This is a genomic window from Ruegeria sp. MALMAid1280, assembly GCF_049195285.1.
Lineage (GTDB): Bacteria > Pseudomonadota > Alphaproteobacteria > Rhodobacterales > Rhodobacteraceae > Ruegeria.
The window spans coordinates 15001-237133 of the sequence record NZ_JBMIRT010000041.1 but is presented as its reverse complement, the minus strand read 5'-3'; the positions used below and the strand labels follow the sequence as shown (position 1 = coordinate 237133).

Below are 222133 nucleotides of genomic sequence, written 5' to 3'. Positions count from 1 at the left end.
GCTGACGATATACCGCCTGCCTTGGCTTTGCCCGGCGGACGAGCCGAGAGGGATGGCAAAAAATGCGGACAGAAACGCGTCGGGGGCGATCAAGACTGGCCGATTTTGGGTTCGGTCCCGGCCCTGATCCGCGCCAGGTTTGCGCTGTGGCGCCAATAGACCAGCAGGGTCAGGGCGATGCCCAGGAAAAAGGTCGAACCATCCGTCAGCAGCAACACCCAGATGGTCGACATTGCCGCCGCGACCAACGCGCCCAGCGAAGAAATCCGCCAGATTGCGGCGGCGACCAGCCAGCTTAAACAGCAGGCCACGCCCACGCGCCAGTCCAGCGCCAGCCACAGGCCCAGAAAGGTGGCCACGCCCTTGCCGCCCTTGAACCCCAGCCAGACCGGAAAGCAATGGCCCAGAAACGCGGTCAGGGCGGCGATCTGGGCGGCGTCTTCTCCGGCCAATGCGCGGGCCAGCAATACGGCAGCCGCCCCCTTCGCGGCATCAAAAACCAGCGTCAACGCGGCGGCGCCCTTGTTGCCGGTCCGCAGCACATTGGTCGCGCCGATATTGCCTGACCCGATATTGCGCAGATTGCCCAGCCCCATGATCTTGGCGACGATCATACCAAAGGGGACCGATCCCATCAGATACCCAATCGCGGCCCAGAGGATCAACTGGGTCGTCGTGCTGTCGAGTAAGGGCATCAGGGTCTCCGGTAAACTTCTTGGCCTGCTACATAGGTTGCAGTGACCTTACCCTGCATCCGCTGGCCGTCAAACGGGGTGTTCTGCGATTTCGATTTTAATGAAAACCGGTCCAGCACAAAGGGCACATCCGGGTCGAACAGCACCAGATCTGCGGGGGCGCCCTCGGCCAGACGGCCCTGCTCCAGCCCCAGCCGTTTTGCCGGGTTCAGCGCCATGGCGCGGAACAGGGTCGGCAGGTCCAGCTGGTCCGCGTGATACAGGCGCAGCGCCGCGGGCAGCAGTGTTTCCAGCGCCACTGCGCCCGAGGCCGCCTCTTCAAACGGCAGGCGCTTGCTTTCCTCGTCCTGCGGCGTGTGCATCGAGCTGATAATGTCAATCAGACCGGACCGCACGGCGTCGATCACCGCCTGCCGGTCGTCCTCGGACCGCAGTGGCGGTTTGACCTTGAAGAAGGTGCGATAGTCGGCCACGTCCAGTTCGTTCAATGTCAGATGGTGGATCGAGGTTCCGGCAGTGATGTCCAGCCCGTTGCGCTTGGCCCGTTCCAGCGCGGGCAGGGCGCGGGCGGTGGTGATCTGGTCGGCGTGATAGGCGGCCCCGGTCATTTCCAACAGCGCGATGTCGCGGTCCAGCCCCATGCGTTCCGCCATCGGCGACACCGCAGGCAGGCCGCGCAGGGCGGCGAACTTGCCGCTTGTGGCCGCCGCACCGTTGCTGAGGCCGGGTTCCTGCGGGTGGGCGATGACCAGCGCGCCACAGGACCGTGCGTAGGTCAGGGCGCGGGAAAACACCTTGGTATTGGCGATGACATGATCGCAATCGGTGAAAGCGACGGCCCCGGCATCCTGCAGAAAGCCGATCTCGGTCATCTCGCGCCCTTCACGGTTCTTGGTCAGGGCGGCCATGGCCAGCACGTTCACCGGCGCATCCGCCTGCGCCCGCCGGGTGGCGAATTCCAGCGTTTCAGGCGTGTCCACGGCGGGCAGCGTATCGGGGCGGGTGACGATGGTGGTCACGCCACCAGCCGCTGCCGCCAGACCGGCGGACCTGTAGCTTTCCTTGTGACGCTCACCCGGTTCGCAGACCTTGACGCCGATATCGACAATGCCGGGGGCCAGACAATGCCCACCACAGTCAATGACCTGTCCGTCCAGGGCCGGGGCCTCGCCGTCTCCGCGCGCGGCAATCCGACCTTCGGCCACATGCAGCCAGCCGGTGCCGTCCGAGCCGGATTCCGGGTCGATCAGGCGGGCGTTGGAGAAGATCAGGTTGCTCATGCCATGGCTCTTTCGATTGCGGCTTTGGTGGCGGCGGGATCGGCCTGATACTTGATCAGGTGCTTGTCGCCGCCCTTGGTGACGATCTGGACAAAGCTGCCCAGGACATTGACGGCCTCGATCTGGTTCAGCGCCACCTTGCGCGGGCCTGGACCTGTGAGGGCGGTGTCGGTCATCTCCCACGCGGCGACCAGTTCTTCTGAGGCCAGATACCACGCCCGGATGCCGATGGCAGCGAGGCCTGCGGGTGCGCCGGTCCAGGGGTAGGGATTGCCGATCAGCCAGAGGATGATCATTGCGCCGGCCATCGCAAAGGCGGCCAGCCAGGCGTTGGTGCGGATATAGGCACCTTTGTCCGGGGCGAAGGTCACAGGATCAGCCACAGGGCGCCTCCGATAACCAGCAGGATCACCAGCGCCAGAAGGGCCGAGCCGATGCGGCGGGGCCGGTCATCCTGCGGCGCGGTTTGGGGTGCCGAGAACGGCTTGGCGCTTTCGGTTTCGATCGGGCCACCGGTCCAGTTGGTGGCTTCCTCGGTATAAAGACCGGCCAGATGCAGCCTCGGGTCCGGTGTCAGCGTTGCCGCGCGGTCGCCAAAGGCGGCGCTGCGGACGACCATGACCCAGCCGTCGATGGCCTCCAGCGCGGTGCGGTCCAACTGATCGGCGGACACGCCACAGCCCTCGTTCAGATAGCCGTAAAGCCCAAGGTCTTCGAGGTCCGAGACTGGAAAAACGTCGATCTGATCCGTACCCAGCCCCGTCACGCCCAAGACCTGATCGGCAGCGCCCGGTTCGCGCAGGAACTTTGCCTCTTCCGGGCGCATGTCCAGCGAGAACAGGCGGATCACGCCGCGTTCATAGGGGGCGACGGTCAGATTGCTCATGCGGCGTCTCGCGGGTTGCGGGCCAGCAGTTCCATCGCGGCCATGCGGACGGCGACGCCCATCTCGACCTGTTCCTGAATGACGGATCGGTTGATATCGTCGGCCAGCGTGCCGTCAATCTCGACCCCGCGGTTCATCGGGCCGGGGTGCATGACAATGGCATCGGGCTTGGCCAGCGCCAGCTTTTCCGCGTCCAGACCATAGCGGTGATAATATTCGCGTTCCGAGGGGATGAAGCCGCCATCCATTCGTTCTTTCTGAAGCCGCAGCATCATCACGACATCGACGTCTTTCAGACCTTCGTTCATGTCGTCATAGATCTCGGCGCCGAAGTCGGCGAACTGGCCGGGCACCAGGGTCGGCGGGCCGATCAGGCGGATGCGGTTTTCCATCTTGCCCAGCAGGATCAGGTTTGACCGCGCGACGCGGGAATGGGCCACGTCGCCGCAAATGGCAATGTTCAGACGGTGCAGACGCCCCTTGGCGCGGCGGATGGTCAGTGCATCCAGCAACGCTTGCGTCGGGTGTTCGTGCCGCCCGTCGCCCGCATTCAGAACGGCACAGTTCACCTTCTGCGCCAGCAGATCGACGGCGCCGGAATGCGGGTGCCGCACCACCAGCAGATCGGGGTGCATCGCGTTCAGCGTCATCGCCGTGTCGATCAGCGTTTCACCCTTTTTGATCGAGCTGGCCTGCATCGCCATGTTCATCACATCCGCGCCCAGCCGCTTGCCGGCCAGTTCGAAACTGGCCTGCGTGCGGGTCGAGTTTTCGAAGAACATGTTGATCTGCGTCAGCCCCGACAGCACGTCGGAATGCTTGGTCGACTGGCGGTTCATGTCGACGTATTTCTCGGCCAGATCAAGGATAGCGGTGATATCGGATTGCGACAGATGCTCGATGCCAAGAAGGTGACGATGGGCGAAACGCATGGGCGGGCTCCTGTCTGACAATCGAGCCGCTTATAGGAAGCCGCGCGCGCGAGGGCAACCTAAGGTTCAGACCCTTCGGGCAGTTTCTCGCATCCGCCTTCGGGCAAACACTGCTCACCGGGTTTGCACCACTTGCCATAGCCGCAATCGACCGCCTTGATCGGCACGCAGCCCTGATGCTCGGAACATTTGAAGCCGGGGCGGCATTGCGAGTCGGTTTCTTCGCACAAAAACCAGCCGGGGCGCGTGCATCCGCCGCCCGGCAGGCAGGATGTGCCCGCCGCGCAGGATTGGCCGTCGTCGCATAGAGAGGGTAGCCCTTCGATGGCGGTCTTCGGGTCAAACTCGGGTGAGGTCCGTTCGCATTCGCCGCGCGCGTTGCAGAAGGTGCCGCCGGGGCAATCCAGCCGCGAATAGCATTTGTTGGCCCCCGCAGGGGCGCAGCGGGTGCCCCCGGCCACGCAGCGTTCGAACGGTCCGCAAGTGCGCCCGCCGCCGCAATAGGTGCCGCCCAGCGGGATGCAGTGGCCGTCAAAGCTGCATCTTTGTCCGCCGGAACAGCAGCGGGTGCCGCATTGGAACTGACCGGGGCGGCATTGGCCGTTGCGGTCGAACAGTTGCGCAAAGGATGGGCCGCTGAGCGGGATCAGCAGCAGGGAAATCAAAAGGAATCGCAACAGGACCAACATGAACACCGCAATGGTCGGTGCGATGAACGGTCCGATCAAGGCCTATTCGCTTTCCCTCGATCAAAAGCTGGTTAGATTGAGGGGTATGGAATCGGCTTTGGACTATCATACCGCGCGGGGGCTGCTGGACTGGCAAATCGAACTGGGCGCAACAGACGCGATCGGCGATGCGCCGATCGACCGCTATGCGCTGCCCGATACTGCGCCCAAGGCCAGGAAACCCGCAGCAGTGCAAGCCGCGCCCGAAAAGCCGAAAAAGGTGGACCCCGCCGCGGTCGCAATGTCCGCCGCCAAAAGCGCCGGGTCGCTGGACCAATTGCGGGCCGCGATGGACGGGTTCGATCATTGCGAGCTGAAACGCGGTGCGCGGCAGTTGGTGTTTGCCGACGGCACGCCGGGCGCGCGGGTGATGATCATTGGCGAGGCTCCGGGCCGGGAGGAAGACCGCGAGGGCAAGCCGTTCGTGGGACGCGCCGGACAGTTGCTGGACCGGATGCTGGCGGCGATTGATCTGGATCGCAGCCAGAACGTCTATATCACCAATGTCCTGCCGTGGCGGCCACCGCAGAACCGCGACCCCAAACCCGAAGAGATCGGGATGATGAAGCCCTTCCTCGAACGCCACGTGGCACTGGCCAAGCCCGAGGTTCTGGTGATCATTGGCAATATCAGCTGTCAGGCAGTGCTGGGCAAACGTGGGATCACAAGGCTGCGCGGGCAATGGGATCAGGCACTGAACCTGCCGGTCATCCCGATGTTCCACCCCGCCTATCTGCTGCGCCAGCCGCAGATGAAGCGGCAGGCCTGGGCCGATCTGCTTGAACTCAGGGCCCGGCTGGAGGGGAAATGATGCGCATTCTGGCCTTTTCCGACCTGCATATGGCCCGCAACCGCGCGGCCGAGGTCGTGGCCGCCAGTGTCGAGGCCGATCTGGTGATCGGAGCCGGGGATTTCTGCAACATGCGGCAAGGCCTGCAGGAAGCGATGGCGATGCTGTCCGGCATCACTGCGCCGTTTGTCATGGTGCCCGGCAATGCGGAAAGCGCGCAGGAATTGGCAGACGCCGCGCCCGAAGGCGGCCATGTGCTGCACGGCACCGGCATGACCATGGACGGTCTGCGCCTGTTCGGGCTGGGCTACGGCGTGCCGGTCACACCTTTTGGCGACTGGTCCTGCGACCTGACCGATGCCGAGGCTGCCGAGTTGCTGGACCGCTGCGATGGCGCGGATATTCTGATCGCGCATTCTCCGCCCAAAGGATATGGCGATGTCACGTCGCAGGGCGACGCGGTCGGCTCGGTCGCCGTGCGCGACGCGGTCGAACGGTTGCAGCCGCAATACGCGCTGTGCGGCCATATCCATGACAGCTGGGGCTATCGCGGCGCGCTAGGGCGCACGCAGATCGCCAATCTTGGCCCCAAGGTAAATTGGTTCGAGGTCACCTTATGATCGAAACGGTCACTCTGCTGGCGTTCATCCCGGCAGCTCTGGCGCTGAATTTCACGCCCGGCGCCGACATGATGTTCTGCTTTGGTCAGGGGCTGCGGTCCGGCGCCCGACCGGCGCTGGTGGCCAGCGCAGGTGTGTCGGCCGGGTTGATGGTCCACGTTCTGCTGGCCGGCCTGGGCCTGGGTGCGGCGGTAAACAGCCTGCCGTGGCTGTTCGACGTGATCCGCTGGATGGGCGTGACCTATCTGCTGTATCTGGCCTGGGGCGCGATCCGGAACGGAGCGGTATCCGGCGATGCGCCAGCCAAACCCACCCGGTTTGCGTTTCGGGACGGACTGGTGGTGAATCTGACCAACCCCAAGGTTATCCTGTTCGTGCTGGCTTTTATCCCGCAATTCGTGAACCCCGCCGCCGGCCCGATCCTGCCGCAATTCCTGATCTTCGGCGTCATCATCGCGCTGGGCGGATTTGTCGTGAACGGGCTGGTGGGTATTTTTGCCGGTGGCGCGGGCAAGGTTCTGATCTCGAACCCGCGCGCCTCTCGTATCATGGGCTGGGTGACGGGGGGGATTTTCACCGCCCTTGCCGTCCGGCTTGCCATCATGGAAAGGGCCTGACGCCATATGTCGCGCATTGATGAAAGCAAGGAGTTCATTCCGGTTCGGATCGCCGTTCTGACCGTCTCGGATACCCGCTCGCTGGACGAGGACCGCTCGGGTCAGACGCTGGTCGACCGGATCGAGCGCGCCGGCCATTCGGTGGCCGACCGCAAGATCATCCGGGATGAACGGGGCGAGATCGCGGCCCAGCTGCGGCTATGGGTCGGTGATCCCGAGATTGACGTGGTGATCTCGACCGGGGGGACCGGCCTGACGGGCCGCGATGTATCGGTTGAGGCGCATCGCGACGTTTATGAAAAGGAAATTGAGGCGTTCGGCACCGTTTTCACCATTATTTCAATGGAAAAGATCGGCACCTCTGCCGTGCAATCCCGCGCCACGGGCGGCGTGGCGGGCGGCACCTATCTGTTTGCGCTGCCCGGCAGCCCCGGCGCCTGCAAGGATGCCTGGGACGGGATTCTGGAAAAACAGTTCGATTACCGCCACCGCCCCTGCAATTTCGTGGAAATAATGCCCCGATTGGACGAACATCTGCGACGGAAGTAGACTGGTTGCACGTATAACTGTTTGTAACCGCTTTGTGGCTTGGCATTTTTCGGTGCCCGGCTACCTTTTGCACGTGGCAGCCTGATGCGACCGGGGTGAGTGATTGATGCGATTTCTGAGGCAAAGCCTTGTTGGTGTCTTTCTGGCGTTTCTGACGCTGGCCCTGCTGTTTGTCGCGGTACAGATGATCACCGGCGCGGTGCAGGACGCGCTGACGCGTGAGAATACGCCATCCGAGGCGCGCGAACGCATCTTTGCCGTGAGCGTGCGCCCGGCCGAACTTGAAACTGTCACCCCCTATCTCGAAGCCTTTGGCGAGGTGCAAAGCCGCCGCCGTCTGGAATTGCGCGCCGCGCTGGGCGGGCGGGTGGTGTCTCTGGCCGAAGATTTCGAAGATGGCGGCGTTGTCGCCGCAGGTGAGCTTCTGGTGGAACTTGATCCGGCGGATGCGCAGTCGGCACTGGATCGCGCCAAGTCCGACTTGCTGGACGCCCAATTTGAAGAACGCGACGCAGAACGATCATTGCTGTTGGCGCAGGACGAACTGAACTCGGCCGAGGCGCAGGCCGCCTTGCGGGGGCGCGCCTTGCAGCGGCAGAAAGACCTGCAGGGCCGCGGGGTCGGAACCCCTGCCGCCGTGGAAGAGGCGGAACTGGCCGAGGCCGCTGCCCAGCAATCGGTGCTGGCCCGCCGCATATCTCTGGCGCAGGCGGAATCGCGGGTCGATCAGGCGACCACCTTGCTGGCCCGCGCCCGCATCGCGCTTGCGGCCGCCGAACGTGATTTGGATGACATGACCGTCCGCGCCCGGTTTGCCGGGACGCTGACAGATGTGACTCTGGTCGAAGGGCGGCTGGTGTCGGCCAACGAAAAACTGGCGGAACTGGTTGATCCCACCGCGCTTGAGGTGGCCTTTCGCGTCTCGACCGCGCAGTTCGTGCGTCTGCTGGATGCCGAAGGCAACCTGATTAACGCGCCGGTCACCGTATCGCTTGAGGTGACGGGCACCGACCTTATGGCCCATGGCCGCATCAGCCGCGACAGCGGTTCGGCGGGCGAAGGGCAAACCGGACGGCTGGTCTATGCAAGGCTGGAGGACGCACCGGGGTTCAAGCCCGGCGATTTCGTCACAGTCACGGTCGAGGAACAGCCGCTGGACAACGTGGTGCGCCTGCCCTCATCGGTTCTGGACGCGGCGGGCACGGTGCTGGTGTTGGGCGCCGATGACCGGCTTGAGGCGCTGCCAGTGCAGCTGATCCGCCGTCAGGGCGATGAGGTGCTGCTGCGCGGGCAGGGGCTGGTCGGGCGCGAGGTTGTGATTGGCCGCACGCCGCTGCTGGGCGGCGGGGTGCGTGTGCGACCGCTGCGGGACGAGGCCAATGCCGGTGCCGATCCGGGGATGGTCGAACTGTCCGACGAACAACGCGCTCAACTGGTGGCGCAGGTCGAGGCCAATGATCAGATGACCACTGAGGCCAAGGCCAGCGCCCTGAGCCAGCTCAGCGCGCCCAAGGTTCCGGCCTCTCTGGTGCGCAGCATCGAGAACCGGGCAGGGGGTTAGGCGCCATGATGCGCGAGATCCCCGGCGCGGCGGGCGGTATCCTCAGCTATTTCACCCGCCACCGGACGGTCGCCAACCTGCTGTTGCTGGTGATGCTGGTTCTGGGCGCGGCGGCGATCCCGGCGATGCGGGCGCAGTTCTTCCCGGACGTGATCCTTGAACGTGTGAACGTGGACATCGAATGGGAAGGCGCCGGTCCCGAGGATGTGGACAACGGCATCGTGCAACTGCTTGAACCCGCCCTGCTGGCGGTCGAAGGGGTGGCCAGCACGACCTCGACCTCGCGCGAGGGGCGGGCCAATATCAGGCTGGAGTTCGAGCCCAACTGGGACATGTCGCGCGCCGTGGACGAGGTTCGGACCGCCGTCGATGGGGTGACCAACCTGCCTGACGATGCCGAGGAACCCTCGATCAGGCGCGGGGCGTGGCGCGATCGGGTGACGGATGTGGTGGTAACCGGCCCGGTCGATCCGGACCAGTTGGCAAAATTCACCGATGAGCTGATAAACCGCCTGTTTGCGGTTGGCGTGACCCGCACCACGATCCGGGGCATTGCCGCGCCGCGTGTGGTGGTCGAGGTGCCAACGGCGCAGCTGATTGCCAATGACGTCACCCTGTCGGAAATCGCGCAGGCCATTGCGGCCGAGGCGACGGCGAACCCGGCAGGCGACGTCACCGGCGCCAATGCCCGTATTCGCACCGGCACCGAAAAGCGCACTCCAGAAGAGATCGAGGGTATCGCACTGCGCAGTTTTGCCGACGGGTCCAAGCTTTTTGTCGGTGATGTGGCGGAAATCCGGGTCGAAGGGGTCAACCGCAACCGCAGCTATTTCGTTGGCGAGAACCCGGCCATGTCCGTGCGGGTGGACCGGTCCAATCTGGGGGACGCCATCAAGATACAACACACGGTCGAGGACGTGGTGGCCGAACTGCAGGCCAGCCTGCCCGAAGGCGTGACCATCGAACTAATTCGCACACGGGCACAGGCCATCACCGAGCGTCTGGATATTCTGGTCGATAACGGGCTGGTGGGTCTGGGTCTTGTGGTCTGTTTGCTGTTCCTGTTCCTGAACGCCCGCATCGCCTTTTGGGTTGCGGCGGGTATTCCTGTGGCGATGTCCGCGGCGATTGCGTTCATGTATATCGGCGGGCTGTCGATCAACATGATCTCGCTGTTCGGGCTGATCATCACGCTGGGCATCGTGGTGGATGACGCCATCGTTGTGGGCGAACACGCCGATTTCCGCGCCCGGAGGCTGGGCGAGGCCCCAACCGTGGCCGCTGAAAGCGCCGCGCGGCGCATGGCGATGCCGGTCTTTGCCGCCACCCTGACCACGGTGATCGCGTTCTTCGGACTCACTGCCATCGGTGGCCGGTTCGGAGAGTTGATTGGCGACATCCCCTTTACCGTGATCGCGGTGCTGCTGGCCTCGCTGATCGAATGTTTCCTGATCCTGCCCAACCACATGGCCCATGCGATTACGCATTCGGCCAAGGAGCATTGGTATGACTGGCCCAACCGGGTGGTCAATCGCGGGTTCCGCTGGGTGCGGGACCACCTGTTCCGCCCGCTGATCGCATGGGTCGTCTGGGCGCGCTATGTGGTTGTGGCGGTGATGGTGGTGATACTGGCCAGCCAGATTGCCCTGTTCATTAGGGGTGATGTGAACTGGCGGTTCTTCAACGCGCCCGAACGCGGCTCGGTCACCGGCAATTTCATCATGGTCGAAGGTGCCACCCGCGAAGACACGCTGGAAATGATGCACCAGATGCAGCGCGCCGCGGAAGAGCTGGGCCAGATTTACGAAGAGCGTCACGGGCGAAATCCCATCGACTATATTCTGGCCGAGGTTGGCGGCAATGCCGGTTGGTTCAACCTGAGTGCCGCCGATGGCAAGGACAAGGACCTGCTGGGCGGAGTTTCGATTGAACTGATCGACTCGGACCTGCGCCCCTATTCCAGTTTTGAGTTCGTGCGCGAGCTGCAGGATTTCGTCCCGCGCCATCCCAAGGTCGAGCTGCTGACCTTCCGCGGCTGGCGTTCCGGGCCCGGTGGCGATGCGATCGACGTGCAGTTCTATGGCGCTGACGTGAACACGCTAAAGGCTGCGTCCGAGGATCTGCAGGCCGAGCTGTCGAAATACCCCGAAGTGTCGGCGCTTGAGGACAATCTGGCCTATGACAAGGAAGATTTCATTCTGGACCTGACGGCCAAGGGGCAGGCGCTGGGCTTCCGCATGGAAACGCTGGGCCGCGTCTTGCGGGATCGGCTGAACGGGATCGAGGCCGCAACCTTCCCCGACGGCCCGCGCAGCGCCGAGATCCGGGTGGAACTGCCCAAGGGCGAGCTGACCGCCGATTTCCTGGAACGCACGCTGATGCGCACACCGGACGGGGTCTACGTGCCGCTGGCCGATATCGTTTCGGTCGAGCGTAAATCAGGCTTCTCGGCCGTGCGGCGCGAAAACGGTCTGCGGGTGATTTCCGTGATCGGTGACATCTCTGAAGACGACCCGGCCCGCGCGGCGGAAATCGCCCGTGCCCTGAGCGAAGAGATTCTGCCCGATATCGCCGCCGAACGGCAGGTCGAATGGCAGATGGCGGGCCTGAGCGAGCAGGAGGATGAATTCCTGAACGAGGCCCGCACCGGCCTGATCCTGTGTCTGACCGGCATCTATCTGGTGCTGGCCTGGGTTTTTGCCAGCTGGACGCGGCCTGTGGTGGTGATGGCGATCATTCCGTTTGGCCTGGTGGGCGCGATCTGGGGGCATTACATCTGGGATGTACCGCTGAGCATGTTCACCGTGATCGGTTTGCTGGGGATGACCGGGATCATCATCAATGACTCGATTGTTCTGGTGACGACCATCGACGCCTATCAGCAGGACCGAGGGCTGGTGCCGTCGATTGTCGAGGGCACGGCGGATCGGCTGCGCCCGGTGATGCTGACGACGCTGACCACGGTTTTGGGGCTGACACCGCTGCTGTATGAGGGCTCGCAACAGGCGCAATTCCTCAAGCCCTCGGTGATCACGCTGGTTTACGGGCTGGGCTTCGGGATGCTGCTGGTGCTGTTGCTGGTGCCCGCACTGCTGGCCATCTTGAACGATCTGGCGCGCCCGATGACCGCGATGCGCCGGGCACTGCGGGCTCCGGACCGGGTCGTGCAGGGCGCGGTGACCGCCACCGGGATGGCGCTGCTGATGTGGTTCGGTGTGACGATGGTCTGGCCTGCAATCTCGGATGCGCCTTTTGGCCTGTTGTCGGGGCTTTATGCAGGTGAGGAGGGCGTTGCGGCCCTGCAAATGGGGCTGGGGGCTTTCCTTGCCGGCGCCGTGCCGATCCTAGTCTTGAGTGTCGTGCTGTCCGGCCTGCTCTACGCTCGCCTCAGAGGACGGGCGGTTTAAACCCGACGCAGGGCGGTTTCCAGCAGGTTGATGACGCGGTCGCTCATCGGCAGATCGCCCCGGCGTATTTGATCAATCGGATACCAGCGGGCGTCCAGCGCATCATCCCCGGCCAGCGGAACACCCGCGCGATACTGACAGGCGACCCCAACCAACAAATAGTGCGACTGCACAGCGCCTTGGGCGTCTTGGCGCAGCAGGTCCAGATTGTCGAGATAGTGCAGCGGCTCGGCGATGATTGAGGTTTCCTCGCGCAGCTCGCGCTGTGCCGCCTGCATGACGGTTTCGCCCCATTCCACATGGCCGCCCGGAAAGCCCCATAGCCCCGCGTCCGGCTGCTTGCTGCGCTGCACCAGCAGCACCTGGGCGTCATGCACGACAACAGCCAGCGCGCCGATCTTCGGGGTTTTCTCCATCATTCAGCCCGCGCTGCAGCCCCGAATGTCGACGGCGTGGTTGGCGCCCAGCACCGTGATCCTGATCTCGGACCGGTCCAGCGCGAAAGGCCCGCCCGAGGCGCTGATCACCTCGGATGTGGCGACCAAAGTATCACCCTGCCGCGTGGTTTCAGGCTGCGAAGCCCAAAGCGCCGGGTTGCCCGGTTCGATCACGGCCACCTCGCGCCCGCCGGCCGAGGGCATTTTCACGCGGGCTTCGATCTGCATCCCGTCCGAGGTTGGGGTCAGGTGGCAGCTTGCGGCGGTTACACGCGCCTCTTTCGCGGAATACGGGCGCTGGGCCAGAGCCGCAGCGATAGCAGGGTTGCGGCCGGCATCGGCGTTCAGCGTATGGTCGAAATCCAACCGCTCGGGGATGCAGACATCCTTGCAGACGCCCAGATCCACATCCCCGCGCAGCCGCACGGGTTTGGCGGGGTTCTTGGGCGTGATCTCGACCGGCAGCACCAGTTGATCCGCATACCCGATGGATTGCAGGCCGTTCTGCACAAACACATCCGGCGCGGGCCAGGTGATCGACACTTCACCCACATTCTGCGAGCCGCGCCAGTCAAACTGTGGCGGAATACCGGCGTCGCCCGGTGCGCGCCAATAGGTTTTCCAGCCGTCCTTCAGCGTCAGCCGCAACGCGCCCAGATAGGTGCCGCTGGCGGTGCGCCCGCCATCCAGCACGTCCAGTTGCACAACTCCGTCCACGTCCTGCGCCAGTGCGGGCGCAGTCAGGGCGAAACAGGCGGTCAAGGCGACCGCGGTTGGCTTCAGAAAACACGTCATACCCCATAAATGCGTGGTCGGGGCCGGGATTCCAAGTCACGTTCCGGTCACTTGGATGAAATCTGGCGAAAATTGGCCTCTTCCCTTGCCAATCCCCCTGCGCCGGGGCCATTGTTGACGGGGGACGAAGCAAGAGATGTAAATCCATGGACCTGACCGGAAAACTGTTGATTGCGATGCCTGGCATGGGTGATCCGCGCTTCGATCATTCGGTGGTTTACATGTGCAGCCACGGCGAAGACGGGGCGATGGGTCTGATCATCAACAAGCCCTCGGATTTGCGGATCAAAACCCTGCTGAGCCAGTTGAACATTGCTTGCCGCATCCCGGTTGTGGGGGAACGGCTGGTGCATTTCGGCGGCCCGGTCGAGATGTCGCGCGGCTTTGTCCTGCACAGCGCGGATTATGAGGCCAACCTGCATTCGATGCAGATTTCCGATGATTTCAGCATGACCGCGACGCTGGATGTGCTCGAGGATCTGGCCTCGGGGCGTGGGCCTTTGAATTCGACGCTGGCGCTGGGGTATTCCGGCTGGGGACCCGACCAGTTGGAGGATGAGATTGCCATGAACGGCTGGCTAACCACCGACGCGACCCAGAAACTGGTGTTTGACGTGCCCGATGACGAGAAATGGGAGGCCGCGCTGGCGACGCTTGGCGTTGACCCGCTGACCCTGTCGGCCAGCGCCGGGCGTGCCTGATCAGCTGTCACGCGGCGCGGCAGCGCGGCGCAGGCGGTCATTGATGGCCGCGCCCAGACCCTGATCCGGGATCGGTGACACCGCAATCGGGCGACCCGTGGCGTTAAGCCTATGCAGGGCCGAGAACAGATTAGCCGCAGCTTCGGTCAGGTTGCCCTTTTCCGACAGATTGAAATCGCACTCGACGGGGCCAAAGCCCAGCAACATCTCATCCCCTTGCGGATTGTCGGCATTCAGCCGCACCGGCGCGTCCGGGGCGTAGTGCGATTGCAGCTGGCCCGGCGCGGTCAGCAGGTCACCGGCCTGATGGATGTGCAGTTCTGTGCCCAGAACAGATTCGACCTGTTCCAGCGCTACGCCGCCGGGACGCAGCAGAGAGGGTTCCCCGGCCAGCCCGACGATAGTGGATTCCAGCCCGACACCGCAGGGCCCGTCATCCAGAATGGCCGCAATGCGCCCGTCCAGCCCGGCGCGCACGTGATCGGCAGTTGTCGGGCTGATCTGGCCCGAAGGGTTGGCAGACGGGGCCGCGACCGGCCCGTCGAACGCCGCCAGCAGCGCCCGCGCGGTGCCATGAGCGGGCACACGGACCGCCAGCGTATCCAGCCCCGCCGTGACCAGCGGAGAAATCCCATGCCCGTCGCGCAGCGGCAGCACCATCGTCAGCGGGCCGGGCCAGAAGGCAGCGGCCAAAGCCTCGGCCCGGTCGGACCATTCGACATAACGCTGTGCCGCCTCGACCGATGCAACATGTGCGATCAACGGGTTGAAACTGGGCCGCCCCTTGGCAGCGTAGATGCTGGCCACAGCCTCGCTATTGCGGGCGTCACCGCCCAGCCCATAGACTGTTTCGGTGGCAAAGGCGACCAGCAGGCCCTGCCGCAGCAGGTCTGTCGCCTGCGCGATTCCGCCCGGATCGGCGGATAAATCCATTGTGCCGTTAGGGATCATATCTGGTGACGCCGCGTTTTGATTGCTTGTACCATCTGGCTGGCTAGGTAATCGAATTGATCAAGGATGCATAAAGGTGGGCATTGCAATTTCCAACCCCACCCACGAAAAACCATACAGTTAGCCCCGAGGGAACTCATGCCATACCGCGCGCCCATTTCCGATTATGAACTGCTTTTCCGCCACGTGGTCGGGTTCGATCAGATTGCCGCGACCGAGAAATTCTCGGAAGCCAGCGAGGATGTCGTCGGCGCGATCCTGACCGAGGCCGGCAAGATGTGCGAAGAGGTGATGGCCCCGTTGCAGCGCCCCGGCGACCTGCAGCCCGCGCGGCTGGAAAACGGCGTGCTGCGGACCTCGCCCGGCTATGCCGACGGCTGGAAGGCAATCGCCGAAGGCGGCTGGATCGGGATGAGCGGTGATCCCGAGCATGGCGGTATGGGCCTGCCGATGACCCTGACCACGGCGGTGAACGAGATGATGTCGGCGGCCTGCCTGTCGCTGCAATTGGCGCCGCTGATGACCCAGGGCCAGATTGAGGCACTGGAGCATCACGCCAGCGACGAGTTGAAGGCGCTGTACCTGCCCAAGATGATGTCGGGCGAATGGGCGGGCACCATGAACCTGACCGAGGCGCAGGCCGGGTCGGATGTGGGCGCTTTGTCGTCCAAGGCCGAGGCCAATGGCGATGGCACATATTCGGTGACGGGGCAGAAGATCTTCATCTCGTGGGGTGACAACGACTTTACCGAGAATGTCTGCCATCTGGTGCTGGCGCGTCTGCCCGACGGTGTGCCGGGGACCAAGGGAATTTCGCTGTTTCTGGTGCCCAAGTACCTGCCCGACGAAAACGGCAATCCCGGTGTAGCGAACGATCTGAAGGTCGTTTCAGTCGAACACAAGATGGGCCTGCACGGCTCGCCCACCTGCGTGATGCAGTATGACGGTGCCAAGGGCTGGCTTGTGGGTAAGGAACATGGCGGTATGGCCGCGATGTTCACTATGATGAACAACGCCCGTCTGGGTGTCGGCGGTCAAGGTGTGGGCGCCGCCGAAGGGGCGTATCAACACGCGCTGGCCTATGCGTTGGAGCGCAAGCAGGGCAGGACGCCCTCGGGCACGATCATTGACCACGCGGATGTGCGCCGGATGCTGATGACCATGCGCGCCGACACCTTTGCCGCGCGGGCGATCATGTTGGCCAATGCGGCCGCGATCGACATGGGCAACGCCACCGGCGATGCCGAATGGAGCGCGCGGGCCGCGCTGCTGACCCCGATCTGCAAAGCCTTCGGCACGGAAACGGGTATGCGCGTGTCCGAGACCGGCGTTCAGGTCCACGGCGGCATGGGCTTTATCGAAGAAACCGGAGCGGCGCAGTATTACCGCGATGTCCGCGTGACTGCGATCTACGAAGGCACCAATGGCATTCAGGCCATGGACCTTGTGGCGCGCAAGATGATGGATGGCGGTGAGGCCGCTTCGCGCCTGCTGGATGAGATCGAGGATCACGCCGAAGAGGCCCGCGCCACCATGCCCGATCTGGCGGGTCCGGTCTGGGAGGCCACCGAAAGCCTGCGCGAAACCACCGAATGGATCGTGGCGCAGTCCGACATGAACACCCGCTTTGCCGGTGCTGTGCCTTACCTGCACGCCTTCGCCCGCGTTCTGGGTGCGCATTACCACCTCAAGGCCGCATTGGCCGAACCCAATGGCTCGCGCTTCAAACTGGCGCGGTACTACATCAACGCGCTGTTGCCGGAATATGCCGGTCTGCTGGCGCAGGCTCAGAACGGGGCCGGGGACCTTTATGCCCTCAGCGCAGAGGAATTGGCGGTCTAATGGACGGGGAAACTCCTTTGGCGATCCGATACCCATGGCCCGAGCCCCCGGCACCGGGGCTGGCCGTCGAGGTCGCCGACGGTGTGCTGTGGATGCGTCTGCCGCTGCCGATGGCGCTTGATCACGTCAATGTCTATGCGCTGGATGATGGCGACAGCTGGACGGTGATCGACACCGGCATTTCGTCGAACAAGACCCGCCGGGTCTGGGAAATGCTTATGGCCGGGCCGCTGGGCGGCAAACCCGTGACCCGCGTGGTGGTCACGCATCACCACCCCGATCACGTCGGCAATGCGGGCTGGTTCCAGTCCGAGCACGGCGCAGAAGTGGTCACGACCCGCACTGCCTGGCTGTTTTCGCGGATGCTGCAACTGGATGTGCAGGAAACCTGGCCGCAAGAGACGCTGGATTACTACCGCAGCGCAGGGATGCATCCCGACGTACTGACCAAGCGCATGGCCGAACGCCCATTCAATTTCTGCGATACGGTCTATCCAATGCCGCTGGGCTTTACCCGCATCAAACAGGGCAACGTGATCCGCATGGGTGGGCGTGACTGGGATGTGCATATGGGCAATGGCCACGCGCCCGAGCACGCCACCTTCTGGAGCCGCGATGACAATCTGGTGATCACCGGCGATCAGATCCTCAGCTCGATCAGCCCTAATCTGGGCGTCTATGTCACCGAGCCGATGGCCGATCCGGTGGCCGAATGGCTGGAGGCCTGCGAGCGGTTGCAAGGGCTGGCGCGGCCCGACCAACTGGCGCTGGGTGGGCATAAGCTGCCCTTCACCGGCCTGCCGCTGCGGATGCGGCAACTTATCGACAACCACCACGGTGCGCTGGATCGTCTGCAGGACTATCTGGGCACGCCGAAAACCGCCGCCGAATGTTTCACCCCGCTGTTCAAACGTCAGATTGGCGAAGGCGAATACGGGCTTGCGCTGGTCGAGGCGGTTGCACATCTGAACCATCTTTACCACATTGGAGCTGTGACCCGGACGCGGCGCGCGGACGGGGCGTGGGAGTTTCAGCGCAAAGGGTAAAGCCATGCAGGACCAGATCGAAACATCGGCCGAGGCAGCAGAAGCGGCGGCTTTGCCCAGGTGTTACGAGTTTCACGCGAACCCCAACGCTGAGTCCGCGGCCAAGAATCTGCCCGAGCCACTGCAAAAACCGGTTCAGACCAAAAGCCCGGCGCAATGGGCCTATGAACGGCTGATCCTCTATATCCAGAACTTCGAAAAGACGCTGACCGGCGATCAAGAGGTCGCCATGGGCTTTACCGGCGGCGATGCCGGGGTGATGCGGATCGAGGGCATGGGTTATTTCGATCCCGATATCATCACCTTCTACGGCTCGGACGCGAGCGGGGCGCGGACCCAACTGGTGCAGCATGTCAGCCAGCTGAACGTGATGCTGCGCGCCCTGCCCAAATCGGTCGAGGACAAGCCTGCCAACCGCATCGGTTTCCGGCTGGCAAAGGATCTGGAGGAAAGCTGACCGCCTGACTTGCAATTCACGTCTGCGCAGCCTTGAATGAGTGCACCATTCAAGGGGGTGCCGCGTGTCCGATTTTTCAGCCGTTACAAGCGCCTACAAGGGTGCATGGGCGCGCCGTCGCGTCTTTGTGCCGATCTATGTCGCCGTGCGCCTGCTGCTGGTTGCCCTGATCGCGCCAGCTGTGGCGCTCACCGTCAATCTGGCGGTGTCGCTGTCGAACCAGACCGCGCTGACGGATCAGGCCATCGCCGCCTTCATCCTGTCACCGGTGGGTTTTGTCGCGGCGATTGTCGTGCTCAGCCTGTTTCTGCTGGCCGAGGTGTTTGTGTTCTCGGTCATGGCCGGATCGCTGCGGATGGGCGAATCCGATCCGTGGCGTGCGGGCGGTTCCGCCATCGGCCTGATCCTGTCGCGGCTGCCGGCGCTGTTCGGTTTTGCGGTGCGTTTTGTGCTGCGGGTTTTGGTGCTGATCCTGCCCTTTGCAGTCGTTGCGGCCGTAATCGCGTGGTGGACGCTGACCGAATATGACATCAACTACTATCTGACCTTCCACCCGCCGTCGTTCTGGATTGCGGTAGCTCTGAACGGGGCCGTGGTTCTGGCCATGGCCTGGGTTCTGATCCGTCGCCTGTCGGCCTGGGCGCTGGGCCTGCATCTGGTCCTGTTCGAAGGCGTTCACCCCGCCCTTGCCTTCAACATCAGCGCCACCCGGATGCAGGGCAAACGCGGGCGCCTCAAGATCGAGCTGGCGATCTGGCTGATCCTGCGCCTGATCATCGCGGGCCTGATCGCATGGGTGGCCGGGCTGCTGTTTGCCATTGTGCCGCTGCAGGGGGCCAGCCACTTGCGGCTGGCGCTGATCTACAGCCTGTTGGTGGCCGGTCTCTGGTCCGTGGCTGGCCTCGTGCTGGCGGCAACGGCATTGGGCGCGCTGGCCGTGCTGCTGGACGGGTTCTTCGAGATCAAAACCGAAGAACCGCCGCATCCTGAACCCGGCAGCCTGCGTGTTCCACTATTCGCCGCCCTCGGCGCCGCCGTGGTGGCTGTGCTGATCGGACTGTGGTTCGGGCAGCATCTGCTGGAACGCATACAGGCGCCGGACCGGGCTGAGGTGATCGGCCATCGGGGCGCTGCGGCGCTGCGGCCTGAAAACACAATGGCCTCGGTGCTGAAGGCAATCGAAGACGGGGCGGACTGGGTCGAAATCGACGTGCAGGAATCGGCGGATGACGTGATCATCGTTGCCCATGACAGTGATTTCATGAAACTGGCGGGGGTGAACCTCAAGGTCTGGGATGCCACGATGGAGGACATCGCTCAGATCGATATCGGCAGCTGGTTCGGCCCCGAATATGCCGACGAACGCACCCCCACCCTGCGCGAGGTGCTGGAGGTCGCAAAGGGTAAGGCCAAGGTCATCATCGAGCTGAAATACTACGGCCATGATGTTGATCTGGAAAACCGCGTGGCAGCGCTTGTCGAAGAGCTGCAGATGCAGGACGACATCGCCACCATGTCGCTGAAATACCCGGCGGTGCAAAAGATGAAAAAGCTGCGCCCTGACTGGCGGGCAGGGGTTCTGGCCGCGACGGCCGTCGGCGATCTGACCGGGCTGGAAGGTGATTTCATCGCCGTCAACGCCGCGATGGCAACGCCGGGGCTGGTGCGCTCGGTTCATGCGGCGGGCAAGGATATCTATGTCTGGACGGTGAACGACCCGCTGCAGATGTCGGCCATGGCCTCGATGGGGGTGGATGGTCTGATCACCGACCGCCCCGCGATGGCCAATGAGGTGCTGCGAGTGCGCGCCGAAATGGGCCCGGCCGAGCGGCTGCTGCTGTGGCTGGCGACCACCTTCGGGATGTCCGTCGACACACAGGCGATGCGCGATGAAAACCCGTAGTCTGTGCGTGACCCTCGCGCTGATTGCGGCCCCCGCCGTGGCGCAGGATTTCATGCGCAATATCGAGATGCCTGCCCACCGTGCGCTGATCGCGCAGCGTGGGGGCACGGAACCGATCCTGTTCGAAACCGATGGCTGTTCCGGCGGCCTGTCAGCCAGTTGGCGCTTTGTGGCCGAGACTTTTCCCAAGTTCAGCGCACTCTACGAAGCACATCCGCCGTGGGAATATTGCTGCGTGACCCATGACCGCGCCTATCACAATGCGGGCGGGGCGACGCAGGCCGGGAACAGCTATGAGGCGCGCCTGTCAGCGGATGACGCGCTGCGCGCCTGCGTCAAACAGCACGGGGTCGACAATGCCGACGAATATGCCGAACGGTACGACATGACGCCGGACCAGATTCGCACGGCCCATTCCATCACCGCCGAAGCGATGCACGCGGCGGTGCGGCTGGGTGGCGGCCCCTGTTCCGGCCTGCCCTGGCGCTGGGGATTCGGGTATCCGGGCTGTTCGGTATTCCTGCCTGCGCCCGAATGACGTGGTGACAGGCCCATGATTTTCGATTATCCAACATCTTAAACACGCGAACTGGGAATCTCTGACCAATGGCTGAATACAAGCACGGCGACATGGACATCAACGTCCAGGAAAAAACCTTCAACGGCTTTATCAAGGCCACCACATGGTGCGTGGTTGCCATCGCTTTCCTGTGCCTGTTCCTGGCGGTCTTCGCCTCTTAATCCAAAACGGGGATCACCGTGATCAGGATTTTGCTTGCCTGCCTGCTGGCAGTGGCAGTGGCGGGCTGCACCGGCTCGCAGCGACCTCAGGCGGATCAGTCGGAAGTTGTGGCCCGATCCTATCGTGATCCGGGGCCGTCGACGCTGACCCTCTATACGATGATCAATACCCGGACCGGTTCGGGTGCTCATACGTCATTGATGATCAGCGGCAGTGAGCGAGTGATCTTTGACCCCGCAGGTTCGTTTCGCGCGGATGTAGTGCCGATAAGGAATGACGTGCTGTATGGCATTACCCCGAACGTCGAACGCGCCTATCGCAGCAGCCACGCGCGTGAGACGCATTTTGCGCGAATCCAAACCATCGAGGTCACGCCGCAACAGGCCGAGATCGCCCTGCAACTGGCCAAGCAGATGGGGCCGGTGTCCAGCGCGTACTGCGCCAACTCGACATCTCAGCTGTTGCAGCAGGTACCGGGGTTCGAGCAGATCAGCACCACTTTCTATCCGGTCAAACTGTCCGAGCAATTCGGCGGGTTGCCGGGGGTGGTCACCAGCGAGTACCGCGAGAATGACGACGCCGATCTGCAAAAGGGGCTGGCGGCGAACAACGCCGTTCTGAACCAGCAGGACGTGGCCTTACCCCAATAGGTATAACAGGCCATAGAGGGTTCCGGCCCCGGAAAATATGGCCGCCAGCACGTTTTTCGTGATCAGTCCAACTGTCAGGGCAACGGCGGCCGCAGCCATGCGCGGTGCGTCCGCCTGCCCGCCGGTTGCGGTTGGCCACACCACCAGCGGCGCGATCAGTGCTGGCAGGATGGCCACGGCGGTATAGCGCAGGTGGCGTAGCAGCCAGGGTGGCATCGGGCGGTCTCCGACCAGACCGATGAAGACAAAGCGCAGGGCATAGCTGCCAAAGGCCAGCCCGATGATGATCGTCCAGATCGTGACGGGATCGGGATGGGTCATGCGTCGACCTTTCTGCGTTGGGCGATCAGTTCAGCCTGAGCGCCTGCGATCATCCCGGCACAACCTGCGATCAAAAGTCCCAGATTGTAGGGAAGGGCTACGGTCAGCAACGAAACGACAATCGCCACCAGCGCGGCGACCACATGGGGAAAGGTTCGCATCATCGGTCCGATCATGGCCAGAAAGGTGATCGGCAGGGCAAAGTCCAGCGCCCAGCTTTCGGGAATGCGCGTCCCCAGAACCGCACCCAGATAGGTGGCCAGAATCCAAAGCGGTGTAATCGGGGTGACCGAGCCTACGAAATAGGCCATGCGCTGGGGCACGGTCATCTTCGGCTCTTTTTCGAACTGCACGATCGAGCAGGCATAGGATTGATCGACCGTCAGGTAGGCCGCACAGGCCCTCTGCCACAGGGGTGCCGCCCCCAGAAACGGCGTCAGCGAGGCTGAATACATCGCCATCCGCAAGTTCACCGCCAGCGCCGAGATCAGAATGATGGCGGTGGGGGTCTGGTCCTGCAACAATTGCAAGGCGGCGAATTGCGCAGCCCCGGCAAAGACCGTTGAGGTGAGCATCATGGTCTGGACGATATCCAGACCGGCTTCGGTCGCGAAAACGCCGAACAGAGTGCCAAAAGGGATTGCGACAAAGATGAACGGTGACCCGTCGCGAAAACCCTTCCAGAAGTACGACTTGGATGTGGTGTCTGCCATGGCTAAATCCTATGGTGATGCCCGCAGCACTAACGGTCTTGGGAAAGGGTTGCAATTGGCCACGGAACTGGATCTTTCGGATTACATCATCGCCCCCGACCCGGGCGCGGCCCGCCTGACCCGTGCGGTTGAAGGCGTGGACCAGAACGGCGAGGTCAGCCAGATCTCGGTGGTCGAAGAACGCCCGCTGACGATTTTCCTCAACGCGCAGGAAATCGTGACGGCGATGACCATCGGCGATTATCCCGAGTATCTGGCGCTGGGCTTTCTGCGTAATCAGGGCATGTTGCTGGCCGATGACCAAATCACCCGTGTCGATTACGATGACGATCTTGAAACCGTCATCGTCCGAACTGCGCGTGAAACCTCGTACGAGGACAAGCTCAAGAAAAAGACCCGCACCAGCGGCTGCGCGGTCGGCACAGTGTTCGGCGACATGATGGAGGGGCTTGAGGACGTTCGCCTGCCGCAGGTTCAGGTGCGAACCTCGTGGCTTTACGATCTGGCCGCCAAGATCAATCGGACGCCCTCGTTGTACCTCGAAGCGGGCGCGATCCACGGCACCGTCTTGTGCTGCGAGAATCGCCCTTTGGTCTATATGGAGGACGTGGGCCGCCACAACGCGGTCGACAAGATCGCGGGCTGGATGCTGTCCGAGGGCGAGGCGGCGGAGGACAAGCTCCTTTACACCACCGGCCGCCTGACCTCGGAAATGGTAATCAAAACGGCGATGATGGGCATCCCTGTGCTGGCGTCCCGCTCGGGCTTTACCGCCTGGGGTGTCGAGATTGCCCGCGAGGTTGGCCTGACCCTGATCGGCCGGATGCGCGGCCAGCGGTTCGTGTGCCTGTCGGGCGAGGACCGCCTGCTGCGCGATGTGGACCCGGCGACCGTGGCGGTTGAGGACAAGAAACATCGCAGGAAGAGTGCGGGATGATCTTAGAAACACTCTACGCCTTCGCATTGTTCGTTTTGATAATTAGCATTTTGCCCTTGGGTTTTCTGATGCTGCGAAGCTACGCACGCAGCAAGCGAGGTGTAATAGAGGGATTGGCACGATTAGAGCCAAATGTTCTTCGCCGATTGGGTTGGGAACCCGCTGAGTACATTGGGACATTCGACCTGAGCGCCCCTTTTCGGTTGGGATGGCAGTCTTGGGGACTGTTGGTGCAGCAACAGAACGTGGCCCTTCAACGGGTTTTACTTCACGGTTTGCCCAAGTCTTTGGAGTTTTCTGGAGAGACGCAAAAATCGGCGCGCAGATTTCGGCGTTACTTTTGCGCCTTGTTTGTTGTTGGTGCCGTGGTCGTTTTTCTACCTGCCTACTATCGCTTAAGCCGTGTTCTGGCCGAATTTACAGGGGTGTCCGCGGACATATGGTACATTCTGTTCGGCCTCTGCATCGGGTCTTTGGTTTTTCTTCCACCGGAGAAGTACAAGAAATGGCCTGTAATTGAGGATACACCATGACCAAACCGCTCGGAGTTATCCTCGCAGGTGGTCTGGCCACCCGGATGGGTGGTGGCGACAAGGGCCTGTTGCAGATCGGCGGGCAGAGCTTGCTGTCGCATGTCATCGGCCGTTTGACCCTGCAGGTGGACGGGCTGGCGCTGAACGCCAATGGTGATCCTGAACGGTTCGCAGACCTGAACCTGCCTATTCTGCCGGACACGATCGAAGGGTTCGCAGGCCCTCTGGCGGGCGTTCTGGCGGGGTTGGATTGGGCGGCGGATCAGGGCGCCGACTGTATCGTCACCGCCGCCGCCGACACGCCGTTCTTTCCGCGCGATCTGGTGGCCCGCCTGATGCAGGCCGCAAAGGGGCAAACCCATCCGCTTGTGCTGGCGACCACGCCGCGCACCGGGGATGAGGCGCTGAAATCGGGCGGCAGCAAGCGTATCAACCGCCACCCGACCTTTGGCCTCTGGCCGGTGGCGCTGCGTGATGATCTGCGCGATGCGCTGAACGACGGGCTGCGCAAGGTGGTGCTGTGGACGGACAAACATGGCGGGCGCGAGGCGTTGTTTGACACCGAACCCTTCGATCCCTTCTTCAACGTCAATACGCCCGACGATCTTGCGCGGGCGGAAAAGCTGCTGGAGCAGGCATGAGGGTTTACGGCGTCACCGGTTGGAAAAACGCGGGCAAAACCGGGCTGATGGAGCGGTTGGTGACCGAGATCACCGGGCGGGGTTTCACCGTTTCGACCCTCAAACACGCCCATCACAGCGTCGACGTAGATCAGCCGGGCACCGACAGCTATCGCCACCGCAGCGCTGGCGCGTCCGAGGTGCTGCTGGCCTCGGGCCAGCGCATCGCCATCATGCAGGAACTGCGCGGCGCGCCCGAGCCGTCTCTGGCCGAGCTGCTGGCGCGTTTGTCACCTGTTGATCTTGTGTTGATCGAGGGGTTCAAACGCGAAGCCCATCCCAAGGTCGAGGCGTTTAGGGCCGAGGCCAAGAACCCATTGATGGCGCCGGAAAACGCAACCATCCGCGCCGTGGCCAGCGATACGCCGCTGGCCGTGGATTGCCCCGTATTTGATCTGAATGACACCGCCGCCATTGCGGATTTCATCCTGCAGGAGGTCGGGTTATGACCAAGCCTAACATTGCACCTCCGCCTCTGCGCAACGATTGTTTTGCGCTGCCCGCCGGAGTGAACTGGACACCGGTGGATGACGCGCTGGCACTGCTGCGCCAGCGGTTGGCGGTGGTGAAGGGCACCGAATCCGTGCCATTGGAGCAGGCAACCGGGCGCATTCTGGCCGAGGATGTCATCGCAAAACGCTCGAACCCGCCGCTGCCGAATACGGCGGTGGACGGCTATGGTTTTGCCGGTGCCGCGCCCGAGGGTCCGCAGGTGATGCCCCTGCATCCGGGGCGCGCGGCGGCGGGCATTCCGTTTGATGGCACTGTGCCCGATGGCCATGCGCTGCGCGTGCTGACCGGTGCCGCCCTGCCTGCGGGCGTGGATACGGTTATACTTGAGGAAGACGTTACCGTTCAGGAGGGCCACATCGCCTTTCACGGCCCCCTGAAACAGAGCGCCAACACGCGCCGCGCGGGCGAGGATGTGGCCGAGGGCGATCCGGTTCTGTGCGCCGGGCGCAGGCTGACACCTGCCGATCTGGCCTTGCTGTCCGCGACGGGGCTTGCTGAGGTGCCTGTTCGGGAAACGCTGCGGGTGGCTGTCTTGTCCACCGGGGACGAATTGGTCGAACCCGGAGAGCCCGCCGGTCCGGGCCAGATATTCGACGCCAACCGCCCGATGCTGTTGTCGCTGATCGCCCGCATGGGGTTTCAGCCGGTGGATATGGGGCGCGTCGAAGATGACCGTGACGTCCTGCGCGACCGTCTGAACCGGGCGGCAGAGCAGGCGGATTTGATCCTGACCAGCGGTGGCGCGTCGGCAGGGGACGAGGATCACGTCTCGGCCTTGTTGCGGCAGGCGGGTGCGATGCAGGAATGGCGGATTGCGCTGAAACCTGGTCGCCCCTTGGCGTTGGGTATGTGGGACGGAACGCCGGTTTTCGGTCTGCCGGGCAACCCGGTTGCGGCCATGGTCTGCACGTTGATCTTTGCCCGCCCCGCCTTGGGCCTGATGGCGGGAGAGGGCTGGCAGGCCCCGCAAGGCTTTGACCTGCCCGCCGCATTCGAAAAACGCAAGAAACCGGGCCGCCGCGAATACCTGCGCGCCCGTGTCCGCGATGGCCGGGCCGAGGTGTTCGCCTCGGAAGGGTCGGGCCGGATCAGCGGGCTCAGCTGGGCCGAGGGGCTGGTCGAGATCGAGGACGGCGCACGCCACATCAAACCGGGCGATATGGTCCGGTTCATTCCCTACGGAAGCTTTGGGTTGTGACTGTCAGGATCGAACAGGGGTTTTCCGAGGCGGAACGGCCGCAGGCCGCAGCCCTGTTCTGGCAGGCTTTCGCAGCCAAGCTGCACAAGGTCATGGGGCCGGACAAAAAGGGGCTGTCCTTCATAGAACTTTCCATAAATCCGCAATTTGCCCTGGTTGCGCGGGACGGTTCAAATCAGATGCTGGGGCTGGCCGGTTTCAAAACCAAGGATGGCGCGCTGGTTGAGGGCAGCCTGTCCGATATGGCCAAAATCTATGGCTGGTTTGGCGGCACATGGCGCGGTTTGGTGCTGAGCGTTCTGGAGCGGGATCTGCAACCCGGCGTGTTCCAGATGGACGGTATCTTTGTCGCGGCAGAGGCGCGCGGGCAGGGTGTCGGAACCGCACTGCTGTCCGCGATCAAGGATCAGGCCCGCAAATCGTGCATGTCGGAGGTGCAACTGGACGTGATTGACACTAACCCACGTGCAAAGGCCCTGTATGAACGCGAAGGGTTCAAAGCCATAAGCAGGGAAGAGACCGGGCCGTTTCAGTATCTGTTCGGATTCAGTAGCGCCACGCGCATGAGCTGGCCTGTCACCGCGCCTTAGTCAAACGTCCCGGCCACACGCCCCAGCAGCATGAAAGCCCGCGCCGTACGGGTTTCGCCAAGGGCGGTCAAGTCGGCGTCGCTGGCCTCGGGCTCGAAGGCGACGATCATGTGGTCGAAGCGGCGCAGGAAATGATGCGCGGCATCGCGGAAGATCGGGTCCTGTTTCATCCGCGCCGCCGTCAGCGCCAGCGAGGATCGGTCGCGGATGCCGCCCAATGCGGCCACCGAACGCCCGCGCGCGCCCTGTGCGAACTGCCGCCAGACCTCGGGCCGGGCCATGTCGGGGCGCAGGTCATCCATATAGATGCCTTCCTGGCTGAGCAGGGTCAGAACGTCCTGCGAAGCCTGCACCAGCTGCGCGGTCTTGCGGTCTTTCAGCGCCAGACGCAGGGCATTGAACCCTTCGGTATCATCCTGCGTTTCAGGAAAGTTCAGCGCGCGGATGAAGATATCGGTGCCAAGCGGCGGCGCGATGTCCTCGGCCTGCGTACCCAGTTCCAGCGTTGTCTGGTCGCCGGTGCCGTTCGGGGCCGCCGCACGCGCGGGCTCGGTGCGTTTGGTCGAAAACGTCGCCAGCGCGCTTTCCGTCTTTTTTGTTGCCTTGGCGATTTCATCCAGTTTCTTGCTGACCGCCGGTTCATAGGAACTGGCCGCACGCTGTTGCTGGATGACATAGGTCTGCCGGATCGCGTCGATCGCGGTCTGCAGGCGTTCGCTTTCCTCGCGCATCACGCGGCTGGCCCGCATCGCGGTGGCGGCAACCCAGATCATCGCCACCGGCATGAACACCGCCAACAGGGTCACGACGAATCCACCGCCCTGCGTCTGGCCGGGCAGCACCAGAAACACCACCGACACCACCAACCAGATCACGCTGAGCACGATGGCCGCGATCTCGATCTCGGTCACTGCCGGGCGCGAGGGCTTGTCATAGATGCCCAGCGAAGTCGGTCGCTCGGGTTCCTGCTCGGGCGAGGGTTCGGACATTGGGACGCTCCGGTCAGGCGTACTCGATACTCAGCACTTCGTAAGACCGCACGCCACCGGGGGTGCGCACCTCGACACTGTCGCCTTCGTCCTTGCCGATCAGGGCGCGGGCGATGGGCGATTTGATGTTCAGCAGGCCGTTTTCGATATTGGCCTCATACTCACCCACGATCTTCCAGGTCTTTTCCTCGTCGGTGTCTTCGTCGACCAGTGTGACCCGGGCGCCGAACTTGATCGCGCCGGACAGCTTGGCCGGATCGATCACATCGGCCAGCGACAGGATGCCTTCCAGCTCCTTGATGCGGCCTTCGATAAAGCCCTGCTTTTCGCGCGCCGAGTGGTATTCGGCGTTTTCCTTCAGGTCGCCCAGTTCGCGGGCTGTGGCGATGGCCTCGATGATCGCAGGGCGCTCAACGGATTTCAGGTTTTTCAGCTCTGCCTCGAGCGCGGCATTGCCCGCAGGCGTCATGGGAATCTTTTCCATACTCTTGTCGTCCACGCATAAAGTGATTCGCCCCGCCGCATGGAGTCAGCGTCGGGGCGATTTGATGGGTTGGCAAATACCTGACCCAAATGAGGCGTGAAATGCAAGAGGGCATGGCTATGCACCGGGCGGATTACAGCCTAGGCGTAACTAATCACCTCAAATTCGATGTCATTGTCATCGTTGAAGTAGAACCGGCGGCCCGGTTCGTAATCGGCATGGGATTTGGGGGTGAACCCTGCGTCGATCACTTTCCGCTCGGTGGCATCGATATCTTCGACCAATACGCCCACGTGGTTCAGACCCCCGACAATGTCATAGCTGCTTTCATCCGACGGTTTCGGGTCGCTGGGTGCGTAAAGTGCCAGATAGGTATGTTGGCTGCCCACATGCACCGTGTATCCGCCCGCAATGGCCGGGCCTTCCCAGCGGGTTTTCCAGCCAAACACCTTGTGCATCCACGCGGCCGAGGCCTGCGGGTCGCGGACGGTGAAATTGGTGTGTTCAAGCGTCGCCATCATGGGATCTCCTTTGCGAATTGAGGCTTGTCCCGACTCACCGTAATTTCTAAACCTAACTTTAGGTCAAGGAAATTTTGCGAGGTTGAAATGGCGGTTTCCGAAGGGTTGGCAATTGGCGCGCTGGCGCGGCGCACCGGGTTGGCGGTTTCCGCCATTCGATACTACGAGGCGCAGGGGCTGATCGCGCCCTGGCGCAATGCGGGCGGGCAGCGGCGGTATCAGCGCGCCGACATCCGGCGGCTGAGTTTCATCATGATCGCCCAGCAGTTCGGTCTGACCCTGCCCGAGATTCGCGAGGTGCTGTCGGGCTTGCCGGGGAACCGCACGCCGACGCCGAAAGACTGGCAAAAGATCAGCATCGGCCTGCGGTCGCATCTGGACCAGCGAATCGATACCCTGACGCGGTTGCGCGACAATCTGGACGGCTGCATCGGCTGCGGCTGCCTGAGCCTGCCGAAATGCGCCCTTTACAACCCTGATGACCGCGCCAAATCCCATGGTAGCGGTCCCAGATACCTGATGGGGGACGCTCCCGAGGCATAACTGCCGCATTGCAGCAATGTTACGCCGTGTTTTGATTGACCAAGGTCTTTCAGACCATGTAATCAGCCGTGAAACAATATTGCGCAGACCACGCAGTGAAAGCGCCAATTCGGAAAGTTAGCTAAGGAGCCCGCGATGGCCGAGATTGAACGCGAAGCGATGGAATACGATGTGGTGATCGTGGGTGCAGGTCCCGCGGGCCTGTCGGCGGCCATCCGTCTGAAACAGCTGGATGCCGACCTCAACGTCGTGGTTCTGGAAAAGGGCTCGGAAGTGGGCGCGCATATCCTGTCGGGCGCGGTTCTGGACCCGTGCGGGCTGGACGCGCTGATCCCGGACTGGAAAGAAAAGGGCGCGCCGCTGAACGTGCCGGTGCACGAAGACAATTTCTACATGCTGGGTGAGGCCGGTAAAATCCGCATCCCCAACGCGCCCATGCCACCGCTGATGAATAACCACGGCAACTATATCGTTTCGATGGGCAATGTCTGCCGCTGGATGGCCGAACAGGCCGAAGAGTTGGGCGTGGAAATCTTCCCCGGCATGGCCTGTTCCGAGCTGGTCTACGGCGACAATGGCGAGGTCAAAGGCGTGGTTGCCGGTGTTTTCGGTCTGGAACCCGACGGGTCCTATGGTCCGGGCACCGAGCCGGGGATGGAGCTGCACGGCAAATACGTCTTCCTGTCGGAAGGTGTTCGCGGTTCGTTGTCCAAGGAGGTTATCGCCAAATACGACCTGTCCGCTGGTAAAGAGCCGCAGAAATACGGCGTCGGCATGAAGGAAATCTGGGAGATCGACCCGGCCAAGCACAAGGAAGGCACCGTCACCCACACGATGGGTTGGCCGCTGGGCAGCAACGCGGGTGGCGGGTCATTCATCTATCACCTGGAAAACAATCAGGTCTATGTCGGTTTCGTGGTGCACCTGAACTACAAGAACCCGCACCTGTATCCGTACATGGAATTCCAGCGCTTCAAGCATCACCCGATGGTGGCCGAGCTGCTGAAAGGCGGCAAGCGCGTGGCCTACGGTGCCCGCGCGATCACCGAGGGCGGCTGGCAGTCGATGCCGAAACTGGTGGCCCCGGGCGTGGCCCTGCTGGGTTGTTCTGCGGGCATGGTCAACGTGCCGCGCATCAAGGGCAACCACAACGCGATGCTGTCGGGCAAGGCCGCCGCTGAAGCTGCCTATGACGCCATCAAGGCAGATCGTTCGGGTGACGAACTGACCGCTTACGAAACCGATGTCCGCGAAGGCCCCATTGGCAGCGACCTGAAAAAAGTGCGCAACGTCAAGCCGCTGTGGTCGAAATACGGCCTGACCGCCAGCCTGGTGCTGGGTGGCATGGACATGTGGACCAACACGTTGGGCTTCTCGCTCTTGGGCACGCTGGGCCACGGCAAGAACGACGCGCTATCGACCGAAGAAGCCAGCAAGCATCAGCCCATCGATTATCCCAAGCCCGATGGCACGCTGTCCTTCGACCGTCTGACCAACGTCTCGTTTGCGATGACAAACCACGAGGAAAGCCAGCCCTGCCATCTGAAACTGACCGACCCGGACATCCCGGTAAAGGTCAACCTGCCCAAGTTCGACGAACCGGCGCAGCGCTATTGTCCGGCGGGTGTGTACGAGATGGTCGAGGATGAAGAAGGTCCGCGATTCGTGATCAACTTCCAGAACTGCGTCCATTGCAAAACCTGCGATATCAAGGACCCCAGCCAGAACATCACCTGGACCACGCCGCAGGGCGGCGACGGGCCGAACTATCCAAACATGTAAGCAAAAAACCGGGCACTGGCAGGGTCGTGAAGGCTCTGCCATTGCCTCTTGCCAGTCAAAGCCCTAGCTTGTTGCGCAGACAAGAATAGCAAGGCAGGATTGTGGTGGTTTCTCTGGTTCGTCGCGCAGCGCTGGCTGTGCTGTTCACCTCGTCTTTTGTTTTTCCGGTTCATGCGGATACAGGGTCCGGCGCCTATCTGGCCGGCCGTCAGGCGATTTACGAGAACGACTATTCTGCGGCCGAGAAATACTATGCCCGGGCCCTGAAGGCCGATCCCGAAAATGCGACCCTGCTGGAAAGTGTTGTCGTCGCCCGCCTGTCTCTGGGCGAGGTACAGCGTGCGCTGTCGGTTGCACAGGTGATTGAAGATATGGGCCTGCCCAGCCAGGCGGCGCGGATGGTGATCACCGCCACTCTGGGCGCCGAAGGCAAGCTGGACGACCTGTTGGCCTTGGATCACGAAACGCAGGGCGTGGGGCCACTGGTCGACGGTCTGATGATGGGCTGGGCCTATATGGGGCAGGGCGCCATGACCCGCGCCATGGAACAATTCGATGAGGTCGCCACGCAGGACGGGCTGCGGGACTTTGCGCTGTATCACAAGGCGCTGGCGCTGGCCTCGGTGGGTGATTTCGAAGGCGCCGAAGAGGTGTTCACAGAGCATAACGGTGCCGTATCCCGCTTTTCGCGCCGCGCGGCCCTGGCCCGGGCCGAGGTCCTGTCGCAACTGGATCGCCATGACGACGCATTGCAGTTTCTGGCCGAGGTCTTTGCCGCCGGCAGCGATCCGTCCATCGAGGGCTATGTCGCGCGTCTGAGCGCCGGTGAAACGCTGCCGTTCACCCATGCGCAGTCGGCTCAGGAGGGGATGGCGGAAGTGTTCTTTTCCGTCGGTGCCGCGCTCAGCAACGAGGCGGCGCAGAATTACGTCCTGCTTTATGTGCGCATCGCCGCGTTCCTGCGCCCCGACCACGTGGATGCGATCCTGCTGAGTGCCGAGTTGCTGGACGATCTGGAACAATATGATCTGGCGGTGGATGCCTATCGCAAGGTGCCGCCCAGCAGCAGCGACTACCACGCCGCCGAGTTGGGCCGGGCCGAAGTGCTCAGCCGATGGGGCAAGAAAGATGCCGCAGCCGAAGTGCTGCAGACGCTGGCCAGCCAAAGCCCGTACCTGCCCAGCGTGCATGTGGCGCTGGCCGATCTGCAGCGCCAGCAAGAGGAATACGCGGCGGCCGTCGCGTCCTATGACAGGGCCATTGACCTGACCGAGGGCAGCACCGGCGGCAATTGGTTCCTGCACTATGCCCGCGGAATCTCGCATGAGCGGTTGAAGAACTGGGATCAGGCCGAGGCCGATTTCCGCCGTGCGCTTGAATTGAACCCGGATCAACCGCAGGTGCTGAACTATCTGGGCTATTCGCTGGTCGAACGGCACGAGAAACTGGACGAGGCGCTGGACATGATCGAACGCGCCGTCGCGGCGCGGCCGGACAGTGGTTATATCGTCGACAGTCTGGGCTGGGTCCTGTTCCGTCTGGGCCGCTATGACGAAGCGGTCGAGCATATGGAACGCGCTGTCGAACTGATGCCGGTCGATCCGGTGGTGAATGACCATCTGGGCGACGTCTACTGGGCTGTGGGCCGTGGACGCGAGGCCGAGTTCCAGTGGAGCCGCGCCTTGTCCTTCATCGACCCGTCAGACACAGATGCTGAGGCCGACCCCGAACGCATCCGCCGCAAGCTTGAGATCGGGCTGGACGCGGTTCTGGCCGAAGAAGGGGCCGAGCCGCTGAAGGTCGCCAATGGCAACTAAGGCCTTTGCGCCCGCCAAGATAAACCTGACCCTGCATGTGACCGGCCAGCGCCCCGACGGCTATCACCTGCTGGATTCGCTGGTGGTGTTCGCAGATGTCGGCGACACGCTGGAGTTCACCCCCGGCCCTGCATTGTCGATGGCGGTCTCCGGTGAACACGCGGCGGGCGTGCCCACGGACAACCGCAATCTGGTCTGGAGAGCCGCCGAGGCTGCGGGCTGGACCGGGCATATCGACCTGAACAAGGTGCTGCCCCATGGCGGCGGGATCGGTGGAGGGTCCTCGGACGCTGCCGCAACACTCCGGATGATTGCGGATCAAGGGCTGGCCGTCTCGCCGGATGCGGCACAGTCTTTGGGTGCGGACGTTCCGGTGTGCATGTGGGCTTCTGGTGCACGGATGCGTGGTATCGGCGAGCAGTTGGAGCCGGTCCCCTTGCCCCTCTTGCCCGCGCTGCTGGTCAATCCCGGCGTCGAAGTGCCCACAGGCGCGGTGTTCTCGGCTTTGGCCAGCCGTGACAACCCGCCCATGCCTGACGTGATACCAGCCTTCACAGTACCCGAGGACTGTGCCGCATGGCTGCGGGATCAGCGCAATGATCTTGAACCGCCCACCACCGGGCTGGCCCCGGATGTGGCCCGTGTGCTTGAAGAGCTGACAGACACCAAACAGGTCCTTCTGGCCCGGATGTCGGGCTCAGGTTCGACCTGTTTCGCGCTGTATCCAACCATGAAAGACGCGCATTTCGCGGCCTATGAGATCGGCGCGGCCCATCCCGATTGGTGGTGTCGCGCGACGCAGCTTAGTTGAGGCGCGAGACCACGTAGTCGGCCAGATCACGCAGCAGGGTGCGGATCTCGTGGTCGGGCAGGGCGTCCAGCGAGGCCTTGGCCTTGGCGGCCCATCCGAACGCATCCGCGCGGGTAGCGTCCAGAGTGCCGTATTTGCCCATCAGGCTTAGCGCGTGGTCCAGATCGCCGTCTTCCTGACGGCCCCGACCAATCGTGCACTCCCAAAAGGCGTATTCTTCGGGGGTTGCTTGCGCCACGGCCTTGATCACCGGCAGGGTCAGCTTGCGTTCACGGAAATCGTCACCGACATTCTTGCCAGTGGCCTTGCTATCGCCCTGATAATCCAGCAGATCATCCGCGATCTGGAAGGCAATGCCCAAGGCGTCGCCATAGTCGTACAGCGCCTTGACCTGCTCTTCCGACGCGCCGGCGATAACGCCCCCAACCTCGGTCGCGGCGGAAAACAGCGCGGCGGTCTTGCCGCGCACGACCTGCAGGTAAATCGCCTCATCCGTGCCCAGATCGGTGGCGGCGGTCATCTGCAGCACTTCGCCTTCGGCAATGGTGGCCGAGGCATTGGCTAGGATGTCCAGAACCCGCAGCGACCCGGTCTCGACCATCAGCTGGAAGCTGCGGGAGAACAGGTAATCGCCGACCAGAACGCTGGATTTGTTGTCCCACAGCAGGTTCGCCGTTGGCCGCCCGCGCCGCTGGGCACTTTCGTCCACCACGTCATCATGCAGAAGGGTGGCCGTGTGGATGAATTCGACCGTTGCGGCCAGACGCACATGGTGGTCGCCCTTGTATCCGAACAGCCGCGCGGCCGCCAATGTCAGCATCGGGCGCAGGCGCTTGCCACCGGCCTCAACCAGATGTGCGGTAACCTCGGGGATGCGCGGAGCATGATCCGAGGCCATGCGCGTTCGGATCAGCTCGTTGACCGCGTCCATTTCGCCGGCCAGAATTTCCGCCAGCCGTTCATGCGGTTTCGTGATCGTGTCGATATCCATCACACTCCTGATACAAGGCTCGACTTTCGGCGGTCCTTGCCCTTACATCCTTCCCATGAAAGAACTTTTGCGCAGCACCGATCCAACGATCCTGGCCTTTGCTTCGGCCCTTCTTGAAGGTGAGGATATAGACTGCTTTCAGATGGACGTAAATATGAGCATCCTCGAAGGCGGCATCGGAATTTTTCCGCGCCGCCTGATGGTGCGGACAGATGACCTGACCCGCGCGGAACGCGTGATGCGCGACAATGACATCCCCCTGGGACGATGACTCTTTTTCCCGATACAGACCTGACCTGTAACGATTTTCTGAACGGGCGAGTGCGCCTCTGGCAACCGCGTTCAGGCTATCGCGCCGGGTTGGACCCGGTGCTGCTGGCGGCTGCGGTCCCGGCGACACGTGGTCACACCGTGCTGGAACTGGGCTGCGGGGCCGGGGCGGCGATCCTGTGTCTGTTGGCCCGCGTGCAGGGGGTGCAGGGAGTTGGCGTAGAGTTGCAAGCACCTTATGCCGATCTTGCGCGTCGAAACGCTGTGGAAAACGGCGAGTCGCTGGAGGTGATCGAAGCAGACCTGAACGCTCTGCCTGCCGACCTGAAACAGCGGCAGTTCGATCATGTGATCGCCAATCCGCCCTACTATCGCGCCGGGGCGCACAGCCCTGCCGCGGACAAGGGGCGCAGTGTGGCTTTGGGGGAAGAGACGCCTCTGGCTGATTGGTTTGATGTTGCCGCCAAACGCCTCGCGCCGCGTGGATATCTGCACATGATCCAAAAGGCCGACCGCCTGCCTGACATGCTGGCGGGTTGCGCCGGGCGTTTGGGCTCGGTCGAGGTGCTGCCGCTGGCCGCCCGTACCGGTCGCGCCGCCGAACTGGTGATTTTACGCGCCAGAAAAGGCGGTAAGGCGGCATTTCGGCTGCATGCGCCGCTGATTTCGCACGCGGGCGACCGCCACGAAAAAGACGGCGAAAGCTATACGACTCAGGTCTCTTCGGTGCTGCGCGACGGGGCTACGATCTGCGGCATTTTCGACCGATAGGCAGTAACCAGCCGAATTTGTCGGATTTATGACAGAATCTGTGCGTCTGCAGCGTGACAGGGTGGAAACGATGTGGTCAACTTCTTACGTGAAACTCAGACACCAACAGAGGAGTATCGCCATGAGCGTGAGCGCACACCTGACCGAACTGAAGAAAAAGCATGAAAACCTCGGTCTTGAAGTAGAACAAGCCCAACGCTCGCCTGGCATCGACGATCTCCATATTGCTCAGCTTAAAAAGCAGAAGCTTAGGCTGAAGGAAGAGATCGAGCGACTGTCGAACTAGCGTCTCATACTGGCCCGTGCGGCAATCGCCGCGCCGCCTGTAATGAACACGGCCGCGATCGCCAGACCCCAGGACGGGGCGGCGATCCCGGCGACAACCAAAGCCAGCGTAGACAACAGGGGTGCCGCGTAGGACGCTGTACCCAGCATCTGGATGTCGCCCTGCTTGACCCCAATATCCCAGACGTAAAACGCCAACCCAACCGGCCCCAGCCCAAGGGCCACGACCGAGGCCCAGCCGATGGCATCATCGGGCCAGACAGTGTCTTCGACCGCCAAATGCAGCAGGCCCGAAGCAACCGCCGCGGCGAGGCAGAACACCGCGACGGAACTGGTCGGCGTGTTGCCCAACCGGCGCGACAGCACCGAATAGCCCGACCATGTCAGCGCGCAGAGCAGCGCCAGCCCATAGCCCGGCAGATGATCGGCCTGGAACCCCATCCTGCCGCCCCCGGCAATGATCACGGCCGCGCCGGTAAAGCCGAGACAGGCGCCGATCAGATGTCCGAGGCGCAGGTTCTCGCCCGGCAGCAGCCCCGAAAACAGCACGATCAACAGTGGCCAGAGATAGGCGATCAACCCGGCCTCAGCCGCCGGAGCCATGCGCAGGGCCGAGAAATACAGCGCGTGATAGCCAAACAGCCCCGCGGTGCCGAACAGGTATGTCGTCCAGGGCACCGCGCCCAGCTGGCGCAGGCCACCATTGGTCCCGGTCCAGATCAGGCCCAGCGTGCCTCCGATCGAAAAGCAGATGGTGTTCAGCAGCAAGGGCGGGGTCGGAGACGACCCAACGGTGAACAGGGCCAGCAAGGACCACAGCAAAACGGCGATAAACCCGATAGCTGTTGCGCGTGTTCTGGTCATGGGGCAGGGACGTCTTCCACCGGGATGATCCTGAAGTTGTCCGAGATATGCGCGGTTTTCTCGATCTCGGCAACGAACCAATCGCGAAAGGCTGCAATCTGGGGCCGGTTTTCGGCGCCAGGCAGGCACAGAAAGCGGAATCTCCCGCTGGTCTCGATGGCGACTTTGAAGGGGGCGACCAGCCGCCCCTCGGTCATGTCCTTCAGGATCATGGCGCGGCGCCCCAGCACCACGCCAACGCCCGCGACAGCGGCATCAATTGCGTGATCGGCGTTCGAGAATCGCGCGCCATGCTCGGGCGTGAAATCGACGCCGACCGCCCGGAACCAGGTGGGCCAGTCACAGCGCGGCCGCAGAAACGCAATCGAGTCGTCGTGGATCAGCGGCGCGTCCTTCAGGCTCTCGGGGGTTGGATACCGCTCGGCCAGTTCCGGGGTCATTACCGGGGTCAGCCACTCTTTGCGGACGGGCACGGAATACAACCCTTCATCCGGGCCATAGCCAAAACGGATGGCCACATCCACATCATCGCGTTCCAGATCCACGATCCGCAGGGTGGCCGAGAATTTCAGGTCGATCTCGGGGTGCGTCCGGGCAAAATCATAGAGCCGCGGCGCCAGCCACTTGGCCGTCAGCGCAGGCCCTGCGGTCACCGTCAGGCTGGTGTCGTTGCCCTGCCGCCGGGTGGCCTGCCACGCGGCCTGCAATGTGGCAAACCCCTCGGCGGCACCGGGGGCGAGGGCACGCCCGGCCTCGGTCAGTTCCACCGCGCGGTTCAGGCGGCGAAACAGGGGGCGGCCCAGATGTTCCTCCAGCGATTTGATCTGAAAGGACAGCGCTGCGGGTGTGACGTGCAACTCGTCCGCCGCCTTGGCAAAGGACATATGCCGTGCGGCAGCATCAAAGGCACGCAGGGCGGTCAGAGGGGGAAGGGGTGTGCTCATTTATCAAGAAATTCTTAACTGAAATCTGTAGAAACCTCGTTTGTCAGCTTAGAATGTAAGGCGCATATTCAGTTCAAGTCAAACAGAGTTGAACTGAAAGGAAAACCGCCATGATTGAGGTCACCACCAACCCGGCCACCGCCCGCGCCTTTCAGCGCGCCCATTTGGAACGGTCTCGCGCAATCAACAACACCTTGAAATGGCTGTTCGGTTCCCGCTGAGCGCAGCGCGCGCGTTCTTACGGGATAGAAAAGGGCCGGTCCAAAAGGACCGGCCCGATTTCTTGCAGGTTCGTCGGTTCAAACGAAGAACTGTGCACCGTTGGCCGAAATCGTCGAGCCGTTGATGAACTGAGACTCTTCCGAGGCCAGGAACGCCACGCAGCGGGCGATTTCCTCGGGTTCGCCCAGGCGACCGGCCGGGATCTGGCCAATGATGGATTCACGAACCTTTTCCGGAACCGCCATGACCATCTCGGTCGCGATGTAACCAGGGCAGATCGCGTTGGCGGTGATGCCTGCGCGCGCACCTTCCTGCGCCAGCGACTTTACGATACCCAGATCGCCCGCTTTGGTTGCGGCATAGTTTACCTGCGCAAACTGGCCCTTCTGACCGTTGATCGAGCTGATGACGATCACGCGGCCGAACTTGCGTTCACGCATGCCAGGCCAGATAGGATGGACAGTGTTGAACACGCCGGTCAGGTTTGTGTCGATCACGTCTTTCCACTGATCGGGGGTCATCTTGTGGAACGGCGCGTCGCGGGTGATGCCCGCGTTGGCGACCACGATATCGATCGGGCCGACCTCGGCTTCGACCTTTTCAATGCCCGCTTTGGACTGGTCATAATCGGCCACGTTCCACTTGTAGGTGGCGATGCCGGTTTCCTCGGTGAATTTTGCCGCCGCTTCGTCGTTTCCGGCATAGGTGGCTGCAACATTATACCCTTCGGCCTTGAGCGCCTTGGAAATTGCTGCGCCGATGCCGCGGGAACCGCCGGTTACGAGTGCTGTACGTGCCATTGAGGACTCCTCTAATTTAGTCTGCTTGGTAATTCTGTTACTCTGAGAGAGATTGCTGCGCAATATCGTTTCGTGTTCGATTGTGACTTTCTGTCCGGCGATATTGTCGCATCTACTGTGTAAAACCTGAATGTAACAAAAAAAGGGCGCCCAGCGGACGCCCGTTTATGTTTAATTGTCAACGCACTTAGTCGCGCTCCACGCAGAGGGCGACACCCATGCCGCCACCGATGCAGAGAGTCGCCAGACCCTTTTTCGCATCGCGGCGCTTCATTTCGAACAGCAGCGTGTTCAGAACGCGGCAACCCGAGGCGCCGATCGGATGGCCGATGGCAATCGCGCCGCCATTGACGTTCACGATCGACGGATCCCAACCCATGTCTTTGTTCACGGCGCAAGCCTGCGCGGCAAAGGCTTCGTTGGCTTCGACCAGATCCAGATCGTCAACCGACCAGCCTGCTTTCTCCAGTGCCTTGCGCGAGGCGTAGATTGGGCCAACGCCCATGATCGACGGGTCCAGTCCGGCGGTGGCGTAGGAGGCGATGCGGGCCAGAGGCTCGATGCCGCGCTTCTCGGCGTTTTCGGCCGACATCAGCAGGGTCGCCGCCGCGCCGTCGTTCAGACCGGATGCGTTGGCCGCGGTGACCGAACCGTCTTTGGTGAAGGCCGGGCGCAGTTTGGCCATGGCCTCCATAGTTGCGCCGTGGCGGATGTACTCGTCCTTGTCCATCACGATGTCGCCCTTCCGGGTCTTGATGGTGAAGGGTGCGATTTCGTCGGCGAACTTGCCGGCCTTCTGCGCGGCCTCGGCCTTGTTCTGTGAAGCGACGGCGAATTCGTCCTGCATATCGCGGCTGATCTGCCACTTCTCGGCGACGTTTTCGGCGGTCTGACCCATGTGGTAGCCGTTGAAGGCATCCCACAGGCCGTCGCGGATCATCGTGTCGATGTATTTCATGTCGCCCATCTTGTGACCGGCGCGCAGGGCGGCGGCGTGGGGCGAGAGGGTCATGTTTTCCTGACCGCCAGCGGCGACGATTTCGGCATCGCCCAGCTGAATGTGCTGAGCCCCCAGTGCCACAGCACGCAGGCCCGATCCACACACCTGGTTGATACCCCAGGCTGCGCTTTCCTGCGGCAGGCCGGCATTGATATGGGCCTGACGCGCCGGGTTCTGACCCTGAGCCGCTGTCAGTACCTGACCCATGATGGTTTCGCTTACCTCACCCTTTTCGACTCCGGCGCGTTCGACGACGGCTTCGAGAACGGCAGTCCCCAAATCATGTGCGGGTGTGTTTGCAAACGAGCCGCCAAAACTGCCGACGCCAGTCCGTGCTGCAGATGCGATTACTACGTTGGTCATATAGACAATCCTTTACCATCAAGGTCCTGTGGGAACCGTAACGGCGCTGATCGCAAAGGCAATGCCCCTGTGAACCGGAGCGCCTGCTGATCCCCCGCTCCAACTTCACATGGCATAGCGTAATGCTGCAAACGCAGCAACGGTCACCTTGTCTCAGGGTGCCCCTAGGGCAGCTCATGCGTGGTTAGCTGCCGGTTTGCTGCGCTTTTTGGTCTTTCCACGGGGCCGAGACGGTCGGAGCGCCGAACAAATAGCCCTGCAGGCAGTCCACGCCATTGGCCACAAGGAATTCGGCGTCTGCTTTGGTTTCGACCGATTCGGCGGTCACCAGAATCTCGAACTCCCGCGCCACGGCAACCAGCGCACGGACCAGCGCCTGATTGTCGGGATTGTCGCTGATGCCGCGCACGAATTGCCCGTCGATCTTGGCGGCATCGAACAGAAACTCTCGGAAATGGCGGAAGCTGAAGTTGCTGGCGCCGAAATCGTCCAGCGCGAAGGCGACGCCGCGCGGTTGCAGCCGGTCCATGAAATCGATCACCAGCTCGGGCACCGTCATCGCCGAACTTTCCGAGATTTCGAGGATCAGCCGTTCGCCGATACTGGCGTCTTTTTTCAGGAACCGGTCCAGCACCCGCGAATACCGTGCATATCCGATCGAGCGCGCCGACATGTTGATCGACAGCCGTATGTCGGGGTTTCGGGCCAGCGTTCGCAGCCCCATTTCCAGCGCGACACAATCCAGATCCCGACCGATGGGGGTGTTTTCCAACTGCGGCATGAAATCGCGCGCGGGGATGACCCGCCCGGTCTCGTCCAGCACCCGGATGAACCCTTCGTAAAAGGCCACGCCGAACGGAGGGTGCGCCTGCATGACAGGTTGAAAGGCCAGTTTGCATTGTTTGTGTTTGACGGCTTCGGTCGCCATCTGAACCGTAGTGGTGTCGCGGGATGCGACGGCCGCATTCAGCGGGCTTTCCGCACCCTCGGGCACATCTGCCTGTTTTTTGTCCCGCATCGCTTTGCCATTCCCTTTACGTCGCCGCTCGGGGTTTGATTTCAGGGCAAAACTATGAATCTGCGGTTAAGGAGCGTGAATTTGATGCTGTTCAGCGCGTCGTTTGCCAGACACGGCCCAGGGCCGCTGCTGCACCGATCAGGGCGCCCATGAAGCCGAGTGCCAGCATGACAAATCCCAGCACAATGATGCCGTGCGCGCCGCCCGCCAGCGCTGTCAGCATTGCCAGAACCAGCCCGACCAGACCAAGAACGGTTGATACAGTTGTCAATCTGGGCATGTCGGCCTCCGGCTACTCAATACGGTTCACATCCGCTGAATATGGAATGTGAAATCCCGCTTTCAAGGAAATGGGCTGCCGGGTCGGCGGATTTAAGCTTGTTTTGCCTGTGTATTGTGCGCTTTGGCTTCAAATTGTTCAAATCCGGGCGTTCCGCGATCTTCCGGATGCCGGGCCAGGTGTTTGGCTTTGATCTGGTCTGAGCTGTCGCGGCTGCCGTCATGGCTGTAGCCCGGCGGCGCAAAGCAATAGGCCAGACGTTCGCGCAGGGTCAGCCCCGGCTGGGTCGCGTCGTGCCAAATGCTGACCCATTCGTGAAACGCCACGCGCAGCGGGTTGAACGTGCCGATATTGTGGACCAGCCCGTAATCGACGCGATCATCCTCCTGCTCGGGGACAAAGGTGCCGAACATCTTGTCCCAGATGATGAAGACGCCCGCATAGTTGCAATCCAGATAGCGCGCGTTGCGGCCGTGGTGGGCGCGGTGGTGGCTGGGGGTATTCATCACCGCCTCGAACCAGCGGGGCATCTTGCCGATGGCCTCGGTGTGGATCCAGAACTGGTAGATCAGGTTCAGCCCGCCGACAAACAGCACCATCGCCGGGTGAAAGCCCAGCAAGATCAGCGGCGTCCGCACCACCATCATGAAGGTGAACGTATAGGTCCAAGTCTGCCGCAGCGCGGTGGTCAGGTTGTAATGTTGCGAGCTGTGATGGTTCACATGACTGGCCCAGACCCAGCGGATGCGGTGGCCGAACCGATGCACCCAATAGTAACGCAGGTCGTCCAGCACAAAACACAGGATGATCACCGGGATCGAGGTGCCCAGATTCAGCGGCGTGATCTGCCACAGCCACATGAAAAACGCATATGCGATGAAGCCCAGCAGAAACCCGGACGCAATATTGCCCGCGCCCATGATGAGAGAGGTCACCGCGTCGCGCGTCTCATACCGGCCGCCTTTGCCCTTGATGGCGATCCACAGAAACTCGACCAGAATGGCAGCGATGAAGAAAGGCACCGCCCATTGCACGGCGTCGGGAAAGGTAATTTGGTCGGTCATGCGGGGTCCATCAGATGTTCCCAGTGGGGGCGTTCGAATTCGTCAAGGTGGATGATGACTTTGGGCGTGCCGAAATCGTGGAACTGGATCTCGAAACCCTCGGGGTGATCCAGCCAGTCAAAATCCAGCAGATGACGCGCCACGGTATCGGCGCCAAAGGACCACAGCAGCCCGTTTCCGGTCTCGGTGCGGATCAGAGCCGCGTGTTTGTCATGGGCCAGGGTGATGTCGATGATCTCGTCGTCAGGCGCATGACGCAGCCATTCCGAGCGCGCGGTCCCGGGCGTCAGCTCGCGCAGCTTGGACCGCCCGGTCAAATGCAGCATCACCGTCACACCGACGATGCCTCCGGCAACAAGAACCAGCAGTATTTCAAGCGGCATTCCATCCTCCCGCCTGGCACAGTGCAGAGCGGTCAGGACAGTGTCAAAGGTTGCGTGGCGTCAGCCAGCCTCGAGCGTGTCGAGGATCTCGTGCTGCACGACACGTTCCACAAACGGCACCAGCCCGTCAGGGCCGGATGCCCGGTCCTTGAGGTGGATGCAGATATCCGGCCTGCGGGCGGCGATGATGCCCACCAACTCGCCGCGTATCTTGTCATCCAGACCGGCACCCATGATGGCGCAGACAATCCGGGGCTCGGCATCCAGTTGCCGCCGGACCTCGTCGGGATCATGCGCGCCCAGCCATTGAATCGGCATGTGATCCAACTGCCGCGCCACGTCGCCGATGACGTTGGGCAGTTTTCCAATCAGCAAAACAACCGGCTTCATTGGTCTCTCCCTTCCATAAAGGTTGCAAGCGAAACCGGCCCGCTAAGGCCAGTTCCACAATAACACATTTTTGAAATGAGCGCTGAAACCCTAGTCGGCGATGGTGTAAACGATTGCGTCGCCTTTACCTTTGTTACGCGCAAATGTGACTTGGTTTCCGTCTATAGACACCTTCAGGCAGTCTTCCGGAAAAGCCTTGTCACCGACCACGACATTCCTGCACCAGAATTTCTTGCTCCAGGCCCATGCCCCGGTGAGCTTCGCATTGTTGCGTCCGACGCCATTGATTTTGCCATCCGGCGAAATGACAAGCCAAGTGTCACCGCTGACCAGTTTTTTACCGGCCACCGCGTCCAGAAATTGGTTTTGCTTGCGTAGCTCTTTGGCGTCAGAGCTTGCGGCAGAGCACAGGAAAACGCCAGCCATGGCGGCGGTAAGTACAATCAGTCTCATTCTATTCTCCCAAACTAAATATGCAGGAGAATAGCATGTTTTCCCACGGGTGCCGGAGAATTTAGCTTTCAGCGCCCACCAGTGTCGAAACAATCGCCTTGGCGCTGTCCGAATTCCACTCGGCATCCCCGATCAGCCGGGCGATCTCATTGCCGTCGGGGTCCAGAATCACCGTGATCGGCAGGGCGATCACGCCAAATTCCCGCGCCACGGCCGAGCTCTTGTCCTGATGGCGGGGCAGGTTTTCGATACCGTTCTCTTCGAAGAATTTCTTGATCCCCGCAGGAGAGTTTCGCCCGGTGGCCAGGGTCAGCACCTCGAACTTGTCGCCGCCGAACTCGGCCTGCAGCTCGGCGATCTGGGGCATTTCCTTGCGGCAGGGCGCGCACCACGTGGCCCAGAAGTTCAGCAGAACATATTTGCCCCTGTAATCCTCAAGCGTTGCGGTGCCACCGTCATCTTCCAGCTGAAACTCGACCAGTTCGTGGGGTTTGGGTTCCTTGTGCAGGATCAGCCGTTTCAGCGTGCCCTCGCGCAGCGGGCCCAGAGTTTCCGCATCCGTGGCCAAAGCCGCATTTGCACCCAGCGCAAGGGCCATATAAAGGGGGATCAGACGAAATAGGCGCATATCAACTCCGGGTTTTCTTACATGACCGATCAATCCTCGAACCAGATGTGGGGCGGCCGCTTTGCCGCCGGTCCAGACGCGATCATGGAGGCGATCAATGCCTCGATCGGGTTCGATCAGCGGATGGCAGCCCAGGACATCGCAGGCTCGCGCGCCCATGCCGCCATGCTGGCGTCCACAGGCGTTATTACTGATAGTGACGCCGAAGCAATTCGGGAAGGGCTGCTCACCGTTTTGTCAGAAATCCAGAACGGAGAATTTCAGTTCTCGACCGCGCTGGAAGACATCCACATGAATGTCGAAGCGCGGCTGAAAGAGGTGATCGGCGAGCCCGCAGGCCGTTTGCACACCGGTCGTTCGCGCAATGATCAGGTCGCAACCGATTTCAAACTCTGGGTCCGTGATCAGCTGGATGCGGCTGAAGCCGGCCTGCTGGCCCTGATCCGCGCGCTTTTGGCGCAGGCCGAGGCCGGGGCCGATTGGGTCATGCCCGGCTTTACTCACTTGCAAACCGCACAGCCGGTGACATGGGGCCACCACATGATGGCCTATGTCGAGATGTTTGGCCGCGACCTGTCGCGCGTCCGCGATGCCCGCGCCCGGATGAACGAATCCCCACTGGGCGCCGCTGCGCTGGCCGGGACGTCCTTCCCCATTGACCGCCATATGACGGCGCAGGCGCTGGGCTTTGACCGCCCCGCCGCCAACTCGCTGGACGCGGTCAGTGACCGCGATTTCGCGCTGGAGTTCCTGTCCACCGCCTCGATCTGCGCCGTGCACCTGTCGCGCTTTGCCGAGGAACTGGTGATCTGGTCCTCGGCCCAGTTCCGGTTTGTCACGCTGTCCGATCGCTTTTCGACCGGGTCGTCGATCATGCCGCAGAAGAAAAACCCCGATGCGGCGGAACTGATCCGCGCCAAGGTGGGGCGGATTTACGGCGCGAATACCGCGCTGATGATGGTGATGAAGGGGCTGCCGCTGGCCTATTCCAAGGACATGCAGGAAGACAAGGAACAGGTCTTTGATGCTGCCGACAACTGGATGCTGGCGCTGGCCGCGATGGAAGGCATGGTCAAGGACATGACCGCCAACCGCGATAGCCTCGCCGCCGCCGCAGGCTCGGGTTTCTCGACCGCGACCGATCTGGCCGACTGGCTGGTGCGGGTACTGGGCCTGCCGTTCCGCGACGCCCACCACGTTACAGGTTCGCTGGTCGCTAAGGCCGAAGGCAAAGGCTGCGACCTGCCCGACCTGACGCTGGAGGACATGCAATCGGTTCACGCCGAGATTACCGACGATGTCTATTCAGTGCTTGGCGTCGACAACTCGGTAAACTCGCGCCAGTCCTATGGTGGCACGGCGCCGGATCAGGTGCGCGCGCAGGTCGAACGGTGGAAGGCGCTGGTCTGAGACCTTCCAGCCTGCGCCCGGATGTCCGGGCGCAGTTCCAATTGCTGCCATCTGGTGAGCAGTCACGCCGAGGCCAGTTTTCCCGAGTATTCTTCGCTGGGTCTTTTCAATCCTGAAATGACGCTGGACGAAAAGCGCACCTTTGTGGGCGAAAAGGGATCATCCCAGGCCAATTGTGACATGTCCCCCGTGCGATTGGCTTTGAATCGTGCGTTTGTTGCCGACAAGGTCATGTATTCGTCCTTGTTGGCGCCGCTGGGAATTCCCACGACCGCGACGCAGGCGGTTGCATCCGGCAACCGGAAATTTGGAAGCATACCTGCCCTGAAAAGCCCGCCAGAGCTTCTTCAGTTTCTGACGCAAAAGGCCACCTTCCCGCTGCTCGGCAAACCCTGCGAGGGCTCGGGAAGTTCTGGCTCGGTGGATCTGGAGAGGATCGAGGACGACCTCATCGTTCTGGGAAACGGGCGTAAAGTGCTGTTGGAGAGTTTCTGCAACGAAGTCTATGCAGATTACCCGGATGGGTTCATGCTGCAGTCGGCGCTTCGTCAGCATCCCGAGTTTTGCAAGATAGCCGGCAAAGCCGTTGGCTCGCTGCGATTTGTGACGATCCGGGATCAGGACAAGCCGCGAAAACTCTATGCCCCGTGGAAAGTGCCGTCGCCGAATGCGAAGTCGGACAATTTCTGGCAACAAGGCAGCATTCTGGTTCAGATCGACGACAATGGTGTTCTGGGCGAAGCGCGAACCGGCATCGGGCTTGATGCGCAATCCATCGAGCGCAACGCAAACCCGTTTCGTTCGCTCTACCAACTGGCCTATGGACGCGGCCTGTTTAATCCGGATTTCGTGCCAGCGGTTGAAAACGCATCAAAGATTTCTGCGGATATGTTGAATCAGATCAAGGAACTGGAGAAATTCCGCCGCGACGCGCGCCGCTCTTAGGCGTAGACGGACGATCGCTGTTGATCGGCATGGTTCGCAACTTGCGGTCAGGAAAACTGTGGGTGGAAGGTCCGGTGACATTCCTGGTGTTCACGGTGTGAAAATGCGGTAAAATACCACCAGTCCTGTCGTGGCGCGGTGCCCCGGTCAGGTGCATGTCCAGATCAAGCGGCGGAAGGTGTTGGCATGATGCGAATTTTGCGTTTGGGTTTTGTCTTGTTGGCCGGGTTTACTCTGGCCGCCTGCGGTGCTGATGGTGAGCCGATCCAGCCAACAATGAGCGCCAATATCGGTGTCGGCAGCGGCGGCACCCATGTCGGGGGCGGTGTCGGGGTCCGGCGCGGCGGTCTTGGCGTCTATTTGGGCGTTTGACACCTTTGCAATTTGTCTGTCGCGCGCTTATCTGCATGGTATGACCGGCCTTGCGCCAACTCCTAAACATAAGACGACACTATGAAATTTATCGGTCTGATCCTGTCCCTCGCCGTGCTTGCGGCCTGCGATCCTTCGTACAAACCCCGCCCTGAGCCCGAGGCGCCTTCGGGTGGGTCCGGCATCTCGGTCTCGGGCTATGCGCGGGTCGGTGTGTCGACAACCAACTGACGGAACGCTTCGGGCTGTGCAGAATCCATTGATCCGACGGGCAGTTTTGGTCTAAGCGCGCTGTCATGGATCACTTTATTTACCGCGACGGCGCGCTTTACGCCGAGGATGTCCCGATCTCGGAAATCGCCGCCACCGTCGGAACCCCGTTCTATGTCTACTCGACCGCGACCCTGTTGCGGCATTTTCAGCTGTTCGATGACGCGCTTGAGGGCACCGACCACCTTGTCTGCTATGCGATGAAGGCCGCCAGCAATCAGGCGATTCTGAAAACTTTGGCGCAGGCGGGCGCGGGGATGGATGTGGTGTCGGGGGGGGAATACCTGCGCGCCAAGGCTGCGGGTGTTCCGGGCGACAAGATCGTGTTTTCGGGTGTGGGAAAAACCGCCGATGAAATCCGCACCGCGCTGACCGGTGGCATCCGCCAGTTCAACGTCGAATCCGAGCCCGAGATGGAAGTGATCAACGCCGTCGCGATTGATCTGGGCGTCGTCGCGCCGATCACCGTTCGGGTAAACCCGGACGTCGACGCCAAGACCCACGCCAAGATCGCCACCGGCAAGTCCGAAAACAAGTTCGGCATCCCGATCGCCCGCGCATCCGAGGTTTACGCCCACGCCGCCACCCTTCCGGGGTTGGAGGTGATCGGTATCGACGTGCATATCGGCTCGCAACTGACCGATCTGGAACCGTTCGAGCTGGCCTACACCAAGGTCGCTGAGCTGACCGAACAACTGCGCGCCGAGGGCCACAACATTCGCCGCCTTGATCTGGGCGGGGGGCTGGGAATTCCCTACACCCGTGCCAATGACGCGCCGCCGCTGCCGGTGGAATACGGTGCGATGATCAAGAGGACGCTGGGCCATCTGGGCTGCGAGATCGAAATCGAGCCGGGCCGCCTGATTGCGGGCAATGCGGGCCTTATGGTCAGCAAGGTGATCTATGTGAAATCCGGCGAGGATCGTGATTTCCTGATCCTCGACGGGGCCATGAACGACCTGATCCGCCCTGCGATGTACGAGGCGCATCACGATATCGTTGCGGTTCGGGAACCCGCGCCCGGCGTTGAACAACAGCCCTATGATATCGTTGGTCCGGTCTGCGAAACGGGCGATACCTTTGCCAAACAGCGCAATATGCCGCCGCTTGTCGCCGGTGATCTGGTCGCCTTCCGCAGCGCCGGGGCCTATGGCGCGGTGATGGCCAGCGAATACAACACCCGCCCCCTGATCCCAGAGGTTCTGGTGCATGGGGATCAATTTGCCGTAATTCGTGAACGGCCAAGCTTTGACGAAATCATAAACCGCGATACCATACCTACGTGGCTTTGACGCGATAACCGCGCGGGCCCGCTGACGGAGGCCCGCCTTGACCGCAAGACCGAACCTGCCGATCCCAAGACCGTCCCTGTGGCTGACGCATGCAGGGATGCTGGCCGAGCAGGTTTTGCGCGCCTTCTGGCCGTTTTTCTCGGGGTCCATGGCGATTCTGGCCGCTTTGATGCTTGGGCTGCAGGATCATGTTCCGGTCGAACTGGTCTGGATTGTGGGCGCGCTGGCCCTTTTGGGGCTGCTTGCGGCGCTGATCCTGGGTGTGCGGCGATTCCATGTGCCATCACGGGCCGAAGCGCTGATGCGGCTGGATGCATCATTGCCTGGCCGTCCGATTCAGGCGCTGATGGACGATCAGGCCATTGGCGCGATGGATGCGGATTCGGTTGCCCTGTGGCACGCGCACCAGAAACGGATGGCGCGGCGGGCGGCGCAGGCCGATCCGGTCAAACCGGATTTGCGACTGGCCGACCGCGACCCCTACGCCTTGCGGTACTCTGCCCTGTTGGCGCTGGTGATTGCGGGCTTGTTCGGCTCGTTCTGGCGCATCGGCTCGGTGGCCGAGATGACTCCGGGCGCGGCCATCGCAGGCCAAGGACCAAGTTGGGAGGGTTGGGTTGAGCCGCCGCGCTATACCGGCCTGCCGACGCTCTACCTGGCGGATCAGGCCGATCCGACGCTGTCGATCCCGCAGGGCAGCCGCATCACTCTTCGTTTCTACGGAGAGGTTGGCGCCCATAGTCTGACGGAAACAACCACGCCTCTGGGTACTCAGGACGCGACCGAGCCGGAACAGGACTTTGTGGTCGAACGGTCCGGCCAGCTGAGGATCGCAGGCCCGTCCGGGCGCGACTGGTCGTTGGATGTGGTTCAGGATACCGCGCCCAGCATCGGTGTCGCGGATGTGGCCGAGGCCGAGGCGGGCGGGCAGATGAAGCTGCCCTTTGCCGCCAGTGACGATTATGGCGTGGTATCCGGCAGCGCAACGATCAGGCTGGACCTGTCCGCGGTAGACCGCCGCTATGGCCTGACCATTGCCCCCGAGGCGCGCGAGGCGATCGAGGTGGAACTGCCGATGCCGATCACCGGTGACCGGGCCGATTTCACCGAGGATTTGATCGAGGACTTCTCGCAGCATCCCTGGGCGCATCTGCCGGTGACAATCACCCTGACGGCACGGGATGCGGCGGATCAGGAAAGCCAGTCCGAACCCTATTTGACCAAGCTGCCCGCGCGGCGGTTCTTTGATCCGCTGGCCGCAGCGGTAATCGAACAGCGCCGCGACCTGCTGTGGTCGCGGGACAACGCCCCGCGGGTTGCCCAATTGCTGCGTGCGGTCTCGCATCTGCCCGAGGGGTTCTTCCGCTCGGACACCGCCTATCTGCGCCTGCGCGTCACCCTGCGTCGGCTTGAGGCGTTCACCAAATACGACCTGAAGCCCAAGCAGCAGGAAGAGATCGCGCAGGCCTTGTGGGATCTGGCGGTCATCATCGAAGAGGGCACGCTGGCCGATGCGCTGGAACGGATGCGCCGGGCGCAGGAACGCCTGTCCGAGGCGATGAAGAACGGCGCCTCGGACGAGGAGATTGCCGAGCTGATGCAGGAACTGCGCGAGGCGACGGAGGACTATATGCGCCAGCTGCAGCGTCTGGCGCAGGAAAACGGTGAGTTCGACGAGAACCAGCAAGGCCAGAACGGCGAAACCCTGCAGATGACTCAGGACGACCTGCAGCGGATGATGGACCGCATTCAGGAACTGATGGAACAGGGCCGCATGGCCGAGGCGCAGCAGGCGCTGGAAGAGTTCCAGCAGATGATGGAGAACATGCGCGTCACTCAGGGGCAGGGTCAGGGCCAGCAATCCGAAGGCCAGCAAGCCATGGAAGGATTGGCCGAAACGCTGCGGGAACAGCAAGGGCTCAGCGATCAGGCCTTCCGCGATCTGCAGGAGCAGTTCAATCCCGGCGCGCAGGCCGGTGAAAGCGAAGGCAACGAGGGCCGCAGCGGCGGTCTGGGCCGGGGTCAGAGCCATGAGGGTCAAGGCGGTCAGGGGCAAGGGTCCGATCAGTCTGAGGGCAACCAGCAGGGTCAGGGATCGCTGGCCGATCGCCAGCAGGACCTGCGGGACGAGCTGGGCCGTCAACAGCAAAGCCTGCCCGGTGCGGGATCGCCCGAAGGCGAGGCCGCACGTGATGCGCTGGGCCGCGCGGGCCGCGCCATGGACGAGGCCGAAGAAGCCCTGCGCAGTGACGATTTGGCCGAGGCAATCGACCGTCAGTCCGAGGCGATGGAAGCCCTGCGGGAAGGGATGCGGTCACTGGGCGAGGCATTGGCCCAGAACCAGCAGAACCAACCCGGTCAGGGTACGCAGGATGGCGACATGCAGGCCAACAACCGTGATCCGCTGGGCCGCAACCCGGGCACCAACGGGTCGATCTCGACCGATGACAATATGCTGCAGGGCGAAGACGTATATCGCCGCGCCCGTGAATTGCTGGACGAAATCCGCCGCCGCACCGGCGAGACGGATCGTCCTCAGATCGAGTTGGAATACCTCAAGCGGCTGCTGGAGCGGTTCTAGCCCCGCCCCGAAACCGGATCAGTTCTGCGCCGTGCCCGAGGCCTGCACTTCAAGCCAGAGCCGCGCCTGGTCCACCATCGTCACATAGGGTTCCAGGATCGGATCGGCCTGTGGAACAGCCTGACTGATTTTCTGCGCATTGCCATAGATCAGCATCAGCAAAATTCCGACAATCAGGATCGCCGCAAAACCACGCATGAACCCGCCGGATTTGTGCGGGGCGGCGTCCTCTGCCGCTGGGGCATCATCGCTGCGCAGGCTGGAATTGATCGCCTCGACATCCGGCAGCGCATCCTTCTGCCCCGCATCTTCGGCGGTCTCGGTGGCCGTCAGTTCTTTGATAGCGCGTTCCGGGTCAGGTTCGGGTTCGGGCGGGGTATCCAGCGCCAGATCGGGCTGGGTTTCAAGGCTGCCGCCTTCCTGCGCGCGCAGATCAGCCTCGCGGGCGGCCTCTTCTTTGAGGATACTGGCAACCGCAGGGTCGACATTCCCGGTCGCCGCAGGTTTTTCAGGTTCCGCCGCGGCTTCGGGCTCGGGCGCAGCCTCGGGCACGGGTGTGGGCTCAGGCTGGGGTTCAACTTTCACTTCGGTGTCAGGCTCCGCCGCGGCCTCAGCGGGTTCGGGCTCAGCAGGCGTGTCCTCGACGACTGGTTCGGCCGCCGCGGCGGGCTGATCCGGGTGCTTGGCCTGAAACCACGTATTCTCGCAATTCGAACACTGCACATCGCGGCCTTCTTCGGGAATGACCTCGTCTGGCACCTCGTACTGGGCGCTGCAATTCGGACACGTAAGACGCATGCTGCCTCCTGGTCGGAACCTCGACCTGATAATAGTTTTTTCAGGGATGTTATTCCGTTAATACACGACCGCAAAGGGTGTTTTCGGTTTCACGGCACAAGTGTCACCAATTCGACCCGGTGCAGGCATTGAAACCACCACCGCGCTCGGGCAAGAAGGGCGGCAACTAAGACGGGGGCCCCTGTGATCGAGCTGGAAAATGTCAGCTACACTTATGGTGATGGTGAGTTGTTGAGTGATGTATCGCTTCAGCTGCAGCCGGGGTCGTTCCATTTTCTGACCGGACCCTCTGGCGCGGGAAAGACCACCCTGCTCAAGCTGTGCTACGGTGCGTTGTTACCCACTTCGGGACGGCTGAGCGCCTTTGAGCAGGACGTGGCAAGGCTTGATCGCGATCAGATGGCCCTGTTGCGACGCCGGATCGGGGTCGTGCATCAGGACTGCCACTTTCTGGACCATATGACACTTGCGGAAAATGTCGCCTTGCCGCTGATGGTTTCTGGGAAGGGCGAAAACGCCCAAAAAGACGATCTGACAGAATTGCTCAGCTGGGTTGGACTGGGCGCACGGCTTGATGCGCATCCGCCCGAGCTGTCGGGGGGTGAACGTCAGCGCGCCGCATTGGCGCGCGCCGTGATCCTTTCGCCAGACGTGGTGCTGGCCGATGAACCAACCGGCAATGTGGACTGGGAGATGTCGCAGCGTCTGCTGCGCCTGCTGGTCGAACTGAACAAGATGGGCAAAACCGTTTTGATTGCCACCCATGATCTTAGTTTGATCCGCGCTGCCAAAAGCCAGGTTCAGGCGCGGGTTTTGCGGATTTCGCAGCGCCAGATTCAACTGGCGGGGGCAGATCTATGAGCAAGGGTACCATTCGCAGCCTCCTGGCAAGGGACAAACGTGCCGACCGCGTGGTACCGCCTTCGGGCTATACGGCCCAACTGACCCTGTTCGTGTCGGGCGCAATGGCATTCCTGGCCGTATTTGCGCTTGCGTTGTCGTTGGCATCGGGCCGGTTGGCAGACCGCTGGGCGTCCGAACTGGCTGGCGCTGCCACCCTGCGCATCAACGCCCCGGCTGAACAGCTTGCGGCCCAGACCGACGCCGCCTTGGCTGTACTTGGTCAGACCCCCGGCGTCGCCTCGGCCCGGGCGCTGACGGCTGAAGAACAAGCCGCCCTGCTGTCGCCATGGTTCGGCCCTGACCTGCCGCTGGACACGCTGCCCATACCGCAACTGATCGAGATTATTGAAGGCGAGCCCGGGCTTGACGCGACCGGCCTGCGTTTGCGGCTGGGGGCCGAAGTGCCGGGCGCGGTGCTGGATGATCATACCCGCTGGCGCGAGCCGCTGGTGGATGCGGCCATGTCGCTGCGGCGATTGGGTTGGGTCTCGATCCTGCTGATCGGTGGCGCTACGGCGGCCATGATCACGCTTGCCGCCAATGCATCGCTGGCGGCCAACGCGCAGATTATCGAAGTGCTGCGCCTTGTTGGCGCCCGCGACCGCTTTATCGCCCGTGCCTTTGTCCGTCGCTTTACTTATCGCGCGTTTTTCGGCGCCGTTGTCGGCGTTCTGCTGGGGATGACCGGCGTACTGCTGCTGCCCGAAGCCTCGGACGAGGGCGGTTTTCTGACCGGTCTGGGCTTTCAGGGTGCAGGTTGGCTGTTGCCCGCGCTGATCCCCGTATTGGGGGCCGCCGTCGCCTTTCTGGCTACCTGGACCGCCGCCAGCCGCAAATTGAAGGAGCTTTCTTGATGGCCACAGCGTTTCAATGGGTTCGTTCGCTGATCTTCATGATCGTGATCTATACTTGGATGCTGATCCTGGGCATCGTGTTTGCCCCTTATGCGCTGCTGACCAAACGCGGCGCGCTACAAGCCTGCAAGACCTATGCCCGCACAACCATGTGGCTGGCCCGCTGGATGGTCGGCATCCGCACCGAAGTTCGTGGTGCCGTGCCCACGGGTGAGGTTGTGGTTGGGGCCAAGCATCAGTCCTTCCTCGATATCATCATCATTTTCGATGCGGTGCCGCATGGCAAGTTCATCATGAAAAGGGAGCTGCTCTGGACCCCGGTCATCGGCATGTATGCGCGCCGCCTTGGCTGTATCCCGGTGGATCGCGGTAAAAAGGGTGCGGCTGTGGCCAAGATGGTCAAGGACGTCTCGAAGGAATTCGCCGAGCCCGGCCAGTTGGTCATCTACCCGCAGGGCACCCGCGTCGCACCGGGGGTGCATCGTCCCTACAAGGTGGGCACGGCGGTTCTGTATGAAGGCCTTGGGTTTCCCTGCGTTCCGGTGGCGACCAACGCCGGTGTTTTCTGGCCGCGCACGGGCGTTTTGCGCAAACCCGGACTGGCGATTGTCGATTTCCTCGATCCGATCGAACCGGGCGTTGGCCGCAAGGACTTCCTGCAACGGCTGGAAGACGTGATCGAGACACGGTCTGACGCATTGATGAAAGAAGTGGGATTTGACCCGGATGGAATTCATTGAAGATATCGAAACGCTCGAAGGACTTTATGGCACGCCCGCAGCACCCTCTTTGCGCAAGGTGGCACACAGCCTGACGCCGCTGTATCGCAAGTGGATCATGGCCTCGCGCCTGTGCATCCTCAGTACGGTCGGCCCCGAAGGCACCGATGGCAGCCCGCGCGGGGATGACGGCCCGGCGGTGCTGGAACTTGATCCCAAGACGCTGGCCCTGCCGGATTGGCGTGGCAACAACCGGTTGGATTCCCTACGCAATATCGTGCGGGACCCGCGCGTGGCGCTGATGTTTCTGGTGCCCGGGTCCAACAATGTCGTCCGCGTAAACGGACAGGCGCGGCTGACGGCAGACGCCGCCCTGCGCGCCCGATTCGAGAAGAACGGCAAACTGCCCGCCACCGTTGCGGTCATCGAAATTTCCGAGATTTACACCCAATGCGCCCGCGCGATGATGCGTGCCCGCATCTGGAGCGCGGGCGACGAAAGTGCCGACCTCCCCACCATGGGCGAAATTCTGGCCGAGGTGAGCGAAGGGGAAGAAGGCGGCGCGCGTTACGATGCCGAATGGGCCCCGCGCGCCGCAAAGACCATGTGGTAAATCAGGCCGGTTTGGCGTTCATGGCCTGAAACATCGTCATGAATTCGTCCACATTGATCCCCAAACCGCGTGCCAGTTTCTGAGCGAAAAGGGCCTCATCCTGATCCATATGGCCGTCCGCGGCTGCGATCATCAGCGTGGCCTGCAGCACCATGCGTTTCTGATCCGAGGTCAACCCGGTGCCAAAGGCCGCGAACTGGGCCTCGGTCGGTTTGGCCTCGGCCATGTCGAACATGCGGCGGATGCGGGCCTCGTCAAAAGTTTCACCGGTCATCTGCTTGGCGATATCGGCCATCATGGTGACCTCGGAAGGGTCCAGCGTACCATCCGCCTTTGCGGCGTGGCACATCGCATCCATCGCCCGCAGGGCCGCCGGATGGACATCGCCCATCTGTGCATGCCGCTGCGCCGTGCGCTTGGCTTGAACAGCAGATTTCAATCCGGCAACGATCAGAAACACCGCAACGACACCCAGACCCCAAAACCCCGAGATCATGTCGGCGATTGACATCGAGGGTTGATCGGGCAGGTCCGCAGGGTAGGTCCCTACAACTTTGCCCAACGTCAACTGTTCGGCGTTCACCGAGTAATAGCTGTCGCTGTCGCATTTGTTCGGGGCCATGACATAGCCGATCGAACTGCGCCACACACCGGCGAACATGATGTGAGTTTTCTTGGTCAAATGGCACAAGGCCAGCGTTTGACCGGAATTGTCCGCGACATCGGTCTCAGCGACAAGGCTCATCTGTTCGGCCGTGCCCCAGACGCCGCCGGCGCGGCCTGCCTGGGCGTCCTGACCTGAGAACATTGTGAATAACAGCGCCGCCGCGCAGAGAAGTGCAAACCGCATTTCAGCCTCAATAAATGTTACGTTTCAATCGTCTGTGCCGATTCAGGTCCGGCAATCACGGTTGATTGATCAACTTTTACGGTAACAAAACTAAGGCGATGCAACGGCAGAAAAAAGGCGGACTGCTGAGCCCGCCTTTCTGGTTTCCTTTTGCAGCAGGATCAGCTGTGGATTGGACCGTCGCCGCAAGCCAGCGCGGCTTCGCGCACCGCTTCCGAATAGGTCGGGTGGGCGTGGCAGGTCAGGGCCAGATCCTCGGCCGAGGCGCCGAATTCCATCGCAACGCAGACCTCGTGGATCAGGTCCCCTGCACCCGGGCCGATGATGTGGCAGCCCAGAATGCGGTCGGTTTCCTTGTCGGCGAGCATCTTGACAAAGCCATCGGTGGCAAAGTTTGCCTTGGCGCGGCCATTGCCCATGAACATGAACTTGCCGACCTTGTAATCGCGGCCCGCAGCCTTGAGCGTTTCTTCGGTCTCGCCCACATTCGCCACTTCGGGCCAGGTGTAGATCACGCCCGGAATGACACTATAGTTCACGTGGCCATGCTTGCCCGCGACCTGCTCGGCGGCGGCCATGCCTTCGTCTTCAGCCTTGTGAGCCAGCATCGGGCCTTCGGTGACGTCGCCGATGGCATAGATGCCCGGTACGTTGGTCTGCCAGTCGGAGCCAACCTTGATCTGACCGCGCGGGGTCATCTCAACGCCCAAGGCTTCAAGGCCCAGCCCGTCCGAGAACGGCTTGCGGCCGGTGGCGACCAGTACGGTGTCGGCGTCGATCACATGCTCGCTGTCATCCTTGCGCAGCTTGTAGGTGACCTTAGCCTTGGTCTTGGTGGCTTCGGTCTTTTGCACCGCCGCGCCCATGACGAATTTCATGCCCTGCTTTTTAAGAATCCGCTGGAAGGTCTTCTGCACCTCGGGGTCCATGCCCGGGGTGATCGCGTCAAGAAACTCGATCACGGTGACCTCGGCCCCCAGCCGCTGATAGACCGAGCCCAGTTCCAGACCGATCACGCCCGCACCGATGACGACCATCTTCTTCGGGATCTTGCCCAGTGACAGCGCACCGGTCGAGGTCACGACGACCTTTTCATCGACCTCAACGCCTGGCAGCGAGGCCGGTTCGGACCCCGAGGCGATGATGATGTTCTTGGTCTCATGCACCTCGTCGCCGACCTTGACCTTGCCCGCCTCGGGGATCGAGCCCCAGCCTTTCAGCCAGTCGATCTTGTTCTTTTTGAACAGAAACTCGATGCCCTTGGTGTTGGAATCGACCACATCTTGCTTATAGACCTGCATCTGTTTCCAATCGACCGACGGGCTTTTGCCCTTCAGGCCCATCTTGGCAAAGTTGTGCTCGGCCTCATGCAGTTGATGGCTGGCATGCAGCAGCGCCTTGGACGGGATACAGCCCACGTTCAGACAGGTGCCGCCCAGCGTCTCGCGGCCTTCGACCACCGCGGTTTTCAGGCCCAGCTGGGCGCAGCGGATGGCGCAGACATAGCCGCCGGGGCCGGCGCCGATTACGATCACGTCATAGGATGCCATTGTCAGGTCCTTTCGTCTCAATTGGGGTGGTCCGGGGATGCGGCACTATACGGCCGCAAATGCAGCGTGGGTTCACTGCGCCGGTGAATATGGTGAAAATGGGGTTCATGCCAACAGAATCCCCGCAAGCATGGCGGCCAGACCGCTGGTTGCGGCCAGCCAGATGGCGGTGCGTAGATAGGGCACCCCGCTCAGATAGGCCGGCAAATACAGGGCGCGACCGGCGAGATACACATAGAGCCCGCCCGCAATCAGCGGCCCCTGCAAGCCGGAAAGTTCGACAACCAGCGCCAGGCTGATGAAAACCGGCGCAGTTTCCAGAAAGTTAACCAGCGCCCGCCGCGCTCGTCCCGCCAACATGCTGCGCTCGACCACCCGGTCGCGCGGCCCGGCTGTCCAGGCATTTCCGGCGCACAGTTTCAATAGAAAACTGTCAATGCTCACATGAACCAGGGCGAGAATGGACAGAACAGTCAGTCCCCACAAAGGCAAGGTCATGACGTGTCCCTCCGGCGTTGCCTGTCAATGAGAACTGAGGCCGTCAACAGGATGCAGCCCAGTGCCAGGCAACTTCCCGGCAAGGGATTCGTCCGCGGGTGGCTCATCGACGGATCGACCTTGCCGGCAAAAAGCCCATGCAAAATGCCCGCGCCAATATCCCCCGGCACCGTCGCGACATCCGCCCCGGACCCGCTGAGAACGGCAAGCGTGACAATGACCGCCAAGACGGCGGAGTATGCGCCGGTGTAGCGGACCACTGTCACGACTCCCGACCAGGATCGAGAAACACAGGCAACCCTGACAAAAAGCCACGATCTTGCCGAGAGGATGGCAACAAGCGGTTTTGCGAGGAACCTAAGCCGCTCTGTCATAGTATCTCTTACCAAAACACGGGCCTCTTATTTGCAACTTGACAGAGCATGTTCAGCGGTATCCCGGTCACACCGGTTCCAGCAGCTTGATCGTGATATGCGCGATGCCGCCCCGTTCGTGGTGCATCGCCAGCTCTTCGGATCCGAAAAAGGCTCGCGCCTTTTCCAGGTTCGTTACCTCGAACATGGCGATGGCATGGTCGCGCTGGTCCGGGTCGCGCCAGACATGCAGGTCGCGGATACCCGCAGCCTTGCGCATCGGCTTGTCCTCGCGGAACACTTTCAGCCAGGCTCCGAAATCGGCCACATCGGCCTGCCACAATACATGTGTTGCCATGATTACAGATCCATCAACAGGCGGCGCGGATCTTCCAGCGCCTCTTTTACACGAACAAGGAAGGTCACCGCACCTTTGCCGTCAACGATCCGGTGGTCATAGGACAGGGCCAGATACATCATCGGACGGATCACGACCTCACCGTTGATCGCCATCGGGCGGTCCTGAATCTTGTGCATCCCCAGAATACCCGATTGCGGGGGGTTCAGGATCGGCGACGACATCAGCGAGCCATAAACACCACCGTTCGAGATGGTGAAGGTGCCGCCCTGCATCTCGGCCATGGACAGCTTGCCTTCGCGGGCGCGCTTGCCCTTCTCGGCGATGGCTTTCTCGATCGCGGCGAAGGACATGCTGTCGGCATCGCGGATGACCGGAACCACCAGGCCGGTGGGCGTACCGGCGGCAACGCCCATGTGAACGAAATTCTTGTAGACGATGTCGGTGCCGTCGATTTCCGCGTTCACCTCGGGCACTTCCTTCAGCGCGTGGCAGCAAGCCTTGGTGAAAAAGGACATAAAGCCCAGACGCACGCCGTGCTTCTTCTCGAACTGGTCCTTGTACTGGCTGCGCAGGGCCATCACCTCGGTCATGTCCACCTCGTTATAGGTGGTCAGCATGGCGGCGGTGTTCTGGCTGTCCTTCAGACGCTTGGCGATGGTCTGGCGCAGGCGGGTCATCTTGACCCGTTCCTCACGCGCCGCATCATCGGCTGCGACAGGCGCGCGCGGTGCAGATGCAGGGGCCGGAGCCGGGGCCGGGGCGGCAGCGGTTGCCACGGCGCGGGCCACGTCCTCTTTCATAATGCGGCCATCGCGACCAGTGCCTGTGACCTGACCTGCGGACAGACCGGCCTCGGCCATCGCTTTTTCCGCCGAGGGCGCATTGGCCACGTCCTTGCCGGTGGTTGCCACCGGTGCGGCGGCTGCTGCCGGTGCCGCGGCAGGGGCGGCTACGGCACCCGCGCCCGAGATCACCGCCAGCTTGGCCGAAGCATCCACGGTGGTGCCCTCGGGCGCCACGATTTCCGCCAGCACGCCAGCGGCCGGGGCGGGAACTTCGACCGAGACCTTGTCGGTTTCCAGTTCACACAGCATCTCGTCCTGCGCGACGGCATCGCCAACCTGTTTGAACCAGGTGGCCACGGTGGCTTCGGTGACCGACTCGCCCAGGGTGGGCACTATCACGTCGACGCTGCCTGCGCTTGCGGCCGGGGCGGCCTTGGCTGCGGGGGCAGCAGCGGCAGGGGCGGCGCTTTCGCCTGCGGCGATGGTTGCCAGCAGCGCATCGACGCCGACGGTTTCACCTTCGGCGGCCACGATCTCGCCCATCACGCCCGCAGCGGGCGAGGGAACCTCGACGGTCACCTTGTCGGTTTCAAGCTCACACAGCATCTCATCCACGGCCACGGCATCACCGGGTTTCTTGAACCAGGTCGCAACCGTGGCTTCGGTGACGGATTCGCCCAGCGTGGGAACACGAACTTCAATGGACATCATTACTTTCCTTCAATGCTCAGCGCTTCGTTCACCAGCGCTTCTTGTTGGGCTTTGTGTTGGCTGGCCAGACCCGTCGCGGGCGAGGCCGATGTGGCGCGACCGACATAGCGGGGCCGTGTGTGTTTGGCTTTGATGCGGGTCAGGACCCATTCGATATTGGGTTCGATAAAGGTCCAGGCACCCTGGTTCTTGGGTTCTTCCTGGCACCAGACCATCTCGGCCCCTTTGAAACGCTCAAGCTCATTAATCAGTGAGTGGGCGGGGAAGGGGTAGAACTGCTCGATCCGCATCAGGTAGACATCGTCGATCCCGCGGGCGTCACGCTCTTCCAGCAAATCATAATAGACCTTGCCGGAACACATCACGACACGTTTGATCTTGTCGTCCTTGACCAGCTTGGTCTCGGAATTGCCCTGTTGCGCGTCGTCCCACAGCACCCGGTGGAAGCTTGACCCGGTGGTAAACTGATTGGCCGTGCTGACAGCCAGCTTGTGGCGCAGCAGCGATTTCGGCGTCACCAGGATCAGCGGCTTGCGGAAGGTGCGGTGCAGCTGACGGCGCAGGATGTGGAAATAGTTCGCGGGCGTCGTACAGTTTGCCACGATCCAGTTGTCCTGACCGCACATCTGCAGGAACCGTTCCAGACGTGCCGAGCTGTGCTCGGGGCCTTGCCCTTCGAACCCGTGCGGCAGCAGGCAGACCAGACCGGACATCCGCAGCCATTTGCTTTCGCCAGAGCTGATGAACTGGTCGAACATGATCTGCGCACCGTTGGCGAAGTCACCAAACTGGGCCTCCCAAAGGGTCAGCGCGTTGGGTTCGGCCAGCGAAAAGCCGTATTCGAAACCCAGCACCGCGTATTCCGACAGCATCGAGTCGATCACTTCGTATTTCGACTGGCCCGCGCGGATGTTGTTCAGCGGATAATACCGCTCTTCGTTTTCCTGGTGGACAAAGCCCGAGTGACGCTGGCTGAACGTGCCGCGCGTAGCGTCCTGACCGGACAGGCGCACCGGGAATCCTTCGGTCAGCAGCGATCCAAAGGCCAGTGCCTCACCGGTGGCCCAGTCAAAGCCTTTGCCGTTGTCGAACATTTGCTTTTTGTGGTCCAGAAGACGGCCAACGGTCTTGTGCAGCGCGACATCCTCGGGGGCGTGTGTCAGCGCCTTGCCGATCTCGGCCAGGGTTTCCGGTGTGATCGCGGTTTCGCCGCGCACGTATTCTTCTTTGTTCTTGTCCAGATGCGACCAGCGCCCGTCCAGCCAGTCGGCCTTGTTGGGTTTATAGTCTTTGCCGGCCTCGAACTCATCATTCAGATGGGCCTGGAAGGCGGCTTTCATGTCCTCGATCTCGCCTTCGGGGATCAGGCCGTCCTTGACCAGACGTTCGGTGTACAACGACAGCGTGGTCTTATGCGTCTTGATCTTCTTGTACATGATCGGGTTGGTGAACATGGGCTCGTCGCCCTCGTTGTGACCAAACCGACGATAGCAGAAGATGTCGATGACCACGTCCTTGTGGAACTTCTGACGGAATTCCGTCGCCACCTTGGCTGCGTGTGTCACAGCCTCGGGGTCGTCACCGTTCACGTGGAAGATCGGTGCCTCGACCATCAGCGCGATATCGGTGGGATACGGGCTGGAGCGCGAGAAATGCGGCGCGGTGGTGAAACCGATCTGGTTGTTGACCACGATATGCATGGTGCCGCCGGTCCTGTGGCCGCGTAGGCCGGACAGACCGAACCCTTCGGCCACGACACCTTGACCGGCAAAGGCCGCGTCGCCGTGCAGCAGGATGCCCATAACTGCGGTGCGGTCGGTGTCGTTCAGCTGATCTTGCTTGGCGCGGACCTTGCCCAGCACCACCGGGTTTACCGCCTCAAGGTGCGAGGGGTTTGCGGTCAGCGACAGGTGCACGCGGTTGCCATCGAATTCCCGGTCGCTGGAAGCGCCGAGGTGGTATTTCACGTCGCCCGATCCATCCACGTCCTCGGGCTTGAAGCTGCCGCCCTGGAATTCATTGAAGATCGCGCGGTACGGCTTGCGCATCACATTGGCCAGGATGTTCAGACGACCACGGTGCGGCATACCAATGACGATGTCCTTGATCCCCAAGGCGCCACCGCGCTTGATGATCTGCTCCATCGCTGGGATCAGCGCCTCACCGCCGTCCAGGCCGAACCGCTTGGTGCCCATGTATTTGACATGCAGGAATTTCTCGAAACCTTCGGCCTCGACCATCTTGTTCAGGATCGCCTTGCGGCCTTCCTTGGTGAACTGGATTTCTTTGCCATAACCTTCGATCCGTTCCTTCAGCCAGGCGGCCTGTTCGGGATCCGAGATGTGCATGTATTGCAGCGCGAAAGTGCCGCAATAAGTCCGCTTCACGATCTCGACGATCTGACGCATGCTGGCCATCTGCAGGCCCAGCACGTTGTCGATAAAGATCGGACGGTCCATGTCGGTTTCGGTAAAGCCATAGGTCCTGGGGTCCAGCTCAGGATGATTGCTGGCGGCGCGCATGCCCAACGGGTCCAGATCAGCGGCCAGATGGCCCCGGATGCGATAGGCCCGGATCAGCATCAGCGCCCGCAGACTGTCCAGCACCGCGCGCTTGATCTGGTCATCGCTGACCTCAACGCCCTTGGCGGCGGCCTTGTCCTTGATCTTCTTGCCCGCCGCCTTGGCGTCGATCTCGGCCCATTCGCCGGTCAGCGCGCCGGTCAGATCATCCGCCGGCATCGGCGGCCAGTCGGTGCGCGCCCAGGACGGCCCCTCGGCCTCTTTCTGGACGTCCGGTGTGGCGTCACCCATGGCCTTGAAGAACTCGGCCCAGGCGGCATCCACCGCGCCGGGGTTCTTGGTGTACTGGGCGTAAAGCTGCTCCAGATACTCGGCATTGTGCCCCTGCATAAAGCTCGAGGCGTGGAACGCGGAATTGGGCGTATGTTCGGTCATTGGGCTACCTCATATGGGTTGGGACCGTATTGGTTGGTGCCTGGTTGCGACGGGCGGGTCAGCCACCACAGAACCAGGAGGGGCGACACAAACAGGATCAGCAGTGTCGGAAGGACGACCAGCAAAGTGGCGCGGGTGAACAGGATGTCCAGATTGCCGCCATGCTGGAAATGGGACGCGAGGCCGATGCCGAAGATCAGAACCGCGCCAGCGCCGAGGATCAAAAGGATCGGCAGCAAGGCATATAGCCCGCTGCGCCCGGTATCATGCATCCGCCGCCATGCAACAGTCAGATGTGGGATGAATACGATCAGCGTCACAATGCTCTGGACCGGTGCCGAGGACGTGGCGGTGACGGATTTCACCTCATCGCTCTGGCTGACTGAGACCTGAGTGAAGAACTGCCAGTCGATGATCCCGGCGATGATGTTCCAGATCACGATGAACAGGAAAAAGAACCAGTATTCGGGCCGCGAGGCCCGACCCGAGAATGTGAAGAACTTGGCGAAACAGGTGCGGATGGCGTCGGAGAAGGTCATGCGGTTAACTCCGAAGCATTTGGCCCGTATTCGTTGGTTCCGGGTTCAGAAGGAGTTGTGCCCCACAATACGATTACTACGAATCCCAAGAGCGAAAGCGCGAGTTGTGGTACCCCTAGCAGGAAAGCAAAAATCAAAGCTATTTTCACCGATATCAGCCCTAACAGACCCACAAAAAAGGACAGCATAGGGCCAAAGAAAAAAGCTAGAAAAAGCGCGAGCCAAGCATACCAACCCGGGAATCCAATATCGTGCACTCGACGTGTGAGCATTGCCGCAAAAGGTGCGAGGACCAAAAGCGACACAACAAGGCTTCCAATTCGAGGGCTGTAATCAGTGACATTGGATATCTCGTGCGTCTGTTCACCGGTCAGCAAATCTGTAGTCGTGGTAAACTCTTGATAAGTCGTCGGACCAAGAGCCAATAGATCGAATGTCAGAGCAGCTAACAGCAACAACAGTATCGGAGTCACATACATCCAGTATTCCGAGCGGGAGGCCCGCCCGGAAAATGACAGAAGTGTTTTGACACTAAACTGCATAGCTATGCGCTGATTCCTATCAACCAATCGCTTCCAGCACAGCCTCGCCCAGCTGCGCCGGGCTTTCGGCCACGACGATACCGGCCGAGCGCATGGCTTCGATCTTGTCCTCGGCACCGCCCTTGCCACCGGCGACGATGGCGCCCGCGTGGCCCATGCGGCGGCCCGGAGGGGCTGTGCGACCTGCGATGAAACCGGCGGTCGGCTTTTTGCGGCCCTTCTTGGCCTCATCCGCCAGGAACTGCGCGGCTTCTTCCTCGGCCGAGCCACCGATCTCACCGATCATGATGATCGACTCGGTTTCGTCATCGGCCAGAAACCATTCCAGCACGTCGATATGCTCGGTGCCTTTGATCGGGTCGCCGCCGATGCCAACGCAGGTGGACTGGCCCAGACCCACATCGGTGGTCTGCTTGACGGCCTCATAGGTCAGGGTGCCCGAACGCGACACAACGCCGACCGAGCCGCGCTTGTGGATGTGACCGGGCATGATGCCGATCTTGCAGGCGTCGGGTGTGATGACACCGGGGCAGTTCGGGCCGATCAGGCGCGAGCTTGAGCCTTCCAGCGCGCGCTTCACCTTCATCATGTCCAGAACCGGGATGCCTTCGGTGATGCAGACGATCACTTCCATCTCGGCGTCAATCGCTTCGAGGATCGAGTCAGCCGCGAAGGGCGGCGGCACATAGATCACAGAGGCATTGGCTTCGGTCACGTGCTTGGCTTCGTGGACCGAGTTGAACACGGGCAGGTCAAGATGCGTCATCCCGCCTTTGCCGGGGGTCACACCGCCGACCATCTTGGTGCCATAAGCGATGGCCTGTTCAGAGTGGAATGTGCCCTGCGAGCCGGTAAAGCCCTGACAGATCACTTTGGTGTTTTCGTCGATGAGGACTGCCATTAGAATTTTCCTTGGTGTACTTCGCTGCCTACATCAAAGTAGGTGATGCGATAATTCGATGTGCGCGTTTGGTCTTTTACGAACGACGGTAGGGTCGGGTTGAGACCGACTGTCGGAGCCCCTATTCCGATTGTGAGCACTCTTTGGTCAATCAAATCAGTCAAGCAGGCAATGGACATCTCAACCTCCTGCTCAAACTCGAATATCCCAACGTTGAAGTCGTCAAAACGATCCTTGTCTTCGAACTCGCCTTCATCAGCGGTCACTAATTCAAAGTGGATGCTTAGGTAACGCTCCAACCTTGCTCCACCTGCTGGAAAAACAGGTTCTGAGAAGGAAGGCTTAATCAAAACGCGCGGTGAATTTCTATTGAAGACATCCTGCAAAAAGTACTTGCAGGCTTCCACGGCCTTTTCTTGACTATCTGCTTCGGCTGGAAGCGCGAAGCAGATGCTAAGAAGCGCAGCGAAAGTAGAGGTTAGGTGCTTTTGCACGAGCTTACCCCTTAACCGCCTTCACGATCTTCTCGGCACCGTCTTTGAGGTTGTCCGCCGCGATCACGTCCAGGCCAGAGGTATTGATGATCTCTTTGCCTTTCTCGACATTCGTGCCTTCCAGACGCACGACCAGCGGGACCTGCAGGCCGACCTCTTTCACCGCGGCGACAACGCCCTCGGCGATGACGTCACAGCGCATGATACCGCCGAAGATGTTGACCAGAATGCCTTTGACCTGCGGGTCGCTGGTGATGATCTTGAACGCTTCGGTCACTTTCTCTTTGGTGGCACCGCCACCCACGTCGAGGAAGTTGGCAGGCTCGGCCCCATAGAGCTTGATGATGTCCATCGTCGCCATCGCCAGACCGGCACCGTTCACCATGCAGCCGATCTCACCGTCCAGCGCGATGTAGTTCAGGTCGTATTTGCTGGCTTCCAGTTCCTTGGGGTCTTCTTCGGTCGTGTCGCGCAGCTCGGCAATATCGGGGTGGCGGTAGACCGCGTTGCCGTCAAAGCCAACCTTGGCGTCCAGCACCTTGAGGTCGCCGCTGTCCGAGATGATCAGCGGGTTGATCTCCAGCATCTCCATGTCCTTCTCGACGAAGGCGGAATACAGCTGACCCATCAGCTTGACACACTGCTTGACCTGCGCGCCCTGCAGACCCAGCGAGAAGGCGATGCGGCGGCCGTGATAGGGCTGATAACCGGTGGCCGGGTCAACCGAGAAGGACAGGATTTTCTCAGGCGTGGCAGCAGCCACCTCTTCGATATCCATGCCGCCTTCGGTCGAGCAGACGAACGAGATGCGGCTGGTCTGACGATCCACCAGCAGGGCCAGGTACAGCTCGCGCTCGATGCCGGAACCGGCCTCGATATAGATGCGGTTGACCTGCTTGCCCGCCGGGCCGGTCTGATGCGTCACCAGCGTGCGGCCCAGCATCTTTTTCGCTTCTTCGGCGGCTTCTTCCACCGATTTGGTCAGACGCACACCGCCTTTTTCACCGGCGTCGGATTCCTTGAACGAGCCCTTGCCGCGGCCGCCCGCATGGATTTGCGCTTTGACAACCCACAGGGGGCCATCCAGTTCACCGGCTGCGGTTTTGGCTTCCTCGGCGCGCAGAACCGCGCGACCTTCGGAGACCGGTGCGCCATAGCTGCGAAGAAGAGCTTTGGCCTGATATTCGTGAATGTTCATCGAAACTGTCCCGTCTGACTACGATTACACCGTTATAGAGGTGTCTACGGGGCATTTATAAAGGGTTTTTTTATGCCAATGCGGTTTTTAGCGAAGATTTTTCACTTTTGTGATCACAGCTTTTTGGGGTGTGATCACAAAGCCTGTATCAGATTCGAATCTGGCTGACAGAATCCCCAAGGCGGTCGGCATGCCATCTGAAACAGAGCGCGAAGCTTCCCGCATTACCCGGCGTCATCTGCTGGAAGGCCAGCCAGTTCGCATTGGTGATCTCTGGGCCTTTGCCTGCATAAGGGATTGCATCCTGTCTGTGAATCTAGGACACCAAATCAATCGGTGCAGGATCCGAGAACCCATCCAGCCTGGTTCCAATAAACACGGTTACACCCATGACCAATCCCATATTGGTATAGAGGCTGCGGCAGAACGACCACAACGCATTCCGTCAATGTCGGTGGCGGCGTTTGGGTGGCAGGCCCGTGGCGATGGTGAGCGACGCAATCGCAAGAAGTTTCTTCGTAACTATATGATTTGTAAAAAAACGCGCCGAGTTGCCCCGGCGCACTTAATCTTGCATTCAATGCGTGTGTCGTTAAGACAGCGAGCTGTCGATGCCCTTGCACGCTTCGATCAGGCCCTTCACGGCGTTGACCGAATTGTCGAAACCAGCCTGCTCTTCTTCGTTCAGTTTGATGTCGACGACACGCTCAATGCCGCCCGCGCCGATCACGGTGGGCACGCCCACATACATGCCTTCAACACCCAGTTCACCGTCACAATAGGCGGCGCAGGGTAGAACGCGTTTCTGGTCTTTCAGGTAGGCTTCCGCCATTTCGATTGCCGATGTCGCCGGAGCATAGAAGGCCGAACCGGTCTTCAGCAGACCGACGATCTCGGCGCCGCCGTCACGGGTGCGCTGCACGATCGCGTCCAGCTTCTCTTGTGTCGTCCAGCCCATCTCGACCAGATCGGGCAGCGGGATACCCGCGACGGTCGAGTAACGAACCGACGGCACCATGGTGTCGCCGTGGCCGCCCAGAACGAATGCGGTCACGTCGCGCATCGACACGTTGAACTCTTCCGACAGGAAGTGGGCGAAGCGGCCCGAGTCAAGAACGCCTGCCATGCCGCAGACCTTGTTGTGGGGCAGGCCCGAGAACTCGCGCAGAGCCCAGACCATCGCGTCCAGCGGGTTGGTGATGCAGATGACGAATGCATCGGGAGCATTGGCGGCGATACCTTCACCGACCGATTTCATGACCTTCAGGTTGATGCCCAGCAGGTCGTCGCGGCTCATGCCCGGCTTGCGCGGCACGCCTGCGGTTACAATGCAGACGTCTGCGCCTGCGATGTCCTCGTAGGACTGGGTGCCTTTCAGGGCGGCGTCAAAACCTTCGGACGGGCCGGATTCAGCGATGTCCAGCGCCTTGCCTTCCGGGATGCCTTCGGCGATGTCGAACAGGACAACGTCACCAAGTTCTTTCATTGCTGCGAGGTGGGCGAGCGTGCCGCCGATCTGACCTGCGCCGATCAGCGCGATCTTGGGTCTGGCCATTTGGAAAATCTCCGGTCGGTTTTGAAATCGCGGTTGTGCTAGTCGGTAAATGGCTTTCGCGCAAGGGTTATGCAGCGTGGCATACAACCGCATACAGTTTGCACTATGTCTGGTGATTGCGCTAAACGGCCTGTTAGACAAGCCTATTCACGGGATGCCACATGTTCGAATTGGACCTGATGTTTTTTGCTGTGGGGATCCCTGCGGTGATCTTTGCCGGTATCTCAAAGGGTGGGTTTGGTTCGGGTGTGGCCTTTGCGTCGTCGTCGATTCTGGCCTTGATCCTTACGCCCGGACAGGCGTTGGCGCTGATGCTTCCGATCCTGATGGTGATCGATGTGACCACTCTGGGGCCGTACTGGAAACGTTGGAGCTGGCCGGATTCCCGCTTGCTGATCCTGGGTGCAGTGCCGGGTGTTGCGCTGGGCGCGTGGCTCTATCGCGTAACGGATGACGACCTGTTGCGGTTGTTGATCGGCGGGATATCGGTCGGTTTCGTGATCTGGCATATGGCGCAGAGCAAGGGCTTGATCCGTGGTTTTGCCAACCGCCTGCCATCCCCTGCCGGGCTGTTTGCGGGTCTGGTCGCGGGCTTTACCAGTTTCGTCAGCCACGCGGGCGGCCCACCTGCCGCCGTGTACCTTCTGTCGCAACGATTGTCGAAGACTGAGTTTCAGGCGTCCACGGTGCTGGTCTTCTGGGTCATCAATGGCGCGAAGTTCATACCCTACGCTTATCTGGGCCTGTTCACCTGGCACACCGCATTGGCGGATTTGCTGCTGGCCCCGTTTGCCATCCTTGGCGCTTGGCTGGGCGTCCGGGCGCATTTCATGCTGTCCGAGCGCCTGTTCTTTGGCATCGCCTATGTGCTGCTGACCATCACCGGCAGCAAACTGATCTGGGATGCGCTGACCTAGACGTTGGGGGGCAGCGCCTCGGCCATCTGTTCATAGGCTTGGCCCGAGGCGATCAGGCAGGTCATTCCGTCGGGCAGGGTCACCGTGATCGTCCAGCTTCCGGTCTGATCCGAGGCAAAGACCTCCATCACCGTACCCTGTCGCGCGATGCCGATGCCGCGGCGCGTCTCGCCATAGGCCTCGGCCAGCCGTTTGACCACATCTTCGCGCGGGGCACAGGTGCGGGCATGCACTTGTTGCGCCGCCAGAACCATGAGTCCCAGGCCCATCGTCATTTTAAAAAGCGTCTTTTTCATCTCTCACCCCTCTCGATTCCATCTGCAAACAGGGTGCGGGCGGGGGACAGAAATCCGGTTAAAACTCCGTGCGTTGCGTTGGGTATGCTGCATTGCGGCAATTTTCCTCTTGAACTTTCCGGAAAAAAGTGGCCCATTCCGCGCAATATTCTTTCAAAGGGAGAGGCCAATGGACACCCGTCAGCGCCCCTATCGTTCCGTTCTCTATATCCCGGGCTCGCGCGATCGGGCGCTGGACAAGGCGCGCACCTTGCCTGTGGATGCGATCATCTTTGACCTTGAAGATGCGGTTTCGGCGGATGAAAAACCCAATGCGCGCGAAACCCTCAAGGCGGCTCTGTCGGCCGGGGGCTATGGCTCGCGGGTCAAGATCGTGCGCATCAACGGGTTGGATACCGAATGGGGCCGCGCCGATGCCGAAGCGGTGCGCGAGATGGATGCGGACGTGGTGCTGTTGCCCAAGGTAAACTCCGCTGCTGACGTGGATGCGCTGGCCGCAATCACCGGCGACCTACCGATCTGGGCGATGATGGAAACCCCGCGCGGGATGCTGAACGCGCCCGAGATCGCAGCGCACCCGTTGATGGCCGGGTTCGTCATGGGCACCAACGATCTGGCCAAGGAATTGCAAACCCGCTTCCGTCCCGACCGCCTGCCGATGATGACCTCGCTGGGTCTGTGCCTGTTGGCCGCCAAGGCCGAAGGTCTGATTATTGTCGATGGCGTCTATAACGCGTTCAAGGATGGCGAAGGTCTGGCTGCCGAATGTGAGCAGGGCCGTGACATGGGTTTTGATGGCAAGACCCTGATCCACCCGGCACAGGTCGACATTACCAATGCGGCCTATGCCCCGTCGGATATGGAAATCGACTTGGCCCGCCGCCAGATTGCAGCCTTTGAAGAGGTCGAGACACAGGGGCAGGGCATTGCTGTCGTAGATGGGAAGATTGTTGAAAATCTGCATGTTGTAACTGCCCGCGAAATTCTGGCAAAAGCGGAGGCGATTTCAGCTTTGCAAGCGGGGTAAGCCAGCATGGGCTTTGTTCTTCTGATCCTTGGGGTGGCGCTTTGGTGGGCCGCCCACCTGTTCAAACGCGTGATGCCGGCGCAACGCGCGGCCATGGGCAACGGCGGCAAGGGCGCGGTGGCGCTGGCGCTGGTCGCGGCAGTGCTGCTGATGATCTTCGGTTATCGCATGACCGATTTCATCCATGTCTGGTCGCCGCCCTCCTTCATGATCCACATCAACAATCTGCTGGTGCTGATCGCCATTTTCATGATGAGCCCCGCCGGCCGGAAAGGCCGCCTGCTGAACAAAATGCGCCACCCGATGCTGGCCGGTTTCCGTGCCTGGGCCTTTGCGCATCTGCTGGTGAATGGCGATCTGGCCTCGATCATCCTGTTCGGCGGTCTGTTCCTGTGGGCCATGGTCGAGGTGGCCGTGATCAACCGCGCCGAACCCGAGTGGACCCCGGCTGAGCCCGGCACCTATGGCAAGGACGCGATGTTCTTTGTCGCCTCGATCGTGCTGTTCGGGATCATCGGTTACATTCACGGGCTGGTCGGCCCGTCCCCGTTCCCGTCATAAGGATCAGGCACCATGGCAAAACTCTATCGTCTGTTGACCGAGGAAGACACATCCGCCTTCTGCCACAAGGTGTCGGATGCGCTGGCAAAGGGATGGGAGCTGTATGGCGACCCGTCCTATGCTTACGACGAAAACAGCCGCATGATGCGCTGTGCGCAGGCCGTGACCAAAGAGGTCGAGGCCGATTATTCCCCTGAAATGAAACTTGGACAGCAATAATGGCAAAAACCAATCCGGGCCGCTTTTTCGAGGATTATTCCGTCGGGCAGGTGCTGCAACACGCGGTGCCGCGCACCGTAACCGACGGCGAGCGTGCGTTGTATCACGCGCTCTATCCGGCGCGACACGCGCTGTATTCCTCGGACGAGTTTGCCCGGAATTGTGGCCTGCCGCAAAGTCCGATCGACGATCTGGCAGCGTTCCATGTGGTGTTTGGCAAAACCGTTCCCGATATCTCGCTGAACGCGGTTGCCAATCTGGGTTATGCCGAGGGGCGCTGGCTGAAACCGGTCTATTCCGGTGACACGCTACGGTCCGAGTCCGAAGTGATCGGGGTCAAGCAGAACTCGAACGGCAAGACCGGCGTGGTCTGGGTGCGTACGCGCGGCTTGAACCAGCGTGATGAGGTGGTCATCGAGTATGTGCGCTGGGTGATGGTGCGCAAAGCGAATATCGACGCTCCCGCGCCCGAGGCGGCGGTGCCGGACCTGAAAAAGGTGCTGGAGCCGGGCGATTTGGTGGTGCCCGAGGGCCTCGATTTCTCGAACTATGATTTTGTCCAGTCCGGTGAAGCCCATCGCTGGGGCGATTACGAGACCGGCGAAACCATCGACCACGTCGATGGTGTGACCGTCGAAGAGGCCGAGCATATGCTGGCCACCCGCCTTTGGCAGAACACCGCCAAGGTGCATTTCGACCTGACCTTCCGCCCCGATGGACGGTTGATCTATGGCGGTCACGTGATCTCGATGGCGCGGGCCTTGTCGTTCAACGGTCTGGCCAATGCGCAGATGATCGTGGGCCTGAACGGCGGAGCACATGCCAACCCCTGCTTCTCGGGCGATACGATCAAGGCGTGGTCCGAGGTTATGGACAAGGCCGAGACCGGCGTGCCCGGCGTCGGTGCCATTCGCCTGCGTCTGGTCGCCACCAAGGGCGGCGCACCCTTTGAACTGAAGGGCGAAGACGGACGCTACAAGCCGGACGTTCTGCTGGACCTGGATTACTGGGCGCTGATGCCGATCTGACAGCGCCGCACATTGATTTGATCGCAGCCTGCAGCAATCATGCTAGGCTGCGGGCATGGTCCTGATCCGTTCCCTCGCTGCCTGCCTGTTTCTGACGCCTCCTGCGATGGCGTGTGATCTTGCTTTGGCATTGGCGGTGGATGTGTCCGGGTCGGTCGATACCAGCGAGTACCGGATTCAGATGGATGGCCTGGCCGCTGGACTGCGCGACCCGCTTGTGTCCGAGGCATTGGTGCGCGGTCAGGCGCAGGTGATGCTGGTTCAGTGGACCGGAGCCTCGCGCCAGAAGGTGACGATCCCGTGGACCCGGATCGACAGTTTCGACACGCTCGAGCGGTTTGCAGATCAGGTTGCTGCCGACCCCCGCGTCTGGCGCAACTTCTCGACCGCAATTGGCGAGGCGCTTGAGATGATCCTGTCCAGCTTTGACAACGTGTCCGAGTGCAAACGGCACCTGATCGATATTTCGGGCGACGGGGTGTCGAACGAAGGGCTGGAACCGTCCGAGGTCCATGGCGTGTTGCGCACTAGGGGTATCACGGTCAACGCCATCGCAATCGAGGAAAGCGAACCCGACCTGACTGCCTATTTCTTTGAAAACGTCATCGTTGGCGAAGGGGCCTTTGTCGTCTCGGCCGCCGGTTTTGCAGACTATCCCGAACGGATCCGAAAAAAGCTGTTGCGCGAAGTGACCCAGCAATCCGCCGCTTTGGAGTGAGCGCCGCAGATTCGTGATCACAAAGATTGCGGCTTTGGGACGCTAACATTGATTTGACTGTATAAGTTTTGTGATCACGGTAATATTTTGTGTGATCACATTGTTTCGAAATCTGCGGTTTTGTACTCATTTTACCTGTTTTTGCGCCCGCAGCACGTGACAGATTGGCAAAAACAGGTAAAACGACGGGTAGCCAACGAAAGAGGAGCCGACATGGCCGATGTCAATCGGGGCAACCGCCCGCTCTCGCCACATATAATGATCTATCGCCCCCAGATGACGTCCATGTCTTCGATCATGGTTCGTCTGACCGGGATCGGGGTGTTCGCCGTTGCCATTCTGGTCGTCTGGTGGCTGCTGGCCGCATCGACTTCGGAAAGCGCATTTGCGGGGATCGACGGTTTTCTGCGCAGCTGGTTCGGTGACCTCATCCTGACGGCTGCGACCTGGGGACTGTGGTATCACACGCTGGGTCGCCTTCGGCACGTCATCTGGGATTTCGGCTACTGCCTTGACATCGAGACCGCCGAGAAACTGGGGCTGGGCATGTTCGTTGGTGCGACCGTCCTGACCCTGATCACCGTACTTGCGGTTTAAGGAGACGGCACATGCAATATCTGACTGACCGCAAGCGCGCGCAGGGTCTGGGCGCAGGCAAATCCGGTACACTCACCCATTGGCGGGTCATGATTCGGGCGATGATCCTGACCGTGTTGATTCCGGTTTTCATCTTCACCTTCGGCGCTGGCATTGGTGGAACCCACGAAGAGGTGGTGGCCTATTTCAGCCGTCCGTTCCCGGCGCTTGTCACGGCGCTCACTCTGGTCGTGGGCCTGCTGCAACTGATGTACGAGGCGCAGGAAGCGATTGAGGACTATGTGCACGGGGTGATGGAAAAAATCTCTCTCGCGGCAATGTGGGCCCTGGGCTACACGCTGATGGCGGCTGGGCTCTTTGCCCTGGTCAAGCTGGCCCTGTGATGATGCGCGGTAAGGAACAAGAACAATGACAGCAGCATATGAATATGAAACCCACGAATACGACGTTGTCGTCGTAGGTGCTGGTGGTGCAGGTCTGCGGGCGACGCTGGGCATGGCGGAACAGGGCCTGCGCACGGCTTGTGTGACCAAGGTTTTCCCGACCCGTTCGCACACGGTTGCGGCGCAGGGCGGCATCGCCGCATCGCTTTCCAACATGGGCCCGGACCATTGGCAGTGGCATATGTATGACACCGTCAAGGGCTCGGACTGGCTGGGTGACACCGACGCGATGGAATACCTCGCGCGCGAAGCCCCCAAAGCGGTCTATGAACTGGAGCACTACGGTGTGCCTTTCAGCCGGACCGAAGAAGGCAAGATTTATCAACGTCCCTTCGGTGGCCACACCACCGAATTTGGCGAAGGCCCCGCCGTGCAGCGGACCTGTGCCGCCGCCGACCGGACCGGCCACGCGATCCTGCACACGCTGTATGGTCAGTCGCTGAAGAACAACGCTGAGTTCTACATCGAATATTTCGCCATCGACCTGATCATGTCCGAGGATGGGCAGTGTCAGGGTGTTGTCTGCTGGAAGCTGGACGACGGCACGATGCATGTGTTCAACGCCAAGATGGTGGTGCTGGCGACCGGTGGCTACGGCCGCGCCTATTTCAGCGCGACCTCGGCCCATACCTGCACCGGTGACGGTGGCGGCATGGTGGCCCGTGCGGGTCTTGCGCTGCAAGATATGGAGTTCGTTCAGTTCCACCCGACGGGCATCTACGGATCGGGCTGCCTGATCACCGAAGGCGCGCGTGGTGAGGGCGGATACCTGACCAACTCGGAAGGCGAACGGTTCATGGAGCGTTACGCGCCTCAGTACAAGGACCTCGCACCGCGCGACTATGTCTCGCGCTCGATGACCATGGAAATCCGTGAGGGTCGTGGCCATGGCGAAAACGGTGACCACATTCACCTGAACCTCAGCCACCTTCCCGCCGAGGCGCTGGCCGAGCGTCTGCCGGGGATTTCGGAATCGGCGCGCGTGTTCGCGGGTGTCGATGTCACCAAGGAACCGATCCCGGTTCTGCCGACCGTGCACTATAACATGGGCGGTATCCCGACCAACTATTGGGGTGAGGTTCTGAATCCCACCGCCGACAACCCGACCGGAGTTGTGCCGGGCCTGATGGCCGTGGGTGAGGCCGGGTGCGCGTCGGTTCATGGAGCCAACCGTCTGGGGTCAAACTCGTTGATCGACCTCGTGGTGTTCGGCCGTGCGGCTGCAATCCGGGCGGGTGAGGTTGTTGACGCGAAAGCGCCGAACCCGGTTCTGAACCAGGCGTCGGTCGACAAGGCATTTGACCGCTTTGACGCGGTCCGCAACGCCAGCGGTGCAATTCCGACCGCCGATCTGCGGCTTGAGATGCAGAAAACCATGCAGGAAGACGCGGCCGTGTTCCGCACCGCCAAGACCATGGCCGAAGGCGTCGAGAAGATGACGGCAATTGCCGCCAAGATGGACGACCTGAAAGTCACCGACCGCTCGTTGGTCTGGAACAGCGACCTGATGGAGACGCTGGAGCTGACCAACCTGATGCCGAGCGCTCTGGCCACCATTGTCGGGGCTGAGGCGCGCAAGGAATCCCGCGGTGCCCACGCGCATGAGGACTTCACCGAGCGGGATGACGAAAACTGGCGCGTTCACACCGTGTCGCGGGTTGAGGGCAACAAGGTCGACCTCAGCTATCGTCCTGTCATTGTCGATCCGCTGACCACCGAAGACGAAGGCGGCATCAGCCTCAAGAAAATCGCGCCCAAGGCGCGGACGTTCTAAGGTGAACGATGCACCTGATCCGTTATGTCGGACGGGCGCAGCGAACGATAGGAAGTGAAGTTGGACTCAGTTGCAGCAACAAGGGGACTGCCCCGGCCAAAGGTAGCAGTTGTTTGTGCTTCAAACCCTCGGAATGCGGGTATGCACAGTGTCGACTCTGCGGCGGTTTCCTTTTTTTCTCAATACGACTGCGACTTTGATCTGCTTTGTGCTCAACTGCCTGCTGGACGAAAAGGCGCAATAGCAGGTCGCAATATCTCGTTACTGGAAAACAGGTCTCAGCTGGATGACTACTCGCACATCGTGTTCTGGGGAGATTTTCTGAACAACCCTGTTTACGGGGCTCAGGATTTCTCGAAGAAAGATACAAGGCTTGGGTTTTCAGCAAGTCTGGATGCCGGTTACGAACGATGGCAGGACCTGTTCACGTTCCGTGACAACCCTGCTCAGGCCCGTGTCGTTTCTGTCGGGAATAATTTTCAACATGACTTCACGCGCCGGCGAAATAAGTTCGTTCCGCCGCTACAGCGCATGGCCCAGGAATTCACAGCGTTTCTTCCGCGGGATCCGTTTTCAACGCGGAACCTTTCGCGCTTTTTTGAATTCGGAACGTTAAACAAAATCCGTCAAGGTATGGACTGCGCATTCCTTCTGGATGGTCGCAAAGGCGAAACTGAAAACACGTTTTCATATTTTTTTGGGCGCTCGGGATTTCAGGGCATCGACACGCTGATTTCTCAGATAGAGGCAGCGACAGGCCTTAAACCTACCCACGTTGAGAATTGGTTCCGCCTACAACCACACAACGCGGATTCCGAGTTCGAAAAGATGCGGCAAAAAATTGCGAAGTCCAGGTTTGTAATTACGGATACCTATCATTTTGCCATCAACAGCTTTGTTCTTGGCGTGCCGGTGATAGGCATGGGCCGCACCCAAACAATGCAACGTGGCACAGGGGGTGATTTCAAGAAGCGCACCCTTTTTGAGATGCTCGGTCAGTCGGACCGGTATTTCGAAGCTCTGGATGAGGACGACGCAGCGTTTTTTTCCAGGGTTGTCGAGCACTGCTTTGAAACTGACCTGATCCTGCGGGATAACCCTTCACGTCTGTTTTTGATTGATGAATTGCGGCAAAAATACAGAAGGGATGTAGCTGAGGCGGTGTTCGGATGAACAGACTTCCCGGATCAGCTCTTCGCCCGCTTGCCAAAAAAGCAGAGCCTATCGCAATGAACCTATCAACGTCTATGGTGTAGAAATGGTACAACTGACCCTCCCCAAGAATTCGCGCATCACGACGGGCAAAACCTGGCCCAAGCCGGAAGGCGCGACCAATGTGCGGAAGTTCCAGATCTACCGCTGGAACCCGGAAGACGGCAAAAACCCGCAGCTCGACACCTATTTCGTCGACATGGACAGCTGCGGGCCGATGGTTCTGGACGCGCTGATCAAGATCAAGAACGAGATCGACCCGACCCTGACCTTCCGCCGGTCGTGCCGCGAAGGCATCTGTGGCTCTTGTGCGATGAATATCGACGGGATCAACACGCTGGCCTGTATCTATGGCATGGACGAGATCAAGGGCGACGTGAAAATCTATCCGCTGCCGCACATGCCGGTGGTCAAGGACCTGATCCCCGATCTGACCCACTTCTATGCCCAGCATGCCAGCATCATGCCGTGGCTGGAAACCAAGACCAACCGCCCCGCGAAAGAATGGAAGCAGTCGATCGAAGACCGCAAGAAACTGGATGGTCTTTATGAATGCGTGATGTGCGCCAGCTGCTCGACCTCGTGCCCGAGCTACTGGTGGAACGGTGACCGCTATCTTGGGCCCGCCGCGCTGTTGCACGCCTATCGCTGGATCATCGACAGTCGCGATGAGGCCACGGGCGAGCGTCTGGACGAGTTGGAAGATCCGTTCAAGCTGTATCGTTGCCACACGATCATGAACTGCGCCAAGACCTGCCCGAAGGGTCTGAACCCGGCCAAGGCGATTGCCGAGATCAAAAAGATGATGATCGACCGCGGCGTTTAAGCAACGTCCAAAAGACAGCACTTGCCGCGTTGCGGCGAGTGCATGGCAAGTTTGCAAAACTATGCAATGCAAACTGTCCTGTTCAGGTTTAGCTTGCCGGCAGGGAGGAGTGATGGAACCGAAACGGGATCGCTCCGATGCAAGATCAAAAAGCAGAAAACACCAAGGCAGCCGAAGCTCTGGCTTTGTTGGAACAGGCTTGGGCCTATTACACGCCAGAGGCAGTACAGGTTTCCGACGAGCAGCACGAACCTGAATTGTTCGAATACGCAAACGCAGCCTGACGCTTGAATTTACGCAGAGATTGGGCAATGCATAGACATGCCCATTCTGTTTCTTTTACTGGCCGCCGGCGTGTTCGCCTATTTCATCTGGCGGTCGCGGACGTCCTCTTTGACGCGCGATTGCCGATGGCGGCAGCATCGTAAGGAAGGTGTCTGGATTTGCGCCTATTGTGGGGCGCGGCAAGAGGGGGTGACCTCTCCGACAACCTGTCTGCAGGGCAAACAGTAAACAACAGGGCGATGTCACGCCCTGTTTTTGTTTATGCGGCGTCGGGAAAAGCGGCCTGCAGGGCAATCTCGATCATGTCGCCAAAGCTGCTTTCGCGTTCCGACGATGCCAGCGCCTCACCGGTTAGCAGGTGATCGGACACGGTTAGAACGGCCAAAGCCCGGCAGTTGTGGCGTGCGGCGAGGATGTATAGCTCGGCGGCCTCCATCTCGACCCCCAAAATGCCGTGCCGCACCATCTGTTCGTTCAGATCGGGGCGTTCGTCATAGAAGACGTCCGACGAATAAATTCCGCCAACATGGGTGGGCGTACCATTGGCTTCGGCAGCCTTGGCTGCGGCTTGCAGCAGGCCCCAATCGGCGCAGGGCGCAAAGTTCAGCTCTTTCAGGATGCCGCGCGATGGTGTGCTGAGCGTGGTCGAGGTCATTGCCAGGATCACATCGCGGATTTTGACGCTGTCCTGCATTCCGCCGCACGAACCGATGCGGATCAGGGTTTTGGCGCCATAGTCACGGATCAGCTCATTGGCATAGATCGACAGGGACGGCATCCCCATGCCGCTGCCCTGAATGGTGACCGGGTTTCCATTCCAGGTTCCGGTAAAACCCAGCATACCGCGTACGTTATTGACTTGCTTGGCATCTTGCAAAAACGTCTCTGCTGCCCATTTCGCCCGATAGGGATCACCGGGCATTAAAACGGTCTCAGCGATTTCACCTTTTTCGGCACCGATATGAATTGTCATATTTTTATTTCCCGTCAGATTTCAAAATCCGAGATATCCGCCCCGGCATTCAAGGCATCATGAACCCATTGCGGTTTGCGCCCGCGGCCCGACCAGGTTTGTTCCGGGTTGGCCGGGTTTTTGTATTTTGCCTTGGTTTTAGAGGCCTTGGCCGGTTTTGCTGCGCCTTCCGAGAGTTCCGAAAGAGAAAATCCAAATTCGGCAGCGGCTTTTTCAGCGGCTTTCAGCGCCTCTTTACGTTCGCGTTTTTCTGCGCTTTTGAGTGCGCTTTCCACCTGATCACGCAATTCCAGCAGTTCTTTGCGCGACATTTTCTCGAGGCTGATCGCCATTTCTTTCTCCATTCCGAAAGCGCCACGAATGGGCGTAATGGCCCACCGTAAGTTCACATTCGGTTTTTATCTATCCCTTTCTCAAAGGCAATGGATTTGGAGGAGGCAATGAAAAAGCGGCCGTTATTCGGCCGCAATGTTTTGTGGATCGACCAGAGTCACGATGTCGCCCATGATTGCGTTCAGCTCAAAATTCTTGGGTGTATAGATTTTGGAAACACCCATTGCACTGAGTTTTTCGGCATCCTCATCGGGAATGATCCCGCCGACGATCACGGGAATATCAGTCAAACCGGCCTCGCGCAGGCGGGTCATGACATCCTGAACCAGCGGGATATGACTGCCGGACAGGATCGACAGACCGATCACATGGGCCTTGTCCTCGATCGCGGCTGCAATGATCTCCTCGGGTGTCAGGCGGATGCCCTCATAGCTGATATCCATGCCGCAATCGCGGGCGCGGAAGGCAATCTGTTCGGCGCCGTTGGAATGACCGTCCAGACCCGGTTTGCCGACCAAAAACTTCAGACGGCGGCCCAGCTTGTCGCTGACCGCATCAACGGCGGCGCGCAGGTCGTCCAGACCTTCGGTCTTGTTCGACACCGAACCCGAAACACCGGTCGGTCCGCGATAGGTGCCGTAGACCTTGCGCATTTCCTCGGCCCATTCGCCGGTGGTCACACCGGCTTTGGCGGCGGCAATCGACGGTTCCATGACATTGGCCCCGGTTTGTGCTGCCGCGCGCAGTGCAGCCAGAGCCGCCGCAACGGCTGCGTCGTCACGCTCAGACCGCCATTCGTTCAACCGCGCGATCTGTTCCTGTTCCACCGCCGGATCGACGACCATGATACCGCCATCTTCGGTTTGCAGCGGTGAAACCTCGCCCTCAGTCCATTTGTTCACGCCAACAACGACGGTTTCATTGCGTTCGATCCGGTTCAGGCGTTCGGCGTTCGAATCGACCAGACGCGATTTCATGTATTCGATCGAGGCAACCGCACCGCCCATCGAATCCAGGTTGGCCAATTCGGCCCGCGCGCCCTCTTTCAACTCTTCGACCTTGGCGTCCACGGTCGGGTTGCCGTCAAACAGGTCGCCATATTCCAGCAGGTCGGTCTCATAGGCCAGGATTTGCTGCATCCGCATCGACCATTGCTGATCCCACGGGCGGGGCAGGCCAAGCGCTTCGTTCCACGCAGGCAGCTGCACCGCGCGGGCACGGGCCTTTTTCGACAGGGTCACGGCCAGCATTTCGATCAGGATGCGGTAGACATTGTTTTCCGGCTGCTGTTCGGTCAGGCCCAGCGAATTCACCTGAACGCCATAGCGGAAGCGGCGGAACTTGGGGTCTTCGACGCCGTAGCGGTCTTTGAGAATCTCATCCCACAGGTCCACGAAAGCGCGCATCTTGCACATCTCGGTGACAAAGCGAATGCCGGCATTCACAAAGAATGAAATCCGGCCACAGAGCGCCGGGAAATCCTCGGCCGGGACGCGGGGGCGCAGTTCGTCCAGTACGGCGATGGCGGTGGCCAGCGCATAGGCCAGCTCCTGCTCGGGCGTGGCGCCGGCCTCTTGCAGGTGATAGGAACACACGTTCATCGGGTTCCATTTGGGCACGTTGGTATAACAATACTCGGCCACGTCCGCGATCATCTTCAGCGACGGTTTCGGCGGACAGACATAGGTGCCGCGGCTCAGGTATTCCTTGATCAGGTCGTTTTGTACGGTGCCCTGCAGCTTGGACACGTCCGCGCCTTGCTCCTCGGCCACCGCGATATACAGCGCCAGCAGCCAAGGGGCCGTGGCGTTGATCGTCATCGAGGTGTTCATCTGCTGCAGCGGAATTTGGTCGAACAGAACCCGCATGTCGCCCAGATGGCTGATCGGCACGCCCACTTTGCCGACCTCACCCCGCGCCAGTGTATGGTCGCTGTCGTAACCGGTCTGCGTCGGCAGGTCGAAGGCCACCGACAGGCCCGTCTGACCCTTGGCCAGATTCCCACGATACAGCGCGTTTGACGCCTTGGCGGTGGAATGACCGGCATAGGTTCGGATGAGCCAGGGGCGATCTTTCTGCGTCTGCGTCATAACGGGACCTCGTGCTGTGCGTGGGCAAGAAAATTACGTTCAAGCGTTCTAAAGCGCAATTTTCGGGATATGTCAATTCGCTGCATCGCGGCATATGTGGTTCTTCAGATTGTAGGTGTCACGGTTTGGTGGCAGGGTGCGCGCATGACTCAGACCGTGGAGCTTCCGCTTTGGCTGTTTTTGCTGATCCTGGTGTTTGCCGCGGTCACGCTGGCCTCGCATTTTCTGTTCCCATCGGTGCGCTGGTTTTTCCGCCGTCGTCTTGAGCGCGCGGTCAAACGCCTGAACAAACGTCTGCAGCGGCCCATTCAACCGTTCAAGCTGGCGCGGCGCCACGACATGATCCAGCGGCTGATCTATGACCCGCAGGTCGGGCAGGCCGTTCAGAATTTTGCGCGCGAAGAGCGCGTGCCCGAGGCCGTGGCCTTCGAAACTGCCCGCCGTTACGCGCGCGAGATTGTCCCGTCGTTTTCAGCGGTGGCTTATTTCAGTGTCGCCATTCGTCTGACCCGGATGCTGAGCAATGCGTTCTACAATGTGCGGCTCAGCTATGTGGATGAAAAGGCCATTGCGGATATCGACCCAGATGCCACCGTCGTGTTCGTCATGAACCACCGCAGCAACATGGACTATGTGCTGGTTACCTATCTGGCGGCGCAGCAATCGGCCCTGTCTTATGCGGTGGGTGAATGGGCGCGGGTCTGGCCGCTCAGCCGCCTGATCCGGGCGATGGGGGCTTACTTTATCCGCCGAAAATCGGGCAGTGAGCTGTATCGGCAGGTGCTGGCCTGTTACGTCCGCCACGCGACCGAAGCGGGTGTGACGCAGGCGATGTTCCCCGAGGGCGGTCTCAGCCTGACCGGCGCGCTGGGGCGGCCCAAGCTGGGCCTGCTGAAATACATAATCGATGCAAGTGTTCCCGACGGGCGCGATGTGGTCTTTGTGCCAGTTGCCCTGAATTATGACCGTGTTCTTGAGGATACGATCCTCACCAAGGCTGCCTTGGGCAATGAACGCAGGTTTCGCGCTCGGATCGGGGTGATCACGTGGTGGATCCTCAAACAGATCGGACGACGGCTGGTTGGGCGGTATCAGCGATTCGGCGTGGCTTCGGTTCGGTATGGGCAACCTGTTTCGCTGCAGGCGTTCCGCGCGGAACACGAAGACAACCTGATGGCAGATCTGGCCCGCGATCTGATGACGGGTATTAAGGCGGCGATTCCGCTGGTTCCGGTGCCTGCCGCGTGCTGGCTGGTGCGCGAAAAGGGTGAGGTCGCCGAAGAAGACCTGGTGCATCAGATCGATCAGCTATTGCGACGCAACGGAATATCCACGCCTTTGGACCGAAGCGTAATTGAGGCTGGCATCCAACAATTGGTCGAACGGCGCATTCTGCGGCGCGAGGGTGGAAAAATATCCCTGTCAGGTCAAAGGGTTGACCTGCTTGACTACTACGCGGCCTCGGCACCGCTGGGCGCGAAAACGGACATTGCTGCGCACGCAAAGAAAATTTCTGCGCCCGCTGGGTCATAAAATTTCAAAATACACTCAAAATATGTTGCAATATTTCTCTGTGACCAATATTTCATCGGTTAGAGTCCGCGATTCTGCATCGCGGCAATCAGTTTGAATAAAGGAGGCCAACATGGCTCTGGACACCGACAGCGGTATCGCGTCTTACGACGCGCCGGAAAAAGACCTCTATGAGATGGGTGAAATCCCTCCGATGGGGTTTGTGCCCAAGAAAATGTACGCATGGGCGATCCGCAAGGAACGCCATGGCGAACCGGACACCGCGATGGTGCAGGAAGTGGTGGACGTCCCCGAGCTGGACAGCCACGAGGTGCTGGTGCTGGTGATGGCCGCGGGCGTGAACTACAACGGTGTCTGGGCCTCGCTGGGCAAGCCGATCTCGCCGTTTGACGGCCACAAGGCCCCCTATCACATCGCCGGTTCGGATGCGTCCGGCATCGTCTGGGCGGTGGGCTCGAAAGTAACCCGGTGGAAAGTCGGTGACGAGGTTGTCATCCACTGCAATCAGGATGACGGCGACGACGAACACTGCAACGGCGGCGATCCGATGTATTCGGACAGCCAGCGGATCTGGGGCTATGAGACGCCGGACGGATCGTTCGCGCAGTTCACCAACGTTCAGGCCCAGCAGCTGATGCCGCGCCCCAAGCACCTGACCTGGGAGGAAAGCGCCTGCTACACGCTGACGCTGGCCACCGCCTACCGGATGCTGTTCGGTCACGAGCCGCATGACCTGAAGCCGGGCCAGAACGTTCTGGTCTGGGGCGCGTCGGGCGGTCTGGGCTCCTACGCGATCCAGCTGATCAACACCGCAGGCGCCAACGCGATCGGCGTGATCTCGGACGAAAGCAAACGTGACTTCGTCATGGGTCTGGGCGCCAAGGGCGTTCTGAACCGCAAGGATTTCAACTGCTGGGGGCAACTGCCCACGGTGAACACGCCGGAATATGCCGAGTGGTTCAAAGAGGCCCGTAAGTTCGGCAAGGCCATCTGGGACATCACCGGCAGGGGCGTGAACGTCGACATGGTGTTCGAACACCCGGGCGAAAGCACCTTCCCGGTTTCCACCTTCGTGGTGAAAAAGGGCGGCATGGTCGTGATCTGCGCCGGCACCACCGGCTATAACCTGACCTTCGACGTGCGCTACATGTGGATGCACCAGAAGCGCCTGCAGGGGTCGCATTTTGCGCATCTCAAACAGGCAGCGGCGGCGAACAAGCTGATGGTCGAACGCCGCCTGGACCCGTGCATGTCGGAAGTGTTCTCCTGGAAGGAACTGCCCGAAGCGCACATGAAGATGATGCGGAACGAGCACAAGCCGGGCAACATGTCGGTGCTGGTTCAGGCCCCGCAGACCGGTATGCGCACTCTGGAAGAGGTTCTCGACGCCCGCGGTTGAATCGCAGGTAAATAAATCTCTGGCGCCCGCGAATCGGTTTATCGGCTCGCGGGCGCTGCTTTTTGATGCATAGGCTTATTCTTTTCAGTGACTTATCTGCGGTGATCCCGCTGTTTTTGGGGAGTAGAAACCAGTGAATGGCCTAAAAAACATTGCACATGTTATGGTTGTGTTAACCCTTCGTTAACCGTTTCGGAGAGACCCTGATGGCGCAGAATGAGTGGATACTGGACGTGTTGTCGGACCTCAACGCTTTCGCCGTTGAGAACGGTTTGATCGCGCTGGCCGAGCAGTTGGACGACACCAAGTTGATCGCCGCAGCCGAGATCGCGTCCAAAAAGGCTGAGGTACGGACGCCAGCGGATGGGAACAAAACTCGATATGAGCCAAGTCCTGGAGGACTTGGAAAACACCAGCACGCTTGAAGAACTAAGCACCGTTGCTGTCCGATTGCGCGACAGGCTGAAGGTTGAACACCTTATTTACCATTGGGTCGATGGCGCCGGAGATCAATACGGCTATACGACCTATCCCGATGCCTGGGCCGAACGCTATCAAGAGAAAAATTACCACCGGATCGATCCGGTCATTCTGGGCTGTTTTCAGCGGTTTCATCCGGTCGATTGGAAAACGCTGGACTGGTCCGGAAAGGTGGCCAAGGCCTTCCTGAAGGACGCGCAAAGTCATGGGGTCGGAAATCAGGGCTACTCGATCCCGATCCGAGGACCGAAGGGGCAATTTGCCTTGTTCACCCTGAACCATTCTTGCGATGACGAGGCCTGGCAAAAATTCATCGACCGTCATGGCCGCGAACTGATTCTGATCGCGCATTACTTCAACCGCAAAGCGCTGGAGTTCGAAAGTGACCGGCAGCCCGATTCATCCCGCGGCCTGTCACCGCGCGAAGTGGATGCGATGACCCTGCTGGCGCTGGGCTACAGCCGGGCGCAGGTCGCCCATTCGCTGTCCATTTCCGAGCATACACTGCGGGTTTATATCGAAAGCGCTCGCGCCAAACTTGGGGCGCAGAACACCACCCACGCCATCGCCACGGCACTCAGCCGGGGATTAATAGTGGTTTAACAGGCGTACGCCCCGCGAACGGGAAATTAACCGTGACTTTGTACCCCCTTCGTTCCTGCACAGGACGACAAGGGGAAAAAAGTCATGTTGCGCTATCTGTTTGCTGATGAGCTTTACAAGTTTCCGGACCTGGCCGACGGAATGTTCCGGGACCGCGCGGATCAGTTCAAAACCCGGCTGGGCTGGGACGTCTACGTCAACGAAAAAGGAGAGGAGCGGGATCAGTACGATGACCTGAACCCCCTGTACGTCATCTGGGAAGAAGAGGATGGTAGCCACGGCGGTTCCATGCGCGTTCTGCCGACCACCGGACCTGTGATGGTGAACGAGGTGTTTGGACATCTGACCGGCGGCAAGCCGATCTGCAACCCTCTGATCTGGGAGGTGACACGTTTTTGTCTGTCCCGCACGGCCAGCCCGCATACGGCGGGTGCGATCATGCTCAGCGGTGGCGAGATGATGGAAGGGTTCGGCCTGACCCATATCGCCGGCGTCTTTGATGCACGCATGATCCGGATTTACCGTCTGATCGGGTCTTCGCCCATTGTTCTGGGCTCTCAGGGGAAAGGGCGCGATCAGATTTCGGTGGGGCTGTGGCCTTATTCGGCCGAGGATTGCAACCGTGTCGCCGAACGTGCGGGCATCCCGCGCGAGTTGTCCCGCCTGTGGTTCAAAACCGCCTTCGGCACCGGGCGGCAGCACAGGTTCGCCCTGTCGGCCTGACCTGCGGAAAAGCCAAATCCCTCTCTGGTGATAGCTGGCGCGGCCCTGTAGGGTCGCGCCATGTCTATGCCCCCTGTGACCTTTTCCGAAGATCAGGCCGCCGCCTATGACAGCATTGCCGAGATGCTGCGATCGGCCGGTGTCGACCTGGATGACGACGCCCTTTTGAAACTACCGGGAGCGGGAAAATCGGGCGTCATGGCGGTGATCGGCAAGGCCGGCTCCGGCAAAACCCTGTTGCTGGCCGAGTTGTACAAGGCCTTGGCTGAAACTGGTGTGCAGATCGTCTCGGGCGATTTCGAAAGCCGCAAGGCGCGGGAAAAGCGCAGCCTGGCGATTCTTGCGCCCACCAACAAGGCGGCCAGTGTGTTGCGCCTGCGTGGCGTGCCGGCGACTACGATTCACCGCATCCTTTACACGCCGGTATATGACCCGGAATACGAACGGATCGCCGAATGGCTGGCGGGTAACGACGAACGCCCTCAGATCGAAGGTCTGACCGATGAGGCGCTGGACCGCGCGGCGGCGTTTTATGAGAATAACAAATCCATCCCCGGTGCGTTGGCCGCCGCCGGTTTGCGCGGGTCCGATTTCATCACCGGCTGGAAACGCCGGGATGAACCGCTGGATATCGGCTTTGTCGATGAGGCCTCGATGCTGGACGACCGGCAGTTCGAGGACCTGCAGGAAATCTTTCCGACCCTGCTGCTGTTTGGCGACCCGGCCCAGCTTGCCCCGGTCAATCAATCCGGCAGTATGGTGTTTGAGTCTCTGCCCGAGCCGCGCAAACAAATCCTGCACCGGGTTCACCGGCAGGACGCGGACAATCCGATCCTCGACCTCGCCCACGCGCTGGCCGATCCGCAAATGGGGTTCGAGGATTTCGAGCGGCTGATCGAGCAGACCGCCCGTCAGGATGACCGCGTGGTCTGGGGGCAGCGGGTCGAGGTTGATCTGATGGCCCGCAGCCCGGTTCTGGTCTGGCGCAACGCCACGCGCATTCGTTTGATCCAGGCGTTCCGGCATGTCCACGGCGCGCCGGATACCGAGTTGCTGGAAGGTGAGCCGCTGATCTGCGACGGGATCGAACTGCCGCTGAAGCACCGCAAGAAACGTCTGGACCTTGAGGCGCGCGGTCTGATCAAGGGGGCTCAGGTCATCTATCTGGGGCCGGGGCGCAAGCCGGGATTTTCGCGCCTGCACGTGATGGGTGCCGAAGATCCGCAGGTCAGCGCCGCGTCCATCGTCAAGATCGAGAAACCGGATGAGGAAGAGCCCTTTATCCCCTTTGCCGCGCGCATGGGCGCGACTTTTCTGCACGGGGCTGCGGTGACCATTCACAAGGCGCAGGGCTCGCAATGGGACACGGTGCAGGTTTTTGCGCCAGACATTTACGCCGCCGCCCGTATGGGCCGGACCGAGGCCGGGCAGCCGCTGTGGAAGCGTTTGGCCTATGTGGCCATTACCCGCGCGCAGGAGCGTCTGATCTGGGTGGTACGCAACCGTCTGGCCAAACCCACCCATCCGCTGCGGGTGGACGACCTGCGCGCCGTTCCGGCTGCATCGCTGACATTGGAGGCCGAAGAGACATGAGCACCATCATCGTAACCGGCGCAAGCTCGGGCATCGGGCGGGCCACGGCGGAACTGTTCCTGGCCGAGGGCTGGACGGTTGGTCTGCTGGCCCGCAGTGCGGATAAACTGCATCAGATGGCCGCGGGCCGCGACACGGCCATCCCTCTGGTCGCGGATGTGACCGACCCGGATGCGGTTCAAGCCGCGTTCAACACCTTTCAGGACAAGACCGGCCGTCTGGACGTGTTGTTCAACAATGCCGGCATCTTTGCGCCCGGTGGCACGATAGACGAGATCGCGCTGGAGGACTGGTGCCAAAGCGTGAACGTCAACCTGAACGGCATGTTCCTGAGCGCGCGCGCGGCGTTTCGGATCATGCGCCACCAATCCCCGCAAGGCGGGCGCATCATCAATAACGGCTCGATTGCCGCCTATGTGCCGCGTGCGAACTCGGTGCACTACTCGGCCACCAAACATGCCATCACCGGTTTGACCCGCAGCTTGTCTTTGGACGGGCGGGCCTTCGGAATTGCCTGCGGTCAGATCGACATCGGCAATGCACGCACGCAGTTGGTGCAGGGTCTGGTGGATGCCGCCGTTGAGGCCGGACAGCAGCCCGACCCGACCATGGCCGTCGAGGACGCCGCGCGCTCGGTGCTGCATATGGCCAGCCTGCCGCCCGAGGCCAATGTGCAGTTCATGACCGTGATGGCCACGACGATGCCCTTCATCGGCCGCGGATAGGCGTCAGTTCTCGCGCAGCAACCGGAACGCCGTCGAGGCCCCCCAACCGGCCGCAATGGCGATGATCAGCGACATCAGCCCGTACCAGACCGGTTGCTGGCGGGACAGGTTGTAGAGGAACCGCTCCAACCCCACCTTGCGCACGTCGATTGTGGTCTCGAACTGCGAGATGACCTGTTCGCCGCGGGTCAGGAAGATGCGCGCCCGGTAATCACCTTCGGTCAGGTCGGCGGGCATAGCGATTGAGGTCCGGAACAGGGTCTGTTCGTCCACCGCCACGGTGTTTTCACGGATCGAATACAGCCCCTCATCCTCGCGGATGCGCACCACGGCATCCGCAAATGACTGAGCGCCTCGGATATGCATCGCTGCCCCGACCGAGCGGATGGCCCGTTCAATTGAAATGCGATAGCGCAGGTCCTCGGTATCCGAGAGGATGTCGTCCAGCGGTCCGCTGGTGGCTACCGCGTAAAAGCTGGGGGCGAGGTCGACCAGAACGCTGTCGGTATTGACCCAGATCCCCAGTTTGCGATCTTTGCGCCGGACCATCACCGGGCTGGAGGGGCCGGCTACGGCCACGATCACCTCAAGCGGCGGGCCGGGCGGAATGGGGGTTTCCCGTTTGACGGCCCCGAAGATCAGGATTTCCGAGCCATCGAATGTTGCGGTAATGGCCACCCGATCCTGGCTGAGACCCAGCACAACCTGCTCGTCCACCGCAAGGGCAGGGGTGCAGCACAGGATCAGCAGGGCAATCAGGCGTTTCAGCATGAATCAGTGCCCCCCTTCGCTGCCAAGAGAGTAGAGCTCGGACGGTTCGATCAACAGGTCCAGCGCCAGCTTGCCGCAGACCACCAGAACCAAGGCCGCCAGCAGCACCCGCAATTGCTCGGCCGGCATCCGCGCGCCGATTACCGTGCCGATCTGTGCGCCTACGACGCCCCCGACCAGCAACAGAACCGCCAGAACGATATCGACCGTATAGTTCGTGGTGGCGTGCAGCATGGTGGTGAACGCCGTCACAAAGATGATCTGAAACAGCGAGGTGCCAACCACGACCTTGGTGGGCATGCCCAGCAGGTAGATCATCGCCGGTACCATGATAAAGCCGCCACCGACCCCCATGATTGCCGACAGAACGCCGACGCACAGGCCCACCATCATCGGCGGAATGACCGAAATATAGAGACCCGAGGTGCGAAAGCGCATCTTGAGCGGCATGGCATGAACCCAGCCGCGCTGACGCCGTTTTGCGGGCGCGCCGCCGCCCTTTTTGGCCTTGCGCAGTGCCCGCAGGCTTTCGATGAACATCAGGCTGCCGACCACGCCAAGGAAGACGACGTAACACAGCGTTACCAGCAGATCGACCTGGCCCAGGCTCTTGAGATAGTTGAACACCACCACGCCAAGCGCCGCGCCTATTAACCCCCCGGTTAAAAGGACCGTGCCCATTCTCAGGTCCACCGTCTTTCGTCGGAAATGCGCCAACACACCGGAAAATGACGAGGCAACGATCTGGTTGGCTTCAGTTGCGACAGCAACGGCGGGGGGGATGCCGATGAAAAACAGCAGCGGCGTCATCAGGAACCCGCCGCCGACGCCAAACATGCCGGACAGGATACCGACCATCCCGCCCAGCCCCAACAGCAGAAAGGCATTGACGGAGACTTCGGCGATAGGAAGGTAAATCTGCATATGGAATTACCGGATGAGAGCGGCCGCGCCACCTTGGGCGACCCGGGCTGTCTCAAACCACTGGGGTGAGGCGTTAATGCGGCGCGTCGAGGGCAAACCCCACGGCCACATGGCGAATATCGAACGCGCGGGCTGGACCCCGTTAACTCGATTTGGCTGAAAAATACGAAGACGCCCGGAAAGCAGGCGTTCTTGTGTTTCCGGTACCCTGATGCGGGAAAATCCGATCTCGGCTATCACAGGAAACACACTCATACCCCTTTAGAGCGGTTGCCGCATGTAAAATCAACTCTACATGCGGCACTGCGGCGAACTGGACTGACAGGAGTTCGGAACTGGATCTGTCAGCGTTCTTTCACATAGGGCTCGCCCCCGGCGCGCGGTGGCACCGCTTTGCCGACGAACCCGGCCAGAATGACCACGGTCAGGATATAGGGCAGGGCATCCATGACCTGTACCGGGATGACCACGCCGCCCAGATCGATGTTCTGGAACCGCAGCGCGATGGCCTGCAGCAGACCGAACAGAAGACAAGCCCACATTGCGTGCCAAGGCCGCCATTTCGCAAAGATCAGCGCGGCCAACGCGATGAACCCGCGACCGGCGGTCATTTCCTTGACGAACCCGGCCTGCAGGGCGGTCGCCAGATAGGCCCCCGCGATCCCGCACAGCATGCCGCAAATGGCAACGGCGGCAAAGCGCAGGCCAACGACGGACACACCAGCAGTATCCACGGCTGCCGGGTTTTCACCAACGGCGCGCAGGCGCAGGCCGAACCGGGTGCGGTACAAGATCCACCATGTCAGTGGGACCATCAGGAAGGCCACATAGACCAGTATGGAATGACCGGATATGAGTTCGGAGTACACCATGTGAACTGAATTGGCGTCAGACATCAGTTCAGAAACCGGTTGCCCGGACAGTTCAGCATCTTCGGGGCCGATTGCATAAGGGAACTCTGCGGATTCGAACCGAGCTCCGCCGAAGAGAGAAGGCGTACGCCCGCCCTGCTTGAACCAGCTTTGGGCGATCAGCACGGTAAGGCCAGATGCAAGGAAGTTGATCGCTACGCCCGAAATCAACTGATTGCCTCTGAAGGTGATTGAGGCTAGCCCGTGCAATCCTGACAAAACCAGCGAGGATGCGATCCCTGCCATCAGGCCCAGCCAGACCGATCCGGTCACAGCGGCAACCGCCGCCGAGAAAAACGCCGACATCAGCATCTTGCCTTCAAGGCCAATGTCGAAAATGCCCGCGCGTTCGGAATACAGCCCCGCCAGACAGGCCAGCAGCAGCGGCGTGGCCAGACGGATCGTCGAATCGAGGACCTGGATGAGGGTAACGAAGAACTCCATCACTCTGCCCCCTTCCGCAGGCTCAGGAACAGCTTTTCAAGCGGCATCCTGACCATGTTGTCCAATGCTCCGGTGAACAGGATCACCAGCGCCTGAATGACAACGATCAGCTCACGCGGGATCGAGGTCCACAGCGCCAGCTCGGCGCCACCCTGATAGAGGAAGCCGAACAGCAGCGCCGCCAGGAACACGCCAAACGGGTGTGACCGGCCCATCAGCGCCACGGCGATGCCGATAAAGCCCGCGCCTTCGGTGGAGTTCAGAACCAGCCGTTCCGCTTCGCCCATCACGTTGTTGATGGCCATCATTCCCGCCAGCGCGCCCGAGATCAGCATCGCGACGATGGTAATGCGCACAGGCGAAATCCCGGCATAGATGGCTCCGGTTTCGGAATGGCCATAGGCACGGATTTCATAGCCCAGCCGCGTGCGCCAGATCAGCGCCCAGACAACAAAACAGGCTAGAACCGCCACAAAAAACGAGATATTCGCGGGCGCGCCGCGGAACACCGCGTTTTCGGCGGTCGAGAACATCGACTGGAAGGTCGGCAGATGCACCGCTTCGGGAAAGCGCGCCGTTGCCGGGTCTTGCGAACCCTGCGGGCGCATGACGTTGACCAGCATATAGTTCAGGAAGGCAGCCGCGATGAAGTTGAACATGATCGTGGTGATCACAATATGGCTGCCGCGTTTGGCCTGCAGATAGGCTGGGATCGCGGCCCAAGCGGCACCGAACAGTGCCGCCGCAAGCCCGGCGCCCAGCAGGGCAATGCTCCAATGTGGCCACGGGATGTAGAGGCAGGCTATTGCAACGCCCAGCCCGCCCAGCATCGCCTGACCTTCACCACCGATGTTGAACAGCCGGGCGTGGAAGGCCACGGCCACCGCCAGCCCGGTGAACATAAAATTGGTCGCGTAGTAGAGCGTATAGCCCCAGCCATAGGTCGACCCCAGCGCTCCGGTGACCATCAGGTTTACCGCCTCGACCGGGTTTTCACCAATGGCGAGGATCACGAGCGCTGAAAGGAGTGTGGCCAGTATCAGACTGATCAGAGGGATCAGGACGACGTCGGCCCATTTGGGCATTTTATCCATGTTACGCCGCCTCTCCCGCAACACCGGCCATCAACAGGCCCAGTTCTTTTTCATCCGTCTCATGGGGCAGACGCTCGCCCATGATATGTCCGTCAAACATCACTGCGATCCGGTCGGACAGCGAGAAGATTTCCTCCAACTCGACCGAGACCAACAGGATTGCCTTGCCCTGATCGCGCAGCGCGACGATCTGTTTGTGAATGAACTCGATCGCGCCGATATCCACACCACGGGTGGGCTGACCGACCAGCAACAGGTCGGGGTTCCGCTCAATCTCGCGCGCGACGACGATCTTCTGCTGGTTGCCGCCCGAAAAGCTTTTCGCCGTCAGCCAGCCATTGGGCGGGCGCACGTCGAATTTTTCAATCTTGGCTTCGGTGTCGGCGCGCAGGGCGGCGTTGTCCATGAAGATACCGCGTTTGTAAGCCGGGTCGCGGTGATAGCCGAACGCCACGTTTTCCCACGCATGAAAGTCCATGATCAGGCCTTCGCGCTGGCGGTCTTCCGGGACGTGGGCAATGTGCTGTGCACGCCGGGCCTGTCCGTCAGACCCATGCCCGCTAAGCACCAGGGGCGCGCCGTTCAGCTTGATCGAGCCCTGACCCGGTCGCATTCCACCCAGCACCTCAAGCAGTTCGGACTGACCATTGCCCGCAACACCGGCGATGCCGACAATTTCCCCGGCCCGCACGGTCAGATCGATGCCCTTGACCCGTTCAACGCCCGCTGAATCGAAGACGCGCAGGTTTTCGACCTCAAGAATGGGTTTGCCGGGCTTGGCAGGGACCTTGTCGACCTGCAGCAGAACCTTGCGGCCCACCATCAGTTCGGCCAGTTCTTCGGGGCTGGTTTCAGTGGTTTTGACCGTCGCCGTCATCTGCCCGCGCCGCATGACCGAGACAGTGTCGGTGTTTTCCATGATCTCGCGCAGCTTATGCGTGATCACGATGATCGTCTTCCCTTCGGCCCGCAGCCGGTCGAGGATGCGGAACAGCTGGTCCGCCTCGGCCGGGGTCAGAACGCCGGTGGGTTCATCGAGGATCAGGATTTCGGCTTTGCGGTACAGCGCCTTCAGGATCTCGACCCGCTGCTGCATCCCCACGCCGATTTCGTCGATGCGTTTGTCGGGATCAACGAACAGCTCGTATTCTTCTTCCAGTTCCTTCAACTCTTTGCGGGCTTTGGTCAGAGACGGGGCCAGCAGCCCGCCATCCTCGGCGCCCAAGACGATGTTTTCCAGAACTGTGAAATTCTCGACCAGTTTGAAATGCTGGAATACCATCCCGATGCCTGCCGCAATCGCGGCCTGACTGTCAGGGATGTCGGTCTTGGTGCCGTTGATCCAGATCTCGCCTTTGTCGGCTTTGTAGAAACCGTAGAGAATGCTCATCAGTGTGGATTTGCCCGCACCGTTTTCACCGATGATCCCGTGGATCGTGCCGGGGGCGACGCTGATGGAAATGTCTTTGTTGGCCTGAACCGGCCCAAAGGCTTTGGAGATCCCTTTGAGCTCAATGGCGGGGACGGTCATGTCGTGTCCTCAGATTGCCGAAGGGCCGCGCGGACCGCGCAGCAGAGTGGATGCGAGGCGGAGGTCACCCCCGCCCCGCGCAATATCAGAACTGCAGTGCCGGGCAGCTGTCGTTCTCGTAATAGCTGACAACGCTGACGTTGCCGTCGATGATGTCCTGACGGGCTTTATCAACGGCCGCTTTCATCTCGTCCGAGACCAGTTCAGCGTTGTTTTCGTCCATCGCAACGCCAACACCGTCTTCGGCCAGACCCATCGCGAATACACCGGTTTCCAGGCCGTCGCCTGCGTTCATCGCGTCGTAAACGGCGACGTCAACGCGTTTCAGCATCGAGGTCAGAACCTTGCCCGGGTGCAGGTGGTTCTGGTTGCTGTCCACGCCGATCGACAGGATGCCTTCGTCAGCTGCGGTTTGCAGAACACCGACGCCAGTGCCGCCAGCCGCGGCATAGACCACGTCTGCGCCTTGGCTGATCTGTGCTTTGGTCAGTTCAGAACCCTTCACCGGGTCGTTCCACGCCGCTGGAGTGGTGCCGGTCATATTTGCAACCACGTTGATATCCGGGTTCACCGCTTTGGCGCCTTGCGCGTAGCCGCAGCCGAAATGACGGATCAGCGGAACATCCATACCGCCAATGAAACCGATGGTGCCGGATTCCGAGGCCATGGCGGCCATCATGCCAACTAGGTACGAGCCTTCATGTTCGGCAAAACCAACCTGGCGCAGGTTCGGCGCGTCCAGCCAGTTCACATCGACCACAACAAACTTCGTGTCGGGGTAATCACCGACAACCGTGCTGAGCGGATCGGCCATTGCAAAACCCATGGTGATGATCGGGCTCAGACCAGCTTCGGCAAAGCGGCGCAGGGCCTGTTCGCGCTGGGCTTCGGACTGCAGTTCGATTTCACGGTAGGTGCCACCGGTTTCCTCGGCCCAACGTGACGCGCCGTTATGTGCGGCCTCATTGAACGACTTGTCGAACTTGCCGCCCAGGTCAAAGATCAGGGCCGGTTCGGCAAGGGCCGCACCGGCAGTCAGCGCGACGGCGGCGGCAGCGCCCATCAAGGATTTCATCAGGGTCATTTCATACTCCCGTTTGTTATTGTCGGTCGGGGCCAAGATAGCCCCGGTTACCCACTGTGAGCGAGCATAACTGTTGTGATGGCGGGAATTAAGGGCGTTTGCAACAGGCCGGGTCAACTGATTTTTGACCGATTGGTCGAAAAAATCCATTGCTGCCCCTCAGGTCAGATCGCATTCCATGACAATGGCGTCGATTTTTCCATCGTTTTCACGCAGATAGTAGCCTTTGCGCAGGCCGCAGGGCGTGTATCCGCACCGTTCATAGAGCGCGATAGCAGGGTGGTTGTCTGCCGCAACGTCCAGAAAGGCGCGGGTTGCGCCCAGTTTTCGGGCTGTCGCGTGCCATTCGTGCATGGATTTCAGTGCCAGACCCCGCCGTTGGCGGCTGGGATGGGTCGCGATCGTCAGCAGCTCGGCCTCATCCGCGATGACTTGGAATAGGGCAAAAGACTCAGTGTTCCCAATCACATGGGTAAATCGGTTGCCCAGAAGATCGGTAAACTCCTGATCCGTCCATGGGCGCGATTGCGTGAAAGCCGCCGCGTGGATATGGGCCAGATCCTGCGGGGTCATCCGTCCAGCAAGACAGGGGGCGTGTCTTTTGACGGGGCTGCGTCGGCAGGCCGAACATAAAGCGGGGCCGGGGGCGTGCTGACGCTCTGCCAGTTTTGCGCCGCCAGCCGGACGATGGCCCGCACTTGCGCGTCCGCATCATCGTTCAGGATCAGTCTCCCGAGTGATTCTGCCTGTTTCTGCGCCATCAGCGCCGGATCCTGCCCAGGCAGCATGACATAGACCTGTTCGCGCGGCGCGCGGATAGCGGGCAGCCCATCGCCGATTTCGGCCAATGCGTCAAAGCCGGACACGCCCACGGCCGGAATTCCCAGACCCAAGGCCAATCCCCGCGCGGCAGAGACCGAGATACGGATGCCGGTGAAATTCCCCGGTCCGATCCCAACACCAATGGCGGTCAAGTCACGCCAGGTACAGCCGGCTTCGGCCAGAACCTCTTGCAGCAATGGCATCAGCCGCTCGGCCTGACCACGAGACATGGATTCGGTGCGGGACACGAGGATGCTGTCACCCCGTAACAAAGCGGCCGCGCAATGCGCGGCCGATGTATCAAACGCCAGAATCAGCGGATCAGACGGCAACGGGGCGCACCTCGGTCACCTCTGGAATGTAGTGACGCAGCAGGTTCTCGATCCCCATTTTCAGCGTCAGGGTCGAAGACGGGCAACCCGCGCAGGCCCCCTGCATGTGCAGGTAGACGACGCCGCGATCAAACCCGTGGAAGGTGATGTCACCCCCATCCTGGGCCACCGCCGGGCGTACGCGGCTGTCCAGTAGATCCTTGATCTGGTTGACGATTTCCGCATCCTCTCCGGTGTGTTCGGCGTGGCCCGAAGCGGCCTGCGCGTCCGAGCCCAGTGCCGGCTGGCCGGACTGGAAATGCTCCATCACCGCGCCCAGAATGGCAGGCTTGATGTGGTCCCACTGAACATCGTCCGATTTGGTGACGGTCACGAAGTCATTGCCCAGAAACACGCCGGTCACACCGCTGACCGTAAAGATGCGCTTGGCCAGGGGCGATCTTTCCCCGGCTTCCGCCGAGGGGAAGTCTGCGGTTCCGGCCTCCAGAACGATCTGGCCGGGCAGGAATTTCAGCGTTGCGGGGTTCGGCGTGGATTCGGTCTGGATGAACATGTCACGGCTCCGTTTCAGTTGTGACTGATATGCGGGTCCGGGCCGGGGAAGTCAAGATTTGGAACCGTTCTAAATTTCGCCAGCCAGTTGCATAGCCTCATCCAGCCGGTCATCGCCCCAGAATAGTTCTTCCCCCACCAGAAAGCTGGGGGCCCCGAAAATCCCCTTGGCCTGGGCCGTTTTCGTCTGTTCGATCAGGGCAGCCTTGATGTCCGGGTCCTGACAACGGGCCAGCGTTTCAGCAGGCAGGCTGGCCTGCGACAGGCAATCAACCAGCACATCATCGTCCGAGATGTTCAGACCATCGACAAATTCCGCAGCATAAACAGCGCGAACAAAAGCGGCCCTTTGCGGTTGGGCGTCAATCGACAGAACGAGCCGCGCGGCTTTCAGGCCATTTTGCGGAAACGGATCAGGTCGGGTGAACCGCACGCCGCGCCGGGCTGACAACCGCTCCATATCGCGCCACATATAGCGCCCTTTGGCGGGGTAAATGTTGAAGGGCGAATTGTCCCAGCCTTGCGCGGCGAAAATTGGACCCAGCAAAAAGGGGCGCCATTCCACCAAGACCCCGTGCTGCGCTGCCAAATCCTCGATCCGCACTGCGCTGAGATAGGAATAGGTCGAGGCGAATTCGAACCAGAACTGGATGCTGCGCGGCATGGGCAGGCCTCAGGTGATCTCTTCCAGCTTTTCCTTGCTCAGATCACCGGGAACGATGGTGATCGGGATCGGAAGGCTGCCTGAATTCTTGGTCAACTGCGTCACCAGCGGACCGGGACCTTTCTTTTCGACGCCTGCGCCCAGCACCAGCACGCCGATTTCCGGGTCAGACTGGACATGTTCGATGATTTGCGGAACCGGGTCGCCTTCGCGGATCGCAAGTTCCGGGTCCACACCCTGCTTGTCGCGCATCCATTTGGCGAACACCTCGTAATGGGCATGAATGCGTTCGCGGGCCTCTTCGCGCATCACTTCGGCCACACCAATCCAATGATTGAATTCATCCGGCGGGATGACCGACAGGATCGTTACGCCGCCGCCCGTATGGGCCGCACGCATGGCGGCAAAGCGCATCGCGTTCAGGCATTCGCGGCTGTCATCCAGAACGACCAGAAATTTGCGCATGAAGTGTCCTCGGTTATTTCAGGCGATCATGCCCGACCAGATGCGTGCTGGCAACCAGAGCCTAACGCGTGCTCAGGGCCCAATCCCAATACATCTCGCGCGCACGGCGGGCGACGGGTCCGACCTGATATTGGGTGTCTTCGATTGCGGTGACCGGGGTGATCTTGCTCATGTTGCCGCTCATGAAGACCTCATCCGCCTTGCGGAAGTCCTCAAAGCCGAGGATGGCTTCGTGCACGGTTACGCCATCGGCGCGCAGGTTTTTGATATGGCGGGCGCGGGTGATCCCGGCCAGAAAGGTGCCGTTGGGGGCAGGGGTGAAGACCTCACCGTCACGGACCATGAAGATGTTGGCGGTTGCGGTTTCGGCCACATGGCCCAGAGCGTCAGCGACCAGCGCGTTCGAAAACCCGTTGGAGCGCGCCTCTTTCAGCATCCGTGCGTTGTTGGGGTACAGGCACCCGGCCTTGGCATTCACGACCGAGGATTCCAGAACCGGGCGGCGGAACCGCGTATATCCCAGCGTGACCGAGGCGGTTTCGGGGGCCATCGGAATCTCTTCCAGACAGATGGCAAAGCCGGTGCTGTTTTCCTGCGGGACGATGGCGGTGGCGTCGCCGTCGATGCCCCAATACATCGGGCGGATGTAGACGGCTGAATCCGGGCCGAAAGCTTCCAGGCCCTCGCGGACGATCTCGACCATCTGTTCGGTGTTCACCGAGGGTGTCAGCATCAGCGCCTCGGCGGATCGGTTCACGCGGGCGCAATGCGCCTCAAGGTCCGGCGCCATGCCGTCGAAGTAACGCGCGCCGTCAAAGACCGACGACCCCAACCACGCGCCGTGATCGGCCGCGCGCATGATCGGGGCGTTCTCGTCATGCCATTGACCTTCGAAATAGGTGCGGATGTTCTTGCCGACTGCCATGGCGCCCTCCCAAGCTTTTGCGCAAACCTAGGAAGGCGTTGGGGCAAGGTCCAGAGCAATCAGCCCTGTTTTGCGCCAACCATGCCCACGATCTCGTAGGTCTGCTGCAGGATCGGGGCCGCGATTGCGCGCGCCTTTTCTGCGCCTTTGGCCAGAATCCGATCGATCTCGGCCTGTTCCCCCATCAGGCGGGCCATTTCGGACGAGATTGGCGCTAGTTTTGACACCGCCAGTTCCGCCAGCATCGGTTTGAATTCACCGAATTGCTTGCCGCCCATTTCGGCCAGAACCTGCTCGGCGGTCTGGTCGCTGAGGGCTGCGTAGACGTTCACCAGATTGCGTGCCTCGGGGCGTTCGTCCAGTCCGTCGAGTTCCGAAGGCAAAGCTTCCGGGTCTGTCTTGGCTTTGCGAATCTTCTTGGCAATCGTGTCGGCGTCATCGGTCATGTTGATGCGGCTCATGTCCGACGGGTCGGATTTCGACATTTTCTTGGACCCATCCCGCAGGCTCATGACGCGGGTCGCGGCCCCTTTGATCACAGGTTCGGTGATCGGGAAGAAGTCGACACCATAGTCATGGTTGAACTTGATCGCGATGTCGCGGGTCAGCTCAAGGTGCTGTTTCTGGTCGTCGCCCACCGGTACATGTGTCGCGTGATAGGTCAGAATGTCAGCGGCCATCAGCGAAGGGTACGCAAACAGGCCCAGCGAGGCGTTCTGCTGGTTCTTACCCGCCTTGTCCTTCCACTGAGTCATCCGCTGCATCCAGCCCATGCGGGCGACGCAGTTGAAGATCCACGCCAGTTGTGCGTGCTCGGGCACCTGGCTTTGGTTGAACAGGATCGACTTTTCCGGGTCGAGACCGGCGGCGATGAAGCCTGCGCAAAGTTCTCGCGTCGAATGTGCCAGTTCCTTGGGGTCCTGCCAGACAGTGATCGCGTGCAGGTCGACCATGCAGTAGATGGTTTCGATATCGGGCTGCTGCATATCCACAAACCGCTTGAGCGCACCCAGGTAATTGCCAAGGTGCAGGTTTCCCGAAGGCTGGATGCCGGAAAACACGCGCGGCGTGAACTTGGTTTCGGTCATCGAAGGGAACTCCCGTCTGGAAAAATCAGCCCCCGTCGCTTACCCATGAGGCCAAGGGACGTCAACAGCCGCGAAAGGCCAGCCCAATGAGCAGTGAGAATTATACACCCGCCGTGAACCCTCTGCCGCCCGTTGTGATGGCCTTGGTGCTGTTCATCATTGGCATTGAGATAGCTTTTACCCTGGGCGCGCGCGGGTTGGTCGGCGGACCCTCGGCGGTGGGATGGCGGCTGGATGCGTTGCAGAGCTATTCCTTCTCGCCCGACATCTTCGACTGGATGGTGGAAAACGGGCGCTGGCCGTTTGAACATGTGATCCGATTCGTGACCTACCCGTTCGTGTCCGGCAGCTTTACGCAGGCCATCTTTGTCTGCGTTTTCCTGCTGGCCATGGGCAAGATGGTGGCCGAGGTCTTTGGCGGGTTTCAGATGCTGGTGGTCTTTGTGCTGTCCGGCGTGGGCGGTGCGCTGGCCAATGCGCTGCTGCTGGACCCGAGCTATCCGCTGGTCGGAGGGTTCCCACCGGTCTACGGCCTGATTGGTGCGTTTACATGGCTGCTGTGGCGCAAACTGTCGCTGGTTGGTGAAAATCAACACCGTGCCTTTGGCCTGATCGCGGCCCTGATGGGCATCCAGCTGGTCTTTGGCCTGCTGTTTGGCGGCACCTCGGATTGGGTGGCCGATCTGGGCGGGTTTGCCACCGGGTTTGGTCTGTCCTTCTTGCTGGCGCCGGGCGGCTGGGCACGGATCGTGCGGCGTATCCGCCGCGACTGATCACGAGCGGCGCAGGGCCTTTCTGAACTCGGACACTTCGAACGCGCCGAACAGGTGGCCGAGGAAGAAATAGGACGCGGCCGCAACCTTGATCAGGAGGATCAGCGCCAGATAGCGCCATCCGGGCAGTTCGAAGGTCCAGCCGAACAGGTGGATGGCGGCATAGAGCACAACGCCCATCCCCAATGACGCCGCCACGATGCGCCACGCCCGGCGTTTGAAACGGTCATCAAACCGCGCCTCTTCGCCCATGCGGCGTGCACCTATCGCCAACAGAGCGACCATTGCCCAACCGGCGGCCGAGGCCGCGATCGCAGGGGCAATCCACCCCACCAGCGGATAAAGGCCAAAGGCCAGCCCTGCGTTCACGAGCATGGCGACCACTGCATAGCGGAAAGGCGACCGCGTATCCTCGCGCGCGAAGAACAGCGGTTGCAACAGCTTCTGCAGCATGAAAGCGGGCAGGCCGATGCCATAGACAGCTACCGCCAGTGCTGTTGCGGCGGTGTCTTCTGCGCTGAACTGGCCACGCTCGAACAGGACCGAGACGATCGGGTTGGGCAGAACCACAAAGGCCACGGTCGAGGGGATGGTCAGCAGAAGGGTGAATTCTCCGGCGCGGGAATAGGCGTTGCGGGCGCCGTCCTTGTCTCCGGCGCGCAGCCGCCGCGACAGATCGGGCAATAGCACGATCCCAACAGCAATACCCACCACGCCCAGAGGCAATTGATACAATCGATCCGCCGCAAACAACCAGCTGACTGCCTTTTCGGTTTTCGAGGCCACCAGCTGCCCTACCACCAGATTGACCTGCGTGACGCCCATGGCGAGTGCTGCGGGAACGGCGATGCGGACCATGCGGCGCATTTCGGGGCTGAGTTTCGGCAGGCCGAGACGGATGCGGATGCCAGCCCGTTCGGTGGCGACCCAGACCAGGGCCAGCTGAGCGATACCCGCCAGCGGGATGACGGCGATCAGCCATCGGATCACCTCGCCACCCATCGCGGCCCCGGCAATCAGGGCGGTGCAGGCAAAGATGTTCAGCAATACGGGTGCAGCGGCGGCAGCGGCAAAGCGTCCGGTGGCGTTCAGAACGCCCGAAAACAACGCCGCCAGCGACATGAACAGGATGTAGGGGAAGACGACGTAGCCATAATCCACCGCCAGATCAAACCGTTCATCCCCGTGGAACCCCTCGGCGGTGACCCAGACCAAAGCGGGCATGAACACCATTGCCAGCCCGACCAGCGCCAGAACGGCCACGGCCAGCAGGTTGAACGCGTCCTGCGCAAAGGCTTCGGCGTTCTCGTCCCCCTCCAGCCGTTTTGAAAACATCGGCACAAAGGCTGCGTTGAACGCGCCTTCGGCAAAGAAACGGCGGAACATGTTGGGCAGGCGGAAGGCGGCGACAAAGGCATCCATCACCGGCCCCGGCCCGATATAGGCGGTCAGCAGGATTTCCCGCAGGAAGCCCAGAATACGGCTGGCCAGAGTCCAGAACCCGACCGTGAACAGGCCTGAAAACAGCCGGATCTGCTTCATGAGGCCGCGCGCTCGGCGCCTTCGGTGATGGCTTTGCGCAGTTTGCCTTCAAGCGTGCGCTGCTTGCTTTCCGAATGGTATTTCAGCCCGAACATGTCCTTGACGTAGAACGTGTCCACCACCTGCTCGCCATAGGTCGCGATCACTGCGTTGGCGATATAGACATTGGCGGCGGCCAGCGTACGCGTCAGATCATACAGCAGGCCGGGCCGGTCGCGGGTGTCGACCTCGATGATCGTGTAAATCTCGGACCCGTCATTGTCGAAGGTGATATGGGTCGGCACGTTGAACGCGCGTTCGCGTTTCTTGATCTTGTCGCGCGATTTCAGCGCGTCGCGGGCGACGACCTCGCCCTTCAGCGTCTTGTGGATCATCTGGGTCAGGCGCGGCAGGCGGCTGGCCTCGAACGGATGGCCCTCGGCATCCTGAATCCAGAACGCGTCGGTCACGTAACCGTCCTTGGTGGTATAACTGCGCGCATCCACCACGTTGGCCCCGACCAGCGCCAGAGCCCCTGCAATCCGCGCGAAAATCCCCGGATGGTCGCCCATCGCGAAACAGGCGCGGGTGGCGTCGCGGTCTTCGTCGGGATGCAGACGAATTTCCATCTCGCCGGGATCACCGCTGTGTTCCAGCGTCCGCAGCATCTCGGCGAATTCCACATGGGTCGACAGGTTCAGACCCTGCCAATAGGGCGGATAATGCCGCCCGGTCTCGGATTTGAGGTCGGCTTTGGACCAATCGGCCAGTTCTGCCCGCAGCGCTTTTTTCGCCTCGGTGCCGCGATTGGCGCGGTTGAGGTCCTCCATCCCGGTTTCCAGCGCGCGCTTGGTTTCTGCATGCAGGGCCCGCAGCAGAGTGGCTTTCCAGTTGTTCCATGTATTTGGGCCGACGCCGCGAATATCACAGACCGTCATTACGGTCAGCAGGTCCAGCCGCTTGACCGTCTTCACCGCCTTGGCGAAATCGCGCACCGTGCGCGGGTCCGAGATGTCGCGTTTCTGCGCCATGTCCGACATCAGCAGGTGATAACGCACCAGCCATTCCACGGTTTCGGAATCCTTTTTGCTCAAACCCAGACGCGGGGCGATTTTGCGCGCCATCTGCGCACCCAGGATCGAGTGATCTTCAGGCCGCCCCTTGGCGATGTCATGGATCAGCAGGGCCACATACAGAACCTTGCGATTGACGCCCTGTTTCAGGATCGACGAGGCCAGAGGCAGCGATTCCACCAACTCTCCGCGTTCGATCTGGTTCAGGTTGACGATGCACTGGATGGTGTGCTCATCGACCGTATAGCTGTGATACATGTTGAACTGCATCATCGCCACGATGTGCTCGAACTCGGGCAAAAAGGCCGACAGAACACCCAGTTCGTTCATCCGGCGCAGGGCGCGTTCAGGGTTGCCGTGTTTCAGCATCAGATCAAGGAAGATGCGCTGCGCCTCCTTGTTTTCGCGCATATCTTCGTCGATCAGATTCAGATTGGCGCTGACCAAACGCATCGCATCCGGGTGGATCAGCATGCCCGTCCGCAGCCCCTCGTCAAACAGGCGCAGCAGGTTCAGCTTGTCGGCCAGAAACGTTTCGGGATCAGCCACGTCCAGACGACCATGCACGACGGCATAGCCCGATTTCACACGGGGGCGGCGGCGAAAGATGCGTTCAAGCAGGGCGGCACCTTTCATGTGCGTCGCTTCCAGCTTGGTCAGGAAGATCCGCGTAAGTTCCCCCACCCGGGTGGCCTCGCGGAAATAGCGCTGCATGAAGACTTCGACGCCACGGCGGCCGGCCCGATCCTCGTAGCCCATGCGGGCTGCGACCTCGACCTGCATGTCAAAGGTCAGCTGTTCCGTGGCGCGCCCGGTGACCAGATGCAGGTGCGACCGCACCGCCCAGAGGAAATCTTCGGCCTTCACAAAGGTCTCGAACTCATCCGGTGTGAACAGGCCCAGCGGCACCAGTTCAGCCACATCCTGAACGCCATAGATGTATTTCGCGATCCAATAGAGCGATTGCAGATCGCGCAGCCCGCCCTTGCCCTCTTTGACATTGGGTTCGACCATATAGCGCTGGCCCTGCTTCAGGTGGCGCTCGTCGCGTTCCTGCAGCTTGGCTTCGATGAATTGCCGTTCGGTGCCCTTGAACAGGTCGGATTTCAGACGGGTGTCCAGTTCTGTTCCAAGGTCCTTTTCCCCGGCCAGATACCGCTGTTCCAGCATGGCGGTACGGATGGTGAAATCCTCGGTGCCCAGCCGCAGGCAATCCTTGATGGTGCGCGAGGAATGACCGACCTTCAGCCGCAGATCCCACAGGATATAGAGCATGGATTCAATCACGCTCTCGGCCCAGGCGGTGATCTTGTAGGGCGTCAGGAACAGCAGGTCGACGTCAGAAGCCGGGGCCATCTCACCCCGCCCATAGCCGCCCACGGCCATCACCGCGATCCTTTCCCCCTGCGTCGGCGTGGCCAGAGGGTGCAGTACTTCGCTGGAGACGTGCATCGCCGTGCAGACCAGCCCGTCGGTCAGGTAGGTATAGGAATGGGTCAGCGGCCGCGCGTCAAAGGGGCGTTTGGCAAAGGCATCGGCAATGGCCTGACGCCCGGCTTTCTGGGCGTCACGCAGAATCCGCACGGTTTCGGTCCGCCGCGCACCATTGTCCGAGGTCTTGTCAAACGCTTCCGACAACTGTGCCATGACGGCGGCGCTGTCGAATATGTCATCGGCCGGGCAGATCAACTCACCCTTCGGGATGAGCGTCAGCACCGATTGATCAGAAACCGGCGCCGGTGAAGCTTTGTGGGGCAGGGTCAATCACTACTACCTGTTTATTCTGGATCGTGGCCACAGCCAGACCGCGTTCGTTGGTGCCGTTCGGACGCAGGCGGAAGATGCCGCCGACGCCCTGGAAACCGGCGTTTTGCGTCAGCGCCGAGGCGGTCAGCGCGTTGGATTTCCCTTGGCTGACCAGTGCGGCGATTGCCGCGATACCGTCATAGGCCAGGCCGCTGATCGGGTGCGGGGCTTCGCCGTAAGTATTGTTGTACCGCTGGCGATAGGCCTGCGCCTTTGAGGGATCAGGCAGTGCGAACCAGCCGCCTTGTACACCCGGCAGATCAAGTGTTTGCGGCGGGATATCCCAGCGTGTCAGGCCGATATACTGCGTATTTGCCGTGGAAACGCCCGCTTCGGGCAGCAACTGGGTGAAAAGCGGCAACGCTCCGGCCGTGGTGGCGGTCAGGAACAGCGAATCTGCGCCCGACGCGTCCGCGGCTGCCTTGACGGACGGGACCGCGTTGATCACACCTTGCTGCGACCGGTCATAGCCAATCGAGCCGACATTGTTCACGCGGCTGTTGGCAAGTGCATTGGCAATGGCGCTCTGGCCCAGTTGACCCGCAGCGTCGTTGCTGTGGACGATGACCATATTGTTCTTGCCCTGCGACCCGGCAAAGCCGACCAGCCGATTGGCCGTGTTGTCGAAAGTCGGTCCAAGCACGAACACATTGCCGCCCGCAATACTTGTGTTGTTCGAAAAGGACAGAACGTTGACGTTGTTGTTCAGCACCGCCAGCCCAGCGGAATTCGCCGCTTGCGCATAGACCGGCCCCAGAATGATCTTGGCTCCGTCGGCGACCGCGCGCTGCGCAACCTCGGCGGCCGTGGTCGAACTGCCTCGGGTGTCATAGACCCGCAGATCGATCTTGACGTTCTGCAGGTCGGCCATTGCCAGACGGGCGGCGTTTTCAAGGCTGCGCGCCAGTGCTGCGTCGCCAGACTGCCCCGATCCGGCGGGCACCAGCAGGGCAACAGGGACAGGTTCGGATGTGTTGATCGACGGCCCGCCGCCAATGCCCGTGGTTTCACATGCGGTCAGAAAGGCGGCGGTTGCCAGTACGGCGGCGGTGCGCGCCAGCTTGCGAACGGGCTTGCAAACGGTAAACATCTGAATGAAAACTCCCTGTCCCGGCGGCTTGGGGTGCCACCATTCTATTGAGCCGCGATAATAAACGTCACGCTGTGAGGGTCCAGCTTTGAATTTCCAAAAAGTCAGATTGGGCGCCGGCCTGTATTTTGTTGCCACTCCGATTGGTACGGCACGCGACATCACGCTCAGGGCGCTGGATGTGCTGGCTTCGGCGGATTTGATTGCTGCCGAAGATACCCGCAGCCTGCGCCGGTTGATGGAGATTCACGGCGTCCCGCTCGAGGGGCGGCGCATTCTGGCCTATCACGACCACAGCGGCGCAGGTGCACGCGGCAAGATTCTGGACGCGCTTGGCGAAGGGAAATCCGTCGCCTATGCGTCCGAGGCCGGAATGCCGCTGATTGCCGATCCCGGCTATGATCTGGGGCGGCAGGCCGCTGAGGCCGGGCATTTGGTGACCTGCGCGCCGGGACCGTCGGCGGCGTTGATGGCGCTGACCTTGGCGGGCTTGCCGACGGATGCGTTCTTTTTTGCCGGATTTCTGCCCAATGCGTCCGGTGCGCGTCGATCGCGGATCGAGGCGCTGCGCGACGTGCCCGGAACGCTGGTATTTTACGAATCGCCGAAACGCGTCGCGGCCTGTCTGTCGGACTTGGCCGAGGTGTTAGGCGAAAACCGTTCAGCTGCGATGTGCCGCGAATTGACCAAAAAGTTCGAAGAGGTCCGGCGCGGATCTTTGGGCGAACTTGCGGCAGGCCTGCAAGGGCAGACGGTCAAAGGTGAGATCGTCCTGTTGGTGGACCGCGGACATTCGGAAACTGTTAACGAATCCGACGTAGAAGAGGCTTTGAGACGGGCCCTGGAGACCCACTCGGTGCGGGACGCGGCGGATTTGGTGTCGGATATGTACAAACTGCCGCGACGTCCGATCTATCAGAAGGCTCTGAAACTGGGAAAGGGATGATATGACCGCGCGATCCGTCCGAAGTTCGGTTTCCTATCACGCCGGACAGGCCGCAGAGCAGCAGGTTGCATCTCACTACGAAAGGCGCGGGTTCTCAATCGCGCATCACCGCTGGCGTGGGGCCGGGGGCGAGATCGATCTGATCGCCCGCAACGCAGATGGCGTCGTTTTCATCGAGGTCAAGAAAAGTACCAGTTTCGACATGGCCGCGGCCCGGATCAGCCGCCGTCAGATGGACCGGATTTACGCCTCTGCCGCTCAGTTTTTGGAAACTGAACCGGGCGGGCAACTGACTAACGCCCGGTTTGATGCGGCATTGGTGGACGCGTCCGGCGCGGTTCAAATCATCGAAAACGCCTTTGGTCAGGCCTGATCCCCATTGAACCCATGGCCCCGCTGGGCCATGTATCGGGCGTGAAACTGAGGGACACGCCATGAAAATCGCCTTTCAGATGGACCCGATCTGGGCCGTGGATATCAATGCAGACAGCTCCTTCCGTCTGGCCGAAGAGGCGCAGGCGCGCGGGCATACGCTGTTTTTCTACGGGCCCGACCAACTGGCGTATCAAGAGGGTCGGATCACCGCACGTGGGCATGACATGACAGTCCAGCGCATTGCGGGCAATCCGGCCGAGCTGGGACCTGAACGCGAGGTTGATCTGGCCGAGTTCGACGTGATCTGGCTGCGTCAGGACCCGCCTTTCGACATGCATTACATTACTTCGACCCACCTGCTGGACCGTCTGAAAGGAAAGGCATTGGTGGTCAACGATCCGTTCTGGGTGCGCAATTACCCCGAGAAACTGCTGGTTCTGGATTTCCCCGACCTGACGCCTCCGACAACGGTTGCGCGTGATTTGCAAACCATCAAGGCGTTCAAGGAAAAACACGGCGACGTCATCCTGAAACCGCTGTACGGCAATGGCGGTGCAGGCGTGTTCCGGCTGGATGCGAATGACCGCAACCTGACCTCTCTGCACGAGCTGTTCACCGGTTTCTCGCGCGAACCGCTGATCGTTCAGAAATTCCTGCCCGATGTCAGCAATGGCGACAAACGCGTGATCCTGGTCGATGGCGAACCAGTGGGCGCGATCAACCGGGTTCCGGCCGCAGGCGAAACCCGCTCGAACATGCATGTGGGCGGGCGCCCCGAAAAGATTGGTCTGTCTGAACGCGATCTTGAGATTTGTGCGGCGATTGGGCCTCTGCTGAAGGAAAAAGGCCAGATCTTCGTCGGGATCGACGTGATCGGCGACTATCTGACCGAGATCAACGTGACCTCTCCGACCGGTATTCAGGAACTTGAGCGGTTCGATGGCGTGAACGTCGCCGAAAAGATCTGGCAGGCGATCGAGGCCAAGCTTTAAGCCGCGACCTTGGCGCTGATCCGAAAGCTCAGCGCCTCGGCCACGTGGGGGCGCCGGACATCCGGCGCGCCCTCAAGATCGGCAATCGTGCGCGCGACCCGCAGAATGCGGTGAAAGGCGCGGGCGGACAGGCCGAACCGCTCGGCGGCTTTCAAAAGCAGCTCCTTGCCTTCGGGGTCCGGGGCCGCGATTTCTTCCAATACTTTGCCTTCGACATCGGCGTTTTGCCGGGTTGACGTGCCCGCGAAACGGTCCGCCTGAATGGCCCTAGCCGCTTCGACGCGCGCCGCAACCGTGGCCGAGCTGTCGCCCGAGGGCGGCAAGTCGAAGTCAGTGAATCCCACCGGAGGGACCTCGATCCGCAGATCGAAGCGATCCATCAGAGGGCCGGATATCCGCCCCAGATAATCTTCTCCGCATACAGGCGCGCGCGAACAGGCGCGGGCCGGGTCAGTAAGGTATCCGCATTTGCACGGGTTGGCCGCCGCCACCAGCATGAACCGGCAGGGATATTTCACATGGGCGTTGGCGCGGGCGACCATGACCTCGCCGGTCTCAATCGGCTGGCGCAGGGTTTCCAACACGGTGCGTGGGAACTCGGGAAATTCATCCATGAACAGAACGCCATTATGAGCGAGTGAGATTTCCCCCGGTTTCGCACCTTTGCCGCCTCCGACAATAGCCGCCATCGAGGCCGTGTGATGTGGTTCGCGAAACGGGCGGCTGCGGCTGATGCCGCCTTCGTCCAGCAATCCGCACAGGGATTGGATCATTGAGGTTTCCAGTGCCTCGATCGGGGTCAGCGGTGGCAGAATTCCCGGCAGGCGCGCGGCCAGCATGGATTTGCCCGACCCCGGCGTGCCGATCATGATCAGGTGGTGCCGCCCCGCGGCGGCGATCTCCAACGCGCGTTTTGCCCGTTCCTGCCCTTTCACATCACGCAGATCGCGGGCGCTGGGCGCCAGGCTCACCTCGCCGGGTTGCGCAGCGGGCAATGGCGACTGGCCCGAGAAATGGCGTACAACGTCCCCCAGTGAACCCGCGCCGATCACCTGCGTCGCATCGACCCACGCGGCCTCGGCGCTGGAGGCGCGGGGGCAGAGCAGCGTACGATCCTCGGCGGCTGCGGTCATGGCGGCCGGCAGGGCACCGACGACGGGCACCAGTGAGCCGTCCAGCGACAGCTCGCCCAAGGAAACCGCCCCTTCGGCGGCATCGGGGGGGATGATCTCAAGCGCTGACAGCAACGCCACCGCGATGGGCAGGTCGAAATGGCTGCCCTCTTTCGGCAGATCGGCGGGTGACAGGTTGATAGTGATCCGTTTCGACGGCAGCGCGATGGCCATCGAACTCAGCGCGCTGCGCACGCGGTCGCGGGCCTCGGACACGGCCTTGTCGGGCAGGCCGACGATGGAAAAAGCGGGCAGGCCCGGCGAGACGGCGCATTGCACCTCGACCGGGCGGGCCTCGACCCCTTGGAAAGCAACGGTATGAGAACGGGCGACCATGAACGACCTTTTTGGTTAACAGATCGTTGCTGCCATGGTCGCGGTTTAAGAATCGTTAACGGCACGCACCATTGCGGTGAATTTCGGCCAGGCCGCCGGGTCTGCGACGGTTTTGTCACGGCAGAACCGATTGCAAAAGCCCCAACGCTGCCCGTTCAGTTCCAGAAAATGAGAGACCGGTTCGCCGGAATAGGGGCAAGTGGCGTTGACCGAGGGGCCATTATCGACGGGACGTGCATCTGAAGACCCGCCAAAGGGCCACGGCTGCGATGGCAGGTCCAGCGCATAGGGAAAGGGACTATAGGTCACGGTCAGTCCCATCGCGCGCCATTGCCGAACCGCAGTGTCCGCCAGCAGCTCCTGACAATAGGCGCGGTTGGCCTCGGAAACCGGCAAACCATACCCGATGATCCGCGCCGCAACCGGCGTGTAGAACACGTCTGCTAGCGAATAGTCGCCAAAAAGAGGTCCGGTTTCGGCACCGGATACAGCGCGGGCATGGGCCCAAAGCGCTTCGATCCGGTTCAAATCAGCCAGTGTCTCGGGGGACGGGTCAAATCCCTGCCAGCAGTGTTTCAGCTGCATCGGGCATTCCCCGCGCAAGGCCGTGAATCCGGCGACCATCTCGGCGCAAAGCCACCGGGCAATGGCGCGGGCAGCGGGATCTGCGGGCCACAACCCGGCCTCGGGGTGGTGTTCGGCCAGGGTTTCGGCCATGGCGAGGCTTTCACCGACGACCGTACCGTCGGGCAGGCGCAGAGCGGGCACAAGGCGGGCCGGCGAAAGGACTTTCATATCCTCAGCCATGGTGCCGGAATAGAGGCCGATCATGTGGTTTCGATAGGGCAGACCGAACCTTTCCAGCATCAGCCAGCCGCGCATGGACCAACTGGAAAACAGGCGGTCTCCGATAAACAAATCATAGGTCATGCCGTAAAGATGGCGCGGTATGATCAATCAGTAAATCAGTGATTTGTGCGGGGTATGATCACGGTAGGTGATTGATCCGCCCCACCGACCAGCGGTTACCATGGTGGGTGATCTTGGTGACCGAGAGGTTGTCGATCCGGTGGCTGAACGTCTTTTGCGCGTCAAGGTCGAGGGCACGCTGGACTTGCGTCAGGATCACACCGAAATGGGCGACGATGATCAGATCACGCCCGGTATGGTCGGCGATGAGGCGGTCAATAATGGTATCAACGCGGCTGCGCACCTCGTTCCAGCTTTCGCCTTTGGGCGGGCGAACATCGCCGGGGTTGTCCCAATAAGCAAAGGCAAGGTCAGGGTCTTCGGCCTCAATGTCTTTAAACCCGCGCAGCTCCCACGTGCCGAAGTGAATCTCGCGCAGGTCGCGGTGATGCGGCAGGCGCTGGCGCGCGCCCTGAATGGCCGAGGCAGTATCTGCGGCACGGGACAGGTCTGATGAGATCACAAGGGCCTCGGCCGGAAGGTGATCGTGCAACCGCGTGATGGCCGCCCGATCGCTGAGGTCGGCGGGAATGTCGGACCAGCCGACCATGGTTTTCGCATGGGTCGGACCGTGGCGCACAAGGTGCAGGCGGGTCACGGCAACTGCCCTTTCAGCACCAGCGGTAGACCTGCGGTGACCTGCACCGCCAGATCGGCCTGCGCCGCCAATGCAATGTTCAGCCGCCCCTGCGCCTCGCGAAACCGGCGCGACAGGGCGTTGTCGGGGACGATGCCGTGGCCGACCTCGTTCGAGACGATGATGATCGGCGCGCGGCAGGATATCAGTGCCTGCAACAGCGCGGGCTGCGCCTGCTGCAGATCGTTTTCGGCCAGCAGATGATTGGTCAGCCACATGGTTGCGCAGTCGATCAGGCAGATATGGTCGGGGGTCAGGTCGGACAGGGCAGGCCCCAGATCAAAGGGGGCCTCAACAGTTGTCCAACCTTCGCCACGCTGGGCGATGTGGCGTTGGACCCTGTCGCGCATTTCGTCATCAAACACTTGTGATGTGGCAAGGTAAACCTGGCGTTTTCCTGACAAAACAACAAGTTGCTCGGCAAAAACCGACTTCCCCGAGGCCGCGCCCCCTAGCACAAAGGTTAAATCCGGATACACTGTAATTACCTTTCATGTGATCCACCCGGTTTTGTTCTGCGTATCGACCCTAGGTTGGCAAGGCAAGTCCGGCCCGCGCCTGTGAAAAGGGGAGATTTCCATGGCACTGGACAATGCGAACGATTTTTCGATGTCCCGGCAAGCGATGAAAGCCGAACTGCTGGACGCGGAGACCGAACTGAAACTGGCCTACGCCTGGCGCGATGAGCGTGATGAAAAGGCTCTGCATCGGTTGATCACCGCCTATATGCGGCTAGCGATTTCGATGGCGGCCAAGTTCAAACGCTATGGCGCGCCGATGAATGATCTGATCCAGGAAGCGGGTCTGGGCCTGATGAAGGCCGCCGACAAGTTCGACCCCGACCGCGGCGTTCGGTTTTCGACCTATGCAGTCTGGTGGATCAAGGCCAGCATTCAAGATTACGTGATGCGCAACTGGTCGATGGTGCGGACCGGGTCGACCTCGTCCCAGAAATCCCTGTTTTTCAACATGCGCCGGGTGCAGGCGCGCCTTGAACGCGAAGCCGCGACCGAAGGGATGGATCTGGACCGCCACCAGTTGCACCAGATGATCGCCGCCGAGATCGGCGTGCCCCTGCGCGATGTTGAGATGATGGAAGGGCGATTGTCCGGCTCCGATTTCTCGCTGAACGCAGTGCAGTCGGCCGATGAGGATGGACGCGAGTGGATCGACGCGCTGGAAGATGAGCGTGTTCAGGCCGCCGAGATGGTCGAGAATAACCATGACACCAAACAGCTGCGCGAGTGGCTGGTGATGGCCATGCAGGCGCTGAATGATCGCGAAAGGTTCATTGTGCGCGAACGCAAGCTGCGTGAACCGGCGCGGACGCTGGAAAGCCTGGGGCAAGAGCTTGGCCTGTCCAAGGAACGCGTGCGTCAGCTTGAGGCGGCGGCCTTCGTGAAAATGCGCAAGAACCTTGAAGCGCAATCGCGCGAGGTGCAACACTTCATCGCATGAGACAGCTTGCGATTCTGCTTTGTGCACTTGTGGTTATGGCCCGCCCTGGCCATGCCGACGATCTGATCCCCGATGATGTCCTGGCCGCGATGATGTCGGTGGACGTGATCATTCTGGGCGAGGTTCATGACAACCCTCAGCACCATGTCATTCAGGCCGAGGCGTTGAGCGCCGTAAAGCCCTCGGCAGTTGTCTGGGAAATGGTGACTGAAGAAGGCGCGCAGCGTCTTGCGGACAAGGCGGTGTCGGACCCCGAAGACCTTGCACGCATTCTGGAATGGATCGAATCCGGTTGGCCGCCGCTCAGCATGTATTATCCGGTGTTTCAGGCCTCGGACGCGCCGGTCTATGGCGCAATGGTGCCGCGTGCGGCCGCCCGTGCGGCGATGGAACGGGGCGCGGCGACTGCCCTCGGCGCGGATGCGGCGCGTTATGGCCTGACCGTTCCGTTGCCGTCTGACGAACAGGCCGAGCGCGAGGCAGATCAACTGGCCGCCCATTGCAATGCGATCCCGGAAAGTGCCTTGCCACAGCTGGTCGCCATCCAACGGCTGCGCGACGCGGTGCTGACCCGTGCCATCCTGCGCGCTACCGATGAAACCGGTGGACCGGTTGCGGTGATCACCGGCAATGGACATGCGCGCAAGGATCGGGGCATTCCGACCTTTCTGTCCCGTATGCGCCCGGGGTTGAAACTGTTCGTGTTGGGTCAGTCCGAGGACGGCTTGGTTGCCGGGGATTTTGATGCTGTGATCGACAGCCCGGGCGTTGAGCGTGAAGACCCCTGTCTGGCCTTTGAAACACAGAATTAACCGCTGGAACTGTCCGGTCCGCTTGCCTAATGTCGGGGCCGACCGGGACGGGAAGGGCTCAACATGCTGGCATCGAAACGCATTCTGCTGATCATCGGCGGGGGAATCGCGGCGTATAAGTCGCTGGACCTGATCCGGCGTTTGCGGGAGCGCGGGGCGACGGTGACACCCGTGCTGACCCGCGCGGCCGAGGAATTCGTGACACCCCTGTCGGTCTCGGCTTTGGCCGGAGACAAGGTCTATCGCGACCTGTTCGACCTGACGGATGAGGCCGAAATGGGGCATATTCAGCTGTCCCGTTCGGCCGATCTGATCGTTGTGGCCCCGGCGACTGCCGATCTGATGGGCAAGATGGCCGGGGGGCTGGCCAATGATCTGGCCTCGACCCTGCTGATGGCGACCGATACACCGGTTCTGTGTGCGCCGGCGATGAATGTCCGGATGTGGGATCACCCGGCCACACAGCGCAACCTGAAACAGTTGCAGGCGGATGGCATCCGTTATGTGGGCCCGAACGAGGGCGATATGGCCTGTGGCGAATACGGCCCAGGACGCATGTCGGAACCGCTGGAGATTGTGGCCGCGATTGAGGCGGAACTAGGTGATGGTCCGCTGGACGGCAAACGTGTGCTTGTGACCTCGGGGCCGACGCATGAACCCATCGATCCGGTGCGCTATATTGCCAACCGCTCGTCCGGGGCGCAAGGCGCGGCGGTGGCGCGGGCGCTGGCCGCGTTGGGGGCCGAGGTGGTGTTTGTCACTGGGCCGGCAGATGTGCCGCCACCCGATGGGGTGCAGGTCGTGTCGGTTGAAACCGCCCAACAGATGTCCGACGCGGTGGATGCCGCGCTGCCCGTTGATGCGGGTGTGTTTGCAGCAGCGGTTGCCGATTGGCGTGTGGCCAGCGCTTCGGACAAGAAGCTGAAGAAAAGCCGCGATGGTCTGCCGGTGCTTGAGTTCGCCGAAAACCCCGACATCTTGAAACGTGTCTCGCATATGGACAAAAGCCGCCCCACGCTGGTCGTCGGGTTCGCGGCTGAAACGGACAATGTGATCGAACATGCCACTGCCAAACGGGGACGCAAGGGCTGTGACTGGATCGTGGCCAATGACGTCAGTCCGGCAACGGGGATCATGGGTGGGTCCGAGAATGCGGTGATCCTGATTTCGGACGATGGCGCCGAGGAATGGCCGCGCATGGGCAAGGATGAGGTGGCCAAGCGTCTGGCACGTAAGATCGCCGACGCGTTGACCAGTTAAACCAAAGGAGCAATGATGGTTGCTATTCGTGTGATCCGAGAGGAAGGGTCTGATCCGTCGATCCCTCTGCCATCTTATGAAACTTCCGGGGCGGCCGGGGCGGATGTGCGGGCGAATCTACCGGGCGGGGCCTCAATCACGCTGGAACCGGGTCAACGCGCGCTGGTGCCGACAGGGTTGCGTATTGAAATCCCCCAGGGGTTCGAGGTGCAGGTACGTCCCCGCTCAGGCTTGGCGCTGAAACACGGCATCACCCTGCCCAATACACCCGGCACGATCGACAGTGACTATCGCGGCCCGCTGGGCGTGATCGTCCTGAACGCCGGGCAAGAGGCGTTCGAGGTCACCCATGGCGAGCGTATTGCCCAACTGGTCGTCGCCCCCGTGGTACAGGCCGCGTTCGAGCCGGTGGAGGCGCTCAGCGATACGGTCCGCGGTGCGGGCGGGTTCGGCTCGACCGGGCGCGGCTGATGCTGCTGGTCCTGATCCTGGCTGCGGGTCTGTGGGGCATCGGCTATCTGGCCGGAGTGTCCCGGGCAGCCCGCATGACCTCGGTCGGGGTTCTGCTGCTGGGCGTGATCACGGCCCAACTGGTTTTGCCCGACGGCCATCCGTTGCGTCAGGCGACTGGCGGCTCTGCGGCGCTTTGGTTGATCTTGGGTGGCGTGGCCATTCTGGTTCTGGTTTACGGGAGGGTGCTGAAAGCGCTGCGAAACCGCGCAGCCCCTGCCGCAGCCAAGGAGCCCGCTATGCCATCCGACCAATTCTCTGAAACCGAACTGGAACGTTACGCCCGCCACATCGTATTGCGTGAACTGGGCGGGCCGGGTCAGAAGAAAATGAAAAAGGCCCGCGTGCTGGTCATCGGTGCGGGCGGGCTGGGTGCGCCTGCATTGCAATATCTGGCGGCGGCTGGTGTCGGCACGATCGGTGTGATCGACGATGATGAGGTCGAGAACGCCAACCTGCAACGGCAGGTGATCCACCGCGATGCAGATATCGGGATGCCCAAAGTGTTCTCGGCGCAGCAGGCGATGGAGGCACAGAACCCCAATGTAACCGTGCTGCCCTATCACCGCCGTCTGACCGAAGAGATCGCCCACGACCTTTTCACCGATTTCGATCTGATCCTCGACGGCACCGACAATTTCGACACCCGCTATCTGGCCAATCGCACGGCGGTTGCGTTGGGCAAACCGCTGATTTCGGGCGCCCTGTCGCAATGGGAAGGGCAGTTGAGCGTCTTTGACCCCGCCAGCGATGCACCCTGCTATCAATGTATTTTCCCCGAGGCCCCGGCCCCCGGTTTGGCCCCTTCTTGTTCCGAGGCGGGGGTGATCGGCCCGTTGCCCGGTGTGGTCGGTTCGATGATGGCGGTTGAGGCGATCAAGGTGATCACCGGGGCCGGGCAGGCCCTGCGTGGCGAAATGCTGATTTATGACGCGCTTTATGGCGAAAGCCGCAAGATCACCCTGTCACGCCGTGCCGATTGTCCGATTTGTGGCGCGGGGGCATAGCCTGCTCTGGATCATTCGGCCTGCCGTTCCTAACTTTGTGGCCAAAGGAGACTTCTATGACCAATCCGATTCTGTCCGACTGGACCACGCCGTTTGAAATCGCACCCTTCGCGGATATTGCGGACACAGATTTCGCCCCCGCGCTGGATCAGGCGATGCAGGAGCATAGCGCGCAGATTGATGCGATTGCGGGCAACCCGGACGCGCCCACCTTTGCCAACACGGTCGAGGCGCTTGAGGCTGCGGGTGAAGAGATGGACAAGGTTCTGTCGGTGTTCTTCACCGTCGCCGGGGCCGACAGCAATCCGGCGCGCGAAGAGTTGCAGCGCGAGTTCTCGCCCAAGCTGGCGGCGCATTTCTCGGGGATTTCCTCGAACAAGGCTTTGTTTCAGCGCCTTGCCGATCTGTGGGCGCGCAAGGATGCATTGGACCTGACCGATGAGCAGGCGCGGGTTCTGATGCTGACCCATCGGGGGTTCGTGCGCGCCGGTGCCGCCCTGACCGGTGACGATGACGACCGGATGCAAGAGATCAAGGCGCGGCTGGCCTCGTTGGGGACGTCCTTCACCCAAAACCTGCTGGCGGATGAGCGCGACTGGTGCATGGATCTGTCCGAGGATGATCTGGAGGGTCTGCCCGGTTTCGTGGTGGATACCGCTCGCGCGGCCGGGCAGGAAAAGGGGGCGAAGGGTCCGGTTGTGACACTGTCCCGGTCTCTGATCGTGCCCTTCCTGCAATTCTCGACCCGCCGGGACCTACGGGAAACGGCCTATCGCGCCTGGACCGCGCGCGGTGCCAATGGCGGAGAGACCGACAACCGCGAGATTGCCGCGGAAATCCTGCAATTGCGCGAAGAACGGGCCAAGCTGCTGGGCTATGACAGTTTCGCGGCCTACAAGCTGGAAACCGAAATGGCCCGCACGCCGGACAAGGTCCGAGACCTGCTGATGCAGGTGTGGGAGCCGGCCAAGGCCCGCGCTGATGCGGACGCCGAAATCCTGACGCAGATGATGCAGGAAGACGGTGTAAACGGTCCGTTGGAAGCGTGGGACTGGCGCTACTACGCCGAGAAGCGCCGCAAGGCCGAACATGATCTGGATGAGGCGGCACTCAAGCCATACCTGCAACTGGACCGCATGATCGAGGCGTCCTTCGCCTGTGCCAATCGCCTGTTCGGGCTGGAATTCGCACCGCTGGACGTACCGCTCTATCACCCCGATTGCCGGGCATGGGAGGTGACGCGCAACGGCCAGCATATCGCGGTGTTCATCGGTGATTACTTTGCGCGCGGATCGAAACGGTCCGGCGCGTGGTGCGGCGCGATGCGGTCTCAGGCCATGTTTCCCAAGGTGCAGGCGCCGATCGTGATCAATGTCTGCAACTTTGCAAAGGGGGACCCGGCGTTGCTGTCCTATGACGATGCACGCACGCTGTTCCACGAATTCGGCCACGCGCTGCACCAGATGCTGTCAAATGTGACCTATGAAAGCATCTCGGGCACGTCGGTCGCGCGGGATTTCGTCGAACTGCCCAGTCAGCTTTACGAACACTGGCTGGAGGTGCCCGAAGTTCTGGCCGAATTCGCCACCCATGCCGAAACCGGCGAGGCGATGCCGCAGGACATGCTGGACAAAGTGCTGATGGCCGCCAATTTCGATCAGGGATTCCAGACGGTGGAATACGTCGCCTCGGCGCTTGTCGATCTGGCGTTCCATGATGGTGCAGCCCCGACCGATCCCATGGCGAAACAGGCCGAGGTGTTGGCCGGGATTGGTATGCCGCAGGCCATCGGGATGCGCCACGCCACCCCGCATTTCGCGCATGTGTTTGCGGGGGACGGCTATAGCTCGGGCTATTACAGCTATATGTGGTCCGAAGTGATGGATGCAGATGCCTTTGCTGCCTTTGAAGAGGCAGGCGGTGCCTTTGATCCCGAACGCGCCAAGGCGCTGGAGGAGAACATTCTGTCCACCGGCGGCTCGCGCGAGGCCGAGGACCTGTATCTGGCTTTCCGGGGTCGTTTGCCGGGGGTTGAGGCCTTGCTGAAGGGCCGGGGACTGATCGCCGCCTAATACCCCAGATCGCGGTCGACGAGGTGCAGGAAGGGTTCGCCTTTCTCGCCTCGACGGATGTTTTCGCAGATCACCTGGGCTGCTGTGGTAGGGCGGGTTTCCGATGCGATATGCGGTGTCACCGTCACGTGCGGATGCGCCCAGTAGGGATGCTGTTCGGGCAAAGGCTCGACCCGGAACACATCCAGCGTCGCGTGGCCGATTTGACCCGAGTCCAACGCAGCCAGCAACGCAACGTCATCAATAAGCGGCCCCCGGCCCGGATTGATGATCCGCGCGCCTTTGGGCAGCAGAGCCAAGGTTTCGGCGTTCAGGATGTTCACAGTAGCGGGCGTGTTCGGCAACAGCAGAACCACGATCTCTGCTTGGGACAGGGCGTTGCGCAGCCCATCGTCGCCATGCAGGCATGTAACGCCGGGGATGTCCTTGGCGGAACGGCTCCAGCCGGTGACGTTGAAGTTCAACGCAATCAGGGCACGGGCGGCAACCTCGCCCAAGGCGCCAAGACCCAGAATGCAAACCTGACGCTCGGTGGCCAAAGGCGGGGCGTCTGGGGTCCATGCCCCGTCCTGAACGGTGATGTGCTGATCCATCCCGAGGTGATAACGCAACACATGGCCGACCACCCACTCGGTCATCCCCTGCGTCAGCCCGTGATCCACCATCCGCGCCAGCGGGACGGTCAGGGTCTTGTTCCCCGCGATCTTCTCGACCCCGGCCCACAGGCTAAGTACGGCCTTCAATCTTGTGAACGCGGTGAAATCCAGCAGCCCGCCGTTTGGGGCATAGACGACATAGTCAACCTGATCCGGGGCGAACTCGGTGCTCAGGCGAAAATCCAACCCGGCCTCGGTCAGGCCCTTGGTCAGCAACGGCTCGTATACGGGCCATAGGGCAGGGCGCGCGGAAAACAGGACGTTCACGGGCATGTCGGGCCTTTCGGATCAGCGGGGGCGGTGGATATGGGCGCTTTGGACGATGCCGAAGGCCGCCATCAGAACCAGCATGGCCGAGCCGCCATAGCTGACCATCGGCAGCGGCACGCCCACAACCGGGGCCAGACCCATGACCATCGACATATTGACGGCAAAAAACAGAAAGAAGTTCAGCGCGATGCCCAGCGTTACCAGCGACGAGAACCTGTCCTTGGTCGACAGCGCAGTGACCAGGCAGAACACCAGGATCAGGCCATAAAGGGTCAACAGGGTGATGCCGCCGACAAAGCCGAATTCCTCGGCCAGTGTGGTGAAGATGAAGTCGGTGTGTTTTTCGGGCAGGAAGTTCAGCCGCGATTGCGTTCCTTGCATGAACCCGCGCCCGTTCCAGCCACCGGACCCCAGCGCGATTTTGGACTGGGTGATGTGATAGCCCGCGCCCAGCGGATCGGTCGAGGGATCAAGGAAAGTGTCGATCCGGCGGAACTGGTAATCCTTGAGCAACTGCCACTCGGTCCCACGACTGTTGAACACCGTGGCGATCAGACCCACCACGGCGGCGATGACGGCGGCGAAATAAGCCCAGTGGACCCCGGCCAGAAACATCAGGCCACCACCTGCCGCCAACAGCAGGATCGAGGTACCAAGGTCGGGCTGTTTCAAGACAAAGAACGTGGGGATCAGGATCAGGACAACGGGGATCAGCACCCAAAGCGGGCGCGACGTTTTATGAGATGGCAACCAGTCGTAGTAGGACGCCAGGACCATGACGAGCGCGACCTTCATGACTTCGGAGGGTTGAAGCCGCATGAAACCAAGGTCGATCCAACGCTGCGCACCCATGCCGACCGTTCCGAAAAACTCCACAAACACCAGCAGGGCGATTGATATGACATAGGCCAGCACCGACATATTGCGCCAGAACCAGATCGGCACCAGAGCAATGATGAACATCACCGCAAGCCCCAGCCCAAAGCGTTCCATCTGCGGCTCGGCCCACGGAGACCACGATCCACCGGCCACCGAATACAGCATCAGGAACCCGGCGCTGGCCACGCTGATCAACAGCAGGGTCAGCGGCCAGTTCATATACAGGAACTTGCGGAACCCCGAGGGCGTGGATTTGACGGCATACTCAAGATAGCTCATGCGCGGTCCTTCTCGGTCGGACGCGCTTTGGGGCGGCGATCGCCCTCCAGCCGTTTTTGCTGTTCCTTGATGCGGTCGCGGTCGGCAACCGGATAAGCCTCGAGCGGAGGTGTGCCGTTATAAAGCGCCTGCAGCATGATATCGCGGGCCACCGGGGCGGCGGCTTTCGAACCACCCCCGCCATGTTCGACCACCACGGCCACGGCGTATTTCGGGTTGTCATAGGGTGCAAAGCTGACGAACAGCGCGTGGTCGCGGCGTTCCCACGGCAGGTCCTCGTTACGGATCACGCCGGCGGCGCGTTCGGCCTTGGTGATGTTGCGCACCTGGCTGGTGCCGGTCTTTCCGGCCATGCGGAACTCATCGGCAATGATGCGGCTGCGATAGGCGGTGCCGCGCCGGTTGTTCGAGACCGTGAACATCGCGTGGCGCACCTGTTCCAGATTGGCGCGGTTCACCGGCAGCGGTTCACCCGCGCCCGAGGGTTGTTCGATTCCGTTCACCGAGCGTACCAGACGCGGTTTCACGGCGCGCCCCGTGGCGATACGCGCCGTCATCACCGCCAGTTGCAGCGGCGAGGCCAGCATGAAGCCCTGACCGATCGAGGCATTTGCGGTGTCGCCGACCAGCCAGTCCTGCCCGTGCACGCGCTGTTTCCACTCCTGGTTCGGCGCCAGCCCGGCGGCCACAGCGGACATCGGGATGTCATGCTTGACACCCAGCCCGAAGGTGCGCGCCATGTCAGAAATTTTGTCGATACCAGTGCGCAATGCCACGTCGTAGTAGAAAACATCGCAGCTGCGTTTCAGCGAGGTTTCCAGATCGACCATGCCATGCCCGCCGCGTTTCCAGCAGTGGAAGCGGCGGCTGCCGACTTTCAGGTGGCCGGGGCAATAGACGGTGTTCGAGGGACCGATCACTCCGGCCTCAAGCGCGGCCATGGCGGTGATCATCTTGAAAGTCGAGCCTGGTGGATATGTACCCTGCACGGTTTTGTTCGCCAGTGGGCGGTAGTTGTCATTCGTCAGCGCCCGGTAATCAGCGACCGATATACCGCGTACGAACAGGTTCGGGTCGAAACTGGGCGCCGAGCTGATGGCGCGGATATCACCGGTCTCGCAGTCGATCACTACGGCGGCGGCGCTTTCGCCGGCCAGCCGCGCCTGCGCATATTGTTGCAGGTCGGCATCGACCGAAAGCTGCAGATCGGCCCCGGCGGTGCCCTCCTGCCGGTCCAGTTCACGCATCACGCGGCCGGTGGCGTTGACCTCGACCCGCTTGGCCCCGGCCTTGCCGCGCAGGCTGATTTCCTGCTTGGCTTCCAGCCCGACCTTGCCGATCTGGAAACGGGGGATACGCAGTACAGGTTCGGGGTCTTCAATCTGGCTGAGGTCGTAATCGCTGACCGGGCCGACATAACCAACCACATGGGCGAAATCTTCGTATCGTGGGTATTGCCGGGTCTGTCCCACTTCGGGGATCACGCCGGGCAGGGCAGGCGCGTTGACGGCGACCTTCGAGATATCTTCCCACGTGACCTGATCGGCCAGAGTGACCGGCAGGAACGGGGCCGAGCGGCGCATTTCGGTCTTGGCCCGTTCGATCTCATCCTCGGTCAGGGGGATCAACTGGGACAGCTTGGCGATAACCTCATCCACGTCGCCCGCATCCTCGCGCACCATGACGATGCGGTACGAGGGTGAGTTCTGGCCGATGATCTCTCCGTTCCGGTCATAGATCCGGCCACGGGTCGGCGGGATCAGACGGATATTGATCCGGTTTTCCTCGGCCAACAGGCGGTATTCATCGGCCTGATCCACCTGCATGAACCGCATTCGCGCGGCCAGCCCGCCGATAAAGGCGGCCTGCAATCCACCCAGAATCAGCGCCCTGCGAGGCAGGCGTTTATAGGCGAGGCCTTGGGCTTTGGGTTTGCGCTGCTTCATCCCCGTGCCCCCAATGCGCCGGTTTCGGCCGAGGATTTACGCCGCACCCCGAATCCGTTCTGGCTGAGCAGAACGATCAGAGGATAAACCGCAATTGTCAGAACCACCTGGATCACCACGGGCCCCAACGCTGCCTGTTGCACCGACAGAATAGCAAGAATGACGCGGTTCAGCATAAAAACAGCGGTGATCACCACGGCGACGGTGGACCACTCGCCGACAAAGCCCGAGTCCCGCAAGCTGAACGCGGCCGAACGCAGGTAAGCGGCCCCAAGAACCACCAACGCGGCCAATAGCCCGGGTGGACGTTGCAGCAACAGATCGGCCATCAGCATGACGATTGCGACCAGAAGGGTCGGCACGAATTCAGGTCGCCGCAATACCCAGGCGAAGGTCAGGGCAATCAGCAGGTCCGGAAACGGCCAGCGGTCCGGCTTTGTATCCAGCGGCAAAAGGTGCAGAAACAGGATCAGCGCGGCCAGAAACAGGTACAGGCCCCGCTTGGACCAAAGTTGAGACGTCTGGCTATCCATCACCCACCTCCACCGGAGGCAAGGCCGCCGCGGGCTGGGTCGGGCCAACGATACGACCCGGATCGCGAATGGTGGGGGCCGACTGGTATCGCAGCACACGCAGAAACTCGAGCCGTTCGAAATCTGCCGACAGGCGAACGCGCAAGCGACCTCCGGGATCGGCGGTGATCTGGCCGATCAGCAACCCGGCCGGGAAAACGCCGCCATCGCCCGAGGTCACGACACGGTCGCCGGGGCGAACCAGTTCGCGGTTCTCCAGAAACTCGACGGCGGGGGCAGGGGTGTTGTCGCCAGTGATCAGGGCGGTTTGGCCCGAGGGCTGAATGGTCGCCGGGATCGCGCTGGAGGCGTCGGTCATCAGGATCACCCGCGCCGTATCCGGCCCCACGCCCGAGATGCGCCCGACCACGCCGATCCCGTCCATGGTGGCCCAGCCATCGGTGATGCCGTCGCGTTCGCCCACATTCAGCAACACAGACTGCCGGAAGGGCGAGCCGCTGTCGGCCATCACAACCCCGGTAATATAGGTCAGGCGCGGATCAAGGCGCACGTTGTTCAGGTCCAGCAACCGGGCGTTTTCCTGCTCTAACTGCAAAGCGGCCTCTTTCCAGGCGCGCATCAGGCGCAGCTCGCTGCGCAGTTCCTGGTTCTGTTCGCTCAGGCGCTGATAGCTTTGGAAATCGCGTGCCAGGTTGACCACGGCGGTGACTGGCACCATCGCCCATTCCATCGACGGCACGACCCGGTCCACGACCTGCGCGCGGAACCGTTCTACCCGTGGGCTGTCGATGCGCCAGACCAGAAAGATGGCCAGCAGGCACAGCACCACGATCCCCAGCAGCAGGCGGCGCAAGGGGGTGGTGTATTCGTCGCGCTGTGATCGGTCTTTTGCCACAGGTTACCTTCCCGTGCTGCTCGTGCCGAGTTTACCCTATCTGCAAAGGGTGCGCGCCTTAGCTTTCGTAGTCAATCGCGTGGCGCAGTTGTTTTTCGTATTCCAAAGCCTTGCCGGTGCCCAAAGCCACACAATTCAGGCTTTCATCGGCAATCGACACGGCCAGACCGGTCTGTTCGCGCAGGGCTAGGTCCAAATCGCCCAGCAGTGCGCCGCCGCCGGTCAGCATCACGCCGCGGTCCACGATATCGGCGGCCAGATCGGGCGGCGTTGTTTCCAGAGCGGTCATCACCGCCTCGCAAATCTGCTGGACGGGTTCCGAAAGGGCCTCGGCCACTTGCGCCTGACTGATTTCGATTTCTTTTGGGACACCGTTCAGCAGGTCGCGGCCGCGGATGTGCATCGACTGACCACGGCCATCGTCGGGCATACGCGCCGTGCCGATGGTGGTTTTGATGCGTTCGGCGGTGGATTCACCCACCAGCAGGTTCTGCTGACGGCGCAGGTACGAGATGATGGCCTCATCCATCCGGTCTCCACCAACACGAACCGAGCGGGCATAGACGATGTCGCCCAGCGACAGAACCGCAACCTCGGTGGTGCCGCCGCCGATATCGACGACCATGTTCCCGGTCGGATCGGTGATCGGCATCCCAGCACCAATGGCCGCAGCGATTGGTTCGGCAATCAAGCCCGCGCGGCGGGCGCCAGCGGACAGAACCGATTGCCGGATCGCACGTTTTTCAACGGGCGTCGCGCCGTGGGGGACGCAGACAATGATTTTGGGCTTCGAGAAGGTCGAGCGTTTGTGCACCTTGCGGATGAAGTGCTTGATCATTTCTTCGGCGGTGTCGAAATCGGCAATCACACCTTCCCGCATCGGGCGGATCGCCTCGATCGAACCGGGGGTCCGGCCCAGCATCAGCTTGGCGTCTTCACCAACGGCCAGCACTTTTTTCACACCATCCTTGACGTGATAGGCCACCACCGAGGGTTCAGACAGGATCACACCGCGCCCCTTGACATAGACCAGCGTGTTTGCTGTCCCAAGGTCGATAGCCATGTCCGCTGTGAACAGGCCGCCCAGATTGCCAAAGATGCCCATATTTCCCCTGATCCCGTTTGTCAGAATTTCCACTGCCCGCGACTCGACGGTTCCGGGACGGATGCCTTATAGGGTGCCAGCACGCCCGGTAAAAGGGCTGATTCCGCGTCACTCAGCACCTTTCCGCCTTATTGAGAGGGACTTTAGAAGGCAATATGCTCTCTTATCAACACATTTACCACGCCGGGAATCTGGCTGATGTGCAAAAGCACGCTTTATTGGCAATTGTGCTGGAGTATCTGACCCGCAAAGACAAACCGCTGACTTATCTGGAAACGCATTCCGGCCGGGGTTTGTACAAGCTCAACGCGGCCGAGGCAGTGCGGACAGGCGAAGCCGAGGCTGGCATCCGGCGCGTCCAGCAGGCCAATTGGTTTGACGCCAATCACCCGCTGGAGCGGGCGATCCGATCGGTTCAGCAAAGGCACGGGGCTGAGGCCTATCCCGGCTCGCCACTGATCGCTGCCAACTTGCTAAGGGAGCAAGACAGCCTGCACTTTGCCGAGCTGCACCCGCAGGAATATTCCGCTCTGACCATGGCAATGTCGCCCTACGGGGCCAAGGTGTACCGCCAGGATGGATATAAGCTGGCGCAGTCTCTGCTGCCCCCGACGCCTCGGCGCGGTGTGATGCTGATCGACCCGAGCTATGAGGTGAAGTCGGAATATGACCGCCTGCCCGGAATAATCGGCAAACTGCATCGCAAATGGAATGTCGGTGTCATCGCGCTGTGGTACCCGATCCTGACGGATGATCGCCATGCTGCGATGATTTCCGCCCTGAACTCTCAGAGTCTGCCGAAAACCCTGTGTCACGAGGTCAGGTTCGACCCTGTGAGGGAAGGGCATCGCATGGTTGGGTCGGGTATGTTCATCATCAACGCCCCCTATGGGCTCGAGGATGAAATGGCCCGCCTGACAACGCTGTTCGCAGGTCTCAAACCGTAGTCTGCAATAAAGGCGGAAGGCTCCCGCCTCGCTTGCCCGCATCAAAGATGCAGCCAACCGAGTTGGGCCCGGCAGCGCGCCTGTGGCGCGCTGCCGGGCCCAAAACCCAAGAAGGGTCGGCGAAGCCGGGCCGCCGCGGGTGCGGGAGCCCCTGCCTGTCGTCTACGTCAGGTCTTTGTAGCTGATCTCGCGTGCATCCGCGCCGGGGCCGGTTTTCTCGCGGCGGACGATCAGGCGGTTCAAGGCGTGGATGTAAGCCTTGGCCGAGGCCACCACCGTATCGGTGTTGGCGGATTGACCGGTGGCGATCATGCCGTCCTCTTCCAGCCGCACCGAAACCGTGGCCTGTGCATCGGTGCCTTCGGTCACTGCGTGCACCTGATAAAGCTGCAGGCGGGCGGTGTTCGGATGGATCGCGCGGATCGCCTTGAAGGTGGCATCCACCGGGCCGTCGCCATGTTCCGTTGCGATCCTGTCCTGGCCGTCCACTTCCAGTTCCACTGTCGATTCCGCCTGACCGCCGGTGCCGCAGGTGACCTTCATCGACACCAATTGCAGGTGGTCGTTGCCCTCATCATCATCCAACGTCATCAACGCGATGAGGTCGTCGTCGAACACCTCTTTTTTGCGGTCGGCCAGATCCTTGAAGCGAACGAAGATATCCTTGAGCTGGTTGTCCCCGACCTCATAGCCCAGCGTCTTGAGCTTATCGCGCAACGCCGCACGGCCCGAGTGTTTACCCAGGGGCAGAGACGTGCCCGAAAGGCCGATATCCTCGGGGCGCATGATCTCGAAATTCTCTCGGTTCTTGAGCATCCCGTCCTGGTGGATGCCGCTTTCATGGGCAAAGGCGTTCTTGCCGACGATGGCCTTGTTGAACTGCACGTTAAAGCCCGACACCGTCGCCACCCGGCGCGAGATATGCATGATCTTGGTGGTGTCGATGCCCGTATTCCAGGGCATGATGTCGTTGCGGGTGCGCAGCGCCATGACGACCTCTTCAAGGGCAGTGTTGCCCGCACGTTCACCCAAGCCGTTGATGGTGCACTCAATCTGGCGCGCACCGCCCGCGACTGCGGCCAGAGAGTTTGCGGTCGCCAAGCCGAGGTCATTGTGGCAGTGGGTGGCAAAGACCACCTCATCCGCGCCGGGTACCGTCTCGATCAGACGCTTGATCAAATCCGCCGATTCCAGCGGCGCTGTATAGCCCACGGTATCCGGAATGTTGATCGTGGTCGCGCCGGCCTTGACCGCAATCTCGATCACGCGGCACAGATAGTCCCATTCCGTCCGGGTCGCATCCATAGGCGACCACTGTACGTTTTCACACAGGTTGCGGGCGTGGCTGACCGTTTCGTGGATCTTCTCGGCCATCTCATCCTGCGTCAGGTTCGGAATGGCGCGGTGCAGCGGAGAGGTGCCGATGAAGGTATGGATGCGGTTCTTCCCGGCGTGTTTCACGGCCTCCCAGCAGCGGTCGATGTCGGCGAAATTGGCGCGGGCCAGACCGCAGATGCGGCTGTTTTTCGACCGTTGGGCGATCTCGGATACGGCCTTGAAGTCACCTTCGGATGCGATGGGGAAACCGGCTTCGATGATGTCGACGCCCATATCGTCCAGCAGCTCGGCAATCTCAAGCTTTTCGTCATGAGTCATGGTGGCGCCGGGGCTCTGCTCGCCGTCGCGCAAAGTGGTATCGAAGATCAAGACGCGGTCTTGGTCGGTCACGTTGGTCATGGGATTCTCTTTCTTCTTCTGTCCTAAAGCCTATGGCGCGCGGGCGTCCTCCTCTGAGCGGGCGCGCCGGATGGCACGCTCAGAGGCGGATTAGGATCAGTAGGCCACGCAGAGACGCACCGCGAAGGGCGGTGTCGGCAACAAGGATATCTGCGCGGTTGATCATGGGATTGAGGTTATACAGAGCCGCCCCGGAATGAAAAGACCAATTTGCGGCGTCGCTTTGGATAAGCGGTTTCTTTTCCGCGCGCATTGATCCGCCCCTGCGTGCGGCTAGGTGGTTTGCCATGAAAAAAGCACTGATCATTGGCGCGTCAGGCGGCATCGGGCAAGCCGTGTCTCAGCGCCTGCGCGGGCAGGGGGCGGCGGTGACTGGCCTGTCACGTTCAGCCGATGGGTTTGACCTGACCGATCCTGACGGCGTGCACCGCGCGCTGGATGCTGTCGGCGGGTCGTTCGACCTGATCCTTGTTGCGACCGGTGCGCTGGAGATCAACGGCGCGGCACCGGAAAAGACCGTCCGCGCTGTATCTGCGCGGGCAATGATGGATCAGTTCGCGCTGAACGCCGTGGGGCCAGCGCTGATTCTGGGTCACGCGGCGCGTCTGTTGCCCCGCGAGCGGCGCGCAGTATTCGCTGTGCTGTCGGCGCGTGTGGGCTCGATCGGGGATAATCGTCTGGGTGGGTGGATCAGCTATCGGGCGGCAAAAGCCGCGGTGAATCAGATCGTGCACACGGCCGCCATCGAACTGGCCCGCACCCACAAACAGGCGGTCTGTGTCGCCCTGCATCCCGGCACGGTGAAAACCGAATTCACCCGGAAATACCTCGGGCGGCATCCTGCTGTTACCGCGGATGAGGCTGCTGCGAATCTGCTAAACGTGATAGCGCAACTGACCCCGACCGATACCGGCGGGTTCTTTGACTGGGCGGGAAAGCCGGTGCCGCGGTAGCTGATTTGGCTTCAGCCGTCCGTGCTGTCCGGGTCTGACGGGGGTGTTTCAGGCGCCGCTTCGGGGGCAGCATCGGTCGCCGTTGCCAGCTCACCGTTGTCCCAGACGCCGGTTGCCGTTTCACCATTGGCGTAGCGTACGGTGCCCTGGCCATGGCGCTTGGCGTCTACAAAGCTGCCTTCGTAGACATCGCCGCTTGGATAGGTCGCAACGCCGTCGCCGGTGATCTTGCCTTCGGTCCACGCACCGGAATAGCTGAAGCCGTTGGCCATCATGATCTCACCCTGACCGTGGCGTCTGCCCGCGTCGAAATCGCCGGAATAGGTGGTGCCGTCCGGATAGGTGGACAGCCCGGCGCCCTGACGCAGACCGTCTGCCCAGTCGCCCTCATAGCTGGACCCGTCGGCTGAGGTCAGAATGCCCTTGCCGTGCGGCTTGGCGTTCTTGAACTGGCCCTTGTAGACCGTGCCGTTGGGATAGGTTGAAACGCCCTGACCCTCGATCACGCCGGCGATCCAGTCGCCATCATAGGTCGAACCGTCCGTATAGGTGATGCGGCCTTTGCCCTCGGCCAGATCGGCCCTGAAATCGCCGACGTAAATCGAGCCATCGGGATAGGTCACTTCGCCCAGCCCCTCGATCAGCCCGGTGGTCCATTGGCCGGTGTAAACATACCCGTCGGTTCCGGTATAGGTCCCCTGACCATGACGCAGGTCGTCGGCATAGTCGCCTTCGTAGACATCGCCATTGGCATAGATCACCTTGCCCTTGCCCTGACGCCGCCCGTCAACCAGTTCGCCCTCGTACACGTCCCCGTTGACATAAGACAGCCGCCCGGTCCCGGTAATGCGATCCTCGGCCCAGCCACCGGTATAGGTCATCCCGTCGGGCAGGGTCAGGCTGCCCTGTCCGTGGCGCTGACCGTCTTTGACGTCGCCTTCATAGACACCGCCTTCGGCATAGGTGATCTTGCCCTTGCCCTGTTTGACGCCGTCCACCCACTCACCATCAAAGCTATAGCCGCTGGGGTCGGTCATCACGCCCGCGCCGTGATACCGCGCGTTCTGGAAGCCTCCTTCATAGCGCGCGCCATTGGCATAGATCGCAACGCCTGTGCCGTTGATCGACCCGTTGGACCATTCGCCATCGTAGCTGCCGCCATCGGCATAGACGATCTTGCCGCGCCCTTCGGGCTGACCCTTGGCGAACATCCCTTCATAGACCGAGCCATTGACATAGCGGGCGACGCCCGTGCCCTGGATCTCGCCCTCGACCCATTCGCCGCTGTATTCGAACCCGTTGGGCAGGCGATAGGTGCCGGTGCCGTGACGCAGGCCTTTTTCAAAGGTGCCTTCGTAGACGCCCCCGACCTCGTCATCCTTGGTGATCACCTGACCGTTCTGAGCGGTGGCGCCCGCGGCGATCAGGGCCAGCGCGGATGCGGCAATAGAAATGCGGAAAGCGTTCATGATCGGTCCTGCCTGTCCGGTTTTGATCCTTTTTCGCAAAACTACGGCACGCGCGGGGGCAGAGCAACGGGTTTTGCCGCATTTGCCTTTCACTCGCGCAATGATCTGCTAAATGGCAGTAAGACCGACGAGGGCAAGAGGGCAGCATGGCCGACCGTTTCCGCATCACTCTGGCGCAACTCAACCCCACCGTGGGCGACATTGAAGGCAACGCCGCCAAGGCGTTAGCCGCTTGGGAACAGGCCCGCGAAGCCGGGGCCGATCTGGTGGCGTTCCCCGAGATGTTCATCACCGGCTATAATACGCAGGATCTGGTGATGAAGCCCGCCTTTCATCGGGCAGCGATGGCTGCGGTCGAAGAGCTGGCCGTGCAATGCGCCGACGGTCCGGCGGTGGCAATTGGCGGACCGTGGGTCGAAGGCGGCAACTTGTATAACGCCTACCTGATCCTCAAGGGGGGGCGGATCGGCAGCAAGGTACTGAAACATCACCTGCCCAATGAGACTGTGTTCGACGAAGTGCGCCTGTACGATGCCGGCCCGCTGGGCGGGCCTTATGCGGTTGGCAACACACGCATCGGTAGCCCGATCTGCGAAGATGGCTGGCACGGGGACGTCGCCGAAACGCTCGAAGAAACCGGGGCCGAGTTCCTGCTGATTCCCAACGGCTCGCCCTATTTCCGCAACAAATATGACATCCGACTGAACCACATGGTTGCCCGCGTGGTCGAAACCGGCCTGCCGGTGATCTACCTGAACATGGTGGGCGGGCAGGACGATCAGGTGTTCGACGGGGCCACTTTCGGCCTGAATCCGGGCGGAGAGCTTGCGTTCCGGATGCCGGTTTTTGATGAGCTTGTTACCCATATCGAGCTCGCGCGCGGCGATGACGGCTGGCGCATCGTGCCGGGCGAGATAGTGCCGCAACCGGATGAATGGGAACAGGACTATCGCGCGATGGTGCAATCCCTGCGCGATTACATGGGCAAAACCGGGTTTAAGAAGGTTCTGCTGGGTCTGTCGGGCGGCGTCGATTCCGCCTTGGTCGCCACCATCGCCGTGGATGCCATTGGGGCCAAAAATGTCCGCTGCGTGATGCTGCCTTCGGAATATACCAGCCAAAGCTCGCTGGACGATGCCGAGGCTGTCGCCAGGGCGCTGGGTGTTCACTATGACTATGTGCCGATCTCGGACAGCCGGGCAGCGGTGACCGAGACTCTGGCGCCGCTCTTTGCCGATCACGATGAGGATCTGACCGAAGAAAACATCCAGTCCCGCCTGCGCGGTTTGCTGCTGATGGCGATCTCGAACAAGTTCGGCGAGATGTTGCTGACCACCGGTAACAAATCCGAGGTTGCGGTGGGGTATGCCACGATCTACGGCGATATGAACGGCGGCTACAACCCGATCAAGGACCTGTACAAGACCCGCGTGTTCGAGACCTGCCGCTGGCGCAACGCCAATCACCGCGACTGGATGATGGGCCCGGCGGGCGAGGTGATCCGCCCCTCGGTCATCGACAAACCCCCCAGTGCCGAATTGCGCGAAGACCAGAAGGACAGCGACAGCCTGCCCGATTACCCGGTTCTGGACGCGATTCTGGATATTCTGGTCGATCGGGAGGGCTCGATCGCTGATTGCGTTGCTGCCGGCTTCGACGAGGCTGACGCGCGGCGGGTCGAGCATCTGATTTATTTCAGCGAATACAAACGCTTTCAGTCCGCCCCCGGAACACGTCTGACCAGCCGGGCATTCTGGCTGGATCGTCGTTACCCGATTGTGAACCGCTGGAGGGATCGGGGCTGAACCAAACGGGAATCGTGCAAGTGGGCCAAAGCCGTCGTTTCGATACTTGGTCTATTTCGCGCAGTCATGCGGGTATTGTTTCCCGTTAGTGGATAACATCTTAATTTTCCAGGCTCTCAGGGAACTGACTGCTTGAAATTGAGACATTTTTTTGCCACATTTTAGCTTAATTAAAGCCCCACATGGGGCGGTGTGACCTCAATTCGTTGTGTGGAACTGTGGCGCACCTGATGTTGGATGTCTGAGTTAACGAGTTGGTGTTATTATGTATGAGGGATATGACAAGCCGCTTCACCCGCCTTTAAGGTACAAGTCGATGGAATCCGAAGCCCGGGTCCTGGACGAGGCCAAGCTGGATTCGGCAATTGCTGATCTTCTTCGTGAAGAAGAAATTGAAGACCCCGAGCCCGCTGAAGAGCTGGCAAAACCCCAGGCGATCTTCCCGGTCCTGCCCGAACAGGCGGAAATGGACGAAGATGTGCAGCCCCGCGATTCCGGTCTTGCCGCAACCCTGCGTCAGAAATGGGCGGAACTGAGCGGCGCAGCCTAGACTTCAGATCATTTCAGTCAGTGCGGCGCGGGTTTTCCCGCGCCTGTTGGCGCGTTCGCCACAGCTGTCAAAAAACATCGACCCTGCGGCAGAAGGCATGTTGCCTGGACGCCCGCCCCAAGCCTTCATTGCGGCCAGAGCCATGAAGTAAGAGCGGTTGATGCCCGGCCCCAAACCAATCCCCGTCGAACCCGATCTGCACTTACCCAAGACCGTGGATGTTGTTGTCATCGGCGGCGGTATTATCGGCGCATCGACCGCGCTGGAATTGGCCGAACGGGGTGCCTCGGTGCTGCTGTGCGAAAAGGGGCAGATCGCGGGCGAGCAAAGCTCTCGTAACTGGGGATGGGTCCGGCTGGGGATGCGCGACCCGCGGGAGATTCCGCTGATGATCGAGTCGCTGCACCTGTGGCAGGGGTTGGATCAGCGTATCGGGCGGGAAACCGGATATACGCGCGCGGGCATTCTGTTTGGTGCTTCGGGCAAACGCGGCAGTGGCAATCTGGAACGGTGGCTGCGCCATGTGGACGGGCTGCAGACTGGTGCAAGGATCGTCACCGGGTCCGAGTTGAAGGCTCTGCTGCCGGGCAGTCAGACCTCCTATGAATGCGCCCTTTTCATGCCGCAGGATGGCCGGGCCGAACCGCAACTGGCCGCCCCGGCAATTGCCGAGGCAGCGCGCGACCGCGGCGCTGTTCTGATGACCAATTGCGCCGTGCGCAGCGTCGATACCGGGGATGGTCGGATCACAGGAGTATTCACCGAGCGTGGTCGCGTGGCCTGTGACTACGTTGTTTTAGCGGGTGGCGCCTGGTCGCGCCTGTTTGCCGGGAATGCGGGGATCGAGCTGCCGCAGCTCAAGGTTCTGAACACGGTCCTGCGGACCTCGCCAGCCGAGGGGCCGGAAGCCGCGCTCTGGTCCGATGGTTTTGCCATGCGCAAACGAATGGATGGGGGCTATTCCATCGCGTCGGGGCATGAAAACACGGTGGATATCGTGCCTGACAGTTTTCGGCTGGCGCGGCAGTTCCTGCCTGCGTTTGCACAGGAATGGCGATCGCTGCGATTTCGTTTGTCAAAGCGTTGGAGCATTGAGGCGCAACAGGACCGGACCTGGCTGCCTACCGATGTCACCCCGTTCGAACATTGCCGCGTGCTGGATCCCGAACCGTCTCCCAAAGCGCTGCGACAGGCCTGGGCTGCGGCGCGCCGCGCTTTCCCGGTGTTGGAACAGGCTGAGCTTGTCCAAAGTTGGGCGGGCATGATTGACGTCACGCCGGACGCGGTGCCGGTGATCTCGGGGGTCGATCACCTGCCGGGCTTGTTCATCGCAACCGGGTTTTCGGGGCATGGGTTTGGCATCGGTCCGGCGGCGGGTCGCCTTATGGCCGACCTGGTCGCCGAAACCACGCCCTGCGTCGATCCGGCCGCCTTCCGACTGTCCCGTTTTACAGATGGCTCAAAGGTGCGGCCGGACCCCGGATACTGAGGGCCTAACCCATCATCTGATAGCTGACTGGCACAAAGCGGAACCCGTCACCGCGGGTTTCGACAAAGCCTGCGGCAGGGAAGGGCAGGTGATAACCGATCATCGGCACCTTGTCGGCGGCCAGCATCCCCAGCACGTCGCGGCGTGAGGCGGTGGCGGCCGCCTTGTCCATGTCAAAGCGCACCTCCCATTCCGGATGGGCAAAGGACCAGACATAGTGATTGGCCAGATCTGCGGCCAGAACCAGCCGCTGACCGTTGCTTTCCAGGTGATAGACTGTGTGGCCGGGGGTGTGCCCATAGGCGGCGACAGCGGTGATGCCCGACGCCACCGCGCCGCCGTCTTCGATAAAGGTCATCTTCTCGGCCAGCGGCGTCACCTTGGCGGCCACCAGATCACCGACACGATTCCCGGCATCCTGCGCGGCCCAGAAATCGTATTCGGGCGATGCGGTGACGTAGCGGGCGTTGGGGAAGGTCGGCGCGTCATCCGTGGTCATGCCACCGATATGGTCGGGGTGCATGTGGGTGATAACAACAACGTTGATCTGCTCCGGCGTGACACCCGCATCCGCCAAGGCGGCCTGAATGCCACCTTTGCCGAGGCCAGTGTCGAACAGAACCAGCTCGGACCCGGTATTGACCAGCGTCGGGGTAAAGAAGAACTGCGCCACGTCCGGCGAGATGAAGTTTTCGGCCGACACCTTGGCGAAATCCTCATCCGAGGCACCGCCACCGAAAATCTCTTTGGCGCCTTCGCGGGGCAGGCTGCCATCCAGCAGCGTGGTGACGGTGAAATCGCCCAGCGTGAACGACTTGGCGATAGTCGTGTTTGCCTTGGCTTCGGCCCCGGCAGCCAATAGCGGGGTCGCGGCGGCAGCAAATGGCAAAGTAGCCGCAGAACCCAATGCGGCGCGGCGTGTGAGATTGATGGTCATTGTGGTTCTCCCTGTCAGAACACCTGTGGCTGAGGTAGGTCGGTACGAGGCTCTTGCCAGACTATTCCCCCATGAAGTGGGCTGCATGGATGAACATGTCGTGTTAATTCTTGTTCATGCCCCGATCAGAAAACAAAACCGTACCGACCAAAGCAAGCGTCGCCCGCTTTTTGTCGACCGTTCAACCGGCCTCAAAGGCCGGGGACGCGAAGGTCCTGGATGCACTCTTCCGCGAAACAACCGGGTTCGAACCGTTCATGTGGGGCCCATCGATCATTGGCTATGGCCGCTATCATTACCGCTACAAATCGGGGCGTGAGGGCGATTTTCTGGCCACCGGTTTTTCCCCGCGCAAGGCGGCGCTGTCGATCTATATCATGCCCGGTTATGCGGATTTCGGGGATATTCTGTCCCGGCTGGGCAAGCACAAGCTGGGCAAGTCCTGCCTCTATGTGAACAAGCTGGCGGATATAGATCCGGACGTCCTGTCCGAACTGATCCGCGCCGGGCTTGCGGACCTTGAGCGGCTTTGGCCGGTTCACCCAGCCTGATCCGCTTCATCTTTTCCCAAATACTCTCGCCGAAGGCACGCGCCGCCCGGCGCGTTTCCCGCATTCGCTGGACAAAACGCCCATCCTGTGACATGAGCCGCGCCAACAGGAGACACCCATGACCACCACCCGTTTTGCCCCGTCGCCCACAGGTTACATCCATGTGGGTAACCTGCGCACCGCCCTGATGAACTATCTGATCGCCCGCAAGGCCGGCGGCACGTTCATCCTGCGTATCGACGACACTGATCCTGAGCGGTCGAAAGAAGAATATGTCGACGCCATCAAGCAGGATATGGAGTGGCTGGGCCTGCATTGGGACCGGATTGAACGCCAGTCTGATCGGCTGGACCGCTATGCCGAGGCCGCCGACAAGCTGCGCGAAATGGATCGGTTTTACGAGGCGTTCGAGACGCCGACCGAACTGGACCTCAAGCGCAAAAAGCAACTGAACATGGGCAAGCCGCCGGTTTATGACCGCGCCGCGCTGAACCTGTCGGATGCCGAGAAAGAGGCCCTGCGCGCCGAGCGCGGTAATGGTGTCTGGCGTTTCAAGCTGGACCATGAACGGATCGAGTGGACTGACGGCATTCTGGGCGACATCTCGATCGATGCGGCCTCGGTATCCGATCCGGTGCTGATCCGCGGCGACGGTCAGGTTCTCTATACGATTGCGTCGGTGGTGGATGACACCGAGATGGGCGTGACCGATGTGGTGCGCGGCTCGGACCACGTCACCAACACCGCGACGCAAATTCAGATCATCGAAGCGCTGGGCGGCACCTGCCCGCGTTTTGCCCATCATTCGCTGCTGACCGGCCCGCAGGGTGAAGCGCTGTCGAAACGTCTGGGCACGCTGGCCCTGCGCGACCTGCGCGAACAGGGCGTGCAGCCGATGGCGCTGCTGAGCCTGATGGCGCGTCTGGGCTCGTCCGATCCGGTTGAACTGCGCTCGGATATGGCCGAACTGATCGACGGGTTCGACGTTGGCCGTTTTGGCGCGGCTTCGACCAAGTTCGACGTGCAGGACCTGTTCCCGCTGACCGCCAAGCACCTGCAAGCGCTGCCGCTGGCGGACGTGGCCGATGCGGTGGCCGAGGCTGGCGTTCCGGCAGAGCTGGCCGAGCCCTTCTGGGCGATGGCGCGCGAGAACATCACGACTCTGGGTGATCTAAAGGGCTGGTGGGAACTTTGCCGTGACGGGGCCGAGCCTCTGATCGCAGATGAAGACCGCGACTTCATCGCTGAGGCCGTCGCTCTGCTGCCCGAAGGACCGTTCGATGGTGAAACCTGGGGCGCCTGGACTAAAGCCGTGAAAGCGGCCACCGGCCGCAAGGGAAAAGGTCTGTTCATGCCGCTGCGCAAAGCGCTGACAGGTATGGAACGCGGGCCTGAAATGGCAGCTCTGCTGCCGCTGCTGCAGGTAATCCGCGCCCGCGGCTAACCGAAACAGAACAGATTTCCGAAAGACGGGGTCCATTGGCTCTGCCTTTTTCTACGCGGTCCGCACAATCGACGCTGATAAGCGGTTCAGGCGGTCATCAACAAATTCGGTCTCGGTCGATTTCAACTGCTGGTGCCGGGGATAGCGGGGCTCTGCCCGGTCGTTCAGAATCGGCGCGTCCCACCCGTCGGTCGTGGCAAAAAACCGATCCGCACCGTCCTCGCCGAAGGTGCGCAGATACCCCTGCACCACCACGTCGATATAGCTGAGCAACAGCGGATGGCGATTGCTGGGCTCGGTGTGGCGTCCCTGCGGCACTGCGTAAACAGCGATTTCAACCTCATGGGTCAGGGAATGTGTGACAGCGTGGGTCGTCGGAATCCGGTCATAGGCCCATTCCCGTTCGTCCAGTGCCGCCCAGTCGTTTTTCGGAACATGGGCGATCATCCCCTCGATCTGGGACTCGGGGTCCGGGATTGCGGTCAGAAAGGCCACCGGGCGCAGATCGGTATGCCGCCAGGCGCGTCGCCACCCCTGCAACCGCGCCGGATGCGGGTCGGGAAAATCGTGGGTCGCAAGATTCACCAAACTGCCATAGCCAAAGAAATAAGGGTCTGCCATGCGCCGTCAGGTCCTTTCTAAGCGATTGATGTATGTCAAACCGCTTTTTTGCCGGACATGCAATAAGGTCGCATCTTGAAATTTGGGAGGTCTCGATGAGGATTACCAAACGGACAAATATCGCGGTGCGCCTGTTGATGTATTGCGCGGCGCATCAGGATCGGCTGGTGACAAAAGCCGAGATCGCGGATGTGTGCAACATCTCGGAAAACCATCTGGCGCAGGTGATCAATCAGTTGAGCCAACTGAATTACCTGAGCACGCAGCGGGGTCGCAATGGCGGTATGGAGTTGGCGCGCCCGGCGGATCAGATCCGCATCGGCTCGGTGTTTCGTCATGTTGAGGGCGGCCTGCCCATTGCCGAATGCTTTGCCGATGCCGACAACACCTGCCCCCTGACGGATGCCTGCCGGTTGCGATTGGCCCTGAAGGACGCGGCCGAGGTGTTCTATGCATCGCTGGACGAGATCACGCTGGACGCGCTGGTGTGCGACAACGATCAGTTGCTGCAAATCCTGCAACCGGTCGCCTGCGTGCGCTGAGATCAGTCGGTGGCTCGCAGGATGCGGGCCGGGCGTACGGCCATGGGGCGCAGGGCAAAGGCAAGGCCCGCGCCCAGCGTCACCAGAATGCCGGCCAGAACGATGCCCAGGGCTGAGGTCCATATGACCGAGAAGTCGGTGTCGAAGATGTAGGTGGCGACCGCCCATCCCCCCAAGATGCCGGTCAGCAGGGCAACACCCCCGGCTGCCGCGCCCAACAGGGCCGAGCGCAGGGCAAAGCTGAGCAAAATCCTCCGACGGTCCGCGCCCAGTGTCTTGAGGATCGCCGATTCGTAACGGCGTGCGGTTTCACCTGCGGCGGCGGCCCCGATCAGAACCAGAAAGCCGGTCAGCAAGGATACCCCCGCACCGTAGGACGTCGCCGCCGCCAGCCCGGCCAGCAGGCCCGAGACGCGGTCAATTGCGTCGCGCACCCGGATCGCGGTGATGTTGGGGAACTGCCCGGCCAGATCGCGCAGGATGGCGGCTTCTGCCTGTTCCTCGGCATAGACGGTGGCGATGAAGCTGTGCGGTGCCCCGGCGAGGGCGGATGGGTTCATCGACATGATGAACCCTATGCCTGCAGTCGAAAAATCGACCTCGCGAAACGACGTGACCTCGGCGGTGATATCACGGCCAAGGATGTTCACGGTCAATTCGTCGCCTAGGGTCAGGCCCATTTCCTCGGCTTCTTCTGCGGCGAAACTGACTTGCGGATTGCCAGAGTAATCCCTGGGCCACCATGCGCCTGCGGTGACGCGGGCGTTTTTGGGTGGGATGGCGGAATAAGTCACACCCCGATCCCCGTCCAACACCCAATGATCACCCGCCACATCACGCGCGGGTTGCCCGTTGATCTGGGTGATGATCCCGCGCAGCATCGGGGCGCTTTCGATGCGGGCGACAGCGGGGTCTGATTCCAGCCGTTCGCTAAACCCGGGCATCTGGTCCTTTTGAATATCGACAAAGAAATAGGACGGGGCGACGTCAGGCAGATTGCCCGAGATCGCATTGCGCAAGGTCCCGTCGATCTGGCCAACGGCGGCAAGAACCGAAAGCCCCAATCCCAGCGACAACACCACCGAAGCAGCCCCTTCGCGCGGGTCCGAGATCGCCGACAAGGCCCACCGCAGGGCAGGGCGACCACGCGCCGTTGTGGTGCTGACCCGGGCCAGTTTGCGGATCGCAAAGGCGGACAGGGACAGCAGCGCCAGCGCGCCGACCAGCCCGGCGGCGGTCCAGAGCGTCAGGCGTACCGAACCGCTGAACCACGCGGCCGACAGGATCAGCAGAGCCAGCCCGATGACGGTTGCCAGAACAAAAACTGCGCGCGGCACGGCGCGCGCCGATGACAGCGCGTCGCGGAACAGGGTTGCGGCGCGGACCTCCTCGGTTTGGGCAAGGGGCCAGAGGGTGAACAGGTACGCGGTCAGGGCGCCGTACAGCGCGGCCTCGGCCAGAGGGCGGGGGTAAAGCGTGAAAACAGCAGGGACGGGCAGGCGGGCCTCAATCAGCGGGGCCAGCAACAGGGGCAAAACCGCGCCCAGAGCAATCCCCAACGCGATGCCGATCCCTGTCAGGACCCCGATCTGGATCAGGTAGGTTTGAAAGATTGTCGCGCGATCCGCGCCCAGCGTCCGCAGCGTGGCGATGGTTTTGGTCTTTTGCGCCAGATAGGCGCGAACAGCGGCTGACACGCCGACGCCTCCGACAGCCAGACCGGACAGGCCGACCAGAACCAGAAACGCACTCAGGCGCGCGACAAACTCGGCAATCCCCGGTGCCCCGTTACGGGCATCGGTCCAGCGCATTCCAGTGCCGCCGAAGCTTTGCCTGGCTTCGGCAGACAGGGTTTCGAGATTGGTCTCGGGTGGCAGGCTCAGCCGGTATTTGGTGGAAAACAGCGTTCCCGGTGCCAACAGGCCGGATGCCTGCAAGTCACTGGTCCGGACCAGAGTGCGTGGCCCCAAGCCAAAGCCGTCCGCGGCGCCGTCCGGTTCATGGATCAATGCAGCCGTCAGCACGAAATCCTGTGTTCCAAGTGCAAAGCGATCTCCGACGGAAAGGCCGAGCCGGTCCATCAGCACCGGATCCATCACCGCTCCGGGTAGGCCCTGCTGGCCATCCAGCGCGACCGAGAGCGGTTGGTCGGGTTCCAGCTTTGGCATTCCAAGCAACGGATAGGCCGCATCCACGGCCTTTACCTGTGTCAGGGCGCGCTGGGTTTCATTGTCCCGCCGCACAACGGCCATCGAGCGGAAATCGACCACTTCGGACAGATCCGTCGCGGCTTGCAGCATCCACGTGCGCTCGTCATCAGCGGCAAAGCGGTAGGTGAATTCCAGCTGCGCGTCCCCACCCAGCAGTGCCGCGCCTTCCTGCGTCAATCCGGCCTGGATCGCAGACCGGACAGAGCCAATGGCGGCAATGGCAGCAACTCCTAGCGCCAGACAGGCCAGAAACACGCGAAAACCGCGCACACCGCCGCGCAACTCCCGGCGCGCCAGGCGACCGGCAAGGCGCAGGCTCATTCCGCGGCCTCTTGTTGCGTGTCTTCCGCGATGGTGCCATCCCGCAACCGGATCACCCGGTCGCATTTGCGCGCCAGGTTGTGGCTATGGGTGACCAGAACCAGCGTGGCACCATGCCTGTCCCGTAATCCGAACAACAGGTCGACGATTGCAGCGCCCGTGGTTTCGTCCAGATTGCCGGTCGGCTCGTCCGCCAGAAGGATCTGAGGGCGCGGAGCGGAGGCGCGCGCCAAGGCAACCCGTTGCTGCTCACCCCCCGATAATTGCGCCGGGTAGTGGTCGCGGCGATGCGACAGGCCCACCGCGTCCAGTTCCGCCTCGGCACGGGCAAACGCATCCCTGTGCCCGGCCAGCTCCAGCGGTGTGGCCACATTCTCAAGCGCCGTCATGGTCGGGATCAGGTGAAAGTTCTGAAACACCACCCCCATCGCATCGCGCCTGAACCGGGCCAAGGCGTCCTCATCCATTCCGGTCAGATCATGGCCAAGGGCGGTGATCACGCCCCCTGTGGCTTGCTCCAGCCCGCCCATCAGCATCAGCAGCGAAGATTTGCCGGACCCCGACGGCCCCACCAGCCCCAGTGTTTCGCCTTGAGCGACGGTCAGCGAGATATCATGCAGGATATTCACCCGACCGGCATTGCCATCCAGTGACAAAGCGGCATTTTGGAGCGAAAGAACGGGTGTCGTCATGGGCCTTTCCGGATTGGGACGGTCAATTGGGATATGGAGCGGTTCAGATGTTGCGCAAGGCTTTGATGTCGACGCTGTTTGTGTTCTGCGGCTTTGCGGCCACAGCCGAGCAGGTGGTGATTGCTGCTTTGGGGGATTCGCTGACCCAAGGCTACGGACTTCCCGAGCACGACGGCTTTGTACCTCAGCTGGATCGGTGGCTAAAGGCGCAGGGCGCGGATGTGCGTCTGATCAATGCCGGTGTGTCCGGCGACACCACGGCAGGTGGTGCGGCGCGGGTGGGCTGGACCCTGACGCCAGAGGTGGACGGGATGATCGTGACGCTGGGTGGCAACGACCTGTTGCGGGGGATCGACCCGGCGGTGTCGCGGACCAATCTTGACGCGATTGTCAAAACGGCGGGCGCAACGGATGTCGAAGTTCTGCTTGTTGGGATGCAGGCGCCCGGCAATTACGGGGCCGACTACAAACAGGCATTCGATGCCATCTACCCTGATCTGGCGGAGCAGTACGAAACCGGCTACGCCCCCAGCTTTTTCACGGGCCTGACCGCCGAGGGCGATCCCGCCACCGCCCGCCGCTATATGCAGCCGGACGGCATTCATCCAAATGCCGAAGGGGTCGCCTTGATCGTTGAAAACCTTGGCCCCTATGTGCTGGAACTTGTCGCCGCGGCCCGGCAGTGATCAAACGACGGTTACGACCGTCCCGATCGGCACACGTTCATACAGGTCGATCACGTATTCGTTCATCATTCGGATACAGCCATTTGAGACCGCGTGACCGATGGTCTGCGGCTGCGTGGTGCCGTGAATGCGGAAATAGGTGTCGACGCCATTCTGGAACAGGTAAAGCGCCCGCGCGCCCAAAGGATTGTCGCCGCCACCGGGCTGGACATAGTCATTGTCCTTGAACCGGGCATAGGTGACGGGTTCGCGCTCGATCATCTCGTCGGTCGGGCGCCAGGTCGGCCATTCTTTCTTGACGTCGATAGTGGCGGTGCCGGTGAATTCCAGCCCGGCCTTGCCGACCCCGCAGCCATAGCGGATCGCCTTGCGCGGCTCGGTCACGTAGTACAAATAGAACGACCGCGGCGCGACCAGCAACTGACCCGGCTGGAATTGCTTTTTGATGCGCACAAATTGCGGTGTGGGATCGTATTCGACAGCTTTCTTCTTTGCCGTCGCAACGCCGGGCACAAGGCTGGCGGCTGCGGTTGCAGTCAGAAAGGTACGGCGCGTGAACATGGCAGCTCTCTATAAAACAACAGATAAATCTTGACCCTAATCTCGGAAGGATAACCGATCTGGTCAATCGCTGGAGAGAAGTAACCCTATTGTGATGTCGTCGTGGGGACACACAATCAGGCAGCAGCACAAGCGCAAGCGTACACCGGGAAAGGAAAAAGGGCAGAGAAATTTCTGCCCTTCCAATATCTTATGCAAGCACGATATTGTCGGCGCTTTCGCGGCCGTCACGGCCGGCGCGCAGCTCGTACGTGACCTTCTGGTTGTCGGCCAGACCAGTCAGGCCCGAGCGTTCCACGGCCGAGATGTGAACGAAGATGTCTTTGCCGCCATCTTCGGGTGCGATAAAGCCGTAGCCTTTGGTGGTGTTGAACCATTTTACGGTGCCTGCGGGCATATCCGTTGTCTCCTGTTTAGTGCTGCCCACGGAGTTGCGGCAGCCTGGCGTCGTTGTCTGGATCGATAGACTGAGCGCCGTAGAAGGAGACAGTAGGTCGAAATAGAAAAACGTTAGCCCTTTAGATATGGCATCGGCAACGGCTCGGGGCAAGGGAGGAGTCCTGTTCTGCAAAAAACAAAAACCCCTGGAAATCCAAAGTAGGTGGCCGAGCCGGCCTGCTGATGGTCGCCCGGCACGTCACCGACAGCCGGTCCAGGGAACCGGCAAATCCGGTTCAGACAATGTACATCTCGCTGTCAGCAGGAAACATCAGCCGGATCGCTTTCCGGCTTTTGTTGGACAGGGCAATGGTCTTGTCACCACCTACGGAGTGATCGCCCGTCTCTGTCTGGTTGGTATGTGGAACCGAAATTCCGTGCGGGGGGAAGCCGAATACCAGCGTTTCGGCAGCCTGTCAGAAAGCCAGTCGATCAGTTCATTTACGTTTTCAAGCCAAAACAGGTGATCGATGTGGTTGACACCCGCCCGGTCGATGGAGTGGGTCTCAAGTCTGAGGGGGGAAAGATTCTGCGTGGAAATACAGCTGGGGGCCAATTCCTTCCAGCTGTCTTTCACGCCCATATTGCCATTCTGGACCCAGTCTTCGAGCTCCATCGCCGTCGTTCCATCCCAGTCTGGCGCAATGTTGTATCGGCACTCGGCGTCGGGTTTGAAATACCGGTAATAGGACCGAAGCAAATCAACCGGGTTTCTCGTAGTCATGAAAAACGAAAGCCCTGCGTGTTCAGGATACAGCTCGGCCAGCGTTGCCTTGATTTACGGTGCTGTATCGTGGGGGTGGAAGTGCTCGGACCGATTGGCGTAGTCGACGGCAAAATCCCCGACTTTTTTGACAGGTGTCGCGTCAGGTATTTGCGGACCGATGTAAAGCCACAGCGTGGCTTGGATATGAATACAAGCCCCTTTGAGAAAAGCACTCTCACCAAAATGATCCTTTGTCACTTGACGCCCGCACAAGGCGGTCCGGTGCCAGATGGAACCAGGTTTGACCGGTTGCCAAGTTGACCGGGCGAAATTTGCGCTTGCGGACGACCAGACAGGGTCGCCGCGAGCACAGGTTTGGAAGGATTCCGCCGGGTCTCACCCTAGGGCGCTGCTCAGTCGGTGAGAGGCAGTTTATTCACGACGCTTCTGTATTGGGATGACGCAATAAAACACTCCGGCAATTGATCGATCACCTCATCAATTGGGTCATACAGCTGATCGGCGCTGACCTTGAACTCTTCCGGGATGTCTTTCGGGGTCCGCTCGCGCCGTTTGGGCGGGGTGAAATCCAACCCGGTAAACCGCGATATCGTATCCTGATGGTCCCAAAGCGCGTCATAGCGAACGCACAGAACGGGGACATCTTCAAACGTGACCCACTCCCTGATCTGCCGTGCCTGCTGCAGCACGTCGCGTTTGAACAACTCATCAAACGTGCCGGTGGCGTGCAGGTGATAGAAGTGTTGATCGATCCAGTCTGCGCCGTATCTCTCCATTGCGGAAAACACGGAAAACGCCGAATCCTTGGTCGGACCGAAACAGAAAACGACACGGGTATTTTCGGGCCATGTGGACAACGGCTGAGGAAAGTCGTGTGTCTTGTACACGCACGGAGTGTAAAACTCGGTATCACTCAGCCGAGCTACAAAATCCACCCGCTTTGCCGATATCGGATCGATCTCTTTCAACGTATCAGCAAGGGCCAGAAAGGTCAGCGTGCTGCCGGACCGGCCATTGCTTGCCACAATGACACAGTTTTTGGGTGCGTTTTGCGGAATCCGCTGCAACCGCCGAATAGCAACCCGCTTGCGGACGCTGCGCTTCCATTTGTCGATGCGTTTCTCGATAAAGCTGATCATCGCGCAAACTTTTTGTGCTTCAGGCGCTTGGGCTCCAGCGCGTCCGGTCCCAGACGGCGCTTTTTGTCCTCTTCGTAATCTTCGAAGTTGCCCTCGAACCATTCCACATGCGCGTCGCCCTCGAAGGCCAGAATATGCGTGCAAATCCGGTCGAGGAAGAAGCGGTCGTGTGAGATGACGACGGCGCAACCGGCGAAATCGACCAAGGCGTCTTCCAGTGCGCGCAGGGTTTCGACGTCCAGATCGTTGGTCGGTTCGTCAAGCAGCAGGACGTTGCCGCCCTCTTTCAACAAACGGGCCATGTGGACGCGGTTGCGCTCACCGCCGGAAAGCAGCGAGACCTTTTTCTGCTGGTCGCCACCCTTGAAATTGAAGGACGAGCAATAGGCGCGGGAATTGACCTGCGCGTCGCCCAGCTGGATGATTTCAGCGCCGCCGGTGATCGCCTCCCACACGGTGTCGTTGTCTTTGAGGTCGTCACGGGACTGGTCGACATAAGACAGCTCGACCGTGTCGCCCAGCGTGATGGTGCCGCTGTCGGGCTGTTCCTGACCGGTGAGCATCTTGAACAGGGTCGATTTACCGGCGCCGTTGGGGCCGATGACGCCGACGATGCCGCCGGGGGGCAGGGCAAAGTCGAGCTTTTCAATCAGTTGCTTGTCACCCATGTGCTTGGCGAGCCCTTCAACCTCGATCACTTTGCCGCCAAGGCGCTGGCCGTTGGGGATGACGATCTGGGCGCGGGTCAGCTTTTCACGTTCGGACTGGTCTGCCAGCTCGTTATAGGCGTTGATCCGGGCTTTGGATTTGGCCTGACGGGCCTTTTGGCCCTGACGCATCCACTCCAACTCGCGCTGCAGGGTCTTCTGCTTGGACTTGTCCTCGCGGGCTTCCTGCTCCAGCCGTTTGGCCTTTTGTTCCAGCCACGCGGAATAATTGCCCTCGTAAGGGATGCCGCGGCCACGGTCGAGTTCGAGGATCCAGCCGGTGATGTCATCCAGGAAATAGCGGTCGTGGGTTACGATCAGGATGGTGCCCTTGTAGTCGATCAGGTGCTGTTGCAGCCAGGCGATGGTCTCGGCGTCCAGGTGGTTGGTCGGTTCGTCCAACAGCAGCATGTCGGGCGCTTCCAGCAGCAGCTTGCACAACGCCACGCGGCGTTTCTCACCGCCCGAGAGGTTGGCGATATTGGCGTCGTCCGGCGGGCAGCGCAGCGCCTCCATCGAGACGTCGATCTGGCTGTCGAGGTCCCACAGGTTTTCCGCATCAATCGCATCCTGCAGGGTGGTCATTTCCTCCATCAGCTCGTCCGAATAGTTCTCGGCGATCTCCATGGCGATCTCGTTGAAGCGGTCGACCTTGGCCTTTTTCGCCGCCACGCCCAGCATGACGTTTTCACGGACGGTCAGAGAGTCATCCAGTTGCGGTTCCTGCGGCAGATAACCGACCTTGGCGCCCTCGGCCGCCCATGCTTCACCGGTGAAGTCGGTATCGAGGCCGGCCATGATCTTCATCAGCGTCGATTTACCCGCGCCGTTGACGCCGACAACACCGATTTTCACACCGGGCAGAAAGCTCAGGTGGATGTTTTCAAAGCACTTCTTGCCACCGGGATAAGTCTTGGAGACACCCTGCATGTGGTAGACATATTGATAGGCGGCCATGTCGCGTCCTTTGGGTCGGGGAAATCAGGTTGGGCGGTGTGATAGCGGATGGTTCGATTGGGGGCAATCACGAACAATTGCGTTGAATCAGGGCAGCAGGGCAAACTGTAAGAACGCCGCTCTGAAAGAGATGAGCCTGTGAGGCCCGGGTCTTGAAGATTCTCCCTGCGGGGTGTCATGGTGCCCACAACCCAACCGGGAGAGGTGTCGGTGAAGATGGTCAATAAAGCGATAAATCTGATCGTATTTTTCCTAAGTCTCGCAGCAATAAGTACTCAGGTAGCGCATGCTGCGAACTCTTCGGCATGTGCGGCTTACAAAGATGAAACGTATTGCTCGACGTACAACGTAACGGGGATGCTGACATCTAGTATTGAGAGCGATGAAGAAACGTCTGCCGATATTCTGGTTTTGATCAACGTGGCTGAAAAAGCGGAGCACGAAATTAGGTACTATGTTACCTTCAATCTAATTCTCTCGCTCGCGGGTATTGAGGAAGGCTTTGATCGTACGGAAGAGTATCGACAGCTCAAAAGGTCTCTTGCGCACCAGATGCTTAGATATGTCTCGCTTACAGGTGACGAGATCAGGGCGAGTATCTATTTGGCCTACTTAGATTTGGTCATTGAACCTGAAGAAACCTTGCCAAGGAGTGTAAGTTATCCCCAAGTGGATTGGGCGCAGCAGTCAGAGGATTCGTTGCGACACATCGTGTGTGCGGTCGAAAGCGACATTCCGTTTTTGCCGTTCAAAGAGATTGTCGAGTCCACCGATTTTAAATCATGCATGACGTGAATATGCGAAAGTACTCGTCGCTGAATGAACTGATATCAAGTTGGGCTAAATCAGGTCTTGTTGATTGGATCGGCCTGCGTCCGGCCCGGCGACTTGAGATGGAGGTGGCGGATCAGGTCATGATCTCGGCCGATGGGCTTTCAGGTGACCGCGGCCGTGCGGGCAAGCGGGCGGTGACTCTGATCCAACAAGAGCATCTTGCGGCGATTGGGTCATATCTGGGGCAGGGGCCGGTCGCACCGGACATCCTGCGGCGCAATCTGGTGGTGTCGGGGATCAATCTGGCCGCGCTCAAGGGGCGAGAGGTGCAGTTGGGCGAAGCTGTTTTGCGCTTCACTGTCATTTGCGCGCCTTGCAGCCGGATGGAGGAGGCGTTGGGCAAAGGTGGCTATTCCGCCGTGCGCGGGCATGGCGGTTGGTGCGCCGAAGTGGTGCAGTCCGGGCGGATCAGGCTGGGTGACCCTGTGCAACCTGTTGATTGACAAGCCGCTTGAGTTCTGAACATCAGCAAGGGATGTTGCGCAGCGCCCTTCCATATGCACGACCCGGGCAGGTTGTCGGTCTGTTCGGCGGGTCCTTCGATCCGCCGCATCAGGGGCACGTGCATGTCACGCTTGAGGCGATGAAAGCCTTCGGGCTGGATCGGGTGTGGTGGCTGGTATCGCCGGGCAACCCGTTGAAAGAACGCGGACCCGCGCCGTTGCGTCGGCGGGTTCGGGCGGCGCAGGCTGTCATGCGGCATCCGCGCGTTGATGTAACGGATATCGAGGCGCTGACCGGAACGCGCGCAACGGCAGACACCTTGGCGGCATTGCAGCGGCTTTACCCACGGGTGAAATTCGTCTGGCTGATGGGCGCGGACAACCTCGCGCAGTTCCACCGCTGGAAAGACTGGCGCCGGATCATGGACAGCGTGCCGGTCGGTGTGGTGGCGCGGCCGGGGGATCGAATTTCGGCCCGGATGTCGCCAGCGGCCCGGTTGTATGCGCGTTATCGCATCGACGGTCAGGCACGGCATCTGCTGGGGCGGGCGCAAGCCCCGGCGTGGTGTTTCGTCAATGTGCCGATGGTCGATGTCAGCTCGACCGAGCTGCGCAGGCGTGGCGAATGGGACGGCGGGGTGTTGCCTGAATAGCCACGATGGGCGCATAATCCCATTCAGTGGTTGTTTGCCTTTGATCTCTGGGATTTTAATTGACCCATGGTTGATCGTTTTTCACGTCGTTTGTTTCTTGCCGGGCTGGGGGCTTCGGCCGTTTCGGGTTCGGCTCTGGCCGATGCCCCTGTCCGATCCTTGCGGCCTCTGCTTCGGAAGGACCTGTCCGGCGGGGCCGAGCGGCTTATTCGGGCTGCGGGGCTGCGGGGCGAGGTGGCCTTTGCTGTCTCGGATGTGGAAACAGGTACCCAGCTTGAGGCGTTTGGCGGCGATCAGGGCCTGCCCCCTGCCAGTGTCGCCAAGGCGTTGACAGCGCTATATGCGCTGGACGTGCTGGGGGGCGACTACCGGTTTGAAACCGCATTGATGGCGGACGGCCCGATCGAGAATGGTGTGCTCAAGGGCGACCTGATCCTTGTGGGCGGCGGAGATCCTCTGCTGGATACTGACGATCTGGCTGCAATGGCCGCCAATCTGCGCGAGGCCGGGATCACCGAGGTGCAGGGCGCGTTCAAGGTCTATGACGGGGCGCTGCCGTACGTGTTCAGCATTGACCCCGGGCAGCCCGATCATCTGGGATACAGCCCGGCCATCAGCGGCATCTCTCTGAACTTCAACCGCGTTCATTTCGAATGGAAGCGCGAGGGCACCGGGTACGATGTGACGATGGATGCCCGCACAGCCCGCTACAAGCCGTCCGTGGATATGGCGTCGATGCGGGTCGAAAAGCGCAGTTTGCCGATCTACACCTATCAGCCAAGCGCCCGGCAGGATCGTTGGACGGTGGCCAAAGGCGCGCTGGGCAATGGTGGCGCGCGTTGGTTGCCGGTGCGAAAGCCTGCGCTTTATTCGGGCGAGGTATTCCGCACATTGGCGAGGGTGAATGGAATAGTTCTGGGCCGTGTACAGATCACGCGCGAAGCTCCGCAGGGCTCAGTTCTGGTGGTGCATCAAAGCGACCCGCTGGAGAGTATTCTTCAGGGGATGCTGAAATACTCGACCAATATCACAGCTGAAATGGTTGGAATGGCGGCCTCGAAAGCGCGGGGTGCTGAGTTGCAGGGGCTGGCTGACTCAGCTGACGAGATGAACCGCTGGGCTTCAGAAACCTACGGAGTGCGCGGCATCACGATGGTGGATCACTCGGGGCTTGGTGATGCGTCACGCGTCGCGCCTGCTGATCTGGTAACAGCGTTGGTCAAGGCGCATAAGGACGGAGCACTTCAGCCGCTGCTCAAGAAATTCAAGCTTTTGGACAGTCAGGGGCGGCCGGTCAAGGATCATCCGATCAGGGTGGACGCCAAGACCGGAACGCTGAATTTTGTGTCCGGGTTGGGCGGGTTCATCACGGCGCCGGATGGATCAGAGCTGGCCTTTGCCATCTTCACCGCAGATGTCGACCACCGCGCGACCATTCCCCGCGCGCTACGCGAACGCCCTGACGGCGCGCGCAGCTGGAACAACAGGTCACGCAAGCTGCAGCGTGCGCTAATCGAACGCTGGGGGATGCTGGCGGGCAGCTGAGATCAGGTGGTGTGGCGCGCCCGCGCGCCGCGCTCGATTGCGGCAGCGTGCAGGCGGTCGATATTCAACTCATACCGAATTTCTTCCAGCAGGCGCAGCTCGGTCTCGGCAAGCGACCCGTCCGCTGCGGCCACATCGCAGGCCAGCGCGTAGGCGGTTTCGTGCAACCGCTCGGGCAGGTTGTCGCGGATCAGGCCGAACAAGGCGTCCAGCCCGTCTTCCTGTTCGAACAGGTCGAACACGGTCTGCGACACACGACGGGTGCGGTCGATGTCATATTCCGCAAAAACCGGCAGCATGTTGACCGCGCCTTCGATTTTGACCAGTTCGGCGGTGCGGATGGTCTCATCCGAGGCAGAGACCGCAACCATGATCGCGACAAGGCAATCCTGCGGGGACATCGGATGGGGTACTTGTTCGGTCATGGTGTCGTCCTGATTGGGCTTTCTGCGCCCGCACGATAGGAGGGCTGGCGCGCAGGTTCAACGGATTTTGCCGGATTGGGTCACAGAATGGGCAGCGGTCCCCGCGTTTTGGTCTGCCGCAGCACGAAATTGCTGCGGGTATCGCGCACCAAACCGGACTTCAGCAGCCGCTGCATGATGAAATGCTCAAGGTCTTCGGGCGATTTGGCATAGACCTTCAGGATAAAGTCGTGATCCCCGGTGATCGAGGCGCATTCGACGATCTGCGGTTCGGTTTCGACAAGCCGCAGGAATGCGGTGATGCTATCCTCTTGGTGGTCGCGCAGGGCGATGTGGACATAGGCGATGGCATCCAGCCCCACGGACTTGGCCCGCACCTGCGCGATATAGCCGGAGATCACGCCGGACGCCTCCAACTCGCGCACGCGCCGCCAGCATTGCGAGGCCGAAAGGCCGGTGCGGTCGGCAAGGTCCTGCATCGACAGGCGGCCATCGGTCTGCAGCTGCTGCAGGATGGCGATGTCAGCGGGTTGAAGCGTTTGTTTCACAATTGATACCTTGGCGATATGTATTTGCCAAAATACCGATAAAACCGACGTTTACCAAACCAAAACCACCAGGAAGCGCGGCTATACTTTTCTCAGGGAGGAAAAGTGATGCCAAAATCGACCAAATACGTCGCCAAGGTGGCTGATGCGCGCGGCCATATCGCCTATACGGCCGAGGAAGACGCGGTTTGGGCCGATCTTTATGCCGCGCAAGAAAAGAACATACAGCGCTACATGGCCCGAGATTATCTTGCGGGGCTGGAGCGTCTTGATCTGCCGAAAACCCGCGTACCGTCCTGCGCCGATATCTCGGAGCGTCTGATGGACATGACCGGGTGGCGGGTGCAGCCGGTGCCGGCGCTGATCGGGTTCAAGACCTTCTTCGGCATGTTGGCCGACCGGGTCTTTCCCGCCGCATCTTTCATCCGCTCGCGCGAGGATTTCGATTACATCGAAGAACCGGACATCTTTCATGAGATCTTTGGCCATACCCCTTTGCTGAGCGATCCGCGCTTTGCGGCCTTTAGCCATGCCATCGGCAAGGCCGGAGTGCAGGCGGGCGACAAAGATTATTCCTGGCTGATCCGGCTCTATTGGTTCTCAATCGAATTTGGCCTGCGCCGACAGGATGGAGAGATCAAGGCGCTGGGGTCCGGGCTTGCGTCCTCGCCAACCGAACTGGTCTATGCGGTGGAAAGCGACATTCCCGACCGCGATCCGTTCGATATCCTCACAATCCTGCGCACGCCCTACCGGATAGACATGCACCAGATGGGCTATTTCGTGCTAAACTCGCCTGAGGAACTGTTCGCAGCCGCGGATCGTGATCTGCTTGCAGATGTGCGTCAGGCGCAATCCCTTGGGTTGCTGCCGAACAAGTTCCCGGAAAAAGCAACCGCAGCGGAGTGAACGGATCATGACCACATCAGGACAAACCTGCAGCCTTTCGGACCGAACCTGCGTGCCTTGTTCCGGCGGTGTCCCGGCTTTGACGCGGGATGAGGCAGACAAGCACATGTCCGAGCTGTCCTCGGACTGGAAGCTGGATGCCGAGGCGAAAGAACTCAGCCGTCACTACACGTTCAAAGGGTTCGCCAAGGCGACCTATCTGGCCAACCTTTGCGCCTGGCTGGCCGATCAGCAGGGGCATCACCCGGATGTCAGCTTTGGTTGGGGCTATGTTGACGTCAGATTGACCACTCATGAAATCGGAGGCCTCAGCGAGAATGACTTCATCTGGGCCGCCAAACTGGACCAGCTGACCGCGTAAATCGGCAATTTCATCAGGAAAAACCCCGCAGTTTATTGACTCATGCTGCACCGGCACAATAGGAGGGGCCGGTCGGTCGCACAGGGCGACCGACGCTGTTTTCCCGATGGAGCAAATCTGATGTCTGAACTGCGTGAAACCGCGATGTCGTCCAAGGCCTGGCCTTTCGAAGAGGCGCGCCGGTTGCTCAAACGCTATCAGAAAGCGGCTCCGGATAAGGGGTATGTGCTTTTTGAGACCGGCTACGGCCCCTCGGGCCTGCCGCATATCGGCACCTTTGGCGAGGTCGCGCGGACCACGATGGTCAAGCGCGCGTTCGAGGCATTGTCGGACATCCCGACCAAGCTGATCTGTTTCTCGGACGATCTGGACGGGATGCGCAAGGTGCCAAGCAACGTGCCGAACCCGGAAAAGCTGCAGGGCTATCTGCAGTGCCCGCTGACCTCGGTACCCGATCCGTTCGGCGAGTACCCCAGCTTTGGCGAGTATAACAACACCATGCTGCGCCGGTTCCTCGATACCTTCGGGTTCGAGTATGAATTCTATTCGGCGCGCGACTTCTATCGCTCGGGTCAGTTCGACGAGATTCTGAAGCGCTCGGTTGAACGCTATGACGATATCATGGCCATTATGCTGAAAAGCCTGCGCGAAGAGCGTCAGCAGACCTATTCGATCTTCCTACCGATTCATCCTGAAACCGGTCGGGTGCTGTATGTCCCGATGAAGAAGGTTTGCGCCGAGACCTATACCGTCACCTTCGATGATGAGGACGGCAAGGAATGGACGTTGCCCGTCACCGGCGGCAACGTCAAACTGCAGTGGAAACCGGATTTCGGCGCGCGCTGGGCGGCGCTGGGCGTTGACTTTGAGATGTATGGCAAGGAACACGCGACCAACGAGAAAATCTATGACGCGATTTGCCGTGCGCTGGGCGGCCGAGCGCCGGAACATTTCTCGTATGAGCTGTTCCTGGATGAGAATGGTCAGAAAATCTCGAAATCGTCCGGCAATGGCGTGTCGATTGACGAGTGGCTGACTTACGCGCCGACCGAGTCGCTGGCCTATTTCATGTATCAAAAGCCCAAGACAGCCAAGCGGATGCATTTTGACGTGATCCCGAAAGCCTATGATGAATATCACCAGCAGTTGCGGGCCTATCCAGGTCAGGATCTGAAAGCGCAGTTGAATAATCCTGTCTGGCATATCCACGGCGGCAACGTTCCCGAGTCCACGCTGATGGTTCCGTTTGCGATGCTTCTGAACCTGGCCTCGGTTTCGGGTGCCGAGGACAAAGAGGCGCTGTGGGGCTTCATCCGCCGTTACGCGCCCGAAGCGACAGCGGAAAGCCATCCCGATCTGGATCAGGCGGCGGGCTTTGCCGTGCGTTACTTCAACGACTTCGTGAAACCGACCCGCAAACACCGCGCGCCGACCGACCAGGAACGCGAGGCGCTGGAGGCGTTGAAAGCCGCGCTCGAGGCTTATGATGGACCGGCTGAGGACGAAGCGTTGCAATCGGTGGTCTATTCCATCGGACGCGAGAGGTTCGACCCGATGCGTGGCTGGTTCACTGCGCTCTATGAGGTCCTGCTGGGGGCATCTCAAGGCCCGCGTTTCGGCGGTTTCATTGCACTCTACGGCGTGCCGGAAACCATCGCGCTGATCGACAAGGCACTGGCCGGCAAGCTGGTCTGATTTGACCTGTTACCGCGTGGGGCTACCCTCTGATCAGGAGGTGGCCCCATGCGTGGTCTATTACTTGCTGCATCCTTATGCGCCGGATTGACCTCGGGCGCGTTTGCCCAGAGTGCCGAGATCGAGGCCAATATCGCGGCGCAGATACAGGCCTTTAAGGCGGATGATTTCGCCACTGCTTTCACCTTTGCCAGCCCCAATATCCAACGCCTTTTCCAGACGCCCGAGAACTTTGGGGTGATGGTCAAACGCGGCTATCCGATGGTCTGGCGGCCTGCGGATGTGCGGTTTCTGGAGTTGCGCGAAGTCGCCGGTTCACTGTGGCAGAAGGTCATGATCACCGATGGCGCGGGCCGGGTGCATATCCTCGACTATCAGATGGTGCCGCTTGAAAATGGTTGGAAGATCAACGGCGTGCAGCTGCTGGGCAACTCTGATCCGGCAACCTGATGCAACACCACCGTTACGGTGACATGAGCGGTAGTTAATTCCTTTTCGGTACTCAGGTTTTTGCGTTCGGGGCGCGCGATCCCGGGCACTGGGTTTATGCGCGTGGCGGGTCGCTGCCAGCGCGATTGGGAAAGGGATTTCTATGAATAAGGCAATCACCGACGGCATCGTGTTCATGCCGCCTGCTTTCGCAAACGGTCTGAACGTATGGTCCAGCGGCGACGGCACACCGGGCTCGCCCACCTATGACGGGTCGGGCACCGGTGCGTATGTCCCGGCCGATGCGGATTTCGGCGGCTGCCTTGAGATTCTGAAGGTCAGCACCACGCAACGTCTGCGCTATATGGGCCAGACGCCGCTGTTGCCGGGGTGCTACCTGCAGATCAAGGCGCGGGTCAAAGCAATCAGCGGCCCGCTGCCCGAGGTGCGCATCGCCGGTTGGGCCGGCGGTGCCGGAGACGTGCAGGTCACCGGCGTGACCGAGCAGGGCCCGGCGACGCAGCTGTCGGGCTATGGCACGGTGCATGAGATCACCGCCATTGTCGGTACCGGCCAGCGCCCTGGCGTGGATATGCCCTGGGGTGTTCAGGCGCTGTACGGGCATTTCGGGCTGGATATCGATGGTGCGAACGGGGCTGTCATCCGGGTAGATGATATCGAGATCACGGATATCACCGGCGTGTTCCTGCGCAACCTTATCAGCCTTGTCGATGTGCGCGATTTCGGAGCTACCGGCGACGGCGTCGCGGACGACTCGGCGGCCTTCGAGGCGGCGGATCAGGCCGCAAACGGGCGTACGGTTTTCGTGCCCGAAGGTACCTATCTGCTGGCACAGAACACGTCGATGGCATCCGAGATCGACTTTGAAGGCACAGTCACGATGCCCGACGACAAGATGCTGCTGCTGACCAAGAATTTCGACCTGCCGACCTATATCAACGCCTTTGGCAATGAAACGCTGGCCTTCAAAAAGGCGTTTCAGGCACTGCTGAACAACTCGGACCATGAATCGCTTGATCTGGGGGGGCGGAAGATTTCGGTCAGTGAATCCATCGACATGGCCGCCGCGGTGCCGAACCGGCAAAGCGGTTTCTCGACACGCCGTGTGATCCGCAATGGCCAGTTCGACGTGCAAAGCAGTTCGGCCTGGGATACCGAGACGTTCACCTCGGTCGCGACCTATAACCCGAATGACCCCACCCGCCTGGTGAATGTGGCCAACGTGGCCAATATTCCGGTCGGTGCACTGGTGCAGGGCAGCGGGGTCGGGCGTGAAATCTATGTCCGCTCCAAGAACGAGGGGGCGGGTGAGATCACGCTGAACGCGCCGCTGTATGACGCGGCTGGCACGCAGACATTCACTTTCCAGTCCTTCAAATACCTGCTGGACTTCAGCGGTTTCAGCACGCTGCGCAAATTCGGGATGGAAGAAATCGAGTTCCAGTGCAACGGCCGCAGCAGCGGAATCCGGCTGGCCCCCTCGGGCAGCACCTTCGCAGTGGCGAACAGTTTCATCAGTCGCCCCAAGGACCGGGGCATCACGTCGATCGGAACAGGGTGTCAGGGTATGCTGATCGACAACTGCCAATTCCTGTCCACCGAGGAATCCTTCAACGTGGAGGACCGCAAATCGATCGCGCTGAACTCTACCGCCAATGACGTCAAACTGCGCCACAACCGGGCTGTGCGGTTCCGGCACTTTGCCGTTTTGGGCGGCACCAACAACATGGTCCTGGGCAATCACTTTTTCCAGGGCGACAGCATTCCACAGGGTGTTCGCAGCGCCGGTCTGGTCATGATCGGCACCTATAACAGCTCGACCATCTCAGGGAACTACGTTGATAATTGCTCGATCCAGTGGACCAACGAACGGGATGCAAATCCGGTCTACACTGCCGGGTATTCGTTCAGTTCGATGGCCATCACCGACAATATCTTCTACTCCAGCGAAGTTGCGTCCTGGTTCACCTATCTTGTCATTCGGCCCTATGGTGCGGGGCATTTCCTGAATGGTGTCATCGTGACCGGGAACAAGTTCCGTTCATCAAGTGGTAATATCGCCCGGGTGGAACGGGTGGACACCACCTATGCCGATCTGAACAAATACGCGCACCGGAATGTGACCTTCGAGAATAATACGTTTCATGGGGTGGATCAAAATGTGTCGAACCCCTTGCGGATCAGACATGCACAAGGTTCTGCGTCTCAGGCCTGGACCGTGCAGACCTCTGGTCAGCTGCCGTTCGGTGGTCTTGCCCGCAGCTGTGATGCGGTCACGGTTCTGGGACCTTTGAGAACCGCTTTTGGATCGCTGACCTTCGCCAACCCGTATGTCGAGCTGGAACAGGGCGCATCGAATGACGCGATAAACCTGCGTTGGCCCGATGCACTGAGCGGTGAGGTCTCCGCGACAGTGCGAATGGAGCGCTGATATTTCGACTGGCCGTCCTGTTGCGGGGCGGCCAGTTCGCGGCCTTCAAAACTCATTCCAAATCGCCAATTTCAACCCCGTATCGCTGCGCGCATCATTGCGTTCAAGGCCCAGCACCCACATGGCCGAACTATTCCTGGTTCGGATCATGACCGAGGGGCGGGCTCTCCAATACAACGAATGATCCGGGGTATAGGCTGTTTCAATCTGTATCAGCGGATTCAGCAGCCGGTCCCCGGACAGACCAGCGGTGATATCCAGTTTGCGGTATAGGGCATCATGCGTGCGCAGTTCCAAAGCGGTATCGATAGCCACCCAGCCATTCCCCCAACCCGTCTGGAACCCTCTGCCATAAGAGAGGGTCAGCTTGTACATCGCCCAGGCGTCCCGGTGCCGGTGATGGGCGCCCGCCCCGAACTCGGTTGCAAAACGTCCCCAATTTCCGAAATCGGCAACCGGAAGCCGCGCAAACATTAGCGCGTGGCCGTAAAGGTCTCGGTTCTCCTCGAAGTCCAGCCCGATTGTCAGGTTCGGTCTGTATCCGAATTCCGCGTAAAGACCGGTTTTATAGTCATAAGCGCCGCCGGGGTCCTTGAATGCGGTGACCGAGGTCGCGGTGAAGGCCGAGCCCTTTTCCCGCAGCCACGCCCCGGACCACGCCGGTGCCGCGGCAAGCAACAGAGACAAGAGAAGGGCGATCCGGCACATGCACGCAGAATCCGTCAGCATGGTTAACGGATGGTTAGTAATTTGTTCATTTTTTGAAAACCGACAAAGAAGTCTCGCCCGCAAAGGAAACAAGAGACCTTTGCTATTCCTGTGTTAAGCTTGTGAAACGATAAGGAGAATCCAGATGCCGAAGATTTCCAAGAGCGCGAGCGTCCAGACAGTTATCACCACCTTTGAAATGACGCCCGGCACCTGCCAGGATCTGCTGGAGGCGCTGACCGACGCCTATGCCGAGTTCATCTCGAAACAGCCGGGTTTCGTGTCGGCGGGGCTGCATGTGAACGATGCCCAGACGCGGATTGCCAATTATTCACAATGGCAACGCCGCGAGGATTTTCTGGCCATGCTGCGCACTCCGGAAATGCGCGATCGTAACCGCCAGATCAATGAGCTGTGCAAAAGCTTTGAGCCGGTGATGTATGACGTGGCCGAAACTTTTGGCAGTTCCTGATTTGGATCAAAGCCTTAACGCCTAGATCCGCACAAGCTGGGAGTAGAAAAGCGGAGGTGCGCGCCATGTATCGCAACATTCTTGTTCCCATTTCTTTCGATGCCGAACGGGATATTTCCGGCCCGTTGAAATTGGCCGGGATTTTGTCGGCACCGGACGCTCAGGTGACTTTGCTGCATGTGGTCGAGCACATCCCAAACTATGCAATCTCATACATGCCGCCGGAATACCTGGCCGAAGCCCGCAAGGCGATCCAGACCGAACTGGACGAGTTGGCAGCGAAATTGCCCAACGCGGTGGGCGTGGTGATCGAAGGGCATTCCGGGCGCACCATTCTGGACTGGGCGGAGTCCCATAAACCGGACCTGATCATCATGGCATCGCATCGGCCGGGGATGCAGGATCTTCTGCTGGGCTCAACTGCGAACCATGTGGTTCGCCACGCCGCTTGCGCGGTTCACGTGGTGCGCTGACCGGGCGCAAGATCGGCTTTGGCAAGGCGCCACGCCTTTCCAAAGCCACCGTTCAACAGGGCCTCGGAAATCTCGAAACAGACAAAGCCGAAATCGGTGAAATCAACATAGAGCTTCGCTTTGGGGCGCAGGGCCAGATACCGCGCGCGCAGGTGGCCGTGCTCTGCGCTGTCACGCACGACGAACCGGGCCTCGGCGTGCAGGGTTAAACGCGGGTGGGTCAGTGGATCACCGGTCTCGCCCGGTTCTCCGATCAGCAGCGCACAGGTCGGATTGGCGTGCAAAGCCCGCGTATGATCTGCCAGGGTCGAGATCAGGGTCACCAGACCGCCAGCCTCATCCGTTGCGAGTGAGATACGCGACACCGAAGGCCCCGCCTTACCCGGCTGCAAAGTGGCGAGGGCACCAAAGGTTGCACCCTCAATCAGGTCGCGGGCCAAACCGCGGGCCGTATCATCGACCGGACGAAAAGGGTTGGCTTCCGCCATGGCTTAAATGTCCCGGGGTGTTTGCATCGGTTCAAACATAGCTGCTTCACCCAGCCAGTGCGAGGCCTGTTGCCGGTTGTGCCCGGGCCTCGGTTTCGCCACAAATCCGGGTTAGGGGAAGGAAATGCCAGACAACACGCTCAAGCCCGAAACGGAACCGACAACCCCCAAGGTATCGAGGCGCCAGAAACGCGCGGACGCCTTGCGCAAACGCGCTTTGTCTCCGGTTCGGATATTGATCATGGTTCTCATGCTGCCATTGACGATCCTGAGTATCGTCGTGGCCGTTTACCTGCGCATATCCGACTTTGAGCGCGAACAGGCCCTGATCCATTTGATTGCCCTGGCGGGGTGTGACGCGGTTGAAACCGTCGTGCCGGGGCCGTTCTTGGCGGGAGGGCCGGGATACCACCCGCGCAACGATCCCGATGGAGATGGCGTTGCCTGCGAAACCATCGCGCCCACCCCGGTTTCCGGCGCAGTCCCGCAGCAGACCGGCACGCGCCCGTCGCGGACGGTCGGAACCGCCAAGTTCGTGCGGCCCTGATTGGCCCTTGCGCGGGTTCTGCGCGATTCACCGATGCTGTGTTAAACTGCGCCGGACGCGCCGCTTAGGGCCGTCTTTGGGGGATTTCGCCCTGAAAGGGAGGAAAGAAATGTTTGCACGTATTACTCAGTTCAAAATGAAGCCCGGCATGCGGGATGCCGCCGAGGCGAAAATGAATGAGCTTAAAGATCAGATTATGGGCATGAACGGGATGCACAGCTTTACCAATGCCATGAACGAGGACGGCACCGGATACGTTGTTGCAGTTGTCGAAAGCGAGGAGACATCGAACGCGAACGCGCCCAAAGTGGCCGAGTTGTGGGGGAATTTCGCAGAGTTTCTTGAAGGCCCGCCGTCCCCTGCCGGGTTTGACGTGGTCGTCCACTGGGATAAAGCCCTTTAAACGCTTGCATATTTCCGGGTGATCGCCGAGATTCAGGCGATGACCCGCGATGATTTCAACGCCTTTTGCGCCAGCCTCAAAGCCACCAGTCATGTGGTGCAATGGGGCAATGCGGATGTGTGGAAAGTGGGTGGCAAAGTCTTTGCGATCTGCGGCTGGAACGATGGCAAGGACGCCTTCACCTTCAAGGCCACCGATCTGGCGTTTGAGGTGCTGGGCGATGAGCCCGGCATCCGCCCAGCGCCCTATCTGGCGTCGCGCGGGATGAAATGGCTGCAGGTCTATGAAGAACGCGGCATGTCCGACGCCTCACTACGCGAACATATCATGACGTCTTATGATCTGGTTGTGGCCAAGCTGACAAAGAAGATGCGGGCCGAGTTGGGTGTTTAACCCTTCATCGCTTGCAGCAGCTCCAGCAGGCCTTTGCGGTCGTCATCATCGGCATAGTCTCCGCTCGCGAGACGCTGGGCGATGTTCAGGCGCAGGCGTTCGTGCTGAGTGCGGACCTCTTCGCCTGCGGTTTCCGCCAGGGTTTTCATGATCACCGCCACTGCCTGTTGCCGTTTGGTGGTGGGGTTGGCGATGTAATCCACAAGGCTCTGCTGGCCCGAGTCCAGAATATTTTCGGCCAGATCACGCAACTGCTCACCATTGGGCAGCAGCGGGGTGGGGGCGTCCTCGGGTGGCAGGATTTCCGGCACGCTGCGCGGGGTCTCGGCCAGCGCGTTTGCGCCATCGACAAAGGCCTCGGTGATCATCCGGGTGATCCTGATCGCGCGCGGGTCCTTGAACAGGGCCGAGGCGATGGCCACGCCGTAATCGGTATAGACCCAAGGATTGACCCGCCGCCCGCCGCGGCCTTTGGGTTTTGAGATCACATTCTGTGATTGCAAATCGGCGACCTCGGCATCGGTTAGCTGAAAGCGGTAGCCCTCGAACAGATCCTTGTTGCGCGAGACGGCCTGATTGAAGGCGCTGACGGATTTTCCATAGAACTGCGCCAGATCCTCGGCCAGCACCACGCGGGTGCCCCGCACCCGGTGAATGGCGCTTTGGACCACTTGTGCGCTGGGCAGTTTCTTAGGGTTCGTCATGGCAACCGTTTGGAATCACAATTTGTGATTTCAAAGGTGAAGGAGGGTGGCGCAGGGTGCAAGGTTGTAGTGTGGGTGGCCAGGCATCATCGCCCGCAACCGAGCAGGAATGATGGCATCTTCTGTCACTAAATCGGTTCAGACGAGTACAAGCATTCATCCGGTGCGCGCGCTTCCGAAAAGCTCAAACTTTGATGCAATACCCGAATATGCGCCCACATTTTTTTTAAAAGCTCATTTTATGATATTATAATGCTCCTCTTTTTTGGGAGATTGTTATGACCAATTTGATTACCCCAAATGTCGCCGCAGAACTCATTTCACACGAAGGTATAGTCAGAGAAGCCTACCGGGACTCTGTCGGGGTCTGGACCTGGAGTATTGGTATTACCTCCTCTTCGGGTCACAAAGTTTGGCCACGATACGTTGATAACCCGCAATCACTCAAAAGGTGTTTTGAGGTGTTTGAGTGGGTGGTGCGGAACAACTACTTGCCTGCCGTGCAACAAGCATTCGCCGGGCACACGCTGACCGAAGCGCAGCTGGGGGCGGCATTATCATTTCACTACAATACAGGTGGTATCAAAAAAGCGACCTGGGTCAAAAGATGGAAAGCCGGAGACGTTTCTGGTGCAAAAAAAGCAATCATGAACTGGAAGAAACCAGAGGAAATAATCCCTCGGCGCAAGAAAGAGCAGGCACTGTTTTTCGAAGGTGTCTGGTCCAATAACGGTACGGGAACCGAGTATAAAGTTCGAAAGCCATCGTATTTGCCAGACTGGTCCAGTGCCACCAGCGTTTCAACGAAAGCCATACTCGATGATCTCTTTGGTTAAGTCAGTGACCTTTCTTTCGCCGCTTCACATTCCCACCCCGCTGCCCCGGCCTGCCGGCCGTTGAACGTCCGCGTGATTTCACCGCATCTTCCGAGGCTTTCTCGACCGCCCATTGACGCGCCATAGGGTCGTCGGCGATGGCCAGATCGACCGCTTCCAGACGTTTGATCTCATCGCGGATGTTGGCGGCCTCTTCGAATTCCAGGTTTTCGGCGGCCTTGCGCATCTGGTCGCGCAACCCGTCCAGATGCGCCTCGAGGTTGGCGCCGTGCATCGGTTTGTCGATGGTGGCAGTGACGCGGTTCATGTCGACATCGCCTTCGTAGAGACCGGCCAGAACGTCCTCGACATTCTTTTTCACCGTCTCGGGGGTGATGCCGTGTTCCTCGTTATAGGCGAGCTGCTTGGCGCGGCGGCGGTTGGTTTCCTCCAGTGCGCGTTCCATGCTGCCGGTGATCTTGTCGGCATACATGATCACCCGGCCCTCCGCGTTGCGCGCGGCGCGGCCGATGGTCTGGATCAGTGAGGTTTCCGAGCGCAAAAAGCCCTCTTTATCCGCGTCCAGAATGGCGACCAGCCCGCATTCGGGGATGTCGAGGCCCTCGCGCAGCAGATTGATGCCGATCAGCACGTCGAAAGCGCCCAGCCGCAGGTCGCGCAGGATTTCGATGCGCTCCAGCGTGTCGATATCCGAGTGCATGTAGCGGACCTTGATGCCCTGTTCGTGCAGATATTCGGTCAGATCCTCAGCCATGCGTTTTGTCAGCGTCGTGACCAGCGTGCGATAGCCATTGGCGGTGACCTTGCGCACCTCGTCCAGCAGGTCGTCGACTTGCATGCTGACGGGGCGGATTTCGACCTCGGGGTCCAGCAGGCCGGTGGGGCGGATTACCTGTTCGGTGAAGACGCCGCCGGTCTGTTCGATCTCCCACTTGGCCGGGGTGGCCGAGACAAAGACGGATTGCGGGCGCATGGCGTCCCATTCCTCGAACTTCAGGGGGCGGTTGTCCATGCAGGAGGGCAGGCGGAACCCGTGTTCGGCCAGCGTGAACTTGCGGCGATAGTCGCCCCGGTACATGCCGCCGATCTGCGGCACGCTGACGTGGGATTCGTCGGCAAAAACGATGGCGTTGTCGGGGATGAATTCGAACAGGGTTGGCGGCGGCTCGCCCGGCGCGCGGCCGGTCAGATAGCGCGAATAGTTCTCGATCCCGTTGCAGACGCCGGTCGCCTCAAGCATTTCCAGATCGAAATTGGTGCGCTGTTCCAGACGTTGGGCTTCCAGCAGTTTGCCCTCACCCACCAGTTGATCCAGCCGGATGCGCAGTTCTTTTTTGATGCCGATGATCGCCTGTTGCATCGTTGGTTTCGGCGTCACGTAATGCGAGTTCGCATAGACGCGCACCTGCTCCATCGTGGCGGCGCGTTCGCCGGTCAGCGGGTCGAATTCGGTGATCTGCTCCAGTTCCTCACCGAAGAAGGACAGTTTCCACGCGCGGTCCTCAAGGTGCGCAGGCCAGATTTCCAGACTGTCGCCCCGTACCCGGAAGGACCCACGCTGAAACGCCTGATCGTTGCGGCGGTATTGCTGCGCGACCAGATCGGCCATCACCTGCCGCTGGTCGTATTCGCTGCCAACCTTCAAATCTTGCGTCATCGCCCCGTAGGTCTCGACCGAGCCGATACCATAGATGCACGAGACCGAGGCCACGATAATCACGTCATCGCGCTCCAACAGCGCCCGCGTGGCCGAGTGGCGCATCCGGTCGATCTGTTCGTTGATCTGGGATTCTTTCTCGATATAGGTGTCGCTGCGCGGCACATAGGCTTCGGGCTGGTAATAGTCGTAGTAGGATACGAAATACTCGACCGAGTTTTCGGGAAAGAAGCCTTTGAATTCTCCGTATAGCTGTGCCGCCAACGTCTTGTTGGGGGCCAGAATGATGGCGGGGCGCTGGGTTTCCTCGATCACCTTGGCCATGGTGAAGGTCTTGCCCGTCCCGGTCGCACCCAGCAGAACCTGATCGCGCTCGCCGTCCGACACGCCTCGGGCCAGTTCCTTGATCGCTGTTGGCTGGTCGCCTGCCGGGTTAAAGTCGGTATGCATCACGAATGCCTTGCCGCCTTCCAGTTTCAGGCGGGCGCGCACGTCTTCGGCGGTCAGCTGGGTCTTGTCGGAATGAGCGTAAGCCATCAGAGGAGATTCCTTTCGCGCCTGATTTTGGTCTGTTTTTGTTCTTGTTCAAGGGGGCATTTCCAACACTCGCAATTGCGACAATTGCGGACTTGTCCGCGCCGCGCGTATGGCGCATAAACACCCCCAGCCAAGCGAGTACGGAGAGGCGACATGCGCGCACGGATTTACCAGCCTGCAAGGAATGCGATGACTTCTGGGATGGCCAAGACCCGCAAGTGGGTTCTGGAATATGCCCCCGCATCATCGCGCGAGGTTGATCCGCTGATGGGCTGGACCTCGTCCAATGACACGCAGACCCAGGTGCGGCTGAAATTCGACACCAAGCAAGAGGCGCTGGATTACGCCAAAGACAACGGGATCGACGCTCTGGTCAGCGAACCGCACAAGCGCAAGCCCAACCTGCGCGCCCGTGGCTATGGCGAGAATTTCGCCACCGACCGGCGCGCGCCCTGGACCCACTGAATTGATCGACATCCGCGAGGCTGATCCGACCTCGGACGCGCTGCGCCCGGTGGTTGAGGCGCATTTTGCCCATAGCGAAACCGCTGGCCCCGCGGAAAGCAACCACACAATGGATGCCAAGGCGCTGGCCGGGCGCGGGATTCGGTTCTGGGCCATGTATGAAGCCGGTCAGCCAATTGGGTGTGGTGCGCTCAAGGCTTTGCCGGATGGCAGCGCCGAGGTGAAATCGGTGCATATTCTGGAGCAGGCGCGCGGGCGCGGTCTGGCGCGCAAGATGATGATCCATCTGGCGGATCTGGCCCGATCCGAGGGGGTTTCAGCCTTGGTTCTGGAAACCGGCGCAGCGCATCTGCCGGAATATGACGCGGCCCGAAAACTCTATGAGGCGCTGGGATATTCCTATTGCGGGCCGATCCACGGATATGCAGCCGACCCAAACAGCGCCTTCATGCGCTTGGGTCTTGAACCCCGCCCGTAAAAACCGCAAGAAGGGCGCAGCGGTCCCGTAGCTCAACTGGATAGAGCAGCTGACTTCTAATCAGCAGGTTGAGGGTTCGAGTCCTTCCGGGATCGCCAGTCATCTTTTTCACAGCCTCCCACGACTCTGCGTGATTATGCGTTGTGGCATCGTTGCCTTCAAAAAAATATTGCAACCGGTTGCAAAAAGAAACATTGTATCGGCAAATTGGAGATTCGGGAGAACCGTATGCTGAGAATCGGATTGCTTGGCGCCGGGCGCATTGGCCGGGTACATGCACAGGCCATTGCCGCGCATCCTCAAAGTCAGCTTTGCGCGGTTTCCGACGCGATTTCCGATGCGGCTGAAAGCCTTGCTGCAGAGCAGGGGGCAGCGGTCCGCGAGTCCCACGACATCATCGCCGACCCGTCTATCGATGCGGTGCTGATCGCGACGCCGACGGATACCCATTCTGACCTGATCGAGGCCGCCACGCAGGCCGGCAAGGCGGTTCTGTGCGAAAAACCCGTTGATCTCAGCCTTGAGCGCGCGCTGGCGTGTCAGACGGTCGCAGCGGAAACCGGCCAGCCGGTCATGGTCGGGTTCAACCGCCGGTTTGATCCCAGCTTTTCGACCCTAAAATCGGCCGCCGACAATGGTGAGGTCGGTACGACCGAGATGCTGTCGATCACCTCTTTCGACCCGGCCCCGCCGCCGATCAGCTATGTCAAGGTTTCCGGCGGTCTGTTCCGGGACATGATGATCCATGATTTCGACATGGCGAATTACCTGATGGGCCAGTTGCCTGAACGGATTATTGCCGTTGGCTCCTCGATCATCGACCCCGAGATTGGGCGTGCGGGGGATGTGGATACCGCTGTGGTCACAATGACTTATGCCGATGGCAAGATCGTGGTGATCAAGAACTCGCGGCGGGCGGTCTACGGCTATGACCAGCGGATCGAGATGCTGGGCTCTGGCGGGTTGCTGCAAGCCCACAACGTTCTGGAAAACGCCGTTGTTAAATCCACCGCCGATGGCGTAACCGGCGCCAAGCCGACCTATTTTTTCCTGGAACGCTACATGCCCGCCTATCGCGCGGAATGGGACGCGTTTGTTCAGGCCGTGCTGGCTGGATCATCGATGCCGGTGACGCTGGAGGATGGTGTTGCCGCGCTGGCAATGGCCGAGGCCGCGACCCGTTCGGCGCAGACCGGGCAACCGGTCGCAATGGCTGACGTTTTGAAACCGGTTGCAAAATGAGCTGATATCCGGAAACTGGAGCCAGCTCCGCCAAAGCCCGGAGCGGAAGAGATTCGGTCAATCCGAATGATTGGGGCTGACGCCCCGGCAAAAGACAGACTGTTTTTATGGGAGGAAACCAAATGAACAAGTTCGTTAAAGGTGCGCTGGCTGCCGGTGCTCTGGCCTTGGCCGCACCTGCATTTGCGCAGGAAATCGTGGTTGTGTCGCACGGTCAGGCGAACGACGCGTTCTGGAACGTCGTCAAGAACGGCGTCGAACAGGCGGGCAAGGATGTCGGCGTCAACGTGGAATACCGCGCGCCCGAAACTTTCGACATGGTGGCCATGTCGCAGCTGATCGACGCTGCCGTCAATCAGGAGCCTGACGGGCTGATCGTTTCGATCCCCGATGCGGATGCGCTTGGCCCGTCGATCGAACGCGCGGTTGCGGCTGGTATCCCGGTAATCTCGATCAACTCGGGCGCCGAAGTTGCCAAGGATCTGGGGGCTCTGCTGCATGTCGGACAGGATGAATACGACGCCGGCAAGGCCGCAGGCGAGGCGCTGGCCTCCATGGGCGGCAGCAACGCGATCTGTGTGAACCACGAAGTGGGCAACGTGTCGCTGGACCTGCGCTGCGAGGGCTTTGCCGAGGGCTTTGGCGGCAACGTCACCGTTCTGCCGACCTCGAACGACCCGTCCGAGATTGAATCGAAAGTGGCCGCCGCATTGGCAGCCGATGAAAGCGTCGACACTGTTATGGCTCTGGGTGCCAGCTCGGCCGGTGAGCCTGCTGTTGCAGCCGTCAAAGCCTCGGGCCGGGACGTGAATGTTGCCTCGTTCGACCTGTCGGCCAATTTCCTGCAGTCGGTTGTTGACGGTGATGCGGCCTTTGCCATCGACCAGCAGCAATACCTGCAGGGCTATCTGGCGGTGAACTTCATGGGTCTGCACGCCAAATACGGTCTGATGCCGGGTGGCGATGTTCCCTCGGGTCCGAACCTGGTGACTGCCGACAAGGCCGGTCAGGTGATCGAACTGTCGTCGCAGGGTATCCGCTAAGCGCCCCGGACAATGATAAAAGAAACGGCGCCCTGCGCGCCGTTTCCATCTAAATGGGAGAAGAACATGAGCCAGTCAGCGCCCGTCGCAGCCGACGAAAGGGTCAAGAGCGAACCGTTTCTGACCAAATTAATGAAACGCCCCGAGCTTGGCGCCATGGCCGGTGTCATTCTGGTGTTCATCTTCTTCGCGATTACCGCGGACAGCTCGATGTTCACCCTGGCGGGGGTGATGAACTTCATGACGCCTGCGGCCCAGTTAGGTATCCTGGCCATTGGCGCGGCGTTGCTGATGATTGGCGGAGAGTTTGACCTGTCGATTGGTTCGATGGTCGCCTTTTCCGGCCTGTTCTTCGGCGTCTGTGTGGTGACCTGGCAACTGCCGCTGATTGCCGCGATCCCGATGACATTTGTTTTTGCGGCCATGGTCGGCGCGATCAACGGCAATATCGTGATCCGCTCGGGCCTGCCGTCCTTTATCGTGACGCTGGCCTTTCTGTTCATTCTGCGGGGGCTGTCTCTGGTCGGGCTGAAAATGGCCACCGGAGGGTCGACCCAGCTGCGCGGTGTGCGTGACGCAACCGAAAATGACTGGCTGGCCCCGTTTTTCTCAGGCGAGGCCTTTGCCAGCCTGTTCGCCTGGCTGGCCGAGAAGGGCGTGATCGATACGTTCAAAAGCGGTGCGCCCAAAGTGCCGGGTATCCCGGTCGAAATCCTTTGGTTCATCGTGATGGCTCTGGCTGCGACCTATGTGCTGCTGCGCACCCCGGCGGGGAACTGGATTTTCGCGTCCGGCGGCGACAAGACTGCGGCGTCCAACTCGGGTGTTCCGGTGAACCGCGTCAAGGTTTCCCTGTTCATGCTGACGGCCTGCTGCGCCGCGCTGGTGGCAATCATCACCGTGATGGACGCGGGTTCGACCGATGCGCGCCGCGGCTTCCAGAAGGAATTCGAGGCGATCATCGCAGCCGTGATCGGGGGCTGTCTGCTGACTGGTGGCTATGGATCGGCTATCGGGGCGTTCTTCGGCTCGATCATCTTTGGCATGGTTGTCATCGGCCTGACCTATACCGACTTTGATCAGGACTGGTTCCAGGTCTTTCTGGGCGCCATGCTGCTGATCGCCGTTCTGTTCAACAACGCGATCCGTAAACGCGTAACCGGGGAGCGCTGATATGACCGAAGATACCAAGTTCCACCACGGCGATGCGACCGATTCGGCACCTATCGTTGAAATGAAAGACATCGAAAAGCACTTTGGCAACATCATCGCTTTGGCGGGTGTCAGCTTTGACGTTAAACCGGGGGAATGCCACTGCTTGCTGGGTGACAACGGTGCGGGCAAGTCGACCTTCATCAAGACTATGTCCGGGGTGCACAAACCCACCAAGGGCGAGATCTATTTTGAAGGCAAGCCGCTGCATTTCGACACCCCGCGCGATGCGATGGAGGCGGGGATTGCGACCGTTTTCCAAGATCTTGCGATGATCCCGCTGATGAGCGTGACGCGCAACTTTTTTATGGGACGCGAGCCGACCAAGGGGAAAGGGTTGCTGAAACGCTTTGACGTGGACACCGCCAACGACGTCTGCATGGAAGAGATGCGCAAGATGGGCATCAACCTGCGGGGGCCGGATCAGGCCGTCGGCACGCTTTCCGGTGGCGAACGGCAGACCGTTGCGATTGCGCGCGCGGTTTATTTCGGGGCCAAAATTCTGATCCTGGACGAACCAACCTCGGCTTTGGGCGTGCGCCAAACGTCGAATGTTCTGGCGACCATTGACCGAGTGCGCAGCCAGGGCGTGGGCGTTGTCTTCATCAGCCACAACGTGCGCCATGCACTGGCGGTGGGCGATCGGTTTACCGTACTGAACCGGGGCAAAACTCTGGGTACGGCGAAACGCGGTGAGATCACGCCCGAGGAACTGCAGGACCTTATGGCCGGCGGTCAGGAAATGGCCGAGCTGGAAGGCTCGCTGGGTGGAACGGTTTAACACCGTTCTCCCTTTCTCGGGTCCGGGTGACCCAACCTAACGAAATTGCGAATTTGGCCAAAACGGCCTTGTGTTGAAAGGCATCACAATGGGCAAAACAGTCCGACTGACCGCAGCGCAAGCTTTGGTGCGCTATCTGGGCGCGCAGATGAACGAGGCCGGAGAGCCTTTCATCGCAGGGGTTTGGGCTATTTTCGGCCATGGCAACGTGGCCGGGCTGGGTGAGGCGCTGCACGCCGTCAAAGACAGCCTGCCCACCTATCGCGGTCACAATGAACAGACTATGGCGCATTGTGCGATTGCCTATTCCAAGCAGATGCGCCGCACGCGGACCATGGCCGTAACGTCTTCCATCGGTCCGGGGGCCACAAATATGGTCACGGCGGCGGCGCTGGCGCATGTGAACCGCCTGCCGGTTCTGTTCCTGCCAGGTGATGTGTTTGCGACCCGCGGTCCCGACCCGGTGTTGCAGCAGATCGAGACTTTCGGCGATGGCACGCTCAGCGCAAATGATTGCTTCAAGCCGGTCAGCCGGTACTTTGACCGCATTTCCCGGCCCGAACACCTGCTGACTGCCTTGCCGCGCGCCTTCCGCACGATGACCGATCCGGCAGATTGCGGACCGGTGACGCTGGCCTTCTGTCAGGACGTGCAGGCCGAGGCCTATGACTATCCCGAAAGCTTCTTTGAACCGCGCGTCTGGTATCAGCGCCGTATCCGCCCGGATGAGGGCGAGCTGGCCCGCGCGGTGGCCGCGATCAAGGCGGCCAAGCGTCCGGTCATCGTCGCCGGGGGCGGGGTGCATTATTCGGGCGCAACCGATGCGCTGCAGAGCTTTGTCGAAACGCACAACATCCCCATAACCGAGACGCAGGCCGGAAAGTCCGCGCTGTCTTGGGATCATCCGCTGAACCTTGGTCCCATCGGCGTCACCGGCGGCGAACCCGCCAACGACGTCTGCGGCGAGGCCGATCTGGTGCTGGGCGTCGGTACGCGCTTTCAGGATTTCACCACCGGCTCATGGGGTCTGTTCTCGAACCCCGAGCGTGAGATGATCAGCCTGAACACCGCCGCCTATGACGCCGAGAAACACGGCGCCATGCCGCTGCAAGCCGATGCCCGCGTTGGTCTTGAGGAGCTGGGGACTGCCCTGCAGGGATATCGCGCCGATCCGGTGGCCGGCACGCTGAAGGCCAACTGGTTCGGCAATGTCGACACGCTGACCGATGCACCGGGCGATGGCAATGCGCTGCCCACCGACATGCAGGTGATCGGCGCGGTGCAGCGCGCCTCGCATGACGATACGGTTGTGATGTGCGCGGCGGGCACCATGCCCGGTGAGCTGCATAAGCTGTGGAAAGCGCCGCGCCCCGGAGCCTATCACATGGAATACGGATTCAGCTGCATGGGGTATGAGATCGCGGGCGCCATGGGCATCAAGATGGCCCAGCCGGATCGCGACGTGATCTGCTTTACCGGCGACGGCACCTATATGATGGCGAATTCGGAAATGGCCTCGGCGGCGATGATGGGGATTTCCTTCACCGTCGTGATCACCGACAACCGCGGCTTTGGCTGCATCAACCGCCTGCAGATGGGCACCGGTGGGGCCGAGTTCAACAACCTGCTGGACCACGCGGTTCACGAAACGCCCTCGGCCATCGACTTCGCAGCCCATGCGGCGGCGATGGGGGCAACCTCGGTCAAGGTCAGCTCGATTGCCGAGCTTGAAGATGCTCTGGCCAAGCGTGGCGACATCAAGGGGCCGTACGTCGTAGTCATCGATACCGATCCCTATCCGTCCACCGAATTTGGCGGCACCTGGTGGGAAGTGGCCGTGCCCGAGGTCAGCATCCGCCCCGAAGTGAATGAAAAACGCGCGGCCTATGAGGTTGCACTCAAGGAAAGAAACACCAAATGAGCGTGAAAATCGGCATCTCGCCCATTGCCTGGCAGAATGACGACCTTCCGGACCTGACGGCGGCCTATTCCATGGAGCAGGCGCTGAAAGAGGCGCGCGAGATCGGCTATACCGGCGTCGAACGCGGCCAGCGGATGCCCAGCGATACCGAAGGTCTGCGCGCTTATCTGGACGGCAACGATATCGCGCTCTGTGGCGGCTGGTGCTCGGGCAATACGCTGGTCAACGACTTTGCGACCGAGCGTGAGGCCGTGCGCGAGCAGGTCGAACAGTTCGCGGCGCTGAACAGCCCCTGCATCGTCTATGCCGAATGCTCCAACACCGTGCAGGGCCAGATCGGCACGCCGGTCAACGATCGCCCCAAGCTGTCGAAGGATGAGGTTCTGGCTTACGCGGCCAAGCTCACCGAACTGGCGAAATGGATGACCGATCAGGGTATGCCGATGGCCTACCACCACCACATGGGCACGATCATCGAAAGCGAGGATGACGTGAACTGGCTGATGGAGGGGTCGGGCCCCGAGGTGCAGCTGTGTTTCGACACCGGCCACCTGCTGTTCGGTGGAGGTGACGTGATGGCGACCCTGAACCGCTGGGGTGACCGGGTACATCACGTGCATTTCAAGGATATCCGCCCGGCTATCGTGCAGCACACGCGCGAAAACAATCGCAGTTTCCTTGATGCGGTGATCGCTGGCGCCTTTACCGTGCCCAGCGATGGTTGCATCGATTTTCAGGCGGTCGCAAATGCGCTCAAGGCCATGGATTACGAGGGCTGGATCGTGGTCGAGGCTGAACAGGACCCGGCCAAGGCACCGCCCTACGAATACTCCAAGATGGGTTACGACCATATCGTCGATGTCTGCGGACGATCAGGATTGGAGATCACAGCGTAACGCACCGCGCAAAGGCGCAACGCCAAGAAACCATGAGAAAGGAGAACATCATGGTGCATCAAGACCTTGGATATGTCGGCTATTTCGACCGTGAATCCTGCGATCTGGATGAATTCAAGGTGTTGACCTCTCAGAACCTTTTAGCCGATGCGGTGCCCCATGCCGTGTCAGTTGAAAAGAATGTTCCGATCTATGACATGCAAGCTCTGCGCTCGGTGCTTGAGCAGGCGGACAAGCGTCAGGCCTTGCTGGCGGAATGGGGCTGGGTTTTGAGCAAGTCCGCTGGGGTGATTGCCCTGAAAGGGGCCTATTCGGATACTTCGGTGATCGACCGGGCCACCGAGGTGTTCCGGCAGATCATTGACGAAGAACGTCAAAGCGGTGCGGGGGAGGGCGATCACTTTGCTTCCTCGGGTGCGAATGACCGGATTTGGAATGCACTGCAAAAGCAGTGCCTGCGCGACCCCGAAGGCTTTGCGCTGTATTTCGGGAACACAGCGATTGCAGCCGCCTGCGAGGCGTGGCTGGGACCCAACTATCAGATGACCGCGCAGGTCAATCAGGTGCGTCCGGGGGGTAAGGCCCAACAGGCGCACAGGGACTATCATCTTGGATTCCAATGCGCCGACAGCGCCGCCCGGTATCCCGCCCATGCCCATCACCTAACCGCCGCATTGACCCTGCAGGGGGCAGTTGCCCATTGCGATATACCGGTTGAGAGCGGGGCGACCAAGCTGTTGCCTTTTTCGCAGCTTTATCTGCCGGGGTATCTGGCCTTTCACGACGACGCGCATCGGGACCATTTCGAGGGCGCCTACATCCAGCTGCCGCTGTCCAAGGGTGATGCCGTATTCTTCAACCCGGCGCTGTTCCACGCTGCGGGCGAAAACCGCAGCGCCGATATCGACCGGATGGCGAATCTGCTGCAAATCTCGTCGGCCTTCGGGCGTGCAATGGAAGCAGTGGATCGCCGTGCCATGTCGCAGAGCGTGCTCCCCCACCTGATTGCGCTGAAACAGCGCGGCGACCTGACCCAGTCAGAACTGGATGCGGCAATTGCAGCCACGGCCGAGGGTTATCCTTTTCCAACCAATCTCGATACTGACCCTCCGGTCGGGGGCAATGCGCCAGAAAGTCAGGCCGATTTCCTGCGTCGGGCGGTCTCGGAAGGCTGGACCGGGGCACAACTTGCTGATGCGCTCTCGGCGCTACAGGTAAGGCAAGCTGCTTGAACAAACAAAGGGGTGCGCCATTAGCCCCCATCAAGGAGACGACACCATGGCAGACCTGCTGAAAAAACCGTTCGGAACGCGCGGCAAGGTCCACGACATCACTCCGGCCAGCGCCGGGTGGCGGTATGTCGGCTTTGGCCTCTACCACCTGCGCGCGGGCGACAAAGCCGCCGAGGCCACAGGCGACCGCGAGGTTATTCTGGTCATGGTCGAAGGCAAGGCGCAGATCACCGGGGCCGGGCAGGATTGGGGAATTCTGGGCGACCGGATGAATGTGTTCGAAAAGACGCCGCCGCATTGCCTGTACCTGCCGAACGGAACCGAGTGGGAGGCCGTTGCCGAAACCGACTGCGTCATCGCAATCTGCTCGGCCCCCGGCAAAGGCGGGCATCAGGCGCGGCGCATCGGCCCTGACGGCATCACCCTCACCGAGCGCGGCAAGGGCGTGAATACCCGCTACATCAACAATATCGCGATGGAGAACGAGGATTACGCCGACAGCCTGCTGGTGACCGAGGTGTTCACGCCGAACGGGCACTGGTCGTCCTATCCCAGCCACCGCCATGACGAGGATGACTACCCCCGGATCACCTATCTGGAGGAAACCTATTATCATCGCCTCAACCCGGCCAACGGGTTCGGTATCCAGCGGGTCTATACCGATGACGGCCAGCTGGATGAGACGATGGCCGTATCCGATGGCGATGTTGTGACTGTTCCGCGCGGACATCATCCTTGCGGCGCACCCTACGGGTTTGAGATGTATTACCTGAACGTCATGGCCGGGCCTTTGCGGAAATGGCGCTTTGTTGCCGCCCCAGAGGTCGCGTGGATCATGGAGCGTGACGGATGACCGGGGACTTTGCCATCTATCCCAGCCTGAACGGCAAGACCGTCTTCATCACCGGCGGGGCGGGAGGTATCGGTGCGGAAACGGCCCGCGCTTTTGCGGCCCAAGGGGCCAGGGTCGGGTTTCTGGATATCAACGCCGACGCCGGGCACGCATTGCTGGCGGACCTGGATGGCGAACATGCCTTTGCCCAATGCGACCTGCGCGATATCGAAGAACTGCGCGTGGCATTGGACCAGCTATCGGAGGAACTGGGCGCCGCACATGTTCTGGTCAACAACGCGGCCCATGACGACCGGCACGACTGGCGCGAAGTGACACCGGACTATTGGGACGAACGTATGGCGACCAATATCCGACACATGTTCTTTGCCATCCAATCCGTCGCGCCCGCGATGATCGAACGGGGCGGTGGGGCCATCGTCAACCTCGGCTCAAACTCGTGGTGGGAGGCTGGCGCGGGCTTTCCGGCCTATGCCACCGCCAAGTCCGCCGTGCATGGCCTTACCCGCACCATGGCGCGCGAATTGGGCGATCACCGCATCCGCGTGAACACGGTGGTGCCCGGCTGGATCATGACCGAGCGCCAGAAAGACCTCTGGGTCACGCCCGAGGCGCTGGCCAAGCAGGTCGACCGCCAATGCCTGCCCGATCCGATTGATCCGGTCTACGTGGCGCGAATGGTGGTGTTTCTGGCCTCGGACGATGCCGCCATGTGCAGCGCGGGGAATTTCATGGTCGAGGGCGGTTCGATCTGAATATCAAAACTCAGGAGGCCTGATATGTCTCAACCGTTTCAACTGGCGGCTTGCGCCGAAATGCTTTGGCTGGATAAGCCAATGCACTGGCGCGTCGAACGCTTGACTGAAATGGGGTTGGGTGTGGGACTGTGGAACTGGCCTGAGTGGGATCTCGATAAACTCGACCGCGTCGGCGCGAATTTCACGATCATGAACGGCTATCTCGAAGGTCGTTTGGCGGATGATCACGGCGCAGACATGTTGCTGAAATCTGCGCGCGAAACAGTACAGATCGGCAAACGTTTGGGTGTGGATCGTTTGAACTTGCACGGAACGGGATTAGGCGATGGTGGAATACCGATCTGGCAGCACGACACCGTCACCGGAAACATGTGGTTAAAGGCGCAGGACACATTAAACCGCATCTGCGATCTGGCCGAAGAAGAGAGCGTGGTGTTCACGCTGGAAAACCTGAACCTATTGGATCACCCCGGATGTCCTTTCGGTTCAACAGCGGATGTGCTGGCGCTGGTCTCAGCAATTGATCGCCCTCAATTGCGTATCAACCTCGACCTCTACCACACGCAAATCGGCGAGGGTGATCTGATCCGATGGTGCGAGAAGTGCTTGCCCTGGATCGGAGAAGTCCAAGTTGCCGATAACCCGGGCCGATGTGAACCCGGGAGCGGTGAAGTGAATTATGTCGCCGTAGCGCGGGCGTTGAATGATATGGGCTATCGTGGACCGGTCGGGATGGAGGCCTTTGCGGCTGGCGATCCGGAAGAAGCGCTTGAAGCCTTCCAGAGCGCATTTACTCTCTGAAAGCCTATCGTTGCGGCGGCGCGCCAAAGGCACGAATAACTGCGCGCGCGGCGGCTTCGACCGGGTCGTGGGTTTCTTTCAGGATGGTGACGCGGTCGAACCTTTCGGGGTCTCGGTTCACGGCCTCGCGGAGAGCGGCGCCGAAGGCCATGCGCAGTTCAGTCCCGATGTTGAACTTGCAGATTGAGGTCTCGCGGGCAAGGCGCTTGCGTTGCTCGATCGGCACGCCGGATCCACCGTGGATCACCAATGGCACCTCGGTCATGGCGTCGATCTGGCGGATGCGGTCTTCGTCCAGACCCCCTTCCTTGTTCTGTTGCAGATGAACGTTGCCAACCGAAATTGCCATAGCGTCCACACCGCTGTCCCGCGCGAATTGCGCGGCCTCGGCCGGATCGGTGCCGTTTGAACCCTCGCCACCGGAATAGCCGACAAAACCGATCTCACCCTCGCAGGATATCCCGGCCGCGTGGGCCATCTCGGCAATTGCGGCGGTCTCGTCGATGTTCTGCTGCAGCGGCTTGCGTGAGCCGTCGAACATCAACGAAGTGAAACCGCTGTCGAGCGCGATTTTACAGTCTTCAAACGTATAGCCGTGGTCCAGATGGGCGACCACGGGGACCGAGGCATTCTCGGCCAGATGGCGGAACATCTTGCCCAGAACGGGCAACGGCGTGTGTTCGCGGCAGCTGGGGCCGGCCTGCAGGATCACGGGGGCGTTTTCGGCCTCGGCCGCGGCCACATAGGCGCGCATGTCCTCCCAGCCCAATGTGACAAGCCCGCCAACGGCGTAGCCCTGTTCATATGCGGGGGTCAGGACGTCTTTCAGCGTGACGAGGGTCATTTGAACTTCGCGATCATGTCTTTGATGCCCGGAATGGTCTCGATCTGATAGGCATGGGTCGGTTGGAAATACTGCACCAGCGAGCGCTGGCTGAGACCGCCGAGGATGGTGAAATAGTACATCTCGTATCCCGGCAAAACGCAGCAGGGGTGGTACCCCTTGTCGATGCAGATCGTTGAGCCGTCGACGATGTGATAAGCATCGCCCGGCTCATTATCCTCGCGCTGCAACATCTGCAGGCCCGACCCCCAGTTGGGTTTGAAGCGGAAGTTATAGGTCTCGTCGTGGCGGCTCTCATCCGGCAGGCGGTTGGTGTCGTGCTTGTGGCTGGGGAAGCCGGACCAGCCACCCTGACCAACCGTGAACAGCTCGCTCACCAGCAGGCGGCCGACCTTGTCGTGCTGTTTCTGCCCCAGGATGTGTTTGATCTTGCGGTGGGTTTTGGTGTCGTCGCTGCCATATTGAACAAGGTCATGCTGGCGGACGTCAAAGGGTTCCAGCACCTTGTCGTACTTGGCGCCCGCGATGAATACCTCGGCCTCGTCCGAGACGCAAACTATCTGCGCCTTGGCGCCGACCGGGACGTAAACGCCCTCGGGCTCGCCATCCCAGACGTCTTCGCCGCGATTGCCCAGCTTGACGAATTGCACACCCTCGACGTCAATATCGACGCTGCCGGTGGCCGGAACGATGCAGGTCTCATAACCCGGTACCTGATACTCGAATGCCTCGCCGCGACGCAGTTTGACGATGTTGAAATAGTTCAGCGGCACCGTCGGGTCGTCGGCATCGACGATGGGTTTGTTCTGGTTTTCATAGGGCGCGATATGCATGAGAGCCTCCTATGTGGTCGGGCCGGGATGATCGGCAAGGAACGTGTCCAGCTGCCGCGTCGTCGGCATCGCCTGAGCGCAGCCAGGTTGCGACACAACGATCGAGGCACAGGCTGACCCGCGCATGACCGCGTCTTTCAGCGAATGCCCCGCCGCGATTGACGCCAGCAGGCCGGCCATGAAACTGTCGCCCGCACCGTTGGGTTTGACCGCGGTGACCGGGTAGATGCCCGTGCGGATCTCCTGACCGTCCACCAGCGTCACCGCGCCCTGTTCGCCCATCTTGTAAATGACGATCCGGCCCGGCTTTTCGGACAGCTCCTTGGCCTTGCCAAAGCCTTTTTCGATGCCACCGGCCATGAAGCCGAACTCTTCGTCATTGCCGACGATCAGGTCACTGGCTTCCCCCGCGTGCGACAGGACGTCGGCGGCCACCTCGGGTGAGGGCCAGCTATAGGGGCGGTAATCGATGTCAAAGATCACCGGCAGCCCGGCTGCGCGGGCGTTGTCGAAGGCGCGGAAGGTGGCGCTGCGCGACGGTTCGGCGGCAAAGACAGTGCCGGCCGAGATCACGGCGGAGAAGGCGGAATAGTCGACCTTATCCATGTCCTCTTCGGTGACCTGGAAATCGACAGCCCCGTTGCGATAGATGACGTTCTGGAAGTTATCGATCCGGCTTTCATAAACGGCCAGCGACATGCGGTATTCGCCGCCGACAACCCGGATATTGGACGTGTCGACGCCATAGTGGCGCAGGCGATTCAGGCAGAACCGTCCGATTGCATCGTCCGAGACCGAGGTGATCAGCGAAGCCTGACTACCCAGCTTGACCAAACCTGCACAGATATTGGCCGACGATCCGCCCAGATCGGCGTGGAACGTGTCAGCATCTTCGCTTTTGACACCAATGGGATCGGCGAACATGTCCATGCCCGCACGCCCCAACACGGCGAACCGGTTTCCTTTGATACCGTCTATCAAAGCGCTCACGTCATACTCCTCCGGCAAGCTGGGGTCGGCAAAGTTTGGACCTTGCGTTGAATCGATTCACACGATACTCATTTTGCAACCGGTTGCAAATGATATGTTCGGAGCCGTGACAGATGCCAGAAATCGGAATTGGAATCGTAGGCGGCGGCTATATGGGCAAGGCCCATTCGGTCGCCATGTCGGCCGTGGGGGCAGTGTTCAACACGGCGCTGCGCCCGCGTCTTGAGGTGATCTGCGCCTCAAGCCCCGCAAGCGCCGAACGGTATCGATTGGCGTACGGGTTCCGCCGCGCGACCGAGGATTGGCGGGTGTTGGTCAACGACCCGGCGGTCGAGGCCATCGTCATCGCTTCACCCCAGACCACCCATCGCCAGATCGCCGAAGCGGCCTTTGCCTTGGGCAAGCCGGTGCTGTGCGAAAAGCCGCTGGGCGCGTCGATGGCGGATGGGGCGGCGATGGTAGCCGCTGCCGAGGCGGCTGGTGTCACCAACATGGTCGGCTTCAACTATGCCCGCACCCCCGCAACGCAATATGCGCGCAACCTGATCGCCGAAGGGGAATTGGGCGATATCACCTGGTTCCGGGGCGAGCATACCGAAGATTTCTATGCCGACCCCGATGCCCCGGCCACCTGGCGCACGACCGGCATGGCCAACGGCACGATGGGCGATCTGGCACCGCATATGATCAACGGCGCGCTGGCGCTGATGGGGCCAATTGCCGAGGTCATGGCCGAGGTTGAAACCGTCCACCACACCCGCCCTGGCGGTACCGTGGACAATGACGATCAAGCGCAGATCATGTGCCGCTTCGAAAACGGCGCCATGGGCAACATCCATGTCAGCCGCGTCGCGACGGGCCGCAAGATGGGCTACGCCTATGAGGTTTCGGGCACCAAAGGCGCGCTGCGTTTCGATCAGGAGGACCAGAACGCCCTGTGGTTCTATCGCCGCGAAGGCCCCGAGGCGCAGCGGGGTTTCACCAAGATTCTGACCGGCCCGGCGCATCCGGACTACGAACCCTTTTGTCAGGGTCCGGGGCACGGCACCGGTTACCAGGACCAGATCATCATCGAGGCCAAGGATTTCCTGCAGGCGATCCATACCGGGCAGCCGATTTGGCCTACCTTCCAAGACGGGCACGAGGTCAACCTTGTCGTCGCTGCGGCGCTGGCGTCATCCCGGCAGCGGCAATGGCAAAACATCCGCGATTTCTGATCGCAAACGGCAAAACACGTAAGAGAGACAAAGACCATGGCAAAGCTGAAATGGGGCATGATCGGTGGTGGCGAAGGCAGCCAGATCGGGCCCGCACACCGTCTGGGGGCGCAGGCGGACGGCATGTTCGAATTCACCGCCGGCGCGCTGGATCACCGCCCTGATGCGGGCCGGGACTACGCGCAGCGGCTGGGCGTCGCCGCCGACCGCGCCTATGGCGACTGGCAAGAGATGCTGGCCGGTGAAAAAGACCGCGCCGACCGGATCGATTTGGTGACGATTGCCACGCCAAACTCGACCCATTTCGAGATCGCCAAGGCGTTTCTCGAGGCGGGGTTCAACGTGCTTTGCGAAAAGCCGATGACCATGACCGTGGAAGAGGGCGAAGAGATCGTCCGCGTCGCCGAGGCCTCGGGCAAGATTTGCGCGGTGAACTACTGCTACTCCGCCTATCCGATGGTGCGGCAGGCGCGTGCGATGGTGCGGGCCGGTGACATTGGCAAGGTGCGTCTTGTCGTCACCAATTTCAGCCACGGCCACCATGGCGACGCCACCGACGCCGACAACCCACGCGTGCGCTGGCGCTATGATCCGGCGATGGCGGGGGTTTCGGGTCAATTCGCCGATTGCGGTATCCACGCGCTGCACATGGCCAGCTTCATCTGTGATGATGAGGTGAAGACCCTGTCCGCCGACATGGCCTCGACCATAACCAGCCGTGAACTGGAAGATGACGCCATGATCAATTTCCGGATGGAGGGCGGCACGGTGGGTCGCCTGTGGACCTCATCCGTGGCCATCGGGCGGCAGCACGGGTTCGACATTCAGGTGTTTGGCGAAACCGGTGGTCTGCGCTGGGCTTCGGAACAACCCAACCAACTGATCTACACTCCCGTTGGCGGCCGCACTCAGATCATCGAAAAGGGCGAGGGCGGTCTGCATGACGAGGTGCAGCGCCTGTCCCGTGTGGCCATTGCGCATCCCGAAGGGTTTCCGCTGGCCGTCGCGAACATCTATTGCGACCTAGCCGATGCGATCCGGGGCGAGGCCCGCGACGGTTTGCCCGACGCGTCCGACGGGGTCCGCTCGATTGCTGCCGTGCACGCGGCCGTGGCGTCGGGCAAGGAAGATGGCGCCTGGAAAGACGCGCGCCCGCCGATGTTCCGTTGATCAGGGGCGGGGCCGCAGCGTGCCCCGCTCGATCACCCGGCAGGGGAAAATCCGGGCTTCGGGATAGCGTTTGGGGTCTTTCAGCATTTCCTCGATCAGATCGACGGATGAGGTGATGATCTGCTTGATCGGCTGGTGAATGGTGGTCAGATCGATACTTTCCCACCGCGACATCTCCATATCGTTCAGGCCGATAATGCCGATATCCGTGCCCGGCTTCAGCCCGTGATCACGCAGGGCCGACAACGCGCCGATCGACAGAATATCGTCACCGCAGAAATAACCTTCGGCCGGGGTGCCCGCCAGCAGACGCAGCATCTCGGTGCGCCCGGCGTCAAAGGAATAGGCTCCGGCGAAAGAATGCGTGACCTCAAGATCGGGGTGCCTTTCGGCCTCTTCCATGAAACCGCGGTACCGGTCCATGGCCGAGGTCGCGTCCTGCGGCCCGCCCAGATACCCCAAGCGCCGATAGCCGCGCGCCAGCAGTTCGCGCGCCGCCATGCGCCCGCATTCGACATTGTCGATCCCCACGACGTGCACCTCGGGTGAGGTGGCTGAGCGCCCGAAGGTATGCACCACCGGCACGCCCGCGTCATGAAATGCCTTGGCAAAGCTGGGCGGCAGCGTCGATGAGGCGACGATGGCGGCATCCACCGAATATTGCCGCAGCATCCGCACCGAATTGGCCGGTTCGGTTTCGTCCGTCAGGTTGACGATCAACGGTCGCAGCCCGCGTTCCTGCAGGGCGCGGGTGAACTGGTCGAACACCTCAAGGAAAATCGGGTTGTGAAAGTTGTTCGAAATCAGTCCGATCAGCTTGGTCCGCCCGGTGGTCAGTGACGAGGCCAGCGCATTGGGGCTGTAGCCCAGCTCCTTTGCGGCCTTTTCAACCTTGCTGCGGGTCTTGGCGGATACCGAGGCGCCCTCGGTAAAGGTGCGTGAAACGGCCGAGCGGGACACGCCCGCCAGGGCAGCGACGTCTTTCAGGGTGACGCTCATGACTGGCGCCCGCGGATAGGGGAAAGGCTGGCAAGCGAATTCATGGTGGAAATACTACGCGTCAACGGTCAAAACTTGCAATCGGTTGCAAGCATCGGGTCCAAATTACGCCGGGTCCGTGACATTTGCGCGATCTGATAGGGGAATGGTGGGTGATGAGAGACTCGAGCTCCTGGCAAAGTGTTGCAAGCCAATGGTTTATTTGGTGCTTTGTAACCGTGTAACCGACTTTAGATCCGCCCAAATGATCAAACGTAAGCCTGGGCATCCAACCGTTCCTTAATCGGGGTCTGGGAACGACATTTTATCACGATCCCGATCTCCTGTGCGTAGGAGTTTCCCGCGCGAAGATCAAACTGTCATCTTTGTCCGTTCCAGAAGATGGGCGATCTTCGAACGCTGTCTGAGAAACGTTCTGCAAATAGATCCCAAGCCACCGTTTTGACATTGCGGTTTGCAAAAAGACGTAAGTCGACAGCCGCAGCGCTATAGAGAAGCAAATCGCTAAGTGTTTCGCCACAAAACCCACTGTTGAATTGGATCCTATATGGGCGCCGGACCCAACCGCCTTGGCGAAATAACAGGTGCTGGTCAACTGACTTTTCCCACGATCAACCTCAAAAAAGCACCTCCGGAGATAGTCATGATTTTAGCGACAAAGGTATGGTGTTTTTCCTGCTGAAGTCGATGGCCGATGAGCTTAGTGGCGACACAAAAGCACCCGAGCTTGTCGGTTGCCTTCTGGATATGACCAATGAGCTGCTCCAGGCCCTGGAGCGCCATGAGCTAATTCATTTAAAGGGCACCAACATCGACGGAACAGGATCGGTTACCGAAGCCCCGCTGTTTCCGCCTTTGCCGCCGCTTGCAGCACTGCGCCAGGTTTCTCGATAAGTGTGCCAGTGATTTAATGCGCGAAATCGAACGTCTGCGGTTGGGCTATTGTGAGGCACCGGATTTCCGGCAGGGTTGTCTGTTTTAGAATTCCCAGTCTTCGTCCTCGGTTTCGACCGCCTTGCCGATGGCATAGGGCGAGTGTGATCCCGAGAAGAAATCATGGTATTCGCTATCGGGGCTGAGCGCGGCCAGAATCGCAGGGTTCACCTTGTAACCTTTCGGTGGGAGCAGGACCTCGAAGCCAAGGTTCTGCAACGCCATGCTGGCGTTGTAGTGCAGAAAAACCTTGGCGTCTTCGGTCAGGCCAATCTCGCCATATAGCTTCTCGGTATATTGATTATCGATGCCAAACAGTTCGAACATCAGGCCAAGGGCATAGTTCTTCAGCTCCTGCTGTTCCGTCTCTGACCGCTTCTCATAATCGGTGCAAGGCGTGTCTGCACCGCTTTCTGGTTCGATATACGACGTGAGGCAAATCTCGGCTGGGTGGCATAGGCAAACGAGGCAACCGATACCGGCGTCGCCAGCTCATCCACGGTACGCGGTCTGTTTAGATCAGGATCGCCAATCATGATGACCGACGTGCGAGATGGGCACAGGACCTGGTGGCACGCGCAGGTCACAACAAAACGCTCGTGACAATCGCCAACAAGACCGCACGCATTGCCTGGGTGGTGTTGAGATGTGGAGAAAGCTACAAAACAGTGTAACGGGCAGTCCGGAAGCTTAGCATTCCCGGAATGCGTGGTGATATGACGATGGTGTGACTGCAGGGACCGCCTGTTCAACAGCCTGTAAGGAGTGGTGGCCACAAAAGGCCGGTCTTCTTGGAAGGCACTGAAACCAGCGGATCCCATCGAAGCCAGGAACCAAAAGTGCTTCGATCAAAGGTCGGATAGATTCACGCATCCAATGCCGTTGATGCTATCGAGAAAACCACCTTGCGCGGGCGGTGTACATTGATCCATTCCTTGGTGGTTACGATGTGCCAGAAACCCTCTCGTATTAAATCAACCTAAACTGTCCCATGTGTGCCGACGTCAGACAATTTACAGAGGTAGACCTGTCAGCCCGCGACCTGCGGCAGGAGGTAAACCCCTGTATCGGGTGTGCAGTTGACAACGATACGGCAACCGTAAGCTTGGCTTAACATCTCGTTGCTCAAACTGTCCTGTGGTTTGCCTTGATGCAAAATCTCTCCGTCTGACAACAGCAGAACATTGTCGGCGCACATGGCAGTCAGATTCAGGTCGTGCATGACCATCACCACCCCACCACCAGCGGCAGCGAATTCTCTTAGGAGCCGCATCACTTGTAGCTGATGCCCGATATCCAAGCTTGACACCGGTTCATCCAGAAACAACCATCTCGCTTCGTTTGATACAATTGGCTCGCATGCTTGGACCAGCACACGGGCAAGTTGGACGCGTTGTTGTTCGCCTCCTGATAATTCCTGGTAAAACCTGCCTTCAAATCCGCGTAACCCAACGCGGGTCAGTGCGTCCGTAGCAGCCCGATCGTTTTCTGTACGTCGCATTCTGCCCATGCGCACGACTTCAAGCACCGTGAACGGAAAGCTCATTGGTGTGGATTGCGGCAACACTGCACGAATCTCGGACAATTCAACCGCCGAGGCTCGGGCGATGTTTTTCCCATTCAGGGTGGCTGTGCCGCCAAAGGCAAGATCGCCGGTCAGGGCCGCCATCAGGCTGGATTTGCCTGCACCGGATGGTCCGACCAAAGCCGTTACCTGTCCGGCAGCCGCGGAAAACGAGATGTTCCGAAGGATGACCCGATGCCCATATTTCAGAGAAAGGTCTGAGACGTGCAGCATGGGTCAAAAATCCACAATTCCGCGTTGCCGCAGCAATATCCACAAAAAGAACGGCGCGCCGATGACGGCCGTAACAATCCCGATGGGCAATTCGGATGGCGAAATAATCACTCGACTGAGCATATCGGCCAGCACCAGCAATGCGGCACCCAACAGTGCGGAATTGATCAGCAAGTAACGATGATCCGGCCCGGACACCAATCGCAACAGGTGCGGTACGACAATTCCGACAAATCCGATCCCGCCACTGACCGCCACGGATGCCCCCGTTGCCGCCGCCACGACCAGCACAGCGCAAGCCTTCAGGCGCTGAACACGAATGCCGATATGTCCAGCCGCAGCTTCGCCCAACGACAAGGCGTTCAATCCATGGGCCAGAAGTGGTGAAAACAACAACGGCAATACGATCAGCGGTCCCGCGATGCTGACCTTGCTCCAGCTGCTGCCAGCCAGCGATCCCATCGACCAGAAGGTGAAGTCGCGCAGCTGCGTGTCGTCGGCCATGTAAACAAGGATACCCGTCAACGCCATCGCCAAAGCCGTCAGGGCAATGCCCGCCAACAGCATGGTCGCGACCGAGGTCCGCCCGCGCCGTGTCGCGACGCGGTACAATAGGATTGTGGTGAACCAGGCCCCGGCAAAAGCCGCCATGGGCACCAGCCAGATTGCGAAGCCGACGGCAAAGCTGAACGTGCCCCCCAGAACGATCGCGCTTGCGGCACCCAGGCTTGCTCCTGCGCTGACACCTACAATTCCGGGGTCGGCAAGCGGATTGCGAAACAAGCCCTGCAGCACGGCGCCGGACACGGCCAGGCCTGCTCCGACAATGCATCCCATGATCACGCGCGGGGCACGGATATCCATCAGGACAACACGATCCCGAAGGGATAGCTCATGTCCGCGAAACAGGTCGGAAAGTGCCCGCCAGAGCGACGTACCTGCAGAGCCGGTCGCCAAACCGGCAAGTGCGGCGGTGCAAAGAACAACCAATAGAAACCAGGTCAACCGCCGCGCTTTGGGGCTGCGGTCTCCGGTGACTGAAGCGCCGCCAACGGCGCGGTCAACCATTGCCATCGTTCAAAGCGTCAGCCAGTTCGGTTACTGCCCGACCGGTGCGAACCGAAAAGCCCAACAACAGCATTCCGTCCATGCGGATCAGGTCACGGTTCTGACCGGCGGGTGTGGCCGCGATGGCGGGGTGGGACAGGACGTCTTCATCTGTCGCCGAAGCACTGCGCGCGCCCTCCATCATCAGGATCACATCAGGAGCGGCTGTGATGATGGCCTCGTCGCCCAAAGGCTTGAAACCATCAAACCCTTGAACGGCATTTACCGCCCCGGCCATTTCGATGATGCCTTGTGCCGCAGTATCCTGCCCGGCGGCAAGAACGCGGCCTCCCTGCATGGTCAGCACAAACAGGACCCGTTTGTTCCCCAATTCGAGATGAGCTGTGGACTCGTCGATCGCATGACCCACCTGGGTTGCCAGGGTTTCGCCGTCCTCCGGCACGTGCAGAGCGTCGGCCACCGCCCTGATTTTGGCTATGACAGCCGCGCGGTCATGTCCCATCGGAATGGTTATCAGCGGCACCTGCGTTTCAGCCATTACCGCAAGCGTTTCCGGCGGTCCGGCCCCTTCTTCGGCAAGGATCAGGTCGGGGTTAACGGACAACAGCCCTTCGGCTGACAATCGGCGCACATAGCCGACGTTGGGCAGCTCGGAAACTTGGGGCGGGTGGTTGGACGTACTGTCCCGTGCCACCAACCGGTGTTCCTGACCCAAGGCATAGATGATTTCGGTGATGGAACCGCCTGCTGATACGATCCGTTGCGCAGGTTCGGCGCCCAACGCCGTTGCCGCAAGGATGAAAACGCCCGCGAGCGTCCCGAGCTTTGTGATTGGCCTGATCATGCAGAAACCTCCTCTGGCAGGGCGTCCAGCGACCAGACCAGCCGGTTCCAGGCCTCGGCGGATTTCGGCTCGGCCAGCACACCGAAGATTTGCAGGATCAGCGCACCTTCGGCATCGAACGCCTCGACCGAGATCGCATCGCCGCGCTTTGTGGCCTTGGTGGCCTGCCAGACTTCAGCAATATGATCCGAGCGCAGATGCAGGTTGAATCCGGGGTCCAGAACGTTCAGCCACGGGCCCATCTGCTTGACTTCTTTGATCGGGCCGGTGTGGATTTCGATACACCCCTGGTTGCCTACAAACACCATGATTGGCAGATCGGATTCCGCAGCCTTGTTCAGCACAATGTCCACAGCCGATGTTTCCAGGGGACGCACATAGGGTGCGCCCGCCATGCGATAAGCCCCCAGCCGGTTCAGTTTGAGCCTGCGGACCATCTGCAGGAACTGATGCGTGTCGGTGATGCCATCCCAATCAGAGCGAAGACGATCTACCTTTTCCGGGTCGACTTTGGCCGGTTCCACCTCTGCACGCGGTGAGACCGCCAGAGCGTCGGACTGATCCGGTAGCTTCAGCGCCTCGATCACCGCATCCCATTCTTCGGTCACCGAACTGTCGCGCAAAAAGATCTTGTGAACCGCATCACCTGCCGCATCGAAGATTTGCAGCGACCGACGGACGAACCCATCTTCAAGCGTTTTGGACACGGCAAACCCGTGAACCCAGTGGCGCGGGAACATGCGCAGATCGATCTCGTGATTGACGACCAGCGCTGCATGGGGACCGCCGCGATAATCGTCGTAAATGCCCACCTTTTCGATCACACAGCTTTCGTTTCGAGTAAGGGCCATCACCTCACCCAGACGAGTTACCAGTGGCATCAATTGATCCATGTCGGGGCTAAACCGGGTCACGCCATGACCAACATGCGCCGCCACCAGTTGTGCCTCGGTGATGCCAAGTTGATCGGCCAGGTCACGTTCGCGCAGCTTTGGCTGTTCAAACCGGGCGGTGCGGATTTCAGAAGGGCTTGGATGGGCCATGGTCGTCTCCATAACGGTATCAAAGCGCATTTGGCTGGGGGTGAGACGACCGGGCTGTGCACTGTTTTTTTGCAGTATTAGCCCCTGTCCTAAGCAGTCAAAGCTGTGGCATCAAGGGCACGCGTTGCTTTTCTGACAAAAATACTATGGTACTGACATGTCAAGCCCGCTAAAGACACGTCCACACGGACCGGCACGCACAGGTTTCTGCGCACGCGTCCACGCGAACACCCAGCACTGCGCGAGGTAGCATCCGAATTTCGTCTGTTTCAGGCGGGTGCATCTCTCACTGCACTTCAAGAACTCTGGGGGTTTCCATGAAATCAGCGCTAAAACTGTCTACCGCAACACTGGCACTGACAAGCGCCGCCCTGACGGCAACGTCACCTTGGGCACAGGAAGGGGATGACGTCATCCAGCTGGGCGACATCATCGTAACGGGCACCGGCATTCCGACCGAAGTTTTCCAAAGCCCCGGCTCGGTCACCGTTGTCGACTCAGGTGAAATTCGTGAAATTCCACCGGCTTCGGTTGCCAACCTGTTGTCGGACGTGCCCGGCGTGCAAGTCACCGAGAACGACCTGGACCGTATCCGCATTCGTGGCGAAGAATCCCAGCGCGTTGCTATCCTGATCGATGGCCAACGCCTGTCGGACCACAACAGATACGGCACCCCTTTATTGGTTTCTCCCACCGATATCGAGCGCATCGAGATCGTGCGTGGCCCGTCCTCGGTCGTCTCGGGCAACCGCGCCATTGGCGGTGTGGTGAACATCATCACCAAACGCGGTGCCGACAAACCCGTCGAGGTCTCTGGCTCTGCCGGTTACATCGGCGCCAATGATGGCTACCGCGCCGCTGCCAGTATCGCAGGGACGGTCAACAGTTTCGACTATCGCTTGTCTTATTCCAAACTGGACCTGAATGACCGCAAAACCCCTGATGGCGATCTGGTGCCTTCCGGCAGTGAGGAAGACGGTGTTCTGGGCTTTGTAGGTTATCGCTTTGGGAACAGCTATATTGGTTTTCGAGCCCAGGATTTTGATGCCTCGACCGAAGTGTTCACGGGCAGCCCCGATGCTCAGATCGACCTGCCCAAACGCGACTTGCGAAAATACAGCGCATTCTATGAAGGCGAAGATCTGACCTCGTGGATGTCGATGCTGAAATTCAGCGTCTATACACAAAAGGTAGACCGGTTGTTTGACAGCACGTTTGTCGGAAGCGGGTTTGCACCAACGGTCAACGCTACGTCAGACGATGAACAGACGACAAGCGGTATAACAGCAACTGCAAACTTTGAGTTTGCTCCGGGTCATCGATCGGTTGTCGGGTTGGAGTACGATGACGATCGCCTCGAAACCAACAAGGGCTCGGTTGTCAGCTTTGCGGGTCCTTTCCCGCCACCGATCACTTCGACCAGATTTTACGACGCAACAATCAAAACGGCCAGCATCTTCGGTCAACATGAAGCCACCTTCGGAAATTTCACCGCTACTATTGGTGCTCGCTATTACAACGTAGACAGCGATCTGGAAGAAAGTACCATCAATGGTGTTGCTCAACCGGGTCAAAGCAACAGTGACGATCGCTGGCTGGGTTCGGCCGGGCTGGTATACAATCTGTCAGACACGTCCATCCTGCGCGCCAATATCTCGCAGGGTTATACTTACCCGTCATTGTCTGAGCTGTACCTTTCCACCTCGGCAGGCGGTCAGGTCATCAACGGCAATCCGAACCTGCAGCCCGAAACCGCCACCAACTACGAGATCGGTGCACGGGTGGATCGTGGGAATCTGGTTTTGGACACAGCCGTGTTCTACACCGAGGCCAAGAACTACATCACCACGATCACTGATCCGAACAACCCGAGCCAGTTGATTTACGACAATGTCGACAGCGCCGACAGCTGGGGCTTTGAGATCGCGGCTGAGGTTGATCCGGGTTGGGGCGGCGTACGCCCGTACGTCATTCTGTCGAATGTCACCCGAGAATTCACCTACGCCAACGGGTTCAGCACCAAAGACAGCGGCACGCCGGAATGGACAGGTACGCTTGGGGTGCGGTCCGACTGGCAGACCGCAAGCCTCTCGGGCACATGGGATGTATTCCTTCGCGGCGAAAGCTCGGCTGAGTTGCGGGATGAGAATGGCAACATCGTCGATACCGGTACACCCACCGGCAGCAACCCGACTTCCGGGTGGACCACGCTGAACTTCCGCGGCAGTCTGGACCTGACCGAAAATGCTCTGCTGACACTTGAACTCAACAACATCCTCGACAAGTCCTACCGCGCCAACGATCAGACCCCGGCAGCGGGACGGAATATCAACCTGTTTGTGACCGCGACGTTCTGAGGCGAGGCAGCAATTGAAAGCCAAAAGGCCGCAGCTTTGACTGCGGCCTTTTTAGTGAACCCGTCCCATTTTGAGCGCTTTTCAACCCGCCCCGTCTTGCTGGCAGGCGCTCTTGGGTTTGGCTGAGGAAACCACACGCAATTTTGGTCTTTCATCTTTGTGCAACGGCCGCATTTGCCCAGCTGGGAACCTGTTGGCGAATGTCAGGCCGGACCGGATGACATCCGGATCCATCCATCCCTGCGTCAGTTGTTCAACAGTCTTGCGCGCGGCCGAGGTGTTGTCTCGTCGCATATGGTGGAGAACCAGCAGCAGCGCGGCCTCGTCAGAAGAGAGCCAATCCTTTCGATGCTCTCCAAACGGGTCGGCGTAGTCAAAAGATCCGCCCCGTAGTTTCATGACATATTTCAGGAAACGTGCAAGAAGATGCGCCGCCGGAAAGCCAATTGCGTCCCCCCATTGCTCGGTTGCAATGGTGTAGGCTCGATGCCAAGCTTGGGATTCAGGACAGTTCAGCGCGTCCAGGTGATGCCGGATGACGCTGAGCAACCCGGTTTCAAAGTCGTCCAGCGGCAAGTCAACAATAGCCACCAAACCGGCATCCGACTGTGCAACAGATGCGTGTGTCATGACGCAGTCCTCTCACGCTCGGGCAATGCCTGTGACAGCTTCACCACATTCTCGGGCAGGTCTTCGGGCGTTTGTTCTGACATGGGCGAAGCGGCATGTGCGGGAAAGCGCAGATCGGCCTCGATTGCTGCGTGCAACTTGGGTTTCAGCCTGCAACCCAATGCGCTGGCAAAATCATTTGTGGCCAGCATCGTCGACATCAGTGTGTTTTTCATATGCAATCCTTGGGTTTTACGTGCCGTGGTTGCCCGCGTCTTGCAGGCAGAGTTCAATTTGGCTGGGCGTAACTCCGAAGGATCTGAATGAGCCGCGGCTAAAAGCCAACTAAAACAGTCGGGAATTGTGGTCAATATCGATTGACACCTCTGTTGTACCGTTATTCGAGAGTTTTTGACCCGGCCGTTTGACGGGATGACCGTGTGCCAATGGCGCTGCTTTTTTGAACGACATGGCTATCCACGACCGCGACAACGCGTGTAACCAACGAAGACAAAAAGCAGGTAATTCAGTTGAAACAGTGTGTTGGATCTACCGTTTGGGCGGTGCTAGGTGAAGTTCCAATAGGCGGCGATATAGGCGCGGGAGGGGTCTCGGTTTAGTTTCTTGTAAACCGCCCGGACTTTTTGCGCTTGTGCTTTTTCGCAGGCAAACCACAGAAAATGGTTGGGAAAAGTCTCAAGTGCGATGATCCCCAGATCGGCCAGAGATTCACCGCTGTCGGGGGCAAGCCAGGTGACAGAGACACCCGATGGCGCGGTCAGCGGATACGCGCAATCCGCCCCGTTCTCTGCCTGAACGGTCACATGTCCCAGAGTGTCGGCTGGCAGGGCCTCCAAAATCCGCGCTACGGCCGGCAGGGCGGTCTCGTCAGCGAACATGACGATCCGATTTGTGCCAGGGACACCCCCACCGCCAGGGCCGACGAGGGCGACCTGCGTGCCTTCCTGCACCGTGCCAACCCATTCGGTCACACGGCCACCTTCGTGCAAGAAGACGTCAAAGTCCATCAACCCGGTGGCGTGATCAATCCAGCGGGTTGTGTAGACCGGACGATGAAGTGCCTTTTCGCCCTTGGGCCAGACGGTTGTGCCATTCTCGGACACATAGGGCCATTCCACTAAATCGTTATTCTCCGAGGGCAATACGATACGGAAGTGGATTGCATCTTCCTGAAAACTGGACAGACCATCGGCCTGAACCCGGACCCGCACAAAAGCAGTTCCGACAGGTCTCACCGACTGCACTGTGGCAAAGTGAAAATTGGGTGGTAACTCTCCGGACTTTTGCGCATCCGACCAGCGGATTTTCTCGGCGATCCCCGGCATGAATTGATCCAGCTGTTCTACAAAACCTTCTTTCAGCATGAACAACCAATCCTGGTGCTCGGCCATGACAGTAACCCGGATTCCGTCCGAAACGGCTGCAAAGCTGAGGTGACCGTGACCCGCTTCTATCGTCACGCGGGTGTCGCTATTTTCAACTACCGGCAGGTCACTTTCCTGCCCCCGATGCAGCATCACCATCTTCATGGCATTGAATTCAAGGTCAGGCAGATGGGTTTCTGCGGTGCAAGCAAACTGGGGGCGGATGGTCATAACAGTCCTTTCACGAGGGGATGACATGCGGCGTGCCGTGCACGGGATCGGCGATAACGCTACACGGCAGAGCAAAGACCTGATCCATCGTAGTTTCGGTGATCACCTCGGCCGGAGTGCCCGAACGGCGCACCCGCCCGTCTTTGAGCGCAATGATGTGATCGGCGAACCTTGAGGCCAGATTGATGTCGTGCAGCACCATGGCCACGGTGTGCCCCGTTTCGCGGTTCAGTCGCTGCACCAGCGTCAGCAGCTCGATCTGGTGGGGCAGGTCCAGATAGGTCGTCGGTTCATCCAGCAACAGGATATCGGTCTCCTGTGCCAGTGCCATGGCAATCCACGCCCGCTGCCGTTGCCCGCCGGACAATGCGTTTAGTGGACGGCTCGCGTTATGGGTCATTCCCGTCAATTCAAGCGCTTGATCAACAGCATGAGCATCCGCTTTGGACCATTGCCGCAGGGCCGACTGATGTGGCGTGCGGCCCCGCGTAACCAGATCACGCACGGACAACCCTTCCGGGGCGGTGGGCATCTGTGGCAGGATTGCGAGCCGCCGCGCGACTGAGCGGCTGTTTTGCGCGTGAATGGCTTTGCCGTCCAGAATGACCTGCCCTTTGTGGACCGATTGCAGGCGCGCCAAAGACCGCAGCAACGTCGATTTTCCGCAGGCGTTTGGGCCGACAATGACGGTCAGTTGGCCGTCGGGAATGGTGACGAACAGCTCTTTCAGCACCGGCGTTTTGCCGAAGGATACGAACAGATCCTTGGCCATCAGGCGTGAGGGTTGGACCATGTCAGAGAGTTCCTTTTCTGAATTGCACCAAAAGCAACCACATCAGCACAGGTGCACCGATGATTGCGGTGAAAACTCCGGCAGGCAGCTGCACCATCGGCGTTGAACGTGCGGCCATGTCAGCCAACAGCGTGACCACAGCACCCACCATTGCTGCCTGAAAAAGCGCCGGTTTGCCGCCGCGCAGCAACTGTCGGGCGATGGGGCCGGAGACGAAGGCAATGAAGGGTAGGGGGCCTGCAACACTGACCCCCAACGCCACCAGCGCCACGGCGGTGGCGGTGACCATCAGGCGCAAGGGCGACAAGGCCAGCCCCAAACCCACTGCGATATCATCCGCCATCGCCAGACGCGTCAGCGGGAATTGCAAACACAACGTCAGCGGCGCCAGCACGACCACTCCAGCCCAGATCAGCCGCACGTCTCCCCAGTTGCGGCTGTTCAGGGTGCCAACCAGCCACCTGGACATTTCAGCAGCGCTCAGCTCATCGAGTTTTGACAGCAACAGGTCTGCTCCGGCAGTCAGAGTCAGGCTGGCCCCGATTCCGATCAGGATCAGCCGATAAGGGTGCAGGCCGTCCTTCCACGCGAGAGCGGTCACGGCGATGGCGGTCAGTATTCCGCCGATCAGCGCACCCAGCAGAACGAACCCACCTGTCAGGATCATCGCCAAAATAGCGCCGCAACTGGCCCCGGCACTGAAACCGATCACATCAGGCGAGGCGAGCGGATTGCGTAGCATGGTCTGGAACATCGCGCCGGTCAGCCCAAACGCGCCCCCTGCTCCGATTGCTGTCAGAATGCGAGGCAGGCGGTGATCCACCACGATCATGCGATGCATGTCCTCGGCTTGTCCGGTCAACGCAGCCCAGATTTGCGCAAAGCTGAGACGAAACGCCCCCAACTGGATCGAGGCCAGCAGAACGATCAGGACCAACAGCAACAAAGTGACCGTGACCGAAACCGCGCGGGGCGACAGTTGGAATGACAGGAACGGAAGTCGCAGGATCATAGTTTTTGCACCCCATTGCGTCGCACCAGCCAGATCAGAACCGGACCGCCAATCAGCGCCGACATCACTCCGGCCTGCATGTTGCCTCCGAACAAAGCCAGACGGCCCAGTAGGTCGGCGGCGACCATCAGAACGGCGCCCAAGGTGGTGGAAAACAGCAGCATCCAACGGATATCGGCGCCCGCGACCCAGCGGGCCAGATGCGGCACGATCAGGCCGACAAAGGCAATCGGTCCGGCCATTGAGACGGTCGCTCCGCAGAGGATAACAATGGCCAACCCGATCATGATCTGCGCCATCCCGACGCGCACGCCCAATCCCCGCGCCGTGTCCTCGCCCAACATCAGGGCGTTCAGTGCAAAACTGGCGATTACTGCAGTCACAATCCCGACCGCAAAAAAGGGCAGCAGGGCCTGGATAGTGTGGAAATCAATTCCGTCAAAACCGCCCAAAACCCAGAATCGGTAGACATCCAGTGTCTGCTGACTGACCAGCAGCAACGAGCGACTAAGTGCAAGAAACAGCGCGGAAACTGCGGCACCGGCCAGAATCAGGCGGGCCGGGTTTGCCTGGTTACCGCCGCCCAGCAGGAATACCAGCGCCGAGGCAGTGAAAGCTCCGCCCAAGGCAACCCAGACAAAAGCGCCCGGATCGGTGATGCCCAGCAAGAGGATGCACAGCACCACCCCCATCGACGCACCGGCATTGACGCCAAGAAAGCCCGGATCGGCCAGCGGGTTTCGGGTCATGCCCTGCATCAATGCTCCGGCCATACCTAGTGAAGCACCGGCAAGCATCGCGCCCACCAGACGCGGCAGACGTATCTCTCGGACTACGATCTGATCCGGGTTCAGCGGATCGAACGTGACGAGGGCGGGCCATATCGTCGACCACCCGGTCGGGCGCAACCCGAACCGCAAGGCGGCAAAAGACAGGATCAGCAGAGCCAACACAGATACGCAAAGCCACCGGCCCCGTACATCTGTGTTGGGTGTTTCCGAGGGAACGGAAGCTGTGTGTGCTGCCATGTCAAAAGCCCTCTGACAGGATGCCGGCATCGCGGGACGACCGGACGACTGTTGCGGAATCGCCATCCATTGCGGCCTCGAGCAGAGGCACGATGCGGTCCAGCGCATAATCCAGGCTCAGCGGGCTGGAATGAGACAACGCGGCCGAGAGCAGCGGGTCGGCATATACTTCACGTCCTTCCTTGTAGGCCCGCATGGTCGGGCGCAGGGGTTTACGGTGCAGCGCCGACACTGAGGTTCCGGCGTCGATCCAAACCAGTGCATCGACATCGATAGGCGACAGATCCTCGGCCGGGATTAGCACGTAGAAATTGTCCAGCGTGCCACGCGCGTTGATTGCGTCGGGAACTTTGAAACCCAGGTCCTCAAGAAAGCGGCCGCGAATGTCACGGCTGGTGTACGCCCCGGTCTGCCCGGCCCAGACCATAGCCGAACTGGCACCCTGCCAATCCGGGTGTGTTTCGCGGATTGTTGCAAATCGGTCCTCGATCCGCTTGATCCACTGTTCGGCTTCGGCCGATTTACCGGTTGCAATCCCGGCGGTGCGCTGCATTTCCTGCCATGGCGTACCAAAGTCGCCATATTCGGCTTTTGGGGGAACGGTCGGAGCGATCTGAGACAACAAGGCATAGTCCCGAGCGGTGATGCCAGACCATTGCCCCATGATCAGGTCGGGTTGCATGGTGGCGATTTGCTCGATGTTGATTTCACCTTGCATGACAACGGGTTGCGCGTTGCCTAACGCCGCATGCCCCCAAGGCCAGACACCGTAAGGATCAGTGCCATACCATTTTCGCAAAGCATAGGGTTTGACTCCAAGCGCCAACAGGAAATCATGGCCGATAAAGCTGAGCGAAACGATCTTTTTCGGCGCGCTGTCAATTCGCGTGGTGCCGTATTTATGCTGAATTTCGACCGGAAACGAGTCGGCACCCGCCGCGACGGGGCAGAGTGCCAATGCAATACAGGTCATCAATGTTCGCAGCATCACATGCGTTCCCTCAGTTTGTGATCCGGGCGGGACGAACCCACCCGGATCGGTTTCACATCAAAATGTCCGGCTAAGCGAAAACTCGATCGTGCGGCCGGCGCCATAGGCGCATCCGCCCGCTTGCGAGATGTCGAGTCCGGGGAACAGACCCAGAATGCCTGTGCCGTCGATCTGGCAGTAGGTCACGTATTCCTTGTCCGCCAGATTCCGGGCCGCCAGTGTCGCGGTCCAACCGTCCCACTGATAGGTTGCCGATGCGTCAAACACGGTGACATCACCCACTTCGAAGGCCGCGGTGTTGGCATTGTCCGAGAACCGCTCGCCAGTGTAACGCGCACCGGCGCCGATCCGCAGACCCGGAGTCTGAGCTACATCGTAGGCGACCCACAGCGAGGCTGAATGTTCGGGGATGCGCGCCAGTTTGTTGCCCTGATTGGTTGCGTTCTGGGTGATCTCGGCATCGATGAAGTTGTAGGCACCCAGTACCGAAATGCCGTTGTTGAAGGCATAGTTGGCCGCAACTTCAACACCTTTCGACTGAACCTCTCCGACCTGTTCGAACGCACCGGGGACACCAGCGACAGCCGAAGGGGTGTCCTTTTTGGTGATGTCGAAATAGGTGATCGACAGCAGGGAATTCATGCCCAGCGGACGGAATTTTGCGCCGACCTCCCAGGATTCCGACTGTTCGACGTCCAACGGCTGGCCGGTGACATCTACGCCATTGGGTGGCAGGTTGAACGACCGCGCGACTGCAGCATACAGGCTAACCCCGTTGTCGAAATTGTAGGACGCCCCCAGGTTTGCACTGGTGAAATGCTGTGAGTTGTCCAGGCTTGATGTCGCATTTCCAAGGATAGGCGACACAGAGCTGGCGGTGCCCGAGATATCGATCCAGTCGTGACGCAGAGACGCGTCTACGATCACGTTGTTGCCAATTTCAAAGTTACTCAGAAGGTAAAGGCCGGTCTGCTTGATTTTCTGGTCGATGCCAGAGGTCAGCAGCGTGCCGGTGGGGATACCCGGAATACCCACGATCTGGCCTGTCCGGTACAGAGACACGCCGCCAAAGGCATAGGACTGGGACCCATCATTGTCGCTTTGGTAATAGTCCAACCCACCGATGACGGTCGCATTGACGTTGCCAAGGCTGAATTCCTTGGCCACACCATTGTCGAACGTTGCCTGTTTGGCTGTGTCGTTGGTATCGAAGTTCACCAGAATGCCAGCATCAACACCGTTCGGAACTGCAGGCTGGCCAGCCAGGATTGCGGAAGAGAAGAACCCGGCCGCATAACCCGTCTTGTTGGTCCAGTCGTTATACGCGTACCGTGCGCGCGACCGGAAGGTGAACCCATCGCCGAACTCGTGATCCAGCTCGTAACCGACATAGCTCTGAGTAGTTTCGATATCGTTGCGGTTCGGGTTGTTCGAATAGAAGTCGTTGCCGTAGCTCATCACCGGGTTAGGCAGCTGCGATCCATATTGGGGGACCAGGATGTAGGTGTCCGGGACGTCATCCCGTTGGTACTGGGCAAAAACGTTCAGATTTGTCTGATCATTCGGACGCCATGTCACAGAGGGGGCAAAGTACAGACGGCTCTGATCTGTTTCGCCGTACTGCGTGCCGAGTTCGCCGCCCAGAGCAACGAAGCGATACGCCAATTCGTCCGAGACCGCGGCGGTCGTATCCACCCCAAGCTCCAGACCGCCATGTTCCGAAGTACGGGCCAGAATCTGGGTGCTGTTTTCGAAGGTCGGGCGTTTGGTGATGACGTTGACCAGACCGCCGGGCTGGCTGGCGCCGTACAGGCTCGAGGCTGGTCCGCGAAGAACCTCAATCCGGTCCACACCAAAGGTTTCCATGCGCCAGCCTGCAAAACCATACAAGCGCAGGGGCATGCCGTCGCGATAGATGTTCGAGTTCTGAATCTCGAACCCCCGAATGGCGAACTGGTCATAGCGGCCATCCGCGCCGAAGGTTTGCGTGGTTACCCCGGGGGCGTAAGAGATCGCCGCCTCAAGCGTAGTGGCACCCTGATCGTTGATCTGTTGGGGCGAGATGACGGTAATCGCTCGCGGCGTGGTTGCGATATCTGTCGACAGGCCACGCAGTGATGTTTGCGCATCTTCTGTTGCGTAACCTTCGAACTCGCTCTGCTGACCAAATTGCTTACCCTGCACAACAATTGTGTCCAGAGCGAGTGAATCCGTTTCGGTCTGGGCGTGCACAGCCTGAGCCGCAAGGCCGACGGAAACTGCGAGCGGGCCTGCTGCCAGAACCCTGCTTCGTGTTGGCATAGTAATACTCCGAACGCCAACGGCCTGCGCTGACGCATTGTGTTTGAAACACGAAAGCACGCCCATCTCGCCTGGGTGTTTTCACCTCAGAACGGGCTTGCTGTCCCTCATTTTCTGGCTGGACGTCCGGTCGATGATCTCATCGAAATTGTCTTGCTTAGGTGCATGATTTCCACGCACTAGATGTCTGTTAGAATTCCTTACAATTGTTGTCAAGTTAACGTGACGGCAGCAATTATCTAATATTGAATTCTGCGTGTATGGCGGTTGGCACCCCCAAAAAGCCGCCGCCTTGTGCACCTGTGGGTTCTGAACTTTTTCGGTCGTGAATTGCTTCGCTATCAGAGCAATGTTTGCCGGAAACTTCCAATAATAACCCAACAAGAATCGTCGGAATTACGGATATTTAGCTGAGTTTAAATGGTATTTTATAGATTTTGGAGGAGTTCTAAATAATGGTATTATGCAATCCCGAAAATCCTTACCAAGCAACATTTTACAATAGTCAGGGAGTTAGTGATGAAGGGTGACAAAAAAGTAATCGAATACCTGAACAAAGCGCTTCGGCACGAATTGACAGCTGTAAGCCAGTATTGGTTGCACTACCGCCTTCAGGACGATTGGGGCTTGGGGAGTATGGCCAAGAAAAGCCGTGAGGAATCCATTGAAGAAATGGAGCACGCCGACAAGCTGATTCAGCGGATCATTCTTTTGGAAGGCCATCCAAATCTGCAGAAACTGGACCCGCTGAAAATCGGGGAAAACCCACGTGAAACACTGGAATGCGATCTGGCCGCTGAGCAAAGCGCTCGTGCCCTTTACAAAGAGGCCAGGGATGTTTGCAAGGATGCTGGTGACTATGTTTCTATGGGTTTGTTCGAAGAACTGATGTCAGACGAAGAAGGCCATATCGATTTTCTTGAAACGCAGTTGGATCTTTATGACCGTGTCGGGCCTGAGCTGTTCGCTCAACTGAACGCGACGAAGATGGAAGAGGCAGACTGACCTGTCCGGTGAGCGTTTGGTTGACGTGGCGCAATAGTGCTGAGCGAGTTCGGGCAGATCAGGACAGCGATTCCAATACTGGCCAGCACAGCGAGGGGCATACAGTTGGGAACGTTACTGGATGAAAGGTCGCAGATGGACTTGTTAGTTCATCTTGCAGATCATCACCCGGCATCGATCTTGCTGCCAGCTTCGTTCGGCGAAGATATCAATTCCGCATTGGCAAAAACCTTGTCTTTGCTGAAGGAGCGAGGTTGGATTGACTATAGCATCTAGCTCTACAGGCACGGTCCAGCTCCATTGCCGCATTCAATTGCCATAACGGGAGAAGGTTTGAGTTTTCTAAAGGAAAGTGCACGCACAAAAAGAAGCGATGCAAACAACTCCAGAGAATGAACGTTGCACACGTCCCAAGGCACGCGCGTAAACTGGGCGGGCTCCGGGCTTGCAGTTGTTTTTTAGTGTTAAGAATTCTCAGTGTCATCGCCAATGAGCTGATCAGAAGTAGTTGGGTTACGGTGATGCGTTCGGATATTCGCCTTTTCACCAAACGTGTTTTTCCCAACGTCACCGAGGCGGCTAGCTTCGAGGCATAAGGCGAATCAGAACTGAAAAGCGAAAGCTGTTTCCCTGCAAGTCCTTTGGCGCTTTGGGAAACCGCTTTGATCGGGCTACAGCGCTGAGGGCGGCCTGGTCCAGGGTTGGGTTGCCTGACGATCTGGTAAGTTGGTGGGACACCAACCGACCGTCACGCGATACCGTCAGACGAATTGTTACATCACCACTGGCTTTGGTCCCGCGCGGATATCGTTTGTTGCGTTCAATCCGGGCTCGGATTTTCGCGCCCCACACGGCTTGCAGCTTGGCTGCCCGTCCCGGTGAGCCCGTGTTCACCTCGGATGATCCCGAGCCAGCTTGTGCGCCTCCACCCGACCCGGCCGAAACCTGTTTAGCGACCCCGGCTGAGGTCACCTTGGCCTTGCGCCCCTCTTGTTCCTGTTTTTTTTGCGGCCGTAGCTTTGGTTTTACCTCTGGTTTCGCCTTTATTTCAGGTTTCGGCTTAGGTGGCGGAGGTGTCGTGTCGATCTGAACGTTGTCTTCCACCTCAGGTGCGGCAATTGCCACCTTCATCTGAGCCCTAGGCGCCTGATCAATTTGCAGAGACGGCATGGAAAGTGCAGCAGGCGGCGATGTCGGTGCCGTCATTTCAATAGGCGCAGCCGTCCGAACGACGGTTGGTTGTTCCCAGGACTTGACCATTTCGGCGACAGTTGGCGCTGCGGCTTTCAGCGACACCAGGGCGTCGCCGCCGCTCCCCCCGGCCGTAACCCCGGAATGAGGCTGGCTGGCAAACACCGCCAGATGCAGCGCTATTGCAAGTGCAACGAACACGGTGGTTTCAAGCCATCGTTTCATTGCGGCGACACCATCAGGTCGATTTTGCCGAGACCGGCTTTTGCAAGGTCGCTCAGCAAGCGGGCCATGGCCTTGGCTTCCAATTCCCCATCGGCGCGGATTTGAATAATACTGTCGGTCTTGCTGGTCGCTGCCAGATTGGCCAGCGCGTTTGCGCCTTCGGCCCCCTCAAAAGACATGCGTCCGGTTTTGTCCACGTACAGCATCCGTTCAACTTCGGGCACGATTTCGGAGGACGAACGGGGTGGTGTAACCTCGAAGGGTTCGGGTTCTGCCAGGTTGGAAGTCATCAGAAAGAAGATCAGCAGCAGAAACACGACGTTGATCATTGGCACAATAGATTCTGCACGCGGTTTGCGGGGCTGGTCCGAAAAGTCCATGGCTTCACTCCACCAAAACGACCGAAGTGTATCCGGCCTCACGCAGGGTTTCGGTTACTGTCACGATCCTTTGCAGTGTCGCCCCGTCCTTACCCCGCAGGATCAGCATGTCCGACGGCTGTTGCATAAGCGGAATCAAGTCACTGGGCAGATCTGTGACCAAGACGCCGTTCAACAGGGTGCTTTCGGGTAGTACGTCGATCAGCCGGGGCGGGCCGGAATATTCCCCACCTGCCGCGACCAAAGGCAAGGGCAGGGTTGCGTCGGCGCCGAACCGCGATGCCAGCATGAAGAACACCAGCAACAGGAACACCACGTCGATCATCGGTGTCAGGCTGGGTTTGCGCCGGGATCTGGGGGGTGGGGCGAACTGCATCGGATCACTCGGCCGCCAATTTAAGCTCTTCTGGTTTGACAGATACGAACAGCCGAATGGCGCCATCTTCGATATCGCGGCGGATGCGATCGATCACCGCTTCGAACCATGTCAGCGCGGCCGAGGCGGGAATCGCCACCGCCATACCTGCGGCGGTGGTCAGAAGCGCCTCCCAAATGCCGCCTGCCAGCAGGGCGGGATCGGCGCGGTTGCCCGATTGTTGGAGCGCCTGAAAGGCGGCGATCATACCCAGCACAGTGCCCAGCAAGCCCAACAAGGGTGCGATCGTCGCGATCAGTTCCAACGCCCGCAGTCCAACGCCTGCATTGGCGATTTCGCGTTTTGCAATGCGCGAGACCTCTTCGCGAGCCCGGTCTTCGGGAAATTTGGCAAGGGCGAAGATCGCTCCTTCCACGACCTTTGACCGCACGCCCATTCGGCCTCGTACGGTGGCGAGGGCGGCGTCGGTGCTGCCTGCTTCGAACAGATCGATGGCCAGCCCAGCCTTGCCCCGCGACCAAGCTCCAATCAGTGCAAGACGCCAGATTTTCCAAAGGACCAGAGCAAGCGTGACGACGGACAGGGCGGCAATGACCCAGATCGACGGTCCTCCGTTGCGCAGAAACGCGGTTGCTCGAGTTGAGGTGTCGCTTGCGATGTCCAGCAAGCCCGGTTCTTCAGGCGCCGCTATGGATGTCTCGATGGTTGGGTTTTCCGGTTCCGATAGGTTCGGTGCGACTGGTGCAGCAGGTGCGTCCGGGGGGGCGGCGCCCGGTTGCGGTGACGCGCTTGGCGTAGGGCTGGTCACTATAGCGTCGGGTGCGGGCAGCCGAAGGGTTTCTTGTGCAGTCAAACCTAGCGGTGCGGTCGCCAAAAGGGCAACGAGGAGCAGTAGGGAGTTCAGTAAGCGTCCGCGCGGCCCGTGTGATTGGAGAGCAAGGCATTTGATAAAACGCGTCATTGTATAGCCTTTTTGCCGGAGCCCGCCGGTTTCGGGATCTGCACGACGCTGGCCGTTCGTGCATTAACGATACCGGAATGTCTCCGCGGCTGTTGGGCGCGTGACTTGCAGGCTGTCATGGTTGAATGGCTGGGCTGCACCTATGTGTCTACGGCAGGCGCAATCTGGCGGGGGCCTTACGGCCCGCTTACCGGTTGGCGTAGTTTTCAGACAGTGCTTTGTCAATATAGAGGGCCACAAACAGTTCAGCGGCTTTTCGAATATCTGCTGTACGGGCGCGGGATTGATGCCAGCCATGAATCCGCCCGCTGCCGGTGGAACGGTTTCTGTCCAGTTTTCGCCTGAGAGTTCCGAAGAAAGCGCGTGCAACAGCTTCGCACATTCGCGAAATGGATGTGGCACATGTATGAGGCGTTCGAGAAGACAAACGGCAAGAGACACCATCTCTGGCATTCGGTCGTTCACGAAGGCGAGGTGCTGTAAGGGTAGGTCTCTAAACGCCGAAACAAGCAGGCGGCATTGAATTTCCTCAAGAAATTGATGAAGCGACACGGTAAGGTGGAAAACGCCGTCACGGATCGCTTCGCATCGTATCGGGCCGCTCTCAGAGAGCTTGGCGCTAGCGAAAAACAGCAGACGGGCAGGTGGCTCAAAAACCGTGTTGAGAATTCGCACCTCCCGTTTCGAGGACGCGAGCGCGCCATGCAATGTTTCTGGTGCATGCGAAGTTTACAGAAATTCGCCGCCGTCCATTCCTCCGTATACAACCACTTCAACCAGGAAAGATCGCTAGCCAGCAGAGACACCTTCAAGCTGACACGCACCACCGCTTTCTGCGAGTGGCGCGCACTTGGTGCGGCATAAAGGACAGCCAAACTGGCCCAGCTAAGACTGGTTCGAATTTTTCTGACAGCACTCAGGTTTCAATTGCGGGGTCACGAAAAGTAAGTTGTCACAATTGACAAAAAACTTTCGATCATTATTTGTCATACATGACAATCTATGAGGCCCTAATGCCAAGACCTTCATTAAAAGACCAAAGATCCCAAGAAATCCTGGATGCTTACCTCTCTTGTGTCGCAAGGTTCGGGCTCGAAGGGGCGACTCAGGCGCGTATTGCCGAAGAAGCTGGCGTTAAACGTCCGCTTCTGCGTCACTATCTGGGCAATAAGGATGAGATGATCACCGCATTGGCTGACTATGTCGTTGCCGCGTTCGCCGAATCGCTGGACGGGCTTCGTGAGGCATTGCCGAACGGCGCAACCCCATCAGATTTAGTGGACATGCTGTTTGCCGACGAAAGTGGCACCGATCCGCGATTGATGTTGGTCTATCAGGCACTGGTGACTGCCGTTCCGGATTACCCGGATCTGAGGCAAGACCTGATGGACAGCCTCACGGGCTTCTTTGACATGGTCGGGGACATCCTAAAGCGTGCGAGCCCGGATGCGTCGGATGTAAACATTCGTGCGGTGACACAGGGAATCTCGGCAATTTTCGTCAGTATGGATGCCCTGTCCCCGCTTGATCCACCCGCAATTTGGCGCGCGGAATTGAAACTCGCGGCCTCTTTGCTGGCCTCAACCTTGGAGGCTGCGCGATGAGTACCGCCAGAACAGCAAACTATATCGCCCTACCCATCCTGTTGGCCGCAACTGCGCTGGGTCTCTGTTGGCTTTGGGGATTGCTCTTTGTTTGGTGGATCGTCCCGACAATTCTGAACGGGCAGGCCTTTCTGGTCTTCGAGATCAACCGCGCAGAGGACCCGGTTTTGTATTGGGCCATCGCCGCTCTCTGGGCGGCGATGGGTCTGATGATGATCGCCGCCAGCCTGTTCCCCCAACACGCCCATCTGCTTGCCTGAGGTTTTGAGATGACCAAAATGTATCACCATCTGCCGGTCGAGGCTTATACCTCGCAGGACTGGTTCGACCGAGAACAAGACCGAATCTTTTCGCGCACCTGGAGGTTCGCGGGATTGGTCGAGGATATCGAAGGTCCGGGGCACTATCTTTCCATTCAGGCGGGCCTGAACAATCTGTTCATCGTGATGGGACGCGATCTTCGCCTGCGCGCCTTTCACAATATCTGTCGTCACCGGGGCACCCAACTGATCCGGGCGGTCGGAAAAACGCAGAAAGCGCTGACTTGCCCCTATCACGACTGGACATACGATCTGGAAGGCAACCTGATCTCGGTGCCCGATGAGGCGTCCGAGTTTCCCAACGGCGTTGATAAGTCCTGCCTTGGCCTAAAGCCAGCCAGCGTGGATGTCTGGCGCGGCATGTTGTTCGTACATCCCGACCCGGACGCGCCAACCTTGGCGGAATGGTTCGGAGCAATTGACCCATATCTCGGGCCTCACAAGCCCGAAGAGCTTGTCGAATACACAGAAGGACGTAACAGCTACGAGATCAGGGCTAACTGGAAGATCGTCGTTGAGAATTACATCGATGTCTACCACCTGAGCCATCTGCATTCGAACACGCTACATATGTATGACCACGCCAAGGCCGAATACGGGTGGAAGGGGCCACACTATCACTTTTGGGAACCCCCGTCGGCGGAATATGCAAAGAACCACGAAGCCAATATTCCGATGCCGCGTACGATCCCGGAACCGCATGTCGGGGCATGGGTTCCGATGTTGTTTCCCGGTATTGGCATCGGGGCCAGCGAGGAAAGCTGGAACTTGTTCATCATCACCCCGCTTGCCCCGGATCTGACGCGGATCGAGAACCGCACCAAACTGGCGAATGTCTCGGACTGGGCGTTTCAGAAACAACAGTGGAAAAGCTGGGGCTTCTGGAAAAATTTCGGCGGTGCAAAATATCACGGGGATGATGCTGTAGGTGAAGACGATCCAATGGCATCCGGAGATTTCACGACCGAGGATATCTATGCCTGCGAACAGCAGCAGAAGTCTTTGAAAAGCCCGTACCTTGAAATCGGTCCTGCCGGGATTGGCGAAAGCCCGATCACGCAGCACCAAAAGGCAGTGCTGGCGTTCATGCAGGACAACTGAACGATGCGGAGACTGATCATGAAACCAGTACAAGCCACTCTGATCGGTGTTGCGCTTGCTTCGGTTTTGATGCTGACGGCGCAGGCAGACGCGCCTGAGAACATCGCCGCACGTATCCTGCAAGCCCAAGACGAACAAAGCCTGCTGGCCACATGGGACAACTGGCACCCAGACGCCACGCATCGGGTCATCCTCACATTTGGTATGGGGCAAGCGGATGACATCTTCGCATACTGGATCGCCGATGTCACCGATGCGGAAGATCCCGAACTCGCCAAGGCGCTAGAAGGGTACAGGGAAACCGCACGGTCCGCGCCTCAGACTACTGCACGATCCGAGGATGGCGTCCATCACGTCACCGCAGTGACCCAAGTCGATTATGATTGGCAGGGATATGCTGGCAAAATGCGTCAGACCGATGAGTTTGTCTTTGAACCTACCTGGGTGGAACAGTGATCCGTTCTTTGACTACGACTTACGACTACCGACGATGGGTATCCCGATGCAACGTAACTTTCATCCACTAACCGTATCCGAAATCCGCACGGAAATCGGAGGCGCGGCCACCAATGTGACCTTTGACGTACCTCTGGCCCTGACCGATCTGTTTCAATGGACAGCCGGGCAGCATCTGACGGTCAGGTTTCTGATCGACGGAGAGGAGTACCGGCGCAGCTACACGATTTCGAACCCTCCAGAGTCCGCGCTGCGTATTACCGTCAAACGCGTGAAAGGCGGGACCGTCTCAAACCATATCGGCGACACCCTGTCGGCGGGGGATACGGTCGAGGTCATGCCCCCGTTCGGACAGTTCACTTTAAAACCCGGAGCCCTGAAACGCCGTACCCACTATTTCTTTGGTGCCGGCAGTGGCATCACGCCATTGTACGCGATGATCAACGCCGTTCTGGAATACGAGCCTCATTCCGTGGCGCATCTGGTCTTTGGCAACACAAACGCCGACAGCATCATTTTTCGACAGGAGTTGGAGCAGATACTGGCGCAACACCCGCAGCGGTTCACTCTGCGCCATGTTCTGTCCCACCCTGCCATGCTCAGTTGGTTCAGCCCCTGGTGCACGGGGCGGTTGGATGCCGACGCCATTGGGGCCGCAATTGGCGAAACGCCTCCGGTTGCACAAGACGTCCAGTACTGGATCTGCGGCCCTGGCAGCATGAACACGGATATTCGTGCAGCACTGCAAAATCTGGACGTTCCCGATGATCGCATTCACATGGAGAGCTTTGGCGGGGATACCGAAAGCGACCTGAGTGTATATGGGGTCGCGGCAACGGCCCGAATACAGTTGAATGGGGCCTGGCATGAAGTCGCGGTAGCTGCGGGTCAAACCCTACTCGAAGCCGCCCGATCGACAGGACTTAACCCGCCGTTCAGTTGCCAGTCCGGAGTTTGCGGCGCCTGTATGGCCCACATAACCGAGGGCACCGTCCATATGCGGAACCGGGTCGCACTTGAAGATGAGGATATTTCCAACGGACTTATTCTGTGTTGCCAAAGCGTAGCAACGCAAAAGAGCATATGCTTGAGGTTCGAAGAATAGTTTTTTCAAGTGGTGAACTGCCATGATTCAGCCAATGCATCTATCGATCTCTGGCGGCAACGCAACAATGCACTTTGAGCGAACGGTAGCTTCGACCGACGGCCATTCGTTAGCTCTCCATGTGGTTTGTGTTGAGCCTGGCTGAGTGCCGGCTTGAGTTGCCCTCGGCCTCTTACATGTCCAAGGATGGTCAGGCCTGCACGGGCTATCGCCCGCCATTCGGTGCTGCCCGATGCAGCATCCAGATTTCCAGCAGCCCGGAAACGCTCGATCTGTGCGCCGACCAGTTCAACCAACTCAGCATTATTGGCATTCCCGGCGATGGCGCGCGTAGGCGATCAACCAGCCGGTCATCAATGCCAATAGCAGAGTGGCGTGGATCATTTCTAAGCTGATCGTCAATGGCCATGCGCTGGCAATAGTGGCTGTGTGCGATCTGACCCTGTGCCAAGGGATAGCGCGCAGGGGTGTTAGGTAGCTGGATTGGGATCGCCTTTTGCTCTGCCACCGCGATCTGATGCGGAATCTGCGTAACTGCGCCCTGAAAAAGTTTGAGAGCTTCGCGGTAGTCACCACCCAGAGCGATACGCGGTTCGGTTTTCCCGATGATTCCGCGCAGGTCTTTCGAAACTACACCACGTGCATCGTACCGCACGGAACGGTTGACGAGATGACGAACTCTGCCAGCAATGAGAACGCCTTTTGTAACCAAAGTTGTAACCTTGAAACGAGCATACGCACTTGTTTGCAAGTTTTTCTTTTAATTCAATGTGTTGGAATGGTGGGTGATGAGAGACTCGAACTCCCGACATCTTCGGTGTAAACGAAGCGCTCTACCAACTGAGCTAATCACCCGTGACGGTGCATGTAGCCAAGCCTGCGCGCGGGCGCAAGAGGGTCTGGCACAATTTCTTTGATGCAACGCCGCGCAGGCGGTATTCGTTGATCCTGCCCTTCGTAAATTGCGTTCCTTTTCCGCAGGCTGCGCCCTCGGCCACGGGAAAGGCGCTTGCGTGTCCTATGCGCCCTCAGATATCCCCGAAGGGACTGTAACCTTCCAGACGGGAGACCACATGATCCTGTCCCTTGCCCGCCGATGTGCAATCGCGGCCTTGGTGTTGGGCACTTTGACGCTGGCTCCGATCCGGGCCGGAGCGGGAGAGGTTTTGGTTTTCGCCGCCGCCAGCCTGAAAAACGCTCTGGACGAGATCGCACCGGATTTCGAACAGCAGACCGGACATGACGTGACGGTGTCTTATGCGGCTTCATCCGTTTTGGCGCGGCAAATTCAACTTGGAGCCCCTGCGGATCTTTTCATTTCGGCGAATGTGGATTGGATGGATGTTCTGCAGGATCAGGAACTGATCGATGCCGGCTCGCGGGTGGATTTGCTGGGCAACGGGTTGGTTCTGATCGGGAATGCGGGTCAGGATCAGATTGGCCATATGCAGCCGGATATAGATCTGCCCGCAAGGCTGGGCAGCGGGCATCTGGCAATGGCGCTGGTCGATGCGGTGCCGGCGGGGATTTACGGCAAGGCGGCGCTGCAGAACCTGGGGCTGTGGGAGGATGTGCAGACACGGATCGCGCAAACCGACAATGTCCGCGCGGCGCTTGCGCTGGTTGCGGCAGGGGCCGCGCCGCTGGGGATCGTCTACCAGTCGGATGCGCGGGTCGAAAACCGGGTTCAGGTTGTGGCCTCGTTCCCGCCCGATCTGCATCCGCCGATCATCTACCCCGCAGCGGTGACCGCGTCCGGCAGAACTGAAGCACGGGCGTTTCTGGATCACCTGCAATCGGATGCGGCCCGCGAAGTTTTTACAGAACAGGGCTTTGCCCTACCGGGGCGCTGACAAATGGGATGGCTGGGACCGGCAGAGCTTGAGGCGCTCAGACTGTCGTTGCGCGTGTCCTTCTGGGCGACGCTGGTGACCTTGCCGTTTGGCATTTTCGTGGCCTACGCGCTGGCCCGCTGGCGCTTTCCCGGTCGACAGCTGTTGAACGGGCTGGTGCATCTGCCGCTGATCCTGCCGCCGGTGGTGACCGGGTACCTGCTGCTGCTGACCTTCGGAATCCAGGGCCCGCTGGGCAAGGTGCTGGCCGAGTTCGGCATTGTCGTGGCCTTTCGCTGGACCGGCGCGGCGCTGGCGGCGGGGATCATGGCCTTTCCGCTGATGGTGCGCGCCATCCGCCTGTCGATCGAGGCGGTAGACCCCAAGCTGGAGCAGGCCGGGGCAACACTGGGCGCGTCGCGCCCCTTTGTCTTTGCCACCGTCACTCTGCCGATGATTCTGCCCGGAGTGATCGCCGGTGCCATCCTCGCCTTTGCCAAAGCGATGGGAGAGTTCGGGGCCACGATCACCTTTGTTTCGAACATTCCCGGCCAGACCCAGACCCTGCCCTCGGCGGTCTATGCTTTCCTGCAGGTGCCGGGGGGCGAAAGCGCGGCGACGCGGCTGGTGGTGGTCTCGATCATCATCGCGATGGGGGCACTGTTGCTGTCGGAATATGTTGGCCGCCGCGCCGCAGCCAGGGTGTCCGGGTCATGAGCCTGTCCGTCCGCCTGCAACACGATCTGCCCGACCTCACGCTGGACCTCAGCTTTGACGCGCCCTCGGGGGTGACGGTTCTGTTCGGGCGGTCCGGGTCGGGCAAGACCACCGTGGTCAACGCCGTGGCCGGGTTGCTGCGTCCCCAGGCCGGGCGTGTGGCCGTCGACGGGTGGGAGCTGTTCGATATCGAGCAGAACCACTGGCTGCCACCGCATCGCAGGCGCTTGGGTTATATCTTTCAGGAAGGCCGCCTATTCCCGCATCTGACCGTGCTGCAGAACCTGTCCTATGGCCGCTGGTTCGCGCCGAAACGCGCGCGGCGCGAGGAGCCGGACAAGGTGATCGAGATGTTGGGCATCGGCCATCTTCTGGAGCGCCGCCCCGCGGGTCTGTCGGGCGGGGAAAAGCAGCGCGTCGCCATTGGCCGCGCCCTGCTGGCCAGCCCGCGCCTGATTCTGGCCGATGAACCCTTGGCCGCGCTGGACGACGCGCGCAAGGCTGAGATCCTGCCCTATTTCGAACGGCTGCGGGATGAGGTCTCGGTGCCGATTCTCTACGTCACCCATTCCGCGGCAGAGGTCGCGCGGCTGGCGACCTCGGTGGTCGCGCTTCAGGACGGCAAGGCGGTGCGGCACGGCCCGGCGTCCGAGGTGATGGCCGATCCGTCGATCGCCCCGGCAGGGGTTCGCGCCGTGGGGGCGGTGCTGAATGTGCGTGTCCGGGACCATCACGCCGATGGGCTGACCGAACTGGATGCCGGCGGCGCGCGCCTGTTCCTGCCACGCATCCCGCATCAGGTGGGGGAAGAGCTGCGCATCCGCATTCCTGCGCAAGAGGTTATCCTGTCCAACAAACGGCCCGAGGGGCTTTCGGCCCTGAACATGTTGGAAGGCGCGGTCGATACGATCCGTGCGGGCGACGGGCCGGGGGCGATCGTCTCGGTCCGTACCCCGGCTGGGCCGGTGCTGGCCCGCGTCACCCGCCGCTCGGTCGAGGCGCTGGGGCTGGAGCCGGGCAAGCCCTGTTATGCGGTGATCAAGACGGTTGCCCTGGCACCGCAGGACGTTGGCGGTCGGCTGAGCACCCGCTGAGCCCAAAACAAGGGGGCAGAGTGCTCCGACTTTACTCATCCCCCGCGTCGACTATCATCTTAGGCGAAAAGCGATTGCGTTTGAGGATAATAACCATGCAATTTTTCAAGTTATTTGGCGTAGGAGCGTTGGTTCTGTTGCCGGGCATTGCACAGGCTGTTGGGTTTGGTCTGCAGGTCAGACCCCAGTTTCGAACGGAAATCACGCCGGTGCAGAACGGCGTCTATTCGGTGAAAGCCATCGGGTCGTCAGCGCCGGTTACATACTGGTGCGGGATCGGGGATTTCGCCGTTCGGACTTTGGGAGTACCCAACTCTCAGCGCATCTATATCTTCAAAGCCTACGAACCAGGTGTGCGGACAGTGCAGTTTTCCCTGACACCACCTCCGGGTGCCGACACCAAGCCGGGATACTCCGTAACGGTCAAACGGGTCGGAGCGAACATGTCAGCGGTTCAGGCCCAGAACTACTGCTACGACAACTTCATGGATTTTGATTTCTGAGCGCGCGTCAGACCCACTTTGCCATTGGCGGCAGGCTCATCAGCACCGCATCCGGGTCGTGGCCGGTTTCCAACCCGAACTTGGTGCCCCGGTCGTAAACCAGATTGTATTCGGCATACAGGCCGCGATGCACCAGCTGGGCGTTCTTGTCGTTGTCGTCAAAAGCCTGAACGCGGCGTTTTTCGACCAAGGGCAGGAAAGCGGGCAGGAAGGCCCGACCGATATCCTGCGTCAGCGCAAAATCCGCGGTCCAGTCGCCGGTACAGTAATCATCCATGAAAATGCCGCCGACCCCACGGGCGCGTTTGCGGTGCGGGATAAAGAAATACTCGTCGGCCCACTTCTTGAGGCGCGGATAATGCCCCGGCCCGTGCGGGTCCAGATGCGCCTTTTGCGTGGCGTGGAAATGGGCGGTGTCGTCATCATACTCGATACAGGGGTTCAGGTCCGACCCACCGCCGAACCACCACGCGTGCGGCGTCCAGAACATGCGGGTGTTCATATGCACCGCCGGAACATGCGGGTTCTGCATATGCGCGACCAGGGAAATGCCCGAGGCCCAGAACCGCGGATCATCGGCCATGCCGGGAATACCTTTGCGGGCGGCCATCGCCTGCTGCGCGCGGGCGCCAAGCGTGCCGTAAACGGTCGAGATATTGACGCCGACCTTTTCGAACACGCGGCCACCACGCATCACCGACATCAACCCGCCGCCCGCGTCCGAGCCGTCTTCGGACTGGCGCGTGGTTTCCTTGACTTCGAACCGACCAGCAGGGGCATCCGAAAACGGCCCGGTGTCGTGGCTGACTTCCAGGGCTTCGAACGCGGTGACGATTTCATCACGCAGTTGGCGGAACCAGGCAGAGGCGGTGGTTTTTTCGGTATCGAACATGGGGATCAGTGGGCCGGGGCTGCGACGGGATCCAGCAGGGTGCGGCCGCCGTCAATGGTCAGGATTTGTCCGGTGATGAACCCGGCAGCGTCCGAGGCCAGATACTGCGCCGTCTCGGTCAGTTCGGTGGGTGCTGCGATCCGGGCCAGTGGGGTGTGCTTTTCGATATCGTCGCGGAAGTCGCGGTTCTCTTTCAGAGTGGATTGCAGCGAGGCGCTCATCACTGACCCCAGTGCGATCGAGTTTACCCGGATACGGTTCGGGGCCAGCGCCACCGCCAGCGAGCGGGTCATCTGATCCAACGCGGCGGTTGATACGGAATAGGCCATCAGGTCAGGGTGCGTGCGCCGGGCTGCAATCGAGGACAAATTGATGATCGACCCGGCCGGGTTTTCGTTTTCTTCACCGGCCTGTTTGATCATCCGTTTGGCGACCAGTTGGCTCAGCCGCAGGGCGGGCATCAGGTTCTGGTTCAGCAGGGTGCGCACCGAGTCATCTTCGGTATCCAGCGGATCGGAGGGGATCACCTGCCGTGCGCCGTTGATCAGGATATCCACCTGATCGAACGCGTCGATGGTCGCTGACAGCAGATTGGCGATGGTCAGCTTTTCGCGCAGGTCACCGGCGAAAAACCGGATGTTGCTGTCATCGGCCTGCTCGCCCAGTTCTTCGGTCAGCCGCTTTTCGTCCATATCGGCAAACATCACATTGGCGCCTGCATCGGCAAAGTGGCGCCCGATGGCCAGCCCGACACCATTGGCCCCGCCGGTCACGATTGTGGTTTTGCCAGCTATGGAAAAGGACATGCGTATTCTCCTGAGTTGCGGCGCAGGTTAGCCGGGATCACCGCCGAGGGCGAGAGGCGTGAAAGACCTTGAACCGATTGTCGCCGGTCACTTCCTCAACATGGGCAAAAGCGTCGGTCAGAACGGCCTCATAAGGCAGGTGACGGTTCGCTACCATCCACAGAGAACCGTTGCGGGTCAGGTTCTTGGCAGCCGCCCGGATGAAGCCTTGCCCAAGCTCGGGTTCGGCGCTGCGGCCGGTGTGGAAGGGCGGATTCATTACCACCGTGTCGATGGGCTCAGACGCACGCCAGGTCACCGCATCGGCCCAGTGATACTGAGCGCGCGGGTCGGCCACATTGGTGCGGGCACAGGTCAGGGCGGTGTGGTCGGCCTCGACCAGATGCAGGGCCTTCAGGCCCGCAGCCTGCAGCAGCCCGGCGGACAGGAACCCCCAACCCGCGCCAAGGTCTGCGACTCGGGCGCCCAGCTTGTCGGGCAGCGCCGCCAGCAACAGCGCCGAAGCCGGATCAATGCCATCTGCCGAGAACACTCCTGGCGCGGTCTGAAAGCCGTCTGCGGTCTGATGCTCGGGCGCGGCCCAGTCCGCAAAGGCCCGCGTATCCGACTGAAACCAGAAGATCTTGCCATGCGCCTTGGAAATCGGCCCCTCGACCGAAACGCGCTTGCGGATGTCTTTCAGCAGGCTGTCAACGCCATCGGTCTTGGCTCCGTCCACCACAACAACTCCGCTGGCGCGAGCGCAGGCCTGATGAACCATTGAACGGGCCAGCGCCTTGGCGCGGGGCAGGAACACGATGGCGTCCTGACAGGGCGTGTCCGCCTCTGCCACGACCGCGAACCCCTGATTGGCGAAGTGATCGTGAAACGGTTTGAACGGCTGCACCACCTGCGTTTCGCGCGGCAAGGCCGACAGGTCACTGGCTGTGGTCGGCCCAAACACCGTCAACGGTTGCGACAGCGAAAGGCCGCTTTGCAGGGCAAGATCAAGACGAGGGGACATGAGCGATATCGAAAGAGCAGCGCGGGCTTACTCTTCCCGCTCCATGGTGCATTGCAGGGGATGCTGATGCCGGCGGGCAAAATCCATGACCTGCCCCACTTTGGTTTCGGCGATCTCATGACTGAACACGCCCACGACCGCGACGCCTTTCTTGTGGACGGTCAGCATGATCTCGAACGCCTGTGCGTGGGTCATGCTGAAGAAACGCTCCAGCACATGCACGACGAACTCCATCGGGGTGTAGTCGTCATTCAGCAGCAGAACCTTGTACAGCGGTGGGCGCTTGGTCTTGGGGCGCGTCTGCACCAGGACAGACGAATCCGCATCATCGTCGTCCTCCGGTTTGTCAGACATGATCCATTGGTGTTCAAGCATCGCGTTCTACTGTCCGATTCAGGCTTCGGTTTATCTGTGCGCTTATATAACGTCGTACCGGCCAGAGAAAAGAGCCAGCAGGACGTATTCAACATGGGTCAAAACCTTACCACAATCGGCTTTGATGCGGATGATACTTTGTGGCACAACGAGCGTTTTTTTCAGCTGACACAGGTGCATTTCACCGATTTGTTGGCAGATCATGCCGAGAAGGACCATCTGTTGGAGCGCCTGCTGGCGGCCGAAAAGCGCAACATCCGTCACTACGGGTACGGAATCAAAGGCTTTACCCTGTCGATGATCGAAACCGCGATCGAGGTCACCAATGACCGGGTTCCGGCCTCGGTCATCCGCCAGCTCATTGAGGCCGGGCAAGAGATGTTGGCCCACCCGATAGAACTGCTGCCCCATGCGCGCGAGGCGATCGAGGGCGTGACGGAGACTCATCAGGTGGTGCTGATCACCAAGGGCGATCTGATCGATCAGGAACGCAAACTTGCGCAGTCGGGGTTGGGTGAGCTGTTCGACGGGGTCGAAATCGTATCCGAGAAGACGCCGCAGACATACCGGCATATTTTCGACCAGTATGAGGGCGGACCTGCCTCGGCGATGATGGTCGGCAATTCGATGCGGTCCGATGTGGTGGCGCCGATTCAGGCCGGGTGCTGGGGCGTGTATGTGCCGCATGGGCTGGTCTGGGAGGTCGAACAGGCTGAAACGCCGTCGGAAAACCCACGATACCGTGAATTGCAGGACTTGGGTCAGCTCTCGGACCTTGTTCAGCAGCTCGGCTGATGTTGCCGAATGGCCTCAGTTCCCAAAATTCGGTGCGGTGCGGCGGCATTTTCTGGTCATATTCATGGATGTGGTGGGGCAGGGCGCGTGTTCGGCCATATGTTGTATGCCTTCCAAAGCGTAACCAAATAGCGATTTGACGAGCTTTTGGTTTATTTCATTGGGTCTCTGTGCTAGCCTCTAAAGCAATAAAATAATTTCAAGCTGACCGGGAAAACCCGGCGGCCCGAGGTAGACAGAGGCAAAGATCGTGCAGGTTCGGCGGACAGTTCCGGCCCGAATGGGCTTATTCCTTATAGCATTCTTGTGGCTGCTCTCCTTTGCGCCGTTGCAAGGGGTGGCCGCGCCCTATGCGGCAATGGTGATTGATGCACGGACCGGAGAGGTGCTGCACTCGCGCAACGCCGACACACGGCTGCATCCGGCTTCTCTGACCAAGATGATGACGCTCTACATCGCGTTCGAGGCGGTGCGAAACGGTGAGATTGACCTGGATACGCAGGTTCGTATCACCAAGAAAGCCTCGTCCGAGCCGCCCTCAAAACTGGGTCTGCGCACGGGGCAGAAGATCGCGTTCCGCTATCTGATCCGCGCTGCTGCGGTGAAGTCGGCCAATGACGCCGCCACAGCCATCGGTATCGCCATCAGCGGGTCCGAGGCCGCCTTTGCCCGCCGTATGACCCGCACCGCCAAGGCGATGGGCATGAGCCGCACGACCTTCAAGAACGCGCATGGCCTGACCGAATCGGGTCACTTGTCCACTGCGCGGGACATGACCACGCTGGGCCGTCACCTGCTGTATGATTACCCGCAGTACTACAACCTGTTCTCGCGGCAATCGACCCATGCCGGGATCAAGACGGTTCCGAATACAAACCGCCGTTTGTTGGCCGCCTATAGAGGTGCGGATGGGATCAAGACCGGCTACACCCGCGCTGCGGGTTTCAACCTTGTGGCTTCGGCCAAGCGCAAGGATGAACGGATCATCGCCACCGTGTTTGGCGGCAAATCCGGTGCATCGCGCAACGCCAAAGTGGCCGAGCTGCTGGACATGGGCTTCCGCCGGGCACCATCGCGGGCACCGATCCGCAAACCCGCCCGTCCGGCCTATGCCGGGAATGTTGGGCTGGGTGCGACGGTTGCGGCCGCGACCGGCGCGCCGAAAACCAGCCTGCGGCCGGTGCTGCGTCCCGGACCGGGCGCCGCCGTACAGGTGGCCGGCACCGTTGCCGCCACCGCCGCCGAGAACGGCACGCGCATTCAGGACGGGATCGCGGCGGCCATCGCGGCTGCGGATATCCAGACTGCAACCGACGACACAACGCGGCCAGCCGCACGTCCGGAAAACCTGGTTCTGGCATCGACCGATCCGAACGTGCAGCCCGAGCCCGAACAGGAAATTGTTACCCGGCTGTCCACATCCGGCGGGCATTTGTGGGGCGTCAATGTGGGCCGCTATACCACCCGATACGAGGCCGAGAAGGTTTTGCTGAAAACCGCCCTGTCGGAAATGACCACTCTGGAAGGAACCCTGCGCAAGGTGAACCAAAGCTCGCGCGGGTTCGAGGCGACGTTTCAGGGCATGACCCGCGAACAGGCTGATCTGGCCTGTCGCAGGCTTCAGGCCCGCAATGTCACATGTTTCATGATCGGACCGTCATAAGATCCGACATATTCTCTCCTGAATGGGTCTGGGCTGCGAGGAAACTCGCAGCCTTTTTTTGTCGGAGCGCCTCAGTCGAACACATGCCCGTGCTGGTACTGTTCATCCTGCCCCGCAGCGGCGGTCAGGGCGGCCACATTATCCTTGGTGAAGAAGCCGTCATAGTGGTGGCAGCGTTCGATATACTCGGTGATCAGCAGCGTGTTTTTCGAGTGTTTCGAGAAGATCTGTTTCAGGTTCGGGTCGTCTTTGCATTCCCCCACCACATGCGCCAGGAAGGGCACGCCCTTGTCCTTGAGCGTATTGACCACGAAATCGACATTCTTTTCCCCGGCATTGTGATCGCCATCCTGAATCTCAACCGCCATGTGATGCAGACGACGGCCGAAATTGCGGACGAAATCCTCGGTCGGCATCGGCAACTGCTCGAAGGAATTGACGAAGGATGGGGTATTGTTGGCGGTGAAGACCTTGGCTGGTGACTTCTTGTCGTCATCGACATTGGCATTCCGGTTCACATTGGTCGATGAATTCATGTCGAAAATGTTGTACGCCCCCCAGAAATAATAAGGCACCATGGTCAGGAACTCGAGGATCGCGTCCTCACGCTCACCTGCCAGAATGCGGGTGGCAAGGTGGTCAATGCCCAGCATCAGGGGCGAGATATTGCTGTCCGATCCAAATGCCGCGGCCCGATCCAGCTGCGCCTGTTCCGCATCGCTCAGAAGCACGCGATCACCCAACCCAAGGCTGTCGGTGTCGTTGAAATCCAGCGTTGAATATCCAACCCGGTTGCAGGTGAAATCGGAAGGGGTGGTAAAGCGGAACCCATCCTGCGTGTAGAACGGGTTCTCGGTATCGCCGCTATATTCAAAGCGGATGTTCAGGGCTTCGAGTGTCTTGGTCAGGGTCTTCAGATCGGTCGCCCCGTAAATCTCTCCGACATAGCGGGTCTGCGGCGTGTTGCGCGCCAGCGGGTACATCCTGTTGATGCGCGGGATGAAGTCCTCAAAGTCGGGGTTCAGCGGGGCCATGACGATCATGGTCGGGTAATCGGAATGCGAATGCAGGACCGAAAACTTGTGGGTCTGCCCCATGTAAGTGGCCGAGTGGCGATACGGGGTCATCACATAAAGCTCGATCAGCGTATCGAACAGCGCCGTGGTTTCCACCTGAATGACGATCGCCCGCATCGGCCCGACCTGATCGGCCACGCCCGAACTGGTGCGCCGTTCGTAGATCATCGGCAGGTACTCGTTGAAAAAGTCCGAGTTCTTCTTGTCCCCGCGGGGTTGGTAAGACATCAAATCGAAAGACATTAAGACACCTCCTTGCGCATACCCGGCGGCAGTCGGGCGTGGCCTTGCCTGGATTTCCAATAATCAGAACATGCACTTGCAGGCATGCTAGGGGCAGAAAACCAAGCGGGCAACAGTAAGAAGATGAGGTGCCGGTCTTACATCCGCATGGCTATCGGGTGAATTTTGCCACCTCGACGCCGCCGTCGATCAGGTTCTTGCGCACCGACCGGGCGATTTGCACCGCTGTCGGGCCATCGCCGTGCAGGCAGATCGTGTCGATCGAGGTGTCCAATCGCTTACCGGATTCGGTAATGATCGCGCCCTCGCGGACCATGTTCAGGATGCGGGGCCCGGCCAGGTCAGGGTCGTGGATCACCGCGCCGGGCAGGCTGCGATCCACCAGCGTGCCGTCATCATTATAGGCGCGGTCAGCAAATATCTCTCCGACCCATTTGCAGCCCAGCTCGCGTGCGGCCTCTTCCTGTTTGGTGACGGCCAGAACCATGACGATGATATCCGGGTCCACATCCAGCGCGCCCTGATAGCAGGCCCGCGCCATGCCGATATCGGCCGAGCTCATGTTTGCCAGTGCGCCGTGCAGTTTCAGGTGTCGGACTTCGGTGCCGACCGCCTTGGCCATCCCCATCGCCGCGCCGAGCTGAAAGCGCACCAGATTGCGCAAGCTGTCATGCGGCACCTTCATATTGCGCCGACCAAACCCTTGCAGGTCGGGAAAACCGGGATGCGCGCCGATGCCCACCCCGTTTTCGGCCGCCAGTGTCATCGTCTGTGCCATCACGTCCGGGTCGCCTGCGTGAAAACCGCAGGCGATGTTGGCCGAGGTGATGATCTTCAGCAGGCTCTCATCATCACCCATCTTCCATGGGCCAAAACTTTCCCCCATATCGGCATTCAGATCGACGCTGGGCATCGGCAACACTCCTTACTCGGTGGCAGAGATCATTCCGCCGATCAATTGGTAGGACAACAGGTCCGGGATTTCATGCGGGTCACGCACCAGAGGTTCGACCCGTGCCCGCAGCCGCGCCAGTTCGGCCAGATAGGCCGCGTGCAGGGCGACGGCCTCGTCCATGGTCACGAATTTGAACCGTATCTGACCGCCCGCCGGAGTCTGCGCCGCGCGGGGCAGGTCACAGGGCAGGACGGTGGCGATGCGAGGGTAGCCTCCGGTGGTCTGGCATTCGGGCAGAAGGATAAAGGGATTGCCGGTGCCGGTCATCTGGATGTCGCCGGGGGTGATAACCTCGGACAGGATGTTCAACTGACCTTTGGCGGCGAACCCTACGCCGTCGCTGTCCAACTGCATTCCCATCCGGTTCGCCCGCGCCCCGCGCCGGAACACGGTCCGGGTAAATCGATCCAGCGTGTCCTGATCGAACAAGGGGGTCTGAAAGCTGGCGACCACGCGCAGGGTGCCTCCGGCGAACCGTTCATCGGGTTGCAGCTTCATGTTGACATTGTCCGCGTGTGGACGGGTCGGAAGCATATCACCCGCCTGAACCGCGCGCCCGACCTTTGCGGTCAGGTGGGTCGCGCGTGACCCCAGAAAAAGTGGCGCATCGATACCGCCTTTGGCATGCAGATAACCATAGGTCCCCTGCATCACCGCACCGACGGTCAGCCTCTGCCCGGCCTCCAGAGTATGAGACGCATTCCAGACAACCGGGCTGCCATCGATATTCGCCTGCATCGGCGCGCCGGTCAGGGCGATGCTGACCGGCTGAGTGGCCTCGAACATGCCGCCCATGCCCGCCATTTCCAAGGCGGCGCAATCCGGGCCTTGTCCCAACAGTGCCGCACCTTCATGCAGGGCCAGCTGATCCGCCGCGCCGGACCGCGACAGGCCTTGATCCAGATATCCCGTGCGCCCCTGATCCTGCACCGTGCAGGCCGGTCCGATTTGATGCACCAGCAAGCTCATGCGGGGATCTCCGTGCAAGTCGCCCCGCCTGTGCCGTCCTTGGCCGCGCGGATCGCTTCCAACGCGTCCCGGCTGACCGGAAGGAATTGCATCTCATCCCCGGGGCGCAGGGCAAAGCTCTGCTTGGCTTCGGGACGGAAACACCGAAACGCGGTCTGGCCCACATGTCGCCAGCCGGTAGGGGTCGGCCCCGAAAACAGCACGAATTGAGAGATCGCCAAGACCAGCGCCCCTTCAGGCACCATCGGGGTCAGTTCCTTGAGGCGCGGAATGTTAAACTCGGGCCCCAGTGGGCCGAGATAGGGCTGACCGGGTGCAAAGCCGATGGTCAGGACACGAACACGGGTATTACTCAGGCGATTGACGGCTTCGTTGGGCGATAGCCCCGCGGCGGCGGCGGCCTCATCCAATTGCGGCGCAAGCTGGCCACCATAGACGGTCGGCACATTCCACAGACGACGCCCGGCGGGCAGCGATGCCTGATACCAGTCCTGCTCCTTCATCATCTGCTCAAGCCGCACCTGGATCTCTGAGTGTGGCAGGCGAAGTGGATCAAACCGGACATAGGCCGAAGCAAGAGAGGCCGAAGTCTCCTCCACACCCTCCCAGTTCCGAGAATCGATAGCATTGCGGAACGCGAGGGCGGCGCGATTGGAGGGTTCCGCCATCGTATCGGCAAACGAAACCAAAAGACCGTCCAGGCCAACGGTTCGTATGCGCGGGAAAGAGGCAGCCTGCTTGGGTATCATATCTCAATGCGTTCGGACGTTTCTATGCAGCGAAGTGATATTATCCGGAGCTAATGCGCAAGCCCCGGGCACTGGCCGGGGTCTCTTTCCACATCCAAAATGCGAGTCGGTTCGGCAAAGTCGACCGAAAACTGAATCGGTTTCTGGCGACCGAGTCGGGCTGGCCTTGTGGGTGCGGCGGACGGACTCACTATATATAGGGTGGGTGCCGACGTGCCCGGGTAGGGGCTCTGTGTTGTATCTCCGGCTTTTGGGTGATTTGGAGGGAGTTGTCCTGCCGGCGTGGTGATTAAGCATTTGAAAAAGTTAATAAAATAAAGAAAATGCAAAAAAATTGCGTGGGACGTGATTTTCCACTTGCGGCTAGTGCTGGTTATACTTAGAACCCCCTTCACCGGCGCTGCTGAGGCGGCGCTGACGCATCGGAGAGACGATGGAGACGGGCCGGAGAGACGGTTGAGACGCATCGGAGAGACGGTGGG

General features: G+C 60.5%; 235 protein-coding genes, 2 tRNA genes and 2 pseudogenes (1 of these 239 cut by a window edge). 120 read left to right on the top strand and 119 right to left on the bottom strand.

The window, feature by feature from the left end:
- The 7 genes in view from ACOQFT_RS07375 to ACOQFT_RS07345 are tightly spaced (at most 59 nt apart) and all read right to left on the bottom strand, a layout consistent with a single transcriptional unit that may run on beyond the window.
- Positions 1-93 carry the start of a hypothetical protein gene (locus tag ACOQFT_RS07375; RefSeq protein WP_421597296.1) on the bottom strand. 177 nt of this gene lie to the left of the window's left edge, so 93 of the gene's 270 nt are visible here — the first part of the coding sequence; it begins with the start codon at positions 91-93; its stop codon lies beyond the left edge, outside the window.
- On the bottom strand, positions 90-695 hold the full coding sequence (gene plsY / locus ACOQFT_RS07370; RefSeq protein WP_421597295.1) for a glycerol-3-phosphate 1-O-acyltransferase PlsY: 606 nt from the start codon (positions 693-695) through the stop codon (positions 90-92). Before plsY ends, ACOQFT_RS07375 begins: the two co-directional genes overlap by 4 nt.
- Positions 695-1975, bottom strand: a complete 1281-nt coding sequence (pyrC, locus tag ACOQFT_RS07365; RefSeq protein ID WP_421597294.1) for a dihydroorotase — start codon at positions 1973-1975, stop codon at positions 695-697. The genes plsY and pyrC overlap by 1 nt, the downstream gene beginning before the upstream one ends.
- Positions 1972-2358 carry a hypothetical protein gene (locus ACOQFT_RS07360; protein ID WP_421597293.1) on the bottom strand — a complete coding sequence of 129 codons (387 nt, stop codon included), beginning with the start codon at positions 2356-2358 and terminating at the stop codon, positions 1972-1974. The genes pyrC and ACOQFT_RS07360 overlap by 4 nt, the downstream gene beginning before the upstream one ends.
- Complete coding sequence (locus ACOQFT_RS07355) at positions 2343-2861, bottom strand: hypothetical protein (protein WP_421597292.1); 519 nt, start codon at positions 2859-2861, stop codon at positions 2343-2345. Before ACOQFT_RS07355 ends, ACOQFT_RS07360 begins: the two co-directional genes overlap by 16 nt.
- A complete protein-coding gene (locus ACOQFT_RS07350; RefSeq protein ID WP_421597291.1) occupies positions 2858-3793 on the bottom strand; it encodes an aspartate carbamoyltransferase catalytic subunit in 936 nt (311 codons plus the stop codon). The genes ACOQFT_RS07355 and ACOQFT_RS07350 overlap by 4 nt, the downstream gene beginning before the upstream one ends.
- A gap of 59 nt (positions 3794-3852) precedes the next feature.
- Entirely contained in the window at positions 3853-4521 is a 669-nt protein-coding gene (locus ACOQFT_RS07345; protein ID WP_421597290.1) for a scavenger receptor class F, member 2, read from the bottom strand.
- A 46-nt stretch (positions 4522-4567) separates the two neighbouring features.
- Here ACOQFT_RS07345 and ACOQFT_RS07340 point away from each other — a divergent pair, with 46 nt between their 5' ends.
- From ACOQFT_RS07340 to ACOQFT_RS07315, 6 genes are all read left to right on the top strand, one after another.
- On the top strand, positions 4568-5332 hold the full coding sequence (locus ACOQFT_RS07340) for a uracil-DNA glycosylase (protein ID WP_421597357.1): 765 nt from the start codon (positions 4568-4570) through the stop codon (positions 5330-5332).
- Positions 5332-5931 carry a metallophosphoesterase family protein gene (locus tag ACOQFT_RS07335; protein WP_421597356.1) on the top strand — a complete coding sequence of 200 codons (600 nt, stop codon included), beginning with the start codon at positions 5332-5334 and terminating at the stop codon, positions 5929-5931. Before ACOQFT_RS07340 ends, ACOQFT_RS07335 begins: the two co-directional genes overlap by 1 nt.
- Positions 5928-6548, top strand: a complete 621-nt coding sequence (locus tag ACOQFT_RS07330; RefSeq protein ID WP_421597289.1) for a LysE family translocator — start codon at positions 5928-5930, stop codon at positions 6546-6548. The genes ACOQFT_RS07335 and ACOQFT_RS07330 overlap by 4 nt, the downstream gene beginning before the upstream one ends.
- 6 nt (positions 6549-6554) lie before the next feature.
- Positions 6555-7097 carry a molybdenum cofactor biosynthesis protein B gene (gene moaB, locus ACOQFT_RS07325; RefSeq protein WP_170402870.1) on the top strand — a complete coding sequence of 181 codons (543 nt, stop codon included), beginning with the start codon at positions 6555-6557 and terminating at the stop codon, positions 7095-7097.
- Positions 7098-7203: 106 nt separating this feature from the next.
- On the top strand, positions 7204-8658 hold the full coding sequence (locus ACOQFT_RS07320) for an efflux RND transporter periplasmic adaptor subunit (RefSeq protein ID WP_421597288.1): 1455 nt from the start codon (positions 7204-7206) through the stop codon (positions 8656-8658).
- Between the two features lie 5 nt (positions 8659-8663).
- On the top strand, positions 8664-12065 hold the full coding sequence (locus ACOQFT_RS07315; protein WP_421597287.1) for an efflux RND transporter permease subunit: 3402 nt from the start codon (positions 8664-8666) through the stop codon (positions 12063-12065).
- On the opposite strand, the gene ACOQFT_RS07310 is transcribed toward ACOQFT_RS07315, so the two are convergent.
- Both ACOQFT_RS07310 and ACOQFT_RS07305 read right to left on the bottom strand, forming a co-directional pair.
- Positions 12062-12484, bottom strand: coding sequence for an NUDIX hydrolase (locus tag ACOQFT_RS07310; protein WP_421597286.1), 423 nt, complete (start codon positions 12482-12484; stop codon positions 12062-12064). The two genes, ACOQFT_RS07315 and ACOQFT_RS07310, sit on opposite strands and share 4 nt — an antisense overlap.
- Positions 12485-13297 carry a protein-disulfide reductase DsbD domain-containing protein gene (locus ACOQFT_RS07305; RefSeq protein ID WP_421597285.1) on the bottom strand — a complete coding sequence of 271 codons (813 nt, stop codon included), beginning with the start codon at positions 13295-13297 and terminating at the stop codon, positions 12485-12487.
- A 146-nt stretch (positions 13298-13443) separates the two neighbouring features.
- On the opposite strand from ACOQFT_RS07305, the gene ACOQFT_RS07300 reads away from it, so the two are divergent.
- Positions 13444-13998 (top strand): YqgE/AlgH family protein, encoded by a 555-nt coding sequence (locus ACOQFT_RS07300; protein ID WP_421597284.1) that lies wholly within the window; start codon positions 13444-13446, stop codon positions 13996-13998.
- Here ACOQFT_RS07300 and ACOQFT_RS07295 read toward each other — a convergent pair whose 3' ends face one another.
- Positions 13999-14931, bottom strand: a complete 933-nt coding sequence (locus ACOQFT_RS07295) for an L-threonylcarbamoyladenylate synthase (protein ID WP_421597283.1) — start codon at positions 14929-14931, stop codon at positions 13999-14001.
- Positions 14932-15087: 156 nt separating this feature from the next.
- Between ACOQFT_RS07295 and ACOQFT_RS07290 the strand changes: the two genes are divergently transcribed.
- From ACOQFT_RS07290 to ACOQFT_RS07260, 7 genes are all read left to right on the top strand, one after another.
- Positions 15088-16791 carry an acyl-CoA dehydrogenase gene (locus ACOQFT_RS07290; RefSeq protein ID WP_421597282.1) on the top strand — a complete coding sequence of 568 codons (1704 nt, stop codon included), beginning with the start codon at positions 15088-15090 and terminating at the stop codon, positions 16789-16791.
- Positions 16791-17837, top strand: a complete 1047-nt coding sequence (locus ACOQFT_RS07285; protein ID WP_421597281.1) for an MBL fold metallo-hydrolase — start codon at positions 16791-16793, stop codon at positions 17835-17837. Before ACOQFT_RS07290 ends, ACOQFT_RS07285 begins: the two co-directional genes overlap by 1 nt.
- 4 nt (positions 17838-17841) lie before the next feature.
- Entirely contained in the window at positions 17842-18294 is a 453-nt protein-coding gene (locus tag ACOQFT_RS07280; RefSeq protein WP_170673599.1) for a DUF6173 family protein, read from the top strand.
- 64 nt (positions 18295-18358) lie between these two features.
- The gene (locus tag ACOQFT_RS07275) at positions 18359-20197 is read left to right on the top strand and encodes a glycerophosphodiester phosphodiesterase family protein (RefSeq protein WP_421597280.1); all 1839 of its coding nucleotides are present in this window, start codon (positions 18359-18361) and stop codon (positions 20195-20197) included.
- The gene (locus ACOQFT_RS07270; protein ID WP_421597279.1) at positions 20184-20735 is read left to right on the top strand and encodes a hypothetical protein; all 552 of its coding nucleotides are present in this window, start codon (positions 20184-20186) and stop codon (positions 20733-20735) included. The genes ACOQFT_RS07275 and ACOQFT_RS07270 overlap by 14 nt, the downstream gene beginning before the upstream one ends.
- Positions 20736-20803: 68 nt before the next feature.
- Positions 20804-20938 (top strand): aa3-type cytochrome c oxidase subunit IV, encoded by a 135-nt coding sequence (locus ACOQFT_RS07265; protein WP_170446301.1) that lies wholly within the window; start codon positions 20804-20806, stop codon positions 20936-20938.
- 18 nt (positions 20939-20956) lie between these two features.
- A complete protein-coding gene (locus ACOQFT_RS07260) occupies positions 20957-21589 on the top strand; it encodes a hypothetical protein (RefSeq protein ID WP_421597278.1) in 633 nt (210 codons plus the stop codon).
- Here the strand turns inward: ACOQFT_RS07260 and ACOQFT_RS07255 are convergent.
- Together ACOQFT_RS07255 and ACOQFT_RS07250 are read right to left on the bottom strand one after the other, a co-directional pair.
- Positions 21578-21910 carry an AzlD domain-containing protein gene (locus ACOQFT_RS07255; protein WP_421597277.1) on the bottom strand — a complete coding sequence of 111 codons (333 nt, stop codon included), beginning with the start codon at positions 21908-21910 and terminating at the stop codon, positions 21578-21580. The two genes, ACOQFT_RS07260 and ACOQFT_RS07255, sit on opposite strands and share 12 nt — an antisense overlap.
- On the bottom strand, positions 21907-22623 hold the full coding sequence (locus ACOQFT_RS07250) for an AzlC family ABC transporter permease (protein ID WP_170446294.1): 717 nt from the start codon (positions 22621-22623) through the stop codon (positions 21907-21909). Before ACOQFT_RS07250 ends, ACOQFT_RS07255 begins: the two co-directional genes overlap by 4 nt.
- On the opposite strand from ACOQFT_RS07250, the gene ACOQFT_RS07245 reads away from it, so the two are divergent.
- Genes ACOQFT_RS07245 through ACOQFT_RS07220 form a run of 6 tightly spaced genes read left to right on the top strand, consistent with a single transcriptional unit; the run spans position 22622 to position 27074 of the window.
- Positions 22622-23560 carry a formate dehydrogenase accessory sulfurtransferase FdhD gene (locus tag ACOQFT_RS07245; RefSeq protein ID WP_421597276.1) on the top strand — a complete coding sequence of 313 codons (939 nt, stop codon included), beginning with the start codon at positions 22622-22624 and terminating at the stop codon, positions 23558-23560. The two genes, ACOQFT_RS07250 and ACOQFT_RS07245, sit on opposite strands and share 2 nt — an antisense overlap.
- Complete coding sequence (locus ACOQFT_RS07240; protein WP_421597275.1) at positions 23557-24093, top strand: hypothetical protein; 537 nt, start codon at positions 23557-23559, stop codon at positions 24091-24093. Before ACOQFT_RS07245 ends, ACOQFT_RS07240 begins: the two co-directional genes overlap by 4 nt.
- On the top strand, positions 24090-24734 hold the full coding sequence (gene mobA, locus ACOQFT_RS07235; protein WP_421597274.1) for a molybdenum cofactor guanylyltransferase MobA: 645 nt from the start codon (positions 24090-24092) through the stop codon (positions 24732-24734). Before ACOQFT_RS07240 ends, mobA begins: the two co-directional genes overlap by 4 nt.
- Positions 24731-25222, top strand: coding sequence for a molybdopterin-guanine dinucleotide biosynthesis protein B (gene mobB, locus ACOQFT_RS07230; RefSeq protein WP_421597273.1), 492 nt, complete (start codon positions 24731-24733; stop codon positions 25220-25222). Before mobA ends, mobB begins: the two co-directional genes overlap by 4 nt.
- The gene (gene glp / locus ACOQFT_RS07225) at positions 25219-26484 is read left to right on the top strand and encodes a gephyrin-like molybdotransferase Glp (RefSeq protein WP_421597272.1); all 1266 of its coding nucleotides are present in this window, start codon (positions 25219-25221) and stop codon (positions 26482-26484) included. Before mobB ends, glp begins: the two co-directional genes overlap by 4 nt.
- A complete protein-coding gene (locus ACOQFT_RS07220; protein ID WP_421597271.1) occupies positions 26481-27074 on the top strand; it encodes a GNAT family N-acetyltransferase in 594 nt (197 codons plus the stop codon). The genes glp and ACOQFT_RS07220 overlap by 4 nt, the downstream gene beginning before the upstream one ends.
- Here the strand turns inward: ACOQFT_RS07220 and ACOQFT_RS07215 are convergent.
- The 3 genes from ACOQFT_RS07215 to ACOQFT_RS07205 form a co-directional block, all read right to left on the bottom strand.
- Positions 27071-28063 (bottom strand): hypothetical protein, encoded by a 993-nt coding sequence (locus tag ACOQFT_RS07215; protein ID WP_421597270.1) that lies wholly within the window; start codon positions 28061-28063, stop codon positions 27071-27073. The two genes, ACOQFT_RS07220 and ACOQFT_RS07215, sit on opposite strands and share 4 nt — an antisense overlap.
- Positions 28064-28076: 13 nt before the next feature.
- Entirely contained in the window at positions 28077-28547 is a 471-nt protein-coding gene (gene greA, locus ACOQFT_RS07210; protein ID WP_421597269.1) for a transcription elongation factor GreA, read from the bottom strand.
- 140 nt (positions 28548-28687) lie between these two features.
- Positions 28688-29068, bottom strand: a complete 381-nt coding sequence (locus ACOQFT_RS07205; protein ID WP_421597268.1) for a VOC family protein — start codon at positions 29066-29068, stop codon at positions 28688-28690.
- A gap of 87 nt (positions 29069-29155) precedes the next feature.
- Between ACOQFT_RS07205 and soxR the strand changes: the two genes are divergently transcribed.
- From soxR to ACOQFT_RS07185, 4 genes are all read left to right on the top strand, one after another.
- Complete coding sequence (gene soxR, locus ACOQFT_RS07200) at positions 29156-29611, top strand: redox-sensitive transcriptional activator SoxR (protein WP_170446277.1); 456 nt, start codon at positions 29156-29158, stop codon at positions 29609-29611.
- Positions 29612-29746: 135 nt separating this feature from the next.
- Entirely contained in the window at positions 29747-31393 is a 1647-nt protein-coding gene (locus ACOQFT_RS07195) for a 4Fe-4S dicluster domain-containing protein (protein ID WP_421597267.1), read from the top strand.
- A gap of 104 nt (positions 31394-31497) precedes the next feature.
- On the top strand, positions 31498-33210 hold the full coding sequence (locus tag ACOQFT_RS07190; protein ID WP_421597266.1) for a tetratricopeptide repeat protein: 1713 nt from the start codon (positions 31498-31500) through the stop codon (positions 33208-33210).
- Positions 33200-34021 carry a 4-(cytidine 5'-diphospho)-2-C-methyl-D-erythritol kinase gene (locus ACOQFT_RS07185; protein ID WP_421597265.1) on the top strand — a complete coding sequence of 274 codons (822 nt, stop codon included), beginning with the start codon at positions 33200-33202 and terminating at the stop codon, positions 34019-34021. The genes ACOQFT_RS07190 and ACOQFT_RS07185 overlap by 11 nt, the downstream gene beginning before the upstream one ends.
- Here ACOQFT_RS07185 and ACOQFT_RS07180 read toward each other — a convergent pair.
- Positions 34014-35012, bottom strand: a complete 999-nt coding sequence (locus ACOQFT_RS07180) for a polyprenyl synthetase family protein (RefSeq protein WP_421597264.1) — start codon at positions 35010-35012, stop codon at positions 34014-34016. The genes ACOQFT_RS07185 and ACOQFT_RS07180 overlap by 8 nt on opposite strands.
- Positions 35013-35067: 55 nt before the next feature.
- On the opposite strand from ACOQFT_RS07180, the gene ACOQFT_RS07175 reads away from it, so the two are divergent.
- From ACOQFT_RS07175 to ACOQFT_RS07165, 3 genes are all read left to right on the top strand, one after another.
- Positions 35068-35283, top strand: a complete 216-nt coding sequence (locus ACOQFT_RS07175) for a DUF2007 domain-containing protein (RefSeq protein WP_170333283.1) — start codon at positions 35068-35070, stop codon at positions 35281-35283.
- Entirely contained in the window at positions 35280-36053 is a 774-nt protein-coding gene (locus tag ACOQFT_RS07170) for a tRNA1(Val) (adenine(37)-N6)-methyltransferase (protein ID WP_421597263.1), read from the top strand. The genes ACOQFT_RS07175 and ACOQFT_RS07170 overlap by 4 nt, the downstream gene beginning before the upstream one ends.
- A 121-nt stretch (positions 36054-36174) precedes the next feature.
- Positions 36175-36339 (top strand): YdcH family protein, encoded by a 165-nt coding sequence (locus tag ACOQFT_RS07165; RefSeq protein WP_170385717.1) that lies wholly within the window; start codon positions 36175-36177, stop codon positions 36337-36339.
- Here the strand turns inward: ACOQFT_RS07165 and ACOQFT_RS07160 are convergent.
- The 11 genes from ACOQFT_RS07160 to ACOQFT_RS07110 all read right to left on the bottom strand — a co-directional run bounded on the left by ACOQFT_RS07160 (position 36336) and on the right by ACOQFT_RS07110 (position 44747).
- Entirely contained in the window at positions 36336-37202 is an 867-nt protein-coding gene (locus ACOQFT_RS07160) for a DMT family transporter (protein WP_421597262.1), read from the bottom strand. The genes ACOQFT_RS07165 and ACOQFT_RS07160 overlap by 4 nt on opposite strands.
- Positions 37199-38146 (bottom strand): transcriptional regulator GcvA, encoded by a 948-nt coding sequence (locus tag ACOQFT_RS07155; protein ID WP_421597261.1) that lies wholly within the window; start codon positions 38144-38146, stop codon positions 37199-37201. Before ACOQFT_RS07155 ends, ACOQFT_RS07160 begins: the two co-directional genes overlap by 4 nt.
- Positions 38147-38445: 299 nt before the next feature.
- Complete coding sequence (gene phbB, locus ACOQFT_RS07150; RefSeq protein WP_421597260.1) at positions 38446-39168, bottom strand: acetoacetyl-CoA reductase; 723 nt, start codon at positions 39166-39168, stop codon at positions 38446-38448.
- 187 nt (positions 39169-39355) lie between these two features.
- Entirely contained in the window at positions 39356-40531 is a 1176-nt protein-coding gene (locus tag ACOQFT_RS07145) for an acetyl-CoA C-acetyltransferase (RefSeq protein WP_421597259.1), read from the bottom strand.
- A 184-nt stretch (positions 40532-40715) separates the two neighbouring features.
- Positions 40716-41549, bottom strand: coding sequence for an EAL domain-containing protein (locus ACOQFT_RS07140; protein ID WP_421597258.1), 834 nt, complete (start codon positions 41547-41549; stop codon positions 40716-40718).
- Positions 41550-41640: 91 nt separating this feature from the next.
- Entirely contained in the window at positions 41641-41829 is a 189-nt protein-coding gene (locus ACOQFT_RS07135; protein ID WP_421597257.1) for a hypothetical protein, read from the bottom strand.
- 92 nt (positions 41830-41921) lie between these two features.
- Entirely contained in the window at positions 41922-42893 is a 972-nt protein-coding gene (locus ACOQFT_RS07130) for a sterol desaturase family protein (RefSeq protein ID WP_421597256.1), read from the bottom strand.
- Positions 42890-43276 (bottom strand): hypothetical protein, encoded by a 387-nt coding sequence (locus ACOQFT_RS07125; RefSeq protein WP_421597255.1) that lies wholly within the window; start codon positions 43274-43276, stop codon positions 42890-42892. Before ACOQFT_RS07125 ends, ACOQFT_RS07130 begins: the two co-directional genes overlap by 4 nt.
- 60 nt (positions 43277-43336) lie before the next feature.
- Positions 43337-43666 carry a hypothetical protein gene (locus ACOQFT_RS07120; protein WP_421597254.1) on the bottom strand — a complete coding sequence of 110 codons (330 nt, stop codon included), beginning with the start codon at positions 43664-43666 and terminating at the stop codon, positions 43337-43339.
- A gap of 90 nt (positions 43667-43756) precedes the next feature.
- On the bottom strand, positions 43757-44119 hold the full coding sequence (locus ACOQFT_RS07115; protein WP_421597253.1) for a hypothetical protein: 363 nt from the start codon (positions 44117-44119) through the stop codon (positions 43757-43759).
- A 61-nt stretch (positions 44120-44180) separates the two neighbouring features.
- Positions 44181-44747, bottom strand: coding sequence for a TlpA disulfide reductase family protein (locus ACOQFT_RS07110; protein WP_421597252.1), 567 nt, complete (start codon positions 44745-44747; stop codon positions 44181-44183).
- A gap of 21 nt (positions 44748-44768) precedes the next feature.
- Here ACOQFT_RS07110 and argH point away from each other — a divergent pair, with 21 nt between their 5' ends.
- From argH to ACOQFT_RS07080, 6 genes are all read left to right on the top strand, one after another.
- A complete protein-coding gene (gene argH, locus ACOQFT_RS07105; protein WP_421597251.1) occupies positions 44769-46157 on the top strand; it encodes an argininosuccinate lyase in 1389 nt (462 codons plus the stop codon).
- Positions 46158-46211: 54 nt separating this feature from the next.
- A complete protein-coding gene (locus tag ACOQFT_RS07100) occupies positions 46212-47102 on the top strand; it encodes a sugar-transfer associated ATP-grasp domain-containing protein (RefSeq protein ID WP_421597250.1) in 891 nt (296 codons plus the stop codon).
- Between the two features lie 186 nt (positions 47103-47288).
- Positions 47289-47474, top strand: a complete 186-nt coding sequence (locus ACOQFT_RS07095) for an argininosuccinate lyase (RefSeq protein WP_421597249.1) — start codon at positions 47289-47291, stop codon at positions 47472-47474.
- Between the two features lie 81 nt (positions 47475-47555).
- The gene (locus ACOQFT_RS07090; RefSeq protein WP_421597248.1) at positions 47556-47705 is read left to right on the top strand and encodes a hypothetical protein; all 150 of its coding nucleotides are present in this window, start codon (positions 47556-47558) and stop codon (positions 47703-47705) included.
- 65 nt (positions 47706-47770) lie between these two features.
- The gene (lysA, locus tag ACOQFT_RS07085; RefSeq protein ID WP_421597247.1) at positions 47771-49036 is read left to right on the top strand and encodes a diaminopimelate decarboxylase; all 1266 of its coding nucleotides are present in this window, start codon (positions 47771-47773) and stop codon (positions 49034-49036) included.
- 37 nt (positions 49037-49073) lie between these two features.
- Positions 49074-51617 carry a TIGR02302 family protein gene (locus tag ACOQFT_RS07080; protein ID WP_421597246.1) on the top strand — a complete coding sequence of 848 codons (2544 nt, stop codon included), beginning with the start codon at positions 49074-49076 and terminating at the stop codon, positions 51615-51617.
- A gap of 18 nt (positions 51618-51635) precedes the next feature.
- Here the strand turns inward: ACOQFT_RS07080 and ACOQFT_RS07075 are convergent, their stop codons facing one another.
- The gene (locus tag ACOQFT_RS07075; RefSeq protein ID WP_421597245.1) at positions 51636-52415 is read right to left on the bottom strand and encodes a zinc-ribbon domain-containing protein; all 780 of its coding nucleotides are present in this window, start codon (positions 52413-52415) and stop codon (positions 51636-51638) included.
- Positions 52416-52598: 183 nt separating this feature from the next.
- Here ACOQFT_RS07075 and ACOQFT_RS07070 point away from each other — a divergent pair, with 183 nt between their 5' ends.
- The 4 genes from ACOQFT_RS07070 to ACOQFT_RS07055 are packed head-to-tail and all read left to right on the top strand — an operon-like array spanning position 52599 to position 55504.
- On the top strand, positions 52599-53276 hold the full coding sequence (locus ACOQFT_RS07070) for a cell division ATP-binding protein FtsE (RefSeq protein WP_421597244.1): 678 nt from the start codon (positions 52599-52601) through the stop codon (positions 53274-53276).
- Positions 53273-54172, top strand: coding sequence for a cell division protein FtsX (locus tag ACOQFT_RS07065; protein ID WP_421597243.1), 900 nt, complete (start codon positions 53273-53275; stop codon positions 54170-54172). Before ACOQFT_RS07070 ends, ACOQFT_RS07065 begins: the two co-directional genes overlap by 4 nt.
- Entirely contained in the window at positions 54172-54912 is a 741-nt protein-coding gene (locus ACOQFT_RS07060) for a lysophospholipid acyltransferase family protein (RefSeq protein ID WP_421597242.1), read from the top strand. The genes ACOQFT_RS07065 and ACOQFT_RS07060 overlap by 1 nt, the downstream gene beginning before the upstream one ends.
- Positions 54899-55504: a pyridoxamine 5'-phosphate oxidase family protein gene (locus ACOQFT_RS07055; RefSeq protein WP_421597241.1), complete on the top strand. Its 606-nt coding sequence runs from the start codon at positions 54899-54901 to the stop codon at positions 55502-55504. The genes ACOQFT_RS07060 and ACOQFT_RS07055 overlap by 14 nt, the downstream gene beginning before the upstream one ends.
- Before the next feature lies 1 nt (position 55505).
- Here the strand turns inward: ACOQFT_RS07055 and ACOQFT_RS07050 are convergent, their stop codons facing one another.
- The 13 genes from ACOQFT_RS07050 to mdh all read right to left on the bottom strand — a co-directional run bounded on the left by ACOQFT_RS07050 (position 55506) and on the right by mdh (position 68798).
- Positions 55506-56354, bottom strand: coding sequence for a TerB family tellurite resistance protein (locus tag ACOQFT_RS07050; RefSeq protein ID WP_421597240.1), 849 nt, complete (start codon positions 56352-56354; stop codon positions 55506-55508).
- A 161-nt stretch (positions 56355-56515) separates the two neighbouring features.
- Complete coding sequence (lpdA, locus tag ACOQFT_RS07045) at positions 56516-57904, bottom strand: dihydrolipoyl dehydrogenase (protein WP_421597239.1); 1389 nt, start codon at positions 57902-57904, stop codon at positions 56516-56518.
- Between the two features lie 105 nt (positions 57905-58009).
- Positions 58010-58402: an MAPEG family protein gene (locus ACOQFT_RS07040; protein ID WP_421597238.1), complete on the bottom strand. Its 393-nt coding sequence runs from the start codon at positions 58400-58402 to the stop codon at positions 58010-58012.
- Positions 58399-58662 carry a hypothetical protein gene (locus ACOQFT_RS07035; protein ID WP_421597237.1) on the bottom strand — a complete coding sequence of 88 codons (264 nt, stop codon included), beginning with the start codon at positions 58660-58662 and terminating at the stop codon, positions 58399-58401. The genes ACOQFT_RS07040 and ACOQFT_RS07035 overlap by 4 nt, the downstream gene beginning before the upstream one ends.
- A 181-nt stretch (positions 58663-58843) precedes the next feature.
- Entirely contained in the window at positions 58844-59113 is a 270-nt protein-coding gene (locus tag ACOQFT_RS07030; protein ID WP_421597236.1) for a hypothetical protein, read from the bottom strand.
- 2 nt (positions 59114-59115) lie between these two features.
- On the bottom strand, positions 59116-60609 hold the full coding sequence (gene odhB, locus ACOQFT_RS07025) for a 2-oxoglutarate dehydrogenase complex dihydrolipoyllysine-residue succinyltransferase (RefSeq protein ID WP_421597235.1): 1494 nt from the start codon (positions 60607-60609) through the stop codon (positions 59116-59118).
- 2 nt (positions 60610-60611) lie between these two features.
- Positions 60612-63569, bottom strand: coding sequence for a 2-oxoglutarate dehydrogenase E1 component (locus ACOQFT_RS07020; protein ID WP_421597234.1), 2958 nt, complete (start codon positions 63567-63569; stop codon positions 60612-60614).
- A complete protein-coding gene (locus ACOQFT_RS07015; protein WP_421597233.1) occupies positions 63566-64108 on the bottom strand; it encodes a DUF805 domain-containing protein in 543 nt (180 codons plus the stop codon). The genes ACOQFT_RS07020 and ACOQFT_RS07015 overlap by 4 nt, the downstream gene beginning before the upstream one ends.
- Positions 64105-64650, bottom strand: coding sequence for a DUF805 domain-containing protein (locus tag ACOQFT_RS07010; protein ID WP_421597232.1), 546 nt, complete (start codon positions 64648-64650; stop codon positions 64105-64107). Before ACOQFT_RS07010 ends, ACOQFT_RS07015 begins: the two co-directional genes overlap by 4 nt.
- 19 nt (positions 64651-64669) lie before the next feature.
- Complete coding sequence (gene sucD, locus ACOQFT_RS07005; RefSeq protein WP_170350627.1) at positions 64670-65551, bottom strand: succinate--CoA ligase subunit alpha; 882 nt, start codon at positions 65549-65551, stop codon at positions 64670-64672.
- Positions 65551-66045 (bottom strand): hypothetical protein, encoded by a 495-nt coding sequence (locus tag ACOQFT_RS07000; protein WP_421597231.1) that lies wholly within the window; start codon positions 66043-66045, stop codon positions 65551-65553. Before ACOQFT_RS07000 ends, sucD begins: the two co-directional genes overlap by 1 nt.
- A 4-nt stretch (positions 66046-66049) precedes the next feature.
- The gene (gene sucC / locus ACOQFT_RS06995; RefSeq protein ID WP_421597230.1) at positions 66050-67243 is read right to left on the bottom strand and encodes an ADP-forming succinate--CoA ligase subunit beta; all 1194 of its coding nucleotides are present in this window, start codon (positions 67241-67243) and stop codon (positions 66050-66052) included.
- A gap of 592 nt (positions 67244-67835) precedes the next feature.
- Positions 67836-68798: a malate dehydrogenase gene (gene mdh / locus ACOQFT_RS06990; RefSeq protein WP_421597229.1), complete on the bottom strand. Its 963-nt coding sequence runs from the start codon at positions 68796-68798 to the stop codon at positions 67836-67838.
- Positions 68799-68959: 161 nt separating this feature from the next.
- Here mdh and ACOQFT_RS06985 point away from each other — a divergent pair, with 161 nt between their 5' ends.
- Positions 68960-69715: a sulfite exporter TauE/SafE family protein gene (locus tag ACOQFT_RS06985; RefSeq protein ID WP_421597228.1), complete on the top strand. Its 756-nt coding sequence runs from the start codon at positions 68960-68962 to the stop codon at positions 69713-69715.
- Here ACOQFT_RS06985 and ACOQFT_RS06980 read toward each other — a convergent pair.
- The gene (locus ACOQFT_RS06980) at positions 69712-70011 is read right to left on the bottom strand and encodes a hypothetical protein (RefSeq protein WP_421597227.1); all 300 of its coding nucleotides are present in this window, start codon (positions 70009-70011) and stop codon (positions 69712-69714) included. The two genes, ACOQFT_RS06985 and ACOQFT_RS06980, sit on opposite strands and share 4 nt — an antisense overlap.
- 169 nt (positions 70012-70180) lie before the next feature.
- On the opposite strand from ACOQFT_RS06980, the gene ACOQFT_RS06975 reads away from it, so the two are divergent.
- The 11 genes from ACOQFT_RS06975 (at position 70181) to ACOQFT_RS06925 (ending at position 78700) form a co-directional block, all read left to right on the top strand.
- On the top strand, positions 70181-71038 hold the full coding sequence (locus ACOQFT_RS06975) for an HpcH/HpaI aldolase/citrate lyase family protein (protein WP_421597226.1): 858 nt from the start codon (positions 70181-70183) through the stop codon (positions 71036-71038).
- Between the two features lie 6 nt (positions 71039-71044).
- Entirely contained in the window at positions 71045-71599 is a 555-nt protein-coding gene (locus tag ACOQFT_RS06970; RefSeq protein WP_421597225.1) for an NnrU family protein, read from the top strand.
- 12 nt (positions 71600-71611) lie between these two features.
- Positions 71612-71818, top strand: a complete 207-nt coding sequence (locus ACOQFT_RS06965) for a DUF1737 domain-containing protein (protein WP_170327177.1) — start codon at positions 71612-71614, stop codon at positions 71816-71818.
- Complete coding sequence (locus ACOQFT_RS06960; RefSeq protein WP_421597224.1) at positions 71818-72846, top strand: MaoC family dehydratase; 1029 nt, start codon at positions 71818-71820, stop codon at positions 72844-72846. The genes ACOQFT_RS06965 and ACOQFT_RS06960 overlap by 1 nt, the downstream gene beginning before the upstream one ends.
- 55 nt (positions 72847-72901) lie before the next feature.
- Entirely contained in the window at positions 72902-73564 is a 663-nt protein-coding gene (locus tag ACOQFT_RS06955; RefSeq protein ID WP_421597223.1) for a DUF1194 domain-containing protein, read from the top strand.
- 213 nt (positions 73565-73777) lie between these two features.
- Complete coding sequence (gene sdhC / locus ACOQFT_RS06950) at positions 73778-74161, top strand: succinate dehydrogenase, cytochrome b556 subunit (RefSeq protein WP_421597222.1); 384 nt, start codon at positions 73778-73780, stop codon at positions 74159-74161.
- An 11-nt stretch (positions 74162-74172) separates the two neighbouring features.
- Positions 74173-74544 (top strand): succinate dehydrogenase, hydrophobic membrane anchor protein, encoded by a 372-nt coding sequence (locus ACOQFT_RS06945; protein WP_421597221.1) that lies wholly within the window; start codon positions 74173-74175, stop codon positions 74542-74544.
- Positions 74545-74569: 25 nt separating this feature from the next.
- Positions 74570-76378 carry a succinate dehydrogenase flavoprotein subunit gene (sdhA, locus tag ACOQFT_RS06940; protein ID WP_421597220.1) on the top strand — a complete coding sequence of 603 codons (1809 nt, stop codon included), beginning with the start codon at positions 74570-74572 and terminating at the stop codon, positions 76376-76378.
- 141 nt (positions 76379-76519) lie between these two features.
- Entirely contained in the window at positions 76520-77551 is a 1032-nt protein-coding gene (locus tag ACOQFT_RS06935; protein WP_421597219.1) for a polysaccharide pyruvyl transferase family protein, read from the top strand.
- A gap of 85 nt (positions 77552-77636) precedes the next feature.
- Positions 77637-78416, top strand: a complete 780-nt coding sequence (locus tag ACOQFT_RS06930) for a succinate dehydrogenase iron-sulfur subunit (RefSeq protein WP_421597218.1) — start codon at positions 77637-77639, stop codon at positions 78414-78416.
- Between the two features lie 137 nt (positions 78417-78553).
- Positions 78554-78700, top strand: coding sequence for a hypothetical protein (locus tag ACOQFT_RS06925; protein ID WP_421597217.1), 147 nt, complete (start codon positions 78554-78556; stop codon positions 78698-78700).
- Between the two features lie 260 nt (positions 78701-78960).
- On the opposite strand, the gene deoD is transcribed toward ACOQFT_RS06925, so the two are convergent.
- From deoD to ACOQFT_RS06910, 3 genes are all read right to left on the bottom strand, one after another.
- Positions 78961-79674, bottom strand: a complete 714-nt coding sequence (deoD, locus tag ACOQFT_RS06920) for a purine-nucleoside phosphorylase (protein WP_421597216.1) — start codon at positions 79672-79674, stop codon at positions 78961-78963.
- Between the two features lie 14 nt (positions 79675-79688).
- Positions 79689-80006 (bottom strand): H-NS family nucleoid-associated regulatory protein, encoded by a 318-nt coding sequence (locus ACOQFT_RS06915; protein ID WP_421597215.1) that lies wholly within the window; start codon positions 80004-80006, stop codon positions 79689-79691.
- A gap of 123 nt (positions 80007-80129) precedes the next feature.
- Positions 80130-82097: a methylmalonyl-CoA mutase family protein gene (locus tag ACOQFT_RS06910; protein ID WP_421597214.1), complete on the bottom strand. Its 1968-nt coding sequence runs from the start codon at positions 82095-82097 to the stop codon at positions 80130-80132.
- A 144-nt stretch (positions 82098-82241) separates the two neighbouring features.
- Here ACOQFT_RS06910 and ACOQFT_RS06905 point away from each other — a divergent pair, with 144 nt between their 5' ends.
- The 7 genes from ACOQFT_RS06905 (at position 82242) to ACOQFT_RS06875 (ending at position 89153) form a co-directional block, all read left to right on the top strand.
- Complete coding sequence (locus ACOQFT_RS06905; protein WP_421597213.1) at positions 82242-83630, top strand: 1-acyl-sn-glycerol-3-phosphate acyltransferase; 1389 nt, start codon at positions 82242-82244, stop codon at positions 83628-83630.
- 112 nt (positions 83631-83742) lie between these two features.
- On the top strand, positions 83743-85029 hold the full coding sequence (gene ccrA / locus ACOQFT_RS06900; RefSeq protein WP_421597212.1) for a crotonyl-CoA carboxylase/reductase: 1287 nt from the start codon (positions 83743-83745) through the stop codon (positions 85027-85029).
- Between the two features lie 206 nt (positions 85030-85235).
- Complete coding sequence (locus ACOQFT_RS06895) at positions 85236-85454, top strand: hypothetical protein (RefSeq protein WP_170327049.1); 219 nt, start codon at positions 85236-85238, stop codon at positions 85452-85454.
- The gene (locus ACOQFT_RS06890) at positions 85393-86112 is read left to right on the top strand and encodes a helix-turn-helix transcriptional regulator (protein WP_421597211.1); all 720 of its coding nucleotides are present in this window, start codon (positions 85393-85395) and stop codon (positions 86110-86112) included. The genes ACOQFT_RS06895 and ACOQFT_RS06890 overlap by 62 nt, the downstream gene beginning before the upstream one ends.
- A gap of 84 nt (positions 86113-86196) precedes the next feature.
- Positions 86197-86835, top strand: coding sequence for an acyl-homoserine-lactone synthase (locus ACOQFT_RS06885; RefSeq protein WP_421597210.1), 639 nt, complete (start codon positions 86197-86199; stop codon positions 86833-86835).
- A 60-nt stretch (positions 86836-86895) separates the two neighbouring features.
- Complete coding sequence (locus ACOQFT_RS06880; protein WP_421597209.1) at positions 86896-88428, top strand: ATP-dependent DNA helicase; 1533 nt, start codon at positions 86896-86898, stop codon at positions 88426-88428.
- Positions 88425-89153 carry an SDR family oxidoreductase gene (locus ACOQFT_RS06875; protein ID WP_421597208.1) on the top strand — a complete coding sequence of 243 codons (729 nt, stop codon included), beginning with the start codon at positions 88425-88427 and terminating at the stop codon, positions 89151-89153. The genes ACOQFT_RS06880 and ACOQFT_RS06875 overlap by 4 nt, the downstream gene beginning before the upstream one ends.
- A 3-nt stretch (positions 89154-89156) precedes the next feature.
- Here the strand turns inward: ACOQFT_RS06875 and ACOQFT_RS06870 are convergent, their stop codons facing one another.
- The 13 genes from ACOQFT_RS06870 to trpS form a co-directional block, all read right to left on the bottom strand.
- The gene (locus tag ACOQFT_RS06870) at positions 89157-89924 is read right to left on the bottom strand and encodes a TIGR02186 family protein (RefSeq protein WP_421597207.1); all 768 of its coding nucleotides are present in this window, start codon (positions 89922-89924) and stop codon (positions 89157-89159) included.
- 3 nt (positions 89925-89927) lie between these two features.
- Positions 89928-90848 (bottom strand): sulfite exporter TauE/SafE family protein, encoded by a 921-nt coding sequence (locus ACOQFT_RS06865; protein ID WP_421597206.1) that lies wholly within the window; start codon positions 90846-90848, stop codon positions 89928-89930.
- Between the two features lie 344 nt (positions 90849-91192).
- Positions 91193-92203, bottom strand: a complete 1011-nt coding sequence (locus ACOQFT_RS06860; RefSeq protein ID WP_421597205.1) for an ABC transporter permease — start codon at positions 92201-92203, stop codon at positions 91193-91195.
- Positions 92203-93297: an ABC transporter permease gene (locus ACOQFT_RS06855; RefSeq protein WP_421597204.1), complete on the bottom strand. Its 1095-nt coding sequence runs from the start codon at positions 93295-93297 to the stop codon at positions 92203-92205. Before ACOQFT_RS06855 ends, ACOQFT_RS06860 begins: the two co-directional genes overlap by 1 nt.
- Before the next feature lies 1 nt (position 93298).
- Positions 93299-94828: an ABC transporter ATP-binding protein gene (locus ACOQFT_RS06850; RefSeq protein ID WP_421597203.1), complete on the bottom strand. Its 1530-nt coding sequence runs from the start codon at positions 94826-94828 to the stop codon at positions 93299-93301.
- Positions 94829-94913: 85 nt separating this feature from the next.
- On the bottom strand, positions 94914-95912 hold the full coding sequence (locus ACOQFT_RS06845) for a BMP family lipoprotein (RefSeq protein WP_421597202.1): 999 nt from the start codon (positions 95910-95912) through the stop codon (positions 94914-94916).
- Positions 95913-96071: 159 nt separating this feature from the next.
- On the bottom strand, positions 96072-96485 hold the full coding sequence (locus tag ACOQFT_RS06840) for a GNAT family N-acetyltransferase (RefSeq protein WP_421597201.1): 414 nt from the start codon (positions 96483-96485) through the stop codon (positions 96072-96074).
- Positions 96482-97066, bottom strand: coding sequence for a tRNA (adenosine(37)-N6)-threonylcarbamoyltransferase complex dimerization subunit type 1 TsaB (tsaB, locus tag ACOQFT_RS06835; RefSeq protein WP_421597200.1), 585 nt, complete (start codon positions 97064-97066; stop codon positions 96482-96484). The genes ACOQFT_RS06840 and tsaB overlap by 4 nt, the downstream gene beginning before the upstream one ends.
- Positions 97056-97619 (bottom strand): NifU family protein, encoded by a 564-nt coding sequence (locus ACOQFT_RS06830; RefSeq protein WP_421597199.1) that lies wholly within the window; start codon positions 97617-97619, stop codon positions 97056-97058. Before ACOQFT_RS06830 ends, tsaB begins: the two co-directional genes overlap by 11 nt.
- Positions 97620-97688: 69 nt before the next feature.
- A complete protein-coding gene (locus ACOQFT_RS06825; RefSeq protein WP_421597198.1) occupies positions 97689-98282 on the bottom strand; it encodes a 2-hydroxychromene-2-carboxylate isomerase in 594 nt (197 codons plus the stop codon).
- A 9-nt stretch (positions 98283-98291) separates the two neighbouring features.
- Complete coding sequence (locus ACOQFT_RS06820; protein ID WP_209195306.1) at positions 98292-98747, bottom strand: universal stress protein; 456 nt, start codon at positions 98745-98747, stop codon at positions 98292-98294.
- 61 nt (positions 98748-98808) lie between these two features.
- Complete coding sequence (locus ACOQFT_RS06815; RefSeq protein ID WP_421597197.1) at positions 98809-99672, bottom strand: branched-chain amino acid aminotransferase; 864 nt, start codon at positions 99670-99672, stop codon at positions 98809-98811.
- A 59-nt stretch (positions 99673-99731) separates the two neighbouring features.
- A complete protein-coding gene (trpS, locus tag ACOQFT_RS06810) occupies positions 99732-100760 on the bottom strand; it encodes a tryptophan--tRNA ligase (protein ID WP_421597196.1) in 1029 nt (342 codons plus the stop codon).
- 86 nt (positions 100761-100846) lie between these two features.
- Here trpS and ACOQFT_RS06805 point away from each other — a divergent pair, with 86 nt between their 5' ends.
- On the top strand, positions 100847-101533 hold the full coding sequence (locus tag ACOQFT_RS06805; RefSeq protein WP_421597195.1) for a rhomboid family intramembrane serine protease: 687 nt from the start codon (positions 100847-100849) through the stop codon (positions 101531-101533).
- On the opposite strand, the gene murJ is transcribed toward ACOQFT_RS06805, so the two are convergent.
- Genes murJ through ACOQFT_RS06790 form a run of 3 tightly spaced genes read right to left on the bottom strand, consistent with a single transcriptional unit; the run spans position 101534 to position 107023 of the window.
- Positions 101534-103075, bottom strand: a complete 1542-nt coding sequence (gene murJ / locus ACOQFT_RS06800) for a murein biosynthesis integral membrane protein MurJ (RefSeq protein ID WP_421597194.1) — start codon at positions 103073-103075, stop codon at positions 101534-101536. It lies immediately after the preceding gene.
- Positions 103072-105891 carry a [protein-PII] uridylyltransferase gene (locus ACOQFT_RS06795; RefSeq protein WP_421597193.1) on the bottom strand — a complete coding sequence of 940 codons (2820 nt, stop codon included), beginning with the start codon at positions 105889-105891 and terminating at the stop codon, positions 103072-103074. Before ACOQFT_RS06795 ends, murJ begins: the two co-directional genes overlap by 4 nt.
- Positions 105851-107023, bottom strand: a complete 1173-nt coding sequence (locus ACOQFT_RS06790) for a penicillin-binding protein activator (RefSeq protein ID WP_421597192.1) — start codon at positions 107021-107023, stop codon at positions 105851-105853. The genes ACOQFT_RS06795 and ACOQFT_RS06790 overlap by 41 nt, the downstream gene beginning before the upstream one ends.
- Before the next feature lie 88 nt (positions 107024-107111).
- Here ACOQFT_RS06790 and rsmI point away from each other — a divergent pair, with 88 nt between their 5' ends.
- From rsmI to gshB, 3 genes are all read left to right on the top strand, one after another.
- Entirely contained in the window at positions 107112-107969 is an 858-nt protein-coding gene (gene rsmI / locus ACOQFT_RS06785) for a 16S rRNA (cytidine(1402)-2'-O)-methyltransferase (protein WP_421597191.1), read from the top strand.
- A 1-nt stretch (position 107970) separates the two neighbouring features.
- A complete protein-coding gene (locus tag ACOQFT_RS06780; protein ID WP_421597190.1) occupies positions 107971-108342 on the top strand; it encodes a YraN family protein in 372 nt (123 codons plus the stop codon).
- Between the two features lie 61 nt (positions 108343-108403).
- A complete protein-coding gene (gshB, locus tag ACOQFT_RS06775; protein ID WP_421597189.1) occupies positions 108404-109336 on the top strand; it encodes a glutathione synthase in 933 nt (310 codons plus the stop codon).
- On the opposite strand, the gene ACOQFT_RS06770 is transcribed toward gshB, so the two are convergent.
- The 4 genes from ACOQFT_RS06770 to cobU are packed head-to-tail and all read right to left on the bottom strand — an operon-like array spanning position 109333 to position 112929.
- Positions 109333-110844 carry a YifB family Mg chelatase-like AAA ATPase gene (locus tag ACOQFT_RS06770; RefSeq protein WP_421597188.1) on the bottom strand — a complete coding sequence of 504 codons (1512 nt, stop codon included), beginning with the start codon at positions 110842-110844 and terminating at the stop codon, positions 109333-109335. The genes gshB and ACOQFT_RS06770 overlap by 4 nt on opposite strands.
- Positions 110845-110889: 45 nt before the next feature.
- On the bottom strand, positions 110890-111774 hold the full coding sequence (locus tag ACOQFT_RS06765) for a glutathione S-transferase N-terminal domain-containing protein (RefSeq protein ID WP_421597355.1): 885 nt from the start codon (positions 111772-111774) through the stop codon (positions 110890-110892).
- A 58-nt stretch (positions 111775-111832) separates the two neighbouring features.
- Positions 111833-112411, bottom strand: coding sequence for a histidine phosphatase family protein (locus tag ACOQFT_RS06760; RefSeq protein ID WP_421597187.1), 579 nt, complete (start codon positions 112409-112411; stop codon positions 111833-111835).
- On the bottom strand, positions 112408-112929 hold the full coding sequence (gene cobU / locus ACOQFT_RS06755; RefSeq protein ID WP_421597186.1) for a bifunctional adenosylcobinamide kinase/adenosylcobinamide-phosphate guanylyltransferase: 522 nt from the start codon (positions 112927-112929) through the stop codon (positions 112408-112410). Before cobU ends, ACOQFT_RS06760 begins: the two co-directional genes overlap by 4 nt.
- Before the next feature lie 100 nt (positions 112930-113029).
- On the opposite strand from cobU, the gene ACOQFT_RS06750 reads away from it, so the two are divergent.
- The 6 genes from ACOQFT_RS06750 (at position 113030) to ACOQFT_RS06725 (ending at position 119569) form a co-directional block, all read left to right on the top strand.
- Positions 113030-113908, top strand: coding sequence for an RNA polymerase factor sigma-32 (locus tag ACOQFT_RS06750; RefSeq protein ID WP_421597185.1), 879 nt, complete (start codon positions 113030-113032; stop codon positions 113906-113908).
- Positions 113905-114720, top strand: coding sequence for a ChaN family lipoprotein (locus tag ACOQFT_RS06745; protein ID WP_421597184.1), 816 nt, complete (start codon positions 113905-113907; stop codon positions 114718-114720). Before ACOQFT_RS06750 ends, ACOQFT_RS06745 begins: the two co-directional genes overlap by 4 nt.
- A gap of 63 nt (positions 114721-114783) precedes the next feature.
- Positions 114784-115980: a bifunctional phosphopantothenoylcysteine decarboxylase/phosphopantothenate--cysteine ligase CoaBC gene (gene coaBC, locus ACOQFT_RS06740; protein ID WP_421597183.1), complete on the top strand. Its 1197-nt coding sequence runs from the start codon at positions 114784-114786 to the stop codon at positions 115978-115980.
- 15 nt (positions 115981-115995) lie between these two features.
- Entirely contained in the window at positions 115996-116451 is a 456-nt protein-coding gene (dut, locus tag ACOQFT_RS06735) for a dUTP diphosphatase (protein WP_421597354.1), read from the top strand.
- Positions 116451-117497, top strand: coding sequence for a HesA/MoeB/ThiF family protein (locus ACOQFT_RS06730; RefSeq protein ID WP_421597182.1), 1047 nt, complete (start codon positions 116451-116453; stop codon positions 117495-117497). Before dut ends, ACOQFT_RS06730 begins: the two co-directional genes overlap by 1 nt.
- Before the next feature lie 56 nt (positions 117498-117553).
- Positions 117554-119569, top strand: a complete 2016-nt coding sequence (locus ACOQFT_RS06725) for a M3 family metallopeptidase (RefSeq protein WP_421597181.1) — start codon at positions 117554-117556, stop codon at positions 119567-119569.
- On the opposite strand, the gene ACOQFT_RS06720 is transcribed toward ACOQFT_RS06725, so the two are convergent.
- From ACOQFT_RS06720 to ACOQFT_RS06695, 6 genes are read right to left on the bottom strand one after another with little or no spacing between them, the layout of a single operon-like run.
- Positions 119566-120498: a 2-hydroxyacid dehydrogenase gene (locus ACOQFT_RS06720; protein ID WP_421597180.1), complete on the bottom strand. Its 933-nt coding sequence runs from the start codon at positions 120496-120498 to the stop codon at positions 119566-119568. The genes ACOQFT_RS06725 and ACOQFT_RS06720 overlap by 4 nt on opposite strands.
- Positions 120499-120513: 15 nt before the next feature.
- Complete coding sequence (rodA, locus tag ACOQFT_RS06715; protein WP_421597179.1) at positions 120514-121653, bottom strand: rod shape-determining protein RodA; 1140 nt, start codon at positions 121651-121653, stop codon at positions 120514-120516.
- Positions 121650-123599, bottom strand: coding sequence for a penicillin-binding protein 2 (gene mrdA, locus ACOQFT_RS06710; RefSeq protein ID WP_421597178.1), 1950 nt, complete (start codon positions 123597-123599; stop codon positions 121650-121652). The genes rodA and mrdA overlap by 4 nt, the downstream gene beginning before the upstream one ends.
- The gene (locus ACOQFT_RS06705; protein ID WP_421597177.1) at positions 123596-124132 is read right to left on the bottom strand and encodes a rod shape-determining protein MreD; all 537 of its coding nucleotides are present in this window, start codon (positions 124130-124132) and stop codon (positions 123596-123598) included. Before ACOQFT_RS06705 ends, mrdA begins: the two co-directional genes overlap by 4 nt.
- A complete protein-coding gene (gene mreC, locus ACOQFT_RS06700) occupies positions 124125-125027 on the bottom strand; it encodes a rod shape-determining protein MreC (protein ID WP_170402564.1) in 903 nt (300 codons plus the stop codon). Before mreC ends, ACOQFT_RS06705 begins: the two co-directional genes overlap by 8 nt.
- A gap of 58 nt (positions 125028-125085) precedes the next feature.
- Positions 125086-126132 carry a rod shape-determining protein gene (locus ACOQFT_RS06695; RefSeq protein ID WP_039523195.1) on the bottom strand — a complete coding sequence of 349 codons (1047 nt, stop codon included), beginning with the start codon at positions 126130-126132 and terminating at the stop codon, positions 125086-125088.
- Positions 126133-126287: 155 nt separating this feature from the next.
- Between ACOQFT_RS06695 and ACOQFT_RS06690 the strand changes: the two genes are divergently transcribed.
- Entirely contained in the window at positions 126288-127079 is a 792-nt protein-coding gene (locus tag ACOQFT_RS06690; RefSeq protein ID WP_421597176.1) for a 23S rRNA (adenine(2030)-N(6))-methyltransferase RlmJ, read from the top strand.
- Between the two features lie 162 nt (positions 127080-127241).
- Here ACOQFT_RS06690 and ACOQFT_RS06685 read toward each other — a convergent pair whose 3' ends face one another.
- Entirely contained in the window at positions 127242-128816 is a 1575-nt protein-coding gene (locus ACOQFT_RS06685; protein WP_421597175.1) for a 2-isopropylmalate synthase, read from the bottom strand.
- A gap of 287 nt (positions 128817-129103) precedes the next feature.
- Here ACOQFT_RS06685 and ACOQFT_RS06680 point away from each other — a divergent pair, with 287 nt between their 5' ends.
- The gene (locus ACOQFT_RS06680) at positions 129104-129769 is read left to right on the top strand and encodes an SDR family NAD(P)-dependent oxidoreductase (RefSeq protein WP_421597174.1); all 666 of its coding nucleotides are present in this window, start codon (positions 129104-129106) and stop codon (positions 129767-129769) included.
- 11 nt (positions 129770-129780) lie between these two features.
- On the opposite strand, the gene ACOQFT_RS06675 is transcribed toward ACOQFT_RS06680, so the two are convergent.
- Complete coding sequence (locus tag ACOQFT_RS06675) at positions 129781-131238, bottom strand: 2-isopropylmalate synthase (protein ID WP_421597173.1); 1458 nt, start codon at positions 131236-131238, stop codon at positions 129781-129783.
- A gap of 146 nt (positions 131239-131384) precedes the next feature.
- Here ACOQFT_RS06675 and ACOQFT_RS06670 point away from each other — a divergent pair, with 146 nt between their 5' ends.
- From ACOQFT_RS06670 to ACOQFT_RS06660, 3 genes are all read left to right on the top strand, one after another.
- The gene (locus ACOQFT_RS06670) at positions 131385-133043 is read left to right on the top strand and encodes an NAD+ synthase (protein WP_421597172.1); all 1659 of its coding nucleotides are present in this window, start codon (positions 131385-131387) and stop codon (positions 133041-133043) included.
- A gap of 316 nt (positions 133044-133359) precedes the next feature.
- Positions 133360-133593, top strand: coding sequence for a hypothetical protein (locus ACOQFT_RS06665; protein WP_421597171.1), 234 nt, complete (start codon positions 133360-133362; stop codon positions 133591-133593).
- Positions 133594-133753: 160 nt separating this feature from the next.
- Positions 133754-135082 carry an NAD(P)/FAD-dependent oxidoreductase gene (locus ACOQFT_RS06660; protein ID WP_421597170.1) on the top strand — a complete coding sequence of 443 codons (1329 nt, stop codon included), beginning with the start codon at positions 133754-133756 and terminating at the stop codon, positions 135080-135082.
- A gap of 4 nt (positions 135083-135086) precedes the next feature.
- Here ACOQFT_RS06660 and ACOQFT_RS06655 read toward each other — a convergent pair whose 3' ends face one another.
- On the bottom strand, positions 135087-136019 hold the full coding sequence (locus tag ACOQFT_RS06655) for an MBL fold metallo-hydrolase (protein WP_421597169.1): 933 nt from the start codon (positions 136017-136019) through the stop codon (positions 135087-135089).
- 116 nt (positions 136020-136135) lie between these two features.
- On the opposite strand from ACOQFT_RS06655, the gene ACOQFT_RS06650 reads away from it, so the two are divergent.
- The gene (locus tag ACOQFT_RS06650; RefSeq protein ID WP_421597168.1) at positions 136136-136570 is read left to right on the top strand and encodes a DUF1801 domain-containing protein; all 435 of its coding nucleotides are present in this window, start codon (positions 136136-136138) and stop codon (positions 136568-136570) included.
- A 118-nt stretch (positions 136571-136688) separates the two neighbouring features.
- Positions 136689-138014, top strand: coding sequence for a glutamate--tRNA ligase (gltX, locus tag ACOQFT_RS06645; protein WP_421597167.1), 1326 nt, complete (start codon positions 136689-136691; stop codon positions 138012-138014).
- Between the two features lie 51 nt (positions 138015-138065).
- Here gltX and ACOQFT_RS06640 read toward each other — a convergent pair whose 3' ends face one another.
- Positions 138066-138635, bottom strand: coding sequence for a gamma-glutamylcyclotransferase family protein (locus tag ACOQFT_RS06640; RefSeq protein ID WP_421597166.1), 570 nt, complete (start codon positions 138633-138635; stop codon positions 138066-138068).
- 95 nt (positions 138636-138730) lie between these two features.
- Between ACOQFT_RS06640 and ACOQFT_RS06635 the strand changes: the two genes are divergently transcribed.
- The gene (locus ACOQFT_RS06635; RefSeq protein WP_421597165.1) at positions 138731-139177 is read left to right on the top strand and encodes an RrF2 family transcriptional regulator; all 447 of its coding nucleotides are present in this window, start codon (positions 138731-138733) and stop codon (positions 139175-139177) included.
- 2 nt (positions 139178-139179) lie between these two features.
- Here ACOQFT_RS06635 and ACOQFT_RS06630 read toward each other — a convergent pair whose 3' ends face one another.
- Both ACOQFT_RS06630 and ACOQFT_RS06625 read right to left on the bottom strand, forming a co-directional pair.
- Positions 139180-141708: an ABC transporter permease gene (locus ACOQFT_RS06630; protein WP_421597164.1), complete on the bottom strand. Its 2529-nt coding sequence runs from the start codon at positions 141706-141708 to the stop codon at positions 139180-139182.
- Positions 141705-142400: an ABC transporter ATP-binding protein gene (locus tag ACOQFT_RS06625; protein WP_421597163.1), complete on the bottom strand. Its 696-nt coding sequence runs from the start codon at positions 142398-142400 to the stop codon at positions 141705-141707. Before ACOQFT_RS06625 ends, ACOQFT_RS06630 begins: the two co-directional genes overlap by 4 nt.
- A 47-nt stretch (positions 142401-142447) precedes the next feature.
- Between ACOQFT_RS06625 and ACOQFT_RS06620 the strand changes: the two genes are divergently transcribed.
- Complete coding sequence (locus ACOQFT_RS06620; protein WP_421597162.1) at positions 142448-143086, top strand: arylesterase; 639 nt, start codon at positions 142448-142450, stop codon at positions 143084-143086.
- Here ACOQFT_RS06620 and ACOQFT_RS06615 read toward each other — a convergent pair whose 3' ends face one another.
- From ACOQFT_RS06615 to ettA, 5 genes are all read right to left on the bottom strand, one after another.
- The gene (locus tag ACOQFT_RS06615; RefSeq protein ID WP_421597161.1) at positions 143087-143647 is read right to left on the bottom strand and encodes a L,D-transpeptidase; all 561 of its coding nucleotides are present in this window, start codon (positions 143645-143647) and stop codon (positions 143087-143089) included.
- A 190-nt stretch (positions 143648-143837) separates the two neighbouring features.
- The gene (locus ACOQFT_RS06610; protein WP_170327110.1) at positions 143838-144044 is read right to left on the bottom strand and encodes a cold-shock protein; all 207 of its coding nucleotides are present in this window, start codon (positions 144042-144044) and stop codon (positions 143838-143840) included.
- 366 nt (positions 144045-144410) lie between these two features.
- Positions 144411-144809, bottom strand: coding sequence for a hypothetical protein (locus ACOQFT_RS06605; RefSeq protein ID WP_421597160.1), 399 nt, complete (start codon positions 144807-144809; stop codon positions 144411-144413).
- A gap of 395 nt (positions 144810-145204) precedes the next feature.
- A complete protein-coding gene (locus tag ACOQFT_RS06600; RefSeq protein WP_421597159.1) occupies positions 145205-145951 on the bottom strand; it encodes a hypothetical protein in 747 nt (248 codons plus the stop codon).
- Positions 145948-147615 (bottom strand): energy-dependent translational throttle protein EttA, encoded by a 1668-nt coding sequence (gene ettA / locus ACOQFT_RS06595; RefSeq protein WP_421597158.1) that lies wholly within the window; start codon positions 147613-147615, stop codon positions 145948-145950. The genes ACOQFT_RS06600 and ettA overlap by 4 nt, the downstream gene beginning before the upstream one ends.
- 210 nt (positions 147616-147825) lie before the next feature.
- Here ettA and ACOQFT_RS06590 point away from each other — a divergent pair, with 210 nt between their 5' ends.
- From ACOQFT_RS06590 to dacB, 4 genes are all read left to right on the top strand, one after another.
- Positions 147826-148410 carry a hypothetical protein gene (locus ACOQFT_RS06590; RefSeq protein ID WP_421597157.1) on the top strand — a complete coding sequence of 195 codons (585 nt, stop codon included), beginning with the start codon at positions 147826-147828 and terminating at the stop codon, positions 148408-148410.
- Positions 148411-148412: 2 nt separating this feature from the next.
- The gene (locus ACOQFT_RS06585; RefSeq protein WP_421597156.1) at positions 148413-148892 is read left to right on the top strand and encodes an MOSC domain-containing protein; all 480 of its coding nucleotides are present in this window, start codon (positions 148413-148415) and stop codon (positions 148890-148892) included.
- Positions 148893-148924: 32 nt separating this feature from the next.
- On the top strand, positions 148925-149545 hold the full coding sequence (locus ACOQFT_RS06580) for a nicotinate-nucleotide adenylyltransferase (RefSeq protein WP_421597353.1): 621 nt from the start codon (positions 148925-148927) through the stop codon (positions 149543-149545).
- A gap of 66 nt (positions 149546-149611) precedes the next feature.
- Positions 149612-151090 (top strand): D-alanyl-D-alanine carboxypeptidase/D-alanyl-D-alanine endopeptidase, encoded by a 1479-nt coding sequence (gene dacB, locus ACOQFT_RS06575; protein WP_421597155.1) that lies wholly within the window; start codon positions 149612-149614, stop codon positions 151088-151090.
- Positions 151091-151092: 2 nt separating this feature from the next.
- Here the strand turns inward: dacB and ACOQFT_RS06570 are convergent, their stop codons facing one another.
- Together ACOQFT_RS06570 and ACOQFT_RS06565 are read right to left on the bottom strand one after the other, a co-directional pair.
- Positions 151093-151515 carry a tellurite resistance TerB family protein gene (locus tag ACOQFT_RS06570; RefSeq protein ID WP_170327101.1) on the bottom strand — a complete coding sequence of 141 codons (423 nt, stop codon included), beginning with the start codon at positions 151513-151515 and terminating at the stop codon, positions 151093-151095.
- An 80-nt stretch (positions 151516-151595) separates the two neighbouring features.
- Positions 151596-152063: an Lrp/AsnC family transcriptional regulator gene (locus tag ACOQFT_RS06565; RefSeq protein WP_421597154.1), complete on the bottom strand. Its 468-nt coding sequence runs from the start codon at positions 152061-152063 to the stop codon at positions 151596-151598.
- 108 nt (positions 152064-152171) lie between these two features.
- Here ACOQFT_RS06565 and phhA point away from each other — a divergent pair, with 108 nt between their 5' ends.
- From phhA to ACOQFT_RS06540, 5 genes are all read left to right on the top strand, one after another.
- Positions 152172-152972, top strand: coding sequence for a phenylalanine 4-monooxygenase (gene phhA / locus ACOQFT_RS06560; protein ID WP_421597153.1), 801 nt, complete (start codon positions 152172-152174; stop codon positions 152970-152972).
- A gap of 7 nt (positions 152973-152979) precedes the next feature.
- Entirely contained in the window at positions 152980-153333 is a 354-nt protein-coding gene (locus ACOQFT_RS06555) for a 4a-hydroxytetrahydrobiopterin dehydratase (protein WP_421597152.1), read from the top strand.
- Between the two features lie 120 nt (positions 153334-153453).
- Positions 153454-155028, top strand: a complete 1575-nt coding sequence (locus ACOQFT_RS06550; RefSeq protein ID WP_421597151.1) for a lysine--tRNA ligase — start codon at positions 153454-153456, stop codon at positions 155026-155028.
- A 48-nt stretch (positions 155029-155076) separates the two neighbouring features.
- Positions 155077-155478, top strand: coding sequence for a DUF4864 domain-containing protein (locus ACOQFT_RS06545; protein WP_421597150.1), 402 nt, complete (start codon positions 155077-155079; stop codon positions 155476-155478).
- A gap of 142 nt (positions 155479-155620) precedes the next feature.
- On the top strand, positions 155621-157909 hold the full coding sequence (locus ACOQFT_RS06540) for a glycosyl hydrolase family 28-related protein (protein WP_421597149.1): 2289 nt from the start codon (positions 155621-155623) through the stop codon (positions 157907-157909).
- A gap of 45 nt (positions 157910-157954) precedes the next feature.
- Here the strand turns inward: ACOQFT_RS06540 and ACOQFT_RS06535 are convergent, their stop codons facing one another.
- Positions 157955-158617 carry a hypothetical protein gene (locus tag ACOQFT_RS06535; RefSeq protein WP_421597148.1) on the bottom strand — a complete coding sequence of 221 codons (663 nt, stop codon included), beginning with the start codon at positions 158615-158617 and terminating at the stop codon, positions 157955-157957.
- 145 nt (positions 158618-158762) lie between these two features.
- Here ACOQFT_RS06535 and ACOQFT_RS06530 point away from each other — a divergent pair, with 145 nt between their 5' ends.
- Both ACOQFT_RS06530 and ACOQFT_RS06525 read left to right on the top strand, forming a co-directional pair.
- Positions 158763-159089 (top strand): antibiotic biosynthesis monooxygenase family protein, encoded by a 327-nt coding sequence (locus tag ACOQFT_RS06530; protein WP_421597147.1) that lies wholly within the window; start codon positions 158763-158765, stop codon positions 159087-159089.
- Between the two features lie 65 nt (positions 159090-159154).
- Positions 159155-159562: a universal stress protein gene (locus ACOQFT_RS06525; RefSeq protein ID WP_421597146.1), complete on the top strand. Its 408-nt coding sequence runs from the start codon at positions 159155-159157 to the stop codon at positions 159560-159562.
- On the opposite strand, the gene ACOQFT_RS06520 is transcribed toward ACOQFT_RS06525, so the two are convergent.
- Complete coding sequence (locus ACOQFT_RS06520; protein WP_421597145.1) at positions 159547-160050, bottom strand: HugZ family protein; 504 nt, start codon at positions 160048-160050, stop codon at positions 159547-159549. The genes ACOQFT_RS06525 and ACOQFT_RS06520 overlap by 16 nt on opposite strands.
- Before the next feature lie 124 nt (positions 160051-160174).
- On the opposite strand from ACOQFT_RS06520, the gene ACOQFT_RS06515 reads away from it, so the two are divergent.
- The 3 genes from ACOQFT_RS06515 to ACOQFT_RS06505 all read left to right on the top strand — a co-directional run bounded on the left by ACOQFT_RS06515 (position 160175) and on the right by ACOQFT_RS06505 (position 161393).
- Positions 160175-160597 carry an excalibur calcium-binding domain-containing protein gene (locus ACOQFT_RS06515; protein WP_421597144.1) on the top strand — a complete coding sequence of 141 codons (423 nt, stop codon included), beginning with the start codon at positions 160175-160177 and terminating at the stop codon, positions 160595-160597.
- A gap of 109 nt (positions 160598-160706) precedes the next feature.
- Positions 160707-161000 (top strand): hypothetical protein, encoded by a 294-nt coding sequence (locus ACOQFT_RS06510; RefSeq protein ID WP_170445934.1) that lies wholly within the window; start codon positions 160707-160709, stop codon positions 160998-161000.
- 39 nt (positions 161001-161039) lie between these two features.
- A complete protein-coding gene (locus ACOQFT_RS06505; protein ID WP_421597143.1) occupies positions 161040-161393 on the top strand; it encodes an MmcQ/YjbR family DNA-binding protein in 354 nt (117 codons plus the stop codon).
- Here the strand turns inward: ACOQFT_RS06505 and ACOQFT_RS06500 are convergent.
- Positions 161390-162097: an ORF6N domain-containing protein gene (locus ACOQFT_RS06500; protein ID WP_421597142.1), complete on the bottom strand. Its 708-nt coding sequence runs from the start codon at positions 162095-162097 to the stop codon at positions 161390-161392. The two genes, ACOQFT_RS06505 and ACOQFT_RS06500, sit on opposite strands and share 4 nt — an antisense overlap.
- Before the next feature lie 278 nt (positions 162098-162375).
- On the opposite strand from ACOQFT_RS06500, the gene ACOQFT_RS06495 reads away from it, so the two are divergent.
- Positions 162376-162933 (top strand): lysozyme, encoded by a 558-nt coding sequence (locus ACOQFT_RS06495; protein ID WP_421597141.1) that lies wholly within the window; start codon positions 162376-162378, stop codon positions 162931-162933.
- A gap of 1 nt (position 162934) precedes the next feature.
- Here ACOQFT_RS06495 and uvrB read toward each other — a convergent pair whose 3' ends face one another.
- On the bottom strand, positions 162935-165127 hold the full coding sequence (uvrB, locus tag ACOQFT_RS06490) for an excinuclease ABC subunit UvrB (RefSeq protein ID WP_421597140.1): 2193 nt from the start codon (positions 165125-165127) through the stop codon (positions 162935-162937).
- Between the two features lie 153 nt (positions 165128-165280).
- On the opposite strand from uvrB, the gene ACOQFT_RS06485 reads away from it, so the two are divergent.
- The 13 genes from ACOQFT_RS06485 to ACOQFT_RS06425 all read left to right on the top strand — a co-directional run bounded on the left by ACOQFT_RS06485 (position 165281) and on the right by ACOQFT_RS06425 (position 176809).
- Positions 165281-165592: an ETC complex I subunit gene (locus ACOQFT_RS06485; RefSeq protein WP_421597139.1), complete on the top strand. Its 312-nt coding sequence runs from the start codon at positions 165281-165283 to the stop codon at positions 165590-165592.
- Position 165593: 1 nt separating this feature from the next.
- Entirely contained in the window at positions 165594-166070 is a 477-nt protein-coding gene (locus tag ACOQFT_RS06480) for a GNAT family N-acetyltransferase (RefSeq protein WP_421597138.1), read from the top strand.
- A 21-nt stretch (positions 166071-166091) separates the two neighbouring features.
- Positions 166092-166168, top strand: a tRNA-Arg gene (locus ACOQFT_RS06475).
- Positions 166169-166298: 130 nt separating this feature from the next.
- The gene (iolG, locus tag ACOQFT_RS06470) at positions 166299-167312 is read left to right on the top strand and encodes an inositol 2-dehydrogenase (RefSeq protein WP_421597137.1); all 1014 of its coding nucleotides are present in this window, start codon (positions 166299-166301) and stop codon (positions 167310-167312) included.
- A 122-nt stretch (positions 167313-167434) separates the two neighbouring features.
- Positions 167435-168355, top strand: a complete 921-nt coding sequence (locus tag ACOQFT_RS06465; protein ID WP_421597136.1) for a sugar ABC transporter substrate-binding protein — start codon at positions 167435-167437, stop codon at positions 168353-168355.
- A 66-nt stretch (positions 168356-168421) separates the two neighbouring features.
- Entirely contained in the window at positions 168422-169528 is a 1107-nt protein-coding gene (locus ACOQFT_RS06460) for an ABC transporter permease (RefSeq protein ID WP_421597135.1), read from the top strand.
- A 1-nt stretch (position 169529) separates the two neighbouring features.
- Positions 169530-170348, top strand: a complete 819-nt coding sequence (locus ACOQFT_RS06455) for an ATP-binding cassette domain-containing protein (protein ID WP_421597134.1) — start codon at positions 169530-169532, stop codon at positions 170346-170348.
- An 88-nt stretch (positions 170349-170436) separates the two neighbouring features.
- The gene (iolD, locus tag ACOQFT_RS06450; RefSeq protein ID WP_421597133.1) at positions 170437-172269 is read left to right on the top strand and encodes a 3D-(3,5/4)-trihydroxycyclohexane-1,2-dione acylhydrolase (decyclizing); all 1833 of its coding nucleotides are present in this window, start codon (positions 170437-170439) and stop codon (positions 172267-172269) included.
- Entirely contained in the window at positions 172266-173165 is a 900-nt protein-coding gene (gene iolE / locus ACOQFT_RS06445) for a myo-inosose-2 dehydratase (protein ID WP_421597132.1), read from the top strand. The genes iolD and iolE overlap by 4 nt, the downstream gene beginning before the upstream one ends.
- Positions 173166-173215: 50 nt before the next feature.
- Positions 173216-174397: a phytanoyl-CoA dioxygenase family protein gene (locus ACOQFT_RS06440; RefSeq protein WP_421597131.1), complete on the top strand. Its 1182-nt coding sequence runs from the start codon at positions 173216-173218 to the stop codon at positions 174395-174397.
- A gap of 46 nt (positions 174398-174443) precedes the next feature.
- Entirely contained in the window at positions 174444-175250 is an 807-nt protein-coding gene (iolB, locus tag ACOQFT_RS06435) for a 5-deoxy-glucuronate isomerase (RefSeq protein WP_421597130.1), read from the top strand.
- Positions 175247-176005, top strand: a complete 759-nt coding sequence (locus ACOQFT_RS06430) for an SDR family NAD(P)-dependent oxidoreductase (protein WP_421597129.1) — start codon at positions 175247-175249, stop codon at positions 176003-176005. Before iolB ends, ACOQFT_RS06430 begins: the two co-directional genes overlap by 4 nt.
- 24 nt (positions 176006-176029) lie before the next feature.
- Positions 176030-176809 (top strand): TIM barrel protein, encoded by a 780-nt coding sequence (locus ACOQFT_RS06425; RefSeq protein ID WP_421597128.1) that lies wholly within the window; start codon positions 176030-176032, stop codon positions 176807-176809.
- A 4-nt stretch (positions 176810-176813) separates the two neighbouring features.
- On the opposite strand, the gene ACOQFT_RS06420 is transcribed toward ACOQFT_RS06425, so the two are convergent.
- Genes ACOQFT_RS06420 through iolC form a run of 3 tightly spaced genes read right to left on the bottom strand, consistent with a single transcriptional unit; the run spans position 176814 to position 179476 of the window.
- Positions 176814-177653: a class II fructose-bisphosphate aldolase gene (locus ACOQFT_RS06420; protein WP_421597127.1), complete on the bottom strand. Its 840-nt coding sequence runs from the start codon at positions 177651-177653 to the stop codon at positions 176814-176816.
- A complete protein-coding gene (locus tag ACOQFT_RS06415) occupies positions 177650-178486 on the bottom strand; it encodes a 5-deoxy-glucuronate isomerase (protein WP_421597126.1) in 837 nt (278 codons plus the stop codon). The genes ACOQFT_RS06420 and ACOQFT_RS06415 overlap by 4 nt, the downstream gene beginning before the upstream one ends.
- Before the next feature lie 9 nt (positions 178487-178495).
- Positions 178496-179476 (bottom strand): 5-dehydro-2-deoxygluconokinase, encoded by a 981-nt coding sequence (gene iolC, locus ACOQFT_RS06410; protein WP_421597125.1) that lies wholly within the window; start codon positions 179474-179476, stop codon positions 178496-178498.
- A gap of 113 nt (positions 179477-179589) precedes the next feature.
- Between iolC and ACOQFT_RS06405 the strand changes: the two genes are divergently transcribed.
- Positions 179590-180693 (top strand): Gfo/Idh/MocA family protein, encoded by a 1104-nt coding sequence (locus ACOQFT_RS06405; RefSeq protein WP_421597124.1) that lies wholly within the window; start codon positions 179590-179592, stop codon positions 180691-180693.
- Positions 180694-180729: 36 nt separating this feature from the next.
- Entirely contained in the window at positions 180730-181863 is a 1134-nt protein-coding gene (locus ACOQFT_RS06400) for a Gfo/Idh/MocA family protein (protein ID WP_421597123.1), read from the top strand.
- On the opposite strand, the gene ACOQFT_RS06395 is transcribed toward ACOQFT_RS06400, so the two are convergent.
- Positions 181864-182862 carry a LacI family DNA-binding transcriptional regulator gene (locus ACOQFT_RS06395; protein WP_421597122.1) on the bottom strand — a complete coding sequence of 333 codons (999 nt, stop codon included), beginning with the start codon at positions 182860-182862 and terminating at the stop codon, positions 181864-181866. It lies immediately after the preceding gene.
- Positions 182863-183525: 663 nt separating this feature from the next.
- On the opposite strand from ACOQFT_RS06395, the gene ACOQFT_RS06390 reads away from it, so the two are divergent.
- The gene (locus ACOQFT_RS06390) at positions 183526-183756 is read left to right on the top strand and encodes a hypothetical protein (protein ID WP_421597121.1); all 231 of its coding nucleotides are present in this window, start codon (positions 183526-183528) and stop codon (positions 183754-183756) included.
- Between the two features lie 84 nt (positions 183757-183840).
- On the opposite strand, the pseudogene ACOQFT_RS06385 reads toward ACOQFT_RS06390, so the two are convergent.
- The 5 genes and pseudogenes from ACOQFT_RS06385 to ACOQFT_RS06365 all read right to left on the bottom strand — a co-directional run.
- Positions 183841-184176, bottom strand: a pseudogene (locus tag ACOQFT_RS06385) (ribonucleotide-diphosphate reductase subunit beta); the annotation flags it as partial.
- A gap of 649 nt (positions 184177-184825) precedes the next feature.
- Positions 184826-185593, bottom strand: a complete 768-nt coding sequence (locus ACOQFT_RS06380; protein WP_421597120.1) for a heme ABC transporter ATP-binding protein — start codon at positions 185591-185593, stop codon at positions 184826-184828.
- Positions 185594-185596: 3 nt separating this feature from the next.
- Positions 185597-186667, bottom strand: a complete 1071-nt coding sequence (locus tag ACOQFT_RS06375; protein ID WP_421597119.1) for a FecCD family ABC transporter permease — start codon at positions 186665-186667, stop codon at positions 185597-185599.
- Positions 186654-187505: a heme/hemin ABC transporter substrate-binding protein gene (locus ACOQFT_RS06370; RefSeq protein ID WP_421597118.1), complete on the bottom strand. Its 852-nt coding sequence runs from the start codon at positions 187503-187505 to the stop codon at positions 186654-186656. Before ACOQFT_RS06370 ends, ACOQFT_RS06375 begins: the two co-directional genes overlap by 14 nt.
- Positions 187502-188548 carry a hemin-degrading factor gene (locus ACOQFT_RS06365; RefSeq protein ID WP_421597117.1) on the bottom strand — a complete coding sequence of 349 codons (1047 nt, stop codon included), beginning with the start codon at positions 188546-188548 and terminating at the stop codon, positions 187502-187504. The genes ACOQFT_RS06370 and ACOQFT_RS06365 overlap by 4 nt, the downstream gene beginning before the upstream one ends.
- A gap of 317 nt (positions 188549-188865) precedes the next feature.
- Here ACOQFT_RS06365 and ACOQFT_RS06360 point away from each other — a divergent pair, with 317 nt between their 5' ends.
- Positions 188866-190905 (top strand): TonB-dependent receptor, encoded by a 2040-nt coding sequence (locus ACOQFT_RS06360; RefSeq protein WP_421597116.1) that lies wholly within the window; start codon positions 188866-188868, stop codon positions 190903-190905.
- 81 nt (positions 190906-190986) lie between these two features.
- On the opposite strand, the gene ACOQFT_RS06355 is transcribed toward ACOQFT_RS06360, so the two are convergent.
- From ACOQFT_RS06355 to ACOQFT_RS06320, 8 genes are all read right to left on the bottom strand, one after another.
- Positions 190987-191535 (bottom strand): hypothetical protein, encoded by a 549-nt coding sequence (locus ACOQFT_RS06355; RefSeq protein WP_421597115.1) that lies wholly within the window; start codon positions 191533-191535, stop codon positions 190987-190989.
- A complete protein-coding gene (locus ACOQFT_RS06350) occupies positions 191532-191750 on the bottom strand; it encodes a hypothetical protein (protein ID WP_421597114.1) in 219 nt (72 codons plus the stop codon). The genes ACOQFT_RS06355 and ACOQFT_RS06350 overlap by 4 nt, the downstream gene beginning before the upstream one ends.
- 330 nt (positions 191751-192080) lie before the next feature.
- Positions 192081-193130 (bottom strand): siderophore-interacting protein, encoded by a 1050-nt coding sequence (locus ACOQFT_RS06345; RefSeq protein ID WP_421597113.1) that lies wholly within the window; start codon positions 193128-193130, stop codon positions 192081-192083.
- A 10-nt stretch (positions 193131-193140) separates the two neighbouring features.
- Complete coding sequence (locus tag ACOQFT_RS06340; protein ID WP_421597112.1) at positions 193141-193923, bottom strand: ABC transporter ATP-binding protein; 783 nt, start codon at positions 193921-193923, stop codon at positions 193141-193143.
- A gap of 1 nt (position 193924) precedes the next feature.
- The gene (locus ACOQFT_RS06335) at positions 193925-194935 is read right to left on the bottom strand and encodes a FecCD family ABC transporter permease (protein ID WP_421597111.1); all 1011 of its coding nucleotides are present in this window, start codon (positions 194933-194935) and stop codon (positions 193925-193927) included.
- A complete protein-coding gene (locus ACOQFT_RS06330) occupies positions 194932-195963 on the bottom strand; it encodes a FecCD family ABC transporter permease (RefSeq protein WP_421597110.1) in 1032 nt (343 codons plus the stop codon). The genes ACOQFT_RS06335 and ACOQFT_RS06330 overlap by 4 nt, the downstream gene beginning before the upstream one ends.
- A 1-nt stretch (position 195964) precedes the next feature.
- Complete coding sequence (locus tag ACOQFT_RS06325; RefSeq protein WP_421597109.1) at positions 195965-196951, bottom strand: ABC transporter substrate-binding protein; 987 nt, start codon at positions 196949-196951, stop codon at positions 195965-195967.
- Between the two features lie 60 nt (positions 196952-197011).
- Positions 197012-199255 (bottom strand): TonB-dependent siderophore receptor, encoded by a 2244-nt coding sequence (locus ACOQFT_RS06320; protein WP_421597108.1) that lies wholly within the window; start codon positions 199253-199255, stop codon positions 197012-197014.
- Between the two features lie 519 nt (positions 199256-199774).
- Here ACOQFT_RS06320 and bfr point away from each other — a divergent pair.
- On the top strand, positions 199775-200260 hold the full coding sequence (gene bfr, locus ACOQFT_RS06315) for a bacterioferritin (protein ID WP_421597107.1): 486 nt from the start codon (positions 199775-199777) through the stop codon (positions 200258-200260).
- A 579-nt stretch (positions 200261-200839) separates the two neighbouring features.
- Here bfr and ACOQFT_RS06310 read toward each other — a convergent pair.
- From ACOQFT_RS06310 to ACOQFT_RS06295, 4 genes are all read right to left on the bottom strand, one after another.
- Entirely contained in the window at positions 200840-201556 is a 717-nt protein-coding gene (locus tag ACOQFT_RS06310; RefSeq protein WP_421597106.1) for an energy transducer TonB, read from the bottom strand.
- A gap of 116 nt (positions 201557-201672) precedes the next feature.
- Positions 201673-202056: an ExbD/TolR family protein gene (locus ACOQFT_RS06305; RefSeq protein WP_421597105.1), complete on the bottom strand. Its 384-nt coding sequence runs from the start codon at positions 202054-202056 to the stop codon at positions 201673-201675.
- 4 nt (positions 202057-202060) lie between these two features.
- A complete protein-coding gene (locus ACOQFT_RS06300) occupies positions 202061-202432 on the bottom strand; it encodes an ExbD/TolR family protein (protein WP_421597104.1) in 372 nt (123 codons plus the stop codon).
- Positions 202433-202436: 4 nt separating this feature from the next.
- Positions 202437-203099, bottom strand: a complete 663-nt coding sequence (locus ACOQFT_RS06295; RefSeq protein ID WP_421597103.1) for a MotA/TolQ/ExbB proton channel family protein — start codon at positions 203097-203099, stop codon at positions 202437-202439.
- A 507-nt stretch (positions 203100-203606) separates the two neighbouring features.
- Here ACOQFT_RS06295 and ACOQFT_RS06290 point away from each other — a divergent pair.
- From ACOQFT_RS06290 to ACOQFT_RS06265, 6 genes and pseudogenes are all read left to right on the top strand, one after another.
- Positions 203607-204257 (top strand): annotated as a pseudogene (locus tag ACOQFT_RS06290) (IS6 family transposase).
- 149 nt (positions 204258-204406) lie between these two features.
- Positions 204407-204997: a TetR/AcrR family transcriptional regulator gene (locus tag ACOQFT_RS06285; RefSeq protein WP_421597102.1), complete on the top strand. Its 591-nt coding sequence runs from the start codon at positions 204407-204409 to the stop codon at positions 204995-204997.
- Positions 204994-205257, top strand: a complete 264-nt coding sequence (locus ACOQFT_RS06280) for a hypothetical protein (RefSeq protein WP_421597101.1) — start codon at positions 204994-204996, stop codon at positions 205255-205257. The genes ACOQFT_RS06285 and ACOQFT_RS06280 overlap by 4 nt, the downstream gene beginning before the upstream one ends.
- Positions 205258-205266: 9 nt before the next feature.
- Positions 205267-206418 (top strand): aromatic ring-hydroxylating oxygenase subunit alpha, encoded by a 1152-nt coding sequence (locus ACOQFT_RS06275; protein WP_421597100.1) that lies wholly within the window; start codon positions 205267-205269, stop codon positions 206416-206418.
- Positions 206419-206436: 18 nt separating this feature from the next.
- Complete coding sequence (locus ACOQFT_RS06270; protein ID WP_421597099.1) at positions 206437-206874, top strand: hypothetical protein; 438 nt, start codon at positions 206437-206439, stop codon at positions 206872-206874.
- 46 nt (positions 206875-206920) lie between these two features.
- Positions 206921-207979, top strand: a complete 1059-nt coding sequence (locus tag ACOQFT_RS06265; protein ID WP_421597098.1) for a 2Fe-2S iron-sulfur cluster-binding protein — start codon at positions 206921-206923, stop codon at positions 207977-207979.
- Between the two features lie 205 nt (positions 207980-208184).
- Here the strand turns inward: ACOQFT_RS06265 and ACOQFT_RS06260 are convergent, their stop codons facing one another.
- A complete protein-coding gene (locus tag ACOQFT_RS06260; RefSeq protein WP_421597097.1) occupies positions 208185-208730 on the bottom strand; it encodes a hypothetical protein in 546 nt (181 codons plus the stop codon).
- A 28-nt stretch (positions 208731-208758) separates the two neighbouring features.
- Positions 208759-208834 (bottom strand) — tRNA-Val (locus ACOQFT_RS06255).
- Between the two features lie 218 nt (positions 208835-209052).
- Here ACOQFT_RS06255 and modA point away from each other — a divergent pair.
- From modA to ACOQFT_RS06235, 4 genes are all read left to right on the top strand, one after another.
- Positions 209053-209832 carry a molybdate ABC transporter substrate-binding protein gene (gene modA, locus ACOQFT_RS06250; RefSeq protein ID WP_421597096.1) on the top strand — a complete coding sequence of 260 codons (780 nt, stop codon included), beginning with the start codon at positions 209053-209055 and terminating at the stop codon, positions 209830-209832.
- Between the two features lie 3 nt (positions 209833-209835).
- Positions 209836-210528 carry a molybdate ABC transporter permease subunit gene (gene modB, locus ACOQFT_RS06245; protein ID WP_170445866.1) on the top strand — a complete coding sequence of 231 codons (693 nt, stop codon included), beginning with the start codon at positions 209836-209838 and terminating at the stop codon, positions 210526-210528.
- A complete protein-coding gene (modC, locus tag ACOQFT_RS06240; RefSeq protein WP_421597095.1) occupies positions 210525-211622 on the top strand; it encodes a molybdenum ABC transporter ATP-binding protein in 1098 nt (365 codons plus the stop codon). Before modB ends, modC begins: the two co-directional genes overlap by 4 nt.
- 95 nt (positions 211623-211717) lie before the next feature.
- Complete coding sequence (locus ACOQFT_RS06235) at positions 211718-212125, top strand: hypothetical protein (RefSeq protein WP_421597094.1); 408 nt, start codon at positions 211718-211720, stop codon at positions 212123-212125.
- A 7-nt stretch (positions 212126-212132) separates the two neighbouring features.
- Here the strand turns inward: ACOQFT_RS06235 and hemF are convergent, their stop codons facing one another.
- From hemF to clpS, 4 genes are read right to left on the bottom strand one after another with little or no spacing between them, the layout of a single operon-like run.
- On the bottom strand, positions 212133-213017 hold the full coding sequence (gene hemF / locus ACOQFT_RS06230) for an oxygen-dependent coproporphyrinogen oxidase (RefSeq protein ID WP_421597093.1): 885 nt from the start codon (positions 213015-213017) through the stop codon (positions 212133-212135).
- A gap of 5 nt (positions 213018-213022) precedes the next feature.
- A complete protein-coding gene (locus ACOQFT_RS06225) occupies positions 213023-213823 on the bottom strand; it encodes an SDR family NAD(P)-dependent oxidoreductase (RefSeq protein WP_421597092.1) in 801 nt (266 codons plus the stop codon).
- 37 nt (positions 213824-213860) lie between these two features.
- Positions 213861-214826 (bottom strand): methyltransferase, encoded by a 966-nt coding sequence (locus ACOQFT_RS06220; protein ID WP_421597091.1) that lies wholly within the window; start codon positions 214824-214826, stop codon positions 213861-213863.
- 27 nt (positions 214827-214853) lie between these two features.
- Complete coding sequence (clpS, locus tag ACOQFT_RS06215; RefSeq protein ID WP_421597090.1) at positions 214854-215180, bottom strand: ATP-dependent Clp protease adapter ClpS; 327 nt, start codon at positions 215178-215180, stop codon at positions 214854-214856.
- A gap of 114 nt (positions 215181-215294) precedes the next feature.
- On the opposite strand from clpS, the gene ACOQFT_RS06210 reads away from it, so the two are divergent.
- The gene (locus ACOQFT_RS06210) at positions 215295-215996 is read left to right on the top strand and encodes an HAD family hydrolase (RefSeq protein WP_421597089.1); all 702 of its coding nucleotides are present in this window, start codon (positions 215295-215297) and stop codon (positions 215994-215996) included.
- Positions 215997-216276: 280 nt separating this feature from the next.
- A complete protein-coding gene (locus ACOQFT_RS06205) occupies positions 216277-217659 on the top strand; it encodes a D-alanyl-D-alanine carboxypeptidase family protein (RefSeq protein WP_421597088.1) in 1383 nt (460 codons plus the stop codon).
- Between the two features lie 71 nt (positions 217660-217730).
- Here the strand turns inward: ACOQFT_RS06205 and ACOQFT_RS06200 are convergent, their stop codons facing one another.
- The 4 genes from ACOQFT_RS06200 to ACOQFT_RS06185 form a co-directional block, all read right to left on the bottom strand.
- Positions 217731-218978 carry a hypothetical protein gene (locus ACOQFT_RS06200; RefSeq protein WP_421597087.1) on the bottom strand — a complete coding sequence of 416 codons (1248 nt, stop codon included), beginning with the start codon at positions 218976-218978 and terminating at the stop codon, positions 217731-217733.
- 151 nt (positions 218979-219129) lie between these two features.
- Complete coding sequence (locus tag ACOQFT_RS06195) at positions 219130-219891, bottom strand: LamB/YcsF family protein (protein WP_421597086.1); 762 nt, start codon at positions 219889-219891, stop codon at positions 219130-219132.
- A 12-nt stretch (positions 219892-219903) separates the two neighbouring features.
- Positions 219904-220902: a biotin-dependent carboxyltransferase family protein gene (locus ACOQFT_RS06190; protein ID WP_421597085.1), complete on the bottom strand. Its 999-nt coding sequence runs from the start codon at positions 220900-220902 to the stop codon at positions 219904-219906.
- Entirely contained in the window at positions 220899-221651 is a 753-nt protein-coding gene (locus ACOQFT_RS06185; protein WP_421597084.1) for a 5-oxoprolinase subunit B family protein, read from the bottom strand. Before ACOQFT_RS06185 ends, ACOQFT_RS06190 begins: the two co-directional genes overlap by 4 nt.
- Positions 221652-222133 lie beyond the last annotated feature (482 nt).

Bases quoted from the DNA above. Each gene is read 5' to 3' on its own strand.
- sdhA (WP_421597220.1), top strand. From the start codon at position 74,570: ATGACAGCAGCATATGAATATGAAACCCACGAATACGACGTTGTCGTC.
- ACOQFT_RS07330 (WP_421597289.1), top strand. From the start codon at position 5,928: ATGATCGAAACGGTCACTCTGCTGGCGTTCATCCCGGCAGCTCTGGCG.
- ACOQFT_RS07315 (WP_421597287.1), top strand. From the start codon at position 8,664: ATGATGCGCGAGATCCCCGGCGCGGCGGGCGGTATCCTCAGCTATTTC.
- ACOQFT_RS07335 (WP_421597356.1), top strand. From the start codon at position 5,332: ATGCGCATTCTGGCCTTTTCCGACCTGCATATGGCCCGCAACCGCGCG.
- ACOQFT_RS06555 (WP_421597152.1), top strand. From the start codon at position 152,980: ATGACCACATCAGGACAAACCTGCAGCCTTTCGGACCGAACCTGCGTG.
- ACOQFT_RS07350 (WP_421597291.1), bottom strand. From the start codon at position 3,793: ATGCGTTTCGCCCATCGTCACCTTCTTGGCATCGAGCATCTGTCGCAA.
- soxR (WP_170446277.1), top strand. From the start codon at position 29,156: ATGGCGGTTTCCGAAGGGTTGGCAATTGGCGCGCTGGCGCGGCGCACC.
- ACOQFT_RS06335 (WP_421597111.1), bottom strand. From the start codon at position 194,935: ATGATCCTGCGACTTCCGTTCCTGTCATTCCAACTGTCGCCCCGCGCG.
- ACOQFT_RS07285 (WP_421597281.1), top strand. From the start codon at position 16,791: ATGGACGGGGAAACTCCTTTGGCGATCCGATACCCATGGCCCGAGCCC.
- ACOQFT_RS06660 (WP_421597170.1), top strand. From the start codon at position 133,754: ATGCCCGGCCCCAAACCAATCCCCGTCGAACCCGATCTGCACTTACCC.
- rodA (WP_421597179.1), bottom strand. From the start codon at position 121,653: ATGAGCTATCTTGAGTATGCCGTCAAATCCACGCCCTCGGGGTTCCGC.
- ACOQFT_RS06970 (WP_421597225.1), top strand. From the start codon at position 71,045: ATGGGCTTTGTTCTTCTGATCCTTGGGGTGGCGCTTTGGTGGGCCGCC.
- ACOQFT_RS06320 (WP_421597108.1), bottom strand. From the start codon at position 199,255: ATGCCAACACGAAGCAGGGTTCTGGCAGCAGGCCCGCTCGCAGTTTCC.
- ACOQFT_RS07140 (WP_421597258.1), bottom strand. From the start codon at position 41,549: ATGCGGGACAAAAAACAGGCAGATGTGCCCGAGGGTGCGGAAAGCCCG.
- ACOQFT_RS07120 (WP_421597254.1), bottom strand. From the start codon at position 43,666: ATGAAGCCGGTTGTTTTGCTGATTGGAAAACTGCCCAACGTCATCGGC.
- clpS (WP_421597090.1), bottom strand. From the start codon at position 215,180: ATGTCTGACAAACCGGAGGACGACGATGATGCGGATTCGTCTGTCCTG.
- pyrC (WP_421597294.1), bottom strand. From the start codon at position 1,975: ATGAGCAACCTGATCTTCTCCAACGCCCGCCTGATCGACCCGGAATCC.
- iolE (WP_421597132.1), top strand. From the start codon at position 172,266: ATGAGCGTGAAAATCGGCATCTCGCCCATTGCCTGGCAGAATGACGAC.
- ACOQFT_RS06965 (WP_170327177.1), top strand. From the start codon at position 71,612: ATGGCAAAACTCTATCGTCTGTTGACCGAGGAAGACACATCCGCCTTC.
- mobB (WP_421597273.1), top strand. From the start codon at position 24,731: ATGAGGGTTTACGGCGTCACCGGTTGGAAAAACGCGGGCAAAACCGGG.
- ACOQFT_RS07280 (WP_170673599.1), top strand. From the start codon at position 17,842: ATGCAGGACCAGATCGAAACATCGGCCGAGGCAGCAGAAGCGGCGGCT.
- phbB (WP_421597260.1), bottom strand. From the start codon at position 39,168: ATGGCACGTACAGCACTCGTAACCGGCGGTTCCCGCGGCATCGGCGCA.
- ACOQFT_RS06375 (WP_421597119.1), bottom strand. From the start codon at position 186,667: ATGGCAATGGTTGACCGCGCCGTTGGCGGCGCTTCAGTCACCGGAGAC.
- ACOQFT_RS06330 (WP_421597110.1), bottom strand. From the start codon at position 195,963: ATGGCAGCACACACAGCTTCCGTTCCCTCGGAAACACCCAACACAGAT.
- ACOQFT_RS06420 (WP_421597127.1), bottom strand. From the start codon at position 177,653: ATGACCCTCGTCACGCTGAAAGACGTCCTGACCCCCGCATATGAACAG.
- ACOQFT_RS06650 (WP_421597168.1), top strand. From the start codon at position 136,136: ATGCCCCGATCAGAAAACAAAACCGTACCGACCAAAGCAAGCGTCGCC.
- dacB (WP_421597155.1), top strand. From the start codon at position 149,612: ATGGTTGATCGTTTTTCACGTCGTTTGTTTCTTGCCGGGCTGGGGGCT.
- ACOQFT_RS06910 (WP_421597214.1), bottom strand. From the start codon at position 82,097: ATGACGCAGACGCAGAAAGATCGCCCCTGGCTCATCCGAACCTATGCC.
- deoD (WP_421597216.1), bottom strand. From the start codon at position 79,674: ATGACAATTCATATCGGTGCCGAAAAAGGTGAAATCGCTGAGACCGTT.
- sdhC (WP_421597222.1), top strand. From the start codon at position 73,778: ATGGCCGATGTCAATCGGGGCAACCGCCCGCTCTCGCCACATATAATG.
- ACOQFT_RS06915 (WP_421597215.1), bottom strand. From the start codon at position 80,006: ATGGCGATCAGCCTCGAGAAAATGTCGCGCAAAGAACTGCTGGAATTG.
- bfr (WP_421597107.1), top strand. From the start codon at position 199,775: ATGAAGGGTGACAAAAAAGTAATCGAATACCTGAACAAAGCGCTTCGG.
- ACOQFT_RS06905 (WP_421597213.1), top strand. From the start codon at position 82,242: ATGACTCAGACCGTGGAGCTTCCGCTTTGGCTGTTTTTGCTGATCCTG.
- ACOQFT_RS06430 (WP_421597129.1), top strand. From the start codon at position 175,247: ATGACCGGGGACTTTGCCATCTATCCCAGCCTGAACGGCAAGACCGTC.
- ACOQFT_RS06550 (WP_421597151.1), top strand. From the start codon at position 153,454: ATGTCTGAACTGCGTGAAACCGCGATGTCGTCCAAGGCCTGGCCTTTC.
- iolD (WP_421597133.1), top strand. From the start codon at position 170,437: ATGGGCAAAACAGTCCGACTGACCGCAGCGCAAGCTTTGGTGCGCTAT.
- greA (WP_421597269.1), bottom strand. From the start codon at position 28,547: ATGGAAAAGATTCCCATGACGCCTGCGGGCAATGCCGCGCTCGAGGCA.
- sucC (WP_421597230.1), bottom strand. From the start codon at position 67,243: ATGAACATTCACGAATATCAGGCCAAAGCTCTTCTTCGCAGCTATGGC.
- ACOQFT_RS06845 (WP_421597202.1), bottom strand. From the start codon at position 95,912: ATGACCCTGATGAAATCCTTGATGGGCGCTGCCGCCGCCGTCGCGCTG.
- ACOQFT_RS07050 (WP_421597240.1), bottom strand. From the start codon at position 56,354: ATGCGGTTTGCACTTCTCTGCGCGGCGGCGCTGTTATTCACAATGTTC.
- ACOQFT_RS06820 (WP_209195306.1), bottom strand. From the start codon at position 98,747: ATGCGCAAATTTCTGGTCGTTCTGGATGACAGCCGCGAATGCCTGAAC.
- ACOQFT_RS06210 (WP_421597089.1), top strand. From the start codon at position 215,295: ATGGGTCAAAACCTTACCACAATCGGCTTTGATGCGGATGATACTTTG.
- ACOQFT_RS06895 (WP_170327049.1), top strand. From the start codon at position 85,236: ATGGCGCAGAATGAGTGGATACTGGACGTGTTGTCGGACCTCAACGCT.
- ACOQFT_RS06865 (WP_421597206.1), bottom strand. From the start codon at position 90,848: ATGCAGATTTACCTTCCTATCGCCGAAGTCTCCGTCAATGCCTTTCTG.
- ACOQFT_RS06925 (WP_421597217.1), top strand. From the start codon at position 78,554: ATGCAAGATCAAAAAGCAGAAAACACCAAGGCAGCCGAAGCTCTGGCT.
- ACOQFT_RS07040 (WP_421597238.1), bottom strand. From the start codon at position 58,402: ATGACCTTGCCTTTGTGGGGACTGACTGTTCTGTCCATTCTCGCCCTG.
- ACOQFT_RS07135 (WP_421597257.1), bottom strand. From the start codon at position 41,829: ATGCCCAGATTGACAACTGTATCAACCGTTCTTGGTCTGGTCGGGCTG.
- ACOQFT_RS07155 (WP_421597261.1), bottom strand. From the start codon at position 38,146: ATGAGCACACCCCTTCCCCCTCTGACCGCCCTGCGTGCCTTTGATGCT.
- ACOQFT_RS06580 (WP_421597353.1), top strand. From the start codon at position 148,925: ATGTTGCGCAGCGCCCTTCCATATGCACGACCCGGGCAGGTTGTCGGT.
- ACOQFT_RS06525 (WP_421597146.1), top strand. From the start codon at position 159,155: ATGTATCGCAACATTCTTGTTCCCATTTCTTTCGATGCCGAACGGGAT.
- ACOQFT_RS06635 (WP_421597165.1), top strand. From the start codon at position 138,731: ATGAGGATTACCAAACGGACAAATATCGCGGTGCGCCTGTTGATGTAT.
- ACOQFT_RS07015 (WP_421597233.1), bottom strand. From the start codon at position 64,108: ATGACCTTCTCCGACGCCATCCGCACCTGTTTCGCCAAGTTCTTCACA.
- ACOQFT_RS06395 (WP_421597122.1), bottom strand. From the start codon at position 182,862: ATGAGCGTCACCCTGAAAGACGTCGCTGCCCTGGCGGGCGTGTCCCGC.
- ACOQFT_RS06390 (WP_421597121.1), top strand. From the start codon at position 183,526: ATGGTGTTTTTCCTGCTGAAGTCGATGGCCGATGAGCTTAGTGGCGAC.
- ACOQFT_RS06365 (WP_421597117.1), bottom strand. From the start codon at position 188,548: ATGGCCCATCCAAGCCCTTCTGAAATCCGCACCGCCCGGTTTGAACAG.
- ACOQFT_RS06850 (WP_421597203.1), bottom strand. From the start codon at position 94,828: ATGACCGTCCCCGCCATTGAGCTCAAAGGGATCTCCAAAGCCTTTGGG.
- ACOQFT_RS06405 (WP_421597124.1), top strand. From the start codon at position 179,590: ATGCCAGAAATCGGAATTGGAATCGTAGGCGGCGGCTATATGGGCAAG.
- ACOQFT_RS06305 (WP_421597105.1), bottom strand. From the start codon at position 202,056: ATGGACTTTTCGGACCAGCCCCGCAAACCGCGTGCAGAATCTATTGTG.
- ACOQFT_RS06955 (WP_421597223.1), top strand. From the start codon at position 72,902: ATGGTCCTGATCCGTTCCCTCGCTGCCTGCCTGTTTCTGACGCCTCCT.
- ACOQFT_RS06935 (WP_421597219.1), top strand. From the start codon at position 76,520: ATGCACAGTGTCGACTCTGCGGCGGTTTCCTTTTTTTCTCAATACGAC.
- ACOQFT_RS06930 (WP_421597218.1), top strand. From the start codon at position 77,637: ATGGTACAACTGACCCTCCCCAAGAATTCGCGCATCACGACGGGCAAA.
- coaBC (WP_421597183.1), top strand. From the start codon at position 114,784: ATGCTGGCATCGAAACGCATTCTGCTGATCATCGGCGGGGGAATCGCG.
- ACOQFT_RS06665 (WP_421597171.1), top strand. From the start codon at position 133,360: ATGGAATCCGAAGCCCGGGTCCTGGACGAGGCCAAGCTGGATTCGGCA.
- ccrA (WP_421597212.1), top strand. From the start codon at position 83,743: ATGGCTCTGGACACCGACAGCGGTATCGCGTCTTACGACGCGCCGGAA.
- ACOQFT_RS06270 (WP_421597099.1), top strand. From the start codon at position 206,437: ATGAAACCAGTACAAGCCACTCTGATCGGTGTTGCGCTTGCTTCGGTT.
- moaB (WP_170402870.1), top strand. From the start codon at position 6,555: ATGTCGCGCATTGATGAAAGCAAGGAGTTCATTCCGGTTCGGATCGCC.
- ACOQFT_RS07030 (WP_421597236.1), bottom strand. From the start codon at position 59,113: ATGGCAACACATGTATTGTGGCAGGCCGATGTGGCCGATTTCGGAGCC.
- ACOQFT_RS07130 (WP_421597256.1), bottom strand. From the start codon at position 42,893: ATGACCGACCAAATTACCTTTCCCGACGCCGTGCAATGGGCGGTGCCT.
- ACOQFT_RS06985 (WP_421597228.1), top strand. From the start codon at position 68,960: ATGTTCGAATTGGACCTGATGTTTTTTGCTGTGGGGATCCCTGCGGTG.
- ACOQFT_RS06720 (WP_421597180.1), bottom strand. From the start codon at position 120,498: ATGCCCGTGAACGTCCTGTTTTCCGCGCGCCCTGCCCTATGGCCCGTA.
- ACOQFT_RS07020 (WP_421597234.1), bottom strand. From the start codon at position 63,569: ATGACCGAACATACGCCCAATTCCGCGTTCCACGCCTCGAGCTTTATG.
- ACOQFT_RS06370 (WP_421597118.1), bottom strand. From the start codon at position 187,505: ATGATCAGGCCAATCACAAAGCTCGGGACGCTCGCGGGCGTTTTCATC.
- murJ (WP_421597194.1), bottom strand. From the start codon at position 103,075: ATGAAGCAGATCCGGCTGTTTTCAGGCCTGTTCACGGTCGGGTTCTGG.
- ACOQFT_RS06825 (WP_421597198.1), bottom strand. From the start codon at position 98,282: ATGCCGCGCAGCATCCAGTTCTGGTTCGAATTCGCCTCGACCTATTCC.
- ACOQFT_RS07185 (WP_421597265.1), top strand. From the start codon at position 33,200: ATGGCAACTAAGGCCTTTGCGCCCGCCAAGATAAACCTGACCCTGCAT.
- ACOQFT_RS06855 (WP_421597204.1), bottom strand. From the start codon at position 93,297: ATGGATAAAATGCCCAAATGGGCCGACGTCGTCCTGATCCCTCTGATC.
- ACOQFT_RS06205 (WP_421597088.1), top strand. From the start codon at position 216,277: ATGGGCTTATTCCTTATAGCATTCTTGTGGCTGCTCTCCTTTGCGCCG.
- ACOQFT_RS06815 (WP_421597197.1), bottom strand. From the start codon at position 99,672: ATGGCAGTCGGCAAGAACATCCGCACCTATTTCGAAGGTCAATGGCAT.
- ACOQFT_RS07270 (WP_421597279.1), top strand. From the start codon at position 20,184: ATGAAAACCCGTAGTCTGTGCGTGACCCTCGCGCTGATTGCGGCCCCC.
- ACOQFT_RS06805 (WP_421597195.1), top strand. From the start codon at position 100,847: ATGAGCAGTGAGAATTATACACCCGCCGTGAACCCTCTGCCGCCCGTT.
- ACOQFT_RS06875 (WP_421597208.1), top strand. From the start codon at position 88,425: ATGAGCACCATCATCGTAACCGGCGCAAGCTCGGGCATCGGGCGGGCC.
- ACOQFT_RS06535 (WP_421597148.1), bottom strand. From the start codon at position 158,617: ATGTGCCGGATCGCCCTTCTCTTGTCTCTGTTGCTTGCCGCGGCACCG.
- ACOQFT_RS07065 (WP_421597243.1), top strand. From the start codon at position 53,273: ATGAGCAAGGGTACCATTCGCAGCCTCCTGGCAAGGGACAAACGTGCC.
- ACOQFT_RS06945 (WP_421597221.1), top strand. From the start codon at position 74,173: ATGCAATATCTGACTGACCGCAAGCGCGCGCAGGGTCTGGGCGCAGGC.
- ACOQFT_RS07195 (WP_421597267.1), top strand. From the start codon at position 29,747: ATGGCCGAGATTGAACGCGAAGCGATGGAATACGATGTGGTGATCGTG.
- ACOQFT_RS07305 (WP_421597285.1), bottom strand. From the start codon at position 13,297: ATGACGTGTTTTCTGAAGCCAACCGCGGTCGCCTTGACCGCCTGTTTC.
- ACOQFT_RS06860 (WP_421597205.1), bottom strand. From the start codon at position 92,203: ATGGAGTTCTTCGTTACCCTCATCCAGGTCCTCGATTCGACGATCCGT.
- ACOQFT_RS07110 (WP_421597252.1), bottom strand. From the start codon at position 44,747: ATGCGCCTATTTCGTCTGATCCCCCTTTATATGGCCCTTGCGCTGGGT.
- ACOQFT_RS06725 (WP_421597181.1), top strand. From the start codon at position 117,554: ATGACCAATCCGATTCTGTCCGACTGGACCACGCCGTTTGAAATCGCA.
- ACOQFT_RS06840 (WP_421597201.1), bottom strand. From the start codon at position 96,485: ATGACCCCGCAGGATCTGGCCCATATCCACGCGGCGGCTTTCACGCAA.
- ACOQFT_RS06325 (WP_421597109.1), bottom strand. From the start codon at position 196,951: ATGCTGCGAACATTGATGACCTGTATTGCATTGGCACTCTGCCCCGTC.
- ACOQFT_RS06190 (WP_421597085.1), bottom strand. From the start codon at position 220,902: ATGAGCTTGCTGGTGCATCAAATCGGACCGGCCTGCACGGTGCAGGAT.
- ACOQFT_RS06495 (WP_421597141.1), top strand. From the start codon at position 162,376: ATGACCAATTTGATTACCCCAAATGTCGCCGCAGAACTCATTTCACAC.
- modB (WP_170445866.1), top strand. From the start codon at position 209,836: ATGGGATGGCTGGGACCGGCAGAGCTTGAGGCGCTCAGACTGTCGTTG.
- ACOQFT_RS06200 (WP_421597087.1), bottom strand. From the start codon at position 218,978: ATGTCTTTCGATTTGATGTCTTACCAACCCCGCGGGGACAAGAAGAAC.
- mobA (WP_421597274.1), top strand. From the start codon at position 24,090: ATGACCAAACCGCTCGGAGTTATCCTCGCAGGTGGTCTGGCCACCCGG.
- ACOQFT_RS06415 (WP_421597126.1), bottom strand. From the start codon at position 178,486: ATGCATATCGCGCCCTATGAAAACCAGAACAAACCCATCGTCGATGCC.
- ACOQFT_RS06515 (WP_421597144.1), top strand. From the start codon at position 160,175: ATGCCAGACAACACGCTCAAGCCCGAAACGGAACCGACAACCCCCAAG.
- ACOQFT_RS06885 (WP_421597210.1), top strand. From the start codon at position 86,197: ATGTTGCGCTATCTGTTTGCTGATGAGCTTTACAAGTTTCCGGACCTG.
- ACOQFT_RS06350 (WP_421597114.1), bottom strand. From the start codon at position 191,750: ATGAAAAACACACTGATGTCGACGATGCTGGCCACAAATGATTTTGCC.
- ACOQFT_RS07295 (WP_421597283.1), bottom strand. From the start codon at position 14,931: ATGGATTTATCCGCCGATCCGGGCGGAATCGCGCAGGCGACAGACCTG.
- ACOQFT_RS07055 (WP_421597241.1), top strand. From the start codon at position 54,899: ATGGAATTCATTGAAGATATCGAAACGCTCGAAGGACTTTATGGCACG.
- ACOQFT_RS06770 (WP_421597188.1), bottom strand. From the start codon at position 110,844: ATGGTCGCCCGTTCTCATACCGTTGCTTTCCAAGGGGTCGAGGCCCGC.
- ACOQFT_RS06975 (WP_421597226.1), top strand. From the start codon at position 70,181: ATGGACACCCGTCAGCGCCCCTATCGTTCCGTTCTCTATATCCCGGGC.
- ACOQFT_RS06340 (WP_421597112.1), bottom strand. From the start codon at position 193,923: ATGGTCCAACCCTCACGCCTGATGGCCAAGGATCTGTTCGTATCCTTC.
- mrdA (WP_421597178.1), bottom strand. From the start codon at position 123,599: ATGAAGCAGCGCAAACCCAAAGCCCAAGGCCTCGCCTATAAACGCCTG.
- dut (WP_421597354.1), top strand. From the start codon at position 115,996: ATGGTTGCTATTCGTGTGATCCGAGAGGAAGGGTCTGATCCGTCGATC.
- sucD (WP_170350627.1), bottom strand. From the start codon at position 65,551: ATGGCAGTCCTCATCGACGAAAACACCAAAGTGATCTGTCAGGGCTTT.
- ACOQFT_RS07215 (WP_421597270.1), bottom strand. From the start codon at position 28,063: ATGTCCGAACCCTCGCCCGAGCAGGAACCCGAGCGACCGACTTCGCTG.
- ACOQFT_RS06880 (WP_421597209.1), top strand. From the start codon at position 86,896: ATGTCTATGCCCCCTGTGACCTTTTCCGAAGATCAGGCCGCCGCCTAT.
- ACOQFT_RS06600 (WP_421597159.1), bottom strand. From the start codon at position 145,951: ATGATCAGCTTTATCGAGAAACGCATCGACAAATGGAAGCGCAGCGTC.
- ACOQFT_RS06570 (WP_170327101.1), bottom strand. From the start codon at position 151,515: ATGACCGAACAAGTACCCCATCCGATGTCCCCGCAGGATTGCCTTGTC.
- ACOQFT_RS06460 (WP_421597135.1), top strand. From the start codon at position 168,422: ATGAGCCAGTCAGCGCCCGTCGCAGCCGACGAAAGGGTCAAGAGCGAA.
- ACOQFT_RS06485 (WP_421597139.1), top strand. From the start codon at position 165,281: ATGCGCGCACGGATTTACCAGCCTGCAAGGAATGCGATGACTTCTGGG.
- modC (WP_421597095.1), top strand. From the start codon at position 210,525: ATGAGCCTGTCCGTCCGCCTGCAACACGATCTGCCCGACCTCACGCTG.
- ACOQFT_RS06780 (WP_421597190.1), top strand. From the start codon at position 107,971: ATGACCGCGCGATCCGTCCGAAGTTCGGTTTCCTATCACGCCGGACAG.
- ACOQFT_RS07355 (WP_421597292.1), bottom strand. From the start codon at position 2,861: ATGAGCAATCTGACCGTCGCCCCCTATGAACGCGGCGTGATCCGCCTG.
- mdh (WP_421597229.1), bottom strand. From the start codon at position 68,798: ATGGCCAGACCCAAGATCGCGCTGATCGGCGCAGGTCAGATCGGCGGC.
- ACOQFT_RS06830 (WP_421597199.1), bottom strand. From the start codon at position 97,619: ATGTTCATCCAGACCGAATCCACGCCGAACCCCGCAACGCTGAAATTC.
- lpdA (WP_421597239.1), bottom strand. From the start codon at position 57,904: ATGGCATCCTATGACGTGATCGTAATCGGCGCCGGCCCCGGCGGCTAT.
- iolB (WP_421597130.1), top strand. From the start codon at position 174,444: ATGGCAGACCTGCTGAAAAAACCGTTCGGAACGCGCGGCAAGGTCCAC.
- ACOQFT_RS06300 (WP_421597104.1), bottom strand. From the start codon at position 202,432: ATGCAGTTCGCCCCACCCCCCAGATCCCGGCGCAAACCCAGCCTGACA.
- uvrB (WP_421597140.1), bottom strand. From the start codon at position 165,127: ATGGCTTACGCTCATTCCGACAAGACCCAGCTGACCGCCGAAGACGTG.
- ACOQFT_RS07240 (WP_421597275.1), top strand. From the start codon at position 23,557: ATGATCTTAGAAACACTCTACGCCTTCGCATTGTTCGTTTTGATAATT.
- ettA (WP_421597158.1), bottom strand. From the start codon at position 147,615: ATGGCCGCCTATCAATATGTCTACCACATGCAGGGTGTCTCCAAGACT.
- ACOQFT_RS07300 (WP_421597284.1), top strand. From the start codon at position 13,444: ATGGACCTGACCGGAAAACTGTTGATTGCGATGCCTGGCATGGGTGAT.
- ACOQFT_RS07340 (WP_421597357.1), top strand. From the start codon at position 4,568: ATGGAATCGGCTTTGGACTATCATACCGCGCGGGGGCTGCTGGACTGG.
- ACOQFT_RS07090 (WP_421597248.1), top strand. From the start codon at position 47,556: ATGAAATTTATCGGTCTGATCCTGTCCCTCGCCGTGCTTGCGGCCTGC.
- ACOQFT_RS06540 (WP_421597149.1), top strand. From the start codon at position 155,621: ATGAATAAGGCAATCACCGACGGCATCGTGTTCATGCCGCCTGCTTTC.
- ACOQFT_RS06980 (WP_421597227.1), bottom strand. From the start codon at position 70,011: ATGAAAAAGACGCTTTTTAAAATGACGATGGGCCTGGGACTCATGGTT.
- ACOQFT_RS06275 (WP_421597100.1), top strand. From the start codon at position 205,267: ATGACCAAAATGTATCACCATCTGCCGGTCGAGGCTTATACCTCGCAG.
- ACOQFT_RS06640 (WP_421597166.1), bottom strand. From the start codon at position 138,635: ATGGCAGACCCTTATTTCTTTGGCTATGGCAGTTTGGTGAATCTTGCG.
- ACOQFT_RS06455 (WP_421597134.1), top strand. From the start codon at position 169,530: ATGACCGAAGATACCAAGTTCCACCACGGCGATGCGACCGATTCGGCA.
- trpS (WP_421597196.1), bottom strand. From the start codon at position 100,760: ATGACCGAAACCAAGTTCACGCCGCGCGTGTTTTCCGGCATCCAGCCT.
- ACOQFT_RS06465 (WP_421597136.1), top strand. From the start codon at position 167,435: ATGAACAAGTTCGTTAAAGGTGCGCTGGCTGCCGGTGCTCTGGCCTTG.
- ACOQFT_RS06765 (WP_421597355.1), bottom strand. From the start codon at position 111,774: ATGACCTATGATTTGTTTATCGGAGACCGCCTGTTTTCCAGTTGGTCC.
- ACOQFT_RS07175 (WP_170333283.1), top strand. From the start codon at position 35,068: ATGAAAGAACTTTTGCGCAGCACCGATCCAACGATCCTGGCCTTTGCT.
- iolG (WP_421597137.1), top strand. From the start codon at position 166,299: ATGCTGAGAATCGGATTGCTTGGCGCCGGGCGCATTGGCCGGGTACAT.
- ACOQFT_RS07145 (WP_421597259.1), bottom strand. From the start codon at position 40,531: ATGACCAACGTAGTAATCGCATCTGCAGCACGGACTGGCGTCGGCAGT.
- phhA (WP_421597153.1), top strand. From the start codon at position 152,172: ATGCCAAAATCGACCAAATACGTCGCCAAGGTGGCTGATGCGCGCGGC.
- ACOQFT_RS06235 (WP_421597094.1), top strand. From the start codon at position 211,718: ATGCAATTTTTCAAGTTATTTGGCGTAGGAGCGTTGGTTCTGTTGCCG.
- ACOQFT_RS06615 (WP_421597161.1), bottom strand. From the start codon at position 143,647: ATGTTCACGCGCCGTACCTTTCTGACTGCAACCGCAGCCGCCAGCCTT.
- ACOQFT_RS06705 (WP_421597177.1), bottom strand. From the start codon at position 124,132: ATGGATAGCCAGACGTCTCAACTTTGGTCCAAGCGGGGCCTGTACCTG.
- ACOQFT_RS07095 (WP_421597249.1), top strand. From the start codon at position 47,289: ATGATGCGAATTTTGCGTTTGGGTTTTGTCTTGTTGGCCGGGTTTACT.
- ACOQFT_RS06265 (WP_421597098.1), top strand. From the start codon at position 206,921: ATGCAACGTAACTTTCATCCACTAACCGTATCCGAAATCCGCACGGAA.
- ACOQFT_RS06680 (WP_421597174.1), top strand. From the start codon at position 129,104: ATGAAAAAAGCACTGATCATTGGCGCGTCAGGCGGCATCGGGCAAGCC.
- ACOQFT_RS06670 (WP_421597172.1), top strand. From the start codon at position 131,385: ATGGCCGACCGTTTCCGCATCACTCTGGCGCAACTCAACCCCACCGTG.
- ACOQFT_RS06185 (WP_421597084.1), bottom strand. From the start codon at position 221,651: ATGATACCCAAGCAGGCTGCCTCTTTCCCGCGCATACGAACCGTTGGC.
- hemF (WP_421597093.1), bottom strand. From the start codon at position 213,017: ATGTTCGATACCGAAAAAACCACCGCCTCTGCCTGGTTCCGCCAACTG.
- ACOQFT_RS07170 (WP_421597263.1), top strand. From the start codon at position 35,280: ATGACTCTTTTTCCCGATACAGACCTGACCTGTAACGATTTTCTGAAC.
- ACOQFT_RS06345 (WP_421597113.1), bottom strand. From the start codon at position 193,130: ATGACCATCCGCCCCCAGTTTGCTTGCACCGCAGAAACCCATCTGCCT.
- ACOQFT_RS06285 (WP_421597102.1), top strand. From the start codon at position 204,407: ATGCCAAGACCTTCATTAAAAGACCAAAGATCCCAAGAAATCCTGGAT.
- ACOQFT_RS06675 (WP_421597173.1), bottom strand. From the start codon at position 131,238: ATGAACGCTTTCCGCATTTCTATTGCCGCATCCGCGCTGGCCCTGATC.
- ACOQFT_RS07320 (WP_421597288.1), top strand. From the start codon at position 7,204: ATGCGATTTCTGAGGCAAAGCCTTGTTGGTGTCTTTCTGGCGTTTCTG.
- ACOQFT_RS06695 (WP_039523195.1), bottom strand. From the start codon at position 126,132: ATGGGCATCTTTGGCAATCTGGGCGGCCTGTTCACAGCGGACATGGCT.
- ACOQFT_RS06690 (WP_421597176.1), top strand. From the start codon at position 126,288: ATGCTCTCTTATCAACACATTTACCACGCCGGGAATCTGGCTGATGTG.
- ACOQFT_RS06505 (WP_421597143.1), top strand. From the start codon at position 161,040: ATGACCCGCGATGATTTCAACGCCTTTTGCGCCAGCCTCAAAGCCACC.
- ACOQFT_RS06225 (WP_421597092.1), bottom strand. From the start codon at position 213,823: ATGTCCTTTTCCATAGCTGGCAAAACCACAATCGTGACCGGCGGGGCC.
- ACOQFT_RS07250 (WP_170446294.1), bottom strand. From the start codon at position 22,623: ATGGCAGACACCACATCCAAGTCGTACTTCTGGAAGGGTTTTCGCGAC.
- ACOQFT_RS07165 (WP_170385717.1), top strand. From the start codon at position 36,175: ATGAGCGTGAGCGCACACCTGACCGAACTGAAGAAAAAGCATGAAAAC.
- ACOQFT_RS06440 (WP_421597131.1), top strand. From the start codon at position 173,216: ATGGTGCATCAAGACCTTGGATATGTCGGCTATTTCGACCGTGAATCC.
- ACOQFT_RS07265 (WP_170446301.1), top strand. From the start codon at position 20,804: ATGGCTGAATACAAGCACGGCGACATGGACATCAACGTCCAGGAAAAA.
- modA (WP_421597096.1), top strand. From the start codon at position 209,053: ATGATCCTGTCCCTTGCCCGCCGATGTGCAATCGCGGCCTTGGTGTTG.
- odhB (WP_421597235.1), bottom strand. From the start codon at position 60,609: ATGTCCATTGAAGTTCGTGTTCCCACGCTGGGCGAATCCGTCACCGAA.
- ACOQFT_RS06620 (WP_421597162.1), top strand. From the start codon at position 142,448: ATGTTGCGCAAGGCTTTGATGTCGACGCTGTTTGTGTTCTGCGGCTTT.
- ACOQFT_RS07075 (WP_421597245.1), bottom strand. From the start codon at position 52,415: ATGCGTCTTACGTGTCCGAATTGCAGCGCCCAGTACGAGGTGCCAGAC.
- ACOQFT_RS06545 (WP_421597150.1), top strand. From the start codon at position 155,077: ATGCGTGGTCTATTACTTGCTGCATCCTTATGCGCCGGATTGACCTCG.
- ACOQFT_RS07125 (WP_421597255.1), bottom strand. From the start codon at position 43,276: ATGCCGCTTGAAATACTGCTGGTTCTTGTTGCCGGAGGCATCGTCGGT.
- ACOQFT_RS06870 (WP_421597207.1), bottom strand. From the start codon at position 89,924: ATGCTGAAACGCCTGATTGCCCTGCTGATCCTGTGCTGCACCCCTGCC.
- ACOQFT_RS06790 (WP_421597192.1), bottom strand. From the start codon at position 107,023: ATGTTTACCGTTTGCAAGCCCGTTCGCAAGCTGGCGCGCACCGCCGCC.
- ACOQFT_RS06655 (WP_421597169.1), bottom strand. From the start codon at position 136,019: ATGACCATCAATCTCACACGCCGCGCCGCATTGGGTTCTGCGGCTACT.
- ACOQFT_RS06605 (WP_421597160.1), bottom strand. From the start codon at position 144,809: ATGACTACGAGAAACCCGGTTGATTTGCTTCGGTCCTATTACCGGTAT.
- ACOQFT_RS06380 (WP_421597120.1), bottom strand. From the start codon at position 185,593: ATGCTGCACGTCTCAGACCTTTCTCTGAAATATGGGCATCGGGTCATC.
- ACOQFT_RS06685 (WP_421597175.1), bottom strand. From the start codon at position 128,816: ATGACCAACGTGACCGACCAAGACCGCGTCTTGATCTTCGATACCACT.
- lysA (WP_421597247.1), top strand. From the start codon at position 47,771: ATGGATCACTTTATTTACCGCGACGGCGCGCTTTACGCCGAGGATGTC.
- ACOQFT_RS06510 (WP_170445934.1), top strand. From the start codon at position 160,707: ATGTTTGCACGTATTACTCAGTTCAAAATGAAGCCCGGCATGCGGGAT.
- ACOQFT_RS06530 (WP_421597147.1), top strand. From the start codon at position 158,763: ATGCCGAAGATTTCCAAGAGCGCGAGCGTCCAGACAGTTATCACCACC.
- ACOQFT_RS07060 (WP_421597242.1), top strand. From the start codon at position 54,172: ATGGCCACAGCGTTTCAATGGGTTCGTTCGCTGATCTTCATGATCGTG.
- ACOQFT_RS06750 (WP_421597185.1), top strand. From the start codon at position 113,030: ATGGCACTGGACAATGCGAACGATTTTTCGATGTCCCGGCAAGCGATG.
- argH (WP_421597251.1), top strand. From the start codon at position 44,769: ATGACCGATCAATCCTCGAACCAGATGTGGGGCGGCCGCTTTGCCGCC.
- ACOQFT_RS06585 (WP_421597156.1), top strand. From the start codon at position 148,413: ATGCGAAAGTACTCGTCGCTGAATGAACTGATATCAAGTTGGGCTAAA.
- ACOQFT_RS07205 (WP_421597268.1), bottom strand. From the start codon at position 29,068: ATGATGGCGACGCTTGAACACACCAATTTCACCGTCCGCGACCCGCAG.
- ACOQFT_RS07010 (WP_421597232.1), bottom strand. From the start codon at position 64,650: ATGCAGTTTAGTGTCAAAACACTTCTGTCATTTTCCGGGCGGGCCTCC.
- ACOQFT_RS06730 (WP_421597182.1), top strand. From the start codon at position 116,451: ATGCTGCTGGTCCTGATCCTGGCTGCGGGTCTGTGGGGCATCGGCTAT.
- ACOQFT_RS06745 (WP_421597184.1), top strand. From the start codon at position 113,905: ATGAGACAGCTTGCGATTCTGCTTTGTGCACTTGTGGTTATGGCCCGC.
- gshB (WP_421597189.1), top strand. From the start codon at position 108,404: ATGAAAATCGCCTTTCAGATGGACCCGATCTGGGCCGTGGATATCAAT.
- ACOQFT_RS07160 (WP_421597262.1), bottom strand. From the start codon at position 37,202: ATGACCAGAACACGCGCAACAGCTATCGGGTTTATCGCCGTTTTGCTG.
- ACOQFT_RS06960 (WP_421597224.1), top strand. From the start codon at position 71,818: ATGGCAAAAACCAATCCGGGCCGCTTTTTCGAGGATTATTCCGTCGGG.
- glp (WP_421597272.1), top strand. From the start codon at position 25,219: ATGACCAAGCCTAACATTGCACCTCCGCCTCTGCGCAACGATTGTTTT.
- ACOQFT_RS06355 (WP_421597115.1), bottom strand. From the start codon at position 191,535: ATGACACACGCATCTGTTGCACAGTCGGATGCCGGTTTGGTGGCTATT.
- plsY (WP_421597295.1), bottom strand. From the start codon at position 695: ATGCCCTTACTCGACAGCACGACGACCCAGTTGATCCTCTGGGCCGCG.
- ACOQFT_RS06400 (WP_421597123.1), top strand. From the start codon at position 180,730: ATGGCAAAGCTGAAATGGGGCATGATCGGTGGTGGCGAAGGCAGCCAG.
- ACOQFT_RS06520 (WP_421597145.1), bottom strand. From the start codon at position 160,050: ATGGCGGAAGCCAACCCTTTTCGTCCGGTCGATGATACGGCCCGCGGT.
- ACOQFT_RS06195 (WP_421597086.1), bottom strand. From the start codon at position 219,891: ATGCCCAGCGTCGATCTGAATGCCGATATGGGGGAAAGTTTTGGCCCA.
- ACOQFT_RS06890 (WP_421597211.1), top strand. From the start codon at position 85,393: ATGGGAACAAAACTCGATATGAGCCAAGTCCTGGAGGACTTGGAAAAC.
- ACOQFT_RS06630 (WP_421597164.1), bottom strand. From the start codon at position 141,708: ATGAGCCTGCGCCTTGCCGGTCGCCTGGCGCGCCGGGAGTTGCGCGGC.
- ACOQFT_RS07115 (WP_421597253.1), bottom strand. From the start codon at position 44,119: ATGAGACTGATTGTACTTACCGCCGCCATGGCTGGCGTTTTCCTGTGC.
- ACOQFT_RS06425 (WP_421597128.1), top strand. From the start codon at position 176,030: ATGTCTCAACCGTTTCAACTGGCGGCTTGCGCCGAAATGCTTTGGCTG.
- ACOQFT_RS07290 (WP_421597282.1), top strand. From the start codon at position 15,088: ATGCCATACCGCGCGCCCATTTCCGATTATGAACTGCTTTTCCGCCAC.
- ACOQFT_RS06360 (WP_421597116.1), top strand. From the start codon at position 188,866: ATGAAATCAGCGCTAAAACTGTCTACCGCAACACTGGCACTGACAAGC.
- ACOQFT_RS07180 (WP_421597264.1), bottom strand. From the start codon at position 35,012: ATGGATATCGACACGATCACGAAACCGCATGAACGGCTGGCGGAAATT.
- ACOQFT_RS06610 (WP_170327110.1), bottom strand. From the start codon at position 144,044: ATGCCCGCAGGCACCGTAAAATGGTTCAACACCACCAAAGGCTACGGC.
- ACOQFT_RS07245 (WP_421597276.1), top strand. From the start codon at position 22,622: ATGGCTAAATCCTATGGTGATGCCCGCAGCACTAACGGTCTTGGGAAA.
- ACOQFT_RS06500 (WP_421597142.1), bottom strand. From the start codon at position 162,097: ATGACGAACCCTAAGAAACTGCCCAGCGCACAAGTGGTCCAAAGCGCC.
- gltX (WP_421597167.1), top strand. From the start codon at position 136,689: ATGACCACCACCCGTTTTGCCCCGTCGCCCACAGGTTACATCCATGTG.
- ACOQFT_RS06625 (WP_421597163.1), bottom strand. From the start codon at position 142,400: ATGACGACACCCGTTCTTTCGCTCCAAAATGCCGCTTTGTCACTGGAT.
- ACOQFT_RS07255 (WP_421597277.1), bottom strand. From the start codon at position 21,910: ATGACCCATCCCGATCCCGTCACGATCTGGACGATCATCATCGGGCTG.
- ACOQFT_RS06220 (WP_421597091.1), bottom strand. From the start codon at position 214,826: ATGTCCCCTCGTCTTGATCTTGCCCTGCAAAGCGGCCTTTCGCTGTCG.
- ACOQFT_RS06280 (WP_421597101.1), top strand. From the start codon at position 204,994: ATGAGTACCGCCAGAACAGCAAACTATATCGCCCTACCCATCCTGTTG.
- ACOQFT_RS07310 (WP_421597286.1), bottom strand. From the start codon at position 12,484: ATGATGGAGAAAACCCCGAAGATCGGCGCGCTGGCTGTTGTCGTGCAT.